Source organism: Streptomyces sp. AM 4-1-1 (genome assembly GCF_029167625.1).
In the GTDB taxonomy this organism is placed as follows: Bacteria; Actinomycetota; Actinomycetes; order Streptomycetales; family Streptomycetaceae; genus Streptomyces.
In genome coordinates this window covers 6,836,603-7,063,785 of record NZ_CP119145.1, presented here as the reverse complement: position 1 = coordinate 7,063,785, position 227,183 = coordinate 6,836,603, and the positions used below count along the sequence as shown (strand labels likewise).

The 227,183-nt window shown below is 71.0% G+C and carries 201 protein-coding genes, 4 pseudogenes and 4 CRISPR repeat arrays (2 of these 209 running past the window's edge); of the genes and pseudogenes, 80 read left to right on the top strand and 125 right to left on the bottom strand.

The window, feature by feature from the left end; genetic code table 11:
* The 3 genes from PZB75_RS30060 to PZB75_RS30050 all read right to left on the bottom strand — a co-directional run.
* On the bottom strand, positions 1 to 472 hold the 5' portion of the coding sequence (locus PZB75_RS30060) for an HAD family phosphatase (protein ID WP_275538452.1). Its footprint begins 218 nt before the window's first position; 472 of the gene's 690 nt are visible here — the first part of the coding sequence; the start codon lies at positions 470 to 472; its stop codon lies off the left edge, out of view.
* A 128-nt stretch (positions 473 to 600) separates the two neighbouring features.
* On the bottom strand, positions 601 to 1,800 hold the full coding sequence (locus PZB75_RS30055; protein ID WP_275538451.1) for a hypothetical protein: 1,200 nt from the start codon (positions 1,798 to 1,800) through the stop codon (positions 601 to 603).
* A complete protein-coding gene (locus PZB75_RS30050; RefSeq protein WP_275538450.1) occupies positions 1,797 to 3,134 on the bottom strand; it encodes an MFS transporter in 1,338 nt (445 codons plus the stop codon). The genes PZB75_RS30055 and PZB75_RS30050 overlap by 4 nt, the downstream gene beginning before the upstream one ends.
* A gap of 126 nt (positions 3,135 to 3,260) precedes the next feature.
* Here PZB75_RS30050 and PZB75_RS30045 point away from each other — a divergent pair, with 126 nt between their 5' ends.
* Positions 3,261 to 3,815, top strand: coding sequence for an ABATE domain-containing protein (locus tag PZB75_RS30045; RefSeq protein WP_275538449.1), 555 nt, complete (start codon positions 3,261 to 3,263; stop codon positions 3,813 to 3,815).
* A gap of 146 nt (positions 3,816 to 3,961) precedes the next feature.
* On the opposite strand, the gene PZB75_RS30040 is transcribed toward PZB75_RS30045, so the two are convergent.
* The 10 genes from PZB75_RS30040 to PZB75_RS29995 form a co-directional block, all read right to left on the bottom strand.
* A complete protein-coding gene (locus PZB75_RS30040; protein WP_275538448.1) occupies positions 3,962 to 4,474 on the bottom strand; it encodes a flavin reductase family protein in 513 nt (170 codons plus the stop codon).
* Positions 4,475 to 4,550: 76 nt separating this feature from the next.
* Complete coding sequence (locus PZB75_RS30035) at positions 4,551 to 6,143, bottom strand: amino acid adenylation domain-containing protein (protein ID WP_275538447.1); 1,593 nt, start codon at positions 6,141 to 6,143, stop codon at positions 4,551 to 4,553.
* A 5-nt stretch (positions 6,144 to 6,148) separates the two neighbouring features.
* On the bottom strand, positions 6,149 to 6,982 hold the full coding sequence (locus PZB75_RS30030) for a 4'-phosphopantetheinyl transferase superfamily protein (protein ID WP_275538446.1): 834 nt from the start codon (positions 6,980 to 6,982) through the stop codon (positions 6,149 to 6,151).
* The gene (locus PZB75_RS30025) at positions 6,979 to 8,139 is read right to left on the bottom strand and encodes an acyl-CoA dehydrogenase family protein (RefSeq protein WP_275538445.1); all 1,161 of its coding nucleotides are present in this window, start codon (positions 8,137 to 8,139) and stop codon (positions 6,979 to 6,981) included. The genes PZB75_RS30030 and PZB75_RS30025 overlap by 4 nt, the downstream gene beginning before the upstream one ends.
* The gene (locus PZB75_RS30020) at positions 8,132 to 9,346 is read right to left on the bottom strand and encodes an acyl-CoA dehydrogenase family protein (RefSeq protein ID WP_275538444.1); all 1,215 of its coding nucleotides are present in this window, start codon (positions 9,344 to 9,346) and stop codon (positions 8,132 to 8,134) included. The genes PZB75_RS30025 and PZB75_RS30020 overlap by 8 nt, the downstream gene beginning before the upstream one ends.
* On the bottom strand, positions 9,346 to 9,666 hold the full coding sequence (locus tag PZB75_RS30015; RefSeq protein ID WP_275538443.1) for an acyl carrier protein: 321 nt from the start codon (positions 9,664 to 9,666) through the stop codon (positions 9,346 to 9,348). The genes PZB75_RS30020 and PZB75_RS30015 overlap by 1 nt, the downstream gene beginning before the upstream one ends.
* Before the next feature lie 5 nt (positions 9,667 to 9,671).
* Positions 9,672 to 10,925 (bottom strand): alanine racemase, encoded by a 1,254-nt coding sequence (locus tag PZB75_RS30010; RefSeq protein ID WP_275538442.1) that lies wholly within the window; start codon positions 10,923 to 10,925, stop codon positions 9,672 to 9,674.
* Positions 10,926 to 11,046: 121 nt separating this feature from the next.
* Positions 11,047 to 12,648: an AMP-binding protein gene (locus tag PZB75_RS30005; protein ID WP_343286271.1), complete on the bottom strand. Its 1,602-nt coding sequence runs from the start codon at positions 12,646 to 12,648 to the stop codon at positions 11,047 to 11,049.
* Positions 12,645 to 13,868 carry an acyl carrier protein gene (locus PZB75_RS30000; protein WP_275538441.1) on the bottom strand — a complete coding sequence of 408 codons (1,224 nt, stop codon included), beginning with the start codon at positions 13,866 to 13,868 and terminating at the stop codon, positions 12,645 to 12,647. Before PZB75_RS30000 ends, PZB75_RS30005 begins: the two co-directional genes overlap by 4 nt.
* A gap of 138 nt (positions 13,869 to 14,006) precedes the next feature.
* Positions 14,007 to 14,711 (bottom strand): alpha/beta fold hydrolase, encoded by a 705-nt coding sequence (locus PZB75_RS29995; RefSeq protein WP_275538440.1) that lies wholly within the window; start codon positions 14,709 to 14,711, stop codon positions 14,007 to 14,009.
* A 790-nt stretch (positions 14,712 to 15,501) separates the two neighbouring features.
* Between PZB75_RS29995 and PZB75_RS29990 the strand changes: the two are divergent.
* A pseudogene (locus PZB75_RS29990) lies at positions 15,502 to 15,735 on the top strand (transposase); the annotation flags it as partial.
* A gap of 80 nt (positions 15,736 to 15,815) precedes the next feature.
* Positions 15,816 to 15,962 carry a hypothetical protein gene (locus tag PZB75_RS29985; protein WP_275538439.1) on the top strand — a complete coding sequence of 49 codons (147 nt, stop codon included), beginning with the start codon at positions 15,816 to 15,818 and terminating at the stop codon, positions 15,960 to 15,962.
* Positions 15,963 to 16,016: 54 nt separating this feature from the next.
* Here the strand turns inward: PZB75_RS29985 and PZB75_RS29980 are convergent, their stop codons facing one another.
* The 5 genes from PZB75_RS29980 to PZB75_RS29960 form a co-directional block, all read right to left on the bottom strand.
* Complete coding sequence (locus PZB75_RS29980; protein ID WP_275538438.1) at positions 16,017 to 16,178, bottom strand: hypothetical protein; 162 nt, start codon at positions 16,176 to 16,178, stop codon at positions 16,017 to 16,019.
* Positions 16,179 to 16,774: 596 nt separating this feature from the next.
* Entirely contained in the window at positions 16,775 to 17,521 is a 747-nt protein-coding gene (locus PZB75_RS29975; protein ID WP_275538437.1) for a hypothetical protein, read from the bottom strand.
* A gap of 116 nt (positions 17,522 to 17,637) precedes the next feature.
* A complete protein-coding gene (locus PZB75_RS29970) occupies positions 17,638 to 18,552 on the bottom strand; it encodes an ABC transporter ATP-binding protein (RefSeq protein WP_275538436.1) in 915 nt (304 codons plus the stop codon).
* A gap of 234 nt (positions 18,553 to 18,786) precedes the next feature.
* A complete protein-coding gene (locus tag PZB75_RS29965) occupies positions 18,787 to 19,062 on the bottom strand; it encodes a hypothetical protein (protein WP_275538435.1) in 276 nt (91 codons plus the stop codon).
* A gap of 123 nt (positions 19,063 to 19,185) precedes the next feature.
* Positions 19,186 to 19,608 carry a hypothetical protein gene (locus PZB75_RS29960; protein WP_275538434.1) on the bottom strand — a complete coding sequence of 141 codons (423 nt, stop codon included), beginning with the start codon at positions 19,606 to 19,608 and terminating at the stop codon, positions 19,186 to 19,188.
* Positions 19,609 to 20,207: 599 nt separating this feature from the next.
* On the opposite strand from PZB75_RS29960, the gene istA reads away from it, so the two are divergent.
* The 3 genes from istA to PZB75_RS29945 all read left to right on the top strand — a co-directional run bounded on the left by istA (position 20,208) and on the right by PZB75_RS29945 (position 22,851).
* Positions 20,208 to 21,626: an IS21 family transposase gene (gene istA, locus PZB75_RS29955; RefSeq protein WP_275533248.1), complete on the top strand. Its 1,419-nt coding sequence runs from the start codon at positions 20,208 to 20,210 to the stop codon at positions 21,624 to 21,626.
* Positions 21,623 to 22,393, top strand: a complete 771-nt coding sequence (istB, locus tag PZB75_RS29950) for an IS21-like element helper ATPase IstB (RefSeq protein ID WP_275538433.1) — start codon at positions 21,623 to 21,625, stop codon at positions 22,391 to 22,393. Before istA ends, istB begins: the two co-directional genes overlap by 4 nt.
* 62 nt (positions 22,394 to 22,455) lie before the next feature.
* Positions 22,456 to 22,851 carry a DUF4240 domain-containing protein gene (locus PZB75_RS29945; RefSeq protein ID WP_275538432.1) on the top strand — a complete coding sequence of 132 codons (396 nt, stop codon included), beginning with the start codon at positions 22,456 to 22,458 and terminating at the stop codon, positions 22,849 to 22,851.
* A 230-nt stretch (positions 22,852 to 23,081) separates the two neighbouring features.
* Here the strand turns inward: PZB75_RS29945 and PZB75_RS29940 are convergent, their stop codons facing one another.
* The 9 genes from PZB75_RS29940 to PZB75_RS29900 all read right to left on the bottom strand — a co-directional run bounded on the left by PZB75_RS29940 (position 23,082) and on the right by PZB75_RS29900 (position 32,898).
* On the bottom strand, positions 23,082 to 23,216 hold the full coding sequence (locus tag PZB75_RS29940; RefSeq protein WP_275538431.1) for a hypothetical protein: 135 nt from the start codon (positions 23,214 to 23,216) through the stop codon (positions 23,082 to 23,084).
* A 97-nt stretch (positions 23,217 to 23,313) separates the two neighbouring features.
* Positions 23,314 to 24,476: direct repeats of the CRISPR family, unit length 30 nt; unit sequence GTTGTGACCCCTCGCAGGGGCGATGAGGAC.
* Positions 24,477 to 24,618: 142 nt separating this feature from the next.
* On the bottom strand, positions 24,619 to 24,882 hold the full coding sequence (cas2, locus tag PZB75_RS29935) for a CRISPR-associated endonuclease Cas2 (protein WP_275538430.1): 264 nt from the start codon (positions 24,880 to 24,882) through the stop codon (positions 24,619 to 24,621).
* 7 nt (positions 24,883 to 24,889) lie between these two features.
* Positions 24,890 to 25,870, bottom strand: coding sequence for a type I-B CRISPR-associated endonuclease Cas1b (gene cas1b, locus PZB75_RS29930; RefSeq protein WP_275538429.1), 981 nt, complete (start codon positions 25,868 to 25,870; stop codon positions 24,890 to 24,892).
* A 1-nt stretch (position 25,871) separates the two neighbouring features.
* Positions 25,872 to 26,369 (bottom strand): CRISPR-associated protein Cas4, encoded by a 498-nt coding sequence (locus tag PZB75_RS29925; protein ID WP_275538428.1) that lies wholly within the window; start codon positions 26,367 to 26,369, stop codon positions 25,872 to 25,874.
* The gene (gene cas3, locus PZB75_RS29920) at positions 26,366 to 28,792 is read right to left on the bottom strand and encodes a CRISPR-associated helicase Cas3' (protein ID WP_275538427.1); all 2,427 of its coding nucleotides are present in this window, start codon (positions 28,790 to 28,792) and stop codon (positions 26,366 to 26,368) included. Before cas3 ends, PZB75_RS29925 begins: the two co-directional genes overlap by 4 nt.
* Positions 28,793 to 28,811: 19 nt before the next feature.
* On the bottom strand, positions 28,812 to 29,465 hold the full coding sequence (gene cas5 / locus PZB75_RS29915; RefSeq protein ID WP_275538426.1) for a CRISPR-associated protein Cas5: 654 nt from the start codon (positions 29,463 to 29,465) through the stop codon (positions 28,812 to 28,814).
* A 132-nt stretch (positions 29,466 to 29,597) separates the two neighbouring features.
* Positions 29,598 to 30,653, bottom strand: a complete 1,056-nt coding sequence (cas7i, locus tag PZB75_RS29910) for a type I-B CRISPR-associated protein Cas7/Cst2/DevR (RefSeq protein ID WP_275538425.1) — start codon at positions 30,651 to 30,653, stop codon at positions 29,598 to 29,600.
* On the bottom strand, positions 30,650 to 32,077 hold the full coding sequence (locus PZB75_RS29905) for a hypothetical protein (protein WP_275538424.1): 1,428 nt from the start codon (positions 32,075 to 32,077) through the stop codon (positions 30,650 to 30,652). Before PZB75_RS29905 ends, cas7i begins: the two co-directional genes overlap by 4 nt.
* A 77-nt stretch (positions 32,078 to 32,154) precedes the next feature.
* On the bottom strand, positions 32,155 to 32,898 hold the full coding sequence (locus PZB75_RS29900; protein WP_275538423.1) for a CRISPR-associated endoribonuclease Cas6: 744 nt from the start codon (positions 32,896 to 32,898) through the stop codon (positions 32,155 to 32,157).
* 615 nt (positions 32,899 to 33,513) lie between these two features.
* Positions 33,514 to 34,278: a CRISPR direct-repeat array (repeat unit 31 nt; unit sequence GGTCCTCATCGCCCCTGCGAGAGGTCACAAC).
* 47 nt (positions 34,279 to 34,325) lie between these two features.
* On the opposite strand from PZB75_RS29900, the gene PZB75_RS29895 reads away from it, so the two are divergent.
* From PZB75_RS29895 to PZB75_RS29850, 10 genes and pseudogenes are all read left to right on the top strand, one after another.
* The gene (locus PZB75_RS29895) at positions 34,326 to 35,414 is read left to right on the top strand and encodes an IS630 family transposase (protein ID WP_275538422.1); all 1,089 of its coding nucleotides are present in this window, start codon (positions 34,326 to 34,328) and stop codon (positions 35,412 to 35,414) included.
* A gap of 35 nt (positions 35,415 to 35,449) precedes the next feature.
* Positions 35,450 to 36,210: direct repeats of the CRISPR family, unit length 30 nt; unit sequence GTCCTCATCGCCCCTGCGAGGGGTCACAAC.
* 289 nt (positions 36,211 to 36,499) lie between these two features.
* Entirely contained in the window at positions 36,500 to 37,714 is a 1,215-nt protein-coding gene (locus PZB75_RS29890) for an IS110 family transposase (protein ID WP_275538917.1), read from the top strand.
* A gap of 66 nt (positions 37,715 to 37,780) precedes the next feature.
* A CRISPR array of direct repeats spans positions 37,781 to 38,062; the repeat unit is 30 nt; unit sequence GTCCTCATCGCCCCTGCGAGGGGTCACAAC.
* Between the two features lie 163 nt (positions 38,063 to 38,225).
* A pseudogene (locus PZB75_RS29885) lies at positions 38,226 to 38,681 on the top strand (DUF4158 domain-containing protein); the annotation flags it as partial.
* 772 nt (positions 38,682 to 39,453) lie between these two features.
* The gene (locus tag PZB75_RS29880) at positions 39,454 to 40,596 is read left to right on the top strand and encodes a Tn3 family transposase (protein ID WP_275538421.1); all 1,143 of its coding nucleotides are present in this window, start codon (positions 39,454 to 39,456) and stop codon (positions 40,594 to 40,596) included.
* Between the two features lie 106 nt (positions 40,597 to 40,702).
* Positions 40,703 to 41,896 carry a site-specific integrase gene (locus PZB75_RS29875; RefSeq protein ID WP_275538420.1) on the top strand — a complete coding sequence of 398 codons (1,194 nt, stop codon included), beginning with the start codon at positions 40,703 to 40,705 and terminating at the stop codon, positions 41,894 to 41,896.
* On the top strand, positions 41,893 to 42,240 hold the full coding sequence (locus PZB75_RS29870; protein ID WP_275538419.1) for a helix-turn-helix transcriptional regulator: 348 nt from the start codon (positions 41,893 to 41,895) through the stop codon (positions 42,238 to 42,240). The genes PZB75_RS29875 and PZB75_RS29870 overlap by 4 nt, the downstream gene beginning before the upstream one ends.
* A gap of 4 nt (positions 42,241 to 42,244) precedes the next feature.
* Positions 42,245 to 44,560, top strand: a complete 2,316-nt coding sequence (locus PZB75_RS29865) for a hypothetical protein (RefSeq protein WP_275538418.1) — start codon at positions 42,245 to 42,247, stop codon at positions 44,558 to 44,560.
* 89 nt (positions 44,561 to 44,649) lie between these two features.
* Positions 44,650 to 45,468: a TIGR02391 family protein gene (locus PZB75_RS29860; RefSeq protein WP_275538417.1), complete on the top strand. Its 819-nt coding sequence runs from the start codon at positions 44,650 to 44,652 to the stop codon at positions 45,466 to 45,468.
* 58 nt (positions 45,469 to 45,526) lie between these two features.
* Positions 45,527 to 46,240: a Tn3 family transposase gene (locus PZB75_RS29855; protein WP_275538416.1), complete on the top strand. Its 714-nt coding sequence runs from the start codon at positions 45,527 to 45,529 to the stop codon at positions 46,238 to 46,240.
* A pseudogene (locus tag PZB75_RS29850) lies at positions 46,201 to 46,515 on the top strand (Tn3 family transposase); the annotation flags it as partial. The gene PZB75_RS29855 and the pseudogene PZB75_RS29850, both read left to right, overlap by 40 nt.
* A 477-nt stretch (positions 46,516 to 46,992) precedes the next feature.
* On the opposite strand, the gene PZB75_RS29845 reads toward PZB75_RS29850, so the two are convergent.
* Both PZB75_RS29845 and PZB75_RS29840 read right to left on the bottom strand, forming a co-directional pair.
* Positions 46,993 to 47,757 (bottom strand): ABC transporter permease, encoded by a 765-nt coding sequence (locus tag PZB75_RS29845; protein ID WP_275538415.1) that lies wholly within the window; start codon positions 47,755 to 47,757, stop codon positions 46,993 to 46,995.
* Complete coding sequence (locus PZB75_RS29840; protein WP_275538414.1) at positions 47,750 to 48,766, bottom strand: ATP-binding cassette domain-containing protein; 1,017 nt, start codon at positions 48,764 to 48,766, stop codon at positions 47,750 to 47,752. The genes PZB75_RS29845 and PZB75_RS29840 overlap by 8 nt, the downstream gene beginning before the upstream one ends.
* Positions 48,767 to 48,858: 92 nt before the next feature.
* Here PZB75_RS29840 and PZB75_RS29835 point away from each other — a divergent pair, with 92 nt between their 5' ends.
* From PZB75_RS29835 to PZB75_RS29820, 4 genes are all read left to right on the top strand, one after another.
* Positions 48,859 to 49,467, top strand: a complete 609-nt coding sequence (locus PZB75_RS29835; protein WP_275538413.1) for a TetR family transcriptional regulator — start codon at positions 48,859 to 48,861, stop codon at positions 49,465 to 49,467.
* Complete coding sequence (locus PZB75_RS29830; protein WP_275538412.1) at positions 49,464 to 50,069, top strand: disulfide bond formation protein DsbA; 606 nt, start codon at positions 49,464 to 49,466, stop codon at positions 50,067 to 50,069. Before PZB75_RS29835 ends, PZB75_RS29830 begins: the two co-directional genes overlap by 4 nt.
* 315 nt (positions 50,070 to 50,384) lie before the next feature.
* On the top strand, positions 50,385 to 51,314 hold the full coding sequence (locus tag PZB75_RS29825; protein WP_275538411.1) for a recombinase family protein: 930 nt from the start codon (positions 50,385 to 50,387) through the stop codon (positions 51,312 to 51,314).
* Between the two features lie 422 nt (positions 51,315 to 51,736).
* Complete coding sequence (locus tag PZB75_RS29820; RefSeq protein ID WP_275538916.1) at positions 51,737 to 53,278, top strand: ISL3 family transposase; 1,542 nt, start codon at positions 51,737 to 51,739, stop codon at positions 53,276 to 53,278.
* Here PZB75_RS29820 and PZB75_RS29815 read toward each other — a convergent pair.
* The 4 genes from PZB75_RS29815 to PZB75_RS29800 all read right to left on the bottom strand — a co-directional run bounded on the left by PZB75_RS29815 (position 53,244) and on the right by PZB75_RS29800 (position 58,506).
* Complete coding sequence (locus PZB75_RS29815) at positions 53,244 to 54,143, bottom strand: alpha/beta hydrolase (RefSeq protein ID WP_275538410.1); 900 nt, start codon at positions 54,141 to 54,143, stop codon at positions 53,244 to 53,246. The two genes, PZB75_RS29820 and PZB75_RS29815, sit on opposite strands and share 35 nt — an antisense overlap.
* Before the next feature lie 90 nt (positions 54,144 to 54,233).
* Positions 54,234 to 56,708 carry a hypothetical protein gene (locus tag PZB75_RS29810; protein WP_275538409.1) on the bottom strand — a complete coding sequence of 825 codons (2,475 nt, stop codon included), beginning with the start codon at positions 56,706 to 56,708 and terminating at the stop codon, positions 54,234 to 54,236.
* Positions 56,705 to 57,796 carry a methyltransferase gene (locus PZB75_RS29805; RefSeq protein WP_275538408.1) on the bottom strand — a complete coding sequence of 364 codons (1,092 nt, stop codon included), beginning with the start codon at positions 57,794 to 57,796 and terminating at the stop codon, positions 56,705 to 56,707. The genes PZB75_RS29810 and PZB75_RS29805 overlap by 4 nt, the downstream gene beginning before the upstream one ends.
* Entirely contained in the window at positions 57,793 to 58,506 is a 714-nt protein-coding gene (locus tag PZB75_RS29800) for an SGNH/GDSL hydrolase family protein (protein ID WP_275538407.1), read from the bottom strand. The genes PZB75_RS29805 and PZB75_RS29800 overlap by 4 nt, the downstream gene beginning before the upstream one ends.
* A 179-nt stretch (positions 58,507 to 58,685) precedes the next feature.
* Here PZB75_RS29800 and PZB75_RS29795 point away from each other — a divergent pair, with 179 nt between their 5' ends.
* Positions 58,686 to 60,197: an MFS transporter gene (locus PZB75_RS29795; protein ID WP_275538406.1), complete on the top strand. Its 1,512-nt coding sequence runs from the start codon at positions 58,686 to 58,688 to the stop codon at positions 60,195 to 60,197.
* A gap of 759 nt (positions 60,198 to 60,956) precedes the next feature.
* On the opposite strand, the gene PZB75_RS29790 is transcribed toward PZB75_RS29795, so the two are convergent.
* Entirely contained in the window at positions 60,957 to 61,430 is a 474-nt protein-coding gene (locus PZB75_RS29790) for a MarR family transcriptional regulator (protein ID WP_275538405.1), read from the bottom strand.
* Between the two features lie 123 nt (positions 61,431 to 61,553).
* Between PZB75_RS29790 and PZB75_RS29785 the strand changes: the two genes are divergently transcribed.
* The 3 genes from PZB75_RS29785 to PZB75_RS29775 all read left to right on the top strand — a co-directional run bounded on the left by PZB75_RS29785 (position 61,554) and on the right by PZB75_RS29775 (position 64,873).
* The gene (locus PZB75_RS29785) at positions 61,554 to 62,450 is read left to right on the top strand and encodes a class III extradiol ring-cleavage dioxygenase (RefSeq protein ID WP_275538404.1); all 897 of its coding nucleotides are present in this window, start codon (positions 61,554 to 61,556) and stop codon (positions 62,448 to 62,450) included.
* A gap of 80 nt (positions 62,451 to 62,530) precedes the next feature.
* Entirely contained in the window at positions 62,531 to 63,466 is a 936-nt protein-coding gene (locus PZB75_RS29780; protein WP_275538403.1) for an NADP-dependent oxidoreductase, read from the top strand.
* A gap of 798 nt (positions 63,467 to 64,264) precedes the next feature.
* On the top strand, positions 64,265 to 64,873 hold the full coding sequence (locus PZB75_RS29775) for a TIGR03086 family metal-binding protein (protein ID WP_275538402.1): 609 nt from the start codon (positions 64,265 to 64,267) through the stop codon (positions 64,871 to 64,873).
* Between the two features lie 376 nt (positions 64,874 to 65,249).
* Here PZB75_RS29775 and PZB75_RS29770 read toward each other — a convergent pair whose 3' ends face one another.
* On the bottom strand, positions 65,250 to 66,023 hold the full coding sequence (locus tag PZB75_RS29770; RefSeq protein WP_275538401.1) for a hypothetical protein: 774 nt from the start codon (positions 66,021 to 66,023) through the stop codon (positions 65,250 to 65,252).
* A 139-nt stretch (positions 66,024 to 66,162) separates the two neighbouring features.
* Here PZB75_RS29770 and PZB75_RS29765 point away from each other — a divergent pair, with 139 nt between their 5' ends.
* Together PZB75_RS29765 and otr(A) are read left to right on the top strand one after the other, a co-directional pair.
* A complete protein-coding gene (locus PZB75_RS29765) occupies positions 66,163 to 66,798 on the top strand; it encodes a TetR/AcrR family transcriptional regulator (protein ID WP_275538400.1) in 636 nt (211 codons plus the stop codon).
* A 251-nt stretch (positions 66,799 to 67,049) separates the two neighbouring features.
* Positions 67,050 to 69,008: a tetracycline resistance ribosomal protection protein Otr(A) gene (gene otr(A) / locus PZB75_RS29760; protein ID WP_275538399.1), complete on the top strand. Its 1,959-nt coding sequence runs from the start codon at positions 67,050 to 67,052 to the stop codon at positions 69,006 to 69,008.
* Positions 69,009 to 69,163: 155 nt separating this feature from the next.
* Here otr(A) and PZB75_RS29755 read toward each other — a convergent pair whose 3' ends face one another.
* From PZB75_RS29755 to PZB75_RS29685, 15 genes are all read right to left on the bottom strand, one after another.
* On the bottom strand, positions 69,164 to 70,456 hold the full coding sequence (locus PZB75_RS29755; RefSeq protein ID WP_275538398.1) for a choice-of-anchor A family protein: 1,293 nt from the start codon (positions 70,454 to 70,456) through the stop codon (positions 69,164 to 69,166).
* A gap of 899 nt (positions 70,457 to 71,355) precedes the next feature.
* Complete coding sequence (locus tag PZB75_RS29750; RefSeq protein WP_275538939.1) at positions 71,356 to 71,586, bottom strand: hypothetical protein; 231 nt, start codon at positions 71,584 to 71,586, stop codon at positions 71,356 to 71,358.
* Positions 71,587 to 71,793: 207 nt separating this feature from the next.
* Complete coding sequence (locus tag PZB75_RS29745) at positions 71,794 to 72,447, bottom strand: GntR family transcriptional regulator (protein ID WP_275538397.1); 654 nt, start codon at positions 72,445 to 72,447, stop codon at positions 71,794 to 71,796.
* Positions 72,448 to 72,506: 59 nt separating this feature from the next.
* Positions 72,507 to 73,418, bottom strand: coding sequence for a DUF4438 domain-containing protein (locus PZB75_RS29740; protein WP_275538396.1), 912 nt, complete (start codon positions 73,416 to 73,418; stop codon positions 72,507 to 72,509).
* Positions 73,415 to 74,320, bottom strand: a complete 906-nt coding sequence (locus PZB75_RS29735) for a DUF4438 domain-containing protein (protein ID WP_275538395.1) — start codon at positions 74,318 to 74,320, stop codon at positions 73,415 to 73,417. Before PZB75_RS29735 ends, PZB75_RS29740 begins: the two co-directional genes overlap by 4 nt.
* Position 74,321: 1 nt before the next feature.
* On the bottom strand, positions 74,322 to 75,725 hold the full coding sequence (locus PZB75_RS29730; protein ID WP_275538394.1) for a metallopeptidase TldD-related protein: 1,404 nt from the start codon (positions 75,723 to 75,725) through the stop codon (positions 74,322 to 74,324).
* The gene (locus PZB75_RS29725; RefSeq protein WP_275538393.1) at positions 75,725 to 77,215 is read right to left on the bottom strand and encodes a TldD/PmbA family protein; all 1,491 of its coding nucleotides are present in this window, start codon (positions 77,213 to 77,215) and stop codon (positions 75,725 to 75,727) included. The genes PZB75_RS29730 and PZB75_RS29725 overlap by 1 nt, the downstream gene beginning before the upstream one ends.
* Before the next feature lie 4 nt (positions 77,216 to 77,219).
* Positions 77,220 to 78,350, bottom strand: coding sequence for a Gfo/Idh/MocA family oxidoreductase (locus PZB75_RS29720; protein WP_275538392.1), 1,131 nt, complete (start codon positions 78,348 to 78,350; stop codon positions 77,220 to 77,222).
* A gap of 97 nt (positions 78,351 to 78,447) precedes the next feature.
* On the bottom strand, positions 78,448 to 79,383 hold the full coding sequence (locus PZB75_RS29715) for an ABC transporter permease (protein WP_275538391.1): 936 nt from the start codon (positions 79,381 to 79,383) through the stop codon (positions 78,448 to 78,450).
* Between the two features lie 7 nt (positions 79,384 to 79,390).
* Positions 79,391 to 80,353, bottom strand: coding sequence for an ABC transporter permease (locus PZB75_RS29710; RefSeq protein WP_275538390.1), 963 nt, complete (start codon positions 80,351 to 80,353; stop codon positions 79,391 to 79,393).
* A complete protein-coding gene (locus PZB75_RS29705) occupies positions 80,350 to 81,384 on the bottom strand; it encodes an ABC transporter ATP-binding protein (protein WP_275538389.1) in 1,035 nt (344 codons plus the stop codon). Before PZB75_RS29705 ends, PZB75_RS29710 begins: the two co-directional genes overlap by 4 nt.
* Complete coding sequence (locus PZB75_RS29700) at positions 81,381 to 82,403, bottom strand: ABC transporter ATP-binding protein (protein WP_275538388.1); 1,023 nt, start codon at positions 82,401 to 82,403, stop codon at positions 81,381 to 81,383. The genes PZB75_RS29705 and PZB75_RS29700 overlap by 4 nt, the downstream gene beginning before the upstream one ends.
* Positions 82,404 to 82,564: 161 nt before the next feature.
* Positions 82,565 to 84,202 carry an ABC transporter substrate-binding protein gene (locus tag PZB75_RS29695; protein WP_275538387.1) on the bottom strand — a complete coding sequence of 546 codons (1,638 nt, stop codon included), beginning with the start codon at positions 84,200 to 84,202 and terminating at the stop codon, positions 82,565 to 82,567.
* 240 nt (positions 84,203 to 84,442) lie between these two features.
* Positions 84,443 to 85,477: a D-2-hydroxyacid dehydrogenase gene (locus PZB75_RS29690; RefSeq protein WP_275538386.1), complete on the bottom strand. Its 1,035-nt coding sequence runs from the start codon at positions 85,475 to 85,477 to the stop codon at positions 84,443 to 84,445.
* Positions 85,478 to 85,752: 275 nt separating this feature from the next.
* A complete protein-coding gene (locus PZB75_RS29685; protein WP_275538385.1) occupies positions 85,753 to 86,418 on the bottom strand; it encodes a GntR family transcriptional regulator in 666 nt (221 codons plus the stop codon).
* Positions 86,419 to 86,591: 173 nt separating this feature from the next.
* Here PZB75_RS29685 and PZB75_RS29680 point away from each other — a divergent pair, with 173 nt between their 5' ends.
* The 7 genes from PZB75_RS29680 to PZB75_RS29650 all read left to right on the top strand — a co-directional run bounded on the left by PZB75_RS29680 (position 86,592) and on the right by PZB75_RS29650 (position 97,262).
* Entirely contained in the window at positions 86,592 to 87,053 is a 462-nt protein-coding gene (locus PZB75_RS29680; protein ID WP_275538384.1) for a VOC family protein, read from the top strand.
* 454 nt (positions 87,054 to 87,507) lie between these two features.
* Positions 87,508 to 90,612, top strand: coding sequence for an FAD-binding and (Fe-S)-binding domain-containing protein (locus tag PZB75_RS29675; RefSeq protein WP_275538383.1), 3,105 nt, complete (start codon positions 87,508 to 87,510; stop codon positions 90,610 to 90,612).
* A gap of 88 nt (positions 90,613 to 90,700) precedes the next feature.
* Positions 90,701 to 92,527, top strand: a complete 1,827-nt coding sequence (locus PZB75_RS29670; RefSeq protein WP_275538915.1) for a thiamine pyrophosphate-requiring protein — start codon at positions 90,701 to 90,703, stop codon at positions 92,525 to 92,527.
* Positions 92,524 to 93,651, top strand: a complete 1,128-nt coding sequence (locus PZB75_RS29665; protein ID WP_275538382.1) for an enolase C-terminal domain-like protein — start codon at positions 92,524 to 92,526, stop codon at positions 93,649 to 93,651. Before PZB75_RS29670 ends, PZB75_RS29665 begins: the two co-directional genes overlap by 4 nt.
* A 177-nt stretch (positions 93,652 to 93,828) precedes the next feature.
* On the top strand, positions 93,829 to 95,607 hold the full coding sequence (locus tag PZB75_RS29660; RefSeq protein WP_275538381.1) for a glycoside hydrolase family 15 protein: 1,779 nt from the start codon (positions 93,829 to 93,831) through the stop codon (positions 95,605 to 95,607).
* 98 nt (positions 95,608 to 95,705) lie between these two features.
* Positions 95,706 to 96,719 carry an SDR family oxidoreductase gene (locus tag PZB75_RS29655; RefSeq protein WP_275538380.1) on the top strand — a complete coding sequence of 338 codons (1,014 nt, stop codon included), beginning with the start codon at positions 95,706 to 95,708 and terminating at the stop codon, positions 96,717 to 96,719.
* A gap of 330 nt (positions 96,720 to 97,049) precedes the next feature.
* Positions 97,050 to 97,262: a hypothetical protein gene (locus PZB75_RS29650; protein ID WP_275538379.1), complete on the top strand. Its 213-nt coding sequence runs from the start codon at positions 97,050 to 97,052 to the stop codon at positions 97,260 to 97,262.
* Between the two features lie 223 nt (positions 97,263 to 97,485).
* On the opposite strand, the gene PZB75_RS29645 is transcribed toward PZB75_RS29650, so the two are convergent.
* The 4 genes from PZB75_RS29645 to PZB75_RS29630 form a co-directional block, all read right to left on the bottom strand.
* The gene (locus PZB75_RS29645) at positions 97,486 to 97,752 is read right to left on the bottom strand and encodes a DUF4235 domain-containing protein (protein ID WP_275538378.1); all 267 of its coding nucleotides are present in this window, start codon (positions 97,750 to 97,752) and stop codon (positions 97,486 to 97,488) included.
* 84 nt (positions 97,753 to 97,836) lie between these two features.
* Positions 97,837 to 98,094, bottom strand: coding sequence for a Rho termination factor N-terminal domain-containing protein (locus PZB75_RS29640; protein ID WP_275538377.1), 258 nt, complete (start codon positions 98,092 to 98,094; stop codon positions 97,837 to 97,839).
* Between the two features lie 80 nt (positions 98,095 to 98,174).
* Entirely contained in the window at positions 98,175 to 99,215 is a 1,041-nt protein-coding gene (locus PZB75_RS29635) for an SDR family oxidoreductase (RefSeq protein WP_275538376.1), read from the bottom strand.
* Complete coding sequence (locus PZB75_RS29630) at positions 99,212 to 101,281, bottom strand: catalase (RefSeq protein ID WP_275538375.1); 2,070 nt, start codon at positions 101,279 to 101,281, stop codon at positions 99,212 to 99,214. The genes PZB75_RS29635 and PZB75_RS29630 overlap by 4 nt, the downstream gene beginning before the upstream one ends.
* A 560-nt stretch (positions 101,282 to 101,841) precedes the next feature.
* On the opposite strand from PZB75_RS29630, the gene PZB75_RS29625 reads away from it, so the two are divergent.
* From PZB75_RS29625 to PZB75_RS29605, 5 genes are all read left to right on the top strand, one after another.
* Entirely contained in the window at positions 101,842 to 102,666 is an 825-nt protein-coding gene (locus tag PZB75_RS29625; protein WP_275538374.1) for a VOC family protein, read from the top strand.
* On the top strand, positions 102,647 to 103,609 hold the full coding sequence (locus PZB75_RS29620) for an iron-containing redox enzyme family protein (RefSeq protein WP_275538373.1): 963 nt from the start codon (positions 102,647 to 102,649) through the stop codon (positions 103,607 to 103,609). Before PZB75_RS29625 ends, PZB75_RS29620 begins: the two co-directional genes overlap by 20 nt.
* Positions 103,610 to 104,271: 662 nt before the next feature.
* Entirely contained in the window at positions 104,272 to 104,955 is a 684-nt protein-coding gene (locus PZB75_RS29615) for a HemK2/MTQ2 family protein methyltransferase (protein ID WP_275538372.1), read from the top strand.
* Positions 104,939 to 105,226, top strand: a complete 288-nt coding sequence (locus PZB75_RS29610; RefSeq protein ID WP_275538371.1) for a CDGSH iron-sulfur domain-containing protein — start codon at positions 104,939 to 104,941, stop codon at positions 105,224 to 105,226. The genes PZB75_RS29615 and PZB75_RS29610 overlap by 17 nt, the downstream gene beginning before the upstream one ends.
* Positions 105,219 to 106,106 carry an SDR family oxidoreductase gene (locus tag PZB75_RS29605; RefSeq protein ID WP_275538370.1) on the top strand — a complete coding sequence of 296 codons (888 nt, stop codon included), beginning with the start codon at positions 105,219 to 105,221 and terminating at the stop codon, positions 106,104 to 106,106. The genes PZB75_RS29610 and PZB75_RS29605 overlap by 8 nt, the downstream gene beginning before the upstream one ends.
* A 78-nt stretch (positions 106,107 to 106,184) precedes the next feature.
* On the opposite strand, the gene PZB75_RS29600 is transcribed toward PZB75_RS29605, so the two are convergent.
* From PZB75_RS29600 to PZB75_RS29585, 4 genes are all read right to left on the bottom strand, one after another.
* Positions 106,185 to 106,409, bottom strand: coding sequence for a hypothetical protein (locus PZB75_RS29600; RefSeq protein WP_275538914.1), 225 nt, complete (start codon positions 106,407 to 106,409; stop codon positions 106,185 to 106,187).
* A 457-nt stretch (positions 106,410 to 106,866) separates the two neighbouring features.
* The gene (locus tag PZB75_RS29595) at positions 106,867 to 108,216 is read right to left on the bottom strand and encodes a hypothetical protein (RefSeq protein ID WP_275538369.1); all 1,350 of its coding nucleotides are present in this window, start codon (positions 108,214 to 108,216) and stop codon (positions 106,867 to 106,869) included.
* Positions 108,213 to 112,514 (bottom strand): DEAD/DEAH box helicase, encoded by a 4,302-nt coding sequence (locus tag PZB75_RS29590; protein ID WP_275538368.1) that lies wholly within the window; start codon positions 112,512 to 112,514, stop codon positions 108,213 to 108,215. Before PZB75_RS29590 ends, PZB75_RS29595 begins: the two co-directional genes overlap by 4 nt.
* A gap of 375 nt (positions 112,515 to 112,889) precedes the next feature.
* Entirely contained in the window at positions 112,890 to 114,383 is a 1,494-nt protein-coding gene (locus tag PZB75_RS29585) for a UDP-N-acetylmuramoyl-L-alanyl-D-glutamate--2,6-diaminopimelate ligase (protein WP_275538367.1), read from the bottom strand.
* A 505-nt stretch (positions 114,384 to 114,888) separates the two neighbouring features.
* Between PZB75_RS29585 and PZB75_RS29580 the strand changes: the two genes are divergently transcribed.
* Positions 114,889 to 115,251 (top strand): YkvA family protein, encoded by a 363-nt coding sequence (locus PZB75_RS29580; RefSeq protein WP_275538366.1) that lies wholly within the window; start codon positions 114,889 to 114,891, stop codon positions 115,249 to 115,251.
* Positions 115,252 to 115,377: 126 nt separating this feature from the next.
* Here the strand turns inward: PZB75_RS29580 and PZB75_RS29575 are convergent, their stop codons facing one another.
* The gene (locus tag PZB75_RS29575; RefSeq protein WP_275538365.1) at positions 115,378 to 115,929 is read right to left on the bottom strand and encodes a glycoside hydrolase family 25 protein; all 552 of its coding nucleotides are present in this window, start codon (positions 115,927 to 115,929) and stop codon (positions 115,378 to 115,380) included.
* A gap of 259 nt (positions 115,930 to 116,188) precedes the next feature.
* Here PZB75_RS29575 and PZB75_RS29570 point away from each other — a divergent pair, with 259 nt between their 5' ends.
* The 4 genes from PZB75_RS29570 (at position 116,189) to PZB75_RS29555 (ending at position 118,803) form a co-directional block, all read left to right on the top strand.
* A complete protein-coding gene (locus PZB75_RS29570; RefSeq protein ID WP_275538364.1) occupies positions 116,189 to 116,848 on the top strand; it encodes an NAD(P)-binding domain-containing protein in 660 nt (219 codons plus the stop codon).
* A 329-nt stretch (positions 116,849 to 117,177) separates the two neighbouring features.
* Positions 117,178 to 117,711 carry an SRPBCC family protein gene (locus PZB75_RS29565; protein ID WP_275538363.1) on the top strand — a complete coding sequence of 178 codons (534 nt, stop codon included), beginning with the start codon at positions 117,178 to 117,180 and terminating at the stop codon, positions 117,709 to 117,711.
* 282 nt (positions 117,712 to 117,993) lie between these two features.
* Positions 117,994 to 118,479, top strand: coding sequence for a hypothetical protein (locus PZB75_RS29560; RefSeq protein ID WP_275538362.1), 486 nt, complete (start codon positions 117,994 to 117,996; stop codon positions 118,477 to 118,479).
* Between the two features lie 96 nt (positions 118,480 to 118,575).
* A complete protein-coding gene (locus PZB75_RS29555) occupies positions 118,576 to 118,803 on the top strand; it encodes a hypothetical protein (RefSeq protein WP_275538361.1) in 228 nt (75 codons plus the stop codon).
* A gap of 48 nt (positions 118,804 to 118,851) precedes the next feature.
* Here the strand turns inward: PZB75_RS29555 and PZB75_RS29550 are convergent, their stop codons facing one another.
* Positions 118,852 to 119,961, bottom strand: a complete 1,110-nt coding sequence (locus tag PZB75_RS29550; RefSeq protein WP_275538360.1) for an enoyl-CoA hydratase/isomerase family protein — start codon at positions 119,959 to 119,961, stop codon at positions 118,852 to 118,854.
* A gap of 263 nt (positions 119,962 to 120,224) precedes the next feature.
* Here PZB75_RS29550 and PZB75_RS29545 point away from each other — a divergent pair, with 263 nt between their 5' ends.
* On the top strand, positions 120,225 to 122,333 hold the full coding sequence (locus PZB75_RS29545; RefSeq protein ID WP_275538359.1) for a SpoIIE family protein phosphatase: 2,109 nt from the start codon (positions 120,225 to 120,227) through the stop codon (positions 122,331 to 122,333).
* Positions 122,334 to 122,482: 149 nt separating this feature from the next.
* Positions 122,483 to 123,154, top strand: coding sequence for a histidine phosphatase family protein (locus PZB75_RS29540; RefSeq protein WP_275538358.1), 672 nt, complete (start codon positions 122,483 to 122,485; stop codon positions 123,152 to 123,154).
* A gap of 153 nt (positions 123,155 to 123,307) precedes the next feature.
* Here the strand turns inward: PZB75_RS29540 and PZB75_RS29535 are convergent, their stop codons facing one another.
* The 4 genes from PZB75_RS29535 to PZB75_RS29520 form a co-directional block, all read right to left on the bottom strand.
* A complete protein-coding gene (locus tag PZB75_RS29535; RefSeq protein ID WP_275538357.1) occupies positions 123,308 to 123,796 on the bottom strand; it encodes a GNAT family N-acetyltransferase in 489 nt (162 codons plus the stop codon).
* Between the two features lie 90 nt (positions 123,797 to 123,886).
* The gene (locus tag PZB75_RS29530; RefSeq protein WP_275538356.1) at positions 123,887 to 124,465 is read right to left on the bottom strand and encodes a sugar O-acetyltransferase; all 579 of its coding nucleotides are present in this window, start codon (positions 124,463 to 124,465) and stop codon (positions 123,887 to 123,889) included.
* A 142-nt stretch (positions 124,466 to 124,607) separates the two neighbouring features.
* The gene (locus PZB75_RS29525; protein ID WP_343286269.1) at positions 124,608 to 125,555 is read right to left on the bottom strand and encodes a DUF6397 family protein; all 948 of its coding nucleotides are present in this window, start codon (positions 125,553 to 125,555) and stop codon (positions 124,608 to 124,610) included.
* 445 nt (positions 125,556 to 126,000) lie between these two features.
* Positions 126,001 to 126,408, bottom strand: a complete 408-nt coding sequence (locus PZB75_RS29520) for a roadblock/LC7 domain-containing protein (RefSeq protein ID WP_275538354.1) — start codon at positions 126,406 to 126,408, stop codon at positions 126,001 to 126,003.
* A gap of 144 nt (positions 126,409 to 126,552) precedes the next feature.
* Here PZB75_RS29520 and PZB75_RS29515 point away from each other — a divergent pair, with 144 nt between their 5' ends.
* Positions 126,553 to 126,981, top strand: coding sequence for a PPOX class F420-dependent oxidoreductase (locus PZB75_RS29515; protein ID WP_275538353.1), 429 nt, complete (start codon positions 126,553 to 126,555; stop codon positions 126,979 to 126,981).
* A gap of 279 nt (positions 126,982 to 127,260) precedes the next feature.
* On the opposite strand, the gene PZB75_RS29510 is transcribed toward PZB75_RS29515, so the two are convergent.
* On the bottom strand, positions 127,261 to 128,448 hold the full coding sequence (locus tag PZB75_RS29510; protein WP_275538352.1) for an ion transporter: 1,188 nt from the start codon (positions 128,446 to 128,448) through the stop codon (positions 127,261 to 127,263).
* Positions 128,449 to 128,606: 158 nt separating this feature from the next.
* On the opposite strand from PZB75_RS29510, the gene PZB75_RS29505 reads away from it, so the two are divergent.
* Together PZB75_RS29505 and mgtA are read left to right on the top strand one after the other, a co-directional pair.
* The gene (locus PZB75_RS29505; RefSeq protein WP_275538351.1) at positions 128,607 to 128,972 is read left to right on the top strand and encodes a metalloregulator ArsR/SmtB family transcription factor; all 366 of its coding nucleotides are present in this window, start codon (positions 128,607 to 128,609) and stop codon (positions 128,970 to 128,972) included.
* The gene (mgtA, locus tag PZB75_RS29500; RefSeq protein WP_275538350.1) at positions 128,956 to 131,628 is read left to right on the top strand and encodes a magnesium-translocating P-type ATPase; all 2,673 of its coding nucleotides are present in this window, start codon (positions 128,956 to 128,958) and stop codon (positions 131,626 to 131,628) included. Before PZB75_RS29505 ends, mgtA begins: the two co-directional genes overlap by 17 nt.
* A 107-nt stretch (positions 131,629 to 131,735) precedes the next feature.
* On the opposite strand, the gene PZB75_RS29495 is transcribed toward mgtA, so the two are convergent.
* A complete protein-coding gene (locus PZB75_RS29495; protein WP_275538349.1) occupies positions 131,736 to 133,247 on the bottom strand; it encodes an LCP family protein in 1,512 nt (503 codons plus the stop codon).
* A gap of 155 nt (positions 133,248 to 133,402) precedes the next feature.
* Here PZB75_RS29495 and tatA point away from each other — a divergent pair, with 155 nt between their 5' ends.
* Positions 133,403 to 133,567: a Sec-independent protein translocase subunit TatA gene (gene tatA / locus PZB75_RS29490; RefSeq protein ID WP_275538348.1), complete on the top strand. Its 165-nt coding sequence runs from the start codon at positions 133,403 to 133,405 to the stop codon at positions 133,565 to 133,567.
* A 180-nt stretch (positions 133,568 to 133,747) separates the two neighbouring features.
* Positions 133,748 to 134,323, top strand: a complete 576-nt coding sequence (locus PZB75_RS29485; RefSeq protein WP_275538347.1) for a TerD family protein — start codon at positions 133,748 to 133,750, stop codon at positions 134,321 to 134,323.
* 173 nt (positions 134,324 to 134,496) lie between these two features.
* Here the strand turns inward: PZB75_RS29485 and PZB75_RS29480 are convergent, their stop codons facing one another.
* From PZB75_RS29480 to PZB75_RS29465, 4 genes are all read right to left on the bottom strand, one after another.
* Positions 134,497 to 135,399 (bottom strand): oxygenase MpaB family protein, encoded by a 903-nt coding sequence (locus PZB75_RS29480; protein WP_275538346.1) that lies wholly within the window; start codon positions 135,397 to 135,399, stop codon positions 134,497 to 134,499.
* A 128-nt stretch (positions 135,400 to 135,527) separates the two neighbouring features.
* Positions 135,528 to 136,073, bottom strand: coding sequence for an MOSC domain-containing protein (locus PZB75_RS29475; RefSeq protein WP_343286268.1), 546 nt, complete (start codon positions 136,071 to 136,073; stop codon positions 135,528 to 135,530).
* A 25-nt stretch (positions 136,074 to 136,098) separates the two neighbouring features.
* The gene (locus PZB75_RS29470; RefSeq protein ID WP_275538345.1) at positions 136,099 to 136,281 is read right to left on the bottom strand and encodes a hypothetical protein; all 183 of its coding nucleotides are present in this window, start codon (positions 136,279 to 136,281) and stop codon (positions 136,099 to 136,101) included.
* Positions 136,282 to 136,369: 88 nt separating this feature from the next.
* Positions 136,370 to 137,422, bottom strand: a complete 1,053-nt coding sequence (locus tag PZB75_RS29465) for an acyl-CoA desaturase (RefSeq protein ID WP_275538344.1) — start codon at positions 137,420 to 137,422, stop codon at positions 136,370 to 136,372.
* A 266-nt stretch (positions 137,423 to 137,688) separates the two neighbouring features.
* On the opposite strand from PZB75_RS29465, the gene PZB75_RS29460 reads away from it, so the two are divergent.
* From PZB75_RS29460 to PZB75_RS29450, 3 genes are all read left to right on the top strand, one after another.
* Complete coding sequence (locus PZB75_RS29460; RefSeq protein ID WP_275538343.1) at positions 137,689 to 140,616, top strand: DEAD/DEAH box helicase; 2,928 nt, start codon at positions 137,689 to 137,691, stop codon at positions 140,614 to 140,616.
* Positions 140,613 to 141,992 (top strand): SWF or SNF family helicase, encoded by a 1,380-nt coding sequence (locus tag PZB75_RS29455; RefSeq protein ID WP_275538342.1) that lies wholly within the window; start codon positions 140,613 to 140,615, stop codon positions 141,990 to 141,992. Before PZB75_RS29460 ends, PZB75_RS29455 begins: the two co-directional genes overlap by 4 nt.
* Before the next feature lie 576 nt (positions 141,993 to 142,568).
* On the top strand, positions 142,569 to 143,153 hold the full coding sequence (locus PZB75_RS29450) for an N-acetylmuramoyl-L-alanine amidase (RefSeq protein ID WP_275538341.1): 585 nt from the start codon (positions 142,569 to 142,571) through the stop codon (positions 143,151 to 143,153).
* A 40-nt stretch (positions 143,154 to 143,193) separates the two neighbouring features.
* Here PZB75_RS29450 and PZB75_RS29445 read toward each other — a convergent pair whose 3' ends face one another.
* From PZB75_RS29445 to PZB75_RS29435, 3 genes are all read right to left on the bottom strand, one after another.
* Positions 143,194 to 143,388, bottom strand: a complete 195-nt coding sequence (locus PZB75_RS29445; RefSeq protein WP_275538340.1) for a hypothetical protein — start codon at positions 143,386 to 143,388, stop codon at positions 143,194 to 143,196.
* Positions 143,389 to 143,527: 139 nt separating this feature from the next.
* A complete protein-coding gene (locus PZB75_RS29440; protein ID WP_275538339.1) occupies positions 143,528 to 144,484 on the bottom strand; it encodes an NADPH:quinone oxidoreductase family protein in 957 nt (318 codons plus the stop codon).
* Between the two features lie 213 nt (positions 144,485 to 144,697).
* The gene (locus tag PZB75_RS29435) at positions 144,698 to 145,993 is read right to left on the bottom strand and encodes an alpha/beta fold hydrolase (RefSeq protein ID WP_275538338.1); all 1,296 of its coding nucleotides are present in this window, start codon (positions 145,991 to 145,993) and stop codon (positions 144,698 to 144,700) included.
* A 104-nt stretch (positions 145,994 to 146,097) separates the two neighbouring features.
* On the opposite strand from PZB75_RS29435, the gene PZB75_RS29430 reads away from it, so the two are divergent.
* On the top strand, positions 146,098 to 147,261 hold the full coding sequence (locus PZB75_RS29430; protein WP_275538337.1) for an ATP-binding cassette domain-containing protein: 1,164 nt from the start codon (positions 146,098 to 146,100) through the stop codon (positions 147,259 to 147,261).
* A gap of 25 nt (positions 147,262 to 147,286) precedes the next feature.
* On the opposite strand, the gene PZB75_RS29425 is transcribed toward PZB75_RS29430, so the two are convergent.
* From PZB75_RS29425 to PZB75_RS29410, 4 genes are all read right to left on the bottom strand, one after another.
* Positions 147,287 to 148,228: an ABC transporter substrate-binding protein gene (locus PZB75_RS29425; RefSeq protein WP_275538336.1), complete on the bottom strand. Its 942-nt coding sequence runs from the start codon at positions 148,226 to 148,228 to the stop codon at positions 147,287 to 147,289.
* On the bottom strand, positions 148,225 to 148,902 hold the full coding sequence (locus PZB75_RS29420; RefSeq protein WP_275538335.1) for an ABC transporter permease subunit: 678 nt from the start codon (positions 148,900 to 148,902) through the stop codon (positions 148,225 to 148,227). The genes PZB75_RS29425 and PZB75_RS29420 overlap by 4 nt, the downstream gene beginning before the upstream one ends.
* Positions 148,899 to 149,576: an ABC transporter permease gene (locus tag PZB75_RS29415; protein WP_275538334.1), complete on the bottom strand. Its 678-nt coding sequence runs from the start codon at positions 149,574 to 149,576 to the stop codon at positions 148,899 to 148,901. Before PZB75_RS29415 ends, PZB75_RS29420 begins: the two co-directional genes overlap by 4 nt.
* A 122-nt stretch (positions 149,577 to 149,698) precedes the next feature.
* Positions 149,699 to 150,337 (bottom strand): hypothetical protein, encoded by a 639-nt coding sequence (locus PZB75_RS29410; protein WP_275538333.1) that lies wholly within the window; start codon positions 150,335 to 150,337, stop codon positions 149,699 to 149,701.
* Positions 150,338 to 150,460: 123 nt separating this feature from the next.
* On the opposite strand from PZB75_RS29410, the gene PZB75_RS29405 reads away from it, so the two are divergent.
* Positions 150,461 to 151,054, top strand: a complete 594-nt coding sequence (locus tag PZB75_RS29405; protein ID WP_275538332.1) for a hypothetical protein — start codon at positions 150,461 to 150,463, stop codon at positions 151,052 to 151,054.
* Between the two features lie 80 nt (positions 151,055 to 151,134).
* Here the strand turns inward: PZB75_RS29405 and PZB75_RS29400 are convergent, their stop codons facing one another.
* The gene (locus PZB75_RS29400; protein ID WP_275538331.1) at positions 151,135 to 151,605 is read right to left on the bottom strand and encodes an ATP-binding protein; all 471 of its coding nucleotides are present in this window, start codon (positions 151,603 to 151,605) and stop codon (positions 151,135 to 151,137) included.
* A gap of 418 nt (positions 151,606 to 152,023) precedes the next feature.
* Between PZB75_RS29400 and PZB75_RS29395 the strand changes: the two genes are divergently transcribed.
* Positions 152,024 to 152,992 (top strand): helix-turn-helix transcriptional regulator, encoded by a 969-nt coding sequence (locus tag PZB75_RS29395; RefSeq protein WP_275538330.1) that lies wholly within the window; start codon positions 152,024 to 152,026, stop codon positions 152,990 to 152,992.
* Between the two features lie 28 nt (positions 152,993 to 153,020).
* Here PZB75_RS29395 and PZB75_RS29390 read toward each other — a convergent pair whose 3' ends face one another.
* From PZB75_RS29390 to PZB75_RS29370, 5 genes are read right to left on the bottom strand one after another with little or no spacing between them, the layout of a single operon-like run.
* The gene (locus PZB75_RS29390) at positions 153,021 to 154,013 is read right to left on the bottom strand and encodes an ABC transporter ATP-binding protein (protein ID WP_275538329.1); all 993 of its coding nucleotides are present in this window, start codon (positions 154,011 to 154,013) and stop codon (positions 153,021 to 153,023) included.
* Positions 154,010 to 155,014: an ABC transporter ATP-binding protein gene (locus PZB75_RS29385; RefSeq protein ID WP_275538328.1), complete on the bottom strand. Its 1,005-nt coding sequence runs from the start codon at positions 155,012 to 155,014 to the stop codon at positions 154,010 to 154,012. The genes PZB75_RS29390 and PZB75_RS29385 overlap by 4 nt, the downstream gene beginning before the upstream one ends.
* A 2-nt stretch (positions 155,015 to 155,016) precedes the next feature.
* On the bottom strand, positions 155,017 to 156,003 hold the full coding sequence (locus PZB75_RS29380; RefSeq protein ID WP_275538327.1) for an ABC transporter permease: 987 nt from the start codon (positions 156,001 to 156,003) through the stop codon (positions 155,017 to 155,019).
* Positions 156,000 to 156,992, bottom strand: a complete 993-nt coding sequence (locus PZB75_RS29375; protein WP_275538326.1) for an ABC transporter permease — start codon at positions 156,990 to 156,992, stop codon at positions 156,000 to 156,002. Before PZB75_RS29375 ends, PZB75_RS29380 begins: the two co-directional genes overlap by 4 nt.
* 16 nt (positions 156,993 to 157,008) lie before the next feature.
* Positions 157,009 to 158,748, bottom strand: coding sequence for an ABC transporter substrate-binding protein (locus PZB75_RS29370; RefSeq protein WP_275538325.1), 1,740 nt, complete (start codon positions 158,746 to 158,748; stop codon positions 157,009 to 157,011).
* 269 nt (positions 158,749 to 159,017) lie between these two features.
* On the opposite strand from PZB75_RS29370, the gene PZB75_RS29365 reads away from it, so the two are divergent.
* Positions 159,018 to 160,505, top strand: coding sequence for an aminopeptidase P family protein (locus PZB75_RS29365; RefSeq protein WP_275538324.1), 1,488 nt, complete (start codon positions 159,018 to 159,020; stop codon positions 160,503 to 160,505).
* 260 nt (positions 160,506 to 160,765) lie between these two features.
* On the opposite strand, the gene PZB75_RS29360 is transcribed toward PZB75_RS29365, so the two are convergent.
* The 4 genes from PZB75_RS29360 to PZB75_RS29345 form a co-directional block, all read right to left on the bottom strand.
* Positions 160,766 to 161,479, bottom strand: a complete 714-nt coding sequence (locus PZB75_RS29360; protein ID WP_275538323.1) for a GntR family transcriptional regulator — start codon at positions 161,477 to 161,479, stop codon at positions 160,766 to 160,768.
* 101 nt (positions 161,480 to 161,580) lie between these two features.
* Positions 161,581 to 162,960 carry an aldehyde dehydrogenase family protein gene (locus tag PZB75_RS29355; protein ID WP_275538322.1) on the bottom strand — a complete coding sequence of 460 codons (1,380 nt, stop codon included), beginning with the start codon at positions 162,958 to 162,960 and terminating at the stop codon, positions 161,581 to 161,583.
* Positions 162,961 to 163,346: 386 nt separating this feature from the next.
* Positions 163,347 to 164,255 carry a dihydrodipicolinate synthase family protein gene (locus PZB75_RS29350; protein WP_275538321.1) on the bottom strand — a complete coding sequence of 303 codons (909 nt, stop codon included), beginning with the start codon at positions 164,253 to 164,255 and terminating at the stop codon, positions 163,347 to 163,349.
* Positions 164,256 to 164,421: 166 nt separating this feature from the next.
* Entirely contained in the window at positions 164,422 to 165,231 is an 810-nt protein-coding gene (locus tag PZB75_RS29345; RefSeq protein WP_275538320.1) for a DUF4344 domain-containing metallopeptidase, read from the bottom strand.
* Positions 165,232 to 165,432: 201 nt separating this feature from the next.
* Here PZB75_RS29345 and PZB75_RS29340 point away from each other — a divergent pair, with 201 nt between their 5' ends.
* Together PZB75_RS29340 and PZB75_RS29335 are read left to right on the top strand one after the other, a co-directional pair.
* The gene (locus PZB75_RS29340) at positions 165,433 to 165,903 is read left to right on the top strand and encodes a hypothetical protein (RefSeq protein WP_275538319.1); all 471 of its coding nucleotides are present in this window, start codon (positions 165,433 to 165,435) and stop codon (positions 165,901 to 165,903) included.
* A gap of 284 nt (positions 165,904 to 166,187) precedes the next feature.
* A complete protein-coding gene (locus tag PZB75_RS29335) occupies positions 166,188 to 166,424 on the top strand; it encodes a hypothetical protein (protein ID WP_275538318.1) in 237 nt (78 codons plus the stop codon).
* A gap of 127 nt (positions 166,425 to 166,551) precedes the next feature.
* On the opposite strand, the gene PZB75_RS29330 is transcribed toward PZB75_RS29335, so the two are convergent.
* From PZB75_RS29330 to PZB75_RS29310, 5 genes are all read right to left on the bottom strand, one after another.
* Positions 166,552 to 166,911, bottom strand: a complete 360-nt coding sequence (locus PZB75_RS29330; RefSeq protein WP_275538317.1) for an STAS domain-containing protein — start codon at positions 166,909 to 166,911, stop codon at positions 166,552 to 166,554.
* The gene (locus PZB75_RS29325) at positions 166,908 to 168,167 is read right to left on the bottom strand and encodes a SpoIIE family protein phosphatase (protein WP_275538912.1); all 1,260 of its coding nucleotides are present in this window, start codon (positions 168,165 to 168,167) and stop codon (positions 166,908 to 166,910) included. Before PZB75_RS29325 ends, PZB75_RS29330 begins: the two co-directional genes overlap by 4 nt.
* A 2-nt stretch (positions 168,168 to 168,169) precedes the next feature.
* Positions 168,170 to 168,970, bottom strand: coding sequence for an alpha/beta hydrolase (locus tag PZB75_RS29320; RefSeq protein WP_275538316.1), 801 nt, complete (start codon positions 168,968 to 168,970; stop codon positions 168,170 to 168,172).
* A 75-nt stretch (positions 168,971 to 169,045) separates the two neighbouring features.
* The gene (locus PZB75_RS29315) at positions 169,046 to 170,260 is read right to left on the bottom strand and encodes a carboxylesterase family protein (RefSeq protein WP_275538315.1); all 1,215 of its coding nucleotides are present in this window, start codon (positions 170,258 to 170,260) and stop codon (positions 169,046 to 169,048) included.
* A gap of 71 nt (positions 170,261 to 170,331) precedes the next feature.
* Positions 170,332 to 171,612: an MFS transporter gene (locus PZB75_RS29310; RefSeq protein WP_275538314.1), complete on the bottom strand. Its 1,281-nt coding sequence runs from the start codon at positions 171,610 to 171,612 to the stop codon at positions 170,332 to 170,334.
* 379 nt (positions 171,613 to 171,991) lie between these two features.
* Here PZB75_RS29310 and PZB75_RS29305 point away from each other — a divergent pair, with 379 nt between their 5' ends.
* From PZB75_RS29305 to PZB75_RS29270, 8 genes are read left to right on the top strand one after another with little or no spacing between them, the layout of a single operon-like run.
* A complete protein-coding gene (locus PZB75_RS29305; protein ID WP_275538313.1) occupies positions 171,992 to 173,467 on the top strand; it encodes a 2-hydroxymuconic semialdehyde dehydrogenase in 1,476 nt (491 codons plus the stop codon).
* Positions 173,464 to 174,297, top strand: coding sequence for a fumarylacetoacetate hydrolase family protein (locus PZB75_RS29300; RefSeq protein ID WP_275538312.1), 834 nt, complete (start codon positions 173,464 to 173,466; stop codon positions 174,295 to 174,297). The genes PZB75_RS29305 and PZB75_RS29300 overlap by 4 nt, the downstream gene beginning before the upstream one ends.
* Positions 174,294 to 175,250, top strand: coding sequence for an acetaldehyde dehydrogenase (acetylating) (locus PZB75_RS29295; RefSeq protein ID WP_275538311.1), 957 nt, complete (start codon positions 174,294 to 174,296; stop codon positions 175,248 to 175,250). Before PZB75_RS29300 ends, PZB75_RS29295 begins: the two co-directional genes overlap by 4 nt.
* Complete coding sequence (gene dmpG, locus PZB75_RS29290) at positions 175,247 to 176,278, top strand: 4-hydroxy-2-oxovalerate aldolase (protein ID WP_275538310.1); 1,032 nt, start codon at positions 175,247 to 175,249, stop codon at positions 176,276 to 176,278. The genes PZB75_RS29295 and dmpG overlap by 4 nt, the downstream gene beginning before the upstream one ends.
* The gene (locus tag PZB75_RS29285; protein WP_275538309.1) at positions 176,275 to 177,042 is read left to right on the top strand and encodes a 4-oxalocrotonate decarboxylase; all 768 of its coding nucleotides are present in this window, start codon (positions 176,275 to 176,277) and stop codon (positions 177,040 to 177,042) included. The genes dmpG and PZB75_RS29285 overlap by 4 nt, the downstream gene beginning before the upstream one ends.
* Entirely contained in the window at positions 177,039 to 177,494 is a 456-nt protein-coding gene (locus PZB75_RS29280; RefSeq protein WP_275538308.1) for a RidA family protein, read from the top strand. The genes PZB75_RS29285 and PZB75_RS29280 overlap by 4 nt, the downstream gene beginning before the upstream one ends.
* The gene (locus PZB75_RS29275) at positions 177,491 to 178,012 is read left to right on the top strand and encodes a 3-hydroxyanthranilate 3,4-dioxygenase (protein WP_275538307.1); all 522 of its coding nucleotides are present in this window, start codon (positions 177,491 to 177,493) and stop codon (positions 178,010 to 178,012) included. Before PZB75_RS29280 ends, PZB75_RS29275 begins: the two co-directional genes overlap by 4 nt.
* A 2-nt stretch (positions 178,013 to 178,014) precedes the next feature.
* Positions 178,015 to 179,037 carry an amidohydrolase family protein gene (locus PZB75_RS29270; RefSeq protein WP_275538306.1) on the top strand — a complete coding sequence of 341 codons (1,023 nt, stop codon included), beginning with the start codon at positions 178,015 to 178,017 and terminating at the stop codon, positions 179,035 to 179,037.
* A 102-nt stretch (positions 179,038 to 179,139) separates the two neighbouring features.
* Here PZB75_RS29270 and PZB75_RS29265 read toward each other — a convergent pair whose 3' ends face one another.
* Positions 179,140 to 180,075, bottom strand: a complete 936-nt coding sequence (locus tag PZB75_RS29265; protein WP_275538305.1) for a LysR substrate-binding domain-containing protein — start codon at positions 180,073 to 180,075, stop codon at positions 179,140 to 179,142.
* A gap of 250 nt (positions 180,076 to 180,325) precedes the next feature.
* Positions 180,326 to 181,537 (bottom strand): S8 family peptidase, encoded by a 1,212-nt coding sequence (locus PZB75_RS29260; protein ID WP_275538304.1) that lies wholly within the window; start codon positions 181,535 to 181,537, stop codon positions 180,326 to 180,328.
* A 550-nt stretch (positions 181,538 to 182,087) separates the two neighbouring features.
* Between PZB75_RS29260 and PZB75_RS29255 the strand changes: the two genes are divergently transcribed.
* Positions 182,088 to 183,533, top strand: a complete 1,446-nt coding sequence (locus PZB75_RS29255) for a hypothetical protein (protein ID WP_275538303.1) — start codon at positions 182,088 to 182,090, stop codon at positions 183,531 to 183,533.
* A gap of 51 nt (positions 183,534 to 183,584) precedes the next feature.
* Here PZB75_RS29255 and PZB75_RS29250 read toward each other — a convergent pair whose 3' ends face one another.
* The 5 genes from PZB75_RS29250 to PZB75_RS29230 all read right to left on the bottom strand — a co-directional run bounded on the left by PZB75_RS29250 (position 183,585) and on the right by PZB75_RS29230 (position 187,611).
* The gene (locus PZB75_RS29250) at positions 183,585 to 184,391 is read right to left on the bottom strand and encodes a GNAT family N-acetyltransferase (protein ID WP_275538302.1); all 807 of its coding nucleotides are present in this window, start codon (positions 184,389 to 184,391) and stop codon (positions 183,585 to 183,587) included.
* Complete coding sequence (locus PZB75_RS29245) at positions 184,388 to 185,410, bottom strand: transporter substrate-binding domain-containing protein (RefSeq protein ID WP_275538911.1); 1,023 nt, start codon at positions 185,408 to 185,410, stop codon at positions 184,388 to 184,390. Before PZB75_RS29245 ends, PZB75_RS29250 begins: the two co-directional genes overlap by 4 nt.
* Before the next feature lie 50 nt (positions 185,411 to 185,460).
* Positions 185,461 to 186,252, bottom strand: a complete 792-nt coding sequence (locus PZB75_RS29240) for an amino acid ABC transporter ATP-binding protein (RefSeq protein WP_275538910.1) — start codon at positions 186,250 to 186,252, stop codon at positions 185,461 to 185,463.
* 65 nt (positions 186,253 to 186,317) lie between these two features.
* Positions 186,318 to 187,337, bottom strand: a complete 1,020-nt coding sequence (locus PZB75_RS29235) for an amino acid ABC transporter permease (RefSeq protein WP_275538301.1) — start codon at positions 187,335 to 187,337, stop codon at positions 186,318 to 186,320.
* A gap of 148 nt (positions 187,338 to 187,485) precedes the next feature.
* Complete coding sequence (locus tag PZB75_RS29230) at positions 187,486 to 187,611, bottom strand: hypothetical protein (protein ID WP_275538300.1); 126 nt, start codon at positions 187,609 to 187,611, stop codon at positions 187,486 to 187,488.
* Positions 187,612 to 188,844: 1,233 nt separating this feature from the next.
* Between PZB75_RS29230 and PZB75_RS29225 the strand changes: the two genes are divergently transcribed.
* The 3 genes from PZB75_RS29225 (at position 188,845) to PZB75_RS29215 (ending at position 191,493) form a co-directional block, all read left to right on the top strand.
* Complete coding sequence (locus PZB75_RS29225; protein WP_275538299.1) at positions 188,845 to 189,951, top strand: helix-turn-helix transcriptional regulator; 1,107 nt, start codon at positions 188,845 to 188,847, stop codon at positions 189,949 to 189,951.
* Positions 189,952 to 189,968: 17 nt separating this feature from the next.
* Positions 189,969 to 190,463, top strand: a complete 495-nt coding sequence (locus PZB75_RS29220) for a hypothetical protein (protein ID WP_275538298.1) — start codon at positions 189,969 to 189,971, stop codon at positions 190,461 to 190,463.
* A gap of 211 nt (positions 190,464 to 190,674) precedes the next feature.
* The gene (locus PZB75_RS29215) at positions 190,675 to 191,493 is read left to right on the top strand and encodes an SAM-dependent methyltransferase (RefSeq protein ID WP_275538297.1); all 819 of its coding nucleotides are present in this window, start codon (positions 190,675 to 190,677) and stop codon (positions 191,491 to 191,493) included.
* A gap of 21 nt (positions 191,494 to 191,514) precedes the next feature.
* Here the strand turns inward: PZB75_RS29215 and PZB75_RS29210 are convergent, their stop codons facing one another.
* Positions 191,515 to 192,447: a helix-turn-helix transcriptional regulator gene (locus tag PZB75_RS29210; protein ID WP_275538296.1), complete on the bottom strand. Its 933-nt coding sequence runs from the start codon at positions 192,445 to 192,447 to the stop codon at positions 191,515 to 191,517.
* Between the two features lie 89 nt (positions 192,448 to 192,536).
* Positions 192,537 to 192,767, bottom strand: a complete 231-nt coding sequence (locus PZB75_RS29205) for a DUF397 domain-containing protein (protein ID WP_275538295.1) — start codon at positions 192,765 to 192,767, stop codon at positions 192,537 to 192,539.
* A gap of 185 nt (positions 192,768 to 192,952) precedes the next feature.
* Here PZB75_RS29205 and PZB75_RS29200 point away from each other — a divergent pair, with 185 nt between their 5' ends.
* From PZB75_RS29200 to PZB75_RS29190, 3 genes are all read left to right on the top strand, one after another.
* Positions 192,953 to 193,480, top strand: coding sequence for an ATP-binding protein (locus PZB75_RS29200; RefSeq protein WP_275538294.1), 528 nt, complete (start codon positions 192,953 to 192,955; stop codon positions 193,478 to 193,480).
* A gap of 238 nt (positions 193,481 to 193,718) precedes the next feature.
* Positions 193,719 to 194,432 carry a trypsin-like serine protease gene (locus tag PZB75_RS29195; RefSeq protein ID WP_275538293.1) on the top strand — a complete coding sequence of 238 codons (714 nt, stop codon included), beginning with the start codon at positions 193,719 to 193,721 and terminating at the stop codon, positions 194,430 to 194,432.
* A 307-nt stretch (positions 194,433 to 194,739) separates the two neighbouring features.
* On the top strand, positions 194,740 to 195,027 hold the full coding sequence (locus PZB75_RS29190; protein ID WP_275538292.1) for a hypothetical protein: 288 nt from the start codon (positions 194,740 to 194,742) through the stop codon (positions 195,025 to 195,027).
* 193 nt (positions 195,028 to 195,220) lie between these two features.
* On the opposite strand, the gene PZB75_RS29185 is transcribed toward PZB75_RS29190, so the two are convergent.
* The 14 genes from PZB75_RS29185 to yhfZ all read right to left on the bottom strand — a co-directional run bounded on the left by PZB75_RS29185 (position 195,221) and on the right by yhfZ (position 210,672).
* Positions 195,221 to 195,466 (bottom strand): hypothetical protein, encoded by a 246-nt coding sequence (locus PZB75_RS29185; RefSeq protein ID WP_275538291.1) that lies wholly within the window; start codon positions 195,464 to 195,466, stop codon positions 195,221 to 195,223.
* A 249-nt stretch (positions 195,467 to 195,715) separates the two neighbouring features.
* On the bottom strand, positions 195,716 to 195,919 hold the full coding sequence (locus tag PZB75_RS29180) for a cold-shock protein (RefSeq protein WP_275538290.1): 204 nt from the start codon (positions 195,917 to 195,919) through the stop codon (positions 195,716 to 195,718).
* Positions 195,920 to 196,209: 290 nt separating this feature from the next.
* Positions 196,210 to 196,617: a DUF2795 domain-containing protein gene (locus PZB75_RS29175; RefSeq protein ID WP_275538289.1), complete on the bottom strand. Its 408-nt coding sequence runs from the start codon at positions 196,615 to 196,617 to the stop codon at positions 196,210 to 196,212.
* Between the two features lie 114 nt (positions 196,618 to 196,731).
* Positions 196,732 to 199,329 carry an ATP-dependent Clp protease ATP-binding subunit gene (locus tag PZB75_RS29170; protein WP_275538288.1) on the bottom strand — a complete coding sequence of 866 codons (2,598 nt, stop codon included), beginning with the start codon at positions 199,327 to 199,329 and terminating at the stop codon, positions 196,732 to 196,734.
* 143 nt (positions 199,330 to 199,472) lie between these two features.
* A complete protein-coding gene (locus PZB75_RS29165) occupies positions 199,473 to 200,687 on the bottom strand; it encodes a Vms1/Ankzf1 family peptidyl-tRNA hydrolase (protein ID WP_275538287.1) in 1,215 nt (404 codons plus the stop codon).
* Positions 200,688 to 200,829: 142 nt separating this feature from the next.
* Entirely contained in the window at positions 200,830 to 202,656 is a 1,827-nt protein-coding gene (locus PZB75_RS29160; RefSeq protein ID WP_275538286.1) for a serine/threonine-protein kinase, read from the bottom strand.
* 179 nt (positions 202,657 to 202,835) lie between these two features.
* Positions 202,836 to 204,068, bottom strand: coding sequence for a phosphopentomutase (locus PZB75_RS29155; protein WP_275538285.1), 1,233 nt, complete (start codon positions 204,066 to 204,068; stop codon positions 202,836 to 202,838).
* 67 nt (positions 204,069 to 204,135) lie between these two features.
* Positions 204,136 to 205,299 carry an alanine racemase gene (locus PZB75_RS29150; RefSeq protein ID WP_275538284.1) on the bottom strand — a complete coding sequence of 388 codons (1,164 nt, stop codon included), beginning with the start codon at positions 205,297 to 205,299 and terminating at the stop codon, positions 204,136 to 204,138.
* Between the two features lie 2 nt (positions 205,300 to 205,301).
* The gene (locus PZB75_RS29145) at positions 205,302 to 206,438 is read right to left on the bottom strand and encodes an aminotransferase class V-fold PLP-dependent enzyme (protein WP_275538283.1); all 1,137 of its coding nucleotides are present in this window, start codon (positions 206,436 to 206,438) and stop codon (positions 205,302 to 205,304) included.
* Positions 206,439 to 206,440: 2 nt separating this feature from the next.
* A complete protein-coding gene (locus PZB75_RS29140; RefSeq protein WP_275538909.1) occupies positions 206,441 to 207,400 on the bottom strand; it encodes a phosphotriesterase in 960 nt (319 codons plus the stop codon).
* A 48-nt stretch (positions 207,401 to 207,448) separates the two neighbouring features.
* A complete protein-coding gene (locus PZB75_RS29135; protein ID WP_275538282.1) occupies positions 207,449 to 208,783 on the bottom strand; it encodes a YhfT family protein in 1,335 nt (444 codons plus the stop codon).
* A gap of 44 nt (positions 208,784 to 208,827) precedes the next feature.
* Positions 208,828 to 209,184 carry a DUF2620 domain-containing protein gene (locus tag PZB75_RS29130; protein ID WP_275538281.1) on the bottom strand — a complete coding sequence of 119 codons (357 nt, stop codon included), beginning with the start codon at positions 209,182 to 209,184 and terminating at the stop codon, positions 208,828 to 208,830.
* A gap of 53 nt (positions 209,185 to 209,237) precedes the next feature.
* Positions 209,238 to 209,624, bottom strand: a complete 387-nt coding sequence (locus tag PZB75_RS29125) for a PRD domain-containing protein (protein ID WP_275538280.1) — start codon at positions 209,622 to 209,624, stop codon at positions 209,238 to 209,240.
* A 109-nt stretch (positions 209,625 to 209,733) separates the two neighbouring features.
* Positions 209,734 to 210,672 (bottom strand): GntR family transcriptional regulator YhfZ, encoded by a 939-nt coding sequence (gene yhfZ / locus PZB75_RS29120; RefSeq protein ID WP_275538279.1) that lies wholly within the window; start codon positions 210,670 to 210,672, stop codon positions 209,734 to 209,736.
* A 515-nt stretch (positions 210,673 to 211,187) separates the two neighbouring features.
* On the opposite strand from yhfZ, the gene PZB75_RS29115 reads away from it, so the two are divergent.
* The gene (locus PZB75_RS29115) at positions 211,188 to 211,643 is read left to right on the top strand and encodes a hypothetical protein (RefSeq protein ID WP_275538278.1); all 456 of its coding nucleotides are present in this window, start codon (positions 211,188 to 211,190) and stop codon (positions 211,641 to 211,643) included.
* Between the two features lie 239 nt (positions 211,644 to 211,882).
* Here PZB75_RS29115 and PZB75_RS29110 read toward each other — a convergent pair whose 3' ends face one another.
* The 3 genes from PZB75_RS29110 to PZB75_RS29100 form a co-directional block, all read right to left on the bottom strand.
* Positions 211,883 to 213,139: a mannosyltransferase family protein gene (locus tag PZB75_RS29110; protein ID WP_275538277.1), complete on the bottom strand. Its 1,257-nt coding sequence runs from the start codon at positions 213,137 to 213,139 to the stop codon at positions 211,883 to 211,885.
* 80 nt (positions 213,140 to 213,219) lie between these two features.
* Complete coding sequence (locus tag PZB75_RS29105; RefSeq protein WP_275538276.1) at positions 213,220 to 213,726, bottom strand: hypothetical protein; 507 nt, start codon at positions 213,724 to 213,726, stop codon at positions 213,220 to 213,222.
* On the bottom strand, positions 213,719 to 214,219 hold the full coding sequence (locus PZB75_RS29100; protein ID WP_275538275.1) for a SigE family RNA polymerase sigma factor: 501 nt from the start codon (positions 214,217 to 214,219) through the stop codon (positions 213,719 to 213,721). Before PZB75_RS29100 ends, PZB75_RS29105 begins: the two co-directional genes overlap by 8 nt.
* 272 nt (positions 214,220 to 214,491) lie before the next feature.
* Here PZB75_RS29100 and PZB75_RS29095 point away from each other — a divergent pair.
* Both PZB75_RS29095 and PZB75_RS29090 read left to right on the top strand, forming a co-directional pair.
* A pseudogene (locus PZB75_RS29095) lies at positions 214,492 to 214,587 on the top strand (aminoglycoside phosphotransferase); the annotation flags it as partial.
* A 202-nt stretch (positions 214,588 to 214,789) separates the two neighbouring features.
* On the top strand, positions 214,790 to 216,391 hold the full coding sequence (locus PZB75_RS29090) for a sigma-70 family RNA polymerase sigma factor (protein WP_275538274.1): 1,602 nt from the start codon (positions 214,790 to 214,792) through the stop codon (positions 216,389 to 216,391).
* A gap of 107 nt (positions 216,392 to 216,498) precedes the next feature.
* Here PZB75_RS29090 and PZB75_RS29085 read toward each other — a convergent pair whose 3' ends face one another.
* The 6 genes from PZB75_RS29085 to PZB75_RS29060 form a co-directional block, all read right to left on the bottom strand.
* Complete coding sequence (locus PZB75_RS29085) at positions 216,499 to 218,214, bottom strand: amidohydrolase (protein WP_275538273.1); 1,716 nt, start codon at positions 218,212 to 218,214, stop codon at positions 216,499 to 216,501.
* 160 nt (positions 218,215 to 218,374) lie between these two features.
* On the bottom strand, positions 218,375 to 218,770 hold the full coding sequence (locus tag PZB75_RS29080) for a nuclear transport factor 2 family protein (RefSeq protein ID WP_275538272.1): 396 nt from the start codon (positions 218,768 to 218,770) through the stop codon (positions 218,375 to 218,377).
* 93 nt (positions 218,771 to 218,863) lie between these two features.
* Positions 218,864 to 220,180, bottom strand: a complete 1,317-nt coding sequence (locus tag PZB75_RS29075; RefSeq protein WP_275538908.1) for a glutamine synthetase family protein — start codon at positions 220,178 to 220,180, stop codon at positions 218,864 to 218,866.
* 308 nt (positions 220,181 to 220,488) lie between these two features.
* Positions 220,489 to 221,955, bottom strand: a complete 1,467-nt coding sequence (gene hpaE, locus PZB75_RS29070) for a 5-carboxymethyl-2-hydroxymuconate semialdehyde dehydrogenase (protein WP_275538271.1) — start codon at positions 221,953 to 221,955, stop codon at positions 220,489 to 220,491.
* Complete coding sequence (dapA, locus tag PZB75_RS29065) at positions 221,955 to 222,866, bottom strand: 4-hydroxy-tetrahydrodipicolinate synthase (protein WP_275538270.1); 912 nt, start codon at positions 222,864 to 222,866, stop codon at positions 221,955 to 221,957. Before dapA ends, hpaE begins: the two co-directional genes overlap by 1 nt.
* A gap of 40 nt (positions 222,867 to 222,906) precedes the next feature.
* Positions 222,907 to 224,322 carry a fumarylacetoacetate hydrolase family protein gene (locus PZB75_RS29060; protein WP_275538269.1) on the bottom strand — a complete coding sequence of 472 codons (1,416 nt, stop codon included), beginning with the start codon at positions 224,320 to 224,322 and terminating at the stop codon, positions 222,907 to 222,909.
* A gap of 178 nt (positions 224,323 to 224,500) precedes the next feature.
* Between PZB75_RS29060 and hpaD the strand changes: the two genes are divergently transcribed.
* The 3 genes from hpaD (at position 224,501) to PZB75_RS29045 (ending at position 226,934) form a co-directional block, all read left to right on the top strand.
* Positions 224,501 to 225,361: a 3,4-dihydroxyphenylacetate 2,3-dioxygenase gene (gene hpaD, locus PZB75_RS29055; protein ID WP_275538268.1), complete on the top strand. Its 861-nt coding sequence runs from the start codon at positions 224,501 to 224,503 to the stop codon at positions 225,359 to 225,361.
* A gap of 69 nt (positions 225,362 to 225,430) precedes the next feature.
* The gene (locus PZB75_RS29050; RefSeq protein ID WP_275538267.1) at positions 225,431 to 226,171 is read left to right on the top strand and encodes an alpha/beta fold hydrolase; all 741 of its coding nucleotides are present in this window, start codon (positions 225,431 to 225,433) and stop codon (positions 226,169 to 226,171) included.
* 91 nt (positions 226,172 to 226,262) lie between these two features.
* Positions 226,263 to 226,934: a GntR family transcriptional regulator gene (locus PZB75_RS29045; protein ID WP_275538266.1), complete on the top strand. Its 672-nt coding sequence runs from the start codon at positions 226,263 to 226,265 to the stop codon at positions 226,932 to 226,934.
* Between the two features lie 126 nt (positions 226,935 to 227,060).
* Here PZB75_RS29045 and PZB75_RS29040 read toward each other — a convergent pair whose 3' ends face one another.
* A protein-coding gene (locus PZB75_RS29040; RefSeq protein WP_275538265.1) for an SDR family NAD(P)-dependent oxidoreductase crosses the window boundary here: on the bottom strand, positions 227,061 to 227,183 show its end. The gene runs 618 nt beyond the window's last position; 123 of the gene's 741 nt are visible here — the last part of the coding sequence; its start codon lies beyond the right edge, outside the window — the gene reads right to left on this strand; it ends in the stop codon at positions 227,061 to 227,063.

Below are 227,183 nucleotides of genomic sequence, written 5' to 3'. Positions count from 1 at the left end.
GGAGGTAGCCCTCGGGGTTGGGTTTGCCGTGGATGATGTCGTCCGCTGTGACCAGGGTGGTGAAGTAGTCGGCGATGCCCAGGCGTGTCAGGTGGTCGGTGGCGTAGGTGCGGCTGCCCGAGGTGACGAGTGCGGTGGGAATGCCTTCGTCCCTGAGCATGTCCAGCAGGGTTCGTGCCCCGCGCATCAGGACCACCTCGGGTAGCCCCGACTGCTCGTCGAGTCCGCGCAGGTAGCGGCGCAGGTCTTCCGCAGTCAACTCTGGTCCGAATCGGTGTAGTTGCTCCGCGATGACATCCCGGCTGCGCCTCCCCCCGAACGACGCGAGGAGCTCGGCGGTGCTGGGGACGCCGTGGGCGGCGAAGAGCCGTTTCCACAGCTCCCGGCTTCGGGGCTCCGAGTTGATGAGGGTGCCGTCGAGGTCGAAGAGTGCTGCGGCGACGGTGAGAGGGTTAGTGGCACGGCCGGACAAAGGGGGATTCACCTCTCATGGGGTGGCTTAGTGTCGCGCCACGGGTCGGTGTGCGGTGACAGCGGGCAGGGGGTGGGGTTGAGAGGGCGGGCCGTCAGTTGCTTACCGGTGTAGGGGCACAAGGGCCGTCAGTGGGCTTCTGGTGTGGGTGAGCGGTGGGCGACGACCGCCTGTTCCAGAGCCTCGACCGCCTCGACCGGACCGCCGTGCCGCCGGAGCAGCTCGCCCAGCCGGGCCGCGTGCTGGCCCGCGTTGCGGCTCAGGAGGGTGTCGGCCGCGTCGGCGAGGTCGTCGGAGTTCGGCTCGTCCAGGAGCGTCAGCGCCGCGCCGTGAGCCTGGAGCGCCCCGAGGTTGAAGATCGGCTCGGAGCTGCGTCCCGGTGTGCCGATGACGGGTACCCCGGCGAGGAGTGCCGCCATCAGGGCGTTCTGGCCACCCCGGGTGATCACGAGGTCGGTGTCCTGGAGTAGCCGGGTGATGCCGGGGGTGCGGGCGACGATGACGTTGTCCTGCCGGAAGGGGACCTCGCGGCCGCCGACGTCCTTGTCGCGTGCCGCGACGATCACGCTGTGCCGGGGGACGGGAAATGCCTTTGCGATGACCGGAAGGAACGTGTCGAGGGTCAGCGCGCCGAAGCTGAGGTAGACAAGGATGCGGATCTCGGCGTCGTCGTACCGGGGGGCAGGGGCCAATTCCAGAGACGGCAGCAGGACCGGCCCGACGTAGCGGGTGCGGGGCAGCGAACCCAGGGCCGGTTCCAGTACCTCCGCGGTCGGGGCGATGTTCACGGCGGCGCGCTGGTGGAGCAGGCCCTCCAGGGAGTTAGGGGCCGGCAGTCCGTGTTCGCGGGCGAGGGCGGCGAAGGTCGCCTCCACCTGCGCGCAGAGTTCCGGCCGGTCGCTAGGACCGGTGAACGCGGCGAGATTGGGGCTCTGCACCGTGCAGGCGAACGGTATCCCGGTGATGTGCGCGGCGATCGGCACGGTGGGCTGCATCTCTGTGACGACGATGTCCGGCCGGAAGGTCCGGTAGGCGCTGACTTCCGCATCGACAGCGGCTCGTACGTAGTCGGGCTGAGCCATCCCACGTATCAGGACCGCCTCGGTGAAACCGTCCGCCTCGCCGCTGCCGACGAGTTCCGCGGTGCGTTCGGGAAAGGGTGCGCGAAAGCGTTCTCCCAGGTCCAGCTCGTCGATTAGGGGATATCCGTCGGGCGCCAGGAAACCGACCTGGTGTCCGCGCATGGTCGCGGCCTGTGCCATCGCCAGGCAGCGGGTGATGGCACCGATGCCCAGCGCTCCGCCGATGGGCTCGAACAGGATCCTCATGTGCCGTTCTCCCAGGGTGTACGGGGTTCGGTGGTGTTACGGGACTCGGTGGTGCGCGGTGCTGCCGTACGGGCGCGACGGCTCCCCGAAGACTCGTCAGCCCGGAAATCCTCGGAAGCCCGCGAAACGCGGGCGTCGCGGCGGGTGGCGAGCAGAGCCGCGCCCAGACCCGTCGCGAGGAGCTGACAGGCGGCTGCCGCGAGGAGCAGCGTGCTGGTGCCGAGGCCGCCGAGGGCTCCCGCGACGGCCGCGCCGCCAGCGGCCGCCGTGCTCTTCAGCCCGGCGCCCAGGGTGAAGATCTGGGTGCGCACGGCCGTTGGCGCGTAGCGTTCCCGGGCCGCGAGCAGTGCGCTGAAAAGCGGTCCGGTGCAGACTCCCGACAGGGCGAACAGCAGAGCCGTCAGGGCGAGCGAGGGCCGTACGGCGGCCAGCGCCAGGGGTGGCCCGGTGGTCAGCAGACAGGCCAGGACGACCCGCTCGGGGTGCGTTTCGGTCCAGGGGCGGACAGCGTAGATCAGCGAGCCCGCGAGCGCCCCGGCGGCGAAGGCGGTCATGAGCCCGCCCGCTGCCCAGCCCGCGTCGTACTGCTTGGCCAGCAGGGCGGTGAGGACGGGCAGGGCGCCGATGCCGATCTGGCCCGCGCTGCTGGCCCAGGTGACGGCGCGCAGGGGCGGGTTCTTCAGGAGTTCTAGGGCGCCGGTGGCGAGGTCGGCGGGCCGGAGGCGGGCGGAACGTTCCCGCGTGCCCGGCCTGGGGGCCAGTCGCAGTGTGGCCATCGCGCCGGCGGCGAAGACCCCGGCCGCGCCCAGGACGACCAGAGCGCTGGCGGGACCGGCCGCGGCGGACAGTGCGGCCGCCACGGCGGGGCCGCAGATGCCAGCGAGGTTGTACGAGGTGGAGTCGATGCTGAACGCCCTGCTCAGCCGGTCCGGCGGGACCAGTTCGCCCAGTAGGCTGGTCAGCCCTCCGGTGACCAGCGGAGCGGCGCATCCCGTCGCGGCGACGAGCGCGAGCGCGTATCCGGCAGGCAGTCGTCCGACGGTCAGGGCGGTGGCGGCCAGCCCCAGACCGTAGGTGAGCAGGCACGACGCGTGGAAGAGCTTGCGGCGGCGGACCCGGTCCGCCAGAGCGCCGAGCACCGGTGCCGCGACCACGTGCGGAATCATTAGTGCGGCGACCAGCGCGCCGCCCAGGCTCGCACTGTGGGTGCGCTGGAGGGCGAGCAGGACCAGACCGATGCGGGCGCCCTCGTCGGCCAGCCGGGCAGGTACGGCCACGCTCAGGTAGTGGGTCAACTGGGACGGGGCAGCGAGCGGAGCGGGGGTCGTGGCCATGTGCCCTCCTCCCGGGCGGTGGGCGCGGACCTGCGGTCCGCCGATCCGCCCTGCCCTGGCGTCATCGGTCAAGGGTATGATTCCACGATCTTGCCGTTCCATGCCGGGGCGCACCACACTGGGCCTGTGGACTTTACTTTCGTCAGCGACCATCTGGCCCTGGATTTCGCAGCCACCCTGACCTGGCGCACGAGCCGTCCAGTGGAACTCCTGGGCGAGCCGGAGGATCTGGCGGCCTGGGCGACGCAGGCGGGCCTCACCGACCGCCCCTGCCGGGTGGGCCGGCCAGCGCTCGCGCGGGCCCGGCTGCTGCGGGAAGCCGTCTACCGCACGGCCGTGGCTGCGGACCAGGGTGCGGATGCGGCCGCGGCCGACGTGCGGCTGCTCCGGGAGACCGCCGCAGGGCCGCAGGTCACCGTCGCTCTGAAGGCGCTCGGCGTGGTGGAGCGCTGCGGCGGGATCGACGAGGTGCTGGCCACGGTTTCGACCCGGGCCGGTGAACTCTTCGGCGGCGACGACCGGCTCCTCGTGCGCCGGTGCGCGGGTGCGACCTGCACGCGGTTGTTCCTGGACCGCTCGCGTGCGGGCAGCCGTCGCTGGTGCGACAAGGCGTCGTGCGGCAGCAGAGCCAACGCGTCGGCCTACCGGCAGCGTCGGGCCGCCCCCCGGGCCGTGGAGTAGCCGGACGGCCCCGGCCCGCAGTCCCGGAGGGGCACTCGCCGACGAATTTGGGCGCGGAGCGCGGACACCGGCGTATCCGCAGAAGTGTCCGGTGCGGCGGCGGTGCGTACGGGCAAACCGTCCGGGGTCGCACCGGGCGGGTGTGGTCACCGGGCGAGAGGATGCTGGTGGTGGCGGTACATGACGGTCGGGGCGACCTCGCTGCGGTGACTCCAGGTGACGGTCCCAGCTACCACCGTGTGGTCGAGCATCAGCTGGGTCTGCTGGATGCGGCAGACCGCAGTCATCGTCGTGTCGCGTAAGACCGGCACGTCCTGCTCGGTCGACCAGGGAACGCCCGCGAACCGTTCCTCCGGAGGCGCCTTGGCGAACCGGTCCGCCAGCTCTCTGTCCTGCCAGCCCAGCACGTTCACGGCGAAGGAATCGGCTTTCAGTATGGCGTCGAGCGTGCGGCTCGCCGTGGCCAGGGAGACGAGCAGGCTGGGCGGTGCCACGGAGAGCGACATCACCGCACTGGCGGTGCAGCCGACCGGGCCGCCGGGGCCCTCTGTGGTGATGACCGTGACGCCGGTGGGCAGCGCGGAGATCACGTCGCGGTAGGTCTGCTCCGCGACCGGAGCGTGCGCGGGGGGCCGGGCGTGGGGGGTGTGGACGTACATGCGTCATCCCGTTCGTCGGTGTGGAGTGTGCGGTGTGTGGAGCACGGGGTCGGTCCCGGCGTGTGCGGGTCCCGGGTCAGTTCCGGACCCGGGGGCGGGGGGCAGAACGGCGCTCCAGGAGCGTGGTGGCCACGGCCCGCCGGTCGATCTTGCCGTTGGAGTTGAGGGGGAGTTCGGGCCGGACCGCGATGGTGCGCGGCAGCATGTACGGGGGCAGCAGTCTCCGCAGCTTCCGGGCGAGGTCTTCCGAACGGGCGCTGCCGGAGCATGCGGCGTGGAGTTCCAGTTCCTCTCCGCGCCCCGGCAGGGCGAGGACCAGGGCATCGCTGACGCCCTCGCAACGGCGCAACGCCGCCTCGATCTCGCCCAGTTCCACCCGGTGGCCGTTGATCTTGACCTGGTGGTCCAGGCGACCCTGGTGTACCAGGACGCTGTCGTTCCAACGGACGCGGTCACCGGTCCGGTACCAGTGCTCCCCGGTGAGCGCCTCACCCTCCCGTGTCGGGTGCCCGTGCCCGTCGGTGAAGGTGACGAAGCGGCCGGTGTTGTCGTGCGGGTCGAGGTAGCCGGGGAAGCGCTGGGGCCCGCGCACCACCAGTTCACCGACTTCGGCAGGGCTGCCTCCCTCGTCGAGCACCAGGTGTTCGAGGCCGGGATTCAGGATCCCGATGGGCACGGTGTCGTTTTCGGTGTGCGGCCAATGGGCGGGGTCGCGAGGCAGCACGTACTCGCTGCAGCTGATGGTCAGTTCGGTGGGGCCGTAGAGGTTGGCGAGTGTGCTGCCCGGGGCCGCGTCCGCCCAGTTCCGCGCCTGCTGGAGGGTGAGCGGCTCGCCGCAGAAGAGGGACCAACGGAGGGAGGGCAGGGCGCCCGGCGGCAGCGCGCGCATTCGGCACGCCAGGGAGACCATCGACGGGACGGAGAACCAGTGGGTCAGCTCCTGCTGCGCCGCCCAGCGGATCGGCGCCTGCAGGTCCTGGCGGCTCGGCACGACGAGCGTGGCACCGCTTCCCCACGCGGCGAACATGTCGAACACGGACAGGTCGAAGGTGAGGTCGAAGGTCTGGGAGAGCCGGCTGCCGGGTCCGGGGCGGTAGCGGTCGATGACGTGCGCGATGTACGTCGAGGCGTTGCGGTGGGTCACCTGCACGCCCTTAGGGGTGCCGGTCGATCCGGACGTGAAAAGGATGTACGCGACGTCGTCCGGGGCGGCGCGGCGGCCACCCACCTCGGGGACCGCGGCGCTCTCGGGTGGGGTGGTGTCCAGGAGGAGCGTGGGGAGTGCCGTGTCCTGCCCGTCACCGAGCCCTTCGTCAGCTGCGTCGGGTGCGCCGCCAGCCTCCGTACCGTCCGTGAGGATCACGGTTAGGCCGGCCCGCTGCGCGATACGGTGATTGCGTTGCGCGGGTGCGGAGGGCGACAACGGTACGGCGGTGGCGCCCAGTTGCTGAATCGCCAGGTAGGCGGCGTACGTGGCCGGGCTGCGATGGGCCATCAGCCCGATGCGCTGCGGGACCTCGGAGTGCGATGCGCCCACCTGGGACGCCAAGTGCGCTGTCAAGGTACTGAGTTGACGATAGGTGAAGGTCGTTGTGCCCGTCCGGAGTGCCGGTCGGTCACCGTGCTGGGCTGCTGTGCGGCTGAACCAGTCATGGAGGGTCTGGGGCACGTGGGTCAGGCCTTTCTTAAGTCGGCGCTCGTGGCGGGGCCGGAGGGCGCGGTCGGGTGGGGAGGTGCGGTGGGGTTGAGGTCGTCGGCCGGGCGGATACGCGCGGAGGCATCCCGGTGCGCGGTGTTGTGGTCGCAAGTGGGCGGGCCGGAGTGCGGCGACGGGAGAAACGCCCAGCTGAGAGGGGTCTCGCTGGCTTCGCGCAGACTGGTCCACCGGTAGCCGCCCCAGCGGCCATGAGTGCTGTACGGCGGTACGTCGATGGTCCACGGCCGGCCGGCGAGACCGGAGCCCGCCGCTTTGACGCATGCCTCCTGGGCGCTCCAGACCCAGGCCAGCTCCCGGGCCCGGTGCGCGGGCGGCGCGGTCAGCACCTCGGCCGCGTAGTCGTGGAGGCAACGGCGCAGCATCGTCTCGCTCGCTGGAGAGTACGGCTGCTGGATGTCGATGCCCACCGGCCCGCTCCAGGAGACCGCGGCGGCGACGGCACCACCGTCGTGCGAGATGCTCACGCTGACATCGGGCCGCCCTTCGAGTGCGGGTCTGCCGGTCGCTTCCCGGATGACGGGCAGCGCGGCCAGCTCGGCGCGGACGTGGAGCAGCAGAGTACGGAGCGCGGCGCGGCCCGCGCGGTGTTCGGCGAGGCGGCGGCGGTCGCCGGTCCCGTGCCTGCCCTCGCGTCGGGGACCGGCCGGGACATCCTGAGGATCCTCCTGGGGCCGGGACCAGGACCGGTACGGCTGCCAGTACTGCTGCGGCCCATGGATGATCCAGACACCACGGTCGACCCGCAACGGTGTGGGTACCGGTATCGGTGCGGGCCTCGGTGTCTGTGTCATGGGGCCGGAGTTTTCAGTGCAGCTTCTGCACCGTCGGCGAGTTGGGCCAGCATCAGTTCAGTGGCCCCGCCGCCTAGTGAGCAGACGGCGGTCTCGGCCCTGATGTGCTGGGCACCTCCGTCCGCCATTCCGTCGGCGCCCTGCAGTTGGGCACAGCGCGCCAGGACGCTGTCGAGCGTCATGCCGACCGCAGCCTTCAGCAGGACCGCGGCGTTCAGGTCACGGTCCTGGGCGATACGCGGTGTCTGCGCCTGGACCAGAGCCTGCAGTTGGGCGAGATCGACCAGGGACGAGGCGAAGGTCTGCCGGACGGCCGGGTTGTGCCACAGCGGCTCGCCGCCGGACTCCCGCGCGAGCAGGTGGCGATGGGTGGCCGTGAGTGTCCGCCGGGCGAGAGCGGTGGCCCACTGCGCGCCCGCGAGTCGCTCGGTGGCCATGTGGCGGGCGAAGGAAGCCAGCGCGCGACCGGGCCGGCCCACCAGGTGGGTGCGGGGCAGCCGCACCTCCCGGAGGGTGAGGTGGCCGATGTCCGCGCTGTTCAGAAGGGTGTTGCCGGCCGGTTCCCGGTGGACGCCGGGGGCGTCGCGGGGAACGCGGACCCAGGTGAAGCTGGTGAAGTGGCGTCCCGGCCGGTGCCGGGCGAGGACCAGGACGTGCTGCGCGGAGAGGAGCCCGGTGACCCAGCGCTTGCCGCCCCGCAGGGTGAGGGTGCCGCCGTCGATGTCCACCTCGGTGCCGAGCGCGGTCAGATCCGACCCGGGAGCGGCGCTGTCGGTGGCGGCCAGCGCCACCTGGGCGTCGCCGTTCAGAGCCTGTGCGTACGCGGCGGCGCAGGACGGCCCCGGGCACGAGCGGAGCAGGGGCAGCGCGCTGGCCGTCTGCACCAGGACCCGCAGGGTGGTGCCGTTGTCCGCACGCGCGTCCACCGAGGTGAGCAGGGTCGACATCCGGTCCGGAGTCGGCTGGGCCGCTTCACCGTACAGGTCGCGCAGGATCCCGTTCCGTCCGAGCGCCGACCAGAGCTCCGTCCCGTCGGCGCCCGACGGGACACCATGTAGGGCCTGTTCGACGACAGTCGCGAAGTCGGGGGTTACTGCCTCATGGGCCCTGGGCATCCCTGCGGCGCCGGGCCCGGGGCGCGGGGGTGCGTCAGGCAAAGCGCACCTCCGGGTCGAGCAGGACCAGGTTGCCGTCGGCGAGGTGCAGACGGTCGTTGCTGTAGTTCAGGGCTGCCGAGCGCAGGTCCCTCAGCGCCCGTTCGAGCCGGGTGGGCGAGTCGCGCAGATAGCCGTGGCGCATCCCGACCGCGTCCACGAGTTCGTCGACGGCCCGGTAGCACTCCTCGGCCGCGCTGATCTTCAGCGCGTTGAGCTGGAGCTGGATCGCGGGACGGCTAAGGTCCGGCTCGCGGGTGACGGTCGCGAGGGTGCGGGTGAGGAGCGCGTGTACCTGGTCCAGGCGCTGTCGTGCGCGCGAGAGCCTGGTCAGGAGCAGCGCCGAGGTGAGATCCGTGCGCGCCCGGCTGGCCGGTGACCGCAGTAGGTGCAGGACTCGGGAGAGCGCCCCGGCGGCGGTGCCGAGCCAGGAGGCCGACCAGCCCAGGTGCGCCATCGGCGCGAAGGTGGCGACGGCGACGGATCGGAATCCGCCGTCCTCGCCGATGGTGTGGTAGGCCGGGACCCGTCCCTTGAGACGCAGGGGGACGCTGTGGCTGGCGCGCATGCCGAGGGACTGCCAGTCACCGGCGGTCTCCAGGTCGAGCTGGACGCGGTCGGCGTAGACGAGGCTGGTCTCGACCGCCGACGCGGCGTCGGCCGCCCGCATGGTGATCAGATATCCGTCGGCGTTCTCGCCGCCGGTGACCACCGGGGCGAACCGGTCGACGATCAGCTCTCCGGCGTTCGCCTCCAGGGCATCTGAGGAGCCGAGAAGCTGGCCGCCGTTGCCCGCGTCCGTGGTCACGGATGCCAGATAGCGCTGTCCGGCAGCGATTTCGGGCAGTAGCCGCTGGTTGAGGAGCTTGCTGCCGTGCCGGACCAGGGTCGCGACCTGCTGGCAGTGCATGGCGAAGATCATGGCGACCGACATGTCGGTCCTGCCGAGGAGGTAGCTTGCCTCCACCATGTCGGCGGTCGTACCGCCCAGGCCCCCGTGCGCCCGGGGCACCAGCAGGCCCAGCAGTTTGGTGCGGCGCATTTCCGCCAGCGCCTCGGCGGGGAACTCCGCTTCGTTGTCGGCCCGTTCGGCGTGCTCACCGGCCACCTCGGCTACTTGGCGCGCCAGTTCGGCCACGGTGGGGTCCTGTACGGCTGCGGTTGGTCGGGGGGCGGCGGCGGACGTGGTGGTTGCGGTGGGGGCGCTCATCACGCACCTGCCGGGTCAGTGGCGGCGCCGGTGTGCTGAGCCGTGAGGGCCTGCCGGACTTCCTGCCAGAGGTTGCCCGCCGTGGCGAACGTCGTGTCGTTCATGGCTTCTTCCGGCAGTGTGACCTCGAAGGTGTCCTCGATGGCGAAGAGCAGCTCGATGGCCTGCATCGAGTCCAGACCGAGCGTCCGCAGGTTCGACCCCGGCGTCAGCGGCTCGTCACCCTGGAACTTGAGGAAGGGCCGTAGTGTGCCGGTGAAGCGGTCGCTGAGGCCGTCGGCGGAGGAGGAGGCGGATGTGTCGGTGGGGCTTTCGTTCATGGGGATCACTCCTTCGAGGCGAGCGTGCGGGTGAGGGCGAGGCGGGTGATGTCACAGCCGGCGTCCGGCCGGTCGCTATCCAGGACGGCTTCGGCGGGGAGCGGATGTCCGAGGAAGGCGACCAGGCTCGCGTAGAGCCCGTACGCACCGACGTTGGGCACGCACAGCACGTCACCCGGCCGGACCGCGGGCAGCGGCGCACTGCGCGACCAGGTGTCCAGCGGGGTGCACAGCGGACCGGTGAGCAGGGCGTCCGGCATTTCCTCGCCCGACCCGGACGGACCGAGCACGGACGGATTGAGCGGTGGCAGGCGGCGCATGCCCGACATGCCACCGAGGTGGTTAATGCCCGATTCCAGGATCACGACGTCCTTTCCCTGCGAGGACTTGACGTCCAGCGTCGTGGTGAGGAGCTTCCCGGCCGTGCCGACGAGGTACCGGCCGGATTCGAAGACCACTTCGGGTGCGCCGTCGCGCCACCCGGTCACCTCCGCGTCCAGCAGGTCTTCGAGTCCCTGCCGCAGACCGGTCAGGTCAGGCAGGGAGCCCTCCTTGGCAAAGGGAGCGCCGAAACCGCCGCCGAGATCGAGTGTCTCCAGCCGCACACCGTGCGGTGTCAGTGCATCGGACAGGCGCTTGGCGGTGGCCACCGCACGGGCGAACTGCCCGAGCAGGGCGCTGGTGCCGGTCAGGTTGGTGCCCATGTAGAGGTGCAGGCCGCTGACACGGGCGTGCGCGCGGGAAGCGAACCGCTGGGGTTCGTCCAGGATCCAGCCGGTGTCCGCGCCGAACTGTGAGGTGACGCCGGTCATGACCAGGCCCTGGCCCGGTACCGGCTGGTCATCGTTGACCCGTAGCAGGCAGCGGGCTTCGAGGTCGCGGTCGGCGGCAAGCCGGTCGAGCTGATCGAGGGCGTACGGGGAGTCCACGGAGAAGTCACACACTCCGTGCTCCAAGGCCTCCCGAATCTCGTCATCCCGTTTGCCGGGGCCGGTGTAGAGGATGTCCGCTCCCCGCCAGCCGGCGTCGAGTGCCGCGTGCAGTTCGCCGGTCGAGCAGACCTCCGCGCGGGCCCCCAGGGTCCGCAACTGGCTGAGGACGGCGGGGTGGGGGTTGGCCTTGAGCGAGTAGTAGAGACCTGCGGCGGCCGGCAGCGCGTCCCGTAACGACCGGTGGTTGGCGCGTACATGGGCCAGGTCGTAGAGGTACACCGGGGTGGGCAGATCGGGAAGGCCCGCACGGGGATCGGGGACGGGCACAGGATCAAGAGCAGGAGCGGGCACAGAGTCGGGAGCAGGACCGGGGCCGGTGGCAGTGTCGGCCGCGGGGTCGCTGTCGGCTCGGGAGATCCGGAGGGCCCGAGAAGTCCGAGGCGAGGCGTCAGTCACGGGTTTCCTCCGCCGTGGTGAGTACGGTCAGTGCCTTCCGGTCGACCTTGCCGTTGCCGTTCAGCGGCAGCGCGTCCAGAACCGTGCAGCGCGCGGGGATCTTGAAGTCTTCGAGGTGCTCGCGCATGCCGTCCAGAACCTGTCGAGGGTCGCTCGTCCCGGTGATGTAGAGCCGCGCCGCCTGCGGGCCGTCCGGCGGCAGGACCGCCGCCGACTCCACCCCCTCGACGTGCCGGGCAGCCGCTTCGACCTCGGTGGCGCTGACCCGGAAACCGTTCACCTTGTACAGGTCGTCCCGGCGCCCGGTGAAGTAGAGGTAACCCTCCTCATCCAGCCATCCATAGTCACCGGTACGCAGTTCGGGGAAGAGGCCGCCCACATGGTGGAAGCGTTCGGCGGTGAGTTCGGGGCGCCGCCAGTACCCCGCCATGACGTGCGGACCGCGTACCGTGATCTGCCCGGTCTCCCCCGGCGGCAGCCGTTTGCCATCGTCGTCGACGACGAACACCTCGGTACCCGGCAGCGCCTTCCCACTGGAGTACGGCCGCGCCAGATCGCCGTCGGCGGGCATGATCGTGGCCCGCTTGCACTCGGTCAGCCCGAACATCAGATGGATCCGCAGTCCCGGCAGCGCCTCCCGGAGTCCGGCCACCGTCTGCGGCGGCATCGCGGCCCCCGTGTTCGTCAGCAGGCGCAAGGACGTGGGGCGCCGGTCGGGCCTGCTGAGCAGGCGGGCCAAGGTTCCGGCGACGGCGGGCACCGCGGGTAGGACGGTGGCCGCGGAGCGGATCAGCTGCGAGAGCAGTGGCGGTCCCGCCTCGGCGGCGCGGCCGATCCAGAGGTGCGCACCGCTCTCGACGGCCAGGAACACCTGGTAGAGGCCGTAGTCGAAGGACAGAGGCAGGGGACAGTACACGATGTCGTCCGCGCGGTAGCGCAGCACCTGCTGGACGGCGCGCACCGCGAAGACAACCTGCTGATGGGTGCTCACGACGGCCTTCGGTAGCGCCGTACTGCCGGAGGTGTAGATCATGCACAGGGGATCGACGCCGAGAACTGTCGCGCCGGTGCGGTCCGGCAGGGGGGCACCGGGGTCCAAGGCCGTCGCGGCGATCTCGTCCGCAGGGACGGTTCGGACTCCGTGCCGTCGCGCGGCTGCCAGGACGTCCGCCGAGTCGCTGATGAGCAACGCCGGTTCGCTGTCGGTGAGGACGTGATGGAGCTGCGTTCCACCGACCTGCTCGTGCAGCAGGCAGAACACCGCACCGATACGGGACGCCGCGTAGCCGATCACGGGGCCCAGTAGTGCGTTGGGAAGGCTGACGACGACACGGTCTCCCCGGCCGGCGCCCGCCAGCCGGAGCAGGTGTGCGGCCCGCAGCGAGGCGTCGGCCAGCTCCCGGTAGCTGAGCGTGCGTTCGCCGCAGGTTAGCGCGGGGCGTCCGGGCCAGGTGAGGGCAGCCACGTCCAGTCCCTCGTGGAGGAGGGTGTAGGAGGCGTCGGACGCGCGGGCGGGGATACGGGTCGGAGCGGAGCCTGCGGTACCGGGCCGGGGCACCGGAGCGTGCGGGGCGTAGGTTTCGTGGGCGTTCACAGGAGTCCCTCCCGGCCGGTTGCCGGCGGCGTCGTTCCGCGCCCGGCCTGCGTGACCGACCGGGCGACGATCCCGCACAGCCCGTCGAGTGAGCCAAGGTTCTCCGGCATCAGGTCCTCGGGGGCGAACTCGATGTTGAAGTCGTCTTCGAGCCGCTCGATGATCTCGGCGATGCGGAACGAGGTGTAGCCCGGTACGTCCCGCAGCAGCGCCATATTCCGCAGGAGCTCGGGGTCTCCGTCCAGCGCCTCCGCGACGACGGCGACGACCTCGGTCCGGACGTCGGCTCCCGACGTCTGCACGGGTGTGTCCTCCCGTACGCCCGGTAACGGAGTCACCGGCTGCAGTTCCGCGTGGGCCCGGGTGAGAACGGTGTGGTCCGCCCGCAGGAGAGCGGCCAGCCGGGCCGTGAGGCCGGGGGGCTCGGGGCGGTTCCTCGCCACCCTCCGGTGGGCGAGGTACGTCTGCTCGGTGAGCGCCCGCCAGGCGGCGATGTGGTCGTCGACGGCAGCGGAAGGAACGCCGCGCCCATGGTCTAGCCAGGCCGCGTGCAGGGCACGGGCGCGGCTCAGCAACCAAGTCTCCAGGGTCAGCGCCCGGAGCGCCTCCGCGCGGTCGGGATGTTCCGCGTAGGTCCTGGCGTAGGCATCCGCGTCGGCGAGGCTGCCGAGGTCCAGCTGCGGGGAGCGGCAGACAGGGGCATCCGGGCGGTCGGCGACGGGAGTGACGGAGAGTATCGGGGCTGGGAGGCCGCGCAGTTCGTCCGGCGAGATGCTCCACGTGCCGGGCCGGGCGCTGCCCCAGGGCGTCTCGTTGTGGTAGCCGTCCTCCACGGTTACGGGAGAACCTGCCGGTGCAGGGTGCGACAGGAAGCTGTGTTCCATGTGCTGCCGCTGGTAGTACGGCACCCACGGCAGGTAGTAGGCGTCTGCGACGACGTACTGAGGCGCTGCGGCGTGACTGTCAGACGAACCGGACGCGGCCGGTGAGGTAGTGACCGGGGTGGCCACTCGCATGCCCAGCGCGTCTGCGGCGTCGATGAGGTGCTGGTGCGCGGTCCTGGCGACCGTGGGCAGACCGGCCAGGGTGTCGACGGGCCGGAACCGCAGGGTACTGCCGAGGCTCAAAGAGGCCGGCGCGCCGAACCAGCGGTCGGCGAGGAGAGCTAAATTCACCTGGAGGCAGTCGAAGAGTTCGGCGGGGGTCTCCCTTTCCGTCATTGTCCGCCTCCCCGGCCCATGATGAGATACCGAGATCTGGCCACACACAGATCGAGCAATTGGATTTGCACACGCACGGGTATACTCCTCGCTGTCGGCAACCATTCAAAGAGGGGTCAGAAATGACTCTGGGAAAACTTAGGAATGGAGCAGAAAATTCTCTAGGTTCCGCAGAAGTCCGCGAAGGTTCTCTCGCTCGAATATTTCGAAATGCCCGCAGTCGAGCGGGCTGGTTCTCAGGAAGGGGGCACGAGCGGACCAGTCGCTGATCTGCCTGGTCCGTTCCGCGCTGTTTCCGGGCATGAGCAGTACAGGACCTTCATACCGGCTTTTTACCTGGTGGCCGACTGAAGCCGCTATGTGCGCCGTCGCCGTCCGCAGGACGCGGTCGCGGCCTTCCTGGTCCGCGGCGGGCGCCGCTTCCTCGACGATCTTCCGCAGCACCGCCTGCCGGCCCGGATCATCGGCGCACGCCGACCAGGGTTCAGCGAAGCTGTCGAGCATGACGACTGCGGGACGATAGTCGTCCGTCGCCAGGGCGACCGCCAGCTCCCAGGCGAGCACACCGCCGAGCGACCATCCGACAAGCAGGTCAGGACGATTCGGGAGGGATCGCAGCACCGGCAGATAGCGGTCTGTCATGTCGGCGACCCGCTCGTCCGGCAGTTCGCCTGTACGCAGTCCCGAGGCACGGATGCCGTGCACCGCACCCCGTCGGGAGAGTGCGGCGATCAGGCCGACGTACTGACCCAGCCCGCCTCCCGAGGGATGCAGAACAACGCTGCTGAAATCCTGAGGTCTGCCATAGGTGCTCAGCAGATGCGTGGCTGTTTCTTCGGACATCGCTTCGGGCCCTGAACTCACAGCTCCCCCAGTCACGCGCGATTCGTCGGAATGAATTCGTCTTCGATCGGCGATTACGGCCGCCATTCCTTTCTTCAGCCTACCCGCACAACCGCATGATCACATGATCAATAGACTGGTAAAAGATTGTCAACCGTTGCGGAATGATCACATCCGAAAGGTCGTGCCCGTCTGCCCGGAATCGGTTCACGTAATCGAAGGGCGCGGGCGGCTTGACCCTAGCTTGACTCATGTAATATTCGCTTTACCTCTGCTTGGCGATCATGCAAGAAAACGCGTCCGCCCTGTCCGGCTTGTCATGAGAGTTGCGAAAATAAGAAAAAGATAGATTTTCTCTGCTTTGCGGAGTCGTGATTTTTCGACGTGATCTGCGTCACCTCCTTGAGCATTTTTTCTTTATTCGAGGGGTGTTGAGTAATTCGACGGAGGTGGCGCGCCCTACGCCGTGCGGAGCGCCATTGCGCGGCCCGGACGGCGGGTATGCCCTGGCCGGTCTCGGCCGCCTGCATCCAGGCGACTTCCCGGGCTGCGCGGGCCGCTCGCAGCGAAGCGAGTACTGTCCCGCCAGTGTTGGCAAGCAACCGCCAGGCGGTGGGCGGGGAGGCGACCGGTCCGAATACCTCGTCCTGCTCTCCTATTTCTGACCCACGGTGGAAGGTGCAGCCACGTCCGCTCCCGGTTTCGGCGACGTGCGGCTGGGCCGCGTTCTGCGACGTGCCGGGCGATCGTGTCGACGCCGGGGCGGGCATACCACCCCAGGGAGCGGACCGACGAGGGTGTGTTCACCCAGCTCAACGGATTACCGCGGCAGCTGCTGCGAGAAAAGGAAGGCCGGGACGCAGAGCCGTCGGTGTGTGTGATCGAAGCCCAGAGTGTCAAGACCTCCACCAGCGTCCCTGCGGCCGACCAGGGCATCGACGCCGGGAAGAAGATCGTCGGACGGAAGCGGAGCATCGTCGCCGACACGCTCGGCCTTCTCCTCGCAGTGTTGGTCACCGCGGCGTCCGCACCCTGATCCCCGCCGCCCCCGCCACCGCCTCACCCGGCGAAGCCGCGACCGCCGCACTCGCCTCACTGCGCACCGTGCCGGTCCAGGCCGGTGTCCTCCAGGCCGCGGCCGTCCTCCTCGACACGCTCACCCAAGACGAGGACCAGGGCCTGCGCGAGGCCGCCGCCTCCACCCGCGATCACCTGCTGACCGCACTCGGCGCCGACCCGCACACGCCCTAAACGGCCGGGCCTTCCAGCCGGACGATCGCTTCCCGCATGAGGGCACGCCCCTCCTCAGGCGCGGCCGGCCAGGCACACCACCGCGTCCAGCCCTCCCCAGGACCCCCTCAGCGCCAGATCCCCGGACGCCGCGCACACCGGACACTCCACCAGCTCGCTCACCGTCGCGGTGTCCGGCTCCCCCGCCGAAAAGACCGTCGAGTCCTCCAGCTGCACGGTTCCGCCGCATTGCCATGGCCGGGGGCCCGATCGTGGTGAGCCCGGTCCGTTCGGCGGCGAGGCGTTGCAGGGCCCGTGCGCGGGATGCGTCGCTGAGCCGGACTCGCTGCTGGGCGGCGGTTTTCGCGCGGAGTTCCTCGAGGGCCTCGCGGTAGTCCTCCGGCAGATCCGGTCGCTGCACCGGCGCGGCGGCTGTGGTCGGCTGCGGGACCGGAGTGGCGGCTGCTGTGATGGGGCTGGCCCTCACGGACGCGGGCGCCAGGACGTGCAGGACGCGGACGTTCGCGCCGGGCACCTTCTCGTTTGTCGCTGCGATCAGCTTCGGCGCGCTCCAGCGCAGCTGCGTGCCAACTGCCGGAGCGTCGGGGACGACGTCCATGCGGCTGGTGTCCGCATCGAACGCCACGCCCCGAACACGGCCGGAGAGCTCGGGCACGGCCGCGGCGAGAATGGTGTCGAAGTCAGTGAGGACACTGCCGCCGGCGACCGGGGCGACCATGCCACGCTCCGCCACCATCCGGCTGATCGCACTGCCGAGCCCGAGCGGCTCACGGCCGACACGGCGGACGACCGGTCTGTCTTCTTCTTATCGGTCAGGTCTTCTTGGGGTCTCTCCGGCAGTACGCCCACATTCCGGCCCCGGCGAAAGCCGCCGTGGACAGGCAGAAGACTGCGGCTGCGGTCGGGGCGGGCAGGTGGGAACCGATGAGTGCCTGCACGAAGGAACGGTCTTCTCCGGCATAGGCCGACACGTCGGTGAGCATTGCCCGCCCGGCCGCGAACGGAAGCCAATTACCTATGCCATCCAGCCCGGGGACGTATCCAAGAAGTGCACCTGCGATGCGTTCTCCCAGCAGGGGCCACAGGACCAGGAAGAGGACGGAGACCGTACGGCTGCGCAGCAGGGCGACGGCGGCCATGCAAAGCAGTGCCCAGCACCCCATCCAGGCCACGAAGCGGGCGGCGGGTGCCACGATCTCGTCCCATGCGGGCTGGGACGCGCCGGCCGCGGCCAGTGCGACGGCGCAGGACAGCGCGCCAAGCAGTGCGCTGGCGGCAGCGGTGCCGGTCCCGAACGCGACGCCGACCGCGCTCTTGGCGGCGTAGGCGGTGCCGCGCCCGTTCACGGTGAGCCATGTTGTCCGTGCGGCACCTGACACAAGGTCGGTCGCTACGGGTCCGGTGCCCAGGACCAACATGAAGAAGCAAAGGGCAGGGACCTGGAGGGACAGCGGAGTCCATGCGATCACGTCGGCCACTGCGGCGGGGGTGGCGGACTGCTGCTTGTCGAGGTCGAGGAGGATCGTGATGCCGGTCAGCACACTGAGGACCGTCACCACGCCTAGCAGGATCCATGTCGAGCGGAGAGCGGTGAGGTGGCGCCACTCGTACCGGCAAGCTCGGCGGAACGCTTCCGCGGGGCCGACCGGTACCGGTACCGCTATCGCGGAAGATGTCACGAGATCCTGAACTCTTCTTGGGCTACGCCGAGATAGAAGGCCTCCAGCGACGGCTTCTCTTCGTGCAGCCAGTACAGGGGCACCTGCGCTTCCAGGGCGAGCGTGCCGATCCGTATGCGGTCCAGGCCGGTCACGGTCGCGGTGTGCCCGCCGTTTGGCGTCAGGCGGCCCCCTCGCGCTGCGACCAGACGGGCAAGCTCGGTCAGGTCCGGTGCCTCCAGTGTGACGGTCCGGCGGCCTGCCGCTCGTTTGAGGATCTCTGCCATGGGCTCTGATGCCACGATGCGGCCGCGTGAGAGAACGACGACGTGATCGGCCAACTGCTCCATCTCACCTAGGAGATGGCTCGATACCAGTACGGCGCGGCCCTGTGCTGCCTGAGCGCGCAGGAAGTCCCGCAACCAGCGGATCGAGTGGGGATCGAGTCCGTTCGCGGGTTCATCGAGAACCAGCACGGGCGGGTCGCCCAGGAGTGCCTGGGCGATGCCGACGCGCTGCGCCATCCCCAGCGACAGTTCGGACAGCTTCCTGCCGGCCGCTTCGGCCAGTCCCACTGTCTCCAACAGGTCGTCCACGCGTCGGTCGGACACTGCGGATCCTGCGGCCACCATGCGCAGATGCGCGCGCAGTCGGTGACCGGAATGTCCCGCCACGCCCCCCAGAACAGCGCCTACGACGGCGCCGGGCGCACCCCACTCGTACAGGGGCCTGCCGAGGTAGCGGGTTCGTCCTTCGCCCTTCAGCAGACCCAGCATGAGCTGTATTGCTGTGGTCTTTCCCGCACCGTTCGCTCCGACGAAGCCTGTCACCTCGCCGCTGCGCAGGGTCAGCGAGACTGCTTCCAGGACGCGCACGGAGTCGAAGACCCGGCCCAGGTCCTGCGCCTCGACGAGGACTTCGCCCTTCTCCACGGTGCTTCCTTCATGGGCCCTGCGGCTGCCGGGCCGCCGCTGCTTTGGCTGAACAGTGTCCATTTTCATATCGCTTCGGGTCATGTAGGGTCTTCTTGCGTTATCGCAAGGGGGAGGAAGGCCCACAAAGGTGACCTGAACAGGCGTGGAAACCGATGGGTCCCCACGCGGACTTCTTCCCCCGATTACCATTCCGTGCCGCCGCTCGAAGCTGTGCGCACTTTCTCGCCGGCGTCAATGGCGAACAACAGTGATCAGTTGCCAGGCCCAGACGGCGTGCACCAGGATGCACATGCCCCATGCGCCAGCTCCTCGCATTCCGTGCCGGAATACGGAAACCCAGCCGACCACGATAAACAGTGCCGCCACGGCGCAAAGGATCCAGGAAATGACGAGCCACGGGGTGGAGAGCTCCGTGAGCAGGGTGATCACGGCAAGCGGTACAAGCGTCAGCAGAGGCAGAGCCCAGGTGCCCTCGGTGGCTGCGCGGGGGGACGTGGCTACGGTCATGCGGGACGCTCCGTCTTTATATTTGCGGTGTGCTGCCGACAGGCCGGGCGCGCCCGGCGGAACCAGGTACGCCCGGCCTGTCGCTACTCAGACAGAGGTCACGATGCTGCCCGTGACCCCTTGTCAGTGGAGAGCGTTGTAGATCTCCAGGAGCGTCAGCCCCGGGGAGATCGCGGCGAGAGGCGCCCGCACCCACCAGGAGAGGCCGTCGTACCACTTCTTGAAGTCGCTGTATTTCCCGGAGATGGCCTTCGCGAAGCCACCGACCTTGCTGAAGGCAGCCCTGATGGCGCTCCACTTGCTCGCCGCGACGACTTCACCGCTGGCGATCTGGTTCATCTCGGTCCGCTCGGCGGCCGAGAGACTGGCCGCGAACGGGCTCGCCAGCAGGGCGCGCGCGGCCTGCTGGGCTTCGGCCTGCTGGGTGGCCGAAACGGCCTGCGGCGCGGCCGCGGGGGCCTGCGCCTGCGCCAGGCCGGCGGTCCCGCCGAGCGCTATGGCGGCGACGGCCGAGACGGCGGCCATCCGCAGAGTATGACGCTTCATTCGTTTTCCCTCACGTCGTCGCAAGGGGAAGGAAGCCCGTAGAGCAACCCGAACAGGCGTGGAAACCGAAAGGTCCCCCCGGACTTCTATCCCCCGATTACATGGAACCTGCCATTCCTCCGGTCAAAGAAGAATGGATGTGCTGGTGCCCATAATCCTCGGCGCCGAGCACACGTGCACGCTACCTTCCGATCGATCACTTGGCCACGGTGAAAACAGTCGGTCGCGGCGCATATTCGACCCCACTCCCCGCCGACCTGCAGATGTAGCACTTGGGAAGCTCCTGCCCTTGGCTTGAACTAGACTTTGCCATGCAGATGACAGTTGCTTTCACCGTCATACCGCCCGGCCGACAACAAGAAACGACGAAACGAAAAACGTGTTCCCCCTCGGCGCGCCGCTTTCCAGCCCACGCGGATCACGTGATACTCCGCTGGGACCGGTCCGGTGTGCGTAGTCACCAACCGTCCCAGCTGTCGGCGTACAAGTGAACGTGCACCACTCCGTACGGATGAGAGTGCACCAAAGTTGATGCGGTGATGGGGTCGTGTCCGTGAGTCTGCTGTCGTCTGTTGGGCGTCGGTGGAGGGCGGCAGTCGATGGTCTTGGATCCGCATCGCTGGCTGGAGTTGAGGCGTTTTCGCGGGCTGTACGAGTCCGGTGCGATGAGCCTGCGGCAGATCACGAAGGAGACGGGGCTGAATCGCCGTACGGTCGCCAAGTACCTCGCCGGGCCGGCTCCCATCGCGCCGCCGCAGCGGGAGGCCAGTGAGAGGCAGCGGCCGCGGGCGGTGGACGAGGTTGCCCCGCTGATCGATGCGATGCTGCGGGCAGAGGTTCTGCTCAAGGGTGCGGTGATCCACGAGCGTCTGGCGGCGGAGTACGGGATCACGATCAACTACCAGCGGGTGAAGATCTACCTGCAGGAAGCCCGGCCGAGAATTGCCGGGGAACTCGGCATCAGCCCGGGTGAGCTCGTCGGTCTGCACCGCCGGTTCGAGGTGGTTCCCGGAGCTCAGGCACAGGTGGACTGGGGGGACGAGGGCAGGGTCCTCGCCCATGTCGGGATCCCGAAGGTCTACTCGTTCCACATGGTTCTGTCCTATTCCCGAGATCCCTTCTGCTGCTTCACCACGTCGTTGGACCTGGCGACGTTCTTCGACTGCCACCGGGCCGCATTCGCGCACTTCGGCGGGGTGCCGATGAGCGTCGTCTATGACCGCACCAAGACAGTCGTGCGCCGGCACGTCGCGCCGGGCGAGGCGGTTCCGTTGCATCCGGAAGCCGTGGCCTTTGCCGGGCACTACGACTTCGACATCGACGTCTTGGCTGCCTACCGGCCGCAGGGCAAGGGCCGGGTCGAACGCCAGGTGCTGATCGTCCGCGATCATGTGCTGGCCGGGCGGGCGTTCTCCTCCATCGAGGAGATGAACGCCGCCTTCACGGCCTGGGTGCCCGTCCGGCGGGCGAAGGTCCATGGCACCCACGGCGAGGTGATCGGGCACAGGGCCGTGCGCGATCACGTGGCCCTGCGGCCGCTGCCGCAGGCTCCGTATGTGGTGGCTCAGCGGCATCTGCGGCACGTCGGCAAGGACTGCCTGGTCGCGTTCGACGCAAACCTCTACTCGGTGCCCGCCCGCAAGGTCCGCCCCCGACAGCTGGTCGAGATCCGGGCCACGAAATCCCAGGTCACATTGCACTCCACCGTGCCCGGCCAGGATGGAATGACGCTTCTGGCCGTCCATCCACGAGCTGTCGGCCGCGGCGCCCGCATCGTGGACGAGAGCCACTGGAACGGCCTGCCCACCGGCACCGGCCGCCGCGTCACGAGCGGCGACGGCCCGCCCGCGCCCCGCCGTGAACAACCGCTGGGACCGGAAACAGGCCCCTTGCAAGCCCTGTTGAACCGGGCCTCCGCCGCCAGCGTCGAGGTCGGCCGCCGACCGCTTTCCGTCTATGACGAGCTGACCGGCACCCGTCCCTTCACTCCCAAGCCCCCGATGAAGGAAGTCCGTTGAGCGAGCTGACCAGCACCCGCGTCCGCGCTACGGCCGTCAAGCTCGGCCTGCCCCACCTGGCGGAGGCCGTCAGCCAGTACATCCAGCGGGCGGACGAGGCGAAGATGGGCTACCTCGACCTGATCGATCTGGTCCTGGCCGAGGAACTCGCGGTCCGTGAGGACCGGCGCTTCCGCAGTGGGCTGCGGACCTCGAAGCTGCCACACCACAAGACGCTGGAGGATTACGACTTCTCCTTCCAGCCCGACCTCGACCCGCGCAAGGTCAAAGACCTCGCGACACTGTCGTTCGTCGCGGACAAGGCCAACGCTGCCCTGCTCGGGCCACCCGGGGTCGGCAAGACACACCTCGCTGTCGCTCTGGCCGTCGCGGCCTGCCGGGCCGGCTACTCGATCTACTTCACCACCCTCGACGACATGGTCCGCCACCTCAAGACCGCCGAGGCGGCGGGCCGGTTGACCAGCAAACTCGGCAGCTACCTGCGGCCAAGCGTGCTCGTGGTCGACGAGGTCGGCTACCAGCCTCTCGAACGCGCCGAGGCGAACCTGGTCTTCCAGGTGATCTCCAAGCGCTACGAGAAGGGATCGATCATCCTGACCTCGAACAAGACCTTCAGTGAATGGGGACAGATCTTCGGCGACGAGGTCCTGGCCACCGCCATTCTCGACCGCCTCCTGCACCACTGCGAAGTCGTCGCGATCAACGGCAACAGCTACCGCCTCAAGAACCGTCTTCAAGCCCTCGAACGGGACACCGACGTCGCCTGAGCGGTGCACATAACTCTGTACTTGATGGAGCACTCACATCAGTACGGGGACACCAGCAGCAGATGCCCAAGCCCCGGCCCCCTTCTCTCGGCCCGGCGCTTGCCTGGTTGCGGGCCGATTTGTCGCGCAGGACGCAGGAGGAGATCGTTGAGTTCCAGCTGTGCCTCGACCAGCTGACTCGCCAGGCGTTCACCTGGGAGTTGGTGGCCGCGGCGGAGCGGATCTTCGGTGGTCGGTGCTCGGATGACGATTTCGACTACTTCGGCCTGTGGATGGTCGGGCTGGTAGGAGAGGTCTTCGGGCGAGCGTGCTTGACCCGGATGCCCTGGCCGATGCTCCTGAGGTTCTGGCGTTGGTGGGGAAGCCTTGGAGGCATGGGGCGAGGGCCGGCCTGGGTGGGAATTGCTGGACTATGTGCGGCCTTCGTCAGCAGCCCTCTGGGCAGATTCTCCGCATGACCAGCTCCCGCAGCGCTCCTGACCTCCCCGTCTTCCTTCCCTCCGGCTTGGCCTGGAACACCGACGCCCAGATGGTCGGCCAGATTCCGAGCGGTTCGCGGCCGTCGCGTCGTACGCCGGTGCGCCATTACGGCTTCTTGCCGGTGGCACCGTTTTTCCTCACCGCCTCACCGCCTCACCGGCCGCGAGCAGGGCCTGGCGCGCGAGATCCACGCCACTCGGCTCGGCATTCACGCGATCACCACCCCGGCCGTGTCGCCGTCCAGCGGGCGCGCGGCGAGCTGGGCAGCCGGGTCCGTCCACGGCGCGGCCGCGGCCGTCCCGGTCCCAGCGGCAGCCTGCTTGCGCAGCTGCTTCAAGCGCACCGCCAGCAGGTACTGCGCGATGCGCTCTCACGCCAAAGTCGCGTGCTCTCCGCAGTGCCTTCAGTCCGATTTTGCGGTGCCCGGCGGACTCGGTGCCGTTGTGACCCCCCGCAGGGGCGATGAGGACGAGCGCAGCGGAGCACCGGACCCCACCCCCGGCGCAGGTTGTGACTGCTCGCAGGGGCGATGAGGACATCGACCCCGACCGCGAACAGCCGGCCCTTGTCCAGGTTGTGACCCCTCGCAGGGGCGATGAGGACTCGGGCGGCTCGTCCGGCTCCTCGAAGGACAAGGCGTTGTGACCCCTCGCAGGGGCGATGAGGACCCGGAAGGACCCGCCATGACCACCGAGAACCACATCACGTTGTGACCCCTCGCAGGGGCGATGAGGACACAGCGGGGCGACGCCGCCGCCTTCGTAGCCGTCTCGTTGTGACCCCCCGCAGGGGCGATGAGGACGACGGGCGGGGAGCCGGACAGTCGTCCGGGCCCGTTGTTGTGACCCCTCGCAGGGGCGATGAGGACGGGCATCCGCGATCTACTGGGCCCCGGATCTCCCTGGTTGTGACCCCTCGCAGGGGCGATGAGGACCAGCCGAGACCGCCGCCGGCCGGGCCCAGACGGAAGGTTGTGACCCCTCGCAGGGGCGATGAGGACCTGGGCGGCTGGTGGGGCTACGTCGGCGCGGCGGTCTTGTTGTGACCCCTCGCAGGGGCGATGAGGACGGGAGCGTGTCGTCAAAACCCCACCCCCCACCACGGGTTGTGACCCCTCGCAGGGGCGATGAGGACCCGGCCTCACACCTCACAGCCCGGCCGGAGCCGCGCGTTGTGACCCCTCGCAGGGGCGATGAGGACCGGCCCGTTCGAATCCGTCCTGGGTGACCGTCATGCGTTGTGACCCCTCGCAGGGGCGATGAGGACCTCAGGCGCCACTGGCGGCACGGAGAACTCCGGGTTGTGTTGTGACCCCTCGCAGGGGCGATGAGGACCTCGGGGAGTCCGGGCGGCGCGTCCCGGTTCTTCGCGTTGTGACCCCTCGCAGGGGCGATGAGGACCGGGGTGGAACACCTTGGACAGTAGTAGCACTGTGAGTGGTTGTGACCCCTCGCAGGGGCGATGAGGACCGACCAGCCCCCGCCCGCCCCCGCGCAGCCCGCACACGTTGTGACCCCTCGCAGGGGCGATGAGGACTCCAACATCACGTCCAGGCCGACCGCCACCGCGACCGGTTGTGACCCCTCGCAGGGGCGATGAGGACCCCATGGTAAAGCCGCAGCTCAGGGCTTCCCTACTGCGTGGTCGACCGGGCGTTTTTGCAGCAGACCGCCGGTTGTGCATGCTAACCCGGTGTGGCGCTGAAAACTTGCTTTGGCTGTCAGGCCCGGGATGGTCCGGGCGGACTACAAGATATCGCTCGGAGCGGGTTCCACGGCACCCCACTCAAGTCGCTGCGGAGTGGCGCCCGGCGGGAAGGTGTAGACGAGGACGTTGTCGTAGCTGAGATCGAGCACGCTTTCGACGTTGCTCTGGAACCGGCGGAGTTGGGCGTCGCTCAGGTGGCCTTCGAAAACGCTGCGCTGGACGTGGTGGAGGTACTTGCGGCAGGTGCGCAGGATTTTGGGGTTGCGTTCGGCGAGGGTGTCGTAGACGACAACGACATACATGGTGGGACTACCACCAGATCCGGAAGGGCTTGTAGGTGGTGCCTTCCAGGCAGTGCCGGGTGAGGGCAAGGGCTTCGAGGTAGAGCAGTTCGTCGTAGGCGACGTTGCGGTTCAGGCTGCGGTGGGCGACGGTGACGGCGAATTCGTCGCGGACGGTCTGAACGACGAGCTTTCGTCCGGCGTCGCTGAGCATGGCCTGATTGGTGTCACGGTCGAAGTGGTGTTCCTTGAGCTGATTGCGTCTGCTCATGCGCAGTAGGAGGCGTTCTGCCATCAAGGGCTTGAACATCTCTGAGAGGTCCAGGACGAGCGAGTGGCGCTGGCGTTCCATGGTTCCGTGAAGGAATGCGATTCCGCTGTGGAGTGGTGTGAGCCGTACGGCGGTGAGGACTCGGGCGTAGGTGATGCCGTTGACGTAGCTGATGAAGGCATTGCCCACGTTCTTGGGTGGTCTGCGGCTGCGGCCCGCGAGTTGTAACCAGTCGGGGAGTTTTGTGTCCATGACTTCCCAGGCGGAGCGTCGGAAGGTGCCTTCCGCGCCCATGAGCTGGGCTTGGTTCGTGCTGGTTTTGACCGACGCTTGGAGTACCGCGTAGGGGCGGGTCAGGAGTTTGCGGTCGACGACTCGCCGGACGTTGAAGGCACAGGCGTCGACGATGCTGCGGGCGATCGCCAGGCCGGCTTGTGGGTCCTGTGCGGCTCTGGCTTGGGCGAGGACTGTTTCGCCTGATGTGCTGGTATCCGAGGTGAGCAAGGAGCCGGCGTAGTCGCCGTAATAGCTGAGGAGGTGGACGTTGATCCGGTGCCGGTTGAGCAAGGAGACGACGGCCGTGTTGAGGTCTGTTTCCGCGCAGGCGACGATGTCGCGCACATCCGTGACGGGGATGTGTACGTTGTCGGCGTTGTCTCGCTCGATGATCAGGGACTCGTCCTTCCGGCGGATCCGGCAGGGGCTGGTCAGCCAGTAGGTGCGCGCGGCGGCGGGCATGTCACTCCGTCCAGCAGTAGTCGGTGAAGCTGCAGCCGCGGCATGCGGTGCGGGTCAGGCGGTCGGGGGACGTGGAAGCTGTAGCGACGGCGAGGACGTCGGCGATATCGGCCAGCGCCTGATCGGCGGCTTCTGGTGTGTAGGGGTGGCGTTGGGTGCGGCGCGTTTTGGGATAGTGCAGGACGGTGCCTTGGGCGTCGATGCCGACCAGGTAGAGGCGGTGGCAGTAATGCCGACCTTGGGCTTGGTCGGCCGGGGTGGTCCGGGTGGAGGATTTGACTTCGTGGACCCAGTGCTGGCCGTCGATGAAGTCGAGTTTGGCGGCTCCGAGATCCACGGGAGTGTTGCGGGTGTACGACGTGTCGTGGACGGCTTCGCCGAGTTGCACGGTGGCGCTGAGGTGTTCGGGGCGGATGCCGCGCAGGTACAGCCATAGCTGGCGGCGGCAGTGATAGAGGTACTTGATGTGGACGCCGCCGACGTCGTCCGGTCCGATCACAGGACTTCTCCCGCCCGATAGGTTTGCCGCTTTTCGCGGTGGAGGGCCAGGAGGCCGAGGCGGGGGTCGTAGTCGGCTTGGATGACGCGTATGTGCAGGGCCTTGTCGTACTGGCTCAGCGCGGTGCCCCAGGCGGGCAGGGGGATGAGGTACTGGTCGGCGTGGAGACGTCCGGTCTTCTTGTCGGGGCCCGCTTCCAGGGCTTTCTTGTAGGCGTCATGGTCCTCGGCCAGGACGGCTTCGGTGCCGTTGAACTGTTCGTCGAAGCTCCGGGCAAGGTGGGAACGGTCGTCGAAGGGCATGCGGAAAGACAGAAACGCTTTGCGGAACTCTTCCTGGTGTTGGTTGACCTGGGTTTTCCAGCGTGCGCCCCATGGGCTTCGGTAGATTTCGTCCAGCCAGCCGGTGATGGTCCGTTCGTTGATTGTCTGGCCGTCGTGCTGGCTCAGGATGGACCAGCCGAGCTGGGTAGGCTCGGCCTCATACACCCCGTCAGCCCTCAGTTCGGCTCCGCTGCCATGCCGGGTGGTGTAGGCGGGCTGGTGAACGATGACGGGTGCGGGTGTGAGGGTGCCGAGGCGGTTGACCCGGCCGAAGCGCTGGATGAGGGCCTCCAGGTCCGCAGCCGAGGTGTGGCAGACGTCCAGGTCGAGATCGAGGGAGACTTCCAGTGCCTGGGTGCCGACCAGCAGGCCCGGACGCCGGGGGCCGGCGGTCGAGAAGCGCCGCAGGATGCCGGTTTCGGTGGCGGTGCGGTCCATGCGGCGGTAACGCGAGTGCAGAAGATAGGCGGAGTCTTCGCCGTACAGGTCGACACAGAACGGCCGCAGATCTTCGTAGAGCGTGATCGCGTCCCGGACATTGTTGGCTACCACCAGCACCGAGCGTCCTTCGGCGAGATGATCACGGATCTCGTCGCGGGAGGACTCATCGGTGAGGTGGGCCTGGCGGGTATGGAGCCGGTGGCGTACGGGCGCGGGTGAGTCGGCGGGTGCTTCGACCAGCTGGACCTGGTTGTCCAGCGTGACTGTCACCAGCTCGGCCAGCGCGGTGGGCAGGGTTGCGGACATCACCGCGATACGACCGCCCAGGTCGTGCCAGAGCCGCAGCATGGCCAGGATCATGCCGAGGCGGCGGGTGTCGTAGGCGTGCAGCTCGTCCAGGACGAAGACGGAGTTGGCGCTGTCGGTCAGGATTCCGGAGTGCACCGGTCCTGCGAGCGCACCCCGCAGGAGCTGGTAGGGGGTGCCGACGCGCACCAGTTCGCGGAAGTTCTTCGTCGCTTCGGCGCGAGAGTGTGCCTTGGCCGCCGCGCCCGCCGCGTTGACCGGGGTGTTGTCGTGCCCGGTGGTGTCGGGGCAGCCGTCGTCGAGTGAGCGGGCGAGATGGTAGGAGGCCGCTTTGGAGTGGGCGACACCGATCTCCTCGGGCGCTTGCAGCTCACGACCGAGCCGTTCGGCCATGGCGTTGATGCTGGCCAGGTAGGGCAGGAGGTAGAAGACGCGGGGGTTGGCGGCGTTGAGCCGCGCCAGGTCTTCGGTCTGGGTGAGGGCCCACAGCAGGACTGCCTCGGTTTTTCCGCTGCCGGTCCAGGAGCGCAGCAGCAGGTGTCCGCGAGTCGTGGCGGCTTTTTCCTGCTGGGGGCGGAGCTTGTGGCCCTGATGGACGAGTCTGGTGGTCAGGCGGGCCGGATAGCTCGAGTTCAGTGGGTGCCGGGTGAGCAAGGGCGAGTGTGCCGAGGACAGGTGGTCGGCCATGGTGACCGCTCCCATCAGCAGGACGGCTGTCAGTCCGTCGGGATCGTCGGGTGAGAGCGGTGACTCCCAGCGGTCCATGAGTTCCTGCAGCAGCTGATGGGCGGCGCCGGTCAGTTCGTGCAGTCCGGCCTGGGGAAGCACTGGGATGACCGGCAGGCCGGATTGGTTGGCGGTGGTGTGCAGCCATTCCACGAGACCGTTCAGGCGGTCTTCATCGGCCGGGGTGAATCTGGCGGCGAACTCCTCGGGCAGATCAGTGCCGTACTGATGGAACACCGGCAGCTTGCGGGGGACTTCGAGACCGCAGGTGAAGGCGCGGTGGTGGGCTGCCACCGCGGTGGCGATCCACCGGCGCTGTCCGTCAGGCAGGTCCGGCAGGAGCAGGCCGACAAATCCCAGAGACAGGACCTCGTGGCGCTCACCCCATGCGGTGGGGCTTTGGCGGGTATTGCCGATCATGCGCTGGAAGCCTTCGGGGAGCTTTCCCGCGTCGTGCAGCAGACAGGCCAGGGCCGCCCAGGTCCAGAAACCGGACGGCATACCCGGGATACTGCCGATCCGCTCACGGATCCGAAGCAGCGCTTGCAGTGTGTGCAGCAAGTGGCTGGTCAGTAGCTCGCCAGGCTGTCCATGGGCACTGGAGCTCTTGGCGCGTAACTCGTTCACAGGCAGCGTTCCGGGTGTCTCAGGCGACGGGTGTCATGACAGCGGGGTGAACGGGCGGGAGCAGAACCACGGCCTGGCCGTGCGCAGTCGCCAGGCCGGAAGCAATACGAGTACGGGAACCGGCCGGTGCGTACCGGTAGCCGCCCCACTGAGAACGCGTGCGGTCCAGAGAAACAGCGGTCGTCAGACGCATCCGGGTGCCGAGCGCGTCGGGCATGTCCTCAGGAACAATGGCGTGGCCCTGAGCCCCTCCGGTTTCAGCCAGTTCGACACGCCGCGCGCGGACAGTGGCCAGGTCCTGGCTGCGGCCGAGCCGAAGCGGCCAGAGGGGGCGGCGCATCGATCGTTCCCACAGATCGAGATCTTCGGTGAGCCACACGGTGAGTGTGGTGAGGGCGAGGAATTCGCGGTCTTTGACAGTGGTCCTGGTGGTCGTGCCGGGACCGCCGAGGGGGTGATAGGTCTCCACGTCGGTCCCGGACCCGGCGGCGTGGAAGGCCATGGCAAACCGGGTCCGGTGCGGTACGCGGTCCCATCCGCCAGCCGACGCGGCGAGCAACCCGCCGACGGTGGAAGGCGGCGGACACGGCAGTGCCACCTGCAGTCCGGCGTAGAGCGGATTACGGAAGCTGACGACCGGCGCGGTGGCGGTCACTTCCAGAGCAGGGGTCATGGTTCGCTTCCTCGCTGGAGAATGGCGGAGGCTGCCCGCCGGGACAGGCCGGGCCCCTCGAAGGGGCGATGACTCGCTGAGGCGCCGCGGGAACCCCGCGGCGCGTCCGCGATGCGGTACGAGGTGCCGGTGCTACGCGGCGGGGTCCTCGAACCAGCCGTCGTGGGTGCCCGCCGCGATCTCCTCGGCGAGAGCATTCAGGACGCTCCGCGGATGCCCCAGAATCAGCTTCTCGTCCTTGACGAGATCGGCGAGATCGCTGCGGGCCCGGTCACGCTGGCCTCCCAGGAAGCCCGGAGCCCATCCGATACGTACCGGCCCGTCGAGCTCGTCGGACCACGCCTCCAACTCCTCGCGCAGCGTGTCCGCGTCGAAATACGTCTTGCGCTCACGTTCGCGCACCACCCGGGTAAACGGATTGGTCCCACCCAGCACCGGCGCAAGAATGACCAGGCCAGGCGTCCGGTCACCATAATGCGCGGACTGCTTGGCACCCCCCTTGACGACCGCCATCGTCCGCAGGAGCACCGCGACCCGCCGACGCCGCTCCGCCAGGGGCAGTCCGACACAGTCCACCCCACGCAAGGTGGTCCGACTACCGCCACTCTCGACCACGGCAGCTGCCACCTCGGCCGGCAGAGCGGGCTTGGCCGTCTTGCCACCCGTCTCGAAGACACCCACCCTCGGCAGATCCAGCAACAGATCACCGGCAAGGTCAGCGGTGTACATCTCATGCTCATGAATGACCGGGTGGGCGCCCGGCTCCATGCCACGGCTCATCGTGCCGAAATCCATAACGGGTTCGCTCGGCACCACAGCGACCAGCGTGCCGGTCGCCAGAACGGTGTCACGCATGAACGTCCTGGACTCACCCTTCTTCGCACCGTCCTGATCCGCCTTGACCGCGATCATGTAACCGAAAAGATCATCATCCAGATACAGATCCGGACGCCCCCCGGTGTACGCCTGCTGCTTCTTCCCCTCCCCGCTCCGCACCACCGGCGACGTCGCCTCACCGGCCGGCAGGCTGTCACGCAGCCACCGCCTGCTCGCTTGCGCGGACACATACGGGTACACGTCACGCCCCGCCCGGAACTGCTTGACCATGCCCCGGTTGTCCTCCCCACGCCCGTTGTTCGGAGCCCCGGCCTTCACTTCCAGCACGCTCTGCCCCACCAGGAACGTCATCGCTCCACCTCTTCCTCGTTGTCGGCGCTCACCGCATCGGTCAGCTCGTCCTTGATCTCCTGAAGCTCACTCTGTGACCCCTTCGGCTGCCAGCCATCGTTCGCCAGTGCCTCCAGCACCGCGAACACCAGCAGCCGCCGCCAGGACCACGCACGCTCCCCCTCGAACAACAGCCGGTAATCCCGCACGGGCAGCAACACCGCCGCTGTCCCCTCCGGCCGCGGAAGCAGCAGCCACTCCACCCCCCGGGAACGGAACCAGCCGGGCAGATTCCCGCCTTTGGAATTCGCCCGGATGAAGTCCCGGAACGGTCCGGGACGGCTGTCCTGCCCCAGCAGCGCGGCGAGACGCCGAGCCAGCTCCTCGATCCGTTCGACGTCCTTGTCGTCCATGGTCAGCACCTCACGGCAGTAGGAATACACAAGCGGAGCCAGCACCGGCGTCTGTGCTGGGACGGGCGCCGTCGCGGAGATCTGCGTAAGCAGGTGACCGACGACAAAGTCCAGGACCTGCGCCGGGCGGGCGAAGACCCGTTTCGCCAGGAAGGACTCCCCCGGCACCTGTTTCGCGGCCTGCGACGCCACCAGCAACGGGTACCCCGTGCGGTGTTCAGGACGGCGCTGGGTGGACCGAAGCCACTCCGCGACAGGCTGGTCCAGCTCCTGAGCCACCAGAAACTGTTCTTTGTTCCCATTCGACAGCACGAGCAGTTCCACACCGGAGGCGATCCGGTAGCCATACGCGCGGACAGCGGACAACACCGCCGCCTCCCGCGCGTACGGAATGGGCTTCGCCTTCTTGGCCGGCACCCCCGCAACGGCGGCCCGGCGGCTCCGATCCACCGCGGCACTCGTCACAGCGGCCAGAAAATCGTCGTCCCACGAATGGATGGCCGCCGCCCGCCCACCCGAAAGTGACGCCCCGTACGGGAACGCCCACAGACTCACCACGCACGGATAACACAAAGGCGTCCCCTGATGGCCCGGCGCGGTGGTGTTGCGATGCTCGACGCTCGCACCGAGCGGGATATCAACCTTCCCGAACCATCCGCACGCCGCACGCCCGCAGTACGCACACGGCGCGTCCGGCCAACGGTCCTCATCAGGCAGGCTCCGCCAGCCACGGACCAGCCTCTCGCGCTCCTCAGGGGCCTGCCTGGCCCGTGCCGTCGGATTGATCTTGGAGTTAGGCCACAGCATGTAACTTGCACCCAGCCAGAACCCACCCGGATCAGAAGCCTTGGCAACGCCCGCCGTGGCCACCAGATCACGGGTCATCTCATCCGTGACCTTCGCGAACGTCACACCCGTCACCGCCTCCGGATGCCCGACCTCCGCAAGCGCGGCGAGCGCGAACGCTCCGACACGCTGCAAAGGACTCGCTGTCAACACCACCGAAGACTGCGCATCCAGCACGTCAGCCATCTCCGTCCCTGTCCTTTCCCCTCACACCCGCACATCGGCCCACCGGTAAACGACCGCAGCCAAAAACCCGGCAACGGTCAGACACCGATCCACCCCATGCCCGCACTGTTGGCCTGGCCCACACCCCAGGAAGCGACCGCGGACAAAGTCTCCGGCGCACCCGACACCACGACCTCCACACAAGCGCCCGGCTTCTTCCCACCCGCGCCACCCGCACCCGCCACCATGAAAGACCGCTTGGGCCCGACCCAGCTCACCTCCTCCAACGTCACATCCGCGTCCAGCCCCAGCGTCTCCGCCTTGCGCCGCAGATTGCCCTGCACGTAGACATCCCACTCCGGCTCACCCGGCAGACACCACGCCTGCCGCCGCACACGCGCCCCAGACTCATCCCGCCCCGACACCTTCATCACCACAGGCGTCACAGTCCGGAACACCGCCCGCCCCGACGCAAACACCGGATCCTCCACAACCTCGATCCCATCAACGATGAACGCGGTCGAACCCCACGCCAGCACCGGCACAGACGCCAACGCGGCAGCCCACCCCTCCACCACCCCCGGCAACGGACTCCCCAGCTCCACCACCCCCGGACCACCCGCCGCATACGCGCCCCGCCGCCGCCGCGCCGCAGGAAAGACCGGCGCGCTGTAACCGAACGGCACCATCCCGTACGGTCCCCAACCCGACACATGGAGCATCTTCCCCAGCTCTGGAGCACCCCGCTCCAGCAACGCATACGACAACGCCCGGCCCGGAGCCAGAACCTCCTCCCAACGCAACTCACGAGCACCTGTATGAAAGGTCAACCGCAGCCGCACGACACCGCCCCTTCAAGTAGTTCATGCCCTTTGACCAGCACCTTGATGACGTCAGCAGGGCGTTGTCAGTGGTCGCTGCGAGAGTGGGCCCCTCGCACGGACATCGACGAGGAGCCACACGCTAGAGCACAGAAGAGCAACCCAATGCTCTCTTTGCGATAACTGGGCCACGACGCTTCAGATAGTGCATACTGCCCAGCCCTCTCGACTACGCTGACGCAGAAACACCCCCCACGCCTGCGAACCAAGGCGCAGAGGGGTTGCAACTGGCCGAGTTACCGCAAAGACCACAACTCTTCCGGAACCAGGTCTCATCGCCCCTACGAGGGGCACTACCCACACGACACCCGACCACCGGCGCCCCTACAGCCAGCCCCTCAAAAACCCCGCGCAGGAACAGGCCCGGGTTCAGCCGCCCCGCCCCCACCAACGCCATATCCACATAACAGCGTCGAAGTAACGCACTCCGGGCGATACGCTGCAAGCAACAGCCCCAGCCCCGCATCCGGCAACTTTTCAGCGCCACGCCGGAGCGGCGCGCACGACCGGAGGCCTGCTGCAAAATGACTCAGCCAACAGCACGGGAAGGCTACTCTGAGCTGCGGCTTTACCCTGGGTCCTCATCGCCCCTGCGAGAGGTCACAACCCGACCTCCCGCCCGGAGGCGGACAAGGGGGCGGGGTCCTCATCGCCCCTGCGAGAGGTCACAACATGACGCTGCGGTGGGCCGAGCGGCGGAGTTTGCGGGGTCCTCATCGCCCCTGCGAGAGGTCACAACTCGGCGCGAGCTCACCGGAGGCCGCGGCTTCGGCGAGGGTCCTCATCGCCCCTGCGAGAGGTCACAACTGCGCGAGGGGCCGCCTGCTCCTGGACGCGCGGGCCGGTCCTCATCGCCCCTGCGAGAGGTCACAACGTGTTGGGTGCGGGCCCGGCCGGGCGCAGCGTGGAGGTCCTCATCGCCCCTGCGAGAGGTCACAACCCCGCATCCGCGAGGGCATCGCCACAGGTCAGTACCGGTCCTCATCGCCCCTGCGAGAGGTCACAACTACGAGAAGCCGGTGGACTGGGACGACGCGACCACGTGGTCCTCATCGCCCCTGCGAGAGGTCACAACGAGGACCGGGCCCGGGCCCGGGAGATGGAGCAGACGTCCTCATCGCCCCTGCGAGAGGTCACAACCCACAGGTCAGTACCGCTATGGCGCCCGGCTGCCCAGGTCCTCATCGCCCCTGCGAGGGGTCACAACGTGAGCCCACCCGCGACGACCAGGCGCACCACCTGCTGGTCCTCATCGCCCCTGCGAGGGGTCACAACTAGCGGGTGCGGGCGGCGATGAACTCGGCGTCGGTGGGGTCCTCATCGCCCCTGCGAGGGGTCACACCTAGTGTCCTGAGTCGTTAGTTCGCGTGCGGTTGTAGAGTGTGGCGATGCCTGGTCCGAAGCCGTTGTCGTTGGAGCTGTCCGATCACGAACGCAGGGTCCTGCGGGGCTGGTTGCGCAAGCAGACTGCGTCGCAGGCACTGGTTCTGTGGTCGAGGATCGTGCTGGCGTGCGCGGAGGACCGGTCGAACGCCCAGGTCGCGGACGACCTGGGTGTCTCGCGGGAGACGGTGCGTAAGTGGCGGTCCCGGTTCGTCGCGGACCGGCTGGAGGGCCTGGCGGGCCGGCCGCGTTCGGGTGCACCGCGGAAGATCACGGACGAGCAGGTCGAAGCCATGGTCGCCAGGACGCTCGGCCAGAGCCCACCAACAGGCGATTCGCACTGGTCGACACGTTCGATGGCCCAGGCGCAGGGCATGTCGCAGTCGGCCGTCTCGCGGATCTGGCGGGCCTTCGGCCTCAAGCCCCACATCGTGGAGACGTGGAAGCTGTCGACCGATCCGCAGTTCGTGACCAAGGTCCGTGACGTGGTGGGCATTTACCTGTCGCCGCCGGAGAACGCGCTGGTCCTGGCGGTGGACGAGAAGTCGCAGATCCAGGCCCTGGACCGAACCCAGCCCGTCCTGCCGATGGCACCGGCCACGCCGGCGAAGATGACCCACGACTACGTCCGGCACGGCACGACCAGCCTGTTCGCCGCCCTCGACATCGCCTCCGGATCAGTCATCGCCCAGCACTACCGCCGCCACCGCCACCAGGAGTTCCTCCGCTTCCTGAAGGTCATCGACGCCGCCGTCCCCAAGGACCTCGAACTTCACCTGGTCCTGGACAACTACGCCACCCACAAGACCGAACCGGTCAAGAAGTGGCTGCTGCGGCATCCCCGCTTCCACCTGCACTTCACCCCCACCTCGGCGTCCTGGCTCAACCTCGTCGAGCGCTGGTTCGCCGAGCTGACCTCCCGCAAACTCCGCCGCTCGGCCCACCGCAGCGTCATCGAACTCGAACGCGACATCCGCCGCTGGATCAACGAGTGGAACAAGAACCCCAAGCCGTTCGTCTGGACGAAGACCGCCGACGACATCCTCGACACACTCGCCGCATACTGCACACGAATTAACGACTCAGGACACTAGCGGGTGCGGGCGGCGATGAACTCGGCGTCGGTGGGGTCCTCATCGCCCCTGCGAGGGGTCACAACGCGTACTTCGAGCGGACCTGTCCGCCGCCGACCGTCGGGTCCTCATCGCCCCTGCGAGGGGTCACAACATGCGCTGGACCCTCTGCCCGAAGGTCTCCGACCACGGGTCCTCATCGCCCCTGCGAGGGGTCACAACGCGGCGGCCTGGGCCATCCTGCGCAGCCATGGCCGCGGTCCTCATCGCCCCTGCGAGGGGTCACAACGTGAACCCTGCGGCCTCATAGTGCTGGGCCCGGGAGTCCTCATCGCCCCTGCGAGGGGTCACAACATGCCCCACCGCAGGCCCCAGGACTCAATCAGCAGGTCCTCATCGCCCCTGCGAGGGGTCACAACCGGACATCAAGGCCGCCGTCCAGGACGCCCCTGCCCGTGTCCTCATCGCCCCTGCGAGGGGTCACAACACGAGAGGCGGCACGGTAGACACACCGATCCGCAGGTCCTCATCGCCCCTGCGAGGGGTCACAACAGGACGCGGGACAGGTGGTCGCGGCCGTCGAGAAGGGTCCTCATCGCCCCTGCGAGGGGTCACAACATGATCGCGGAATGTGTGAGAGGGCACCGGTTGGGTGTCCTCATCGCCCCTGCGAGGGGTCACAACTGATCACGTGGTGACCCCGCCAGGGGTGTCTGATGACGTCCTCATCGCCCCTGCGAGGGGTCACAACGTAGCGGGTGACCTTCCCGCCCTTGGTGGCGTGAGCGTCCTCATCGCCCCTGCGAGGGGTCACAACGAGGGTGGCGTCATGGGTGACGCCACCCCGTTATGTTTTTCGCGGTCCTGCAACGGGGCCGCTGGCCTCCGGGCCCGGTATGACTGTGTCCCCCTGTCGAAGGCATGACCTGGGGGGTGGTGTCGCCGGGCCCGGGGGTGTTCGTCGGAGACGCTGATCAGAGGTCCGGCCACCGTCCGGTCCGGCGCAATGCCGGGCAGTTCGCGGGCGGCAGGTCTGCATAACGTGGATGCGCGAGCACGACACCCGAGCCGAGGCCGGCACCGTCAACACCCCCGGGAAGGGTGCGATGTTCGAGATCGAAGACGTGGGCGTGTTCCTCGGCCTGGACGTCGGCAAGTCCGCTCACCACGGTCACGGACTCACCCCGGCCGGCAAGAAGGTATTCGACAAGCCGCTGCCCAACAGCGAACCGAAACTGCGGGCCGTCTTCGACAAACTTGCCGCGAAGTTCGGCACCGTCCTGGTCATCGTGGACCAGCCCGCCTCCATCGGTGCCCTCCCGCTGACCGTCGCCCGGCACGCGGGCTGCAAGGTCGCCTACCTGCCCGGCCTCGCGATGCGCCGGATCGCCGACCTCTATCCCGGCGAGGCCAAGACCGACGCCAAGGACGCCGCGGTGATCGCGGACGCCGCCCGCACCATGCCGCACACCCTGCGCTCGCTGGAACTGACCGACGAGATCACCGCCGAGCTCACCGTCCTCGTCGGCTTCGACCAGGACCTCGCCGCCGAGGCCACCCGCACCTCCAACCGGATACGCGGCCTGCTCACCCAGTTCCACCCCTCCCTGGAACGCGTCCTCGGCCCGCGTCTGGACCACCAGGCTGTCACCTGGCTGCTGGAGCGTTACGGCTCCCCGTCCGCCCTGCGCAAAGCCGGCCGCCGCAGGCTCGTCGAACTGATCCGGCCCAAGGCCCCACGCATGGCCCAGCGGCTGATCGACGAGGTCTTCGACGCGCTCGACGAGCAAACCGTTGTGGTCCCGGGCGCCGGCACCCTCGACATCGTCATCCCCTCTCTCGCCGCGTCCCTGGCCGCCGTCCACACCCAACGCCGGGCCCTGGAAGCCCAGATCAACACCCTGCTGGAGGCACACCCTCTTTCCCAGGTCCTGACCTCGATGCCCGGCGTCGGCGTCAGGACCGCAGCCGTCCTGCTGACCACCGTCGGCGACGGCACCAGCTTCCCCACCGCCGCCCACCTCGCCTCCTACGCGGGCCTGGCCCCGACCACGAAGTCGTCGGGAACCTCGATCCACGGCGAACACGCACCCCGGGGCGGAAACCGGCAGCTGAAGCGGGCCATGTTCCTGTCCGCCTTCGCCTGCATGAACGCCGACCCCGCCTCCCGGACCTACTACGACAAGCAACGCGCCCGCGGAAAGACCCACACCCAAGCCCTCCTCCGCCTCGCCCGCCAACGCATCAGCGTCCTGTTCGCCATGCTCCGCGACGGAACCTTCTACGAGTCCCGAACCCCCACCGTCACCCTCGCCGCATAAACGAGACCAACACCCCTAAAACCGACAGCGCGGGATTGACGAACGACATAGAGGCACCCCCCCGCTGTCCTCATCGCCCCTGCGAGGGGTCACAACATGCGCTGGGGGCTGATGCCCTGGTGGCGGATGGCAAGTCCTCATCGCCCCTGCGAGGGGTCACAACACCAGTGGGTAATGGTGAATACTTCCCGGGTCACGCGGGTCCTCATCGCCCCTGCGAGGGGTCACAACGTGTACGGGGTGGTGTTCGCCGTACCGAAGGACGCCGTCCTCATCGTCCCTGCGAGGGGTCACAACATCAGCTTCTTCGTGCTGCCGTCCGAGGCGGCCCCTGCGAGGGGTCACAACGGCAGCGGTACGGGTACGGCGAGGAGGCGATGGCCGGGCCCTCATCGCCCCTGCGAGGGGGTAGCGCCGAGGTAAGCCCAAAAGCCGCCAGTTGTTGATCTTGGGGTTCGGTCCGAGGGTGCCCGTCACCCGTTCGGCCAAAGGTCGTTGGTGCTGATACTGACTGATCTCTGGGCCTGGGGCGGGACTTGCGACCTCGATCGAGCGGACCGCGTACCCGCGGTTCAAGCGGCTGATCACCGCGCATGAGCTGCATCTCTTCTTCGCGCCGACGCGGGAGGAGGCTGCGTGGGCCGCTGAGCGGATGGACTCCGACGGCCATCAGCTCGCGCTGTTGCTGGCGCTGAAGTCGTATCAGCGGATGGGCCGGTTCCCGAAGCCGGACGAGTATCCGGAGATGGTGGTCGACTTCGTCCGCCGTACGGTCGAGCTGCCGGAGGGCACGCTCCCGTTGCACGAGACGGGCCGCACTGCTGAGCGGCAGCGTACGGAGGTGCGCCAGCGGTTGGGGACGAAGTACCAGCAGTCCCAGGCACGGCAGATCGCTGAGGCGGCGATCCGTAAGGAGGCCGCGTCGAAGAACCGCCCCGCCGACCTGATCAATATCGCGCTGGAGAAGGTGGTAGCGGCCGGGCTGGAACTGCCGGCGTTCTCCACCTTCGACACGATGACCTCCACGATCCGCACAGAGGTGAACGCCTCGATCTGCTGCGGCATCCACGACCGGATGAGCCTCGCCGAGCAGGCGGGGATGCTGCGGCTGATGGAGGAGCGCGACAGCGACGGCACCACGCAGTTCAACCGGCTGAAGCAGACTGCCCAGGGCCCGAGCTGGTCGCACTTCAAGCGCCTGTTCACGCACCTGGAGTGGCTGGACGAGCTTGGCGACACCACGGTGTGGGTGGACGGCGTCGCGGCGCCGAAGGTCACTGACTTCGCCGGGGAAGCGGATGCGGCGGACGCCTCCGAACTGCGGGACTACGCGGCAATCAAGCGGATCGCGCTGCTGGCCTGCCTCGCCCACAAGGCACGGATGCGGGTGCGGGACGATCTGGCGACGATGTTCTGCAAGCGGGTCGCTATGAAGATCAAGAAGGCCAAGGAGGAGCTGGAGGAGATCCGGCTCGCCGAGCGGGAAATCGTCGAGGCCCTGATCGGGAACTACCGCACCGTGCTCAAGAACCTCGACGACGGTGGCCCCGCCCAGGAGGCGTTGGCGAAGGCCGCGGCGATGACCGCCGAGGCCGTGAAGGCTCTGGACGGGCTGGACGAGGCGGCGCCGGTGGAGGAGGTCGCCCGGCGCCTGGGCGGGGAGGTCTCCCCGGCCGTGCTCGCTCTGGCGAAGGCCCAGTTGGTGCAGGCCGGGGGGCCTGGGGGCGGTCACCAAGGCGGTGGAGGGCTTCGGCGGGTTCGCGGGGCAGTACGAGCAGATCGAGAAGGTCTCCGCGCATCACGGCAACTTCTGGGAGGTGCTGCTGTACGGGCAGCTTGGCCGGGACCGGTCGGTGATGTTCGACCTGGGGGAGAAGCTGGAGTTCACCACCACGTCCGAGGACGGGCGGGTGCTGGCTGCGCTCGCGCACGCGATGCGCAACGAGAGCGCCCGTGGCGAGTACATCAGCGCGCTCGGCGAGAACGGCAAGACCGTCGACATTTCCTTCGCCACGCAGAACTGGCGCAAAGCCGTGCTCGACAAGACGCGGCCGGGCCGGTTCGTCCGCAAGCACTTCGAGGCGATGGTCTTCACCCACCTCGCCGAGGAGCTGCGCACCGGGGACGTCGCGGTGGTCGGCTCGGAGGAGTACGCCGACTGGTCCGAGCAGCTGCTCGCGTGGGAGGACATCCAGGAGAAGCTGGCCGACTGCCTGGTGGAGGTCGGACTGTGCGAGGAGGGCGAGGCCGGTACTTTCGACGCGGCGTCCTTCCGCCGGCAGCCGGAGGACAAGCTGCGCGGCGCCGCGGCGGCGGCGGATGCCGGGTATCCGGACAACGAGGGCCTGGTCATCGACCCGGAGACCGGCATCCCGTCGCTGAAGCCGCACCGTTCCGAGGGGCAGCGGCCCTCGGCGAAGCGCTTGGAGCAGGAGGTCAAGGCCCGGATGTCGGAGCGCACGCTGATGGGGATCGTGGCCCGTACCGCGTACTGGGTGGAGTGGTGGCGCCGTTTCGGCCCGCCCTCGGGAAACGACCCGAAGCTGAAGGACCCGTTCGGCCGGTACGTGCTCACCACGTTCGTCAAGGGCACCAACATGGGCCCGTACGAGGCGGCCAAGCATATCCCCGGGGTGTCCGGGCACGAGCTGTCGTACGTGGCCAACCGGCACTTCTCCATCGCGCTGCTCAACGAGGCCGTCGCCGACCTGGTCAACGCGCATGCCCGCCTGGACATCTCCCAGGCGTGGGGCGGCGGTACCGCCGTGGCGGCGGACGGCACCCACATGGACACCTACCTCAACAACCTGCTCGCCGAGACGAGCGTGCGGTACGGAACTGGAGTAGGAGCGGGTTCCCCGGAGCTCTCCCTCGCCGCGTAGCCGCATCTCAGCAGGCCAACGACCACCTGCAGCCCGACCTCCAGCAATGCAGGATTCTGCCAGTTGTAGCAGGATTCCTGGAGAGATTCGTGTAATCTGCCGTGCTGTGGTGGATTCCAGGACACGCCTACTGTCCGTCGTACGGCCCGGCGCCGGCGGCGACGCGGACGGCCCTGCCGAGGAGCCGGTGCTGGAGCCGGGCCTGGCGGACGTCGTCACGCTGCAGCGGCGCCAGTCGGCCGCCCTCACCGACGGGGATGAGGAGTCGTTCTTCCTGGACACCGTCGCCGAGTACCAGTGGGCCCGGGACGCTGCCGGGCTGGCCGCGACGACGCTGGACCGTCTGGTCAAGCCGGTCATCGAGATCTGCCAGCACTACGACTTGGTGCCGTGGCGGCTCACTCCGCGGCAGGTCGACCGGTACTTCGCCGGGCCGGGCAAGCGCGGCCGGTCCACGGTCCGGCAGAAGATGAACCAGATCGACCACTACTTCGTGTTCCTCGAACAGCGCTATGCCGGAGAGATCGCCCGCCGGTTCGGGGCGGCCGTCGAGTCGCCCATCGACCCGTTCAACCGGCCGAAGCACCGCGGGGATTTCGGGTTGCGGGTGCCGCCGTCGCAACGGGCCACCCGGGAGTTCTTCGCCCGCTGGCGCAACTCGTTGGAGGACGCCCGCAAGCCCGTCATTGCCCGTCGCGACTACGTGATGGGCAAGCTCACCTACATCTCCGGTGTGCGGGCCGCCGAGCTGTGCGGCGTGTGCATGGGGGACGTGCACTGGGAGTCCGGCCAGTGGGGCCGTTTCCTCGTCAACGGCAAGGGCGCCCACGGCTCCGGTCCCCGGCAACGGGAGGCATACCTGTTCCAGGAGGGCCGTGACCTCCTGTGGTGGTACGTCGAGGAGGTCCGAGGTGAGTTCAGCGACGATCCGGACGACCCGAGGGCACCGTTGTTCCCCTCCGAGCGTCTGCCGTCGGCGGTCTTGGCGCTGAACATGCCGACGCCGGGCATCGCGGTGACCCCGTCGACCTTCCGCAAGGCACTGAAGACGGCCGGACAGCGGTTCCTCACCGGCCCGGTCACGCATCTACATCCCCACCTGCTGAGACATGCTGCGGCGACGCACAACTACGAGCGTGGGATGTCGCTGTGGGAGGTTCAGAAAATGCTCGGGCACGACCGGCCAACGACCACGGTGTCGTACCTTGCTACCGCCCACGCCGACCCGGAGACGGCGAGCTTGGCCGCCTCGGGGCGGGCGGTGCAGCGACTCGTGATGGACAAGGGGAATCTGCGGTGAAGTGGAATCTGCGCTGGGCGGCGGCCAAGCGGGACATCTGGCGGCCCAGCGACCTGCTGGCCGCGTTCCAACAGGTGGGCTTCAACCCGTCGTTGAGCAAGGTCGCCGCTTTGTGGGGCGGCAAGCCGATCTCGGTGCGGCTGGACGACCTGGACAAGATGTGCGCCGCGCTGAACTGCACGGTCGCCGAACTGCTGGAGGCCGAGCCGCTGGCCGCCGCCGACGGAGGAGAGCGGGAGACCGGCAAGAAGGCGGTCGGGGCCGAGGACGAAGCGGACCGGCCGGTCCGGCCGATCCCACGCAAGAGCCAGGGCCGCTCGCGCCGGTCGCTGCCGCCGAACTGACGCCGTGGCGCGGCGACGGAAGGCATGGCCCGTCGGGCAGTGCCGGGTCTGCCTGGGCTGGGGCGAGAAACCGCAGTACGCCGACTGCGTCGCCTGCTCGTCCTGGCGGCATCTGCATCCCGGGCAGGCACCCTGCCGCCGCTGCGGGCATGCCGGCCATCTCAACACCGACGGGCTGTGCCGTCTGTGTCTGCAGGTCATCCGGACCTTCGACGCAGAATGGATCGCCGATCCTGTCGCCGGGCAGCCGTGTCAGCTTGCGCTGATCCTGCCCGGCGTCCGTCTGCCGAGGTCGCAACCGATCGACCGCCCGCTGAAGGGCCGGCCGCGTGACGCGAGCCGTCCGCGGTCCTGGCTGGATCGTCAGCGGATCGCGTCGGCCGAGCCGAGCGACGACCCGCGCGTGTGTCCGCCGGCCGTACGCGGTCAGCTCCTCCTGTTCCGCCCTCGTCGACAACTCGCCCAGGATCATGTCCGGCGCATCCGCGGCCGGAACCTCGCCGACTACGACCGCCTGCAGACCATCGCCACCGCCCAGGCCGTCGAGCAGGGGTTCAGCAAGGCGTGGTGGCGGGCGGCCTGCTGGATGCTCCGGCTGGCCCTGGCCGTCCGCGACTCCGATGGCGAGGACCTGGTTGCCGAGGATGCCCTCGACGATCTGCCGCGCAGCCAGAGCGCCGCCGCCGACATCCTGCGCGAGGCCGGCCTTCTTCGTCCCCGCCTCCGTCGTCGGCCCGTCGTCCCGCCCAAGCCGCACCGCAGCTGCCGGCACTGCGACTGCTGGGGCTTCCGTTCCGTCTGCTCGGGCTGCAGCAGCTGGAACGCCTGGCCGGACAGGCACCCGGTCGGTGACTGCAGACGCTGCGGACGCCGAAGCGTCCCGCTGCTGAACGGCATCTGCCGGGCCTGCTGCCTCCACGTCGACCAGCACGGCCCCCAAGCACGAGAAGAGACATGGACCCAGCTGTGGTTCGGCGCTGACCTCGCTCCCAGGCTCGCGATCCGCCCCGGGGCGCTCGGCTATGACGCAACGCACCACAAGGCCCGGAAACGAGCCGTCGCGGCACGACCGCCCGCACTACCCATCTCACCGAACCTGGTCGACCCGGCCCAGACCGCGCTTTTCGACGCCCGGCGCGACTGGACCTGCATCGCCGTCGGGGAACTCAACCGTCTGCCCTCCCTCACTCCCGCTGCCCAGGCCCTGCTCGACGACTTCCGGCACCACGCGAAACAGCAGGGCTGGGACGAACAGGTACGACGTCTCGCCACCCGCAGCCTGCGCATCCTGCTGGCCCGCCTCGGCGCCGACGCCCCCATCCACGAGGCCGACATTCGGTCCCTGCCCGCCGGCCGGCCCGGCACCAGCGCACGCCGGATCCTGCAGTTCCTCACCCGCCGCGGCTTGGTCGTCCCCGACCCCGCCCGCCAAGTCGACATCCACCAGCGGGCCATCGACCAACGCATCCAGACCTTCCCCGAGAACATCGCGGATGAGCTCCGCAGCTGGGTACTGGTCCTGCGTGGCGAAGGCCGCCGCGAACACCCCGCGATGCCGTTGGAGACGATCCGCAAGTACCTCGGCTACCTCCACCCGGTCCTGACCGAATGGGCCACCCGCGTCACCAGCCTGCGTGAGATCACCAAGGACGACGTCCGGGACGCCCTCGCCCAGCGGCCCGGCCCGACGGGCCGGGATCTCCTCAGCGCTCTGCGCAGCCTCTTCCAGGCCCTCAAGCAGGAACAGCTGATCTTCCGCGACCCCACCCGCGGCGTCTCGCTGTCCGCCCCCGAACGCCTGCCGGTGCCCATCCCCACCGACCGGCTCCTTGGCCTGGTCGACCGGGCGGGCACCCCCATGACGAAGTTCGTGGTCGCGGCCGTCGCTATCCACGGCCTCGGCCGACGTGAGACCCGCTACCTCCTGCTGGCCGATCTCGACCTTGCTCGCGGCCGTCTGACAGTCCGGCGAGACCTGCGGCACACTGTCTACCTCGACGAACTCACCCATGCCCTCGCGGCCGACTGGATCCGCGACCGCTACCGCCGCTGGCCTCTGACGGCCAACCCCTACCTCCTGGTCAGTCAGCAGACCGTCGCCGACGACCGGCTCCCGCCCGTGTCCGCCATGGTCATGAACGACATCTTCCGGCCCCTGGGCCTGAGCCCTTCCAAGCTCCGCCAGGACCGCATCCTCGACGAAGCCCGCCACACCGCCGACCCCGTCCACCTCATGCGCGTCTTCGGCATTGCCGCCGAGACCGCGATGAAGTACATCTACGCCGCCCACCCCGAACGCCGATCCACCATCTGGCGGTAAGCCAACCAGGGTCTCGTAAATCCCTTTCGCCTCATCTGCCAGCCCCCGACACTAGAGAGCTGAAGCCCCTACGAAAGGATGTCGCGTCGATGGCGAAGACTCTGCACCCCATGTGGCCGCCCGCAAACGTCGAAGCCGTGTGCAGGGTCCTGGCCAGTACGGACCGGCCGGGGCTGAGCGGCTCGGAGATCAGCAAGTTGCTGGCGATGCGCGGGGTTGCGGACGTCAACCCGACCGCCAACAAGCGCGATCGGCTCTGGGCAGCCCTGATGACCAAGCAGCAGGCCAACCAGGCCAGCAACTGCATCATCCGGTTCATCAACGACGCGATGGCACCCGGGCGCTTTGTCCACGACTCGGCTCGCTTCGCCGCGCTCAAGGACGCGCTCAACGAGCCGCTGGCTCTCATGGCTCTGCGCGTCAATGACCAGGGTGAAGTCGCCCGAGCAACGGGTGCAAGCACCCTCGACGAGGTCGCCAAGCTGGCTGGCCGCTTGCGTACCGAGCTCAACCGCCGAGGCATTCATCCGGAAATTGTGAAGTACTGCGAGGAGGAAATCCTGCGCAAGTCCCTCTTCCACGCAGTGTTCGAGGCGACCAAGGGCGTGGCCGAGCGCCTCCGTCAAATGTCCAAGTCGAATCTCGATGGTTCCAAGCTCGTCGACTTCTGCTTCAGTACCAAGAATCCGCCGCCGGTGGTCCGCATCAACAACTTCATCACTGAAACCGAGATCAGCGAGCACACGGGGTTCGCCAACCTACTCAGGGGTGTTTTCGGCACCTTCCGGAACCCACCAGCACACACCCCCCGGGCCGCCGCCGGCTGGACTATCTCCGAGCCCGATGCCCTCGATCTGTTCGCCATGCTCTCCTTCATGCACCGGCGGCTTGACGGCGCCACTGTGTGACGGCAGCCGTGACCCGTTGCCCTCGAAGCCGCCAATAACCTGAACTCGTCCACCAGTCGTGCCACTGTGGTCAATAGGGAGCGGGTTCGGGTGCAATTTGCGCGCAGAATCCGCGAACCCGCGCGCTTCCAAGGCGGGCGGGATCGCCTACCATCACATCTCGGACACCTATATCGCGCTGTTCACGCACTTCATCCCGTGCGGGGTGTGGGAGGCCGTCTACATCATCGAGGGCCTCCTCAAGAACACCTCCGAGGTCAAGCCGACAACCGTGCACGCCGACACCCAGGGCCAGAGCGTGCCGGTTTTCGCCTTGGCGCATCTGCTGGGCTTCGATCTGATGCCCAGGATCAGGAACTGGAAGGGCCTGACCTTCTATCGCCCGTCCAAGCAGAGCGAGTACGTGCACATCGACTCCCTGTTCGGGGAGGCGGGTAAGAACGTCATCGACTGGGATCTGATCGAGTCCCAGTTCCGGCACCTGATGCGGGTCGCTGTCTCCGTGCGTGAGGGCGCCATCTCCTCGTCGACGCTGCTGAAGCGGCTGCGGTCGGGCTCGCACAAGAACTCCACCTACACCGCGTTCCGTGAGGTCGGCCGTGTGATCCGCACGGTGCAGCTGCTGCGCTACCTCTCGGACGCGCCGCTTCGCCGGCGGGTGACCGCGGCGACGAACAAGGTGAGTCGTTCAACCGGTTCTCCCAGTGGGTCGGCTTCGGTAACCAGGGGGTCCTCGCCGACAACGACCCCATCGAGCAGGAGAAGGCGATGAAGTTCAACGCCCTGCTCACGAACGCGGTGATCTTCCACAACGCCCTGGACATCGCGGAGATCGTCCGCCAGCTCCTGGAAGAGGGCTGGGAGATCGACCCAGAGGACTTGGCGCATATCTCGCCGTACCTGACCGAGCACATCAAACGGTTCGGCGAGTACTCCACCCATGAACTCGGCATCCAGCCCGAGGCGTACGACCCGAAACTCAACGTCGACTTCACCCAGCTCCGCGACCAGGACCTGCGCGCCGAAGGCTTCGGGACCGCAGCCTGACCGGGCGAGACCGGGTGGCAGTGCGGTCAGGCCGAGTTCCCGGGCACGTGTGGGTCGTTGAGCAGCTCATGGGACGGGACAAGGCGAACAAACCGCGCAGACAGCGGGATCTGGTCCCGCTTTCGGAGGGACATGTCGAGGCGGTGCCTGGGGTGACGGTGACCTTGACTGGCCGCACACGGTCACACCGGCCGCGGCGCACGAGCGGATAGCGAAAGCCCCAACGCGCTCGGCGACTACGTATGGACCGGCTCGCAGTGGCAGGTCGGGTGCCCCGGGGCATACGCACGCACGGGTAACGGAGGTCCCGTCGATGGCCGAGGCGCTACGCATGGCACTGGTCGTGGCCGACCGGATGTTCTCGCCCGGCATCGCCTTGCTGCACACGGTGGCAGGACGCGAAGGCGTGGAGGCCCACCTCCCTTGTTGGCTGTACCGATGGTCCCCACGGCCATGATCGACCTCCCTCATCCGACCTCAAAGACCGCGTTTCATGGCGCGGGTGGAGAAGCCCAGCCCGATGGTGGCGATCACCGTTGCGGCGAGGGCGCCGTGAAGCACGGAGGTGTCGAGGAAGTCGCCGGCGAACAGGGCACGGGCGGCGTCGACGATGTACGTGATGGGGTTGATCATGGCGGCCGTGCTCAGCCAGCCGGGTGCGGTTTCGACCGGCAGGAGGATGCCGGAGAGCAGCATGATCGGGAAGATCAGCATCTGGGTGACCATCCAGAACAGGTTGCCGCTGGGCCGTGAGGCGATGGCCAGGATGTAGGACAGGGCGCTGAGTCCGACCGCCATGACGATGAGCAGCACCATGGCGGCCAGGGCGCCGGTCAGGTGGAGTTTCATGCCCAGCGGGATGGCGATGGTGGTGATGAGAATCGCTTGGACGAACAGGGTGGTGGTGTCCTTGGCGGTGCGTCCGAGGATGAGCGAGGTGCGGCTGACGGGGGTGACGAGGAAGCGTTCCATCTGTCCCCCGGTCAGTTCGCTGAGCATGCTGTGACCGGCCGAGAGCGGCCCCATGAGGCACATCATCACGATGATGCCGGGGACGAACCACTGCCAGACGTCGCCGGCACCGGCCCCGAGATCGGCTTCGGTGCCGACGAGCATCGAGCCGAACAGGAGGAGGAACAGCAAAGGCTGCCCCATGGCGAGGACGATGCTGATTGGGGAGCGAAGCTCGGGCGTGATTTCGCGGGAGAAGACCGTGGCGGTGTCGTGGAGGAGCTTAGGCATGGGTGGCTCCGATCGGCTCGGCGCTGGTGGTCTCGTAGGCGTGGCCGGTTTCTTCGAGCCTGCGGCCGGTGAGGTTGATGAAGACGTCGTCGAGGGACGGTCGGCGCATGCAGGCGTGCGTGACCGTGATCGCGTCGTGGTGCAGCAGCCGCAGGTAGGCAGGTAGGGCGGTGTCAACATCGGTGATCCGCACGTGCACTGTCTGCCCTTCGGCCGTGACCTCGGAGACGCCGGCCATCTGACCGGCCACGCGTGCGGCGGCACGTGCCGAGTCGGTATCCGGCGTCGTGATGTGCATCCAGTCGCCGGCCAGGTCGGCCTTGAGAGCGGCCGCGGTGCCGTTGGCGATGACCCGCCCTTGGTCGATGATGACAATCCGCTCGGCCATCTGGTCGGCTTCGTCGAGGTAGTGGGTGGTCAGCAGGATCGTGATGCCGTGCTCGCGGCGCAGGCGTTGGATCTGATCCCAGAGGCCAGCGCGGCTGTGGGGATCGAGGCCCGTGGTGGGTTCGTCGAGGAAGAGCACGCTCGGGTTGTGTATGAGCCCGAGGGCGATGTCCACGCGCCGTCGCTGCCCGCCCGAGAAGCTGCCGGGGACGCGGGCGGCAAGATCGCTGATGCCCAGGATCTCCAGAACCTCGTCGGCCCGGCGCCGCGCATCACGAAGCCGGAGCCCGTAGCAGCGCCCCTGGGTGATGAGCTCCTCGCGGATGCGGTGGTTTTCCCCGCAGGCGTTCTTCTGTCCCACGTAGCCGATCGCCTTACGCACCCGGCCCGGTTCGCGCGCCGCGTCAAAGCCCGCGATGTGCACGCGGCCCGCAGTGGGCGGCAGCAGCGTGGTCAGCATCCGCAAGGTGGTGGACTTGCCCGCACCGTTCGGCCCGAGCAGCGCCAGCAGCTCACCGGCCGCGACGTCAAAGCTGACATCGCGCACCGCCTCGATCGTCCCCTTGCCCACCTTGAAGGTCCGACGCAGACCCTCGGCCCGGATCATCTTCTCTCCACTCATAATGCGGACTGTAAAGCACCCTGAATGGAACTTCAAACTTCCATCGGCGAGGTGCAGAAATCCTTTACGGGTGTAACTGATACCATTGAGCCATGAGTGCGAAGCAGACCTCCAGTGCCCGGAATCGAACTGAACGGGCCATTATGACTGCCTCGGTGCATGTTTGGGCGCGCGACCGGGCAGCCACGTTGCCCCAGGTCGCCGAGGCCGCGGAAGTCGGCCGCACGACCCTGCACCGCTACTTCCCAGAACGCGACGGTCTGCTGCGCGCTGCCACCGAGCACGCCCTGGAAGCCATCGGTGGCGCCATCGCCGAAGCGGACCCCGACAAAGGACACCCGCTGGATGCCATGCGCCGTGTGATCGCGGCCCTGGCCTCGGCCAGCGATGCGATCATGTTCGTCTTCGGCGACCAGTCCCTGGTGCGCGATGTCGCCCCCACCCCCGAGCCCGACCTTCCGACACCGCACGACCCGGTGATCGACCTCATCCGCCGCGGGCAGGCCGAGGGCGTCTTCGACGACCAGCTCCCCGCCGAATGGATCCAGCAAGTCCTTTGGGGAGTGACCTACACCGCCTTCGAACAGGTCGAACGGGGCACCCTCGCCAAGTTCGACGTCACCGCGACCGTGACCCGCACACTGGAACAGGGGATCACCGCCACGGCCGGTGCACGTCCGGGATCGGGCCGGAAGCCATGACCGGCACAACCGCCGAGGCAGGCTGGAGTGTCGACTTCTGGCTCGACCCGGCCTGCCCGCTCACCCGCCACACCGCACGCTGGATCGCCCAGGTCGCCGACCAGGTAGTGCTCCAGGTGCGCTGGCGGGTGATGAGCTTGGCGGTGCTCAACGAGCATCGCGACGACGACCCCGAAGGCGACCCGCACGGCTACCTGTGGATTCCCGCCCGCATCGCGGCGGCCGTCCAGACCGAGCACGGACATACCGCACTCGGCACGTTCTACGCCGCACTGTGGACCGAGCCTGACGGCACCGCGCGCGAATGGATCGGCGACATCGACGAAGCCCTGCACCGCAGCGGCCTGCCCACCGCGCTCACCGAGGCCGGTACCGCCACCGACTACGACCAGGCACTGCGCGCCTCGCACCACGCCGGCGTCGACCAAATCGATGCCCAGATCGGCACCCCCGTCTTGGCCATCACCACACCCGACGGCACCCAACGAGCAATTTTCGGCCCCGTCCTCAACGCCACCCCTGCGCGAGCAGACGCCATCCGCCTCTGGGAAGCCACCCTACTGATGGCCAGCGTCTCGACATTCCGCGAACTCAAGGCGTGACACCCCGGTCATCGCGGTTCACCGCCACCCCGGCTCAGGTGTCGACGACACTCCGCCCCGGCCCCTCCAGCTGTGTGGCAAAGAGGACGCGGAGCGACTCCGGCCTCGATGCCTGGTCATCAACACCCCGCGCCGTCCGGGCCGACGCCGCGCCTGCCGTCATTCGAACGAATGACGGCAGGCGCGGCGAGCATCCAATGAACCCGGACATTCCGGGGTCTCGCGGCGGCACGGATCCAATCAGAATCAATGACCGCTGATGACAGGGTTTGATGACAGCTAGGGTCTAATGGGCCCACAGGAACGGGGAACGGCATGGCCAATCTGGTCTACAAGCGGGTGTCGACCGACCAGCAGTCGACCGCCCGTCAGAACCTCGTCCTCGCCGAGGCCGGGATCGAGGACCCGGTGACGTTCGAGGAGGAGGCTGGCACCTCCAGCCGCCTTCACCCGCTCCAGCGCCCGAAGTTCGGCGAGTTGCTCGCGTACGCGGGACCAGGCGACGCCGTGCACATCTCGGAGATGTTCCGCCTCGTGCGCGGTACCCAGCACGTCCTCGATGTGCTCGACGTTCTGCACCGCAACTGTCTCGCCCTGCGCATCCACGACGGCGCGTTCTCCGCGATGGACCTCACCGCCCGCCACCCGCGCACCGGAGAACTGCTGTCCACCGTGAAGTTCATGGTGCAGACCCTCGCGGCCGTCGGCGAACTACAACGTGACCTCCAGCGCGAGCTGACCTACGACGGGCTGCGGGCCGCCGAGGCCAAGGGCAACAAGGGCGGACGCCGCCCTGCCATCAAGACCGAGAAGACCGACGCCGTCCGCACCAGGTACCTGGAGGGCCGGTCCATCGCCGCCCTGGCCCGCGAGCACGACGTCAGCCGCGGTGCCATCCGCACGGCCGTCGCCGACCTCATGCCCGAACACGTCGTAGCCGACGATGGCACCCCGACCCCGGAGCTGCCGATCGCCCTCGACATGCCGGGCAAGGTCGCCGACTTCCTCCGCGCGACCGAACTGGACGACGCCGAGCGGGCTGCGCTCGACCAGGGCGTGACCGTACGACGAGGCCAGGGTTACACGCTGCGCGTCACTGCCGTGCCCGCGGTCCACCGCCAACTCCTCGCCCGCTGCCAGCCCCTCGACGGCACTCATGGCACCCCGGCGATCCCGGCACAGCGCAAGGCCCGCCGCGAGTACGAGAACCGCGTCAGCGCACTTCCGGCTGCCAGCCTGCGTTGAGCGGACCGAGCACTACACCCGCCAAGATCAAGTACTGGCGGCTTTTGGGTTTACCTCGGCGCTACCCCTGCGAGGGGTCACAACGCCCGCTGGCGGTCCTCATCCTCCTGGCGCTCACGGCGCCCTCATCGCCCCTGCGAGGGGTCACAACACGACGCGTGCCGCCGGGCCCACAACGTACGGACCGCGCCCTCATCGCCCCTGCGAGGGGTCACAACACCATGGCCTGGCCGAGGGTGGCCCGGTCTCCTGCGGGTCCTCATCGCCCCTGCGAGGGGTCCCAGGAGTTCTCGCCGAAAAAACAACGCTAAGGACTGATCCCCAGGTCAGGCTGTGGGATCCAGAGTGGCTGTGGCGGGACTGTAAAACGATCGGCTCTGTCTCACATTCGGTGGTGACTCTGCGTGGTGAGTGTCGTTGACATCGATGTGATGGATGTCAACCAGCTTGCGCAGATGGTATTTGCGGGGATATCTCCGCTGGTCATTGAGGATGTGGTCGACGAGGGCGAGCGGGTCGTGGTGAGGGCGCGGACTCCGCAGAAGACCGCGCCCTGCCCCGTGTGCGGGGCCTCGTCGGGGCGCGTTCACGGGTATCACTGGCAGACCGTGGCCGACGTACCGGTCGACGGCCGACGAGTGGTGGTCCGTGTACGGGTGCGGCGTCTGGTCTGTCCGACACACGGCTGCCGTCACACCTTCCGCGAGCAGGTGCCCGGGGTGCTGGAGCGTTATCAGCGACGCACCACCCGCCTGACCGCGCAGGTCAAGGCGGTAGTCAAGGAGTTAGCGGGCCGGGCAGGGACGCGCGTACTGGCGATACTCGCGGTAGGCCTGTCGCGTCACACGGCTCTGCGGGCCCTGTTGCGGATTCCGTTGCCCACGGGACGGGCGCCCCGCGTGATCGGCGTCGACGATTTCGCTCTGCGCCGGCGGCACCGCTATGCCACCGTGGTGATCGACGCCGAGACCCATGAGCGGATCGACGTGCTGCCCGACCGCACGGCTGACACTCTGGAAGCCTGGCTGCGCGAACATCGGAGCGTCGAGATCGTGTGCCGTGACGGCTCGGCGACCTACGCCGAGGCCATCCGCCGCGCTCTGCCCGATGCAGTGCAGGTCGGTGACCGCCGGCATTTATGGCACAACCTGTGCGAAGCCGCCCTGAGCGAGATCAAGGCGCACAGCACCTGCTGGGCCACCGTGCTGGAGGCGCCCCTGTATGACGGGCCCCGCGCACGGACCACCCTGGAGCGCTGGCACCAGATTCACGACCTCCTCGACCAGGGCGTGGGTCTCCTCGAGTGCGGCCGCCGTCTGCATCTGGCCCTGAATACCGTCAAACGCTATGCCCGAGCCGACCGGCCCGAGCGGATGCTCCGCGTCCCGAAATACCGCGCCAGCCTCGTCGATCCCTACCGCGAGCACCTGCGCAAACGCCGGGCTGACGACCCCGCCGTCCCCGTCCAGCACCTCTTCGGAGAGATCAAGGCCCTTGGCTTCACGGGCTGCCTCAACCTCCTGCACAAGTACATCAACCAAGGGCGCGCGGACGCCGACCGCAGCCATATCTCCGCACGCAGACTCGCCCGGATGCTCCTCACCAGGCCCGACAACCTCAAGGCCGAGCACCACGACCTCCTGGCCCGGCTCACCGCCGCCTGCCCCGAGTTGACCCAACTGGCAACCCACATCCGGACCTTCGCTCTACTTCTGAAGCCTCAGCCAGAAAACGCCGATGCACTCGACCGATGGGTCGCCCAGGTCCGCGCGGCCGATCTGCCGTATCTGCACGCCTTCACCCGCGCTCTCGAGCGAGACCGCGACGCTGTGATCGCCGCATTCACACTCCCGTACAGCAACGGCCCGACCGAGGGCGTCAACACCAAGACCAAGCGGATTGCCCGCCAGATGCACGGACGAGCAGGCTTCACCCTCCTTCGCCACCGCATCCTCCTCGGATAACACCACGCAGAGTCACCACCGAATGTGAGACAGAGCCGAACGTTTTACAGTCCCCGGTGGGATCGGACAGGATTCTGCGGTGGCCGAGGCCCTCGGTGATGACCAGACGGGCCTGTCCGCCGAACACCTCCGCCATCCGCCGGGCCTGGCCGACACCGGCCACCCGGTCCCGCTCGTCGTGGAACACCAGGATCGGCGCGGTGATCCGCTCGGGCTCGTACGTGGTGGAAAAGCGCCGCCAGATGTCCCGCTCCTGGGGGAAGAGCCGCTGCTCCATGCGCCCGCGCAGTTCCTCGCGTACCCGCCGCCGCAGCGCCAGTTGCCCGCAGAACCCGTCGAAGAGATGGCTGAACTCACCGACCTGGCTGATCGCGACGAACCTCCGCGCCCGCACTCCGCAGCGCAGCGCGAGCACGGAGGCCATGACGCCCACGGAATGTCCGACCACCGCCTCGAAGTCACCGTACTCGTCGGCCAGATGCCGGATCACGTCGCGGAAGGCCAGCACGGTGGTGGTGGCGCCGGTCGCGTCACCGTGGGCGGGCGCGTCATAGGCGACGGGGCTGTACCCGGCCTCCAGCAACCCCGGTACGAAGTGCTCGAAGCACGTGCCGCGCGACTGCCACCCGTGCGCGAGCAGCACGGGCCGCTCACCGCTGCCCCACCGGTAGGTGACCGCCGTCTCGCCGTCGATCCGGACCCTGGCGGTGTGCGCCCGCTCCAGCAGGGCCCGTTCCCCGTCCCCGGGCCTGGCCCGCCGCAGCGGGAGACGGAAGACCCGGTACGCGGCCTCCCCGGCCAGCCACGGGCTGACCAGGGAAACGGCGTTGAGCGCCCTGCCGGTGAGGGCTGTGGCCTGGTTCATGTCCGTCCTGCTGGTCTCGGTCACGGCTCCGGCCCGGGGCCTTCTGGCCCCTGCCGGACTGATATGGGCGCGCACGGGACGCCCGCCCGGTCAGTGGCGGCCCCGCCCGGCCCTCCTGCGGGTCGTGCGGGCGACGGTGAAGGCGAGTTCGGCCAGTTCGTCGCGCTGCCAGCCAAGAGCCCCGGCCGCGTTCATGCCGTCGCCCTCGTTGTTGTGCGCCAGTTCCACCGAGTACAGATCGACGGCGCCACGCCGCAGCAGCCGCTCGCGCAGCTCCTCGCGCGGCACATCGGTGAGGTGCCGGTGCGAGACCGTGAGCGGCCCGTAGGCGTGCGACCACTCGGGCTCCAGCAGGTGCAGCACCTGCGTCTGACGGTCGGCCGCGACCGCGGTCTGGGTCTCGCGGTAGGTACGGATGACGGAGTGACCGCCGTCGACCAGCCGGAAGACGCTGACGTTGCCGGCGGGCCGCCTGCCGTACAGCACCGCCTGCTGCACCAGCGTGGGCACGATGTCGGGGACCAGGGCACCGGCCCCGTCCCCGACGAACGCCAGGACGTTGTCGTCGCGCGTCACGGCCACCGCGGGCACCGCCTGCAGCGCGTCGCCCATCAGGGCCCGCCCGTACCAGCCGGAGAAGCCCGGTCCGGTACGCGGCAGGTTCCGCACGGCGGAGATGCCGCCGCGCCCCACCTCGTACAGCCCGGTATAGGTGTAGCCGTGACCGGTGATCAGCTCGTCGAGCAGTTCACCGAGCTGATGGAAGAAGTAGTTCGGGCTCATCGGCCTCAGCGGCAGCCGGTGCAGCACATCGGAGGCGCTGTCCCGGGTCGCTTCGATCGCCCTGCGGCGGCCCTCCAGCACCTGCGGATCGACCGCCAGGCGCTCTCGCAGCGCCCGCAGGAATCCCTTGGCGTCGCCGACCACCGGGTGATCGGTGAACGGCGCGATGTGTCCGGGAGTGTCGGTGACCTGCACGACGCGCAGCCGGCGCTCCAGGGCGTCCGGCGGGAACGGCGTCGACAGCTCCGTGATCCGGCTCTTGAGGAAGAACAGCGCCTGGTCCGCCCGGCCGCGCAGCCGTCCCTCGTGATGCAGGAACGCGTGCACCCGCGCCGAGCAGCCCATCATCCCCAGAGTGCCCAGATAGTTCGGCACGGGCGCGCCCGCGTGATAGCGGCTCACCGTGCCGGGCCGGGTCAGCGAGTCGGCGAGCGCGATCCCGGCCGACCGGGCGAGGGAAAGGGTGAGCGTGCGCTCCTCCTCGTCGAGCCGGCCGCACTGCCACAGCAACCGGGCGGGTTCCTCGTTGACCAGCCGCACCACGGGAGTGAGGGCACTCTCGGTGACCTGGACACGGTTCGTGGGGGGAGCGCCGGGTGCCGCTGGTTCCTCTCCGGTGGCGGACGCGTTCAGCACGGTGTGGGTGGCCAGCAGGACGACCGGGCCCTCATCGGCGTCGTACGCCTCCCGGGCCGCCGCGAGGTCCTCGGGGAGCCGGGCCGGATCGTCCAGATGGAGCGTGACCAGACGGCGGGCCCGCAGCACCTCACGGGAGTCACCGTCCTGGTCGATCGTGCCCTGGAACGGGAACCAGCCGCCCGGGTCCGGCTCACCGCAGACGATGAAGCCACGGGCCCGGGACTCGCGTAAGTTGGCCAGCGTGCCCTTGAACTCGTCGACCATGCCGTTGGTGACGACAATGAGGAACGGCGCCTCGTCGAGCTGCCAGCGCGCCAACGCCCCACAGGCCAGGCCGTGTTCGGATGGGCCCCGCAGCACCGGGTTGCCGGAGCGTTCCGCGGTCCGCTCCAGCTCACCGATGAGGCCGGTCATGATGGAGCCGGTGTAGTAGTGCAGCCCCCAGGTGTCGCCGGCGCGCGCGGTCAGGAACGAGTGCAGCCACTGGGCGAGCACGCGCCGGGGCACGGACCCGGCACGGATGACCTGGGCGACGTGCCGGTACTGCACCTGGTCCGTGAACGCGCAGATGACATCCGCGGCCAGCAGCCAGGACCGGTCGGGCACCTGCTTGAGCGTGTACGGCCGTCCGAGCCGGGCCGGTGACCGCCCGAGCCGGTCGTACACATGCACGCTGTACGCCGAATCGTGGGCGATCACCTCACGGGGCAGCGCCGCGAAGAACCCGGCGAGCGCCGGCTGGACCGTGTCCGCGAACGGGTCCGTGTCCAGCCCGGCGGACGGCGCGTCCACCAGCAGCAGCGCGAGGGCAAGTGCCGGAGAACCGGCCGCAACGCCGCGTACCGCCTCCGCCGCCTCGGCGAGCGTGTCCGCGCTCACCACCGTGACCTCGTCGTCCACCAACGCCCGGGCCAGGAAGCGGTGCGCACGCCGGACCGTCTCCTGATAGACGTCCGGCCGGTCGTCATGGACCGGAGTCTCCGGGGCTCCCGGGCCGTCGGTGGCATCGGCCAACGCGGTACGCACCGCGTCGTGGAACCCGGGACGCGCACCGACACTGACCACCAACAACCGCTCCCCGGCGGCGGACTCCGGCCACGCAGCCGTGGCCGGGACGGTGGTGGAGGTGTCCGACGTGGTCACCGGGTCTCCCCGTCGACCGGTGCAGCCGGGCGGGCAGGCACCGCCTCGATGACGCGCTCGGCCCGGTCGGAGCGCGTCCTGGGGCTGTGCACGGCGCGGACATCGAAACCGGCGTCTTCGAGCAGGCCCCGGTACTCGGTCTCCGACCGGTCCCAGCCCTGGAGCATCACCAGCATCAGCAGATCGATCAGCCGTTCCTGGACCGCCTGCTGGGACAGCTCGGCGCCCTCGGGCACCGGAGCCTCCAGACGTTCCACGACGAGCAGCCGGCCATGGTCCGGCATCGCCTCGCGGACCCGGCGCAGGATCTGCCCGGCCCGCTCGTCGTCCCAGTTGTGCAGCACACGGGAAAGGACGTAGACATCGCCGCCCGCGGGCAGCGGGTCGAAGAAGCTGCCCTCCACCAGATCGATCCGGTCGGCGAGGCCCAACGCGGCCAGCCGTTCGCGGGCCGGGCCGACCGCCTCCGGCAGTTCGGCCAGCACACCGCGCATCTCCGGGTGGCGTGGCAGCAGCTTGGCGAGCAGGTTGCCCTCGCCGCCACCGACGTCCACCAGCGTGGCGGCACCGCTCAGGTCCACCTTGTCCAGCGCGGGCGGCACCGGGGCGGTACCCATCGCGGCGGTGAACTCGGCGGCCACCTCGGGCCGGTCGGCGAGATAGTCGTAGAACGGCAGCCCGTACAGCGCGTCGAAGGCGGGAAGTCCGGTACGCAGGGAATCCATGATCCCACCGAAGGACCGGTGCACCTCTTCACCGAACAACAGCGCGGCAGGACGGCTGGAACGCACGGTGTCGCCGCACAGCAGCCTGCCGGTGGGCGTCAACGCGACGACCCCGGGCCCGGGTTCACTCAGCAGGCCGACCGCGGTCAGCACACGCACCAGGCGGCGGAACGCACGGACGTCGGCGCCGGTCGCCGCGGCGAGCTCATCGGCCGGGCGGGGGCCTTCGGCCAGCAGGTCCGGTACCCCCAGCTTGGTCAGGGCGTAGCACGCCTGGGCCGGCCAGCCGCCGGTCAGGATGGCGAGGAGGGCGATCCGGTCCCGCACGGAGGGCGCGGCCGTCCGGTCGAAGGTTGTTGTCATGCCACACCATTCCTCACGCCGGTCCGGTCCAGGTACGCGCCGATGGCGCGGATCGCCTCTGCGGCCGCGATGGCGTGGCCACGCCGGTTCGCGTGCCTGCCGTCGGCGCTGAGCAGACCGCCCTCACCGGCGACGGGGTGCTCGAAGAGGTCGATGTGGATGGTGTCCAGTTCGCGGGCGAGCCTTCCCGTCTCCTCCGACAACGCACGCAGCCGCTGCCCGAACCGGTCCCGCACGGAGGCGGGCATCCGCGGGTCTCGCGAGCCGTCGATCATGCTGACGGTGACGACGGTGCAGCCGCTCTCCGCGAGCGCGGTGACGATCGCGCGCAGCTCGGCGCCGACGCGCTCCGGGTCGAAGCCGGTGACGAGGGTGTCGTAGCCGCCGCACGCGACCAGGGCGAGGTCCGGGCGGAAGTCCAGCGCCTTGGCCAGCTGGGTCGACCGGACGAGGGCCGCGCGGGTGTTGCGCCGGCCCATGTTCCGGTACGCCATGCCGGAGGCGTGCTGCTGGAGGGTGGCGGCCAGCCGGTCGGCCCACGGCTGGTCGAGGTAGCCCGGTACGGGATCGCCGAGGCCCTCCGCCACGCTGTCCCCGAACGCCACGAACCGCCTCCAGGGGTGCCCGGCCAGCAGCCGGTCCGCCTCCCCTTCTTCCAGGCAGTACGGATCGACGCGCTCCGCACGTGCGCTGTCACTGTCGTCGGGCATCACGTGTGCCGCAGTCCCTTCTTGCGTTCGAGCCGGGAGGTCGCGCACCGAGGGGGGCGACACGGTCGTTCACATCATTTCTCAACACCGCCCAACAATCAATACGATCGGCCGTGCTAATATCTCAGCCGCCCACCTGCACCACCGGAAGGGCCCGGAGCAAGGGAGATCGATCCGACATGCCCACACCCATCGAATCCCCGTCGGCCGCCCCGGGGCCCGAGAAGAGCGGCCGTACCGCCGTGGTGGTGAGCCTCGCCGCCGCCGCGATGGTCGTGTCCATGATGCAGACCCTGCTGGTGCCGATCCTGGGCGTCATCCAGTCGGCACTGCACACCTCTGCCTCCGCCGTGAGCTGGGCGAACACCGCCACACTGCTCTCGGCGGCCGTCTTCACCCCGCTGCTGAGCCGCCTGGGCGATCAGCACGGCAGGAAGCGCGTCCTGGTTGCGGTCACCGCCGTGCTGCTGGCCGGGTCGCTGCTGGCCGCCCTGACCCACTCGCTGCCGTGGCTGATCACCGGCCGTGTCATGCAGGGCAGCGCCACCGCGATCTTCCCACTGGCCCTCGGCGTCCTGCGCCGGGAGATCTCCCACGAGCGCCTGCCCGGCGCCATGGCCCTGGTCAGCGGGATGCTCGGTATCGGCAGCGGACTGGCGCTGGTGCTCACCGGCCTGCTGACCCAAGGCGCCGACGCCGACTACCGGCGGGTGTTCTGGCTCTCGGTCGGCCTCGCCGTCGTCACACTGATCGCGGTGACGGTGTGGGTGCCGGCGGACCGCGACGGGGCGGGCGGGCGCACCGACGTGCTGGGGGCCCTCACCTTCAGCGCCTTCCTGGTGCTCCTGCTGCTGCCGGTCTCCAAGGGGCAGGAGTGGGGCTGGTCCTCGGGTGTGACGATCGGCTGCTTCATCGCCGCGGCGGTCCTGGCGGCGGCCTGGTGGGTGACCGAGAGCCGGGTGCGCGAGCCCATGATCGACCTGCCCACCTTCGTACTGCGTCCGGTGCTGAACACCAATGTGGCCGGGCTGCTCGTCGGCTTCGTGATGTTCGCCCAGTTCCTCGCCCTGTCCTTCCTCGCCCAGATCCCGGAGTCGCTGGCCGGCTACGGATTCGGCGCGTCCACGCTGCGGGCCTCGGTCGTCTACCTGCTGCCCGGCACGGCGTTCTCACTCTTCGGTGCGCCGCTCGGAGGCGCCCTGGTCAAGCGTCACGGCCCGCGGCTGGTGCTGGGCGTGAGTGGAGTGCTCGGCGTGCTCGGCTCCTCGTGGCTGGCCGCGGCCCACGACACCACCGCCTCCGTGATCGCCGCCAGCATCGTCAGCGGCACGGCGATCAGCTTCGCCTACGCCGCGATGCCCGCGTTGATCGTCACCGGGGTGCCGCCGGAGAAGACCGGTATCGCCAACGGCATCAACTCGATCTCCCGCTCGGCGGGCAGCGCGATCGGCAGCGCGGTGATCGCCACGCTGATGGCGGCCAAGACCCTGCACGGGCTGCCCCCCGGCGTGCCGTCCCTGCCCGCCGAGAGTCAGTTCACCCTGGCCTTCCTCCTGGGCGCGGCGGCCTGGCTCCTCGTCGTCCTGATCGCCGTCGCGGGACTGCCGGCCGGCTCCGGCACGGTGGCCACGGTCCCCCGGTCCGCCCCGGAGGGCCGCAGCCCCGACCGCCGGGTCGGAGCCGAGGGCTGACCGCCCCTTCCGGATCGGCTCGGGGGAGTCGACGGACCCCCAGAACGGAAGAGCGGTTCCTCGGTCCACGCCGGATTCGGCCCTGTTCTCGTACAGCTACGGCGAGCGGGCATGTAGCGCTGATCAACTACGTGGGGCCGCGACCGCTCCGCTGCGGGGCGGCGAAGCCGGCATGTGCCGCCGTCGCCGTGAACACCACCCGGCAGCGCGGGACATAGGCCCTGGTCTCCCTCGCGGCGGCGAGCGCGGCCTCGGACCGCGGGCGGACCCGCACCCGGGCGCCGATCTTCCCGGCGAAGACCTCGTCCCGCGGGATACCGTGTCCGGCGAGCGGGTCGAACCGCGACCGGAGTTCCTGGGTGAGGCCGGAGCACCTCGCGTACCCGACACGGATGCCCGCGCTCGGGGCGTCCGGGTCGACGGGCGCGGGCGCCGGGGTGCCACGGCCGGCCGGGACCGCGGTCGGCGGGTGCCGACCGGCGCAGGAGTTTCGCGAGCCGGGGCACCTTGGTGAAACGGCCGGTGCGGCAGGTCCCGGCGACCGCGCCGGAGCGCGAGCGACAGGGCGAACCCCGCGATGCGCTACAGCGCGGGCAGGGGTGGTGCTCGACCTCGTCCGCTTCGGACACGAGTGCGCCTGATGGCCTCTCATGACCCTGGACGCTGTCGCACACCATTCCCGGAACCGAGCCGGTTCACCTTTCGCACCACATCACTGGCGTCGCAGGGTTGACGGAAGACCCCGCCTGAAGACGGCGCTCAGCCTCCTTCGAGTTCCCGGCGCACGGTAGCGGCGATGCGGGTGAGTGCGGCCTCCAGGTGGCGGCGCTGAGCGGCGCTGAGCGGGTCGAACACGAGCCGCTTCACCTGCTCGACGTGTCCCGGTGCGCTCTCGACGAGCTTCTGCCGGCCGGCGTCGGCCAGAGTGGCGAGGGTGTACCGACCGTCGCTGGGGTCGGGTCGGCGGGCGACCCAGTCGCGGGCTTCGAAGCGGTCCATCACCTTCGACAGGCGGGGCTGGGTGCTGTCGCAGACCCGGGCCAGGTCGCTGAGCCTCATCGTGGCCTCGTCGGTCATGGACAGCTGGGCCAGAACCCCGTACTCGAAGTTGGAGATTCCCGCGTCTCGCTGCAGCTGGCGGTCGAGAGCCGCCGGGAGGGCGATGACGACCGTGAGCAGCGCCTGCCACAGGTCCTGCTGGTCGTCGTCGAGCCAGGGTGACTGGGTGTCCATGAGTCCCATCATACTTGCCCGGACAACTCACGTTACTTGCCTGGGCAAGTCTTGATGAGCTAACTTTCGACTTGCCTCGGAAAGTGAAATCACTTGCCGAGGCAAGTGAAGGAGCTGGTTTCGATGACCACCACGAGCAGCCTGGCCTCCCCGAACGGCCTGACTTCCCCCTTCCCGTCGCGCACACCAGCCGCGGCATACGACGAACTCCTCGCCCGGGTCCTGCCACAGGCACGCGAACAGCGGGTGTGGGACCCCTCCGACGGTCCTCTGCCCAGTCTCTTCGTCAGCCACGGGGCCCCGTTCACCCTTGACGATCCGCAATGGCTCGGCGACCTCTTCGACTGGGCCCGGTCGATGCCGAAACCCCGGGCCGTCGTCGTCACCTCGGCCCACTGGGAACGGGCACCGGTCGCGATGTCCGGAGCTGCGGCAGACACTCCGCTCCACTACGATTTCAGCGGCTTCCACCCCCGCTACAAGACCCTTCCGTACGCGACCCCGGACGCCACCGACCTGGCTCGGCGGCTCACGGGCCTGTTGGGCCGGACACCGGTGCACGAGTTCGCCGACCGCGGCCTCGACCACGGCGCCTTCATCCCGCTCATGGCCATGTATCCCGCGGCCGATGTCCCGGTCGTGCAGTTGTCGATGCCCAGCCTCGACCCCAGCGCTCTGCTCGAACTCGGGACACGTCTGCGGCCCCTGCGCGAAGAAGGCATCCTCGTTCTCGGCTCGGGCTTCATGACGCACAGCTTCGCCGTCTTCCGCCGGCCGGAGCTCGCCGCCGAGACCACGGCCTTCGACGAATGGGCCGTTGACGCCCTTTCCCGGGGCGACGCCGACGCCCTCACCGACTACCGCAACAAGGCACCCGGCGCCGCGGTCGCCCATCCGACGGCCGACCACTTCGTCCCGCTGCTGCTCACCGTCGGCGCCGCCGATGATCCCGGCAGCGCCGTGAGTGCCATCGACCGCATGGTGATGGGCAACTCCATCCGGTCGGTACAGCTGACCTGAGCGCGCCTCGACGTGCTTCACCTTCCCGCCTGATCGCCTCATCCGTTGGCGACGACATCAATACACCCTGAGGAAAGTCCATGAAGGCAATACGTTTCCACGAGTTCGGCAGCAGCGAGGTCCTGCGCCACGAGGATGTCGATCGTCCGGTCCCCGGCACCGGGCAGGTGCTGGTGCGGGTGGCGGCCACGTCGTTCAATCCGGTCGACGACCACATCCGCGCCGGTCTCCTGGCCGAGATGATCCCGATCACCCTTCCGTACGTGCCGGGGATCGACCTGGCGGGCACCGTCGCTGAACTCGGCGCGGACGTGACTGGCCTGGAGGTCGGCGACCGGGTCGTGGCGATGCTGCCCCTCGACTCCGCCGGCGGCGCCGCCGAGTACGCGCTCGCTCCGGCCGGGTCCCTGGCCCCGGCGCCCCGGACGACCGAGCTGGTCGACGCCGCGGCGCTGCCGCTGACCGGCCTCGCGGCCTGGCAGACGGCGTTCGAGCTCGCCGAGCTGAAGCCCGGTCAGACCGTCCTGGTCAACGGGGCGGGGGGTGCGGTGGGCAGCCTCGTGGTGCAGCTCGCCGTCGACGCGGGAGCGCACGTGACCGCGGTGGATTCGCCGCAGCACGCCGACCGCCTTCGGGGCTACGGCGCGGACCGGGTCGTCGGCCCCCTCGTCCTCGCCGCGGGTCCGGCCGCCGTGGGCGGTCCGTTCCAGGTCGTGGTGAACCATGTGCGGGTCTCCCCCGAGGAGCTCGCGCAGCTGACGGGCTACGTCGCCGACGGCGGGGTCGCCGCCAGCACAGCCGGCCCGATCCCCGGGGACCCCGCGAGGGAAGTGCGCAGCGCGAGTCTGTGGGTCCGCAGCGACGGAGCCCAGCTGGCCGAGCTGGTCGCCAAGGTGGATGCCGGTAAGCTCCGGGTCCACGTCGCCGCCCACCGCCAGCTGGCCGAACTGGCTGCCGTGCATGAAGACGCCGGCGCCGGGCGGCTGCCCGGCAAGACAGTCGTACTCGCTCCCTGATCACACCCTGACCGAACGGCGACCGGGCCGCCCGCCGTTCGCTCTCCGGCCGGTGGACTGCCCGGCACTGCAAAGGCGGCAGCACCCACGACCCGTCGGCGCCGGCGAGGCCATGCGGCAGGCCCCGCACTCGATCCCCGCCGCTGTCGCTCACGCGTGTTGCCCGGGACGTCACGCCGGAGCGTCCCGGGCGACATCGTCTTCACTCGGGCTCCGGCCAGGCCCGCCGAGTGTCGCGGGGGTTACTGCTGCCCCGTCCCGCGGGGTGCGCGGGCCGGGCGCCGTGGCCCGGGCGGACAGGTCCAGACCGAGGCGGCTGTTAAGGAAGCCGCCGTCACCGGACGCGGGTCCTGCCCCCGGCCTCAACCTGCCGCGCTGCCCAGCCCCCGTCATCGGCCTCGACACACAGCCACAGATCTTCCTCCTCGTACCAGGTGCGGAACCAGGTCGTCATACCGTCATCCTGGACCCACGGCCTTGACCAAAGAGATAGGGGCCCCCGCCCGCGATCACTCGCCCAGCTCAACGAAACGCACCCCCACGGGGAAAGGAGGGCAAGGGGCGATTCCACAGGGCTACGTATCTGTTCGCCGTAGCTGCACGAACACGGGGCCGATTCACCGGGTCCGTCAACGCGACCGACGGGGGCCCGGTGCCGCCCGAGGAACCGGAGGAACCGGAGAGAGGAAACCTCAGCGAAGCTTTCCGACCGTCCGATTGTCCGAAAACGCACACCGATCGGGTGAAGTTTCCCTCCCCCATCTAGCACGACCGTTCGGATAGTTTTATGATCGATCCATGACTGCAACCGAAACAGACATCGTCGCTCTCGACCGCATCGCCGTACAGGAGGCGACACGCCTCGTCGACCTGGCACAGGACAAGGACTGGGAGCGGGACAGCCCGTGCGCGGGCTGGTCCCTGCGCCGGCTCGTGGCCCACATGACCGCGCAGCACCACGGATTCGCGGCGGCCGCGAGGGGCGCCGGGCAGGAGCCTGCGCACTGGCACGAGGCCGAGGACCTGAGCGAGCCCGCCGGGCCGCACCGGGAGGCCGCGGCCTCAGTGCTCGACGCCTTCGCCGAACCGGGCGTCACCGAGCGGGAGTTCGCCCTTCCCGAGCTGGGCGGAAACTATCCCGGCCGGATGGCCGTCGGTTTCCACTTCATCGACTACGTGATCCACGCCTGGGACGTGGCGGCCACGCTGGGCGTGGACGTCCAGCTGCCGGACCCGGTCCTGGAGGCGGCGGTGGCCGTGGCCCGGTTGGTTCCGCAGGACGCCGACTACCGCAAACCGGGTTCCCCCTTCGCACCCGCGCTGGACGTACCCGAGGGCGCGGGCCCCTTGCAGGAGGCGCTCCTGCTGCTGGGCCGCGCGCCGGAGCAGTGGTCCGGCCGCGTCTGACCCGCCCGGCCGACCGGCGCCTCGGGTCGGCGGATTCCCCCCGCCGCGACGGAAGGGAATCTCTTGGAGACGGCCACCGGGAGCGTGTCCGGGCCGGCCGCGCCCGTCCTGGGGCCGTTGCCGTCAATTCCACCATCCCTGCCCTGGGCGGGCGACAGGGACGGTCGGCGGCGGCAGGAGCGTCGCCCCCGGCACGGAGGGACGGTCCGGCTCCCTCGTCCGCACGCGTCGACGCCCGTCCGCGCGAACGGCCCGGCGCGCCGGACCAGTTCGTCACGGGCGGCTTCGTCGCCTTCGCGGCGGGGCCGGGCCCCCCGATCAGGGTCTCCGGACGCCGAACGAGCCACCCGCGGCGCCGCGTGTCGACGGGTCGACGTCAGCCGGCGCGGCGCGGCTGTCGCGCGGCTACGAACGCGGTGACCGAACCGACGGTGATCCGCGGGAGCCGCTGAAGGTCACGGTCCGGATGGAGCACCCGGTGGGCCAGGACCCGGACGAGCACGCCGAGGACGAACCCGTGGACCGACACCAGTCCGTGCCCGTTGGACTGCGCGAACCACATCGCCAGGCCGAGCACCGGTACGCCGAGCGCGAGCAGCGTCTCCTTCGAATCCCGCTCGGCCCGGCTCCCGGTGTCCGGGTTCCGCCCGTCCCGGCCGCCACGCAGCAGAAGGCCGGCGGCCAGTGTCGAAGCAAGGAAGTAGGTCGCGCCCGAACTGCCGGCGAAGTTACGGGGATCGGTGCTGGTGCCGGTCTCGCCGAAGAGCGAGTCGATGTGCTGCGGCAACAGGATCGCCGCGGCGAACAGTCCGACCATCAGCGGTCCGCCCCAGAACCACTGCGCGAGGGCGGCGATGACGGCCAGGGTGGCGATGTTCCACGCCGCGCCCAGCACGCCGCCGTTCTGCATGAAGACGGAGGTGACGACTCGCCACCAGCCCGCCTTCGCCGGGTCGCTGTCGAACGCCGCCATGGCCCCCGACCAGCAGAGCTGGGTGAGCACCCCGCCGACGGCGATCACCGTCAGTCCGGCCGCCGCCCAGGGGATGCGACGGCGCGTGACCGTGTCCCGCCCGACAAGGGCCAGGCCCCCGTTGAGCATCAGCACCATCAGCCCCGCAGTGGTCACGTTGAACAGCAGTGCGCCCATCGCCCCGGTCCCCCTTCCAACCCCGTGTGCTCTCGTCCGGAGCGCCGGCGCCGTTCCCGGCCCGCTTCGCCCGTCACGACATTAGCGCTTCGGAGCCAGAATTCAAACAGCGTTTGAAACTACCGCTAAGCTGAGCGGTATGAAACTGACCGCAGACCGGATCATCGACGCGGGCATGGCTGTGTTCGCGGAGTCCGGCTATCACGGCCTGTCCATGCGGCAGGTGGCGGAGCGACTCGACGCGCAGGCCGGCAGCCTCTACTACCACGTGCCCAACAAGGGCGCCCTGCTCCAGTTGATGGCCGACCGGATGGCCCGCCACGCCTACGACGCCGGCAGCACCGCCCTTGCGGCCCTGCCCGCCGGGGCCGGCTGGCAGGCCCGGGTAGAGGCCCAGGTCCTCGCACTGCGCCGGACCGTCCTCCGGCATCCCGGTGGCGCGATCATGCTCGCCGACAGTCCGAAGGTCCTCAGCACCGGAGCACTTTCCCTCATGGAACGGCTGCTGCGGACCCTGACCGACGCCGACGTGCCCGCCGAACACCTCGCCGTCGCCGTGGACACCCTGCTCAGCCATGTGACGGGTTACGTCCTCCAGGAGCAGAGCGATTCCCCCGCCGTCACCATCACTCCGGAGAACGTCACCACGCTCCAGGAACGCTTCCCCCTCACCGTGGCCGCGGCGTCCGCCCACGACACGGACGAGAAGTTCACCCGTAGCGTCCGCCTGCTCTGCGCGGCGATCCAGAACCTGGTCCCGGCGTCCCCCGGCTGACCGGCCGTGGCCCGCCCCCGAGGGGTGTCCTGTGATCCCCGGGGCGGGCATCACAGGACACCCCTCGGACCGCTTCCGTTCTCCCGCCCGGCTCCACGGGACCCACGCCGGACGATAATCAGTTGCCTCGACGCCCGGAGCTGTCAGCATGGCGGGACCGACTCGATCCTATGAGGAGCATGCGATGCGCCGATCCCTCGAAACACTCCAGCGCCCTTACCGGACAGTGATTTTCGAGGACTCACTCACCCATGCACACCCAGCGCACCCTGAACATCGGCATTCTCGCGCACGTCGACGCCGGTAAGACCAGCCTGACGGAGCGTCTGCTGTTCGACACCGGCACGATCGACCGGCTCGGCAGCGTGGACGCGGGCAGTACCCGGACCGACACCGGGACCATCGAGCGGCAGCGCGGCATCACCATCCGCTCGGCCGTGGTCTCCTTCGTCGTCGGCTCCACACAGGTCAATCTGATCGACACCCCGGGGCACGCCGACTTCATCGCCGAGGTCGAACGGGCCCTCGGCGTGCTCGACGGCGCGGTTCTCCTCCTCTCGGCCGTAGAGGGCGTCCAGGCTCACACCCGGCTCCTGATGCGCACCCTGCGGGACGTGGGGCTGCCGACCCTCTTGTTCGTCAACAAGATCGACCGGCCGGGCGCGCGGCAGGAGGAACTGCTGGCGGCCATCCGGGAGAAGCTCACCCCCCGCGTCCTCCCGATGACGGCGGTGCGGGACCTCGGTACCCGCTCCGCGCGCGCACTGCCACGGTCCTTCGACGACCCGGACTTCCGCGCGCACGCGGAGGAAGCCCTCGCCGGGACCGACGACGGGCTCCTCGCCCGCGTCGTGGAAGGCCCGCCCCTCTCCCCCGGTGAGCTTCACACGTGGGTCGCCGACCGCACCGCGAAACGGCTGCTGCATCCGGTCTACTTCGGATCGGCCCTGAGCGGGGAGGGAACCGGGGCGCTGATCGACGCCATCACGGAGCTGCTGCTCCCGCCCGCGCCCACCGGGCACGCCCTGAGGACGGCGAATCCGCGGCCGGCGGACGGCCCGCGGGGCACGGTGTTCGCCGTCGAACGTGGTCCGTCCGGCGAGAAGACCGCCTATCTGCGTCTGTTCGCGGGCGAACTGGCCCTCCGGCAGCGGGTGACCTTCCACCGCCGGAACCCCGAAGGCCGCAGCGACGGCCTCACCGGCCGGGTCACCTCGCTCCACGTCGTCGGACGGGAGGCCACCCGCTGCCACGTCCTGACGGCGGGGAACATCGGGAAGCTCGGAGGGATCGCCGGTATCCGGGTGGGAGACCGGCTCGGAGAGCCGGGCGACGCGGACAAGGGCACCGCACGGCCGTTCTTCCCCGCCCCCACCCTGCGGTCGGTCGTCCGCCCCCGCGACGCGGCACCCGGCTCAGCGGCCCGTCTGCGTACGGCGCTGCGGAACCTCGCCGAACAGGACCCCCTCATCCACACCCGCCCGGAACCCGGAGGCGCCACCTCCGTACTGCTGTACGGGGAGATCCAGAAGGAGATCATCGCGGGGGTCCTGGCGGACGACTACGGCGTCGACGCCGTCTTCGAGCCCAGTCGGACGGTGTGTCTGGAACGTCCCGTCGGTACGGGTGAGGCGCATGAGGAGATGGCACGGCGCGGTCCGAGCGAGAGCGGCTTCTGGGCGACCGTCGGGCTGCGGGTCGAGCCCGCGGACCGCGGCGCCGGAACGGCCTTCAGGTACGAGACCGAACTCGGCGCCCTGCCCCCCGCCTTCCACTGCGCCGTCGAGGAGACCGTGCACACCGCACTGCGCCGGGGACCGCACGGCTGGGCGGTGACCGACTGCACCGTCACCCTCGTCCGCTCGGGCTTCGCCGGCCCGATCAGCGCGGCCGGTGACTTCCGCGGCCTCACTCCGATCGTGCTCGCCCGCGCCCTGGAGGAGGCGGGCACACAGGTGTACGAGCCCTATCACGCCTTCGAAGTGGATGTTCCCCTCGACGCCCTCACCCCGGTCGTCGGATGCCTCGGCATGCTGGAGGCGGACATCGAGCAGACCACCGGCGGTACGTCCTCGTGGCTGCTCAGGGGCACGATCCCGGCCCGCCGTGTCCAGGCGGTACAGCACCGGCTGCCGGGCCTGTCCGGCGGTGAGGGCGTGTGGTGGTCCCGGCCTCACGACGACCGCCCCCTCAAGGGCGGTCGGCCCTGATCCCGAGCCGTCCGGACCGACGTGAGGAAGGAAGGGGGACGCTCCGAGACGCTCCCTGAGTGGTGTTCCGACCGCCGTGACCGGGGCCTGGCGTCAGGGTCGGGAGGGCGTAACCGCGGGGACCCCGCCCGCCGCACGGGCGGGGTCCCCGGATGTCAGGCGCGCTTGGTCCGGCGGCGGGCCACGACGACCAGGCCGGTGCCCGCGGCGAGCACCACGAAGGTGCCGATGACCAGCGGAACCGTACCGCTGCTGCCCGTCGAGGCCAGGTCACCGCCGCCGGCGCCGGGTGCCGGGCTCTCCGACGCGGTCGGCGTGCCCGGTGCGGCGGACCCGGAGGAGTCGTCGGAGGGCGTGCCGGTGCCCGGCGTGCCGCTCTCCGCGGGCGGTGTCACCGAGGCGGAGGGCGTGGCGTCCACCGGAGGCGTGGTCTCGGGCGTGCCGCTCGGCGACGGCGTGGCGGGCGGGGTCGTGCCGGTCTCCGGGAGGCAGCCGCTGAAGGGGAAGTGGTGCGTCTCCGCTCCGCCCGAACCGTGCAGCGAGGCGACCCACACCGATCCGTTGACCGGCGCGGCGGTGCCCAGTTCCAGATGCGCGCGGGGCGCCAGCACACTGCCGGGCCAGGCGCCCTTGCTGCTCTTGGTGACCGTGAGGGCCTCGGGGAAGTTCCACAGCAGCCGGGCCCGGACCTTGCCGTCGGAGGCGCTCTGGAGCTTGTCGTCCAGCACGTAGTCCTGGCCGCCGGACAGGAAGAAGCCGGTGGTGCCGGCCTTCTCCATGTCGTAGCTCCCGCCGCTGACGTTGACGATCGTGGTGGCGCCGGCCGGGACCTTTATGTAGATGTCCTTGGCCTGCTCCAGCTGGTCCGCCGTCACCTTGAAGACGTTGCGGGTGGTGTTGCCGCCCTCCAGGGTGAGCTTGGTGCCCTGGAGCGTCACATGGACGCCGTCGGTCACCGGCTCCTCGGCGAGGGCGGAGGAGTAGGAACGGAGCTTCGCGAACTCGGCGTCGAAGTCGATCAGCCGTGCGTCCTGGCGGAAGGCGCCGGAGTGCAGCTCGACGGCGCGGGTGCTGACCTTGCCGCCGACGACCGCGTCGCCCTTCATCACCACGGTGGCCGACGCGCCGTTGACCAGGTCGCCACGGACGACGAGCGCCGCCCGGCCGGGCAGGGCGGCGACCTCGGCGGCCGACAGTTCGTTGGCGACGCTGAAGCCGCCGCGGAAGTCGGCATTGCCGCCGACGGCCACCGCGCCCTCCGCGTCGGGCGAGTGGACGTCGTCGCCGAGGACGAACTCACCGTACTTCCCGGCGATCCCGAAGGCGTCGGTGGCGCATCCGGCCTGATCGGCGGGCGCGGCCTGCACGGCCGGGGCGGCGGCGAGACCGAGAACAAGGGCTCCGCCGAGGACGGCGGCTGCGGCGGTTGCGGTTGCAGTTGTGCGCATGGGACCTGGTGCTCCTGCGGGGGTGAATGTGAAGGCTCTGTGGCGCTTTTGCCCATACTTTTCACACGATCAGGTATTGGTCAAGACCAATGCGCGATGTGCTGATGAAACGCCAGGAAAGTGAGGTTTGGCCACCCATCGATATCTGGAGGGAACGCGACATCCGGTGCGTCCTGCCGCGTCGACCGAGGTGGCGGCGGTCGGAGAGGGGTGTCCGGGGTGTGCGGGGCTCCCGCATCCGGGATGCGGGAGTCCCGGTCCCTCGCCGTGCCCGGTCCGGCGTCCCGGCCACTCACCAGTCCCCGGTCCGGGGTCCCGGCTCCTTGCCGCTCCCGTTGCTCGGGCCGCTCGGCGCGAGGAGCCGCTACCGCTACGGAGCGGTGGCGAACTCCCTCGCGTCCGCGGCGCCGGGTACGGCGTACATGATGTGCGGCGGCGTCCCGTGCGCTTCGTCTTGGGTGCGGGGTGCGCATGTGTCCCACGCCGGCTGCGGCGCCCGCGTCGTCACCGGTGCGGCAGGGCGTCCGGCCCGGCGAGGTGTGTCACGGCGGGGGCCCGTCAGGGCGAAGGCGGCGGGGCCGACCTGGCCGGGGTTGCCGGACCGCGCCGCCGTGGCGTTCGCGGGCGCCCTCACGCTGTTCGCCGTCCTGGCCGGCACGGTCGTCGGCCTGTCACGCCGGCCGTCACCACGGCACGAGACCACGGCGTCGGCTCATTCGGCGGCGCCCGGCCGGGAGGACCGGTTCACGGACCGTCGGCTCGCCGTACCTCCTGGCGGCCGCCCGTCGCCCCGCCGCGGGTGGCGCGTCCCCCGGTGCGATGTCCGCCGGTGCGATGTCCGCCGCGACAGGGAACGGTCCGACGCGCGGCGTCCTCGGCCGCGTGATGGAACCGCTCGGTCAAGGGGCCTGCTTCTGCTCCGGCTCCGGTGCGAACAGTGTTCCGCCCTGATGCGAATGACCCGTCGGGGGGGTCCACCGGGCCGGTGCCCGGATGTCGCTGAAGTCGATCGCCCGGCCCGCCTCGCGCAGAGTCTGCTCCGCCACCTGGCGCACCTCGGCGAGGACGTCCCCCTGCTCCTCCACGAGGCCCGCGTAGATCGGTATTTCGGTCCTGTCCGTGAAACTCACGTCGAAACTCCCTGGTCGATCAGTGCGTGCGCTCTCCGCCGACCGGCGGAAACGGGGCCGAGTGTACGTGGTTCATGCTCAACGCCGTGGCATGTACCAGGAAATGAACCGCGACGCCGGGCCATGGGTCCTTGCCCCGGGTGCGGACGGCCGGCTCCCCGGGCCGCCGCGGTCCGGCGGTCCGGGCGGGGTGCGGCGGGGCCGGTTTCAGGAGAGGGGCGACCCGGTGCGCGTCCACCCGGGGGCGTTGGCCATGTAGTGGTGGCGGACCTCCCGGGCGGCCTCCTCGGGGACCCGGGTGGCGAGGACTTCCAGCAGGTCCCGGTGCCACTGCACGACATCGGCGAGGTCCTCCTGCTCCCGGTCCAGGGTCGAACGCATCAGCGCGCCGATCTGGCCGTCGAGGGTCTGCCACAGTTCGAGGAGGCGCCGCCGTCCGCAGGTGGTGACGATCAGGGTGTGGAACCGGATGTCGGTGTCCACGAGTTCCGCGATGTCACCGACCCGGGCGGCCCGTTCCATCCGGCCGACCGTCTCGTCCAGGGCTTCGAAGAGGCTGTCGGGGGCGACGCGTACCGTTTCCTGGGCGGCACTGGCCTCCAGCACCGACCGGGCGTGGCAGATGTCGGTCGCGTCCTCGACCGACAGCCGGGTGACGACGCTGTGGCGGCGGGGGGAGATCTCGACCAGGCCCTCCGCCTGAAGGGCGTGCAGTGCCTGCCGGATCGTGGCCCGGCTCACGTTGTACTCGCCGGCGAGACCGGCCTCGATCAGCCGGGTGCCCGCGGGCAGTTCGGCGTTGAGGATGCGCCGGCGCAGCGTCAACCGGACCGTCTCCGGCAGGGAAAGGTGTTCCAGCACTGACAATTCCTCCGACCTGGAGACCTGGATGGGTGGTGCGACGTGTGCGGGCGACTCGGTCACCCGGGCCTGCATACCAGTTCGAGGACGGCTTCGGTGAGTCCGGTGTGCCCGACCGGGTCGCGGGTGAGGGCGAAGGCGTCGGCGGGGCCGGTCATGATCGGTGTGACGCCGGGTCCGTGGCCGGGCAGTGGACTCGCGCCGTGCACGACGATCCCGACCGTGAGCCGGTCCGCGCGGTATCCCATGGTGGTGCGTACGTCCATGTCGGCCAGCGCGACCAGGTCGCCCAGGCTCAGCCGGGCGAGCCCCAGCCGTCCGGCACGTTCCTCGGTGAGCTGGATGTCGAGGTCCCACAGCGGGGCCGGCCGTCCCAGGCCGTTTCCGGCGAGACGGCTCGGCACCGTGCCCCGGACACTTCCGGTCACGGTGTCGCCCGTGAGGTCCAGCGGCAGCCGGGCGAGCAACGCCGGGTCGATGTTGAGGAGTTTTACGCGTCCGTCGAGGGCGGGTGAGGCCGGGCGCGCTCCCTGGCCGGAGCCGCGGACGGCGATCCGGTCGCCGGGGCGGAGCCGGGCGAGCACGTCCTGCGGCAGGGAGACGATGACGCGTCCCTCCTCGCCGCGTTTGCCGATCACGGTGCCGACAGCGCCGGTGGCGTCTCCGGTACGTACCTCGGCCCGGTTGCCCAGGCAGGCGAACGCGGTCAGCGCGTGCCGGGCTTCCTGGTCGGGATGGGCCAGGCAGGCCCCCGGTGCCACATGGTCGGCGTCGTGGGCGAAGACGGAGTCCCCCAGCCGTACCCCGAGGACGACACCCGTGGTGCCGACGGAGACGTAGGGGGCGCCGTCGGCGTCGACCTGGTACGGATCGAAGTGGGCCATCGCGGGGTGTTCGACGATGCCGAGGAGGTTGACCTCGGTGGGGCGCGGCGCCGCCGAGGTGATCGGGTGGGGCGGCTGTGGGGTCATCGGCTGTACTCCCGGGTGGACGGGACGGATGGTTCCGCCGGTTCGGACGGGAAGAGTGTTCCGAGGTTGGCGCCGGGGTCGTCGACGAGGTGGAACGCCTGCGCGGGGCCGGTGATCAGGGTGGAGGGGCCGGGGCCGTGTCCGTGGAGCACGCAGTGGCCGGTCGAGATGACACCGATGGTGATCCAGTCCTCCCGGTAGCCCCGGCCGTAGCGGTGGTCCTGGTCGCACAGTGCGACGAAGTCGCCGATGCGCAGCGCTTCCAGGCCGAGGGACAGGTCCGGTGACAGTCCGGCGTAGGCGCCCATGAGGTCGGTGTTGGCGAATTCGGACGGCATGCCCGTACCGGCGCCGACGGCCTCCGCCGGGATGTGCGCGGCGACGTGGACCTCCAGTCTTCCGTCGGCGCGGGTGGCACCGGGCATCCGGTCGATGAGTTCGGGTGAGCAGTTCTTGACGGTCACTTCGGGGTGGTCGGTCAGTCGCAGGCCCTGGCCGCGTGCGGTGATGGACACCGTGTCGCCGGTGGTGACGCGTTCGAGGACCGGTTCGGGGAAGTCGGCGAGTACGTAGGCGTGCTGGCCGGTCACGATTCCCTCCTGGCCGGCGGCCGGGCCGTCGCACACCCGGACGGTGTTGCCGACGCAGCTGAGGAACTGGACGGCCATGTTCGCCCCCGCGTCGCGGTGACGGATCGACAGGCCCGGTTCCAGGTGGTCGGCGGCGTACCCGGTGGCGGGGTCGCCGGGGTGGACGCCGAGGGTCACCCCGCCCATGCCGGGCAGCAGGAACGGGCGGCCGTCGGCGTCGGCGCGGTGGCCGTGCCGGTCGGCCAGGGGCGGCCACACCTCGCCGGTCAGGATCTGGGTGACCAGCCGGTGGGCATTGGTGCGTACGTCCATGTCAGGTGTCCCTGCTCGTGGCGGGGCGGCTGCCGAACCTGAATCCGCGTATCCGCAGGGCGGGGGCGCTGGCGCAGCCGTTCCAGGTGTTCATGAGGGGCTTGGAGGCGAGGCGGTCGCCGACGGCGTCGACGCGGGCGAGTGCGCCGAAGACGCTCTCGGTGAAGCGTCTGCCGCGTACGGGGCGGGTGAGTACGCCGTGTTCGATGAGGAAGCAGGCGTCGCGGCTGACGCCGGTGATGGTGGTGGCCTGGGTGTCGACCGCGCGGGTGTACCAGAAGCGCTGGATGTAGACGCCGCGCTCGACGCCGGCGATGAGCGCGTCCTCCGGGGTGTGCCCGGCGGACATCACCAGGTTCATCGGGATGGCGCGCGGGGACTCCTCGCGGGCGATGTGCGCGTGGCCGGTGGAGGTGGTGCCGAGGAGGGCGGCGGACGCCAGGTCGGTCACCGCGTCGGCCACGCGTCCCCGGTCGAGGAAGGTGACCCGTCGCTTGGGCACGCCTTCGAAGTCGAAGGCGATGGGCAGCCCGACCGGGGCGAGCGCGTCGTCGGCCACGGTGATCAGCGGGGACGCGACCTGGTGGCCCCGGCGTTCGGCGACCGCGCCGACCCCGTCGGCGAGTGCGGAGCCGGTGAATCCGAAGGTGCCGAAGAAGTCGAGGAACTCCGCGGCGGCGAGCGGGCCGAGGACGACGTCGTGGACACCGTCGGGCAGCTCCTCCGGGGTGCGGGCGGCGCGCGCCTGGCCGATGGCGCGGGTGATGTTCGCGTGGGTGTCGAGGGCGGTGGACGAGCGGCCCAGGTCGGTCCAGTGGGACGAGCCGTCGTCGATCTTGACGGTGAGTGCCGCGCCGGCCTCGGTGGCGGAGGTGTGGACGCGTACTCCGCCGGAGGTGGCCACCGCCAGTTCGGTCGTCGCCCGGCCGAACATCCCGTACGCGGCGCCGCCCGCCCGGCGGGCGGCGTCCATCGCGTGCCCGGCGAGCCGGGAGCGCTCACCGACGTCCCAGGTCCCGGTGTCGGGGTGCCGGACGGGAGCGTCGGGACGGCCCTCCGGCGCGGCCGCCACCGGGTGGGCGTGGCCGGGCAGGCCGGCGGCGGCCTGGGCGCGGGCGGCCCGGCAGGCCCGGTGGACGGTGCCGGTGATGTCCTCGATCCGGGAGGTCGCGGCGCGTGCGGCGTGTCCGTCGACGACGACGCGCACCATGAGCTGCTGTTCGACGATGTCCTGCGGGTGATGGACGCGGGTGTCCGCGAACCGGGTGTACTCCCCCGACCTGGCGGTGAGGAACGCCTCCGTGGCATCCGCGTCGCTGGCGGCGAGGGCCGCGTCGAGCGCGGTCAGCGCCCGGTCCTCGCCGACCGCGTGCCGGGGGCCGGTGTCCCGCTGGTTCTCCGTCATCACGCCACTCCGATCCGCACACCGCGTACGAGGGTCGGGGCGGCGCCGTGTCCGAGGAAGCCCCATTGTTTGGGTTCGCCCTTGCCGCAGGGCATGCCGAACGCCTTGAACTCCTCCGGTCCGGCGACGGCTTCGACGGAACCCCAGAACTGGGGCGTGGTCCCGCCGTAGCTGAAGTCGCGCAGCAGCCGCCCTTTGCGCCCGTTCCTGACTTCGTACGCGACCTCGGTGCCGAACTGGAAGTTGAGCCGGCGCTCGTCGATCGACCAGCTCCGGTTGTCGTCGATGAGGTAGCCGTCGCCGAGGCGTTCGAGCAGTTCGCCGGTACTGCCGCGGCCGGGTTCGAGGAAGACGTTCGTGGCGAAGCAGACCGGCGGGTAGGCCCAGCCGTCGGAGCGGGCGGCCCCGATCGGCGCCCGGCCGATGCGGGCGGCGCTGTCGCGGTGGGAGAGGAAGTCCCGCACGACGCCCCGGGTGACGAGGGGGCGGCGGGCGGCGGGGGTGCCCTCGTCGTCGAAGGCGAAGGTGCCCCGGGTGCCGGGGAGGGTGGGGTCCGCGGTGATGTCGACCGCCTCCGAGCCGTAGCGCAGGGCCCCGATGGCGTCCTTGGTGATGAAGGAGGTGCCCGCGTAGTTGGCCTCGTCGCCGAGTATCCGGTCGAGTTCCAGGGCGTGTCCGCACGACTCGTGGATCTGGAGCGACATCTGCGCCGGGCCGATGACGAGGTCGGCGATGCCCGGATCGGCGGTGGGCGCGGTGAGCAGGGCGACGGCTTCGTCCCCGACGCGTGCGGCCTCCTCGACGAGGTCGAGGGACCTGACGTACTCCCAGCCGGCCGCCGCGGTGTTGCCATGGAAGGAGTTGGGGTAGCTGCGGCGCTGCACCTGTCCGCGGTCGGCGGCGAACGCCATGAGCATCGCGCCGGACTCGGTGAAGTCCTGGTGCTGGCGTGAGCCCTCGGTGTCCGCGAAGTGGCGGTGCTGGCGTTTGGCGTTGAAGCCCGCCTGGGCGGAGACCACCCGGGCGGGGGCGGTGGCGGCGGCCAGCACGGCGTCGAGCAGGGCGTAGCGCTCCTGGGCGGGGACGGCGAACGGGTCGGTCCGTACGGGGGTGCTGAACCGCCCGGTCACCGCGGTCCGCGCGGGCAGGGTGACGCGTTCGGTGTTGACCCGGGCCGCCTCGGTGGCGTTCGCGACGGCGCGGTGCGCGGCTTCGCGGGCGGTGGTGTGGTCGCCGAGGGGCAGCCCGGCGAAGCCCCAGGCCCCGTCGAGCAGGACCCGTACACCGATACCGAGGTTGTGTTCGACCCGTTCGTCGGGGGCCGCGCCGTGGTGGGCGTACAGGCGGAGTTCCTCGCATTCGACCAGGCGTACGTCCGCGTGGTCGACGCCGGGGCCGGTGGCCGCGTCGAGCGCCGCCTCCAGCAGGGCGTCGGCGGTACGGGGGTCGGCGGTCTCGCCCCAGGAGTGGGGTCCGGGTCGTGGGGTCATGGCGTCACTCCTGGCCGGTGAGGGGGAAGTCGACCCAGGCGCGGGTGCGGAACGACCGCTCGAAGGCGTTGATCGTCTCCTGGACGAGGGCGCCCTGGGCGAAGTCGCCGTGGCCGCTCCCGCCGTCGCCGCCGAGGATCTCGGTGGTGAAGTCCTTGAGGAGGTTGGAGTAGAAGAGGAACGGCCAGTACTCGTCCGAGCTGCCGCCCGCGGGGAAGAACCTCTGGGGCACGTCGAGTTCGGTGAACTCGACGGCGTCCTTGGTGGCGCCCCTGAGCACCTGGCAGATGCCGGCCTCCTCGACCAGGCGGACGATCAGCGCCCCCTCGGAGCCGTAGATCCTGGCCTCGATGCCGGGGAAGTTCCCTACGGTGACGTACGAGGACTGGATGGAGGCGAGGCGTCCGCCGCCGAACTCGGCGATCCACATGTCGCCGTCGTCGATGTTCAGCCGCTGTCTGCGACCGGTCGCCTGGACGACCCTTTCCGGCACGAAGTTGCGCATGGTGCCGACGACGCTGGTCAGCGGGGCGTCCATCCACCAGTGCATGATGTCGATGATCGGCGCCCCGTAGCCCTCGATCGAGGAGACCTGGATGGTGCCGGGGTCGGCGTCGGGGTCGACCTGGCGCATCGGGTTCTCGGGGTCCAGCCACTGGCTGTTCTGCTCGTAGCCGTTGAACATGAACGGTTCGCCGATGAAACCGTCGTCGATGAGTTCTTTGGCGTACTGCACCGCGGGCGCGTAGCGGAAGGTGAAGCCCAGTTTGGTCCTGAGGCCCTTGGCGCGGGCGAGTTCGGCGGCCCGCCGGGTCTCGCGGAAGTCGCGGTGCACGGGCTTCTCGCACAGGACGTGCTTGCCCGCCGAGAGCGCGTCCCAGGACGCCTGGAAGTGCGAGTGGTTCGCGGTGGCCACGTCGATGACGTCGATGGCCGGGTCTTCGAGGAGTTCGCGGTAGTCGGTGGTGACGCGGCCGATACCGAAGGCCGCGCCCGCTTCGGCGACGACCTCCGCGTCGACGTCGGCCAGGGCCACCACCTCGGCCCTCGGGTCGCGCTGCCAGCCGGGGATGTGGGCGCTGCGGGCCCAGCGGCCGGCGCCGATCACGGCCACCCGCAGTATGTCCTTGGTCATGGCTTCTGCTCTCCGTTGTTCGTTCTCGTGTGGGTCGCTGCTGTGCGTGGGGTGTGGGGGTACGGGCGGAGGAAGGGCGGGAGCGGCGCGCGGCGGCTCAGCCGCGGGCGCGTACGCGGGGGTCGATCGCGTGGTAGGCGATGTCGACGAGGAGGTTCATCACGACGATGAAGAAGGCCGCGAAGACGACGGTGCCCGTGATCATCGGGATGTCGAGCTGGTCGATCGCGTCGTAGGTCAGCTTGCCCGCGCCGGGGAGGCCGAAGACGGACTCGATGATGAGGACGCCGCCGAGGAAGTAGCCGAAGTCCATGCCGATCATCGTGATCAGCGGGATGAACGCGTGCCGCAGACCGTGCCGCAGGAGCACCTTGCGCTCCGGCATGCCCTTGGCGCGGGCCATCTGGATGTACGGGGAACGCAGGACGTCGATCATCGTGGTGCGGGTCATGCGGGCGTACCAGGCGGCGCCGCCGAAGCCGAGCGTGAACGTCGGCAGGACCAGGTACCACCACATCGGGCTGCCGAGTCCGCTGAGCGGGAACAGCGACAGTTTGAAGGACAGGTAGTAGATGAGGAGCAGGCCGAGCCAGAACGGCGGCGCGGACAGCCCGAGCAGGGAGCCGAGCGTGACGAGCCGGTCGAGGGGGCTCTTCGGCCGGTAGGCGGAGACGACACCGACGGGGACGCCGATGACGAGCTGCCACACGATGCCGCCGACCGCGACCATCGCGGTCACCGGGAGCGCGGCGGCGATCTTCTCGGCGACCGGGGTGCCCTGCATCGCGTACGAGGTGCCCAGGTCTCCGTGGAGCAGCCGGCCCAGGTAGGAGACGTACTGCGAGGGCATCGAGGCGTCCAGGCCCAGTTGCGTGTGGATGGAGGCGACGGTGGCCGCGTCGGCGTTGGGGCCGGCGATGAGGCGGGCGGGGTCGCCGGGGACCGCGTAGGTGATGAAGAAGGAGAGGGTGATCACGCCCAGGAGGACGAGCACCATCTGCGCGAGGCGGCGCAGGAGCCAGCGGCTGTTCATGTCGTCCTCACCTCGGGTGCGGGGCGGTGGGGTCCAGCAGGTCGCGCAGCCAGTCGCCGGCCAGGTTGAACGCGAGGACGGTGACGATGAGGCAGATCCCGGGGGTGAAGAGCAGCCAGGGCGCGATCTCGTAGTACTTACGGCCGTCGGCGATCATCTGGCCCCAGGACGGGTCGGGGACCGGGACGCCGACCCCGATGAACGACAGGGACGCCTCGATGAGGATCGAGGAGGCGACGCCGAGCGTGGTGTAGACGATGATCGCGGGGACCAGGTGCGGCAGGATGTGGCGCAGGATGATGCGTCCCCGGCCGACGCCGAGGGTGAGGGTCGCGGTGATGAACTCGCGTTCCTTGAGGGAGAGGACCAGGCCGCGGATCACGCGGGCCAGGGCGGTCCAGTAGATGAACGCGATCACCAGGATCACGTTGCGCCGGCTGGGGCCGGTGATGGCGATGAGCACGATGCAGAAGAGCAGGATCGGGAACGACATGACGATGTCGGTGATCCGCATGAGGACGCTCTCGACCCAGCCGCCGAAGTATCCGGCGACCAGTCCGACGGCGACCCCGAGGAGGGTGGCGAGCCCGTTGGCGAGGACGCCGATCGTCAGGGAGACGCGGGCGCCGTAGAGGAGCCGGGAGAGGACGTCGCGGCCGTTGGGGTCGGCGCCGAGCGGGAAGTCGCCGCTGGGTCCGGCCGGTCCGCCGCGGTCGCTGAGTCCCTCGGCGAAGGTCTGGAGCGGGTCGTGGGGCGCCAGCAGTGGTGCGGCGAGCGCGGCGACGGCGAGCAGGACCAGGACGCTCACCGAGAGCAGGGCGGGGATGTCGTGGAGCAGGCTCCGGGCGGCCCGCCGCAGGATGCCGGGGGTGGCGGGGGCGTCCCCGGGAGCGGAGACCGGGGCGGGTACGGGGAGGGGGACGGGGGTCGGTGCGGGCGGGGCCGGGTCGGTGGGCGCGGGGTCGTTCACGCGGTGGACACCTCCTTGGGCGCGGGAGCGGCGTCGGCCACCAGATGACAGGCCGCGAGCTGGCCCGATGTCTTACGGATGAGGGCGGGACGCTCGGTGCGGCACACGTCCTGGGCGAGCGGGCACCGGGGGTGGAACGGGCAGCCGGGGGGCGGGTCGGCGGGGCTGGGCGGTTCGCCGGCCAGCCTGACGCGCCGGCCGGTCGTGCGCCGTCCGGCGACCGGCTCGGGCACGGCGGAGAGCAGGGCCTGGGTGTAGGGGTGCTGCGGGTTCTCGAAGACCTCGTCGCGGCTGCCGACCTCGACGAGCCGTCCGAGGTACATGATCGCCACCCGGTCGGCGATGAACCGCAGGGTCGACAGGTCGTGCGAGATGAACAGGTAGGCGAGTGCCGATTCGTCCTGGAGGTCGCGCAGCAGGTTCAGGATCTGGGCGCGTACCGACACGTCCAGGGCGGCGACGGCCTCGTCGCAGGCGATGACGGAGGGGCCGACGCCGAGCGCGCGGGCGATCGAGACCCGTTGACGCTGTCCGCCGGACAGTTCGTGCGGGTAGCGCGTCGCGAAGTCCGGTCGCAGGCCGACGCGTTCGAGCAGTTCACGGACGGCGGCCGGTCGCCGGCCGGCGGCCACGCCCCCTACCATCAGCGCTTCCTCGACGGTGGCGGCGATCCTGAGGCGTGGGTTGAGTGAGTCGTACGGGTCCTGGTAGACCATCTGCATCCGGCGGCGGAACGCCTTGAGGGCGCTCCCCCGGAGTGCGGCGATGTCCGCGCCGGCGATCCTGATGCTTCCGGAGGTCGGATCGGTGATGCGCAGCATCGAGCGGGCCACGGTGCTCTTGCCCGAGCCCGACTCGCCGGCCAGTCCGAGGGTTTCGCCCGGGGCGATGGTGAAGGACACCCCGTCGACGGCCCGTACGGTGGCGCCGCGGCGGCCGAGGAATCCGCCGCCTCGGGTGAAGTGCACGCCCAGGTCGGTGACTTCGACGACGGGCCGGTTCTCCGGACGCGGTTCGTGGCTGCTGGTCATGGTGTGTTCCTCCTTCCGGAGTCGCTGCTCCTCGCGTGCGCCAGGGACCCGTCGACCAGGTGGCAGGCGGCCTCGCGTCGGTCGTGCGTGGTCAGCGGGAGCAGGGCCGGGTCGTGTTCCCGGCAGTGGTCGACGGCCAGGGCGCAGCGGTCGGCGAAGGCGCAGCCGGGGGTCCGGGTCCCGGCCGCCGGGGGGCTGCCGGGGATGAACGGCAGCCGGTCGGGCAGGACGCCGGACATCCGGGGGATGGAGTCCAGCAGGGCCCGGGTGTAGGGGTGCCGGGGGTCGCCGATGATCTGGTCGGTGGTGCCGGTCTCCACGATCCGGCCGGCGTACATGACGACGATGCGGTCGCAGAAGCTGGACACCACGCCGAGGTCGTGGCTGATGAGGATGATCGCGGTGCCGGCCTCGGCGGCCATCTCGTCGAGCAGGTCGAGGACCTGGGCCTGGACGGTGACGTCCAGGGCGGTCGTCGGCTCGTCGGCGATGACGAGCCGGGGAGAGCAGGACACCGCGATGGCGATGGCGACGCGTTGGCGCATGCCGCCGGAGAACACCATCGGGTAGTCGCGCAGCCGGGCCGCCGCGTCGGGGATGCCGACCTTGGTGAGCAGTTCCACGGCCCGTGCGGTGGCGGTCCGCGCGTCCAGGCCGAGGTGCTGTCGCAGGGTCTCGGTGATCTGGCGGCCGATGCGTACGAGCGGGTTGAGGCTGGAGAGGGGGTCCTGGAAGACCATCGCGGCCTGGGCGCCGCGCCAGCGTTGCAGTGAGCGCCGGTCGTAGCCGAGGACGTCCTCGCCGGCCCATCGGACCTGGCCCTCGGCGATGCGCCCCGGCGGTGCGATGAGCCGCATGACCGCCTGGGCGGTCACCGACTTGCCGGAGCCGGACTCCCCCACGAGACCGACGCGTTCGCCGGCTGCCACCGAGAACGAGACACCGCGTACGGCGTCGCAGTCGCCGATGGGGGTCGGGAAGCGTACGACGAGGTCGGAGACCTCCAGCAGCTCGGGCATGGACACCTTCCCGGTTCAGGGATGACGGACGAGGGATGACGGACGAGGGATGCGGGGAGGTCGGGGAGGTCGGGGATACGAGGAGGGCGCGGAAGCGGTGGAGCGCGGGCCGGCGGCGCGACCGGGGACGGGACCGGGCCGCCGGCCTGGACCGGGCCGGGTCAGGACGTGGCCGCCGCGCCGTCCTTCTTCCAGTACTGGGCCATGTCCCAGGCCCAGATCGGATGCATGAAGTAGCCGCCGACGCCCTTGCCGATCAGTTCGGTCTTGGAGCCGTAGTAGAGGGGTACGACCGCGTTGTCGCCGAGGACCTTCTTCGAGGTGTCGGTGTAGAGCTTGGCCGTGGCGTCCTTGGAGCCGGACGTGAGTGCCTTCTCGACGAGCGCGTCGGCGTCCTTGTCGCAGTAGAAGGACCAGTTCTGACCGCCGGGGACCGCTGCCGCGCAGGAGGTCAGGGCGTTGAAGAAGGCGCTTCCGTCGGGGTAGTCCGCGACCCAGAAGCTGAAGGTCATCGGGGCCTTGCCCGGGGTGGCCGCGAGGTCGAAGAGCGCGCTCTGCTGGATGGGCCGGGGGTCCACCTTCACTCCCGCCTTGGCGAGGTCCTGCTGGACCTGCGGGAGCAGGTTGGTCCACGGCGGGGTGTTCCAGGTGAAGAGCGTGGTGGAGAAGCCGTTCGGGTAGCCGGCCTCGGTGAGCAGCTGTTTCGCCTTGGCGATGTCCTGGTCGTGGGTGAGCTTCTCGTCGGTGTGCCCGAGCACCCCCGGCGGCAGGAACTCGTTCGCCACCTCGCCCTGCCCGTTGACCAGTTTGAGCAGGAACGCGCGGTCGAAGACGTACGAGATCGCCTCGCGCACCTTCGGGTTGTCGAAGGGCTTCATCCGGGTGTTGAGCGTGAGGAAGTAGGTGCTCGGTTTGGCCATGGAGACCAGTTGCGACTTGAGGGCCGGGTCGCGGGTCACCGACAGGTACTGGGCGGGCGGGATCTGGTCGCCCATGAGGTCGATGCCGCCCTTCTGCAGTTCCAGGAGGGCGACCTCGGGCGCGATGCCCAGCTTCTCGACGACCTTGTCGACGTACGGCTTCGGGCGGTCCCAGTAGCCGTCGTTCTTCTCCAGGGTGATCTGCTGACCGGGGGTGAACTTCTTGAGGACGAAGGGGCCGGAGCCGAGCGGTGATCTGGCCAGGCGCTCCCCGCTGCCTTCCGGGACCACCGAGGCGTGCGGCATGGCCAGCACGTAGGTGAAGGAGGAGTTCGGCCGGGACAGTGTGATCCGCAGTTCGGTCTCGGAGTTCACCTTGATGCCGGAGGGCAGCCCGGTGGGATTCTTCGCGTAGGCGGCGGCGCCGTCGACGCCGTCCCAGAATCCCTGTACGGGGGACTTGGTGGCGGGGTCGAGGATGCGGGCGAACGAGTACGCGACGTCCTGGGCGCGCAGTGGCTTGCCGTCGCTGAACTTCAGTCCGGGCCGCAGCTTGATGGTGTAGGTGCGTCCGTCGGCCGACACCGCGGGCGCGGCCCCGGCTATCTGCGGGACGACCTCGGTGGTGTCGCGTTTGTAATCGTACAGGCGGTCGTACAGCATCCGCATGTTGTTCCAGCAGGTCGCGTCGTAACAGACCGCCGGGTCGAACGTCTTGGGGTCGGACTTGTACGCGACCGTCATGGTGCCGCCGGCGCGTGGGGTTCCGCTGTCGGCCTTGGAACCGTCGGACTGTTGGGTGTCCGGCACGCTGCAGCCGGCGAGGGCGAGCGCAGCGGTCAGGGCGACGGCGGTCGCGCTGAGCTGTCTTCTTGCCATCCTGGATGTCTCCTTCAGGAGTGGAACGAGGGTGGAGGCGAGGGACGGAACACGTGCCGCGGAGCGGTTCCGGGCATGCCGGGGCGCGGGCCGACGCCGCCAGGGCTGTCGTCGACTGTCGACAATCGGGTCGCGGGAGGGGGCGCGGCCGTGGTGTTCCGGGGCTGCGCGGCAAATGCCGGGTACCGCTGAGGGGTTACGTGGGGTGCGGGGAGTACGGGGAGGGTGGCGGGGCGGGTGTCAGTAGCCGTTCTCCCGGCTGTACAGGTTGCGCAGCGGACGGCCTTCCAGCCGGCGCCGCAGGTTGTCGGTGAAGATGTCGGTGATGTACGCGTTCTCCGTGGTGACCGTGGACGCGGAATGGGGCGAGACGATGACGTTGTCCATGTCCCACAGCGGGGAACCGGCCGGCAGGGGTTCGGCCGCGAACACGTCGAGGCAGGCGCCGCCGAGGCGGCCCTCGCGCAGGGCTTCGACGAGGGCTTCCTCGTCGACGACCGGGCCACGGGCGATGTTCACCAGGACCGCGTCCGGTCGCAGCATCCGCAGCCGGGTCTCATCGATGAGCCCCCTGGTCCACCCGGTCAGCGGGCAGGCCAGGATCAGCGCGTCCACGTCGGGCAGGGCCGCCTCGAAGTCGAGGAAGGAGTGGACCCTGCTCACGCCCGGCACGGTGTAGGACCGCCCCGGCCTGCCCACCCCCCAGACCTCCACGCCCATGAGGGAGAAGAGGCGGGCCACCTCGCGCCCGATGCCACCGAGTCCGACGACCATGACGCGTGACCCGGCCAGCTGCCGGGTGGTGTGGCTTTCCCAGTGGTGTGCCCGCTGCCAGTCACGGAGCCGGGGCAGGCCCTTCACGAAGTGGAGGACTCCGGCGAGGGCGAACTCCGCCAGCGGCACCCCGTGGGCACCGGCGGCCGTCGTGAAGGTGATGTCACTTTCGGCCAGTCCCGTGCGCTCCACGTACTGGCCGATTCCAGCGCTGGTGGCTTGAATCCAGGTCAACCGGGGGCAGTTGACGGGCATGTCGGCCGGTACCCACCAGTCGAAGTCGAAACTGACGTCGGCGCGGGCCAGCAGCGCCCGCCACCGTGCCTGGTCCTCGGCCCCGAGGTCGGGCCGGGTGCCGACGTGGTCGGCGTCGTAGCGGGGTACGGGAAGCAGTTCGGGGGCGTACAGGACGTTGACCCGGGGGTCCACGTCCGAGATCCGGTCCACGTGCTCCGCCTCCAGAGGAGAGGCGATGAGTACATCGATCCGCTGGGTCGACAAGAGGCCCTCCTCGGACTCGCGGGGCGCGTGTCGTTCCGCGCCCCTCGCCCGGCTCCGGAATACCGCCGGGGGAATTGGCCCAAACTGTAGGACGGCAGTCGACAGTCGACAAGAGGAATGTCAACATTAGTTCCGCGCCGCTCCTGCACCGGCCGCCGCACGCCCGTTCCGCCCTTCACCGGAGGCGGAGACAGGAGGCCGCAAGGGCACGGCCCCCGAAGATCCGGAGGGCGGTCCGCCGGTCCGGCCCCCACCTCCGGTCGCCTCCGCCCGGGTCAGCTCCGCGCGACGAGCCGCTGGTACGCCTCCCGCAGGTGTTCCTCGCACAACGCCACCGCGCGCTCCGTGTCGCCCGAGCGCACCGCCTCCACGATCGCGCGGTGCTCCGCCACCACGACGGGCCGGTAGTCGTCACTCCCGGCGGCCCGGGTGAGCAGGAACAGATGCACCTGGGAGCGGATCGCCCGCCACGCCTCCTCCAGCCGTCCGTGCCCCGCGGCCCGGTACACCAGATCGTGGAACTCCATGTCCAGGGCGAGCACGGTCTCGGTGGCCCCGTCGCGCACGGCGTCGGCCATCCTGTCGACGACGGCGTCCAGGGCGGCCAGATCCGCCTCCCCCGCGTGCTCCACCGCGGTCGCCACCGCGAGCCGGTCCAGCGCGGCTCGCAGGCTGTAGATCTCACGGATGTCCTCGGTGGACAGCGTGCGCACCACCGTGCCGCGGTGCCAGCCCGACACGACAAGGCCCTCACGCTCCAGCCGGATCAGGGCTTCCCGCACCGGCCCCCGGCTGACCTGGAGCATGCCCGCGAGTTCGACCTCGCGCAGGGCCGCACCCGGCGCGAAGGTCCCGTCGAAGACCGCCTCGCGGATTCTGTCCGCGACCTCGTCGGCCAGCCCCCGGCGCGCCGCCGGCCCCACTTGCCCAGAACCTCGCATGACCAGTCCTCCGGAACCATCAGTTGTCAGAATGTTGACATTCTATCCGGGGTGGGCCCACCCTCGGAGCGCACGAGTGACACCTCGGGCATCTCCCGGCGTCCCCCTGTGGGAGCCCGCTCCGGCCCGCGCGAATCCGCGCGGGCGGTACGGCTCCCGGGAAGAAGGTTTTCATGGCGGCTCTCGTGAACTGCCCGCGCTTCCATCTCGCGGTACCGGTCGACGACCTGGACGCGGCCGGCGTGTTCTACGGAGAAGTGCTGGGCTGCGCCCGGGGCCGGTCCTCCGGCACCTGGACGGACTGGGACCTGTACGGTCATCAGCTCGTCACCCATCTCGCACCCGTACTCGCCGCCGGTCCGGACGAGGGCCGGTACGGCTCGGTCGACGGCCATCAGGTGCCGGTACCGCACTTCGGAGTCCTGCTGTCCGCCGAGGACTTCCACGCCCTGGCCGCGCGGATCGGCCGCGCGGGCACCCCGTTCGTGATCGAGCCCTATCTGCGTTTCGCGGGCGAGCCGGCCGAGCAGTGGACCATGTTCCTCTGCGACCCGGCGGGCAACGCCCTGGAGTTCAAGGCGTTCACGGACGACGCGCAGGTCTTCGCGACGGACGGGGCCCGCCGCTCGGCATGACCCTTCAGCTCATCGAACGTCCGAACCCGCGGAGTCCGCGTTCGTCGGGCGCCGCCCGTGTCATGCCCCTCCCGCTGCCGCGTACGGCAGGTCATCCCGCTCCACGCGCACGGGTGTTGACCGGAACGGGTGGCGAGGACCGCGGCCGGAGCCGCACGAGGAGCGGGCCGGCCGAGGGGTGCGGCCCCGCCGAGGGGCGGGCGGCCCGACCGGCGTAATCGGTCTCCGGCGGCGTTAGCCGTCGCCGTATCAGGGAACCCGTGTCACTGGTCGACCGGACGGGGTCACCGGGCCGGACACGGTTCACGCGCTCCCGGCCGGGCGGCACCACCGCCGGCGCCACGCCCCCCTGGGGACCTGTGGCCTCACGGAAGCGGGCTGCCGCGGCCATCGGCCGACGGCGGCGGGTGACGCGGAGTCCGCCGCCGCAGGCGTTCGACGAAGGGCATGTGACATGGCGCGAGAATCATCACCGGACGAAGACGCCGGCGCGGCCCCGACGCGGACCGAGGAACTCGATGTCCCGGCCCTGGAACGCGCGCTCCAGGGCCGCGTGAACGGTGAGGTGCGGTTCGACGCGGGCAGCAGGGGGGCCTATTCGACCGACGGGTCGAACTACCGCCAGGTGCCGATCGGCGTCGTCGTCCCCCGTGACGTCGAGGCGGGCGCCGCCGCCGTCGCGGTGTGCGCGGAGTTCGGGGCGCCGGTCCTCTCCCGGGGTGGCGGCACCAGCCTGGGCGGGCAGTGCACCAACACCGCGGTGGTCATCGACTGGACGAAGTACTGCCACCGGCTGGTCTCGGTGGACGCCGGGCGGCGGACCTGTGTGGTCGAACCCGGCATCGTGCTGGACGAGCTGAACCGTGAGCTCTCCGGCCACGAACTGAAGTTCGGTCCGAAACCGTCCACCCACAGCCACTGCTCGCTCGGCGGCATGATCGGCAACAACTCGTGCGGCGCCTCCGCCCAGGCGTACGGAAAGACCGTGGACAACGTACGGCGGCTGGAGATCCTGACCTACGACGGGCTCCGGTGCTGGGTCGGTCCCACCCCCGACGAGGAGTTCGAGCGGATCGTCGCCGCCGGGGGCCGCCGGGCCGAGCTCTACCGCGAGCTGCGGCGGATCGTCGACCACCACCTCGGCGACGTGCGCCGGGGCTTCCCCCGGATTCCGCGCCGGGTGTCCGGATACAACCTGGACTCGCTGCTCCCGGAGAACGGCTTCGACGTGGCCCGCGCGCTCGTCGGCAGCGAGGGCACCCTCGTCACCGTGCTCCACGCGGAGCTGGAGCTGGTACCCGTGCCGCCGTACGAGTCGATACTGCTCCTCGGTTACGACGACATCTGCTCGGCCGCCGACGACGTCCCCCGGCTCCTGGAGCACAGCTCTCCGACGCAGTTGGAGGCGCTCGACGGGCGGATGGCGCAGCTGATGCGTGAGGAGCACGCGTTCCTGGAGTCGCTGGACGCGTTCCCCGAGGGCGAGAGCTGGCTGCTGCTCCAGTTCAGCGGTGACAGCCAGGAGGAGGTGGACACGCAGGGCCAGGGGCTGCTGAAGGCGCTGGGGCGTACCGAGAAGGACCCCACGGTGACGTTCTCGGACGATCCCGGACGCGAGCAGAAGATGCTCAAGGCGCGCGAGGCGGGGCTCGGGGTGACCGCGCGGCCACCGGACGGGCGGGACACCTGGGAGGGGTGGGAGGACTCCGCGGTGCCTCCGGACCGGCTCGGTGACTATCTGCGCGACCTGAAGAAGCTCTTCGAGGAGTTCGGGTACCGGAGTCCTTCCGTCTACGGGCACTTCGGGCAGGGGTGTGTCCACACCCGGATTCCGTTCGAGCTGACGAGCGCGGAGGGCGTCGCGGCGTTCCGGGCGTTTCTGCTGCGGGCCGCCGATCTGGTCGCGTCCTACGGAGGCTCGCTCTCCGGTGAGCACGGTGACGGGCAGGCCCGGGGCGAGCTGCTCACGCACATGTTCGGTGCGAAGCTCGTCGGCGCGTTCGGCGAGCTCAAGTCGGCCTTCGACCCGCGGGACCGGATGAATCCCGGCAAGGTGGTGGCCCCCCACCGGGTGGACGAGGACCTCAGGCTGGGACCGCTGTGGCGTCCGCGCGGCCAGGAGACGCACTTCGGCTACCCCGACGACGAGGGCTCCTTCGACCGGGCCGTGCTGCGGTGCGTGGGCATCGGGAACTGCCGGTCGCACAGCGGTGGCGTGATGTGTCCGTCGTACCGGGCGACCGGCGAGGAGGAGCACTCGACCCGGGGCAGGGCGCGGCTGCTGTTCGAGATGCTGGGCGGACACGCCGACTCGGCCGTGTCGGACGGATGGCGTTCCACCGAGGTCCGTGACGCGCTCGATCTCTGCCTGGCGTGCAAGGGCTGCAAGTCGGACTGCCCGGTCGGTGTCGACATGGCCACGTACAAGGCGGAATTCCTGAGTCATCACTACGCGCGGAGGCTGAGGCCCGCCGCCCACTACTCGATGGGCTGGCTGCCGTTGTGGGCGCGGCTGTCACGGATCGCGCCCCGCTGGGTGAACGCGGTGTCGCACGCCCCGGGGGTCGCGCGGCTGGGGAAGGCGCTGGCCGGGGTGGCCGGGGCGCGGGAGGCGCCGCCGTTCGCCGAGGAGTCGTTCGTGGAGTGGTGGGCGGCGCGTGGCACCGAGGAGCCCGATCCGGCGGACCCCCGTACGGTCGTGCTCTGGCCCGACACGTTCAGCACCCATTTCCATCCGGCCGTCGCGAAGGCGGCGGTACGGGTGCTGGAGGACGCCGGCTTCCGGGTGGCCGTGCCGACCCGGGCGGTGTGCTGCGGGCTGACCTGGATCTCGACCGGGCAACTCGCCACCGCGAAGCGGGTGCTGGGCCGGACCCTGGAGGTGCTGCGTCCGTGGATCGAGGCCGGGACGCCCATCGTCGGGCTCGAACCGTCGTGCACCGCTGTCTTCCGCGCGGACGCGCCCGAGCTGATGCCGGACGACCAGGACGTCCAGCGGGTCGCCGAGCAGTTCCGTACGTTCTCCGAGCTGCTTCTGAACGATGCCCCGGACGGGTGGCAGCCGCCGTCGCTCGCCCGGTCCGCCACCGTGCAGACGCACTGTCACCAGCACGCGGTGATGGGCCATGACGCGGATCGCGAGCTGATGCGCCGCGCCGGTATCGATGCCGACGTGCTGGACGAGGGGTGCTGTGGGCTCGCCGGGAACTTCGGCTTCGAGCGTGGTCACCACGATCTGTCGATGACCATCGCCGAGCAGGGGGTGCTGCCGGCCGTGCGTGACTCCGCCCCCGGCGCGCTGGTGCTCGCGGACGGTTTCAGCTGCCGTACGCAGATCGAGCAGGGCGGAACGGGGCGGCGGGCCCTGCACCTGGCGGAGGCACTGGCGCTCGCCCTGGACGGTCCCCTGCCCGCGCACCGTCCCGAACGGCTCGCCGGCCGGCCGTCGGCGTCGGCCGGTGACGCCCGGCTGGTCACGGCGGGCGTACTGACAGCCGTCGCCGCGGCGGCCGGCCTCGCCGGCGCGCTGACCCGCCGACGGCGCGACCGCCCGGCATGACCTTCCCGCCGGGATTCCACACCCGGTCCTCCCCCGGGGACCGCGTGTTTCACCACCACCGAAACGAAACGAGAGGAACCCCGTGTCGATGAAGGTGTCCGACTACGTTCTCCAGCGGCTGCGCGAGTGGGAGGTGGACCATGTGTTCGCCTACGCCGGCGACGGCATCAACGGTCTGCTCGCCGCGTGGGGGCGGGCCGACGACAAGCCCAAGTTCGTGCAGTCCCGCCACGAGGAGATGTCCGCGTTCGAAGCCGTCGGATACGCCAAGTTCTCCGGCAAGGTCGGTGTGTGCGCGGCGACGTCCGGGCCGGGCGCGATCCACCTGCTCAACGGTCTCTACGACGCGAAGCTCGACCACGTCCCCGTGGTGGCGATCGTCGGCCAGACCAACCGCAGCGCCATGGGCGGCTCCTACCAGCAGGAGGTGGACCTGCTCAGCCTGTACAAGGACGTCGCCTCGGAGTTCTGCGAGATGGTGACCGTCCCCGAACAGCTGCCCAACGTGATCGACCGCGCGATGCGGACGGCGTACCTCAAGCGGACGGTGACGGCGGTCATCATTCCCGCCGACGTCCAGGAGCTCGACTACTCGGCGCCGACGCACGCGTTCAAGATGGTGCCGTCGAGCCTGGGCGTCTCGGCCGTTTCCGCCGTCCCGGCCGACGAGGACATCGCACGGGCTGCCGAGGTGCTGAACGCCGGCGAGAAGGTCGCCATCCTGATCGGGCAGGGCGCGCGGGGCGCACGCGCCGAGGTCGAGAAGCTGGCCGACGTCCTCGGCGCCGGGGTGGCGAAGGCGCTGCTCGGCAAGGACGCCCTGCCCGACGACCTGCCGTACGTGACCGGCTCGATCGGGCTGCTGGGCACCCGCCCGTCGTACGAGCTGATGCAGGACTGCGACACCCTGCTGGTGGTGGGCTCCAGCTTCCCGTACGCGCAGTTCATGCCGGAGTTCGACCAGGCGCGAGCGGTGCAGATCGACATCGACCCGTCGATGATCGGGCTGCGCTACCCGTTCGAGGTCAACCTGGTCGGGGACGCGAGGACCACCCTCACGGCGCTGCTGCCGAAGCTGAAGCGCAAGAAGCACGGGTCGTGGCGGAAGAAGATCGAGAAGGACACCGCCCGCTGGTGGGACGTCATGGAGCGGCGCGCGGGCGTCGAGGCGGACCCGATCAATCCGGAGTACGTGGTGCACGCCCTCGACGCGCTCCTTCCGGACGATGTGATCCTGGCCGCCGACTCGGGCTCCGCGGCGAACTGGTACGCCCGTCATCTGCGCATCCGGGGCCGGATGCGCGGCTCGCTGTCCGGGACGCTCGCGACGATGGGGCCCGGCGTGCCGTACGTCATCGGCGCGAAGTTCGCCCACCCCGGACGGCCCGCGCTGGCGATCGTCGGCGACGGCGCCATGCAGATGAACGGCATGGCGGAACTGATCACGGCGGCCAAGTACTGGCACGAGTGGGAGGACCCACGGCTGATCGTCGCGGTGCTGAACAACCAGGACCTCAACCAGGTCACCTGGGAGATGCGCGCCATGTCCGGCGCCCCGCAGTTCCTGCCGTCCCAGTCGTTGCCGGACGTGCCGTACGCGGACTTCGCCCGGTCGATCGGCCTGGACGGGGTGCGGGTGGAGAAGCCCGGCGAGGTGGAGGCGGCCTGGCACCGGGCGCTCGGCGCCGACCGCCCGTTCGTGATCGATTTCCGCACCGACCCGAACGTGCCGCCGATCCCGCCGCACGCCACCCGGGAGCAGGCCGAAGCGGTGGTCTCCGCCATCGTCAAGGGAGACAGCGACAGCGCCGGGATCGTCAAGCAGGGGATCAAGGCGAAGGTGCAGGAGTTCCTTCCGGGGCACAAGGGCCGGGGCGACGGCCCGCACGCGCGGGAGGAGCGGAACGGCCGGTGACTCCCGATCCGACCGGCTCGGCGGGACCGGCGGTCACCTCCGTCGAGACCGCCGTGTACACGGTCCCGACCGACTCGCCGGAGGGCGACGGCACGCTGGCCTGGGATTCCACCACGCTGGTGCTCGTCCGGGTGCGGAGCGGCGGAACGGCCGGACTCGGTTACACCTACGGGGCGCCCGCCACCGCCCGGGTGGTCGAGGAGGAGCTGGCCGGGGTGGTGACCGGGCGGTGCGTGTGGGACGTTCCGGCGGCCAACGAGGCGATGAACCGGGCGGTCCGCAACACGGGCCGTCCCGGTCTGGTCGCCGGGGCGCTCTCGGCCGTCGACATCGCGCTGTGGGACCTCAAGGCGCGGCTGCTGGACCTTCCCCTGGTACGGCTGCTCGGCGCGGCCCGGGACTCGGTGCCCGTCTACGGCAGCGGCGGCTTCACCCCGTACGACGCCCGGCGGCAGGACGCACAGCTGCGGGGATGGGTGGAGGGCCAGGGCATCCCCCGGGTCAAGATCAAGATCGGGGAGGCGTGGGGCCGGGCCGGGCCACGGGACCTGGAGCGGGTCGCGCGGGCACGGGGCAGCATCGGTGACACGACGGAGCTGTACGTCGACGCCAATGGCGCGTACACCCGTAAGCAGGCGGTCCGGCTCGCGCCGCGGCTGGACGCCGAGGGCGTCATCTGGTTCGAGGAACCCGTCTCGTCGGACGACCTGGTGTCCCTGGCACGGATTCGGGACTCCGTCATGGCGGACGTGACCGCCGGGGAGTACGGCTACACCCTGCCGTACTTCGCGCGGATGCTCGGCGCGGGAGCCGTGGACTGTCTCCAGGCCGACGTGACCCGTTGCGGCGGGGTCACCGTGTGGCTGCGGGCGGCGGCGCTCGCGGAGGCCGCGGGCCTGGAGGTGTCCGGGCACTGCGCCCCGCACGTGCACGCCCACGTGGCGGCCGCGGTGCCCAACCTGCGGCATCTGGAGTGGTTCCACGACCATGTCCGGATCGAACGTCTGCTGTTCACCGGGACCCTCGATCCGGGTGGCGGCAGCATCCGTCCGGGTGCCGACGGGGCGCCGGGGCACGGGCTGTCGCTGCGCACCGGGTCGGCCGAGCGGTACCGCACCGGCTGAGCGGCGCGGTCACGCCGTACACCGAAGGGCGTACGCACGGCGAGCCCCTTCGGAAGGCCGGCGGAACTTCCCGTACCCGACACGGCCGGACGGCTCCGGCCGAACGGCGACGCGCCGGGCGGCCACGGGGCGGACGGGCCTCGGACACACGTCCGCACTCCAGGAAAGGACGGACGGATGGGCGGAACCCCGGCGGACGACGAGCAGGTCGCCTTCCCACCCCAGGCGCTTCGTGACTACGCCCTGCTCGCGGACGGTGAGCGTGGTGCGCTCGTCGGCCCGCGTGGCGAGATCTGCTGGCTGTGCGCGCCGCGCTGGCACGACGACTCCGTCTTCTCCACGCTCATCGGCGGCCCCGGCCTCTACTCGGTGAGCCCGTCGGGCCGGTTCGTGCCCGGTGGGCACTACGAGAGCGGATCACTGATCTGGCGCAGCCGCTGGGTCACCGGGACGGGCATCGTCGAGTGCCGTGAGGCCCTGGCGTTCCCGGGCGAGCCGGGCCGGCTGGTGCTGCTGCGCCGAGTGCTGGCCCGGCGGTCCGAGGCGCGGGTGCGGGTGCTGCTGCGTCCTGTCGCCGGGTACGGCACCACGCCGCTGCGGAATCCGAGGTGCGAGGACGGGGTGTGGACCGCGCGGCTCGGCGCCTCGTACCTGCGCTGGTCGGGCGGGAGCGGGGCTCGGCTCTCGCCGTCCGGGGCGGGCGACGGGTTCGTGCTGGACCTGGTGCTCGACGCCGGGGAGCGGCACGACCTGGTGCTGGAACTGAGCACGGCGCCGCCGCAGGGTCCGCCCGTCGACGCGTCACGCGCCTGGGCCGCCACCGAGCGGGCGTGGGCGGACGCCGTTCCCGCACTGGACAACACGATCGCGGACCGGGACGCGCGTTCCGCGTACGCGGTGCTGCGCGGGATGACCGGTTCGGACGGCGGCATGGTCGCGGCGGCGACCACGAGCCTCCCGGAACGTGCCGAGGAGGGCCGCAACTACGACTACCGCTATGTGTGGATTCGCGATCAGTGCTACGCGGGACAGGCGGTGGCCGCCGCCGGAGCGCATCCCCTCCTGGACGACGCCGTCCGTTTCGTCACGGCGCGGCTGCACGCGGACGGGCCCCGGCTCGCCCCGGCGTACACCGTCGACGGCGGCGCGGTCCCCGACCAGCGTGAGCTGCGGCTGCCCGGCTATCCGGGTGGCTACGGCCGGGTCGGGAACCACGTCAACCAGCAGTTCCAGCTCGACTCGTTCGGTGAGGCGCTGCTGCTCCTCGGGGCGGCGGCGCGGCGCGGCCGGCTGGACGCGGACGGCCTGCGGGCCGCCGGGATCGCCGCGGACGTCATCGAGCGGCGGTGGCGGGAGCCGGACGCGGGGATATGGGAGCTGGACGACCGGGCCTGGACGCACAGCAGGCTGATCTGCGCGGCGGGTCTGCGCCGCATGGCCGGGGTGACACCGGACGATCCGCGCGGGCGCCGTTGGGCGCGGACCGCCGACACGCTGCTCGCCGACACCGGGGCCAGGGCGCTGCGTCCCGACGGCTGCTGGCAACGCGCTCCGGACGATTCCGCATTGGACGCGTCCCTGCTGATGCCCCCGTTGCGGGGGCTGCTGCCGGCCGACGATCCACGCACCCGGGCGACTCTGCGGGCGTACCGGCGGGAGCTGACCGACGGCTGTCACGCCTACCGGTTCCGGCACGACGACCGCCCGCTGGAGGAGGCGGAGGGCGCCTTCCTGCTGTGCGGCTTCGTCATGGCGCTGGCCGAGCATCAGCAGGGGCACCACGTCGAGGCGCACCGGTGGTTCGCTCACAACCGGGAGGCGTGCGGGGCGGCCGGTCTGTACGCGGAGGAGTACGACATCGCTCAGCGCCAGTTGCGCGGCAATCTCCCCCAGGCGTTCGTGCACGCGCTGATGCTGGAGGCGTCGGCCGTGCTGGCGGACGACGGCCCCCGATGAGGCGGAGGCGGGATTCCCGGCCCGCCCCGCCCCGCCGCCCCGCGCGTGGGGCTTTCCCGTACGAAGAACGCGAAACAGAGAAACAGAGAGGTGCTGGTATGAGGGACAGGAACCGCACGGTCGTCATCACGGGTGCCAGCGGCGGCATCGGCCGGGCCACCGCACGGATCTTCGCCCGTCAGGGGGCGAACGTGGTGCTGCTGGCCCGGGGGACGGCCGGGCTGGACGCGGCGGTCGCCGATGTGGAGGAGTTGGGCGGCAGGGCGCTGGCACTGCCCACGGACGTCGCCGACCACGCCCAGGTCGAGGCCGCGGCCGAGGCGGCCGAGGATGCCTTCGGGCCGATCGATGTCTGGGTCAACGTGGCCTTCACCTCGGTGTTCGCGCCGTTCACGGAGATCGGGCCCGACGAGTTCCGTCGGGTCACCGAGGTGTCCTACCTCGGATATGTGCACGGTACGAGGACGGCGCTGCGGCGGATGGTGCCGCGGGACTCCGGTGTGGTGGTGCAGGTGGGGTCGGCTCTCGGTGACCGTTCCATTCCCCTCCAGTCGGCGTACTGCGGGGCCAAGCACGCCGTCAACGGGTTCACGTCCAGCGTGCGCACCGAGCTGTTGCATCAGCGCAGCCGGGTGAGGATCACGGTGGTGCAGATGCCCGCGGTCAACACTCCGCAGTTCTCCTGGGTCCTCTCCCGGCTGCCGAACCATCCCCAGCCGGTGCCACCGATCTACCAGCCCGAGGTGGCGGCGCGGGCCGTGGTCCACGCGGCCGACCACCCGGGCCGCAAGCAGTACTTCATCGGCGCGTCGACCGTGGCGACGATCCTTGCCAACAGGGTGGTGCCCGGTCTCCTGGACCGATACCTGGCCCGTACCGGCTTCGACTCGCAGCAGACCGGGGAGAAGGTGGCGGGCGACCGGCCGAACAATCTCTGGGAGCCGGTCGACGGGCCCGGCGGTGGCGACTTCGGAGCACACGGGATCTTCGACGAGCGGGCGGCCACGTGGTCCCCTCAGGCGGCGCTGGCCCGGCACCCCGCGTTGACCGGGGGCGCCGTGGTGGGTGCGGCGGTGGGCGTGGGGGCTCTGGTGCGGTCACTGCGACGGTGATCGACGGCCGCTTGAGGGAGGGCGCCGGCGCTGCTTGAGGCGCCGTCGACCGGGTCGACGGCGCCGGTGGTCGGGCGAGGTGCGGCCAGGAGGCCCGGGACTCTCCCGGCAGGCACCGTACGTCGCCTCTCGCGGCGCTCCTTCCCCGTCCCGTCCCCTCCCCCGTCCCTCCTCCACCTCCACCTCCACCGGACGGATTCATTCGGCTCCTGGAGGGAACGCGCCATTCGTGGCCCGCGAACGCCCCTCTCCGGGTGCGGAACGGGCCACCAGGACGGAGAGTCGGACACGGCCCCGTATCCGTACACGGCACATGCGAGCGGAGACACGATGAGCGGCAGGAACGAGAAGCACGGCGAGGACACCGGCCACGGCTCGTCCCCGGCGGAGGAGTCCGCGCTGGACGAGGTGCTCAAGGAGTTCGAGGACGCGGAGACGGATGTGCCGTCGTCGGCCCGGCGTCGGAGCGAGCGTGACGGGGAGTCGGGGGACGCGCTGTCGCCCAACGAGGCGGCGCAGGAGTCCGCGGAACGCGACCGCTGATCCGGCGGGATACCGCTGATCGGCCCCCACGAGGGCGGCCATGAGCGAGGGCCGCCGACCGGGCTGCCGTTGGGCGTCCCGGTCGGCGGCCCTTTCGGATGTCCGCATCGCCTTCCGTCCGTGCCCGCTCCCCCTCACCCCGCCCCGCCGGCCCTCCCGGGCGCGCCACACCCCGCGGCCCCGCGACGAAGAGATCCGTCGCGGGGCCGCGGGGTGTGTCACGTCAGCCGGGCCAGGTTCCCGTGAGACGGCGGACCGCGGTGGCGCCGCCTCGGTCGGCCACGGCCTTGACCGCCGCGAAGATCGCGCCCTGGATCGCGGCGGCGATCACCACTTCCCGCCAGCGCCGGTCCTGGTCGGTGGCGTCCGGGGCGTCCTCCTCGTGTCCGACGCGCTTCCACACCTGCTTGAAGACCGCGCCGGCCAGGACTCCGCTCACCCCGCCCAGCACCAGTCCCACCGGCTTGTAGGTCAGCTTGGCCACGTTCACGTGTGTCTCCACTGGATCGTTTCGGATACCGGCCGCGGCCCCGCTCCCGCGCGGATGCGGGCGTGAGCGGGGCTGCCCGGCATGTCACCGGTCGCGCAGCGCCTTGATGAGCTGGTCCTTCGACATCGTGGAACGGCCCTCGATGCCGATCTTCTTGGCCTGCTCGTACAGATCGTGCTTCGACCGGTCCTCGTACGTACCGGCGTTGCCGCCCTTGCGGCCCACCGCCGACCGGGACGAGCCGGCCGCGCTGTTCGCGACCCGGGCGGCCTTCTCCTTGCCCGCTCCTTCCCTGCGCAGCGCCTGATAGGTCTTCTCGTCCTTGATCTGTGCGCGGGGCACGAGATCACCTCCGGTTCGTCGTCCTCGTGGTGGTGTCCGGTTCGGTCATGGGCGGCCGGTGACGACCGGCCGCCCGCGCTTCAGCCCACCGATCTGCCGACCAGCGGGGGTGTGTTCTCGCCCGCGCCCCTGCGTACTCCGCGCAGGAACGCGTCGAGTGCTTCGTCGGCCGTCCGCGCGGGCCGCCAGCCCAGCACGTCGTGTGCGCGGGAGCAGTCCAGGACCGGCAGTCGCAGCACCGCGTCGAACAGGTGCGGTGACGCGGGCACGGCGTGCGCCTGCCAGGCCGCGGACAGCGCGGTGCGGACCAGCGCCCTCGGCACCCGGACCACCTTCGCGCCGAGCTGCGCGGCGAGGGTGCGGGCGTCGATCACCGGGTCGGCCGCCAGGTTGAACGCCCCTCTCGCCTCGCTCAGCACGGCGAGGCGGTACGCCTGGGCGGCGTCGTCGGTGTGGAGCACCTGGAAGCGCAGTCCTTCGAGGTCGGGCACGAAGGGCAGCAGATCGGGCCGCAGCAGCGGTCCCGGTACGAACCGCCCGGCGAAGATGCGGCGTTGTTCGCTCGCCGCGGTCTCCTTGAAGAGGAACCCGGGCCGCATCCGTACGACCCGGATCTCCGGGTGGTCCCGTTCGTAGGTGTCGAGGACCCGTTCCAGGTACGCCTTCTCGCGGCAGTAGGCGGCGTCGGGCCAGCCATGGGTCGGCCACCGCTCGTCGACACCGGGCTCGGTCTTCGGACCCGGTGAGTAGGCGCCGACGGAGGACGCGTGCACGAGTGCCGGGACCCCGGCCGCCGCGACCGCCCGGAACACCCGCATCGAGCCCGTCACGTTGCTCTGCCAGGTGACGACCGGGTCATGGGTGGGCTGGAACCGCCATGCGAGGTGGACGACCGCGTCCGCTCCGGCGAAGTGGCTCTCCAGCTCGGCGGCGCTGTCCCGTCCGCCCAGGTCCACGGTGTCCCAGGTGGTGCCGGGCACCGAGATGCCGGGCAGTCTCCGGGCCAGGCCGAGGACGGACGCGACCTTCGGATCGGCGGCGAGGGCCCGCACGACACTGGTGCCGACGTTCCCGGTGGCGCCCGTGACGACGACGCGCAGGCCGGGCGCAGGCCCTGTCATCCGTCCAGCCCCGGTCGTCCCCAGTGCCGGTGCGCGCCGACGGCCTCGGCGAAGGCCGTACGGAAGGCGTCACCGCCGGACGCAGCGCTCACCACACCGTCACGGACCGCCGGTGCGTCACCCGTCGCCGGAGCGGCGACCGCTGCGGGGAGCAGCGTGCCGAGGGCCGTGGCGCCTTCCCCGTACCCGCCGATCGGCTTGCCGTGGCGGTAGGCGTTGCGGACGAACCTGCGGACCGGGTCGTCGGTGAAGGCCGCGCCGTCGGGCAGCACGACGGCGTCGTAGAGGACGGCCGCGACGGTGGGCAGGGCACGGTCCACCTTCAGCTTCTCGCCCTGACCGGTCTCGACCGTGCCGTCCTGCGGCGCCAGCAGTTCGGCCACCGCTCCCCGTGCGGTGAGCGCCTCCTTGACGGCCGTGACCTGTGCGCCGTCGACCCCGTCGGTGACCAGGATGGCGATCTGCCGGGTGTCGATCGATCCGTCGCCCCGGTTGTTCTCGATGCTCAGCGCCGCCGACCGGTCGGGGGCCGGAGTGTCGGCGCGGCCCGGCCGATCGACACCGATGCCGTCGGCGACCGCGTCGGCGAGGTCACCGTCGACGAGGGCCAGTTGTCCGACGGTACGGGCCCTGACCTCCATCGCCGACACCTTGCCCAGCTCGAAGCGGAACGCGTCGACGATGTGCTGCCGCTCCCAGTCGGTCATGCTGTGCCAGAACAGCGCCGGCTGGAGGTAGTGGTTGTCGAAGCTCGGGCTCCGGCGCTTGATCTTCCTGCCCTCGACCTTCTCCGTCAGATGGCGGTACGCCACGCTGTCGGGGTCGGCGAGCGCCGGGCAGCCCGCGCCGAGGGAGTTCGGCGTGTAGTTGGTGCCCGTGTGGATCTGTTCCTGGTGGTAGCCGTCGCGCTGGTTGTTGCGTACGTCGACGACGGGCCGGTTGACGGGGATGTGCGCGAAGTTCGGGCCGCCGAGCCGGATGAGCTGGGTGTCGAGGTACGAGAAGTTCCGTGCCTGGAGCAGCGGATCGTTGGTGAAGTCGATGCCGGGGACCACGTTGGCGGTGTGGAACGCGACCTGTTCGGTCTCGGCGAAGAAGTTGTCGGGGTTGCGGTTCAGCACCATGCGGCCGATGGGGCGGACCGGGACCTGTTCCTCGGGGACGATCTTGGTGGCGTCCAGCAGGTCGAAGTCGAAGGAGTGCTCGTCCTCCTCCGGGATGAGCTGGACGCCCAGCTCCCACTCCGGGTACTGACCGGCCTCGATGGTGTCCCACAGGTCGCGGCGGTTGAAGTCCGGGTCGCGGCCCTGCACCTCCTGGGCCTCGTCCCAGACGAGGGAGTGCACGCCCAGCTTCGGCTTCCAGTGGAACTTGACGAAGGTGCCGTTCCCCTCGGCGTCGACGAAGCGGAAGGTGTGTACGCCGAAGCCCTGCATCATGCGGTAGCTGCGCGGGATGGCCCGGTCGGACATCAGCCACATGATCGTGTGCAGTGTCTCGGGCTGGAGCGACACGAAGTCCCACAGGGTGTCGTGGGCGGAGGCTCCGGTGGGGATCTCGTTGTGGGGTTCCGGCTTCACCGCGTGCACGAAGTCGGGGAACTTGATGCCGTCCTGGATGAAGAAGACCGGGAAATTGTTGCCGACGAGGTCGTAGTTGCCCTCCGACGTGTAGAACTTGGTGGCGAACCCACGCACGTCCCGTACGGTGTCGGCCGATCCGCGCGGGCCCTGCACGGTCGAGAACCGGACGAAGACCGGGGTACGCACCGCCGGGTCCTGGAGGAAGGCCGCCCGGGTGAACTCGGCGCACGATTCGTACGGTTCGAAGTAGCCGTAGGCCCCCGCGCCACGGGCGTGCACCACCCGCTCCGGAATCCGCTCGTGGTCGAAGCGGGTGATCTTCTCCCGGAAGTGGAAGTCCTCCAGCAGGGTGGGGCCGCGGTCACCGACCGTGAGGCTGTCGTCGGTGTGATCGACGGTCACCCCCTGATCGGTGGTCAGCGGGCCGCCGGCCGGGTCGGCCGCTCGGACGCTGTCGCGCTGTTCCTGTTTCTTGTCCGCCATCGAGATCTCCTTGTTCGCCTTGCGGAGCGGACCGGCTCCCGCACGTCCGTGTCACGGCGGCGCCGCCTCGCGCGCCGCGTGTCCACCGGGTGCGGTCGCGGCTGTCCGCCGCCACCGGTCCGGTCCGCGACGGGCGGTGGACACTGCCGCGGGGTGCTCGGCCGAGGATTGGACATCCGCCCACCGTCCGGGTTACCAGCTTGTCCCAGGAGAAACCTGTGCGCGCGTTCTGTTGGCCCGTCGCCGGCGCCCGGCCGCGCTCGCCCGGCGCCCGTCGGCCCCCGTCGCGCTCGCCCGGGGTGCCGGGCTCGTGCACCATGGTCACGGGTCGGACCGCGTCCCGCGCCGCCCGGTCCCCGGCCGTGGCGCACCCCCGGCCACCCTTCGACCACTTCGAACCACGACGAGGTCCTGAGAAGACGAGGTCTTGAGAACATGGCGTCCACGCTGTGCCATCCGACGCACGACCGCACCGCGCGTCCGGTTCCCCCGCTCCTCGTCCGGCCGCCCGGCGGTGGTGCGGCCGGTGGGACGGTCCCGTCGGCCGGGAGGCCGTCGAGGTGACCGGTCGGACGTACCCGGCGCCGAGCACCACGGCGGACCCGACCACCTTCGGCGCACCGTGCTGGGCCAGTCTGATGACCGGCGATCTGGCCCGGGCCCAGGACTTCTACGGCGCCGTGCTGGGGTGGGAGTTCCGGCCGACCGAGCTGGGCGAGGAGTTCAGCGTGGCCGTCTCGGACGGCGTACCCACCGCGGCCCTGGGTTCCCTCACGCCCGCGCTGCGAGTCCCCGCCGACTGGACCCCGTACTTCGCCGTGACCGACGCCGACGAGGCCGCCGCGCGCATCAGGGAGCGAAGCGGCACCGTCGCCGTCGGGCCGCTCGAACTGCCCGTCGGGCGGGGCGCGCTCGCCGCCGACCGCGAGGGCGGCCGGTTCGGCATCTGGGAGGGCAGGCTGGTCGAGGACTGGCGGACCTGGCGCGCGCACCGGCCCTGGTGGCTGGATCTGCGGGCCGTCGACGCCTTCGACTCCGCCATCTTCTACGGCGGGGTGCTCGACTGGGCCTGCGGACGACCGGGTTGCTGCGACGTCGGCTACGAGGGCGACGAGGTCGTGCTGTGGGACGACGGCAGGATGGCGGCCCGGATCACGTCGGCGGCCACTCCGGAGGCCGGAGGTGGCGGGGGGAACCCGCGCTGGAATCTGCACTTCCCCGTTCCGGACGTGGGGAGCGCCGTGGCCGCCGCGGTCCGGCGCGGCGGCAGCGTCGTCGGGGAGCCGGGCCCTCCGGACGGTGGAGGCACCGTACTGAGTGACCCCGACGGTGCTCGGTTCGTCGTGGTCCGGGCAGAAGGTGGTCATGGCCGAAGGACGAACTGAACCAGCTCTGCCGCGCGGACGCGGCCCGCTCTCGACAGCCGTGGTCGGACGGCTGGGAGGGGACGGCGCGCTGCCCGGTACCGAAGCCGCGCGGGAGGCGAATCCCTACGGCGAGGATCTCCACCTCGCCCTGTACGTCTGCTACGAACTCCACTACCGGGGTTTCGCCGGGGTCGATCCGGCACTTGAGTGGGACCCCGCCCTGCTCACGGTGCGTGCCGCGCTGGAGGACCGGTTCCTGACGGCCCTGCGGCGTGACGCGGAGGAATCCCGCCCCCTGGACGACGTACTCGCCGAACTCCTGGTGGAACCGGTCCACGGCTCGGGGGTGTCGCACTTCCTCCAGGAGCGGGGGGAGTTGCGGCACCTCCGGGAGTACGCCGTCCAGCGGTCGCTGTACCACCTCAAGGAGGCGGACCCGCACGCATGGGTGCTGCCACGCCTGTGGGGGCGGGCGAAGGCGGGCATGGCGGCGGTGGAGTACGACGAGTTCGGCGGTGGCCGCGCCGACCGTGTGCACGCGCGGCTGTTCGCGGACCTCATGACCGATCTAGGGATCGACCCCACCTACGGGCGCCACCTCGACGACGGCTGCGCCGAGATGCTGGCCCTGGTGAACCTGATGTCCCTCTTCGGGCTCCACCGGCGGCTGCGCGGGGCTCTGGTGGGTCATTTCGCGGCGGTCGAGATCACCTCGTCACCGAGCTCCCGCCGCATGGCCGCGGCCATGCGGCGGGCGGGGGCGGGCGCAGCCGCCGAGTTCTTCTACACCGAACACGTCGAGGCGGACGCCGTCCACGAACAGGTCGTACGCCGTGAGGTCATCGGAGGGCTCCTCGAAGAGGAACCGGAGCTGGCCGCCGACATCGCGTTCGGCGTCACCGCGACCTCGTACGTGGAGGACCGTCTCGCCGACCGGCTGCTGACCGGCTGGCGGTCCTGAGGCCGGGACAACCGCCTATCGGTCCTGAGGACGGGAGGGGCTCGGCCCGCGCCCCGGCCCCCGTCGTCCGGTGCCGACGCGACCGCACGGGACGCGCCCGCCCGTGCCGGCCGGTTCGCTGAGGGCGTCGGCCGTTCGCACGCTGCCCGGAGGAGAGACCATGAGCGTTCCGGACGCGGACGCGGATCGTGCGCGCCGGACGCGCGAACAGCCGGCAGGTGAGCCGGGCGGCGAAGGGCACGACCGGCCCGGAGCACCGGCCGCGGCTCGGGGAACGGGCCGGGCAGCTGACGGAGCGGAGCCGGCCGGAGAGCGACGGTGAGGGGAGGCCGGGTGCCAGCACGGTGAGAGCCGCACGCCGTCCATCCCCGGCCCGGACGGACCTGAGCCGGGGATGGACGGCGTGCGACAGGGCACCCGAGGGTGACGATCAGTCCTCGCCGGACACAGGAGGCAGCCCACCCATGCGTCACCCACCGGCCGAACCCCTCTCCCCGTCCTCCCGGCCACCGAACCGGGACGGTCACCGCTTCCTCACCTCCGCCCCGCGCCCGACTGCCGCACCCGACACGGAGAGTGAGTGTTCAGGTGGTGGGTCGGGCTCAACCGGGGGAGTCTGGGACTCGGTCGCCGCCCCGTCGCTCTCTCCCACGGAGTCCCCCATGTCCGCAGGAACGGCCGCACCGCCCCGCCCGTACCGCCTGGTGACGCTGCCCGGGGTGTACGCACCGCAGCACGACACCAGACTGTTGATGGAGGCGCTGGGCCGAGAAGGCGTCGGTCCCGGGACGGACGTCCTGGATCTCGGCACGGGAAGCGGCGCGCTCGCGGTACGGGCCGCGCACATGGGTGCGCGGGTGACCGCCGTGGACATCGCGTGGCGGGCGGTCCTGACCACTCGTCTGAACGCGCTGCTGTCCCGCCGGCGCATCACCGTCCACCGCGGCGACCTGACGTCACCGGTCGGCGGCCGGTCCTACGACATGGTGATCTGCAATCCGCCGTACGTCCCCGCGCCCTGGGCCCGGCTGCCGGAACGCGGCGCCGCACGGGCCTGGGACGCCGGGCACGACGGGCGCGCGATCGTCGACCGGGTCTGTGACGCCGCGCCGTCCGTCCTGCGCCCCGGTGGCGTGTTGCTGATGGTCCATTCCGGGCTCTGCGACAGCGGCGCCACGCTTCGCCGGCTGTCACGCGCGGGACTGAGCGCCACGGTCGGGGACCGTGTGCGCGTCCCCCTCGGTCCTGTGCTGCTGTCCCGGCTGGAATGGCTCCGGGAGCGCGGGCTGATGAGCCGGGACGAGGCCGCTGAGGAACTGGTGGTGATCCGTGCCGAACGCTCCTGACTCCCCCCGTCGCGTCTTCCTCGGCGCCGAGGGCCCGCTGCTCGTCGAGGGGCCGGTGGAGGTGGTCGGCGCCGACGGAACGGTTGCGGTCTCGGACCGCTTCACCGTCGCCATCTGCACCTGCCGCCGCAGCCGCGTCCCTCCGTGGTGCGACACCAGCCACCGGCGCCGGGCGGGCCCGAGGACCACGGACGCGCCGGCCTCCCCCGGTACCGGGAATCGGTCCGGCGGTGCGCCGGGCGACACGACGGAAGGAACCACGGATGAATGACGCCGGACAGCCCCACGATCCCCGCACCTCGCATCCGCGGCCGGACTTCCCCCAGCAGGGGCAGCAGCACCCCGGCTGGACCGGCCCGATGGACCCGCCGCCCGATCACGGCGAGGACTCCTACCGGGGCAGCGGACTCCTCGCGGACCGGAAGGCCGTCGTGACCGGCGGCGACTCCGGGATCGGCCGGGCCGTCGCCCTGGCCTACGCCCGCGAGGGAGCCGACGTCCTCTTCACCCATCTGCCGACGGAGGAGGACGAGGCGCGGGAGACCGCCCGGCTCGTCGAGGAGGCGGGCCGCCGGGCCGTGCCGGTCGTCTGCGACATCCGCGAGGAGGAGCAGTGCGGGGCTCTCGTGGAGCGGGCGGTGGCGGAGTTCGGGAGGATCGACGTCCTGGTCAACAACGCCGCCTACCAGATGGCCCAGCCGGACGGGATCGGCGCCATCTCGACGGAGCAGTTCGACCGGGTCGTACGGACCAACCTGTACGGGATGTTCTGGCTGTGCAAGAGGGCGGTGCCGCACATCCCGGCGGGCGGATCGATCATCAACACCACGTCCGTACAGGCGTACAAGCCCAGTCCCCATCTGCTGGACTACGCGATGACGAAGGGGGCCATCGCCACCTTCACGAAGGGCCTCGCCCAGATGCTGGCGTCGGACGGCATCCGCGTCAACGCGGTGGCGCCCGGCCCGGTGTGGACCCCGCTCATTCCCGCGACCATGCCGGACACCACCGAGTTCGGCAAGCAGAGTCCGATGGGGCGTCCCGCGCAGCCGGCGGAGATGGCACCGGCGTATGTGTTCCTCGCCTCCTCGCGGGCGAGTTTCATCACCGCGGAGATCATGAACGCGACCGGAGGAACCCCGCTGCCCTGACCGGACGAACGCTGTCCTGACCGGACGAACCGGATGACGGACCCGCCGCTCCACGCGGCCGTTTCACGCGGCGGGCCGTCACCTCCCGGTCCCTCTCCCCTCGGCCCCGCTCCCCCGCGAGCGGCGACGCAGCAGAACCGCCAGATCGAGGGCCGCGAACAGCGCGAGCGCACCACAGATCCCTGCCAGCACACTCACGACGAGCGAACTCGGGGAGTCGTGCGGCCCGGAATCCGCCGCCCACAGCGCGAGCAGCACCGTGCCCACCGCGAAGACGGGCAGTGCGACGGAGGCCAGGATCATCCGCAGTCCCACGGCGCTGCGCGCGGTGATCGGCTCGGTGCCCTCCCGGCCCGGACGGCCACCGTACGACGGCCGGGGCCGGGGCACGTCCGGACCGTCCGAACCCTCGGGGCCGTTCGGAGGTCGTGGCTGGGACATGCGTACTCCCTTCGTCGAGGACGGACATCCGGGGAAAGCCCGGTTCGCCGGGTTACGGACGTCCGAGAGGACTCCGGTTTCGTCGCGTCCGTTGTATATATCGTGCACGCGTTCGTCCCCCTGGGCCGTGCGGCCCTCGGAACGGAAGGACGAACAGACGGGTCCTCCGGGCCGTTCGGGTGACGGTCCGGGCACGCGTACAGGGAGACCGGCCGGGGGCCGGATGCGTGACCGGACCGTCCCCCGTACCTCGATCGTCACCCGGATGCCGGATCGGTGCAACGTCGACAAGGCGCGGCACCGTACGGACAGTGACGTCTCACGCCCCGCGCAGGGCGCGGCGTGCGGCCCGGTAGGCGGTGGCCGGGTCCTCACAGTGGCCCGCGACCGGGCGCCAGGTGCCGTGCCAGTCGACGAACGGGTACCAGCGGCCCGCAGCGAGGCGCAGTTGCACCCGGGCCGCGGCGTCGGTGAGCCGGTTGTCCTCGCCCACCAGGGTGGCCAGGGGGGCCGGGCGGAGCGGCTGGATCGCGTTCTCGGCACGGGCGAGATCGCGCGGGTCCGCCGGGACGCGGTGGGCGGCGGCCTCGACGTTGCCGGGGCCGCCGTACTCGTGGGCGAGGGCGAGGTGCCGCAGTTGGACCGTGGTGAGACCGAGACGGCCGGCGGCGCTCTCCAGCCAGGGCAGGAACTCGGGCCGGGCCAGCATCCGGGCGGCGTCGAGGAGCGGATCGGTCCCGTCCGCCGGGTCGGGTGGGCCGGGCCGGTCACCCCGGCCGGGCACGGCCCCCGGGAGGCCGCCGTCGAGGAGGGCCGAGGCGCGGTGGGCGGCGTCGCGGGTGAGCAGGCGCAGAACGTCCAGGCCGGGGGCGGGGGCGGGTGGGGCGTCCCGGAGCATGTCCAGGAGAGGTGCCCCGGTGAGGGGTTCGCGAGGCGGGCCGGGCACCGCACCGGCACGGTCGTTCCAGCGCGAGAACGCCTCGTGGGCCGGCATGCCGGTTCCTGGACCGGCCGGATCGCTCCCCGGCGTTCCCTGATCCCGGACCTCCGGCGTTCCCGCGTCCGGCACGGCGCTCGGCGTGGTGCTCCCTGACGCGGGGACCACTGTGCCCGGCACGGGGGCGGCGGTCGGCCGGAGGCCCAGCGCGGCCCGGAGGCTCTTCATCGAGCCGCCCCGCAGACTGAGGATGATGCCGGGGTTCTTGCGCAGCCGGTCTGCGACGCTGTAGCCGATGGCCGCCGTGTGCGGGCACACCACTCCGCGGGGGCCGCAGGTGCAGGAGAAGGAGAGGTCCCCGGGCCGCGGGGCGAGCGGGACACCCGCGGTGGTGGCCGGGTCGGTGAGCACGTCGACGAACCGGCCGGAGGCGATGGCCTCGGTGACGTCCGGGCGTTCCGCGATCGCCCGGTAGATCCGGGTCCAGCGGTCGGGGGCGACCTCGGTCACGCCGAGCCGGGGCTGTACGGTGGCCCCGGCCTTCCCCGTGCTGATCCTGCCGTGGGCGAGACCGGCACTGATGTTCACCTGTCCGAGTGTTCCGGCGCCCAGCAGAGACTTGCCGGACCGCAGGTGCCGCGGGGCGGCGGCGGCCGCCTCGAACGCGGCGAGCCAGGCGGCGGCCCAGCCCCCGGTGGTGGTGGGCGCGGGGGCCGGGGCGGTGGCTGTCATGGGGTGCTCCCGAGGGTGACGAGCTGGGCGAGTTCATCGTCGTCGAGGTCGGCCAGGGCGCCTTCGCCACTGGTCAGCACGGCATCGGTCAGGGCCCGCTTGTGGTGCAGGAGTGCGGCGATGCGGTCCTCCAGGGTCGCCTCGCTGATGAGCTGGTGGACCGTGACCGTGCGGTCCTGGCCGATGCGGTGGGCGCGGTCGGTGGCCTGGTCCTCGACGGCGGGGTTCCACTGCTGGTCGTAGTGGACGACGTGGGTGGCCCGGGTGAGGTTGAGACCGACCCCCGCGGCCTTCACGGACAGGATGAGCACCCGGACGCGTCCCGCCTGGAAGGCGTCGACCATGCGCTGACGCTCCGTCAGGGACGTCTGGCCGTGCAGGAAACTCGGCGCCAGGCCACGGGCCGCGCAGTGGGCGTGCAGGAGACGCCCCATCTCGACGTAGCTGGTGAAGATCAGGACGGACTCGTCGCAGGCGGTGATCTGGTCGAGGAGTTCGTCCAGGGCCCCGAGTTTCGCCGAGCGGGCGGCGAATCCGGGGGCCTCGTCGGCGTGCCGGGGGCCGGGTTCCCTGAGGTAGTGGGCCGGGTGGTCGCAGATCTGCCGCAGTGTGGTGAGCAGTCGGACGACCAGGCCGTGCCGGGTGATACCCGCGCTCTCGCCGATGGCGGCCAGCGTCTCGCGCACCGCGGCCTCGTAGAGCGCCGCCTGTTCACGGGTGAGCCGCACGATCCGCCGGGAGTGGACCTTGTCGGGCAGTTCGGGCGCGATGCCCGGATCGCTCTTGAGCCTGCGCAGCAGGAACGGGCTGATGACGCGGCCCAGTCGGCGGGCGGCCTCTCCCGTGGTGTCGCGCTCGGCGTCGCGGCCGTAGCGGGCGCGGAAGGCCGTGCGGGTGCCGAGCAGTCCGGGGTTGACCCAGTCCATGATCGCCCAGAGTTCTTCGAGGCGGTTCTCGACGGGGGTGCCGGTGACGGCGACGCGGGCGGCGGCGGTCAGTTCACGCAGCCGACGGGCCGCGGCCGTCGCCGGATTCTTGACGCTCTGCGCCTCGTCCGCCAGGACCAGGTCCCAGTCGACGGCCGTCAGCGGGCCGGTGTCGCGTTGCAGGATGCCGTACGTGGTGACGACGACCGTGTCCGAAGTGACGTCGACGAGGGTGCGACCGGGCCCGTGGTAGGCGACAACGGGGGTACGGGGAGCGAAGCGCCGGATCTCCCTGACCCAGTTGGTGACGAGGGAGGCGCGGGCGACGACGAGCGTGGGCCGCGCGGCGCCGGCCTCCTGGCGGTGGAGGATCAGCCCGATCGAGGTGAGTGTCTTGCCCAGGCCCATGTCGTCGGCGAGGCAGGCACCGTAACCGAGTTCGGTGATGCGGGCCAGCCAGGTCAGGCCCCGGTGCTGATATCCGCGCAGTCGGGCGCGGAGTGCCCGGGGCGGGGGCAGGGGGGCGGCCTCGGAGGCGTCGGCGCGCAGGGCCGCGATCAACTGGGCGAGGCCGTCCGCGGGTTCACAGGCGTACGTCGCGCCGTCGACACTCACGCTTCCGGACAGCGCGGCGCCCAGGGCGTCGGCGCCGTTGAGCGAGGCGAGGCCCCGATGGGCGGCTCGGTGCACGGTGGTCTCGTCGAGCAGGACCCAGGTGTCGCGCAGCCGGACCAGGGGACGCGCGGCTTCCGCCAGGGCGTCCATCTCGGCCTCGGTGAGCGCCTGCCCGTTCAGTGCCAACTGCCATCGGAAGTCGATCAGTTGCTCCAGCCCGAGCCGGGATTCCGGCGTTGCGGACCGGCTGCCGACGACGGTTCGGGTGGTGAGCGCGTCGATGAGCCCTTCGGGCCAGCGCACCCGGAATCCGGCCGCCGCCAGCGGCTCGGCCTCGGCGACGAGCCGCACGGCCTCCGCGACGGACAGCCTCAGCCGGGCGGGGGCAGCCGAGGTGGCCAGTCGTGCGGCGGCCGGCCAGATGTCCGCGATCCGGCGCAGCGCGCGGCGGACCTGGCGGCGCCTCAGCGGCGAGTCGGCGCCGGGATGCCGACCGGACCACACGTCGTCGGCGGGGACGGGCCCGGCGGCTCCGGCTTCGTCGTCGTCCGGATACAACGACAGTGTGGAGCGCAGGTGTTGGGCGGCCGCATCGGTGTCCGAGGGCGGATGGACGGTCAGGAGCAGCCGAGGGCGCGGGGCGGGGTCGGCCCGGTCCTCGATGTCGTCCGCCCACCGCCGCAGCGCGGGCGCGGGCTCCCCGGTGGCCGAGAGGAACGGCCCGTCGCCGAAGAGCGCGTGGGCACCCGGGGTGCGGACGAGGGTGTCGGCCAGGACGTGGAGGAATGCCTCCACGGCGTGCAGCGGTGTGGTGATGCGCGGGGCACCGTCGGGAGCGGGCAGCGCTCGGCAGTGCGCGTGCGGGGGCATCTGTTCGGCGATGTGTCGAACGGCTCCGAGCACGGGGCCGGTGAGCGGGCCGACGTGCCAGGCGTCCCGGCCGTCGTCGCCGAGCGCCGGATGGACGAGTCGGGCGGCGACCAGCCCCAGTCCCAGACGGGTGGCCGCCTGCCACGCCTGGGCGGAGGGATGGAGGGCCCGGTCGCCGTCGAGAGCGAGGAGTGTGCGGACGGCGGGGCGCAGCGGCAGGGCCCATCCCGCCACCGGGACGCGGCGGACGCCGTGATCGCGGGCCAGGACCAGTTCCCTGACCGCCCCTGGCAGAGCCGCCGCCGGGGTCGCCGCGGGCATCGGACGGCCGTCGGGGCGGTAGAGCAGGAAGTGGGGGCCGTCGGCGGGTCCGTCCATGAGGAGGGTCAGGGCGCAGCCGCCGCGCAGGGCGTCGGCGGCGGCCGAGTGGGCGGACGACGCGACCGTGGGTACGGGCGCCGTGGGCGGCCGTCCGGCCGGGGGCTTCGAAGCTCCGCCCGCTGTCGGCAGCAACCGGAGCAGCGCGGACGCGGCGGCCATGCGTGCGTCCGCCTTCGAACCTCCGTGCCCCCTGGCCTCGACCGTCCGCCCGTCGTACGGACAGCGGCCGGTACAGACGAACGCGGGCTGGTGCGCGGACCCGGTGCGCTCGTACACCCACTCCGGCTTGCCGATGACGTGATCCATCTTCAGCTGGTTGAGGTCCATCAGCGCGTTGGTACGGCGGCGCTTGCGTTCGTCGCGGTCCTCCGCCGCCCGCTCCGCCCGGTCCGGCGCGGGCGAGACCGTCGGCGGGTCGGGGTCGGGGAGGTCGGGCAGACGCACCACCGTCTCGGGCAGGGCGGTCAGGGCCGCGAGCAGACCGACCGACGCGCGGTGCCGGGCGGACCTGCGTCCACGCGCGCTTCGCGGGGCCCCGTTCACCGGCCCGCCGCCCGGATCGAACCGTGCGGTGGTCAGGTACGAGGGCGCCTCCGAGCCGGGGCCGGGTCGGCTGCTCTGCTCGTAGACCGGCCCTGGTACGCCCAGCTCCTTGGCCCGCATGACCAGCAGGGATTCGGCGAATCCGGAGCGCTGCGCGACGACGTCGAGCGCCGCGACCCGGGCCTCGTGCCAGCCGGGGCCATGGGCGGTGAACAGGAGCTGGTACATGTGGCGGTGCTGGAACCTGCCCTGTTCCGCACGTCGCAGCAGCTCGTCCAGCAGGCGCGGGCCGGGTGTGTCGGAGCAGACGCGTTCGTCCAGCAGGACCTCGAACGCCTCCGCTCCCAGTCCGTGAACGCTGTCGCCGGTCGCACGGGGGCGGGGCAGCTCGGTGGGGGCGAGCGGATCGGTGGCGCCGGCCAGCCGGGCGAGCAGACCGGTCGCCGCCCGGTCGCGGGCGTGCTGCCGGGTCGGGCCCCGGTGGGCCGGTCCGGTGACCTCGTGGCCCGGCAGCCCGGCCCGGGCGACGACCTCGAAGGAGGTCCCCGCGCCGTCCGAGACGTCGCGGGTGTCGGTGAACCCCGTCGGGGGCCACATTTCGAGCTGGCAGTGCAGTTGCAGGACGTCCCGCGCGGTCTCCGGGACGCGGGCCGCGTGGGCCAGGGCCGCCTCCCGGACGGGTGCCCAGACATCGCGGGCGTCCGCGACGAGCAGCACCATCCGCAGATCCCGCAGCGACATCAGCCCAGAGGCGGTCCGGCGGACCGCCTCGGCCCCGAGACCGCCCGTCAGGTCGCCGTGGACGCAGGCGGCTGCGAGGTGGTCGCTCCATTCTCCGGCGTCGAGAGCGGACAGGGGCCGCCGCCTCGTGGGCGCCGCCGCCGAGGTGCCACCCGTCGACGGGTGCGGTGCGGCGGCCGGGGTTCCGATGGTCGCCCGGCCGTGGCGCTGCGCCGTCAACATCCCTCCCTGAATGACGTGTGTCCCGGCATTCTCGCCCGCCCGACGTGTCGGCCGGGTACGGGCGCGGAGGTGTCCACGACGGCCGCGGCGTCCCCTATCGGGACGTTCCGTGCCTGGTCACACGTATGGAAGGGAAGGGAGCGACAGTCCGTCGGCCCCAATGGCCGGCAGTCGCATCATCACTCGAAAGAGGACAGGCGGACCGCGTGTCGGCCAGGGCCTTTCGTCTGGGTCAGCCCGGATCGGGGAGCGGACTCCGGTGCCGTGCGCCGCGAGGCGGAGGAGGGAGTCATGGCGGAGCCGTGCCGACCGACGACATCGCCGTGAGGTGCGGTGCCGGAGCCCGCGAGCCCGGCCTGACCCGGACGGAAGTCCCTAGCTCGTCCGCTCCGCGGAGAGTTCGCGGACCGTCGCCATGTCGCTGAACGGGATCAGCCGCTCCCCGACGATCTGGTACGGCTCACTGCCCTTCCCCGCGACCAGCACGATGTCGCCCGGCCGGGCGGCGGACAGCGCGTGGGCGATCGCCTCACGACGATCGGCGAACCGTGCGAACGGTGTGCCGGTCGCCCTGATACCGGGGGCGATCTGATCCATGATCGCCTCGGGGTCCTCGTCCCGGGGGTTGTCGGAGGTGAGCACGCACAGATCGGAGCGGGCACCCGCGATCTGCCCCATGCGGACCCGCTTGGTCACGTCCCGGTCGCCTCCGCAGCCGAACACCGTGAGCACCCGGCCGGGTGCGAAGTCCCGGATGGCGGAGAGCACCTTGTCCAGCGAGTCGGGAGAGTGCGCGTAGTCCACGATCACGGCCGCGCCCTGCGGGGTCTCGAAGCGTTCGAGCCGGCCGGGCACCGGGGGCATCCGGTCCAGCGCGGCGACCAGTCCGGCCAGGTCGTGGCCGAGGAGGTGACAGGCGGCGAGGGTGGCCAGCGCGTTGGAGACCGAGAACCGGCCGGGTACCGGAATCGCCGCCGGGTACTTGCTTCCGGCGTGGTGCAGGGTGAAGCGGGTCCCGAAGGCGTTCATGCTGAGATCGGTCGCCCGGTAGTCGGCCTCGGTGTCGAGGGCGTACGTGACGGAGGCGTCCGGCATCAGTGCCGCGACGGTGGCCCCCACCGGATCGTCCGCGTTGATGACCGCGCGTCGGCACAGTCCCTGGAACAGGCGGAGTTTGGCGTCCCGGTAGTTCTCCATGGTGCCGTGGTCGTCCAGGTGGTCCTGGGTGAGATTGGTGAAGATGCCCACGTCGATGAAGGAGTGGTCCACCCGTCGCTCCAGAAGTCCCATGGAGGTGGCCTCCAGGGCCACGGTGCCCACCTCGTGGTCGCGCATGTGTCCCAGCAGGTACTGGAAGTCCGGAGCCTCCGGGGTGGTCAGCACCGAGCGTGGCATCGGGATCAGTTCGTCGCCGATGCGGCTGCCCGCCGTCCCGATGACTCCCACCTTGGCGCCCTCGGCGATGCGGAGGAGGGATTCGACCATGTACGAGATCGATGTCTTCCCGTTGGTGCCGGTGATCGCGACCATGTCCATGGCCTGTCCCGGTTGTCCGTAATAACGGGAGGCGACGAGCGCCGCCGCCGCACGCGTGTCCGGCACGCGAACGACACAGGCGTCGGCGGCCGAGGTCCACACCGCCGCCGGCAGGTCGGGCGCCTCGGCCTCGACGAACACCGCCACGGCGCCGCGTGCCAGGGCCGAGCCGACGGCCTCCGTGCCGCCCTCCCGGTGGCCGGGCACCGCGACGAAGAGCGACCCGGGCGATACGCGGTGAGCGTCGAGGCACGCCCCGGCGGTGATCCTGGTCTCCGGGTCCCCCAGAAGGACCTCATGGTCGTGTCCGGCCAGCAACTCGCTCAGCTTCATGGGGGTCCCTTCGAGGGTGCGGCCGGGACGGCTCACCGGAAAATCACACAGAGTGACAGGTCCGGTGCGCCGAGGAGCCGCGAGAGTGGTGCGCGGGGTACTGCGGATGTGGTGCGGGTGCTGCGCGAAGGGCAGCGGAGTGATCCGGGTGATGCGGGGCGGTCCCATCGGGACGAGGGATGACGAGAGATACGGAAGGTCGTACGAAGATCCGTCGAAAAGACCCGTCAGGAGATCAGGCAGAACGGGGGTGGCGCGTCAGAAGGCGGTCAGCCGTGGCCGTGCAGGGCCCGGCAGTGCGCCCACGGCGCAGTAGGGCTGAGCGTGCGAGGAGCCTTCGGCAGGCACTCCCTCACCGCGTATGTGTGGCCCATGACTGGAGTGTACGTCTCAGGTGGGAAACCCGGACCCGGCCCGGGGGCGACGGCGGCCGGTGCGCCGTACGGACGAGGGCCGGCCCGTGGCGTGCGCGGTCGTCCGCCGGCCTCGGGGTATGCGTAGAGCCATGGACACCACGGCATGGCTCACGCTCGGCGCGGTCGGCGCGCTACTCACCATGGGGATCGCGGCCGTTCTCCTGGTCCGTGTGGTCCGGGCCAGGAAGATGCTGCTGGACTCCGGAATTCCGCTGCACAACAAGGCACTCGTCTGGGCCGCGATGATCTACACCGTGTCGCCCGTCGATCTGCTGCCCGATCCGGTCTACCTCGACGACATCGGCATCCTGCTGCTCGCCCTGCGCTCGCTGCACTCGGCCGCCGCGAACGCCCGGCGCCGCACCGCACCCGAGAAGTCCCTCACGCACTCGGTCCCGAAGGCGACCTCGTCGGGCTCCGGTCGTACCGAACGACCGGAGCCCCGACCCTGACGGTCGTCCGACGGCGACGACCCGCGCTTTCCCGTACGGGACCGCTCAGGGGGTGCGCGAGAGGTGTCCCCGCGCGTCCCGAACCCCGCGCCGCCTTTCGCCCCCGCGTCCCGTACGGCGTGTCCGCTACCCGGCGGCCCAGTCGCGCAGCGCCTTGCGCGAGGCGAAGTCGGCCACATCCTTGTCGAGCGGCCGGTCGGTGTGCTGGTGGAAGCGCCAGGACGCCTGAATTCTGGGTTTGCCGGGGGTCACGTAGTCGGCGATCCAGAGACCGTCCCCGGCGTACGAGGTGGTGTCCCGGTTCAGCCAGAACGTGCGATTGCAGTAGAGCAGCACACGATGATGTGGTCTCAGCCGCTTCACCTCCCGGATGAACTTGTCCTTGTCCGTGTTGCTCGCCCAGGTCCCCTCGCCGGTCTGTTCCCAGTCGACGGCAAGGAGGTCCCCGGCCTTCTCCGGCGCCTTGGCGAGGAAGTACTCGGCCTGCGCCGCGATATTCCCGGGCCACAGGAAGTGGTAGAAGCCGACCACGCAGCCCGCGTCGCGCGCCCTTTTCGCCTGGTCGGTCAGGCGCGGATTCACGTACGAGCGGCCCTCGGTCGCCTTTATGAAGACGAAGTCCAGGCCGTCCGTATCGAAGGACGACTGGTATGAGCTGACATCGACGCCGTTCAGCATGGGCACCACCTCGAAGCGAGTCGGGGTATTCCGTTTCTCGTCCCGATTGCTGCCCATGGTGACCGGTTCCCATCCGTCCGCCCCAAGTAGGAACGTTTTGCCGATTGTCACCCTCGTTCTGAGGTTCGAAATAAGGACCTTGGAATAGGTACCGCACGCGAGGAGTTGGCGATACCGCGAGGGATGTTTTCTTCAACTCCCCCAACTGTGCGATCTGTTCATCTTTTCTTCACATGGGTAACTTCGAAGGGTCGGAATCATGAGGATCGGCATCATCGGAGCCGGGAATATCGGCGGCAACCTCACCCGGCGTCTCACCGCCCTCGGGCACGAGGTCGCGGTCGCCAATTCCCGTGGTCCGCACACGCTCGGCGCGCTGGCCGAGGAGACGGGAGCCACGCCGGTCGCCGCGGCGGACGCGGCGCGGGGAGCACAGGTCGTCGTGGTCACCGTTCCGCTCAAGGCCGTTCCCGACCTGCCCACCGGCTTCCTCGACGGGGCGGCGGACGGTGTCGCGGTCATCGACACGGGCAACTACTACCCGCAGCAGCGCGACGGCCGTATCGCGGCCATCGAGGGCGGGTTGCCGGAGAGCCTGTGGACGCAGGAGCGGATCGGCCACCCGGTGATCAAGGCGTTCAACGGGACGTACGCGCAGGACATCCTCGACAACGGCCGACCCCAGGGCAGTCCCGGCCGCCAGGCGCTGCCCGTCGCCGGGGACGACCAGGCCGCGAAACGGCTCGTGCGCGACCTCATCGACGAGCTGGGATTCGACACGGTGGACGCCGGTGGCCTGGACGAGTCGTGGCGGCAGCAGCCCGGCACGCCCGTCTACGGCAACCAGGGCGATGCCGACGCCATCGTGAAGGCGTTGGCGTCGGCCTCCCCGGAGCGCACGGCCCAGTGGCGCGCCTGACCGTCCGACGCGCCGTCACCCCGACCGGCCGCCGGAGGTGGATGTCCGGCCCCGCGGTCGGCACGGACCTCGCGGGCCGGCCGGGGCGACCGGTGTCGCGACGTGTCAGGTCGAGGCCGGCCGCGCCCCGCCACCGCGCCGGGGTCCGTCGTCCGTCGTCCGTGTCGTGCACGTCCAGGGGGACGTCCGGGAAACGGCTGTGAAGATCACCGGTCCGGGGTACACCCACTGCCTACCGGTGCGTAGGGTGTGGGGGTCGGGACTACGGTCGTGCGGTCCGTCCGGTTCCCGGAGGTCGTCGGCGCCGACCGCGGAAGAGGAGTCGATCCGTGCCCCGCACCATGTCCGTGTCGGACAGCATCGTGATTCGCGCGAGGCCGTCCGTCGTCTACGCACAGCTCAGCGACCCCACGTCGATGGGGCGTTGGAGCCCGGAGAACCACGGCGCCACCGTGCGCGGGGAGCGTCGGGACGGTGGGGCGTACGTGGGCATGGTCTTCGAGGGGCGCAACAAGCGCGGCGGGTTCCGCTGGACCACGAAGTGCACGGTGATCGCCGCCGACCCCGGTGAGCGGTTCGCGTTCCGGGTCCACGCGATCGGATGGCGGCGGCCTCGGCTGCCCGGGGCCATCGCCACCTGGGAGTACCGGTTCGAGCCGGTGGACGGCGGCACTCTGGTGACCGAGACGTGGATGGACGACCGGCGTAGCTGGCCGGACCGGCTGGCCGACGCGTTCGACCGGGCAGCCACCCGTGGCCACACCTTCGCGGACTTCCAGCGCGGCAACATCCGTACCACACTGGCCCGGCTGAAGCAGGTGCTGGAGACCCCCTGGGCCGGGGACGACGTCTTGAAGGGCTGACGCGCCCGGCGGACTCCGGTCTCGCGGAGGCCGTCGCACCGGGGGGCGGCGGACACGACGTGTCGAGGTCGCGAAGGCATGGAGGTGTGGACACCGTCAAGGCGTCGAGTACCCCGGGACCGACCGGGTCCGCCGGGCGGGTTCACCCGGGTTGCGCCGACGTCCTCGCCCCACGGCGGGCAACTGTCAGTGCGGCAAAGGACACTGGCCGGGAGTCGGGGAACCATCGGGAAGACGGTTGTCCCCGGTGAGCCGCAGGGGTCGGGTATCCAAGGGGAGCTGATGGGCATCGGGGAAGGGGCCGGATTCGAGCCCGCCACCGGGGACGGCCCGCCGACGGGCGAGCCGGACGGACGACGAGACGCGTCGGTGCGGACGGCGTTCGCCGGGCTGCTGGAGATCCGTCGGCTGACGAACACCGGTCCGGGAAGGCCCGAGGACTCCCCCGCCCGGTGGGAACTCAACCAGCCGGTACGAGCGGTGGCCCTGGCTCTTGAGGCGTCGGGAACGGCCGCCTCGGCGGTCGACCCGTCCGGGTCGCGGGTGGCGACCGGGTACCGCGTGGGGCGGGGCGAGACGCCCGGCACCGTACGGGTGGAGTGGCTCGGTCCGCCGGGCGGCGGGGCCGCGCACCAGGAGGAGGACGCGCTGGCCAGGTGCGCCGGAGTGCTGGAGGGGCTGGGCTGGACGGCGCTGCTGTACCGCGGGCCACGGCGCCGACGGTACGTGGAGGTCGAGCCGCCCACACGCCGCGACCGCAGGAGCTGACGCCGACGCACCGGCCGTGTACCCGGCGGCGACGGGAGTTGTCGGACCCATGGGGGATGCTTGACGGGCCAACACCTCTGATCTGGAGATGCTGAGATGAGCGATGACGAACTCGCCGCGGCCCAGGCGTACATCCGGCTGCTGGAAACGGCACGCGCCGCGCTGGTGGACCCGGACGACGCGCCCCTGTATCTGCCGCTGCTGGCCTCCCCGATCGCGGAGGCCGACGGCGCGCTGCGACGGGCCGGGCTCTCGGGCAACGAGGCCAGGTTCTTCGATCTCGTACGGACGCTCAGGCCGAGCCTGTCCGATTCGGCCCACTGACCCGCGGCGGGTCGGTGCCCGTCCCTGGTCCGGATCGGGCGGGCCGGCTCAGACCTGGCCGGTCCGGGCGCCGGTGTCCGGACCGGTGGTCGCTGGGACGCGCCCGGGGGCGAGCCCCAGCTCCTCGTCGCCCAACGGCGTGAAGAAGCGGGCCACGTCGCCGTCGGTGACCTGGTCCAGTCCGGCGGGCCGCCAGTGCGGGGCACGGTCCTTGTCGATGATCCGGGCACGGATGCCCTCGATGAGATCGGGCAGGACACGGGCGGCGTACGAGACGCGGAACTCCTGATCGAGCACCGCTTCCAGGTCACCGAGCCGACGGGCCCGGCGCACGGCGGCGAGGGTCACCTTCAGAGCGGTGGGCGACCTGGAGAGGAGTGTTCCGGCGGCCTCCCCGGCGGCGGGCGCGGGACAGCCCTGGAGCCGGTCGACGATCTCCTCGACGGATTCGGACGCGTAGCAGACGTCGATCCACTCCCGGTGCGCCGCGAGCCCGCTCCGGGGCGCGGCTGTCGCGTACCGCTCCACGGTCCGCGTGACCTCGGCGGCCGTTCCGCTCATGGCCAGGGCCTCGGTCAGTTCCGCGAGGCGCGAAGAGGGTACGAAGTGGTCGGCGAGGCCGCACAGCAGCGCGTCGGCGGGGCCGACCGCGGTTCCGGTGAGCGCCAGGTGGGTGCCCAGCTCGCCGGGTGCGGAGGCCAGGAGGTGGGTGCCGCCGACGTCGGGGACGAAGCCGATGCCGGTCTCGGGCATGGCGATCTGTGAGCGCTCCGTGACGACACGGACGTCTCCGTGGGCGGACACCCCGACTCCTCCGCCCATCACGATGCCGTCCATGAGTGCGACGTACGGCTTCGGAAAGCGGGCGATCCGGGCGTTGAGGAGGTATTCGTCGCGCCAGAAAGCGGTCGACGCGTGACCGCCCGTACGGGCGTTCTCCCAGATGGTGCGGATGTCGCCGCCCGCGCAGAGGCCGCGCTCCCCCGCCCCGCGAAGCACCACCGTGGTGATCGAGTCGTCCCGCTCCGCCTCGGTGAGGGCCTCGTCGATCCGCCGCACCATGTCGTGGGTGAGCGCGTTGAGGGCGCGCGGCCTGTTGAGCGTGATGTGCAGGGCCCGTCCCTCGGTACGCAGCAGGACGGGGTCGTCGTGGTTCATGAGTGCGCTCCGGTCAGCCCCTGGACGGTACGTCCGGCGGAGTGCGGACGTTCTTGTTCCGGACATTCTGCGCCGCGGGCCGGGCGGTCCGGCGGCGGGACCGGTCGGAACGGGACCGGGAACGACGGCCGGGAGCGGACACGGGCGGACCGGGGGAAGGGGGGAGAACGGTTCGCTGTGGCACTCCCGCCGAACGGGTTCGACAATTGGGGATACGTACGGGTCGCGCCCCGGCAGCCCGCCGGACGATCTCCGGAGCAGGAATGAGCGATCACGAGCGACGGCCGGACACCGGCTCCCCGGCGCCCTTCCGCTTCGACCGGCTGGAGAGCGGCGAGACCGGGACGGCGGAGCGTCTCGCCATGAATCGAACCGGCAGCTTCGAATGGGATCTGGCCGCCCGGTCACTGGACATCGACGCGGCGGGGCTGCTCGTCTTCGGCGCGGATCCGGAGACGGTGCGCAGATCTCCCACATCCCTGGTCGAACGGCTCGAACCGGCCGAGCGCACCCGTCTGGACCTGGCTCTCGACAAGGCACTGGCCGACGGCCGCAGCTCGTACAGTGTGCGTTTCCGGGTCCGGCTGCAGGACGGCACGGATCAGTGGACACACATCCAGGCGCGCATCCTGCGGGACGGCGACGGCAAGCCGCACCGGATCGTCGGCGTCGTACGGGACGCGACGGCGGAGGTCGCGCATTCGGCCTTCGTGCTGGAGCTGGAGAAGCGACGGCGGCGCCAGACCGACATCGTCGAACGCACGACGAGCGCGCTGTCACGGGCGGTGACCGTGGATGATGTGACGGCCGCGCTGACCGGGCCCGGCGGGCTGTCCAGGCTCGGCGCGGACGGTCTCGCGCTGGGGCTGGTGGACAACGGCACGCTCGACATCATCGCGCTCAGCGGCGACTCGCTCGAAGTGCTCGGCGGACTCGGGGGCGGAAGGATGGACCGGGGCCTGCCGCTGGCGGACAGTGTCCTCAGCGGCCGGCCCCGGTTCATCGACTCGCTGACGTCCCTGGCGAAGCGCTACCCCCGGCTCGAACCGTACGCCGGACGGCTGAAGTTCCGGTCCGCCGCTTATCTCCCACTGGTCGCACAGGCGCGGCCGCTGGGCGGGCTCGCGCTCTTCTACCGCGAGTACACCGTCTTCAACGCCGACGAGCGCAACCTCTGTCTGGGGCTGGCAGCGGTCGTGGCGCAGTCCCTGCAACGCGCACTGCTCTTCGACGAGGAAAGGGAATTCGCCACCGGCCTCCAGTCGGCGATGCTTCCGAGGCGAATCCAGGAGATCGAGGGCGGCGAGATCGCGGTGCGCTACCACGCGGCGTGGAGCGGCCGACAGGTCGGTGGCGACTGGTACGACGTGATCACCCTGCCCAAGAACCAGGTCGGTGTCGTCGTGGGCGATGTACAGGGGCACGACACCCATGCCGCCGCCATCATGGGCCAGTTGCGCATCGCGCTCCGGGCGTACGCCGCCGAGGGGCACGCTCCCTCGACGGTACTGGCACGCGCCTCACGATTCCTCGCCGAACTGGACACGGAGCGCTTCGCGACCTGCGCGTACGCGCAGGTGGATCTCGCGTCGGGTGCGGTACGGGTGGTGCGCGCAGGGCATTTCGGACCGCTGATCCGGCATGTGGACGGGCGGGTCGCCAGCCCGCGGGTGCGGGGCGGTCTGCCCCTGGGCATCTCCACCGAGTTCGAGCACGAGGAGTTCCCGGAGACCCGCCTCGATCTGGTACCGGGGGAGACACTCGTCCTCTACACCGACGGTCTGGTGGAGGAGCCCGGCGCGGACGTCGACACAGGGGTGGAAGCCCTGAAGTACGCGGTCGGTGTGGGTCCGGCGAGCGCCCAGGGCCTGGCGGACCACCTGTCGGACCGGCTCTGGGAGCGGTGGGGGTCGGGTGACGACGTGGCCCTGCTCGTGCTGCGGCGCAGCCCGGACCCGGGATCGTCCCGTGCGCCACGACTGCACCAGTACATTCACCAGGCGGACCCGGAAGGACTGTCCGAGGCGCGGACCATCGTGCGGCAGGCTCTGGAGGACTGGGAGATGACGGAGCTGGCCGACGACGCCGAACTGCTGACGGGGGAACTGCTGGGCAATGTCCTCCTCCACACGGAGGGCGGTGCGGTGCTCACTCTGGAGGTGTTGCCGGAGCCGCTGCGGCGGATCAGGCTCTCGGTGCAGGACCGCTCCAGCGCCTGGCCGAGACGGCGCGCGCCGGGCGAGACGTCGACGTCGGGGCGTGGTCTGCTGCTGCTCGACGCCGTGGCCACCCGCTGGGGCATCGAGCCGCGCGGCGAGGGCAAGACCGTCTGGTGCGAGATCGGCGGCCCGGGACCGGCCGCCCAGCCATGAGATCGGTCGACCGAATCCGGAGACCCGTCGGGGCACGTGGCGCCCGTGGCACGGGGGCACGTCCGGATCGTTGACGGCTCAATGAGAAAGTGGGAATTACACGTATCCGTCGTCGCGCGTGCGCCTGAAGCTGGAGTCCGATCCGTCCCATGCGTTTGCTCCTGATCCGTCACGGCCAGACACCGTCCAACGTCAGCCACTTCCTGGACACGGCGGCGCCGGGCCCCGGACTGACCGAGCTCGGACTCCGTCAGGCCGCCGCGCTGCCCGACGCGCTGTCCGGTGAGGACATCGGAGCCCTGTACGTGTCGACGCTGACGCGCACACAGCTGACGGCGGGGCCGCTGGCCGCCGTACGCGGTCTTGAGATGGTGGTCCGGGACGGCATCCGGGAACTGTCGGCCGGTGATCTTGAGATGCGTTCCGACGAGGCGTCGGTCGAGCGCTATCTGAAGACGGCGCTCGCCTGGGCCGCCGGGGACGTGGGGCTGCGCATGCCGGGCGGCGAGAACGGCACGGAGGCTCTGGGCCGTTTCGACTCCGTGGTCGCCGAGGCCGCCGAAGGCACCGCCGGTACGGTGGCCATGGTCAGCCACGGGGCGGCGATCCGCATCTGGACGGCGGCGCGGGCGGCGAACGTGTCGGTGGGCTACGCCGCGTCGCACACGCTCGACAACACGGGTGTGGTCGTCCTGGAGGGCTCGCCCGGCGACGGTTGGCACGCGCTGTCATGGGCGGGCACGGTGGTCCCTCCCACGACGGCGAGCGGCCCCGAGGACGGCGGCCCGGCCGGCCGGGCACTGCCCGGCATCGTCCGGTAGAACCGGTGTCGAGCTGCCGCCGTGCCGCCGGTTCGAGCGGCGCCGAGCGGCCGGAGCCCGATCGCCTGTGGGGCCCCGCCCGCCCGGCGGGCGGGGTCGCCCCGCCCGGAACCGCCTGCCGGGCGGGCGGCCAGGCGGCTGGGCGGCCGGGGGTCAGAGGGGCCGGTACATGATGTGCAGCCCCACATAGCCCTTCGTCGGGTGGTTGAAGCCCTCGGGCAGCGTGCCGAGGATGTCGAAGCCCAGCGACCGGTACAGCCGCACCGCGTTGGTGTTCGTCTCCACCACCGCGTTGAACTGCATCGCCCGGAAACCCGCCGCACGGGCCCACTCGACGCTGTAGGCGCACAGGGCCCGCCCCACTCCCCGCCCGGAGTGCCGTGGATCGACCATGTAGCTGGCACCGGCGATATGGGAACCGTTGCCCATGTGGTTGGTGTTCATCTTCGCCGTACCGAGGACCGTCCCGTCGTCGCCGACCGCGACGACGGTTCGGTTCGGCGCCGGGAGCAGCCACCAGTCCCTGGCCGCCTCCTCGTCCAGGTCGAGCGGGTAGGTGAAGGTCTCCCCCGCTGCGACGATCTTGTGAAAGAACGGCCAGATGGCGGACCAGTCCTCGGCCGTGGCTTCTCTGATCAGCATGAGCACAGGATGCCGTCGCGCTCCCCTCGTCCGCGAGTGCTTATGACGTCCCCTGCGACAGGGACCGGGTTCCCTGTCGCAGGGAGGGTGCTATCGGCTGCCTTCCTCTCCCCCGTCCAGGCGGCGGATCACCCGGGCCGGATTGCCGACCGCCAGCACTCCCGGCGGCAGGTCCTTGGTCACGACGGCCCCGGCACCGACCACCGTGTCCGCTCCGATGGTCACACCGGGGCAGACGATGACTCCGCCACCGAGCCAGACGTTGTCCCCGATCGTCACGGGGACACCCTTCTCCCAGCCTTCTCGTCGCCGTTCCGCGTCCATTTCGTGGACGGGGGTGAGCAGTTGTACGTTCGGGCCGATCTGGACATCGGCTCCGATGGTGATGGGCGCGGTATCGAGGAAGACCGCTCCGAAGTTGACGAACGTGCCGGGGCCGATGCTGATCAGCGAGCCGAAGTCGCAGTGGAACGGCGCGCGGATGCGCACGTCCGGGCTCACCGAACCCAGCAGTTCCTTGAGAATGCCGTACCGCTCTTCCGTGCTCGCGGACGACGCGGCGTTGTACGCCTCGCAGAGCGCGATGCGGCGCACGGTGTCCTCGCGCAGCTCCGGGTCGTCCGGGATGTACCAGTCACCGGCCAGCATCCGGCATTTGTTCTCGCCCACGATTCTCCTCGACGTCCTTCCTGCCTGCTTCTGCCCTGGGTCCTGGTCGCGCGTCGCGGTTCCCGCCCGCATGAGCCCGCGTGAGCCCGCAATGCGGGAACGCGGCCACTCCTCGGTGCGTCACTTCGTCAACGGTCTCCACTCACGTCCGGTTCCTCCGCCTTCCGGTATGCCTCCGTGCGGTCACCCGCCCCCGTAGACCGAGCCGGTCGAGCAGCCCCGGAACCGGCTCCGGCCCGGCCTCCGGGTCCCGTACCGGTTCGCGCACCGGCCCGCCTTCACCGGCCTCCGGCCGTGGGTGGTCGTCGTTTCCCGGGCGCGGGGCAGGTCGGGCTTCCCTGGCACGGTCCAGCTCCATGGTCAGGTTCAGCCGGCGCCAGAGGATCTCGTCCGGGTCGTCGGCCGCCATCAGCCGCGCCGCCGTCTCCCGGGTGACCGGGGACCAGGAGGGACCGAAGACCGGTTCGGGACGTACACGCCGGAGGTAGGCGCGCTCGTACGGATCGTCGACGATCTCCGCCACCTGCGCGGTGTCCAGTGTCTCGGCCAGCACCGCTGTCCGTGCCCAGGGGTCGTCCGTGCGGTCCAACAGCCGGTTGATCCGGCTCTCACGCCAGTTGCGCACCCGCCAGTCCACCCCTGTCCCCAGCAACGTACGCACCTCGTCGGAGGTTCTTCCCGTCAGCAGCTCGGGGTGCGCGGCGCGGAACCGGACCAGGTCGTCGACGAGATAGAGCCAGCAGATCGCTCGGTACCGGTTCAGTCCGAAGGTGATCGGCGCGACGCACCCCGCGCGGGCCAGTCCGGTGAACCGGTCCGGACTGATGGCCAGCAACTGGGCGGCTTCCGTCCTCCCGGCCGTGCGCACCCGCGCCCTCAGCCCGTCCGGGAACCCCGGCTCCGCGCGCAGCCGGTCGATCTCCCCTCGCCCGACGCGGAACCCGCCACGGCTCCGCTCCACCGTGGCCCGGACGAGTCCCAGATGCACGGCGAGCTCGAACTCGCCCCGCTTCAGGCCCACTTCCCGAGCGGCGGAGACCACGGCCACCGTGCCCGCCACTCCCCCGCGCGGCGCCTCGCCGCGCGTCACCCGCTCGCGCGTGGCGTTCTCGCCGCCGACGTTTCCACGCGGACCCTTTCCACGCGGGTTCTTTCCGTGCGTAGCCGTTGCGCGCGTGGCCGTTGCGCGCGTGGCCGTTCCGCGCGTGGCCGTTCCGCGCGTGGCCGTTCCGCGCGTGGCCGTTCCGCGCGTGGCCGTTCCGCGCGTGGCCGTTCCGCGCGTGATGTCCGCAACTGCCATGACTGCCTCCCCCGTGAGACTCGAATACTCTCCGTGAGCACCGTAGCTCGACGGGAGGTTCTTCTGCCCGGCCTGTGGAAAACCCTTGATTCCCACCGAAAACCCCAGGTCGGACGGGCAGATGGCCATGGGGCGACAGAGAGAGCAGGTGGCCGGACCGGGGCCGGGGCCAGAGTCGGCGTCAGCACCAAGGCGGGGCGGGCAACAGCGGGAGCGGGACGTCACTGACAACGACTCAGAACACGTCGGGGCCGCCACCCTGTCTCACGGCGACTCCCAGATGCTCCCCGACCCGGTTGACGAGCAGTGTCATCTCGTACGCCACCTGGCCGACGTCCGCCTCCGCCGCACTCATCACGCACAGGCAGCTCCCGTCCCCCGCCGCCGTCACGAAGAGAAGTGCCTCGTCGAACTCCACCATGGTCTGACGGGCCTTCCCGACCCGGAAGTGGTGTCCCGAGCCACGGGCCAGGCTGTGCAGCCCCGAGGAGACGGCGGCCAGGTGCTCCGCGTCCTCGCGTGGCAGTCCGGTGCTGGCTGCGGTCACCAGTCCGTCGTTGGACAGCACCAGCGCGTGTCGTATGTACTCGACCCGGCTCGTCAGATCGTCGAGAAGCCAGTCAAGTTCCTTGTCCAATGCCATCGCTCTCCGCCCTCCCCCGCTCATGCGTTCCCCGTGCCCCACGTCGCCCATCAGCCTTGCCTACCGGTCACCTGCGGGCAAGCGTCCCCCTGCCGCCGGGGCGTCACTTCGCGCCGTGGCCGTTATCCGGCGGAAGATGGGCACATGGGACACAGAATGAGTCAGGACGAATGGCGGGTGTTCGTCTCCGAGGGCACACGCACCGGGAAGCTGTCCACCGTCAGGGCCGACGGCAGTCCGCACATCGCACCCGTCTGGTTTCTCCTCGACGGTGACGATCTCGTCTTCAACACCGGGAAGGAGACCGTCAAGGGCCGCAACCTGGCCCGTGACGGACGGGTCGCCCTGTGCGTCGACGACGACCGTCCGCCGTTCGCCTACGCGGTGCTCCAGGGCCGGGCCGAACTGAGTGAGGACCCGGAGGAGTTGCGGCGCTGGGCGACCCGTATCGCGGGCCGCTACATGGGTGAGCGGGCTGCCGCCGAGTTCGGCGCGCGCAATGCCGTCCCCGGGGAACTGCTCGTCCGGGTACGGATCGACAAGGTGGTCGCGCTCGCGGCCGTGGCCGACTGACGCGGGGCCCGGTCCGATGTCCGCGCGGACGGCCCCGTCACCGTCGGTCCTCCGCGCGGCCGGCACCGGAGCCCGCACCGCACCTGGTGCCGTCGGCCCCGGGTGCCGGGCCTCGGTGCCCCGGCCGGGTCTCCTCCACCGGCCACGAGAGCCCCCACCTACCGGGCGGTGTCACGCCGGCTCGCCGCCGGACCGGGCGCGCGCCACGGGCACCATGATCCGCTCCCCGCCCCGGCCGGCCGCCCCTCGGTCATGCCCGCCCCCGCCCGCCGCCTCCGGTCAGGGCCGACAGACCCCCTCATTGCGCAATGGCCTGATCTCGACGCTCCGCTCCTCGTCCCGTCGCCCCTGTCCGACGGGCGAGCCGGCCGTAGCCCCGTCGAGGGCCCTCTCGGGGGAGCCGTTCCCGACCTCGTCGGCAGCGCCAGGCATGAGCAGGCCGAGCGTCGACTCCAACTCGTCAAGGGCCACTCTGGCCGCCTCGATCCTGGTCCGCAGCAGCGCCGCGTCACCCGGCCCGGCCCGCATCGCCGCCTCGTGCGTCCGGACCGGTCCGCCGGCAGGCGAGTGGGGTGGCACCGGAATCCCCGCCTCTCGCGCGCCGTCCGGTCCGCCGTCCGGGGACTCTCGCGGAGCCGCCCCCGCGGAGGCACGCTCGTCGTCGCCCTCCAGGGCCCGCGCCTCGTCGAGCGAGTTGATCACGACTCCGATCAGCACGTTGACCAGGACGAAGGAGGCGATCAGCACATACGACGCGTAGTAGAGGAAGCTCCAGCGGGAGATCTCCAGACCGCCGTGGACCGCCGCACCGAGACCGTCCAGCGTCATCAGCAGGAAGAGGGTGAGGATCGCCCGCCCGATGGAGCCGAAGCGTTCCGGATCGTCCGCGGAGAAGAACAGCCAGCCGACCATCGCGTACAGATAGAGCAGGAGCGAGCCGACGAGCAGGAAGCTGACCGTGCCGGGCAGGCTTCTGCCCACGGCGACCAGCACGATGCGCAGCTGGGGCAGGAACCGGGCCGCCCGCAGCACCCGGGCCAGTCTCAGCAGGCGCAGCACGGTGCCGTTCTCGCGGACCATGGGGAGGAACGCTGAGAGCACCACGGCGAGGTCGAAGAGGTTCCACGGATCGCGGAAGAAGCCCTTGGGACGGTCGGCGTACGCCCCGGCGCGCAGCAGGATCTCCGTGGCGAACGCCACGAGGAATCCGGTCTCGACGATGCGTAACCATCCGTGCCACCGGTCGACGAGCCCGGCGTAGGTCTCGGCGCCGAGCACTACGGCATTGGCCAGGATGAGGACGAAGACGGCGACGGCGAACCAGCGGGCTTCGGTGACCGAACGGCAGCGGTGGGCGAGCGCCCGGCGCCTCGACGGTGTCCCGTCCGCCGCCCGTTCACGTGGTCGTCGCGGCACGGGCGGCCGGGGCGGCTCGGGGTTCCGCCGCGCCGGCGCGGTGGGTGTCATCGCTGTCTCTGTCCTCGGTGCTGGGCGGGATGTCACGCCGGGCGGCAGACCGCGAACGAACTCTACAGGCGTGTAGAAGTCGCCGAAGAGGGCTCCGCCCTGGCCCTACACTGGTCACTCGGTGCGCGGAGGCGGCCCAGGCAGACGGGAGAGCGGGAGTGTCGACAGGTACCGTGAGCGGTTTCGACGACCCGCCCGCGGAGGTGCTGGCGGAGGCGGCTGCCGCCTTCGGTCTGTTGGCGACTCCGGCGCGGCTGCACATCGTGTGGGCGCTGTCCCAGGGCGAGTGCGATGTGACGGGGCTCGCGGAGCGGGTCGGCTCGACGCTGCCGTCCGTGAGCCAGCATCTGACGAAGCTGAAGCTGGCCGGGCTCGTTCGCTCGCGACGGGAAGGCAGGCGGCAGGTGTATCTCGTGGACGACCCCGATGTGGTGACGGTGGTGCGGCTGATGGTCGGACAGCTCGCCGAGCGTGCCGGTTACGCGACCGCGCGGCCGGCCCGCCTCCGTGAGCTCGGTGCCTGAGAGCAGCGCAGCCGCGGGGACCGGCCGCGCCGGTTCCGACGCCTCGCCGTCCTCCGTACCGGTACGGCTCGCGGCAGCGGCTCAAGGGCCCGCGTCCGGGGACGGCGCCGCTCTCACCTCGCTCCAGGTGCTGCGCGCACTGGGCAGCGGGCCGCGCGGACTGCTGGAGACGGAGGCCGACGAGCGGCTGGTCCGCTTCGGGGAGAACGTGCTTCCCGCCTGGCGCCCGGTGTCCTGGCCCCGGCGGTTCGTCCGCAGTCTGCGTGATCCGTTCACCTCGGTGCTGCTCTGCCTCGGGATCGTCTCGGCCGTCGTGAGCGCCTGGGGCACGGCCTGTGTGATTCTCGTGCTCGTCACCCTCAGCTGTGTGCTGCGCTCCGGCGAGGAGCACCGGGCCGACCGGTCGATGGCGTCGCTGCGGGAGCTGGTGGCGACCACCGCGAGCGTGCTGCGCCGTACGTCCGCGGACCCGGCGCCCCCGCGTGAGATTCCGGTGGGTGAGCTGGTGCCGGGCGATGTGATCCGGCTCGGTCCCGGAGATCTCGTACCGGCCGATGTGCGGCTGCTGCGGGCGAGCGGGCTGACCGTGCACCAGGCGGCGCTGACCGGCGAGTCGGCTCCGGTCGCGAAGTATCCGGTCGACGCACCGGCTCCGGGGGGCGGCGGGGCCGGTCCGTTCGCGCGGCCCCAGCTCTGTTTCCAGGGCAGCAGTGTGACGTCCGGCAGCGGTACGGCGGTGGTCGTCGCGACGGGCGCGGACACCCGGTTCGCCGCCGCGCACGACGGGGCGGCCCGCCGTCGTGGTGCGAGCGCGTTCGACCGGTCGGTGCAGGGGATCTCCTGGACGTTGATCCGGTTCATGCTGCTCACCCCGCCGCTGGTGCTGATGGCCAACGCCGCGCTGCGGGGGCGCGGTCTGGAGACCCTGCCGTTCGCGGTGGCCGTGGCGGTCGGTCTGACACCGGAGATGCTGCCGGTCATCGTGACGACGGCGCTGGCCCGGGGTGCTTCGCTGCTGGCACGCACGAGCGGGGTGATCGTCAAACGGCTGCCCGCGCTGCACGATCTCGGGGCGATCGATGTGCTGTGCCTCGACAAGACGGGCACGCTCACCCAGGACCGGCCCGTCGTCGACCGCGCCCTGGACGGAACGGGCCGGCCCGACGGCGAGGTACTGCACTGGGCGGGGGTCAACGCGCTGTGGACGTTGCAGCTCGCCGATCTCCCCGCGCCGGACGCGCTCGACGAGGCGGTGCTGGATGCGGCGGAGGGGCGGCCCGGGTCGTTGTCGGCCTACGACGGGGTGGCGGCGCTGCCGTTCGACCCGGTACGCCGCGTCGCCACCGCCGTGGTCCGGCGCCCCGGTCGGCTCGGCGTCCACACCCTGGTCACCAAGGGCGCGGTGGAGGCCGTGCTCGCGCGGTGCGCGCTCGACGACGACGAGCGGCTGCGGCTGGAGACACTGGCCTCGGCGGAGGCGGGGAACGGCCTGCGGCTGCTCGCGGTGGCCCGGACGGAGCGACCCGCCCGGCTCGGCTCCTACACAGCGGCCGACGAGCAGGGGCTGACGTTCCTCGGGTTCGTCGCGTTGCGCGATGCCCTCACCCCGAGCGCGGCCGACGCGCTGGCGGTGCTGAAGCGGCGGGGGGTCGCCGTGAAGATCCTCACCGGTGACCATCCGGGGACGGCCGCCCGTGCCTGTCACGATCTGGGTCTGGCCGCCGGGGACGTGATCACCGCCGACGAGATCGACGCGCTGTCGGACCGGGAACTCACCACCGCCGCCGAGCGGGCCACGGTGTTCGCCCGCTGCACGCCCGAGCACAAGGCCCGGATCGTCTCGGCGCTGCGCGGCGGCGGACACACCACCGGATTCCTCGGCGACGGTGTCAACGATCTTCCCGCTCTGCACGCCGCCGATGTCGGCATCTGCCCGCGCAACGCGGTCGACGTGGCGCGGGAGACCGCGGAGGTGGTGCTGGCGGAGAAGGACCTCACCGCGATCGACCGGGCGATCACCGCGGGCCGGCACAGCAGCGGCAACATCGCCACCTACCTCCGCATCACGCTCTCCTCCAACCTCGGCAACGTCATCGCCATGCTCTGCGCCGGGCTGATGCTGCCCTTCCTGCCGATGCTCCCGGCCCAGGTCCTGGTGCAGAACCTCTGTTTCGACGCCGCCCAGCTGGCGTTCGCCTTCGACCGGCCCGCCCCGGCGGTGCTCCGGCGCCCGACCGTGCTGCGCCCGCGTGACTTCCTGCGTTTCATCACCGGTTTCGGTCTGCTGAACGCCACCGCGGACCTGGCGACGTTCGGCGTGCTCGCCCTGGCCCTGCGCGGGCCGGGCGGTACGGGCGACGAGGCGGCGTTCCACGCCGGGTGGTTCACCGAGAACCTGCTGACGCAGGCTCTGGTGATGCTGCTCCTGCGGACCGGGCGTCGTGCCGCCGGTTGCCGGACCGGCAGGCCGCTGTGGGCGGCGGCGTGCGGTCTGGCCGCGATCGGGGTGCTGCTGCCGGTCACACCGCTCGGGCCGCCGCTGGGCATGAGCGCGCTTCCGCCGCTCTACTATCCGCTGCTCGGCGCCGTCCTCGCGCTGTACGCCACCGCGCTGGCGGCGGCGAGAAGGCGTTACGAGAACAAGCGGACGACGTGACCGGTCCGGCCGGGCCGGAGCGTACTCCCCCGGACCGCGTACGCTCCGGCAGGTTCCGTGTCACGTCCCCGCCGACGCGCCGGCCGGTGTCGTGGGGGCGCCCCCGGTCAGCCGTACGAGAGGTCGGCGCACAGGTCGTCGTCGGCGGACCGGGCCCCGTCCCCGACCGTCGAGGGCAGGGCGGAGGGGGCGTTCGGCGGCGCGGCCGGGGTGGTGGCCGGGTCCTTCGCGTACGAGGCGCCGACGATCACCCGGAGCCCGGGAGCCGTGCCCGCCCGGGTCTCGGCTCCGGCGAACAGACGGGCGGTGATGGCGGCCTCTTCCCGCAGGCCGGGGCCGTACTCGACGACGGTGGTGGTGTGGTCCTGGCGTTCCGCGGTGACCGTGCCGGTGACGGTGAAGCCGTGGGACCTGAGGAGTCCGCCCGCACGGCCGGCCAGGCCGGTGACCGTGGTGCCGTTCTCGACGGTGACGCTGATGCCCGTACCGGAGACCGGGCCGGTGGAGCCCGGCGACGGTGCGGGGGACGCCGTGACGCCCGGTCCCCCGGCCCCGGCGTCCTGGCCGTCGACGGTGCGGTCCGCCTTCAGCGCCGCCCACAGCGCGGAGGCGTCGGGCTCGACGATCGCGACGCGGGCGCCCGCGTACCGCCAGGGGACGGTGACGAACTTGGTGTTGTGCAGATCGACGTTCTTCAGCGACATCACGAACGACAGCAGCCGGTCGGCCGAACCGAGGCCGGGGTCCACGGTCATCGAATCGGTGGCGGCGTCGGCGAGCGGCAGCAGCGTGGCCGGGTCGAAGCCCTTCGACTTGACCTTCTTGATGAGTGATCCGACGAACGCCTGCTGGCGCTTGATCCGTCCTATGTCGGAGCCGTCGCCCAAGCCGTGCCGTATGCGCACGTAGTCCAGGGCCTTCTGTCCCGAGACCGTCTGCGGTCCCTCGGCGAAGATCCGTTTTCCGCGTGTGGCCCGGTTCGGGTCGAGATCCCCCTGGTAGATGTCCTTGGGCAGGCACACCGGTACCCCTCCGACGGCCGAGGTGAGTTTCGAGAAGCCGGCGAAGTCGACCACCACGGTGTGGTCGACGCGCAGTCCCGTGAGCTGTTCCACGGTGTTCTGGGTGCAGGCCGGATTGCCCTGGGCGGTCTCCCCCACCGAGAACGCCGCGTTGAACATGACGTCGTGCCGTGGGGCGGTCCAGTCGCCGCTGGGCAGCCGGCACGCCGGGATGTCGACGAGGGTGTCCCGGGGTATCGACACGGCGACCGCGTGTCTGTGGTCCGCGTACACATGGAGCAGGAACGCGGTGTCGGAGCGGCCCACGTCCCCGTCGCCGCCGCCGAGGTCGCTGTTCTCGCCGGCGCGGGAGTCGGAGCCGATGACGAGCACGTTCTGTCCCTTGGACGAGCCGGGGGGCCGATCGCCGGAGATGCCGTCCGCGTCGAACGTGTCGATGTTGCCGGTCAGTCGGAGGTAGCCCCAGCCGACGCCGGCGATGAGCAGGATGAGGAACGAGAGCCCGGTCAGTGCCAACCGGCGCGGCCCTCCGCCCTTCCGGCGACCGGTCCCCCTGTCCCCGCCTCGCCCGCTCGCCGCCTTGTGACTGCCCGCCATGTGCCACCTCGTCTGTCCGGCTTCCATGAAGGAAGACGTCCGGCCCCGCCCAACGGTTGTACAGTTGCGCAATGTAGCAAGTGTGGACGAGCGAGTGGATCATCGGACCCACCCGTGAAGTGCCCCGAACACCGAGAGGAAGGGCGCCGAGAAGGATGTTGCGCAACGGCCTGGAACCCTGGCATCTGCTGATCGTGGCCATCGTGCTGATCGCACTGTTCGCGTCGAAGAAACTGCCGGACACCGCCCGCGCGGTGGGCAAGTCCCTCCGCATCCTCAAGAGCGAGACCCGGGCCATGAGGGACGAGGAGCCGAAGTGACCCGCACCTCGGTCGCGGCACACGCCTCGCGCCGCACCCGCCGGGCACGCTCCCCGTGCGCCACTCCGCTCACTTCACGTATTGCGCAATCAGGGAACCATGGGGGACCTGCGGTCGTTCCGGAGAGTGACGGCCGAAGAAACACTGATCAACGGATCACTGGATCACTGGAGGAAGTTCATGGGTGTGACCCTCGCCAAGGGCGGCAACGTCTCCCTGTCGAAGGAGGCGCCCGGCCTGACCGCGGTGACGGTCGGCCTGGGCTGGGATGTACGGACGACGACCGGCGCCGATCATGATCTGGACGCCAGTGCGCTGCTGTGCTCGGACGCGGGCAGGGTGCTGTCCGACCAGCATTTCGTCTTCTACAACAATCTGACGAGCCCGGACGGATCTGTCCAGCACACCGGGGACAACCTCACCGGCGAGGGCGAGGGCGACGACGAGTCCGTCAACGTCGACCTGGCCGCCGTCCCGGCCGATGTCTCGAAGATCGTCTTCCCCGTCTCGATCCACGAGGCGGAGAGCCGCGGTCAGAGCTTCGGCCAGGTGCGCAACGCCTTCATCCGCGTGGTGAACCGGGCGAACGGCGTGGAGCTCGCGCGGTACGACCTGAGCGAGGACGCCTCCACGGAGACCGCGATGGTGTTCGGCGAGCTGTACCGGCACGGCGCGGAGTGGAAGTTCCGTGCGGTGGGTCAGGGGTACGCCTCCGGTCTGGCCGGTATCGCGTCCGACTACGGGGTCAACGTCTGATCCCGTAGTGGCACGCGGCGTCCGTGACACTTCCCGCGGCGGCCGCGCCTCCCACACGCGATCCAGGTCGTTCGACGCGCGGAGCGGCGCGGCCCGTGGTCCCTTCCTTCCGGTCGAAGGGCGGACCATGGGTCGCGCCGCGCCGCGCGTCGGCGTCGACGGCGGACGCGTGCTCACTCGGCGGGGGCGACCGTCCCGCGCGGGCGCGGCACCGGACAGCCGCCGATGCCGGGGGTGGGGAACGTGCCGAGCTCGGAGAGCTCGTACCCGTTCGGATAGCCCTTGATCTCCGGGTTCTGGCGGGCGTGGTGCGGTCGCGAGCGCGGTGGCAGCAGACGTACCGCGCGGGCCCGTGCGCGCAGGGCGCCACGGGTGAGGCGACGGGCCAGGGGGCCCGGCCGCTCGTAGCGGAAGGCCCGCAGCAACGGATCGTCGAGGAGAGCGAGACTGGCCCCGCGGACGAGCGGCGCCAGAGCGCTCGGGTACCAGGAGGCCATGAGCGCCAGTGTCGCGTCGGCGACCTGCCTGCCTCCGTCGTCCCAGCCGAAGTGCTCGTCCTCGTAGGCGTCGAGGGTGCGCTCGAAGTCCTGGTACGTCTCCGGCAGGTCCTTGATGCCCATGCGGGCGCCGAGTGTCCGGTAGTAGGCGGCGGAGGCCCGCAGTTCGTGGTCGCTGAGCCGACGCCAGCCGTAGTCGTCGAGCCACCGCTTGGGGACGACGACGAAGGTGCACAGGACGTACCGCATGTCGTCGTCGCCGATGTCGTAGGCGCGGTGCATCTGGTTCATCCGGCGGACGGCGGTACGGCCCTGGACACTGTCGAAGCCGTGTTCCGTCACGGCGTCGAGCAGCAGTGCGGTGTCGTCGTACCGCTTCTGCGAACGCTCCGTCAGCTCGGCCGTCTCCGCGAGCAGTCGGCCGATGGCCGGGACCGCGTAGGTCCGGTAGAGGGCGAGTTCGAGTGCGCGCGTGATGTCCCAGGGGAATTCGTACGCCACCGTGAGCCGGTAGATCTCCAGGAAGTCCCGCTCCGGGTCGAGGCGTTGGATCTCCTTCAGCCGGTCGTACCGTTTCACCGCATCGTCCCCTCGTCCATGCCAGGAGGAACGATTCTACGGTGGGGTCGGCGGCCCGGTCCGGCGAACGCGCCCTCGTCCAGGGGCCGTTCCGTACGGTCCGGGCCCGCGGCCGGGTGCCCGCGCGGCTACACGCGTTCCAGCGGACGGTGGGGGCCGCTGGGCACCTCCGTCTTGACCGGGTCGCCCGGCCGTACGGTACCGCCGGCCACGACGACCCCCATGATCCCGGCCTTGCGGACGGTGTTGCCCGCCTCGTCCCTGCCGACGACCCGCTTGAGCAGCCCGTCCTGGAAGTGGTCGATCTGCAGGCACGGATTGCGCAGCCCGGTGACCTCGACGACGGCTTCGTCGCCGAGGGTCAGCAGGGTGCCCGTGGGCAGTGCGAGGAGGTCCACGCCGCGTGTGGTGACGTTCTCCCCGAGATCACCGGGGGCGACCTCGAAGCCCGCCTCTCGCAGCTCGTCGAAGAGTTCTTCGTCGATGAGGTGGACCTGTCGGAGGTTGGGCCGCGTGGGGTCCTGCGCCATCCGGGAGCGGTGTTTGACCGTGACTCCCGCGTGCACGTCCCCCTCGACACCGAGCCCGGTCAGCAGGGTGATGCTGTCCCGGTTGTGCTTGGTGAAGGTGTAGGAGCCGCTGCTGCTCACCGTCGTGATCGTCGCGTTCGGCACGGATCGCCCCTTCCCGGGCCGCGGGTCAGCGGCCTATCTCTCTTCGGTTGATCCTACGGAGTCTGCGTCGCTGAGCCGGGTCCAGGGTCAGGTAGGCGACCACGGGCACCCCGATCACGATCAGCAGGGACAGCCAGAATCCGATGAACGGCATCAGGACGACCGCCGCCACCACGCCTCCGAGGGCGATCTTCGCGTTCTTCGACATCGTCCACACCTCCTTCGCGGCCGCGGCCGCGTCTGTTCCCTGACAACGTGTGCGCGCGCTCATCGGTTCCTCGCGGTACGTCCGCCGCCTACCGGAGGGGTTCGCCGACGTCGTGCATGTGCTGGAGTGCCTGCCGGTAGGACTCGACGAGTCCGGTCTCGGCGTACGGCATGCCCAGCTCCGCGCAGTGCGCCTTGACGAGGGGCTGCGCGAGCCGCAGACAGGGGCGGGGCATGCTCGGGAAGAGGTGGTGCTCGATCTGGTAGTTGAGTCCGCCGAGGAACCAGTCGGTCAGAACGGCGCCGCGCACGTTGCGGGACGTGAGGACCTGGCGCTGGAGATGACCCCAGCGGTCACCGTCGGGGTCGGGCATCTCCATGCCCTTGTGGTTCGGCGCGAAGGCCATGCCCAGGTGGAGGCCGAACAGCGCGTGGTGTGCGAGCGCGAAGACCAGGGCCTTGCCGGGGGACAGCACGGTGAGCAGCAGAGCCGCGTAGAGGGCGAGGTGGGCGGCCATCAGCAGCCCGGACAGGGCCCGTTCGCGGATCGGCTGCCGGCGCAGGAACTGGAAGCCGTAGACCTTGAGGGCGATGCCTTCGAGAAGCAGCATCGGAAAGAACAGTCCGGCCTGGTTACGGGTGAGCCAGCGGGCGAATCCCTCGCGCTGCGCGGCCTGCTTCTGGGTCCAGACGAGTGCCCCGACGCCGACGTCCGGGTCCTTGTCGATGTGGTTCGGGTTGGCGTGGTGCCGTGCGTGCTTGTCGTTCCACCACGCCTCGTTCATGCCGATGAGCAGATTGGCGTGGACCAGGGCGATGACGCGGCTCGTCCTGCGGTCGCCGGTTATCTGCGCGTGCAGGGCGTCGTGCCCGACGAAGGCCGTACGGGTCCACAGGACCGCCAGGGGCAGGGCGAGCAGCAGGGCCCACCAGGTGTCGCCGAGCAGCACCAGTGCGGCGTACACCGCACCGAGGGCGACGAGGTTGGCGGCGATGCCCGCGGCGTACCAGCCGGTGCGCCGCTCCAGGAGGCCCTTCCCCCTGACGGCCCGCAGAAGTGGGGTGAAGTCACTTCCGGCGGGGGCGGCGCTTCCGGCGCCTTCGCGGAGGTCCTCCGCGAGGGGGGATACGGCCTGGGGCATGTCGTCTCCGGTGTTCGGGCCACTGCGTGGAATATCGCGCTGACCTGTTGAAAACTACGGACCGGGGTGCGGGGTGGCCATGCGGCCACCACCCGGTCTGTGCTGGTGCCAGCCCCCTCGTCCGGAGGGGGTGCCAGCTACACCCGGCGGCTGGTCGGCCTGAAGGTGTGTCGTGAATCACTGCATTGTCGCTACCGGCCGAAAGTGTCATGGAGTACCCTCGGCGACTCGGCTCACTAGTCAAGTTTGAGGAATCCGAAATCGCCGTGCACAGGCTTCCGACCGCAACGCTCTCCGAGATCTCCGAACTGACCCGCTGCTGCGTGGTCTTCCTGCCCGCCGATCCCGCCCGTGCGGGCAGGATGGCCTTCTGGCACCCGGACGGCACCGCTCCGCCGGAGGCCCCGGGGGCCGTCGAGGAACTGGACGTCGTCGGAGCCGACGTCCGGCCGTACGGCGTGCCGGCACTGCTGTTGCCCGTGCGCGACGCTCTGCCGGTGCTCACCCGGGCACGGGTGTCGCAGAAGGGTACTCCGTCGGCGGCCTTCTGGGGTTCGGCGGCCCTCCTGGCCCTCCAACTCGCCGCGCGCGGGCTCCTCCTGCCGGGGCTCACCGGCACCGACCAGGACGCCTGGCGGGCCGGTCCGCTCACCTCCGAAGACCTCGAACGCGTCCGCGCTCTCGCCGCGTCGATGCCGCCGACCGCCCACGCCGTGCCGCTCACCGCGGACGCGGACGACGTCCTGCTCCCCGAACCGGAGCCGCTGCTGCGTGAGTTCATCGACGCCGTCGCGGACGGACTGCCGCGTACACCCGCCGCGACACTGGCCACCCGGGGCCCCGCCTTCGCCGCCGACGAGCCGCAGCGGCTGACCGGGCAGCGTGCCTGGGCCGCCGACGTCGCCGCCGGGCACGACGCGGGGGTACGGCTCTCGCTGCGCGTGGAACTGATCGCGTCCGGCGCCCCCGCCATGGACCCGGACGAGGGAGCCGTCGACGATCCCGCGGCCGGACCGTCCTTCCGCGTCGTCCCCCAACTGCACGCGGTCAGCGATCCGAGCCTGGTCGCGGACGCGGCCGAGGTGTGGCGGGGCACGGCGCCCGGCGTCGCGTCGTTCGGCCCCCGGGCCCGGGTGGACGCCCTGCTCACCCTGCGCCGCGCCGCCCGTGCCTGGCCGCCACTGGCCCCGCTGCTGTCCGCCGCCGTCCCGGACGCCCTCGAACCGGCCGACGAGGAGATCACCGAACTCCTGGGCCCCGCCGCCCGGGCGCTCGCCGCGACCGGCGTACAGGTGCACTGGCCGAAGGAGTTGGCCAGGACGTTGACGGCGCGTGCGGTGATCGGCCTGCCCGGCGACGGGACGGGCACCGAGGGCACGGACCCCGACGGCGCGGGGACCGGGAGGGCCGCCGGACGGGGCGGGACCGGTGCGTCGTCGTTCCTGTCCGCCGACGCGCCGCAGGGGTTCAACTGGTGGTTCTCGCTGGGCGACCACCGGCTCGGCCGGGACGAGCTCGACCGGCTCGCGGAGGCCAAGAGGCCGGTGGTACGGCTGCGCGACCAGTGGGTGCTCGTCGATCCGGAGGAGGTGCGGTGGGCCCGTGAGAGCCAGGAACGCGAGCTGGCCCCGGTGGACGCCCTCCGGGCCGTGCTGACCGGCTCCACCGAGGTCGACGGACGCCGGGTCGAGGTGAGCGCGGCGGGCCCGCTGGAGCGGTTGCGCGCCCGGCTGGCCGATCCGGAGTCGGACGCGGCACAGACGGTGGGCCCGCCGGCCGGGCTCGCCGCGACCCTGCGCGACTACCAACTGCGCGGACTGAACTGGCTGCACACCATGACCTCGCTCGGTCTCGGCGGTTGTCTCGCCGACGACATGGGGCTCGGCAAGACCATCACACTGATCGCGCTGCATCTGCACCGGCAGAGCGCCGACCCCGGCTGCGGACCGACCCTGGTGGTCTGCCCCACCTCGCTGATGGGCAACTGGCAGCGGGAGATCGAGAGGTTCGCCCCGGGCACCCCGGTACGGCGCTTCCACGGTGGTTCGCGCAGCCTCGCGGGCCTCGCGGACGACGGGTTCGTCCTCACCACGTACGGCACGATGCGGCTCGACACGGCCCGGCTCGCCGGGACACGGTGGGGCATGGTCGTCGCCGACGAGGCGCAGCACGTCAAGAATCCGTACTCGGCGACCGCCGGACAACTGCGGACGATCGACGCGGGAGCCCGGGTGGCCCTGACCGGCACCCCCGTGGAGAACAACCTCTCCGAGCTCTGGGCGATCCTCGACTGGACGACTCCGGGCCTGCTCGGGCGGCTCGGCACCTTCCGCACCCGTTACGCGCGGGCGGCGGAGGGCGGCGACCCGGCGGCGGCCGAACGGCTGGCCGCACTCGTCAGGCCGTTCCTGCTGCGGCGGCGCAAGTCCGACCCCGGCATCGCCCCGGAGCTGCCGCCGAAGACGGAGACCGACCGGACGGTTCCCCTGACCGCCGAACAGGCGGGCCTGTACGAGGCGGTGGTCCGGGAGACCCTGGCGGAGATCTCCGGCGCCGACGGATTCGCCCGGCGCGGACTCGTGATGAAGCTCCTGACGGCGCTGAAACAGATCTGCAACCACCCGGCGCAGTACCTCAAGGAGGACCGTCCGAGGATCACGGACCGGTCGGGGAAGCTGGAGCTGCTGGACGAACTGCTCGACACGATCCTCGCGGAGGACGCGAGTGTCCTGGTGTTCACCCAGTACGTGCAGATGGGGCGGCTGCTCGAACGGCATCTGGCCAGGCGCGGGGTGGACACCCAGTTCCTGCACGGCGGGACCCCGGTCGCGGGGCGGGAGGAGATGGTGAGGCGCTTCCAGGCGGGCGAGGCACCGGTGTTCCTGCTGTCGCTGAAGGCCGCCGGCACGGGGCTCAATCTGACCCGGGCGGAACATGTGGTCCACTTCGACCGCTGGTGGAACCCGGCGGTCGAGGCCCAGGCCACCGACCGCGCGTACCGGATCGGGCAGACCCAGCCGGTGCAGGTGCACCGGCTGATCGCCGAGGGCACGATCGAGGACCGGATCGCCACCATGCTGGCCCGCAAGCAGGGACTCGCGGACGCCGTGCTCGGTTCGGGCGAGGCGGCACTGACCGAACTCACCGACGCCGAACTGGCGCAACTGGTGGAGCTGCGAGGGGGCACGCGATGAGCGACGGTTACGAGCCGGACGACACGGAGTACGGCGAATACGGCGAATACACCGACCACGGCGCCCGCGCCGGCGACGAGGGCGCCGACGGGCCGGAGGCCGGGCGTACGTTCGCCGCGCTGCCGCCCGCCCCGGACCGCGGTTTCGCCCGGTCCTGGTGGGGTCAGGCATGGTTGCGGGCGCTGGAGGACACCGCGCTGGACAACCAGCAGCTCAAGAAGGGCCGGAAGCTGGCCCGGGAGGGCGGGGTCGGCGCTGTCTCCGTACGGCCCGGCAGGCTCACCGCAGTCGTCCGTGACCGGGACGGGGTCGCGTACCGGGGCGATGTGCTGCTCCAGCAGCTGAGCGACGCGGAGTGGGACCGCTTCCTGGACATGGTGGTGGACCGGGCGGGACACGTCGCCGCGCTGCTCGACCGGGAGATGGAACCGCACCTGGTGGAGGACGCCTCGGCGGCCGGGATCGAACTGCTGCCGGGGATCGGTGATCTGGACGCGGAGTGCGCCTGCGAGGCGTGGGACCACTGCCCGCACACGGCCGCGCTCTGCTACCAGGTGGCGCGGTTGCTCGACCAGGACCCGTTCGTCCTGCTGCTGTTGCGGGGGCGTGGGGAGCGCGGGCTGCTCGACGAACTCCAGACCCGGGGCACGGACCGTGCCGTACGGGAGCGGCCGACCGCGGCCGAGGAGCGGCGCGTGACGGGCGTACCGGCCGCCGAGGCGTTCGCCGCCGCGGACATCCTGCCGCCGTTGCCCGCCCCTCCCCCGCTGCCCGCGGAGCCGGGAATCGCCCAGTCCCTGGACACGGAGACCGATCCGGCCCCCGGTGTCGACCCGGCCGCGCTGGAGGTCCTGGCGGCGGACAGCGCGGTGCGCGCGCACCGGATGCTGGCCGAGGCGCTGTCGGCCGGGCACGGCCGGCAGCAGCCGCCCGCCGCGCTGACGGTGGAGCAGGACGCGGTACGACTGGTCGCCGACGCCCGGCCGGAGTCCTGGATCGCCACCCGGCTGGCGACGGGTTCGGGCCGGCAGCGGGCCGAGCTGGACGCCGCGGTGCGGGCCTGGCGGTACGGCGGGGCCGCGGCGCTCGCGGCGCTGGACGAGGAATGGAGCCCCGACGCGCAGACGCTCTCCCGTATCCGGTCGAGACTCGACGCCGCGTGGCAGGACGATGAACGTCCGCGTCTGCGGGCCGTGCGCAACCGGTGGACGGTGGTGGGCGCGGACGCTCAGCTCCGGTACGGGCGGGACGGGCGCTGGTGGCCGTACCGCAAGGAACGCGGACGCTGGTGCCCGGCCGGACCGGCCGACGACGACCCGGCCGCCGCGTTGGCGGGGGCACTCGCCGAGGGCCGAGGGCTGATGGCTGACGGCTGACGGCTGACGGCTGACGGCTGACGGCTGACGGCCAGGATTCACCGGCCGTCGACCGGCGGCCGTCGTGGGATGCCCGGCCGGGGGGCGGCGCGGGGCGGGCGTGCGGGCAGGGCTCCGCGCGCCCGTCCGCGTGCCCCCTTCGACTCGGCCGACGCCATCGCCACGGGGAGGGCGGACACGCTCAACCCATCTGCCTCTTACGCCACTTCGTCCGGCCGCCGTCTTCCGTGGCCGGGCGTCACAGCCGTACGGTGGGACCCGCGCCACGCTCGGCCGGGATGATGAAGGACCCCGGAGTACCGGGAGAGGGCAGCTCCTCCCGAGCGGGTGGCGCGGACCGGTGGCGTCCGTCCCGGTGAAACGGCAGACAGCTCCGGAAAGCCCCCTGGAAGACAGGAACGCGACAGCGACGAGCGACCCACGGATCGTTGCCGTACGGCCCAACGAGGCGACCACGCCCGGCGGTGCGGAGCCGGTGACCCCGCATCGAAGGCTTCGTCGTCCACGGGGGACAGCCACGTCCTGTCCTGAACCGCACCACCCGTCGCCATCCGCCCTCCCCCCACAGGAGTGTTCATGAACCGCAGAGGAGTTCTCCGGGGCGCCGCCGTCACGGCCGCCGCCGCGTTCCTCCCCGCCGGAGCCGCCACGGCGGCCCCGGCCGGCACGGACTATCCGCCCGCCCACTGGACTCCCGCCGCCACCTCCAACTACACGGTGTCGCAACGCCCTTCGGCGTACCCCGTCGACCATGTGGTCATCCACGTCACCCAGGAGACCTTCGGTGACGCGCTCGACATCTTCCGGAATCCGGCCAAGCGGGTCTCGGCGCACTACGTGGTGCGCTCGGCGGACGGGTACATCGCCCAGTGCGTCCGGGAGAAGGACATCGCCTGGCACGCGGGCGACTGGGACCACAACACCCGGAGCGTCGGGATCGAGCACGAGGGATGGGTGGACCGCCCCGCCTACTTCACCGACGCCCTGTACGAACGGTCCGCGGCCCTGACCGCCTCGGTCTGCGACCGTCACGGCATCCCCAAGGACCGCGCGCACATCCTGGGCCATGACCAGGTCCCCGGCAGCGACCACACCGATCCCGGGCCCCTCTGGGACTGGGTGCGGTACATCCGCCTCGTCAATCTTCTGGGCACCGGCTGACCCACCCGCCACCTCCGGCGGGCGGCACGGGCGCCGCGGGTCAGGGCCGCAGACTGCTCACCACATCGGCGGTCGCGGTGACCCCGTCCTGAATGGTCGGCGCCATGCTCGTGCCCGCGAGCGAGAATCCGAGCAGCGCGCAGACCAGGGCGTGCGAGATCTTCAGTCCGCCGCTGCGCAGGAAGATCACTGCGAAGATCAGCAGAAACAGCACCAACGAAATCGTAATGGCCATGACCAGCCTCCTCCGCCGCGCCCGATTCGCGGCATTCGGCGGCCAGTGTCGCGTAGCCGGCTTCGCGTCCGGCTCACTGCCATGCCCGCCGTACGGGTGGTGACTGACCGTCACCGTACGGCGGTGCGGCGGGCGGTGGTCAGGCCGGCAGGACGACGACGCGGCCGGTGCCGGTGCCGTCGGCGACGCGCTGCACGGCGGCGGCCGCGTCGGCCATCGTGACCCGCTCGCCGATGAGCGGCCTGACGGCGCCCCGGTCGACGAGCCTGGTCAGCTCCTGGTGGCAGGCCCGGACCGCGGCGGGGTCCTCGGTGTTGTACAGCCCCCAATGGACTCCGAGGATCGAGTAGTTCTTGACGAACGCGTGGTTGAGGGCCGGAGCGGGGACGGTGCCACTGGCGAAGCCGACGACGAGTATCCGGCCCTCGAAGGCGACGCACTTGGCGGACTTGGCGTAGGCGTCGCCGCCGACCGGGTCGTACACGACATCCGCGCCGCGTCCGCCGGTCGCCCCCTTGACCACCGCGACGATGTCCTCGGTGCGGCGGTCGATGACCAGGTCGCAGCCCAACTCGCGGGCCGTACGGGCCTTTTCGGGACCGCCGACGACCCCGATGACGGTGGCCCCGGCGGCCTTCCCGAGCTGGACGGCGGCGCTGCCGACCCCGCCGGCCGCCGCGTGCACCAGCAGGGTCTCCCCCGCCCGGAGCCGCGCCCTGCGGTGCAGTGCGAACCAGCCCGTCTGGTGACCGACACGCAGTGCGGCGGCCTCCGCGTCGTCCAGGGCCTCGGGCGCGGGCAGCAGGGCCGCCTCGTCCGCGACGACATGGCCGGCGAATCCGCCGTGCGGAAGGACGGGGGTCGCGAGGACCCGGCGCCCGTCCGCGGTCTCGCCGCAGATCTCCACGCCGGGGGTGAAGGGCAGTGGCGGGCGGATCTGGTAGGAGCCACGGCAGAGCAGCGCGTCGGAGAAGTTGACGTTCGCGGCGCGCACCTTGAGCAGTACCTGCCCGGGGCCGGGGACGGGCCGTCCGGTCTCCTCCAGCCGCATCACCTCGCCCGGCTCGCCGTTTTGGCGCACTCGCCATGCCTGCATGAGGGGCCTCCCCGACGACGCTCCGGGCCTTGTCACCGCTCCGGCGCACACTAAGCGGTTGCTCGCCCGTTGGGAACAGGGCCCCCGCGCGTTCCCCGCGAAGGACGGTGCTCCTCGCGCGTCCGTCCCCGCCGGGGTGCGGGAGGGGGCGGGCACGTGTCTCGCGCGCCCGCCCCCTCCCTCCCGCGTGGGCCGCTCCCCGTGCGCGGCCGCTCAGACCTCGTCGTGGACGAGGGCGAGCAGCCGGTCGAGGACGCGCGGGCCGCCCGCACGCAGCCCGTCGTGCTCGTACTCGTCGGTGACCCAGGTCTTCAGTCCCCGGATGGTGTCCGCCGTGCGCAGGGCGTGCCCGGTGTCGACGTACATGTCGTCGTGGTAGACGGCCGCCGCGACCGGCACCTCGTTGGCGGCGAGCTGTCCGGCGTCGTACAGCACGGGCCAGTCGGTGCGGTTGGCGAGGAGTTCGGCGGTCTCGCGCAGCGGTCGCAGCGCCGGGTCGACGTCGAAGTGCCAGGGGTGGATGCTCTCGCCGGTGAAGAGCACCGGCCCGTCACCCGCCAGGGCGGCGCCCGCGTCGAACTGCGGGAACTCCGCGCGGACCCGTTCGGCGGCCCAGCCGGTGGGCTGTTCGCCCTGACCGTAGATCGCCTCGTGCAGCACGGCGTACAGCGGGTGCCCGGCGTACGAGAGGGCGGTGCGCATCCCCTCCTGGAAGGTGTCGGAGAGTTCGGTGCCGAGCGGTGTCCGGACGAAGGCGTTCTCCAGCAGGTAGTGCAGCTGGTGGCTGCCGTCCCCCGAGCCGAGGAGGATGCCGAGGGACTGGAACCCCTCGGGGGTGAGCCGGTGGCCGGCGCTCTCCGGGCGGTGCTCGGCGAGGTGCGCGGCGATCTCCCGGGCACGCTCGACGTCCTGCGGGTAGCGGGCGTAGTGCGCGGCGACCTTCCGTTCGACGCGCGGGTACGCGGCGCGGTAGACGTCGTCGGCGTGGGCGTCCAGCGAGGGCAGCCCGCCGGTGATCAGGACCGCAGCGAGACCTTCGGGCGCGGCGGAGAGGTAGCGGGTGGCGCAGAACCCGCCGAACGACTGTCCCAGGACGGTCCAGGGCGCACCGCCGGTGAGCCGCGGACGGATCAGCTCGCAGTCCCGGACGATGCTGTCGGCCCGGAAGTGGGCCAGATGGTCGGCCTGCTCGCGCGGGCCGCCGCGCAGCGGCAGGGTCTGCCGGTTGGCGGGCGTGGAGAGGCCGGTGCCGCGCTGGTCGAGCAGCAGCACCCGGTGGTCGCGCACCGCCCGTCCCAGCCACGCCTGCTTGCCGGTGAAACGACGGGCTCCGAAGCCCGGACCGCCCTCCAGATAGACCAGCCAGGGCAGGTTCTCGGCGGCCCGGCCGGACGCCACGACCTCGCGGCCGTAGATCTGGATCTGTTCCCCGCTCGGGTCCGTGTGGTCGAGCGGAACAGTGAAGTGGTGGTCGGTGAGGACGAGGCCGGGCTGCCGGTAGCTGGTCAATGAGGGCTCCTGGATCGGGGTCTGCGGACAGTTCAGCACACGGCTGTGACTCGTACGGTCCCGGCCCGTGTGCGCCGCGCTCCGCGGGCTCCTAGCGTGCAGTCATGATCCGGTTCGAACAGGTCGGCAAGGTCTACCCGGACGGTACGCGCGCGGTGGACGGGCTGTCCTTCGAGGTCGCGGAGGGTGAACTCGTCACTCTGGTCGGGCCGTCCGGCTGCGGCAAGACGACCACGATGATGATGGTGAACCGGCTGATCGAGCCGACGTCCGGCCGGATTCTGCTGGACGGTGAGGACATCGCGGGCCTGGACCCGGTGAAGCTGCGCCGCCGGATCGGCTACGTCATCCAGCAGGTCGGCCTCTTTCCGCACCGAACCGTCCTGGACAACACGGCGACGGTCCCCGCGCTGATGGGTTGGAAACGGGCCAGGGCCCGGGCGCGCGCCGCCGAACTGCTCGATCTGGTGGGGCTCGACCCGGCGACGTACGGCCATCGCTATCCGGCGCAGCTCTCCGGTGGTCAGCGTCAGCGGGTGGGGGTGGCGCGGGCGCTGGCCGCCGATCCGCCGGTGCTGCTGATGGACGAGCCGTTCGGCGCGGTCGACCCGGTGGTGCGCGAGCGGCTGCGGAACGAGTTCCTGAGTCTTCAGGCGACGGTCAGGAAGACGGTCCTGCTGGTCACGCACGACATCGAGGAGGCGGTGCGGATGGGTGACCGGATCGCGGTGTACGGGGAGGGGCGCATCGAGCAGTTCGACAGTCCGGCGGCCGTGCTCGGCACCCCGGCGACGCCGTACGTGGCACGGTTCGTGGGGTCGGACCGGGGACTGAAGCGGCTGTCGGTCACCGCGATCGAGCCGGACGACCTGGAGGAGCCGCCGATCGCGTGGCTGGAGGAGCCGGTGCCGGTGGCGGCGGCGCGGCTGCGTGCCGGGAACGCCCGCTGGGCCGTGGTGCTCAGCGGTGCGGGTGATCTGCACGGCTGGGTGTCGGCGGACGCGCTCCGGATCGCCGGGGAGCAGGGCACGGTGGGCGAACTGGCCCGCAGGATGGACGCCTGGGTTCCGGTCGGGGCGCCGCTGAAGCGGGCGTTCAGCGTGATGCTGCAGCACGACGCCGGGTGGGTGGCGGTGCTGGACGGGGCGCGGTTCCTGGGGGTGCTGACCCCGGCCAAGCTCCATGAGGCGCTGCGCAGGTCGGTGGACGCCGAGGCGCGGGGGGTGGGGCGCGACGAGGTGCGGTTCGACTCGGTGGCGGACGCGTGACGCGACTCGTACGGACCGGGCCGGCTCAGAGGAGGTTCTTGGAGGTGAGGTAGGCGCGTGCGACGTCCTCGGGGAGTCTGCGCCAGCTGTCCACCTGCTCGTTCAGGTGGGCGAGTTCCGCGGTGGTGAGCACGGCGTTGAGCTTGTCCAGCGCGGTGCGTACTCCTTCGCCGCCGGCTCGGGAGCGGTTGACGACGGGCACCAGGTGGTCGGCGTTCTGCAGATGTCTGTCGTCGGCGAGCAGGACGAGGCAGAAGTCGTCGAGGGTCGCGTCCGTGGTGGTGGTCAGCACCATCTGGTCCTGGCCGTTCTGAACGGCCTGTTTGGCCTGGGTGGTGCCGACGCCCTTGGGGTCCACGGCGGTGATGTCGATGCCGTAGACCTTCTTCAGGCCGGGTGCGCAGTAGGGGCGCCGCACGCATTCGTCGCCCGCTGCGAGCCGGACGGGCAGCCGGGCCCGGCCGAGGTCGCCGAGTGTCCTCAGCCGGTGCTTCGCGGCGTACCGCGCGGTGACCGCGAAGGCGTTGCGGTCGACGGCGCGGCCGGGGGCGAGTACGAGGAGGCCGCGTGGCGCGGCGAGGGCGCGCAGGGCCTTCAGGGTGACGGTGAGGTCGGGTGAGCCGACCGGGTCGGCGTCCGGACCGCGGGCCTTGGAGTTCAGCCAGTCGGCGAAGGTCGCCGCGTACTCCGGTACGACGTCGATCCGGCCGCTCTCCAGCGCCGGTTCGTAGATCTCCCGGTTGGTGACGGTGAGGATCTTCGTCGAGTAGCCGGCCCGGTCGAGCAGCAGGGCGTACATCCGGGCGAGGAGATCGCTTTCGGTGAAGCCCGCGGAGCCGATGGTGAGGTGCTTGCTGTCGCCCGGCGGGGCGGTGACGTCCCCCCGGCTCTCCAGGCTCGGTCCGGTGGCGCAGGCGGCGGTGGCGGCCAGCAGCAGGACCGCGCAGGGCGTACGCGGCACCCTCATCCGGACTCCTCGTCACGGGCGGGGTCGGGGGCGAGTCGTTGTACGGCTTCGAAGAGTCCTTCGACGAGGAGGGCGAGGACCGCGACGAGGACGGCTCCGGCGAGTACCTGCGGGGTGGCGGCGAGGTTGAATCCCGCGGTGATGATGCGGCCCAGTCCGCCGCCTCCGGCCAGCGCCGCGAGAGTGGCGGTGGCGACGAGTTGTACGGCGGCGATCCGTACCCCGGTGAGGATCAGCGGGGTGGCGAGCGGGAGTTCGACTCTCAGCAGCAGTTGCCGGCCGGTCATGCCCATGCCCCGGGCCGCGCGTACGACATCGCGGTCGACCTCGCGCATGCCCACATAGGCGTTGGTGAGCAGCGGCGGTACGGCGAAGAGCACCAGCGCGATCACCGTGGACCACTGTCCGTACGAGCCGATCGGGGTGAGGAGCAGCAGGACCAGGACCGCGAAGGTGGGGACGGCCCGGCCGATGTTGGAGATGTTGACGGCGAGCGCGCCGCCCTTGCCGATGTGGCCGAGGAGCAGGGCGACGGGCAGGGCGATCACCGAGCTGATGAGCAGGCACACGATGGTGAGGTACAGGTGCTCGACGAGCCGGTGGCCGATGCCGTCGGCGCCGGACCAGTGGGCCGGGCGGATGAGCCAGGACCAGGCTTCGGAGAGGGTGTTCACGCGCGCGCCCTGGTCCAGGGGGTCAGCAGCCGTTGGGCGCCGAGGAGCAGCAGGTCGGCGACGACGGCGACGACGACGCAGAGGACGGACGCGGTGAGGACCTGGGCCTTGAAGTAGGTGTTCATACCGGAGTAGATGAGGTTGCCGAGGCCGCCGTATCCGACGATGGCGCCGACCGTCACGAGGGAGACCACGGAGACGGTCGCGATGCGCAGTCCGGCCATGGCGGCGGGCAGGGCGAGCGGGAGTTCCACGGTGAGGAGCAGCCGCAGGGGGCCGTATCCCATGCCGCGTGCGGCCTGCCTGGTCTCCTCGGGCACGGCGCGCAGTCCGGCGAGGATGTTCCGTACGAGCAGGGTCAGCGAGTAGAGGACGAGTCCCGTGACGACGAGTGAGGCGGATAGCCCGTACACCGGCAGCAGCAGTGAGAACATCGCGAGCGACGGGATGGTGTAGATGACGGTCGTCAGTGCGAGGACCGGTCCGGCCGCCCAGCGCCGGCGGCGGGCGGCGAGGGCGAGCGGAAGAGCGAGGAGCAGTCCGAAGGCCACGGAGAGCGCGGTCAGTTGGAGGTGCTGGAGGGTGGCGTCCCAGAGGATGCCGCGCCGGCTGGAGAGGTAGGCGCCGCAGATCCATTCATTGCGCGCGAGGCAGTCGTCCGGGGGCGCGGTCACCCGTCCATTGGAGCGTGGGACGGCGGTGGCCGCCCGTCATGTTCGCCTGTTCGGGAAGGGCCGGGACGGGCGCGGGCTGCCGGGGACCGGCGTCGCCGCAGAGGGTGTGGGCCCCTCCTGGTTCAGTGCCCGCCCCGGGGCTCGACGCATCCGCCCTCCAGGTACGGGCCGTGCGTCTCGATGTCGGGCGGCGGGCCGGTCCTGCCGGTGACGCACGGGCCCGTGCCGGGGATGAACAGGGAGAAGGCCGGGCCGCTGCGCTGCCCGCTCCCCTGCTCCTGCATCCGGATGGCGTCCTCCGGATACCCCAGCTCCGCCAGCGCGGTCCGCAGCCCCTGTTCGGTCCAGGTACCGGGTGCTCCGGGCTTCTTCAGGACCTTGGCGATCCGGTCGGCGTGCGCCTGTCCCCGGCACCGCTGCTCGGTGTCGAGCGGCCGTTTCTGCCGGTACATGTGGTTCTCCGCGTACCGTGACGCGGCGGGGTCGACCGGGTCGGCCCGCCGTGTGGGGGTGCGCTCGTCCGTGGGTCGCGGGGTCACCCCCGTGCAGTGGGCCGCCACGTCGGGGAACAGCCGGTCGTGGGTGGCCCGGGCGGCCTTCACCGGATCGTCCTCGTGCCCCGGTGCCGTGGACGACGGCCCGGCGCCGGTGGCCGACGCCGGGGGTGTGGCGCCGGACGCGGTACCAGTGACGACGGTGGCGCATCCGGTCAGCACCAGCAGTCCGGCGGCGACGGCCAGGGGCAAGGACGGGCGTCTCACGAAGGCACTCCGTTCACAGGGAACACGGGGACGATGAGACGATTATGCGATGCACGCGTTGCCCGGACGCCTGAGTATCCGTGCTCGGACCGGCCGTGCTCATCGCCGTCGGAAGAAGCCCTGATGCCGTTTTCGCTGAAGCAGGCCGCGCACGACGTCCTCCGTGGCCGGCCGCCGCTCACGGACGCCGGGAAGGATGAACGCGGACGGCCTTCCACCACGCTTCTCGCCCACGACATGTCGGTGCACGGGAATCTGGGGTTCGTCCTGCTGGTCCACCGCAGGCGTGACGGTGCGGCGGCCGAGGAGCTCTACTGGTCCGTGCGCGAAGCGGACGGTGTCTGGGCGGAGCCCGAACACCTCAGCGGCGGCTTGACCGGGGCCGACCCGGACGACATGGACGAGCTCGCCGACGTGCTCCGGGGCGAACCGCTGATGCTCGTCTCGGACGCCGAAACCCTCCTGTGCACCGGGCGTCGCGCGTACGACGACGGATACGAGTCCGTGCGTTTCGCGCAGATCCTCACCGCTGCGCGGGTCCGGTCCGTGGAGGTGGAGCGGCTCGGGCCGGGAACGCGGCACACCACGCGCAGACCGGCACCGTACCTTCTGACCCTCCTCGTGGCCCTGCCCGGCGAGAGCCTTCGGGTCCGGGCCACCGGTTCGGACGGCCCGGTGATCCGCTTCGACGGGATCGGCCCCGGCACGTCCGTGTGAGGTGAGCCGGCCTCTCCGGCCGGGGCGGGCGGGCCCCGGGGCGGCGTCCGTGCCCGGCGGGTCTCACCGCTCCGCGCGGATCACACCACGTCGCTGTGGGCGTGCAGCGGGACCGCGCCGGCGTACCTCGGTACGTCCAGGACCGCCCAGCAGCGCTTGCCGCGCGAAAGACGCTCGCAGCCCTGCGCGAGGGCGAGGGAACCGATGACCGAGAGGCCCCGGCCGCTCTCGCCGTCCGGACCGGCGCCACCGGCCCGCGGCTCGTCGTCGTTCTGGTCGAAGACCTCGACGATCAGACGGTCGAAGTCGAGATCGAGTCCGACCGTCAGCGATCCCCTCCCGTGCACGACGGCGTTCGTCAGCAGTTCCGAGAGGGTCACCAGGACGTCGTACGCGAACTCCTCGTGCGCGCCGAGGCCCCAGGCGCGGAGCTGGGAGAGGACACGCCCACGGGCCGACCGGACGGCGGAGGGCGTGGGCAGGACGGGGAACCGTACGGCGGTGTCGCTGCCGGTGTGGTCCGGTCTGACGGAAGGGCTGGTCAGGGTCACTTCTGCTCCTCGTGCGCCGGGCGGGAGGACCCGGAGGGGTGCGAGTACGTCATCGGCTTGCCGGAGCTTCGGAGGCCGCGCCCGGAGTGGTCCGAAGACGTCCCGGGCCGACGTCAGAATCCTCCGAGACGGGCCATGGGTGCGGCAAGGCACCCGAAGCCGTTAAGACTTACGGATATGCGCGGGCGGTCCCGCACGGGCCGGTCCGGGGGCGGGCCCGTGGCCGGACCCGTGCCCGTACCCGGGCCGGCGCCCGGGTCCGTGCGCCGTCGGTCGCGGGCGCGGGGCGGGACCCGCCGCTCGACGGCCGCTCGCCGAAGTGTGCCGACGTGCGCCGCCGCGCGCGTCCTTGTGCCGCGAACATGTGAGAATGACGCGTCCCTGGCGATTTCATGCTACCGGGAGGGTCGGCTCGCTCATGGAAGACCTGTCCTCGCCGTCCGTGCCCCGGTCCGCGGGACCGAACCCCCCGCCCGCCGGAGCGCCGGACGACACGCTCGGCCGGCTGCTGCGCACCGGACCGTTCTCCGAGGCGCTGCGGGCCGCCATCGAGGCCCGTGGCCTGAGCCTTTCCCGGATCGAGGACCGGCTGCGCCGGTCCGGCACCCCGGTGTCCTCGGCGACGCTGAGCTTCTGGCAGTCGGGGAAGTACCGTCCCGAACGCGCCCACTCCCTGGCGGCGCTGGACACCCTCGAAACGGTCCTCGGTCTGCCCTCCGGCGCGCTGAGTTCGCTGCTCGGGCCGCCGAGGCCACGGGGTCGCTGGCTGAGCGGGGTCGCTTCCCGCCCGGCGATGTCCGACGTCTGGTCGGGCCAGCTCGACGAAGTCCTCGGCGCGGTGGACACCAGGTGGAGCACCAAACTGACCTGCGTCAGCCGCCATCAACGGCTGGATCTGGACGCCGAGGGCTGTGAGCGGCTGCTGTGGATACGCCAGGTCCTGCGGGCGGAGTGCAACGGACCCGACCGGTCCATCGTGGCGCAACTGGCCGACGAGGCGTGCGCCGTACCGGTCCTGGAACCGGTACGGCCCTGCCGGGTGGGGACCACGGTGGCCGAACCGCACAACGGCCTGTTCATCGCGGAACTGCTCTTCGACCGACCGCTCGCGCGCGGCGAGACGGTCATCGTCGAGTACACCCTCGCCTATCCCCCGCCCCGCCCCAGCGCCGGGTTCACCATCGTCAACATGCAGGTGCCGACACGTGACTGCGTGGTGGAGGTGCGCTTCGATCCCGCCGCCCTGCCCGTCGCCTGCCACACCTTCCGGGCCGTCGGCTTCGACTCGTACGAACGTCTGCTGCACCTCGACTCCACCGGCTCCGTCCACGCGGTCGCCCAGGACCTGGGACCGTGCCAGTTCGGCATCCGGTGGGACTGGGACTGACCGCGGGGCACAGCGGCGGCGGGACATGTCAGGCCTCGGGGAAGTGGCAGGCCACCTGCCGGCCGCCGGACGCGCCGACCGCCAGGATCGGTGCCTCGGTGCGGCAGATGTCCTGCGCCTTGGGGCATCGGGGGTGGAAGGTGCAGCCGCTCGGCGGGTCGGCCGGGCTCGGCGGGTCACCGAGCAGCACGATCCGCTCCCGCGCGCGTTCGGCCGCCGGGTCGGGCAGCGGCACCGCCGAGAGCAGCGCCCTGGTGTACGGGTGGGCGGGGTTGCCGTAGATCTCCTTCTTGTCGCCGATCTCGACGATCCGGCCGAGGTACATCACCGCGACCCGGTCGCACACGCGCTTGACCACCGCCAGGTCGTGGGCGATGAAGACGTAGGTGAGCCCCAGTTCGCGCTGGAGCCGTTCCATCAGATTGACCACCTGGGCCTGGATGGACACGTCCAGGGCGGAGACCGGTTCGTCGGCGACGATCAGCCGGGGGGACGTGGCGAGGGAACGCGCGATGCCGATGCGCTGGGCCTGACCGCCGGAGAACTCGTGCGGGTAGCGGTCGAGGTGTTCCGGGATGAGACCGACCAGTTCCATCAGTTCGGCGGCCCGGCGGCGGGCGTCCGCCACGCCGGTCCCCTGGACGAGGAGCGGTTCGGAGATGATCCGGGCCACCGTCTGCCGCGGGTTGAGGGAGGAGTGCGGGTCCTGGAAGATCATCTGAAGGTGTCTGCGGTGCGGGCGCAGCTGTCTCGCGGTGAGTCCCCCGATGTCGTGGCCCTCGTAGGTGATGCTGCCGCTGGTGGGTTGCAGCAGTCGGACGATCATCCGGCCGGTGGTCGACTTGCCGCAGCCCGATTCGCCGACGAGACCCAGGGTCTCCCCCGCGGCGATGTCGAAGCCGACGCCGTCCACGGCCCGCACCGGGGAGCCCGGGCGGCCGGTGCGGGTCCGCCGGCCGGGAAAGGTCTTCACCAGGTCGCGTACCGAGAGGAGGGTGTCCGCGGGCGCGGGAGTGTTCATGAGTGGGCTTCTTCCGTGACCAGCGGCAGATGGCAGGCGGCGTGGTGGCCGGGGACGACCGGGCCGAACTCGGGGCGCTCGTCGCGGCAGCGCGTCCGGTCGCCGTCGGTGGCGGTGGCCGTACGGGCGCAGCGTGGCGCGAAGGAGCAGCCCGGGGCCGGGGTGATCAGGGACGGCGGGCTGCCCGGAATGGTGCGCAGCGGTGCGTCGTCGGTGTCGTCGAGGCGGGGCAGCGAGTCGAGCAGTCCGCGGGTGTAGGGGTGCGCGGGGGCGCTGAACAGCTGGTCGACGGGGGCCTGTTCGGCGGTCCGGCCGCCGTACATCACCAGGACCTCGTGGGCGACCCGGGCGACCACGCCGAGGTCGTGGGTGATCATGATGACGCCGAGGCCGCGGTCCTGCTGGATGCGGGCGATGAGGTCGAGGATCTGGGCCTGGACGGTGACGTCGAGCGCGGTGGTGGGTTCGTCGGCGATGAGCAGATCGGGTTCGCAGGCCAGCGCCATCGCGATCATGACGCGTTGGCGCATGCCGCCGGAGAACTGGTGGGGGTACTCGTCGATCCGGCGGGCGGGTTCGGGGATGCCGACCTCGCCGAGCATGTCGAGGGCGCGCTTGCGGGCCGCCTTGCGGGAGGCCCCGAAGTGGACCCGGTAGTGCTCGGCTATCTGCTCGCCGACCGTGTAGAAGGGGTGCAGGCTGGAGAGCGGGTCCTGGAAGATCATGGCGACCTTGCGGCCCCGGACGGTGTTGAGCTGCTTCTCGTCGAGGGTGGTGAGTTCCCGGCCGTCGAGGCGTACCGAGCCGCTGACCCTGGCACTCTCGTGCAGGCCCATGAGGGCCAGCGAGGTGACGGACTTCCCCGATCCGGACTCGCCGACCAGGCCGAGGGTGTGGCCGGCCCGGACGGTGAAGCTGATGCCGTCGACGGCGAGCACGCTCCCCCGCGCGGTGTCGAAGGCGACGCGGAGGTCGTCGACCTCCAGCAGTGGTGCGGTCATGGTCAGTACCTCACTCTCGGGTCGATGTAGGCGTAGAGCAGGTCGACGAGGAGGTTGGCCACGACGATGAAGAAGGCGGCGAGCAGGGTGACGCCGAGGATCACCGGCTGGTCGGAGCGGGCCAGCGCGTCGTAGAACAGCCGTCCGACGCCGGGGAGCCCGAAGATGGATTCGGTGATGACGGCGCCGGCCAGGAGGCCGCCGAGGTCCATGCCGAAGATGGTGAGGATCGGTGTCATCCCCGAACGCAGTCCGTGCTTGAAGGTGACGGTCCGGGCGGGCAGTCCCTTGGCGCGTGCGGTGCGGATGTACGGCTCGGCCATCGTCTCGATCATCGAGTTGCGGCTCTGTCTGGCGTACATGGCCGCGTACAGCAGGGCCAGCGCCACCCACGGGAGCAGCAGGTTGGAGGCCCAGCCGAGGAGGTCGTCGGCGGGGCTGACGTAGGCGGGGTAGGGCAGCAGTCCGGTGAGCCGGACGGCGCCCCAGATCAGCATGATGGCGGTGAAGTAGACGGGCAGCGAGGCCGTGGCGACGGAGACGACCATCAGCGACTTGTCGGTCAGGCTGTCCTTGCGCAGCGCGGAGACGATTCCGGCGCCGAGGCCGAGGAGCAGCCAGAGGAGGGCGGCGCCGACGGCGAGCGAGAAGGAGACCGGCATACGGTCGGCGAGGAGGCCCCAGACCGGCATGGAGTACTCGTACGAGTAGCCCAGGCAGGGGAAGCCGCAGTGGACGGCGCTGGCGCCGGACCCGTACTCCCGACCGGTGAAGATCCCGGTCAGGTAGTCGGAGAACTGCCGCCAGATCGGCTGGTCGAGGCCCATCGCGGCCTTGACGTCGGCGAGCCGTTCGGGGCTGCACGTCTTGCCGCAGGCGGCTGCCGCCGGGTCGCTGGGCAGCAGGTAGAAGATGGTGAAGGTGATGGCGCAGATGACGAGCAGGATGCCCGCCACACCGATCAGCCGGCGGCCGAGGTAGAGGATCACGAGCGGCTTCCTCTGGGGTCGAGGATGTCGCGCAGCGCGTCGCCGAGGAGGGTGAAGGCGAGCACCGCGAGGAACAGGAAGAAGGTCGGGATGAGGAAGTACGTCGGGTCGGTCTCGTAGAAGTTGATGCTGTCGGCGATCATCTGGCCCCAGGAGGGGGTGGGGGGCCGCACGCCCACTCCGAGGTAGCTGAGGGCGGCCTCGGTGCTGATCATCCCGGGGACCAGCAGGGTGGTGTACGCGATGATCGGGCCGGAGACGTTGGGCAGGATCTCGCGGGTGATGATGCGCCAGGAGCGTGCGCCGCCGACCCTGGCGGCGTCGACGTACTCGCGGTGTTTGAGCGAGAGGGTCTGGCCGCGGACGACGCGGGCGATGCCGGGCCAGCCGAAGAGGCCGATCACCGCGGTCATCAGGAGGACGCGGTTGACGTCCTTGGCGACCGACATCATCGAGATCATGAAGATCAGTGAGGGGAAGGACATGGTGAGGTCCATCAGCCGGGAGAGCGCGGCGTCCACCCGGCCGCCGAAGTAGCCCGCGGCGATGCCCGCCATGGTGCCCGCCACCACCACGACGGCGGTAGCGGTGAAGGCGATCAGCAGTGAGGTGCGGCCGCCGTACAGGACCCGGGCGAACAGGTCGCGACCGGTGGAGGGTTCGACGCCGAGCCAGTGTTCCGCTCCCACGCCGCCGAAGCCGCCGATGGGCAGTCCGCCGAGGTAGGGGTCGATGGCGTTCTTGTCGAACTCCTCCGGTGACCAGCCGCCGAGGGCGCTGAGCGGGTCGGCCAGGACGGCCAGCAGCACCAGGAGGCCGACCATGACGAGGCCGAATCTGGCGGACGGCCGGGACCAGAGCTGTTCGCGGACCAGCCGCCACGGTCCTTTGACAGCGGGTTTCTCGGATGTGTCGGGCCCCGGGGCCGCGGGGGCCGGGACCGCGGGGGCGGCGGGGAACACCGTCACGGGTTCGGTCGTCGGATTCATCGGTGGAGTCCCCACGCTAGTTCTTGGAGGGGTTCTTGAGGCCGATCGTGGCGAAGTCGAACATCCCGGTCCACACGGGGTGTCCGAAGGCGCCCGCGACGTTGGTGCCGACCATCAGCGGGCGGCGCGGCCAGAGCAGCGGCACGGCCGGAGCCTTGGCGAGGATGTCACGGTCCAGCTCGATCCATGCCTTGTTGGCCTGTGCGACGTCGGGCATCCCGGCGATCTGGTCGATGCGGTCGGACGTCGCCTTGTCCCGGAACTGCGAGTAGTTGCCCTGATTGCCCTTCACCTTGATGGTCCGGCCGTCGAACACGAAGGGCAGGAAGGTCGCGCCTGAGGGGTAGTCCGGGCACCAGCCGCTGATCGCCAGGTCCGGGGCGGACTTGGTGTCACCGATGGTGTCGTAGTAGACGGACGCGTCGGCGGTGGAGATGGTGACGTCGATCCCGGCCTTGGCGAGGTTCTGCTGGAGTGCCTCGCCCCGGCTCTTCTCGCCGGCGGAGACGGTGAGGCTCAGCTTGAGGTGGGGCTTGCCGGCCGCCGCGAGCAGTTCCTTGGCCTTGGCCGGGTCGCCGGTGTCGGCGATCTTCAGCGGGTCCTGCTCGACGCCTCCGGTGAGGGCGGGGGGCAGGTAGGAGGTGGCGTCGTCGGTCATCGCCGGGCCTCCGTACGCGGTGACCTGGGCGCTGCGGTCGACGGCGTACATCATGGCCTCGCGGACCTTGGGGTCGTCGAAGGGCGCCTTGGAGGTGTTGAGGTAGAGCATGTCGGTGCAGCCGGTGCGCTCGGCGACCAGCCGGGACTTCACCTCCGCCTTGGGCAGGACCTTGGCCACCGATTCGGGCCGCAGCTGGGACCACTCGACGGCGGAGGCGTCGGCGCCCTTGCTGGCGATCAGCCGGTCGTCGATCTGGCCGCCCTTGAGCCCCTGCACGACGACGATCTTGTCGGGGTACGCCTTGCGGACGGTGTCCGTCTCCGGTGACCAGTGCTCGTTGCGGACCAGGGTGAGCTGCTTGCCCCGGTCGTAGGTGTCGATCTTGTAGGGGCCCGAGGAGAAGGGGCGCAGGTCGTACTGGGTGCCCTTCTCCCGGGACTGCGGCACCGGCGAGAAGGTGGGCAGGGTCGCCGTGTAGGAGAACTCGGCGACCGGCCGCTTGAGGCGGAAGACGATCGTGGAGTCGTCCGGGGTCTCGATCGAGGCGAGGTGCTTGCCCGTCAGCGGTCCGGTGTAGCCGGCGGCGTCGGCGAGGTACTGCGAGGCGTAGTCGGGGCCGCCGGTGAGGTCGGGGGCGAAGGAGCGCTCGACGTTGTACTTGACGTCGGCGGCCTTGATCGGGCTGCCGTCCTCGTAACTGAGGCCCTTCTTCAGCGTGAAGGTCCAGGTCTTGCCGCCGTCGGACGGGCGGCCCAGGTCGGTGGCGAGGTCCGGCACCAACTCGCTGCCCGCGGCGCCCGGCTCGGCCTTGAAGGTCACCAGGGTGCGGTAGAGCAGCCGGATGCCGAAGTTCATGTTCGGCATGGTCCAGTTGCGCGCCGGGTCGAGATGCGAGAAGTCCTGGTTGGACAGAACGGTGAGGGTGCCGCCCTTGACCGGAGTGCCGCCGACGATCGTGCCCGAGGCGGCGCCCGGGGCCTTGGCGCCCCGGTCACCGCGGTGCGAGCCGGTGTCGTCCTTGGAACAGGCCGCGAGGCCGAGGGTGAGTGCCGCCGCGATCGTCGCCGCGAGTGCCGTGTGGGTGCGCCTGTTCATGTGCAACTCCGCTGTGGGTCGTGGCTGTCGTCGTCCGTCCGCGCGACTGGTCCACGAGTGGAAGGGGTGGCCGAAAAGGTCAGGCCGAACCCTGATGTGATGCGTAACATAGTAATGTGACATTGCACTGACAAGGGATCTCGCTCCCCGTTATCGAGCTGTGTCCCTCGTGAACCTCCCCTTTCCCCGCCGTGGCACGGGGAGACCGGGCCCGCTCGGGAAGCGGCCGGACCGACCCTCACCGCCCACTACGCCGAAGGAGCCCCTTCGTGACCCTCGACACCGACCCCGGCGCGTCCGCACAGGCCGCGGCCTTCCACACCGGAAGCCATGACCGGGACGTCTCCCCCGCCCTCGACGCCTTCATGGGTACGGGCTGGGCCGCCACCCCGCTGCCCGCCGACGCCCGGGTGCCCGGGTACGCGCTCACCGGCGCCCGCCGCGAGCGGCTCACCGCGGCGTTCCCCGGCGAACGGCTGATCGTCCCCGCCGGACAGCTGAAGGTCCGCAGCAACGACTCGGACTTCCGGTTCCGCCCGCACAGCGCCTACGCCTGGCTCACCGGCCTCACCGGAGAGGACCAGGTCGGACACGTCCTCGTGCTGGAGCCGACGGGTGAAGCGTTCCTCCATCTGCGTCCGCGTTCCCCGCGCGGGGGCGACTCCGCGTACGGATCGGAGTTCTACCGCGACCGCCGCTACGGCGAGTTCTGGGTCGGCCGCCGCCCCGACCTCGACGAGGCCGCCCAGCTCACCGGGGTGCGCACCCGGCACCTGGACGATCTCGCGAAGCTGCTGACCGGGCCGCAGCCCACGACCCGGGTGCTGACCGGAGTGGACCCCGAGATCGACGACGCCACCGGCCGGGGCGGCGACCGGGGCACCACCCCGCACGACGCGCGCCTCGCGGCCGTCCTCTCCGAGCTGCGCCTCGTCAAGGACGAGTGGGAGGTCGCCCAGCTCCAGCTCGCCGTGGACCACACGGTTTCCGGGTTCGAGGACGTCGTCCGCGCGCTCCCCGCCGCCCTGCGCCACCCGCGCGGTGAGCGCTGGATCGAGGGCACCTTCGGCCGGCGCGCCCGCGCCGAGGGCAACGGCACCGGGTACGAGACCATCGCGGCCACCGGCGCCCACGCCTGTGTGCTGCACTGGATTCGCAACGACGGGCCCCTCGACCCCGGGCATCTGCTGCTGCTCGACGCGGGGGTGGAGACCGACACCCTCTACACCGCCGACATCACCCGCACGCTGCCCCTGAGCGGCACCTTCTCACCGTTGCAGCGGCAGGTCTACGAGCTGGTGCTCGCCGCGCAGGACGCCGGTATCGCCGCGCTGCGCCCGGGGGCCAGCTTCCGCGACTTCCACCAGGCGGCGATGCGGGTCGTGGCCGAGGGACTGGCCGACTGGGGTGTCCTGCGGATATCCGCCGAGGAGGCGCTGCGCGAGGACAGCGGGCTGTTCCGCCGCTGGACCCTCTGCAGCAGCGGGCACATGCTCGGTCTCGACGTCCATGACTGCGCCAAGGCCCGCGCCGAAACCTATCTCGACGGCGAGCTGGCCGAGGGTCAGGTGCTCACCGTCGAACCGGGCCTGTACCTCCAGCCCGACGACGAGTTCCTGCCCAAGGAGCTGCGCGGCATCGGGGTCCGGATCGAGGACGACCTCGTGATCACCGCCGACGGTGCCCGGCTGATGTCCGGCGCCCTGCCGCGCACGGTGGCGGGGATCGAGGAGTGGATGGGCGACCTGCTGGCCTGATGTACCCGCCGGGGACGGGTCCGCCGCCCGTCCCCGGCAGCAGGTGAGGAGGGGCGGCGCGTGCGGTACGGGTCCGGGCCATGCCGCGTACCGGTGTCAGGCCGGGACCGTGCGGTCCTCGGCCACGGGCCCCGCCGGGCCCTTCCCTGTCCGTGGTGGCCGGAGGTGGCTCCCGGAGCCACGGTCCGGCGGGGGTACGGGGTTCGGTGGGTGCGGGGCGGTCCGGACCCGGCGAGGGGGCCTTCGGTACGGCCGCCGGTTCAGGAAACGCCGAGGCGGGTCCCCGCGGTCGGCGCGGCGGCCACCGGCCTGCCGACCGCCCAGAGGGACCGGACATGACCGAGGTGGCGTGCCATGTGCTCCTGGGCGCCGGCGGAGTCGCCGGACAGCATCAGGTCCAGGAGCTGGGGATGCTCCTCGGCGGACTCGACCAGGCGGCCCGCCCGGTCGAGACCGTTCAGCCCGTAGAGGCGGGAACGCTTGCGCAGTTCGCCGACCTGCTCGACCAGACGGGCGTTGCCCGCCAGCGCGAGCAGATCGAGGTGGAATCTGCGGTCGGCCTCCAGATAGCCGCTCAGATCGTGCCTGCGGGCGGCCACGACGATCGCGTCGGCCAGCGGGCGCAGCCCCTCCAGCTGCGCGGGCGTGGCCGTGAGGGTCGTTCTCCCGACGATCGGCACCTCGATCAGCGCGCGGATCTCGGTGTACTCGTCGAGGTCCCGCTCGGTCAGTTCGGTGACACGGAAACCCTTGTTGCGGACGGGCTCCACCAGCCCCTCACGGGCGAGATCGAGCATGGCCTCGCGGACCGGGGTGGCGGAGACCTCGAAGTCGGCTGCGAGAGCGGGGGCCGAATAGATGACCCCCGGCCGCAGTTCGCCCGAGATCAGCGCGGCGCGCAGCGCGTGGATCACCTGGTCCCGCAGTCGCTCCTGGACGGGGACGAGGGCGGCGCGATGCTTGTGGTCCGCCATGTGTGCCTCCAAAGGTCAGGAGGCCAGCGTACAATGTCACGTTGCACTTCGCGCCGCCGGTCCGCTGCCGCCGGTCGTCGGCCGGCTCCCACCGCCGCCGGTCAGCGAGGCTGCCCGGCGGGCAGCAGGGTCACCGTGCGGCTCGCCGTGAAGAAGTCGAGCGCGGCCTGGCCCTGTTCCCTGGGCCCGTGGCTCGCCGCCCCGGTCCCGCCGAACGGCAGGTGGAAGTCCACGCCGCTGGAGGGGGCGTTGACGCGGATCATGCCCGCGTCGAGCCGGTCGGCGCAGGCGAGCGCGGCGTCGAGGTCCCGGGTGTGGACGGAGGCGGCGAGGGTGTGCCGGGTGTCGTTGGCGAGGGCGGTCGCCTCGTCCTGATCGGCGGCGGACAGCAGTACGGCGACCGGGCCGAAGAACTCCTCGGTGCGCAGGGGGTGGTCGGCCGGGACGTCCGCCAGGAGGGTCGGTTCGACGAACCAGCCGTCACGAGCCGGCGTCGCGCCACCCGCGAGGACGGTGGCGCCGGCCGCGCGGGCCGAGTCGATCGCCGCGGCGAGCCGGTCACGGGCGGCCGCGGAGATGACCGGTCCGCAGACGGTCCCCGCCTCGGTGGGATCGGCCGCCGGTTCGGCGGCCAGTGCCTTGGCGAGGGCGTCGCGCAGGGGCTCGTACACCTGGCCGACGGCGATCACCCTGCTGGTCGCGGTGCACTTCTGACCGGCGTACCCGGCGATGGCGGAGACCAGATGGGCGGTGGTCCGCTCCAGGTCGGCGTCGGGAAGGACGAGCGCGGAGTTGAGGCCGCCCATCTCGGCCTGGACCGGGACACCGCGGGTGGTGGCGGCTTCGACGACGGCCCGGCCGACACCGGTGGAACCGGTGAAGGACACCACGTCGGCGGCCTGGACCAGCGCTTCCCCCTCCTCCGCTCCGCCGGGGGCGACCGTGAGCACTCCCTCGGGCAGACCCGCCAGCTCGGCGAGCCGGAGGGCGCAGGCGGGGGCCTCGGGCGCGGGTTTCAGCACGACCGTGTTCCCCGCGGCCAGGGCGGGGGCGGCCTTCCAGGTGGGAATGGCCAGCGGGAAGTTCCAGGGGGTGATCAGCCCCGCCACGCCGTACGGGCGGCGGCGGGTGAGCAACAGGCCCTGGCCCGCGGCGGGTTCGTGGACGGAGCCGGACGGCGCGTAGGGGGCCTGGGCGTAGTAGCGCCAGATCGCGGCCGTGCGGGCGACCTCGCCACGGGCCTCGGCGAGCGGCTTGCCGACCTCGCGGACGGTCAGCGCGACGAGTTCATCGGCGTGCGCCTCGATCGCCTCGGCGGCCCGGGTGAGAGCGGCCGAGCGGGCGGCGGCGCCCATGGCGAGCCAACCGGGCCACGCGGCACGGGCCTCTCCGACGGCGGCGGCGGTACCGGCCGCGCCGAGAGCCGGGACGGACAGCACGAGGTCGCGGGGGTCGGCGGGGTTGTGGGACATGACAGTCATGGGAGAGGACCTTCGGAAAGGGGGCGGTGGGTCGGATTCGGTGACGCGATACGTGTTGCCGGGGGCCGTGTTCCCCGGGGCCCGGACGGACTCGCACCCGGGCCGGGCCGTGGCGATGAGCCGTGGCGATGGTACGAGGAGCGTCCCCGGACGCGGACGCTCCGCGAACGGGGGCGACCGGATTCAGCCGGCGGTGGCCGAGACCGGTGACGGCGGAGACCGCTGGCGGACGGCCGCCACCGCCGCCCGCCCCCGGCCGGCCGGGCGAGCCGAACCGGGCGGGCGCCGCCGGCCACCGGCCCCGCTCCGACCCCGGCCGCCGGGGAACCGGCCTTATGAAGCCGGGACGGCTCTCCGGCCCGCTCCCCCCGTCACGGGCGAAGCCGTTAGACGAGCCCCTCGGCCAGTACCTTCTTGGTGGCCGCGCGCACGGCCGTCTCGACCTGCGGTTCGAGCGGCCCTCGCGGCGCCCGGGTGGGACCGCCGGGAAGTCCGGCGATGTCCATGGAGAGCTTGATGGCCTGGACGAACTCCGACTTGGAGTCCCAGCGCAACAGCGGGTGCAGGGCGCGGTAGAGCGGCAGCGCCTTCTCCAGGTCGTGCCCCACAGCCGCGTCGTAGAGCTCGACCGAGGCACGCGGAAGCACATTGGGGTAGCCGGCGATCCAACCGACCGCGCCGGCCAGCGCCAGCTCCAGCACCACATCGTCGGCGCCGATCAACAGGTCGAGGCCCGGAGCCAGTTCGGCGATCTCGTACGCCCGGCGGACATCACCGGTGAACTCCTTGACCGCCACGATCGAGCCCTCGTCGTACAGCTCGGCGAGCAGCTCGGGAACCAGGTCGACCTTGGTGTCGATGGGGTTGTTGTACGCGACGACCGGCACGCCCGCCTTCGCCACCTCGGCGTAGTGGGCGCGCACGGAGGCGCGGTCGGCCCGGAAGGTGTTCGGCGGCAGCAGCAGCACCGAGCCCGCCCCGGCCTCGGCCGCCTGCTCGGCCCACCTCAGGGACTCCGCGCTGCCGTAGGCGGCGACGCCGGGCATCACCCTCGCGCCGTCCCCGGCCGCTTCCACGGCGGTGGTGACGACGCGGGCGCGCTCCTCGTCGGTGAGGGTCTGGTACTCACCCAGCGAGCCGTTGGGTACGACGCCGTCGCAGCCCGAACCGATCAGCCAGCTGACGTGCTCGGCGTACGCCTCGTAGTCGACGGAGAGGTCTTCGCGCAGCGGGATCGGGGTGGCGACCATGATGCCGCGCCAGGGACGTGCGCTGTCGTGCGGGTTCGGGGTCATCAGAGGCTCCCATATATGCCGTGTGACATTTCATTGACCTTCGACAGAAGACTGCGAACATCCCTCCGTCATCGCAGTAATATGTCACATGGCATAACCTCCGCCAAGAGCGCGTCGGAGCGACCACCACTCACCCCCGTCAGCGACCCCCCGTCCGCACGGCCGGTCATCGGCGGAGCAGGGGCGCCAGACGTTCCGTCCAGGCGCCGCGTACGCGCGCCCATTCCGTGCCGCAGCCCGCGGCACGGCTCCGGGAAAGAGTCGGCCCCACCACATCACGGCTGCGGCCGGGGGCGGAGCCGTGGAGATGGCAGAGGTGGTTGGCCGCGCGCAGCCGGGCCGGAGAGTGTTCGTCCCGCTCACCGTCATCACCGTCGGCGTCGGCGCCATCGCTCTCGGCGTCCGCCTCCTCCTCGGCCGCCGTCAGTTCGTACTCCTTGGCGGCGAACCTCAGAGACCGCTCACCGTCACCACCCTGACGCAACAGCATCAGGGCGGCGAACTGGTCCGCCGCGTCCTCCTCGGCCCGATCGGTGAACGACAGGTCCAGCACGTCGATGACGGCGTGACCGGCCTCGTGGAAGAAGGTTTCCACGAGTACGGCGGCGACCTCCTCGTCGGCCGGACGGTGCCCGGCATGCCGGAAGAGCGCGCGCTCCCGCGCCACGTCGTCGTAACAGATCTCGATCCGGCGGGACTCGGGGTCGTAACCGGAACCCTCGCCCTCGCACGACCGGGCGACGACCGTGACGCGACGGCCCGGATCGATGAAGGCGTTGAGGGTCGCGGAGGACCGCTCCAGCAGCTTCCGGTCCCTCAGGAACGAGGCGTCGCCCCGATCGGCCCCGGCCGGTGGTTCATGACGGACGACGAAACCGCCTCCGCCGGAAGAGTTCGGCGCGACCGCCCCCGGGGACCCCCCGCCCTCGTCGGCCGAGGCGGTACAACCCGCCAGCAGCGCCACCACGCACGGCACGGCCCACCCTCGGCCCGACCGTCGCCCCGGCCACTCCCACCCCGTACCCGCATACACGGCATTCTCCTTCACACGCGCCCTTGGCGCCGCTGCCCGTGCCCGTGTTCGACTCCACGGCACCCGGCCCGCCCGCCGAATTGGTGTGTACCTGGCGCTATAGTGCGGTGCTTGTTCGATTTCCGTATGGTGAAGGGGAGGGACGTGAGTGCCCAAATAAGGGAAACCGCCGTCGAGTTGGCCGAGGTGCTGTGGCGGGAACACACCGTGTACCGGGAGCGCTCCGGAGGCGCGGTGATCCGGGGGGAGCATGTGCAGCGCTGGATCAGCCTCGCGCCCTCCGGGGGCCGGGACGAGATCCTGGTGCGCGCCGGGCGCATTCTCGACGGAGGCACCACCGCCCCCGCACGCTCGGAGGCCGTCGTGTCGCTCTCCGCGGGAACCGGCGAACTCGCCGCGGTCTGCCGCCGGTTGCTCGCCGAGACCGCCGCCGACGCGACGACCCGTACCCCGCGGCAGACACCTGACGGGCGGCGGACACGTGGTGGCCGGCGGACGCGTGGTGGCCGGTCCGGGCGCAGGACGCGGCACACGAGCCTCCGCTCCTGGCTGATTCTGGTCTGCGTGTTCGGCGTCGTCGGCCTGTACGTCTACAGCACCCGGGCGATCGGCTGACCGCGAGACCCATCACCGGAGCGTGTCGCCCACTCCGGGCCCGCCGCCGTCGGGCGGCCCGTCGCCGTGTCGGCGAACGGGCCCCCGGCGGCCGGACGGACGGTCGCACAAGCGGGCCGGATCGGGCTTCCACAATATTGGCCTAGACCTATTGTCGAACCGGTGAATGGCCGATAACGTTCGGTCACGCGGTCGCGACGCGAAGCAACTCTGCGCAGTCTCGCTCTTTCCTGTCTTCCCGCCTCCACAGGCCATGACGGCCTGTCCGGAAAGGAGTTGTGCCAATGACCTCACGATTCGCGGCACGCGTCGCCACGGTCGCCGCGGCGGCCCTGCTCAGCCTCGGTGCCGGATCCGCCGCGATGGCGTCCCCGCCGGTCGGCAGCGGCTTCATGCTCATGGGGTACTACCCCACCGAGGCCACCTGCGTGAGCGCGGCGCAGGCCAACTACCCGTTCCACGGCCCCGTCTACATCTGTGAGAAGGGGACCAACGGTCTCTATCTGCTCTGGATGCACTGACACGTGGTCCGTCAGGGCCGGTGACACCCGGGCGGTGCCGACGAGCGCGTCTGTCGGCACCGCCCGGTCCCGTCCGACACCGGCCTCCGCCTGGGCCCGGCCGAAAACGTGCTCCGTGACGCCGAGGTCAGTCGCCGACCCGTGGCGCCCAGGCGTCGTCCGCGTCCCGCTCCGTGGGGTAGGACGGGAAGATCGGTTCGAGGCCGATGACACGGAACACGCGGACGATCCGCTCGGGTACGGCGACCAGGGCGACCTCCGAGCGGGCCGCCAGTGCGTGGTTGCGCAGGGCGATCATCACGCTGATGCCGCTGGAGTCGCAGAACGTGAGACCTCCGAGGTCCAGCAGGAGCCGCTGGCCGGGGGCCATCCGCAGGGTGCTCAGGACGTCGCGGGCCTGGGGGGCGCTGTGATAGTCGAGTTCACCGCGCATTTCGACGACGGGACCGGACGGGCCGGTGCGGGTGGTGACGCTCAGCCGGTTCACTGCGGCCCTTCACTGGTGGGGGCGGGCACGCTGATCGCGAGGAGCGCGCTGTCGTCGTCCAGGCCTTCGCCGAGCGAGTCGAGAAGGCCGGTCAGGGCGGTGATGGCGGCCCGCGCGGTCGTGGGCGCCAGGGCTCGGGTGAAGTCCAGCAGGGCTTCGTCACCGTAGCGTTCACCGGCGAGCGCCGTATGGGCTTCGGTCAGGCCGTCGGTGTACAGGAGGAGGGTGTCGCCGAGGTCGAGGTGGACCGTGGTGGTGCTGAAGTGCGCGTCGGCGAGCACCCCGACCAGTTGCCCGCCCGGGGTGGGAAGGTATTCGGCGCCGCCGTCCGCGCGCAGCAGCACGGCCGGTGGGTGGCCTCCGCCGGCGAGGACCACACGGAATCCGCCGTTGACGCTGTCCGGGGTGAGCAGGCCGAAGATCACCGTGCAGAACCGGGGGTCCTCGCCCTGGTACTCGTGGTTCAGCACGGTGTTGAGGTTGGTGAGGACCGCGACGGGATCGGGATCGTAGACGGCGGCCGCGCGCAGGGTGTACCGGGCCAGTGAGGTCAGCGCCGCCGCGGCCGCCCCCTTTCCGCAGACATCGCCCATGAACAGGCCCCAGGTGCCGTCGGCCAGCGGGAAGAGGTCGTAGAAGTCGCCGCCCACCTCGTCCGTCGACGCGATGTGGTAGTACGCGGCGACGTCCAGGCCGGGCACCGGCAGGAGCGCGGGGGGCAGCAGGGTGCGCTGGAGCGTGGTGGCCAGGCGGTGCAGACGCGCGCGTTCCAGTTCGGCCTCCTGCCGGGCGCGGAGCAGTTCCTGTTCGTAGGCGCGTCGGTCGCGGGCGTCGAAGACGGTGGTGCGGATCAGCAGGGGCTCACCGTCGCTGCCCTTCTTGACGGTGGAGGTGACCAGGACCGGCAGCCGGTCCCCGTCCGCGGTGCGCAGTTCGAACGCGACACCGCTGACCTCACCCTGCATCCGCAGCAGCGGTGCGAAGTGCGTCTCGTGGTAGATCCGGCCGCCCACCGTGAGGAGGTCCGAGAACCGCTCGCGTCCGACCAGGTCCTCGCGCTCATGGCCGAGCCACTTCAGCAGCGTCCTGTTGACCTTGGCGATCCGGCCGTCCAGCAGGGTGGAGAGGTATCCGCACGGGGCGTTCTCGTACAGGTCCTCCGCGCTGTCCTCCAGCAGCGCGGAGAACCGGGCGTCCGCGTCGGCCTCGCTCCCGCTGTTCCCGCCGCCCGGGGGGTCGTCCCCGGTCGCGCACATCATCACGGCCTCCGGACGAAGGCGCTGATGGCGGCGGCGGTGGCCTCCGGGGCGCTCAGCTGGGGGCAGTGGCCGGTGGCCTCCAGGGTGACCAGTTCGCTGCCCCGAATCCGTTGGTGGACGAAGGCTCCCACCTCGCGCGGTGCGATCGCGTCGTTCGAGCACTGGGCGACGAGCGTGGGCACGGTCACCTCGGCGAGGTCGGCGCGGTTGTCGGACAGGAACGTCGTACGGGCGAAGAGCCGTGCGATCTCCGGGTCCGTGCGGCAGAAGCTGTTCGTCAGTTCCTCGCCCAGCTCGGGGCGGTCGGGGTTGCCCATGATGACCGGCGCCATCGCGCCGGACCAACCCAGATAGTTGCTCTCCATCGATTCGAGGAGTTCGTCGATGTCGGCGGCGCTGAACCCGCCGCGGTACGCCCCGTCGTCGATGTAGCGCGGCGAGGGGGCGAGCAGGATCAGCTCGCTGAACAGTTCCGGCTCCCGTACGGCGGCGAGGACGCCCATCATGGAGCTGACCGAGTGCCCCACGAAGGCCACCGGCCCGAGGGCCAGGTCGTGGCAGATCTCGATGATGTCCTCGGTGTAGCCCTCCAGCGTGGCGTACCGCTCCGGGGTCCAGGCCGACAGATCGGAGCGGCCCGCCCCCACGTGGTCGAAGAGGACCACCCGGAACCGGTCCGCCAGCAGCGGGACCACCAGCCGCCACATGTTCTGGTCGCAGCCGAAACCGTGCGCCAGCATCAGCACCGGTCCGCCGTCCCGGCCTGTCACCGTCACCCGGTTCCTGATCCTCACGTCCATGGACGTCATCTTGTCACCCTCGTCCCGGGTCTCCCCGGCGGGAGCGCGGACCGCGCCCGGACGCGGCGAGGACGCTCACGCCCCGGGGTGACGTCCGAAGCTGACCGGTCCGGAGCCGGGGCATGGCGCGCCGGTACGGGCGAAGGCGATCCACGCCGCGCGCAGCGCCGCGCCGGTCCTCTCGACGTCCTCCCAGGGGACGTCCCCGAGCATCGGTGACGCGCGCCACGCGTCCCGGGTGCCCAGCAGCAGCGGGAGTTCGACACAGTGGGTGGCGCCGAAGGGCGATCCGGCCGGCCGCCAGTCGAGACGGTACGTGTGCACGCGGGCGCCCGCCCCCGCCAGGCGGGTGCCGAGCTTGCGGAGCGGTTCCTCGTACATCCGGCGGGTCAGCTCGGCCGCGTCGTCGCCCTCGCCGGGGAACGCGGTCATGTCGTCGGCGTTCCAGCCGTACAGGACGTCGAGGCCGCGTACGTTTCCGTCGAAGGAGGCCCCGTCGAGGGCGGGGACCGGGTCCGTGCCCTCGACGGGGTTGAACGGGGGTTCCAGGGTGCTCCCGGACCGTCGCTGGTTGGCCACCGCGGTCCGTCGCTGCGCGGCGAGGAGCTCCGTGACGGTGGCGGTGCGCGGGTCGGTGGTGAGGAAGTCCGCGAAGATCCGCCCGAGGGCGAGGGCGTCCGCGCGGGGACGCGCGGTGATCGCCAGCGGGGCGCTCTGGAGGATCGCCCGCCGGAACAGCCCCCGGGCCTGCGCCATCTCCATCAGCAATCGGATGGAGAGGCCGCCCGCGGACTGGCCGAAGACGGTGACGTCGGTGGGGTCGCCCCCGTAATCGGCGATGTTCGCGCGCACCCAGCGGAGTGCTTCGAGCTGGTCGAGGAGACCGAGGTTGCCCTCGCTGACGCCTTCGAGACAGAGGTAGCCCAGCGCGCCCAGACGGTGGTTGACGCCCACGACCACCACATCGCCCTGGGCGGCGAGCGCCCCGCCGTCGTACCAGTCCATGATCCCGCCGCCGCTGCTGAACCCGCCGCCGTGGAACCACACCAGCACCGGCCGGGCCGCCGAGTCCCGTGCGGGAGTGGTGACCGACAGGTTCAGGCAGTCCTCGCCCTGGGGGTGGCCGTCGAGGGGCGGGCCCATCACCGCGTCCAGTCTGGAGGCGAGTTGGGGGCAGATCTGGCCGCTCGAACCGGGGGCGTCCTCCGCCGCCACCGGGCGTGGCCGCGCGAAGCGTTCCGCGGTGGCGTAGCGGATCGGTCCGGTCCGGATCATCGCGGACCCGTTCATGCGGTACCTCCGGGATCGGCCGGTTCCACGAGGCCGGGGGAGGGGGCTCGCGGAACCGGCGGCTGTACGGCTCAGACCCGGGAGGCGGCCTTCGAGGGGCGTGCTGCCGGGGCCGGCGCCCCTTCGGGCACCAGTTTGAACAATGCCACCGCCCCGACCAGGCTGACGGTGCACATCCCCACCAGGTACCAGGTCACCCCGGTCGACGAGCCACCGGAGTTCAGCAGCGCGGTGGAGATCATCGGCGCGAAGCCCCCGCCGAGGATGGCCCCGGTCTGCAGGATGAGCGAGGAGCCCGAGTAGCGGACGTGGGCGGGGAAGGTGTCGGCGATGATGCTGCCCTGCACACAGTGCGTGACCGGGATGATGAGCCCCATCCCGACGAGCGCGAGCACCGCGAGAACCGAATTTCCCGTGTTGATCAGCGGGAAGAAGGCCGCGCACCACACGAGGATCGCGGCTGAACCGCCGATGAACATCGTCCGCCGGCCGTGCCGGTCGGCGACACGGGTCCACACCGGGATCGACGCGAACCACAGCACCGCGGCGGCCGTCACACTCAGGATGAGGAATTGCTTGTCGTAGTCCAGATGCTTGCTGCCGTAGGACAGCGTGAAGACCATGAACACATAGGCGACCGCGGAGTTGGCGACCACGGCGAGCAGTGTCAGCCCGAGACGGGGGAATCCGACCTTGAGCGACTCCGCCAGCGGGAACTTGACCACGTCGTCCTGGGCCAGCACCCGGTTGAAGGACGGTGATTCGGTGATACGGAGCCGGATCACCAGGCCCACCGCGACGAGCACGAAGCTCAGCAGGAACGGAATCCGCCAGCCCCACGCGGTGAAGGCGTTGTCCCCCATGAGCGAGTTGGTGACGAGGAAGATGATGTTGGCGAGGACCAGTCCCGCAGGGGTACCCATCTGCGGGAATCCCGCGTACAGGTTCTGCTGCCCCTTCGGGGCGTGCTCCATCGACATCAGCGTCGCACCGGCGCCCTCACCGCCGAGGCCGATGCCCTGGATGACGCGCAGGAGGACCAGGAGGACCGGGGCCCAGAATCCTATGGAGTCGTAGTTCGGAATGGCGCCGATGAGGGTGGAGCCGACGCCCATGAGAACGAGAGAGACGACCAGGGTCGCTTTTCGTCCGATGCGGTCGCCGAAATGACCGAAGACCAGTCCGCCCAGCGGGCGGGCGATGAATCCGACGGCAAGCGTGCTGAATGCCGCGAGTGTGCCCGCCGCGGGACTCAGTGAGGGAAAGAACTGCTTGTCGAAGATGAGTGCGGCTGCCGTGCCGTAAAGAAAGAAGTCGTACCACTCAAGTGTGGTGCCGGCCAGTGTCGCCACGGCCGTTCTTCTCGGAGCGGTTCTGGTGCCGTCCGCGTTTTTTTGTCGGGGGGAGTTGCTCAATGGGTTGACCTATCACTTGGGTGACTACGGGCTCTCGCTCCGGGCGAAGCCGCTGTGGCGGTCGGCGTACACAACGCGTTACCGGTGGATACTGTCCCCGTGAGACATGACGCACAAATGCCAAATCGGAGAGTTGCCATACCGGTTCAGGTATAACGCGGCACGGTCGGCGCCTCGGTGGCCCGCCCGTCGGCCGACCCGCCCGCACCCCCTCTCCCCCATCGATCGACCGCCCCGTCTCGATATATCAATCCAGGCATGTCAGCGTACAAGAAGTTCATTTGCCTGGCATGGCTGCGGCTCTCAAAGTGGGGGCATGACGGCAGACACTGGGCGGTGGATCCGCAACTTCGTTGACGGACGATTCGTAGAGCCCGACGAGAACCGCAGCTTCGACAAGGTCGACCCGGCCACCGGCCTGGTCCACTCCCGCGTCCATGAAGCGGACAAGTCCCTGGTGGACCGCGCGGTCGCGGGAGCCCGGCGGGCTCTCGGCGACGGCTGGGCGACGACGGCGGTACGCGAACGGACCGCGCTGCTGCGCCGCGCCGCCGACCGTATCGAGGAACGCTTCGAGGAGTTCGTCGCCGCGGAGATCGCCGACACCGGCAAGCCGGTCACCCAGGCACGGGAGCTCGACGTGGCACGGGCCGTCGCGAACTTCCGTACCTTCGCCGACGTGGTCGCGGCCGCCGGCCAGGAGTCCTTCCTCACCGATCTCGCGGGCGGCAAGCAGGCGCTGAACTACGCGGTGCGCAAGCCGCTGGGCGTCGTCGCGGTCATCGTGCCGTGGAACCTGCCGCTCCTGCTGCTGACCTGGAAGGTCGCCCCGGCCCTCGCCTGCGGCAACGCCGTGGTCGTCAAGCCGAGCGAGGAGACGCCCGCCACGGCCACTCTGCTGGCCGAGGTCCTGGCCGAGGTCGGTCTCCCCGCCGGGGTGTACAACGTCGTCCACGGCTTCGGCGGCGGCTCGGCCGGCGAGTACCTGACCTCGCACCCCGGCATCGACGGGGTGACCTTCACCGGGTCGTCGGCGACCGGCTCGCACGTCATGAAGACGGTCGCGCCCCGGGTCCGCCCGGTCTCGTTCGAACTCGGCGGGAAGAACGCCGCCATCGTCTTCGACGACGTCGACATCGACGAGGCGCTGACCGGACTGACCAAGTCGGTGTTCACCAACACCGGGCAGGTGTGCCTGTGCACCGAGCGGGTGTACGTGCAGCGGTCGGTGTTCGACGACATCGCGGGCGGCCTGGTCGAACGCGCCGCGGCCCTGCGGCTGGGACGCCCGACGGACGAGGCGACCACCACCGGCCCGTTGATCTCGCGGACCCACCGCGAGAAGGTGCTCGGCTACTTCGAACTGGCCGAGAAGGCCGGCGCCCGGGTGCTCACCGGAGGCGGCGTGCCCCGGCTCGGCGCGGACCTGGACGGCGGCTCCTGGATCGAGCCGACGCTGTGGACCGGGCTGACCAACGCGGACCGGGCCGTGCGCGAGGAGATCTTCGGCCCGGTGGCCGCGCTCATCCCCTTCGACACCGAGGCCGAGGCGATCGCCCTGGCCAACGACACCGAGTACGGCCTCGCGGCGTCCGTGTGGACCAACGACCTGCGCCGTGGACACCGCGTCGCGCAGGCGATGAACGTGGGCATGGCCTGGGTCAACACCTGGTTCCTCCGCGACCTGCGCTCCCCGTTCGGCGGGGTCGGGCTCTCCGGCATCGGCCGCGAGGGCGGCGAGTCCTCCCTGCACTTCTACACCGAGCCGACGAATGTGTGCGTGCAACTGTGACCGACCACCCCCAGGCCGGCCCCGCCACCGATGCCCCGGCCGACGACCCGGTCGACGCAGCCGTCGCCCTGCTGACGGCCGCCGCCGCCACCCGTACGCCCTGCGCGCCCGTCCGCCGGCACCTCGGCCCGACCGACATCACCGCCGCCTACGAGGTGCAGCGCCGCGTCGCCACCGTGCGCGCCGCCGCCGGGGCGCGGCGGGTGGGCGCCAAGATCGGGCTCACCGCCCCCTCCGTACAGCAGCAGTTCGGTGTGTTCCAGCCGGACTTCGGCGTCCTCTTCGACGACATGATGTACGCGCACACCGAGCCGGTGCCGTACGGCCGTTTCCTCCAGCCGCGCGCCGAGGGCGAGATCGCCTTCGTGCTCGGACGCGATCTCGATCTGCCCGGCGCCTCCGTCGCGGACGTGCTGCGGGCCACCGAGTTCGTGCTCCCCGCCATCGAGATCGTCGACTCCCGGATCACCGGCTGGGACCTGACCATCACCGACACCGTCGCGGACAACGCCTCCAGCGGCGCGGTCGTCCTGGGCACCACGCCGTACCCCCTGGCCGGGCGCGACCTCTCCAAGGTCGGGATGACTCTCCACCGGGACGGCGAGCCGGTCTCCTTCGGGGCGGGCCACGCCTGCCTCGGCTCGCCGGTCGTCGCCGTGGCCTGGCTGGCGCGCGAAATGGTCCGGCGCGAACAGCCGCTGCGGGCCGGGGACGTGGTGATGTCCGGGGCGCTCGGGCCGATGGTGCCGGTCGGCGGGCAAGGACGGTACCGGCTGGAACTGGACGGGCTGGGCGAGGTCGAGGCAGTCATCGAGGAGGAAACCAAGTGAGCACCACAGCCACCGACGGCGTTCCCGTCGCCGTCATCGGGTCCGGCAACATCGGGACCGACCTCATGATCAAGGTGCTGCGGCTGTCGAAGACGCTGCGCATGGGCGCGATGGTCGGGATCGACCCGGACTCCGACGGGCTCGCCCGCGCCGGGCGGCTCAAGGTCGCCACCACCCACCGGGGCATCGACGGCCTGGTGGAGATGCCCGGGTTCGCCGACATCAAGGTGATCTTCGACGCGACCTCGGCCAAGGCCCATGTGCGCAACGCGGAGATCGCGCGGCGGCACGGGAAGCTGATGGTCGATCTGACCCCGGCGGCCCTCGGTCCGTTCGTCGTGCCGTCGGTGAATCTGGACGAGCACCTGGAAGCGCCGAACGTCAACATGGTGACCTGCGGCGGTCAGGCCACCATCCCCGTGGTGGCCGCCGTGTCCCGGGTCGCCCCGGTCGCGTACGGCGAGATCGTCGCCTCCATCTCCTCCAGGTCGGCGGGGCCCGGCACCCGGGCCAACATCGACGAGTTCACCGAGACCACCAGCGAGGCCATCCGGGTCGTCGGCGGCGCCTCGGTGGGCAAGGCGATCATCGTGCTCAATCCGGCCGAGCCGCCCATCGTCATGCGCGACACCGTGTACTGCCTCGTCGAGGGACCGGTGGACGCGTCCGTCCAGGCCCGGATCGTCGAGTCGGTGCGGGAGATGGCCGGGTCCGTCCGGGAGTACGTCCCCGGCTACAAGCTCAAGCAGGACGTGCAGTTCGACCCCGTCGACGACGTCCTGGTCCCCGCGCTCGGCCGACGGGTCACCGGGGTCAGGGTCTCGGTGTTCCTGGAGGTGCTGGGGGCCGGTCACTACCTGCCGGACTACGCCGGGAACCTCGACATCATGACCTCCGCCGCGGTCCGGACCGCCGAGAAGATCGCCGTACTCCGAGGATGGGTGAACGCATGAAGCTCTACGTACAGGACGTGACCCTGCGGGACGGCATGCACTCCATGGGGCACATGTACACCGTCGACCAGGTGCGCGAGATCGTCTCCGCGCTGGACCGGGCCGGGGTCGCCGCCATCGAGGTCGCCCACGGCGACGGGCTCGGCGGGTCGAGCGCCAACTACGGATTCGGCGCCCACACCGACGAGGAGTGGATCGAGGCCGCCGCCGACGTGCTGGAGCACGCGAAGCTGACCACCCTGCTGCTGCCCGGCATCGGCACCATCGAGCATCTGCGCCGGGCGTACGACCTCGGGGTGCGCAGCGTCCGTGTCGCCACCCACTGCACCGAGGCCGACGTCAGCGCCCAGCACATCGCGTGGGCCCGGGAGCACGGCATGGACGTGTCCGGGTTCCTGATGATGAGCCACATGAACTCCCCCGAAGGCCTCGCCGGGCAGGCCGCGCTGATGGAGTCCTACGGCGCGCACTGCGTGTACGTCACCGACTCCGGCGGCCGGCTGACCATGCGGGACGTCGCCGAGCGGGTCGACGCCTACCGCCAGGTGCTGGACGACGGAACCGAGATCGGCATCCACGCCCACGAGAACCTGTCGCTGTCGGTCGCCAACAGTGTGACCGCCGTCGAACACGGCGCGTACCGCGTCGACGTGGCGCTGGCGGGGCAGGGCGCCGGGGCGGGCAACTGTCCGGCGGAGCCGTTCGTCGCCGTCGCGGACCTGCTGGGCTGGGAGCACGGCTGCGACCTGTTCGCGCTCCAGGACGCCGCCGACGACATCGTCCGCCCGCTGCGCGAGCGCCCGGTGCAGGTGGACCGCGAGACCCTGACGCTCGGGTACGCCGGTGTGTACTCCAGCTTCCTGCTGCACGCCGAACGGGCGGCCCTGCGCTACGGCCTGGACACCCGGGAGATTCTGCTCGAAGCGGGCCGGCGCCAGATGGTCGGCGGCCAGGAGGACATGATCGTGGACATCGCACTGGACCTGGCCGCGCGACGCGAGGCCCTGACGGACGGGGGCGCCAAGTGATCACGGCGGACACCATCGACGAGCTGGCCCGGCGGCTCGACACCGCGCAGACGACGCGGACCGACACCCCGAGCCTCGCCGACACCCATGAGTTCGACGTCGACGACGCGTACGCGATCCAGGCGGCGCTGGTGGCCCTGCGCGAGGCGCGCGGGGAGCGGACGGCCGGGGTCAAGCTGGGCTTCACCAGCAAGGCGAAGATGGCCCAGATGGGGGTCTCCGACGTGATCGTCGGGCGGCTCACCGACGCCATGCGGGTCGCGGACGGCGACGACGTCGACCTGGCGCGCTTCATCCATCCGAAGGTCGAGCCCGAGGTCGCCTACCGGCTCTGCCGTGACGTGGACCTGGACGATCCGGCGACGGACATCGAGTCCTGCGTCGACGCGGTCGCCCCGGCGCTGGAGATCATCGACTCGCGGTACCGGGACTTCCGGTTCACCTACGGCGATGTCGTCGCGGACAACACCTCCGCGTCGGCGTACGCGGTCGGGCCCTGGCGTCCGGTGGCGAGCGTGTCCAACCGGGCGGTCCGGCTGATCGCCGGGGGCACGGAGGTGACCGGCTCGACCGCCGCCATCCTCGGCGACCCGGTGCGGGCGCTGCACGCGCTGCTGGACATGTGCCGGCGCCGGCGCATCCCGCTGCGGGCCGGGCAGGTGGTGCTCGCGGGCGCGGCTACGGCGGCGGTGCCGCTGCCGGAGGGTGTCACCCGGTGCGAGGTCGCGGGTCTGGGTTCCGTCAGCGTGCGGGGGGTCCGATGAGCGGGGCGCGTGTCATGGCGGGGCGGGCCACCCCGCGCGGGCGGTTCCCGCACGTGAAGGTCGTCGGTGACCTGGTCTTCGTGTCCGGTACGAGTTCACGGCGGCCCGACAACACCTTCGTGGGTGTCGAGGCCGACGCGATGGGCACGACGAACCTGGACATCCGCGCGCAGACACGCGCGGTGATCGAGAACATCCGGGACATGCTCGCCGAACTGGGCGCGGAGCTCTCGGACGTCGCCCAGGTCACCACCTACCTGGTGTCCATGAACGACTTCGGCGGATACAACGAGGTCTACGGCGAGTTCTTCGACGAGCGCGGCCCGACCCGGACCACCGTCGCGGTGCACCAGTTGCCGCACCCGCATCTGCTGATCGAGATCCAGGCCATCGCCCATCTGCCGCAGCCCAACCAGTCGGACGTTTCGCACAGCACGGAGGCACTGTCATGACGGACATCCCGCAGGTCATCGATTTCCAGGGGTGGATCACCGAGCACGAGCACCTGCTCAAGCCGCCGGTGAACAACCGGACGATGTCGCTGGGCCAGGACTTCATCGTCCAGATCGTCGGCGGACCCAACCAGCGCACGGACTTCCACCTCGACCCGTACGAGGAGTGGTTCTACCAGGTCAAGGGCGACATGCACGTCAACCTCATGACCGAGGACGGACCGCGGACCGTGCACATCCGTGAGGGCCAGGCTTGGCTGCTGCCGGGCAATCTCCCGCACTCCCCGCAGCGGCCCGACCCCGAGTCGATCGGACTGGTCATCGAGCGGGTCCGTGAGGAGGGCACGCTGGAGAAGTTCCAGTGGTACTGCCTCGACTGCTCCGAGCTGATCCATGAGATCGAGCTCCAGGTGCGCGACATCGTCGAGGACCTGCCGCCGGTCTTCGCCGAGTTCTACGCCGACGAGAAGGCCCGGGTCTGCCCGAGGTGCGGCGCGCAGCATCCCGGAAAGGGCTGACCGTGGACGGAATGATCGACATCCACACCCACTACGTGCCCCGGGGCTGGCCCGATCTGCGGCCGGAGATCGGTCCGGACGCGCCGTGGCTGCGGATCGAGTCCGAGTCGGACGCGATGATCATGATGGGGACGAAGGAGTTCCGCCGCGTCCAGGCGGACTGCTGGGACGCCGGAACGCGGCTGCGGGACATGGACGCGGACGGGGTGCGGACCCAGGTGGTCTCGCCGACACCGGCGTTCTTCACCTACGGGCGTGACGGCCGGGAGGCGGCGAAGGTCGCCCGTATCTTCAACGACCTGGCCCTGGAGATCGTCGCCCCCGCGTCCGATCGGCTCCTCCCGTTCTGCCAGGTGCCGTTGCAGGACCCGGACGCCGCCTGTCGTGAGCTGGAGCGGTGTGTCGCGAACGGGCACCGCGGGGTCGAGATCGGCAACCACGTCGGTGATCTCGACCTCGACAGCGAGGGTGTCGTCATGTTCCTCCAGCACTGCGCGTCGCTGGACGTGCCGGTGTTCGTGCACCCCTGGGACATGGCCAGCTCACCGCGGCTCGACCGGTGGATGGCCCAGTGGCTGACCGCGATGCCCGCGGAGACGCATCTGTCGATCCTCGCGCTGATCCTGGGCGGGGTCTTCGACCGGATCGACGACCGGCTGAAGATCTGCTTCGCGCACGGCGGCGGGTCCTTCGCGTTCTGGCTCGGCCGGATGGAGAACGCGTGGCACGGCCGCAACGACATCATCGGTACGTCGCAGTTCCCGCCCTCGCACTACCTCGGCCGTTTCTACGTGGACTCGGTGGTCTTCGACGACCGCGCCCTGCGGCTGCTGGTCGACACGGTGGGCGTGGACCGGGTGATGGTGGGCAGCGACTACCCGTATCCGCTGGGCGAGCGCCCGGTCGGTGAGGTGGTGCGCAAGAGCGGGTTCCTCGACGAGGCGGGCCGTCGGCTGATAACCCGTGGCAACGCCGAGCGCTTCCTGGGCCTCACCGCACCGGAGGCCGCTCGGGGGACCGTCTGACGGCGGGTCCGCCCGGCGCCCCGGCCACGGGGACGGACAGCGGGCGGACGACCGGACGAGCGGGGGCGGCCGGCGCGTGACACACGCGCCGGCCGCCCCCGCTCACGCGTTCCGCTGCTCCGCCATGCCGGCGGCGACGTCCTCCAGGCTCCGGATCAGCGCCTCCACGGAAGGGCTCAGCGTACGGGCGGCCGACAGGGTCAGTCCCACGCTGTGCCCGATCGGGTCCAGCGGGACCGGCAGCCGTACGATCCGGGGGTCGTCCTGGACGATCAGCCTGGGCAGGACCGCGACGATGTCCGTCTCCAGCAGAAGTTGACGCACCGTCAGGAACGAGGTCGTCTCCACCCGGTTCAGCGGCAGCGCGAAACCGTGCCGGGTGAAGAACTCCCCGACCTCCCGCCGCAGCGCGGTCTCCGCTCCCGGCAGAATCCAGGGGTAGTCGACCAGTTCGGCCAGGTCGACCTCCGGCCGGCCGGCGAGGGCGTGCGTGGCCCGGACGACGAGTTCGACCGACTCGTCGTAGAGCTTGCGGCGCACCATCCGCTCACCGGACGGGATGGTGAGCCGGCCGACGATGAAGTCGATGCGCCCGGCCTCCAGCTCCAGCAGCAGCGCCTCGGGCGATGCCTCGCGTACGACCACCGTCAGATACGGGCGTTCCTTCTTTATCCGGGCGATGGCCCGTGGCAGCAGGACGTTGGACCCGGCCAGATGGGTGCCGACGACCACGGTGCCACGGTCGGCGTCGGCGAGCTCCACCACGTGCCGGCCCGCCTGCGTCAACTGGGCGAGTACGGCCCGCGCGTGCTGGGTGAACGCTTCGCCGAAGACCGTGGCGGTGACACCCCGGGGGCCACGCTCGAACAGCGGGACACCGAGGATGTCCTCCAGCTCGTGCAGGCTCCGGGTGGCCGCGGGCTGCGTCACATGCAGCTCCGCGGCGGCGCCGACGACACTTCCCTGGCGGGACAGCGCGTCGACGAGGACCAGATGTCGGAACTTCAGCCGGCCGTCGAGCAGGCGGGGGATCTCCACCCCCCGACTCTATCCGGCCACCCCGCGGGGATGTCGATACGCGGGCACACGATGTCCGCTGCCCGGAGGTGCCGGACACGGTCACCGCTTTGGACCGCGTGATGTGCCGACCCGCTGTGCGCGCGGGACAGCTGTGCGCGCGGGCCAGGGGGCCGCCGTCCCGGGCGCACCCGCCCCGTCCTCGCGAAGCCCGAGGTCCCGCCGCCCCGGCCCGGGCGACGGGACTCCCCCCGTGGTGTGGTGGGACCGGTTACGGGACGACCTTGAGCAGCTTGTTGGGCGAGCCGGTGCCGATGCCCGTCAGCACGTTGGAGGTCGCGCCGTTCACCAGCGCCGAGGCGACAGCGGCCGGGGAGGCCCCGGGGTGGTTCGTCAGGTAGATCGCGGCCGCACCCGAGACGTGCGGGGCCGCGAAGGAGGTGCCGTCGCCCGTGTACGTGGCGGTGTCGGAGGTGTTCCAGCCCGCCGTGATGCCGGAGCCGGGGGCGAAGAGGTCCACGAGGGGTCCGTAGTTGGAGTAGGAGGCCTTCGCGTCGGTCTTGGTGGTGGCGCCGACGGTGATCGCGGTGGGTACCCGGGCGGGCGAGTAGTTCGACGCGGGTGCGCCCGAATTGCCGGCCGCGATGGAGTAGGTGACGCCGGAGGCGATGGACTTGGTCACCGCGTTGTCGAGCGTGGTGCTGACGCCGCCGCCCAGCGACACGTTGGCGACGGACGAGGCGACATGGTTGGCGGTGATCCAGTCGACACCGGCGACGACGCCGGACGTCGAACCGGAACCGTCGTTGCCGAGCACCCGGACGGCGACGATCTTCGCCTTCTTGGCGACCCCGTAGGTGGTTCCGGCGACCGTCGTGGCGACGTGCGTGCCATGGCCGTAGCCGTCCTGCGCGGTGGTGTCGTTGTCGACGAAGTCGTAGCCGTACGAGGCCCGGCCGCTGATCTCCTGGTGGGTGATGCGCACCCCGGTGTCCAGGACGTAGACGGTCGTACCGCCGCCCGCGGAGTCCGGATAGGTGTACGTGCCGTTGAGGGGCAGGTTCGCCTGGTCGATGCGGTCGAGGCCCCATGGCGCGTTGTTCTGGGTGCCGGTGGCGTGCACCTTCTGGTCCTGCTCGACCGTGGCGACCGCCGGGTCGGCCGCGAGGCGCTCGGCCTGCGAACTGCTCAGGGTGGCCGCGTAACCGTTCAGCGCGGAGTTGTACGTCCGGCGCACCTTGCCGCCGTACTCGCCTATGAGCTGCTTGCCCCGGGCCGTGGACGCCTGGAATCCGGCGTCCTTCCTTAAGGTGACGAGGTAGCTGCCGGGGATCGCCTCGGCGGACCCGGCATGCAGGACTCTGCCCGCCGCGGGCGCCGCCTGGGCCGGGAGGGCCGTGCCGGCTCCGACCACCGCCACCACGGCCGCCGCGCCGGCGAGCGCTGTGGCGATCCTTCGCTTGGTGTTGCGCACTGCTGCCATCGAGAGGGTCCTCCTCGGACATGGCGCGTGGGGGGCCACGCGTCCGGTCGGTGCGGTGGACGGGATCGTCCGCCGCTCCTCGACGATGGACCGGCGCGCTCCGGCGGAACAAGCGCTTCCCCACTAATGTCATGAGCGCGCCATTCGGGTTGGCGGCGCGTCAGGCGCGCGTCACGCGACCGCAACAGAGCGGTGGTCGGCCACAGGCGTGCGGACGGTTGGTGACGCACAGGGTCGGTCCTCGCCGGGCTCCTGCCCGGTCCTCGTCCGGTCCTCGCCGGGGAGAGACCTGTTTCGGCCTCTTCGCGAGGGGGCGGTCACCCGGCCGGCAGAGCGGCCGCTCCAGGATGCGGCAGGTCCTCCCCTCCCTCCACTGATCATCCGACTCCCTTTGGTTGTACGGCGGTTGGTGGGTTGTCGGCCAACTCTTCGGAGCGACGTTGACCGCGTGGATGTGCGGCGGTTGGCTCTCCCCAGCCGACCGCCGGGGGGCGGGCCGCGCACGGGTGACGAAGCGCCGCGCGGCGGGCGTGACCAAGAGGAGGCAGTCATGACGTGGAGACCTGCGACCGGCGGAGGACGGGGGCGGGGCGGCGCTCGGCGGCGGGCGGTCCTGGGCGGCTGCGCCCTGACGGCGGTGGTCCTGGCGGGGGCGACGCTGCCCGCGGCGGCCTCCCCGGCGGCTCCCCGCACCGTCCGGGTGAGCGTGGCCCCCGGCGGCGCGCAGCCCAACGGCGCCTCGTACTCGGAAGGGCTGAGTACGGACGGCCGTTACGCGCTGTTCTCGTCGGACGCGGACAACCTCGTGTCCGGGGACACGAACGGCACGTGGGACCTGTTCGTCCGGGATCTGTGGACCGGGACCACCAAGCGCGTCAGCGTGGGCGCTGACGGTGGTCAGTCCGCCTCCGGCGCGTCCGAGGGCGCGATCAGCGGTGACGGCCGGTACGTGACGTTCGCCTCGGACGACGACAGTCTGACTCCCGGGGACACCAACGAGACACAGGACATCTACGTGCACGACCGCGTGACGGGGCGCACGGAAAGGATCACCCCGGGCACGGTGCCACCGGACTCCAAGGGCGGCCTGGCCGCGAACCCCACGATCAGCTGGAACGGACGGTACGTCGCCTACGAGACCACCCGGTCGGACCTCGTGCCCGGAGAGGGCCGGCCCAAGGAAAGCATCGTCGTCACCGACCGCGGGACCGGTGTCACCCACGTGGCCAGTATCGGAGCCGACGGCTCGCGCGCCGATCAGGCGTCGAGGCAGCCGGGAATCAGCGCGGACGGACAGAGCGTCACGTTCATCTCCAAGGCCACCAACCTGCTCACGGCCGACGAACCGGACCCGGACGACCCGGAGGAGGACGCCGGCGCCTCGCCGGACACCGGACCCGGCACGGGCCCCGCCGGTGCGCGGGCCGACGCGGAGATCATGAAGCCCCGTCTGTACCCCCTCTACGTGTACGACCTGCGCACCGGGCACGTCCGTGGTGCGAGCGTGGCACCGGACGGCAGGCTGCTCGGCGTCGTGAGCGGCACGATCGCCCCCGACGGCCGCCACGTCGTCTTCAACGGCTGGGAGATAGACGAGAGGTCCATCATCACCCATCGATACATCGTCTGTGCCCACGACCTGCGGACGGGCACGACGGCGGTGGTCGGCAAGGGCATCGGCGGCGCCGAGGGCAACGGTGACGACAGCGGCGGCGTCATGAGCGCGGACCGCCGGTGGGTCTACTTCACCTCCACTTCGGACAATCTGGTGCCCGGGGACACCAACGGACGGGCCGACCTCTTCCGCCACAACCTCCTGACCGGCCGTACGGAACTGGCCTACGTCCCGGAAAGTCCGCAGACCACCGAGCCGTACGAACCCTCGGTCGACGCACTCGGCACCACCCTGCTGTTCACAGCGGAGGACGGCGCCCTGCCGTCGGGGGACACCAACGGATATCCCGATGTCTTCGTCCGCCGGACGCCGCTCCTCTGAGACGAGGTCAGGCCGGTCCCTTCGGCGTCCCGGTGCGTCGTCCGGCCGGATTCAGGACCGGGGCGCCCCCGGGGACCGGAGCGTGCGGAAGCGGGGCCTGAGGCGGAGGCTGAAGCCCAGTGACTCGTAGAGCCGGACGGCACGGGTGTTGGCGGCCGATGTGTGGAGGAACGGCCTGTCCCCCCGCTCACGGATTCCGTCCGCGACATGACGGACCAGACGGGTGGCCAGGCCCTCCCCGCGGTGGGCCTCGTCGGTGCACACGGCGCTGATCTCCGTCCAGCCCGGCGGGCGCAGCCGCTCCCCCGCCATGGCGACGAGACGGCCGTCGCGTCGGATGCCGTGGTACGCGCCGAGTTCCACGGTCCGCGGCAGGAACGGCCCCGGCCGCGTCCTGGCCACCAGGTCCAGCATCTCCGGCACGTCGGCGGCGCCGAGACGCACCGCCTCGGGGTCGGGTCCGCCGCGCAGCGACGTGGCGATCAGCTGGACGCCTTCCACCTCGTGCAGGATCTCCCAGCCTGCGGGTACGGCGTGGACTCCGGCGAGGGTGAAGGAGGTGCCCGGCCCGACCAGTGCGGCCAGGTCCTGCCAGCCGCGCGGGTCCAAGGGGTCGGCGAGCGCGACGAAGGGTGCCACGTCGGGGTGGTAGCGGGCGGCGGCGCCGACGCGCTGCGACAGACGGCGGTGCGAGCCGGTCAGCGCGGCCCAGGCCGGGTTGTCGAGTGTGCGCGGCGGGGCCTCCCGCCGCCCGCCCGGTGTGCCGGACCGGTCCGGCGGCCGGAGGCCGGCGGACACGGCTGCCCCGGTGGTCCCTTCGGACGCGCCGTCGGCCGTGTCGCGGACATCCGTGGTCATGAGTTGGACCTCGGCAGTCCGGGAGGGTTGACGCGGGAGACGGGGACGCTTTCGCCCTCCAGGTGCCAGGCCTTCAGCCACTTCCCGTACTGACCCGTGCTGATCAGGTGGTTGATGGCGTCCGCGAGGGGCTTGGCCAGGCCGTTGTCCTTCTTCGTGGTCGCGCAGATCAGTCCCTGGAGCGTGGTGCCCGCGCCCGAGACCTTGCCCGCGTTCCGGGTGGCGGCTCGGGTCTTCGCCGTCCGCACGGTGTGGTAGACGACGCTCGGGTTGGGGCCGAAGTAGGCGTCGATCTTGCCGGACGACAGGGCCAGGTACGTGCTGTTGATGTCCTGGAAGTACTTGACCGTGAGAGGGGCCCCGCCCTCCGCCTTCAGCTGACTCTGCCAACGCAGCAGCATCTTCTCCTGGTTGGTGCCGGCGCTCACCGCGACGGTCCTGCCGGCGAGGCTCCGGTGGGTGCCGTCGAAGTTCCAGGTGCTGTCCTCGGGCACCTCGAAGCTGACGTCGTCCTTGCGGTAGCAGGCGAAGTCGTACTTCTCCTTGCGCTGTTCGGTGACGGTGATGTTGGCGAAACCGACGTCGTTCCGGCCGCTGTCGATGCCGACGAACATGTTCTCCCACGTGGTGTTCGCCATGACGGGCTTCAGTCCGAGCACCGAGGCCACCAGCCGGCCGAGGTCGGGTTCGGAGCCGGTGAGGGTCTTCTGGTCGCTGCCGACGTAGCCCAGCGGCGCGCTTCCCGTGGGCAGCAGGCCGAGTCCGATGACCAGCTCGCCCTTGTCGGCGATGTCCTTCGGCAGTTCCGCCCGGATGGCGGCGACTTCCGGGACGGTCAGCTCGGTCTCCTGCGCGGCGCCGTTCGACAGCGCGCCCACGACGACCGTGCCCTTCCCGTCGACGGTCGCCGACGTGGACTCGGTGTCATCGCTTCCGCATCCGCCGAGGCCGACGGCGAGGGAGGTGACGAGGGCGGTCACGATGACGCCACGGTCGATTCTGGAACGGAGGTGCGGCATGTTGATCCTCAAGGGCATGGGTGAAGGGGAATGCGTGGGGGATGTGCGGGTCAGGTGGCCGGTACGGCGGACGCGGGCGGGAAGACCTTGCTCAGGAACTCCCGTGTCCGCGGGTGGTCGGGATGGTCCAGCACCTTCTCCGGCGGGCCTTCCTCGACGATCCGGCCGCCGTCGAGGAAGACGATCCGATCGGCGATCTCCCGGGCGAAGCCGATCTCGTGGGTCACGACGATCAGCGTCGTACCACTGGTGGCGAGACTCTTGATGACGGCCAGCACCTCGCCGACCAGTTCGGGGTCGAGTGCGGAGGTCGGTTCGTCGAAGAGGATGACGCCCGGCTCCAGCGCCAGCGCACGCGCGATCGCCACCCGCTGCTGCTGGCCGCCCGAGAGCTGCCGCGGATAGGCGTCCGCCTTGTCGCCGAGGCCCACCCGGTCGAGCAGGGCGCGCGCCTGCTCGCGTGACTCCTGTCTGGTTCCGCGTCCGGTGGCGGTCGGCGCCGCGGCCACGTTGTCCAGCACGGTCAGGTGCGGGAAGAGGTTGAAGTTCTGGAACACGAACCCGATCCGGCGGCGCTGGGCGCGGATCGCGCGCTCGCTGATCTCCTTGAGCCGGTCCCCCTGGTGCCGGACACCGATGGGCTCGCCGCCCACACTGACGTATCCGATGTCGAGCTTCTCCAGATGGTTGATCGCCCGGAGCAGCGTGGACTTGCCCGAGCCGGAGGGGCCGAGGATCACGGTCACCTGACCGGCCTCCACGGTGAGGTCGACATCCGTGAGGACGCGGTGCGCCCCGTACCACTTGTGCGCGCCATGGACCCGCACCGCCACCGGGGCGATGCCGGTGTCCGCTGCGACGCGCGCGTTCCTGGCCGCCACGTCGTCCGTCCCGCCCTTCCCGGCGCTCACAGGGCCGCTCCGATCCGGCGGCGGGCCCGGAGGGTGCGGAATCCGGCGCGCAGTCTCTGCAACGGGGTGGGCGGTACGGTGCGCAGCGCGCCCCGGGAGTAGTACCGCTCCACGTAGAACTGGATCAACGAGACGACGCTGGTCAGGATCACGTACCAGACCGTCGCCACGAGCAGCAGCGGCACGACGTCGCCCGGGTAGGTGCTGCCCATGCTCTGCACCTGGCCGAAGAGGTCGAGGAGGGAGACGTAGAAGACCAGCGATGTGCTCTTGATCAGCCCGATCAGCTGGTTGACGTACGAGGGCACGATCGCCCGCAGTGCCTGCGGGAAGACGATCCGGGTGAACTGGTAGCTCTTGGGGAGTCCCAGCGCGGACGCCGCCTCGTGCTGTCCCTGGTCGACGGAGAGCAGTCCGGCGCGCACCACTTCAGCGGCGTAGGCGGCCTCGTTGAGGCTGAGTCCGACGACCGCCACGACGACGTCCGTCGCGACGGTCGACTCGCTGAAGCTGACGAAGCCGGGGCCGAAGGGCACTCCGAGGCTGAACGTCCGGTAGAGCGCGCTGAAGTTGTAGAGGAAGAGCAGTACGACGATGAGCGGCACGGACCGGAACAGCCAGACGTACACCCAGCTCACCGCGCGCAGTACGGGGCTCCGCGACAGCCTGGCGAGCGCGAGGAGGACACCGCCGAGGAGTCCGAAGACAGCGCTCCAGGCGGCGACCTTGAGCGTGATCAGCAGACCGTCGAGGATCACGGGACGCAGGAACCAGTAGTGGAAGCGGTCCCACTGGTAGAACGGGTTGGTCACCAGACCGTGGACGATCTGGGCGACGACGACCGCCACGACCACGGTGGCGATCCAGCGCCAGGGATGCCGCAGCGGCACCACCCGCTGAGCTGACGGTAAATCAGTTTCCTTTTCTTCCGACGGAGTTGACGGTCTCTCGCCGTCGGGTCCGGGGGAGACCGTTCTCTCGACGGTCTCCACTCCGGATATGGGTGGTTCGCTCATGGGGGCTCCAGCGGAATCGAAAGGACGCCGGCCGCCCCTCGGGGCTGCGGACGGAATCGGGGACGGCCTGTGGTGCGGGAGTGTGCCGGGGCCCGGAACGGCCGTCCTCGCGAGTGGGAGGCGTTCGGACGATCGTCCGGGTCCGGTTTCAGCCCTGTCCGGGACAGAGCGCGCTGCTGACGTGGTGCAGATCGATGTGCCGACGCAGGAACGCGGCGACCCGGCCGTGGCGTCGCCACGCGGCCATTCCCGGACCTGCGTACATCCCGGTCACCCATCGCTCTTCCGCCGCCGCGGACTTCATGTCTGCTGCGGCCCGCGAGGCGTCGGGGCCGCGGACCGTGGAGGCAGGCTTGCGGCTGACGCTCGGATCCGGTCTGGCGGTAAGTTAGGCACGGCGCCAGAACGCTGTCAACGCGACTGCGACGAGCCGTCGGCACCGTCCTCGGGCGCCGGGACCCGGTGCGGAACTCCCCGAATCGTCCATGAGATTCCTGGGCAATTCGGCACAGGAGCAGGCCGGCGCCGTCATCGGCGCACCCCGCCGGGGGCGCGGGAGAGGCCGATCGGCGGGGGCGGCACCACGCAGGTCGCGCGGTTCTTTTCACGTTGCCGACACATTGCCGCAGCGCGCGGGCAACACACGTGCGACGAGGGGCCACTTGGGAGGCGCGTACGGTCCGCGCGGGCCGGCCGCCGGCGTGCTGTCACGCCGCACGGCGGGGGTAGGGCATCGGACCGCCGGGGGTGTCCACCGGAGTACCGGTGAGACACGAGGACCAGCGCAATTCCCGCGCCTGTCCCATGAGTCGATCCGCGACAGATCATTCACTTCCGAAAAAGACCGGTCAATCTCTTTCAGGCGTCCCCGCTGAGCCCATCATTGATTCGCTCAGACGTTCACCCATTCGCCCGTTTTTTCTTTTTCTCCCCGTATCCGGGCAGGTTTATAGGATTACGACAGGGCGCGTGGCGGGTGACGGTGGACCGCGTTACTGTCGCGATCGGCAGGGGGCCTGAGCCGGGCGGCGAACCAAGGACCAAGCCCCCTCCCACACTTCGTCCGGTGACGAGATTCCAAGGGGAAAACTCATGACCTTCCGACGTGCGATCCGGAGCACCGTGGTGTCTCCGGGTCGTGATGACGGTAACGAAAGCGGCGGGGATTACGCACGGTCGCGTGTCGGCGGTGTCACGGCGCGTCCGGGCGGGTCACCCGCCCCGCCGGTCCCGCGCATGGTGCCCGGCGGAGAGCTGTGAGCGGCCGAACGGCGGCCCGGTGTCCCCGAAAGCCCGGTCCGGGCGCGGAAGCGATCCTTCCGGCCGCCTGCCGGGGGCCCGTGCGGACCGCCCGTGCTCCGGAGCGGCGGCCACGCCCGCGCCCGGCCGGTCGTCCCCCCGTGACGGCGCACGAAAAGCGGCCCCGTACGACGTGAAGAAATCAACCGAGGGAGGGCCGTCCACCGCTCCGGGCGACCGGCGGGACGGCTCGGGGAAGGGGCACGGCATGCGAGGCGAGACCGCCAGGCGTGAGTGCGGATTCTGCGGGACGGAACTGCCCGACGTCACGGGGCCCGGCCGGCGCCGTTCGTACTGCGGCGACAGCTGCCGCCGACAGGCCCAGCGCCGCCGGGAGCGGGAGAAGGCCGGCGCCGTCGGGGAGGACCGCCGTTCGCTGGGGCAGGAGCTGGCGGCCGAGGTGCACCGGCTGGCCGGGTTCCTCCTCGAAGCGGCTTACGCGGGGGACGAGTTGGGCGAGTTGGTGCAGCGGGCCCGCGCCGTGGAGAGCGAGGTGGGGTGCTTCCTGGCCGCCGTCGTCACCGAGGGCCGCGCCAGGGGAGCCAAATGGGAGGAGGTGGCCAAGGCCACCAACCTCACATCGGAGACGGCCAGGACGAAGTGGAGCTCGGACCGCGTGCGGCGGCTCCTCGACCATCGCGCACTGGTGCACAGGGCCACCCCGCTCCCCACTCCCAGGGCGGTCGCGTCGCTCCACGGTGACGGATACGGCGCGGTGCGGGCGGCCGCATCCGCCGAGCGCGCCGAGCAGACCGAGCAGGCCGTGCGCGAACCCGTCACCGCCGGACGGCGGCTCGCCGCGGCACTCTCCCAGATCCACCGCGAGAGCAGCGTCAGCATTCGCCAGTTGGCCGACCACACCATGCTCTCCCCGTCCTTCATCTCCCGGGTCCTGTCCGGCGAACGCCTCCCCTCGTGGGACCTGGTCTGCCATCTGTCCGACGTTCTCGGCCAGGACCCACGCGAGCTGCGGTTACTGTGCGAGGTGGCCCACGGCATCACCCAGCCGCCCCGGCAGACGGTCACCGAGCACATCGCCTCGCTGAAGGCGGCACTGCGGGGGCTGCACCTGGCGGCGGCCCGGCCGACGCCCCAGCAGGTCCAGCGGCGCAGCAAGGGGAAGGTGCCCGCGGAGGTGGTCACCCAGGTGCTCCAGGGCGACCTCGTACCGGAGTGGGAGATCCTGGGCGCGCTCGTCACCGCGCTCGGCGGCTGGGCGGCCGACTTCAAGCCCCTGTGGGAAGCGGTCCACTACAGCGTTCTCATGACGGACGACCCGTCCGTCGGTGACCTGGCCACCGAGCCCTATCTGTAGGGGCGGGGACGGCCGAGATGACGACGCACCACCCTGTCCCCGCCCTGCGGGCCCCGACGCGGCACCGCGTGCCCGCCCAGCCACGGGTCTCCCCGACCGCCGTGGTGGCCTTCCAGGCGTTCCGCACGCTCTACCGCGACGGCTACCTCGCCTATGCCACCGCCCGGCTCGGGTCCCGTCATCCGGCCGAGCGAGCAGTCGAGGACGCCATGACCGCTCTCGCCATGAACTGGGCCGCCGCTCTGCGATGCCCCCATCCCGCCGCCGTCGCCTGGCATCTGCTGTGCGAGTGCGTCGACGAGATGGCCGGCTGCGGAGGGGTCCCCCGGTCGTGCTGCCCCAGGACCCGTTGCGTGAGCGACGCCGTCGTGCTGAGGCGCCGGCTCAGGATGGAGACCACGGCGGCGGCGGACCTGATGGGCCTGTCCCACAGCGAGTTCCTCTTCGCCCTGCGCGGGGCCGACGACGCCCGCCCGATTCTCTGCTCCCACCATCTGCGGACGGCGCACTGAATCAATCAACTCCCTGAGCCTTCACAACTCCTGACGTAGTGCCAGGTGAGCGGGGCACACAACGCCCCACGGCCCGCGTGCCGCTCCGCGCCCGTGTCCCAGGCGGGGGGTGTCAGCCGTTCGTGGTCTCGTTCGCGCGCTGAAATCCCACTAGACTTTCCCGCTCCGGACGAGTTCCGACCGGGGTCTCGTCATGACGTTCGGGGAACATATGCACGCTGAGAGGGACCTGCCGTACGGAGTGGACGTCCAACTGCCGAGCGTCGCTCGGATGTACGACCATCTCCTGGACGGGAAGGACAACTTCGCGGCCGATCGCACGGCGTGCGACAGCCTGTTGAAGCAGGTGCCGAGCATGAAGACGCTCGCGCTGAACAACCGGGCCTTCCTGCGGCGGGTCGTCGGGGTGCTGGCGCGGGAGCACGGGATCAGGCAGTTCATCGACCACGGTTCCGGCCTTCCCACACAGGACAACGTGCACCAGATCGCCCAGCGCGTCGACCCGGACGCCCGCGTGGTGTACGTGGACACCGACCCGATCGTACGGAGCGTGGGCGGGGCGCTGCTGGAGACCAACGCCAACACCGCGGTGCTCCAGGCGGACATGCGGGACACCGATTTCATCTTCGGCAGCGCGCAGGTCGAGCGCCTGATCGATCCGGACGAACCTGTCGCCGCGCTGTTCGTGTCCGTGCTGCACTGCATCCCCGACGAGGACCGGCCGACGGAGCTGATCAGGAGGGTCCGGGCCAGGCTGCCGAAGGGCAGCGTGATGGTCATCTGCCAGCTCGTCAGCGAGAACGCGGAGGTGCGTGACTTCGTGTCCTCCTTCATGGACCAGGAGACACAGGGGAACTGGGGCCGCGTCCGCACCCGGGACGACGTCCGCGGCTACTACGCGGACAACGGCCTCACGCCACTGGACCCGGGTCTGGTCGAGGTGTCCGAGTGGCGGCCCACGACGGGCGCCACCGCTCCGCGTCAACTCAGCTTCGAGTGGGAGGAGTTCGGCGGGGCCGGCCTCGTCTGACAGCAGGGCCGCCGTCGCGGGTCAGTAGCGGTTGCGGGCCAGTTCGGCCAGCTTGTCCTCCAGCAGCGTCAGCGTCCGGTCCGCCGGGACGGCCATGCCGCAGAGCCGGAAGAGCCGGGACTGGTACCGCTCCGCTTCCCCCGCGCCCTCGATGCACCAGGCGCTCTCGCTCTGTTCCAGGTAGACGAAGTCGGACAGAAGATCGTCGGCGAAGCGCAGATGGACGATCGGATGCCCCACCGCACCGGTCATTCCCATCGCCAGCGGCGCGATCTGCAGCTTGACGCGGTGTCGCAGCTCGCCCTTGAGCACCTGGATCAGATGCTCGATCTGCCGGTACATCACTCCGGGACTGCCCGCGGGCCGCCGCAGCACGTCCTCGTCCATGATGACGACGAGCGCGGGCGGGTCCTGAGCGCGGCCGACCATGTGGAGCCTGCCGACCCGTGCCTTGGCCCGCGCCTCGATTTCGTGGCGCGGGGCGTCCGGGAATCCGGCGCGAATGACGAGTTGGGCGTACTCCTCGGTCTGGAGCCAGCCCGGTACCAGCTGTGGTTCGTACGACAGGATGCGCCGGGCGGCCGGCTCCAGGGCGAGCAGCGGCTGCACCCACTTCGCGACATAGTCCGCGTACGGCGCCCACACCTCGGGGCGCTCCCCCTCCTCCGCGATCGACAGGGCGTGGGAGAGTTCCCGGTCGTCGGTGATCCGACAGGCGGAAAGGAGTTTCGCGACGTTGCGGACCGGGTTGTCGGTGCGCTCGCCGCTCTCCATGCGGCTGACCGTCGACGGGGACGTGCCGATACGCCGGGCGACGTCCTTGCCGGTCAGGTTCCGGCTACCGCGGCACCGCCTCATGTACTCGCCCAGCGCCCGGCGGTGTGCGGCGGCTCCCAGATGCGGACGCCGCTGGAACCCCCGTATGGAGGGCACACCAGTGTGTTGGGCAGCCATGCCGAAACCTCCCCTACGCAGTGGTCGAGGCGTCAGTATGGCAGTGAGCTGCGCAGCGGGCACGCAATAGCCAGAACCTGACTGTGCGTCTACAGGGCGAAGTCGAAATCACCGTCCTTCGCGCCGAGGATGAAAGCCGTCGCCTCCGCCCGGGTGTAGATCAGCGCGGGCCCCGAGGGGAAGCGTGAGTTTCGTACCGCAATTCCTCCGTCCGCCAAAAGGGCGACCTCCACACAGTTCCCCGCGGCGTTGCTCCGCGCACTCTTGCGCCACACAACACCCTCGATCGAGTCGGCGCTCGCACCGTTCACCTGCGACATCACGGGTTTCTCCGTTCCACGTCCACCACGGCCCCAAAACCGCCCACTCCGCCGCGCGGAACCGGTGTGCGATTCAGGGGCGGCTGAAATTTCAGCCGCACTTGCAGGAACGAGTCCCCACGCCTCAGGTTGCGGACAAAATGTGGTGGGCGCCGCCCGCACGGGCTCATGACGGGGAGACGAAGATGTCTGCGACACACCGACAGCACCGCCAGAGGCAGAACACGCCGGGAGAAACCCCCGCGCTCCCCCGGCCCCGGGACGGCAATCCGGCCGACCTCACGCCCCATCTCAGTCTCGGCGCACCGCCGTTCGCGGCCCACCGCATCCCCGCCAGCGTCGCCTGCCTCGGGGAGACCAGGCGGTTCACCTCGGACGTACTCAGCCGTTGGCACCTCGATCCGGTGCGCGAGGACACGGTCCAGATCGTCTCCGAACTCGTCGCCAACGCCGTGTGCCACGGCCGGCGGCGCACCCCGCTGCCCGACAGCCTCGACCCCTCGATCTGGCTGGCCCTCACGCGTCGCCCCCGTACGCTGCTCTGCGTCGTCTACGACCCGAGCCGGCGCCGGCCGCGACTCACCATGCCCGCCCCGCTCGCCGAGCGGCACCGCGGTCTGCCCATCGTCCAGGCGCTCAGCGAGGACTGGGGCTGGAAGCCCGCGGGGCGGAGCGGAAAGGCCGTATGGGCGCGGATCTCGCTGAACCGGTGACGACGCCCGGTCCGTCCGCCCGTGCCATGTCCCTCGCAGACCCCGGAAGGACTCCCGGCAGGCGTGATCGCGGGCGGACCACCTGGCCGAAAAGTGTCGTCCGAAGGTGGCTCGACGCCACCGCATAGCCGTGTGTTATGGCCAATCGCTAGTTCCCCGGCGTCCGGTATCCGGCCATGTTGGTGTCCGAGACCCCCATCGCGCGCCGCCCAGCGTGTGTCTTCGGAAATGAGGAACCTTGCGACCCACCAGACTGCTTCCCGCGCTCATAGCCGTGTTGCTCTCCGCGCTCGCACTCGCCCCCACGGCCTCGGCCCACACCAGCGCCCCCAGCGGTGTGGTCAACCCCATCATCGGCGGCGGAACGGCGAGCAACGCCCCCTGGGCCGCCCGGCTCTTCTCCAACGGCCAGCAGACCTGTACGTCGACGATCATCGCCCCGACCTGGATACTCACCGCCAAGCACTGCGTCAGCGGCGGTGGGCTGTCGTTCCGTATCGGCAGCCTCGACCAGAGCAGCGGCGGCACCGTGGCCAACGGCACCCAGGTCTACACGAGCTCGGCCGCCGACCTGGCGCTGGTCCGTCTCGACCGCTCCGTCACGGCGACCTACTCACAGCTCGGCCAGCCCGGCACCGTGTTCGTGGGTCAGTCCGTACAGGTCTGGGGCTGGGGCGCGACCTCCCAGTGCGGTTCGGAGATCAACTGCCAGTCCCGCTACCTGAAGGTGGCGAACGTGACCGTGACCAGTGGATGCAGCGACGCGTACAACGGCTCGGCGATCTGCGCCCGCCGCGGTGACGGCATCACCGCCGGCGGCGACTCCGGCGGCCCGATGACCGCGAACGGCGTGCAGGTCGGCGTCGCCTCCACCAGCGACCGGCAGACCACCACCGCGTACACGAACGTGACCGCGTACCGCTCCTGGATACGGTCCATCGCGGGAGTCTGACCGGTCCGCTCCCACCCGCACGGCCGAGGTGCGGTGAAGAGGTGTCAGGGCGAGGGCGTCCCGCTGATGAGCGGGGCGCCCTCGCGCGCGTGCGGGTCCGGGCGGGGTGGCGCACCGGGAACACCGGAGGGGCATTAGGCGATTCGGGTGCACACGGGCCTTGATTTCGGTCCTGCCGAGAGTGGCACACGCGCCAGGCGCCGCGATCACGGCAACGTGATGCGTGGTCGTTGGTGCGAAACCGCTGGTCCTGTTCGGAAAGCGCCGTTCTCACTCCGACCGTCCACTCAGTGAAGAAAGGCATTCCATGCGTAAGTTCGCCAAGGCTCTGGCACTCGTCGCGATCGTCGCCCCGATCGCCCTGGGCGGCGCCGGCGTCGCCGCCGCCGACCCCGGCCACGACAACCGGCAGTCGGAGCACCACGCCTCCGGCCCGGGGTACTACAGCGCGCTGAAGGGCGCCGGGGCGCTCGGCGGGTTCTCCGTCGTCCGGGCCTCCGGCACCGACCACGACGGCAACGTCTTCTACCTCGACTCGGCGCGTGGCGCCGGGCAGGCCGGTGCCTTCGACGGCACCACCTTCACGCGTTCCTGATCAGCGTGTGACGTGACGTCTCCCCCGGCGCGGCGCTGAGCCGTTCCGGAGGAGGCGCAGGACGGGCATCTCACAGTGTGGCCCCCGGGTCTTCCCGGGGGCCACATCCGTATGCCCTCGCGGAGACCTTCGGGGGCCGTACATGCCAGCGGCCCCCGCCCGCTCCGGGCAGGAGCCACCCGTTCCGAGGGCGTCAGTGTTCGACGGCGTGCAGGTGGTGGTGTTCGCGCTCGTAGCCCGCGAGCGCGAGGCCGAGACCGAAGAAGGTCGGCGCCCACTCGCCCACGAATATCCCCCAGCGGTCGGCGCGGTCCATACCCCGCCCCTCGGCCTTCAGGGAGCCCGCCCACGAGCACACGGACAGGCCGATGGACACGAACGCGGCGCAGTAGGCGTGCTCGGACTTCAGGCCCTTTTCGTGCAGTTTCTTGACGATCATGATTCTCCAGGGGGAAGAGGTCGTTTTCTCCTCTCCACCGTCACCCGTACAGCCCTCCCCCGCATCCGGAGCGGGACACCACCGCGACCCGCGCGGGCGTCCCGGGCCGCGGGGCGCCGTCCGCGTCGGCCCGGGTGGGCGCGCGCCCGCCCCCCCCCGGGCCGACGGCGCTCGTCCGGAGGGAACCGGCCCCGGAACGCGAGGACGCCCCGCGCCGGGTCCGGCGTGGGGCGTCCTGCGGCGACGAAGTCAGGCGGGGGTGATGTTCTCCGCCTGGGGGCCCTTCTGGCCCTGGGTGACGTCGAAGTTGACCTTCTGGCCCTCCTGGAGCTCACGGAAGCCCTGGGCGTTGATGTTGCTGTAGTGGGCGAAGACGTCGGGGCCGCCGCCGTCCTGCTCGATGAACCCGAAACCCTTCTCCGAGTTGAACCACTTCACGGTGCCACTGGCCATTTGTTCTCTCCTACTCGGGTGCGCCCGGGCTCACCCGAGGGTGCGCGTCGTGCGAAATCTGTAGGCCGCACGGCCGTCCGGCCGGAGCCGGCTTCCGTACAGCGGATGTACTGAGTGCCGTGGACAGGTCCCGCCGGACCGGTCCTGAACAGCGCTCATCACGGAAGGTACGTGACCTCGAACCCACGGCGAAACACGGATTTCGGCCACCACGCACAGCTGATGGCCAAAATCACCCCTATGCCTCCGTCGTAGGAAGATCTGAGCGCCGGTTCGGGCGGGGTCCGGGCTCAGGGGGCGGGGCGGTGTCCGAGCGCCCTGACGATCTCCCCGGCGTTGGCGTACCGGTCGTCCGCGGGCAGTTCCCGGACGGCCGCGATCAGCTCGTCCGGGGCGTGCTCCTCCTCCAGGGCGGCCAGCAGGGACGCCTTGTCGGCGGGGAACGTCCGGCGGGTGAGGTGACGGGCCAGCTCGGTCCGCAGCGTTCCGGCCCCGGCCTCCGCCCGCACCCGGTCACCCTCCTCGCCGGGGGGCGGTACGGGCCCGCCGGGGTCGACCCGCACGTCGTCGTCGGCGGGCGGTTCGGGGTCGTGGTCCTCCTCCGTGTGGGTCGACTGCCCGGACCGCAGGTATCCCCGCAGTTCGTGCTTCATCTCGTCGTCCTTGCGCGCGCTCACCGGGTTGCTTCCTCGCTCCATCGGGAGCACCTCCTGGTCCGCTGTCGTCGGGCGGGCCACCGCGGCCGGTTCGTGGGAGAGGGGGCGCGGAGGCCATGGGTACCTGGTTGTGGGACGGGGTTCAGGGCGGGTCGGTCATGGCGCGTTCCCTCCTTCGTCCGGGTGCGATGCGGCGGACGCGTCGTCCCGGCCTTCGGCCGGGGCGGTGGCCGGGGTCTCGGTACGGAACGACAGTTCGCCGTTCTCCGTCGCCACGCTCACCCGGTCCCCCGGCGACAGCGCCCCGTCGAGCAGGAGCCGCGAGAGGGTGTTGTCGACATCGCGCTGGATGGTGCGGCGCAGCGGGCGCGCGCCGTACTCCGGCTGGTGGCCCCGGCGGGTGATCCAGTCGACCGCGTCCGGCGTGAACTCGACGGAGATGTCCTGCGCGTGCAGCCTGCGCCTGGTCGCGTCCAACAACAGACCGGTGATCCTGCGCAGTTGGTCCTCGGTGAGCCGGTGGAAGACGATGATCTCGTCCAGCCGGTTCAGGAATTCCGGCCGGAAGTGTTCGCGCAGCGCACGGAGCGCGTGCTCCCGCGCGGCCTGCTCCCCGGCGTTCTCCGCGTCCGGAGCGTTGAAGCCGAGGGTGCCGCGGGTTCCGGAGACCGCCTCCGAGCCGAGGTTGCTCGTCATCACCACGACGGTGTTCCTGAAGTCGACGGTGCGGCCCTGCGCGTCGGTGAGGCGTCCGTCGTCGAGCACTTGCAGGAGCATGTTGAAGACGTCCGGGTGCGCCTTCTCCACCTCGTCCAGGAGCACGAGGGAGTACGGGTGGCGCCGGACGGCCTCGGTCAGCTGTCCGGCGTCCTCGTGACCCACGTATCCGGGCGGGGCGCCGACCAGCCTGCTGACGGTGTGCCGTTCCTGGTACTCGCTCATGTCGAGGCGCACCATGCGCTCCTCGCTGCCGAACAGTGCCTCGGCGAGTGCTCGGGCGAGTTCGGTCTTGCCGACGCCGGTCGGTCCGAGGAACAGGAAGCTGCCGACCGGCCGGTGCGGGTCGGCGAGGCCGGTGCGCGACCGCAGGACCGCGTCGGCGACGGCGGTCACCGCGTCCTCCTGGCCCACGACCCGGGCGTGCAGATGGCCGGCGAGTCCGAGCAGCCGGTCCTTCTCCTCCTGGGTCAGGCTGCTGACCGGTATGCCGGTCTGCCGCGACACGATCTCGGCGATGTCCTCCGCCGTCACCTCGACCACCTGACCGTCGCTCGGGCGGTGCCCGTCGTCCGTCGTCGTCCGGGCGGTCAGCTCGGCGATGCGGTCGCGCAGTTCGGTGGCCTGTTCGTACTGCTCCGAGGCGACGGCCTGGTCCTTGTCCCTGGTCAACTGCTCGACCTGGCGTTCGAGTTCGCGGGCGTCGGTGCCCTTGGCGCGGGAGCGCAGCCGGACCCGTGCGCCGGCCTGGTCGATGAGGTCGATGGCCTTGTCGGGGAGGAAGCGGTCCGTGAGGTAGCGGTCGGAGAGTTCGACCGCCGCGAGAAGCGCCTCGTCGGTGTACCGCACCTGGTGATGGGCCTCGTACCGGTCCTGGAGACCCCGCAGGATCTCGACCGCGTCCGTGACCGAGGGTTCCGGGACCAGGATCGGCTGGAAGCGGCGGGCGAGTGCGGCGTCCTTCTCGATGTGGCGGCGGTACTCCTCCAGTGTGGTGGCGCCCACGACGTGCAGCTCTCCGCGGGCCAGGGCGGGCTTCAGCATGTTGCTCGCCTCCAGGGACCCTCCCTCGCCGCCGCCTCCCGCTCCGACGACGGTGTGCAGCTCGTCGATGAAGACGATGAGGGAGTCGGAGTGCGCCCGGATCTCCTCGATGACGCTGTTGAGGCGTTCCTCGAAGTCACCGCGGTAGCGGGTGCCCGCGACGACCCCGGACAGGTCGAGCGCGACGACCCGCCGGTCCCGCAGGGTGGCGGGCACGTCGCCCTCGGCGATGCGCTGCGCCAGCCCCTCGACGATCGCGGTCTTGCCGACGCCCGCGTCACCGATGAGGACGGGGTTGTTCTTTCCCCGGCGCGAAAGCACCTCGATCATCTGCTCGACCTCGTCGTCGCGGCCGATGACGGGATCGACGCGACCGCTGCGGGCGAGGTCGGTGAGGTCCCTGCCGTACTTGTCGAGGGTCGGTGTGTCGTGCCGCTGTTCGGTGGTGGGGCCCTGCGGGCCCTGGGCCCCCTGCGGGGCGGCGGCCGAGGCGAGGTGGAGCATGTCGAGGAGCCGCCCGGCGGCCGAGTCCGCATTGGCGGCGAGCGCCCCGAGCACGTGTTCCGGGCCTATGTAGGACGAGCCGGTGGCCAGCGCCAGCTCGTGGGCCCCCAGCAGCGCCCTCTTGACGGCCGGGGTGACGGCGACCGCGGTCCGGCGGGGCCCGGTGCCGATGGTGCGGTCGATGTCCGCGGCCAGCGCGTCGGGGTCCGCTCCCGCGTCCGCCAGCATGGCGCGGGTCGGTTCCGCCGTCAGCGCCGCCCGCAGAAGATGGGCGGTGCCCAGCTCCGAGCTGCCGTGTTCCGCGGCATAGGACGCCGCGGACATGACGAGTTTGCGGGCGGGTTCGCTCATCAGCCGGGCGGTGTCCGCCTGCCGGGGCCCGCGCCGCGCGCTGCCGGGAGGCCCCGTACCGCCGCCGAAGAAGCGGGAGAGGAAATCGCCGATGGGGTCGGGGCCGTAGCCCTCCGGACCCATGTGTCCACTGCTCATCTGTGTCCGTTCCGCTGCCGCGACCGCGTCGCGGCTCGCTTCGCTTCCGGAGACCGCGGTGTCAGCGCCACCGGTGCCCGTGCGGGCTCACACCCCGGGCCGGTCCGGGCCCCGGGCTCGGTGGTCGCCGGTGCCGCCGGATCTCATCCGGTGCCCTCCTCGTACCGCGGGTGCTCCCCCGCCTCGGGTCCGCGCAGCAGGGCTCCCAGACCGCCCTCGGGCACGTGCGTGCCCTCCTCGGCCGTGCCGGGCCGGGCGTCGAGGTCGTGGGACGCGTCGGTCGCCGGGTCGAGATCGGGACGTACGAGGATCACGTCCGCCCCGGCCATCGCCGCCGAACGGACCAGGGCGTCGTCGGCGCGTACGGCGAAGGGTTCCGGCTCGCCGAGGTACCGGACGTCGGTGCGACGAAGGGCGAGCTGGTCGGGGCCGGGCCCCGCCCACACCTCCCGGTGGGCGTCCGGCCCGTCCGGCTTGAGGTAGAGCGTGTCGATACGGTGCTCGCGGGCCGCTTCGATCAGTGCGGGGACCCCCTCGGCGGCGTCGGTCGTGCCGCCCGCGCGGCTCCTGGCGGCCCGGAAGCGTTCCAGCCCGTCGGCGGTCCGGCGGCGGGTGAGCGCGTGCCGGTGCGCTTCGATCGCCTCGTCGAGGAGGTGGGTCTCCGAGCCCGCGGCCCGGCCTCCGTGATCGGTCTCGACCACGTCGGCGGGCAGGTGCCGCAGATGCTCGTGGACGGAGCGGCGCTCCCTCGTGTCACCGGCCAGGACGACCAGGCCGGCGCCGGTCTCCGTCCGGCACTCCTCGATGGCCGTCGCGATGGTCCTGGCGTTCTGCTCCCAGGTGTTCTCGACGCTCAGCTGGAAGTGCCGTTCGGACCAGTCGGCGGTCGCGGTCCGGTGCATCGGCCAGGTCCTGCCGGTCACCTGCCCGGCGGAGCGGCTGGAGACCGGGGTGCGCAGTTCGAGATCGGCGCCCGTCCGGTCGATGCGGGCGACGAGACAGTCCGGCTCGTCGGGGGCCAGCGTCAGCAGCGGTGCGACGTGCGGCAGCGCGGCCCAGGTGCTGGACAGCTCGGCGGGCGGGCGCAGGCTCAGGACGGGGTCGAGCACCACCTCGCCGTGCGTGGCGAAGACCGCGTGCCCGGCGGCGCCCTCCCCGTACGAGTACGAGCCGACGGTGTCCTCGACCGCGCGGCAGGTGGCGTCGTCGGCGCCCTGCCCGGCGAGTTCCCGGCCGATCTGACGGGCCTGGAGCGCGCGGCGGTCGAGGGTGGCCTCGTCCGCGACGGAAGTGTCGACGTAGACGGTCGCCCACGGTCCCGGGCGTTCGTACAGGGGGGCGAGAGGTGCGAGTTCCATGGCTCCTCCAGCGTGGAGAATCGATCTGCCGAGGGTGTCGGGTACCCGGCACATCACTCGCCATTCGGACAGATGCGATAAATGTGCCGTCACCGTATCCGGCGGTCGGTTCTCCCGGCCGGGGAGCCGGGCCGTGCCCCGGTCAGGCGTGGAAACCGTTGCACACGACGGAGGTGTAGTCCTCGGGACCGCCCTCGACGTGGTAGAGCACCACGGTCCAGTCGCCCCGGTCGTCGCCCACCGGGATCGCGTCGACGGTCCGCTCGCCGAAGTGGGCGCGGAAGTCGTCGGGATACTTGAGTGTGATGGTTCCGCCCGAGGACCACTTGGCGAAGAGGTCGACGGGCCTGCTGGTGAAGCCGATGCCCTTCGCGGCGGCCGCCGTGGGCCGGCCGGTGGCGCGGTCCGTCTCGTGCGGGGGCCGTACGCCCACCGCCAGGTAGTACGGCTCGGGCCGCTTTCCCTGTCCCGCGTCCTTCGGGCGCAGTGCCACCGTGGCGGTGTCCGAGCCGGTGGTGTGCGAGACGGAGGACCGCAGCCCCGACGGGGGTGACGACTCGGCGAGACCCGCCAGATCGCAGGAACCCATGCCCTGGGCGGCCTCCGCCGGATCGTCCGACAGCGACCAGCGGTCCTGCGAGATCCGGCCGTTCAGGATGTGGTCCGGCGGTCCGGCGGCCGGGCGGGCCGTCGCCGCACTCGACGCGGCCGGTGGCCCGGAGGCGGTGACCCCGGCCGTGGGCGCGGCGGCCGCACCATGGTGGTCCTGGCCGGTCAGCAGCCGGACCGTCCCCGCCGCCGCGACGGCCACCGCGCCCGCCGCGAGCCAGGCCCTGCGACGGGTGCGGGCGGGCCGTGGCGACCGCTCCGGCCGGTCGTACGGGGTGGTGCCGGGCGCGTCCCGGGGCACGGGCCCCGACGGGATCTCGTCCACCGGCCCGGCCTCGGCCCGCTCCCGGTCCAGCGGCCGGGTCCGGGCCCCGGTCCCAGGCGCGGACACGGGCGCGGCGCCGGCCCCGTGTTCCGGCTCGGCGGGGTCGTGCACGCCGCCGGCTGGGCGGTGCGCGCCGGAGGACGAGGGCGGCGCGCTCACCTCTCCCGGTACGGGTACGGGCGCGAATCCCGCTTCCCGGACCAGCGAGCGGTAGTGGGTGTCCGCCGCCAGCACCGAGTCCACCGCGCACCCGGCGATCACGGTGGCGGGGTCCGGCCGGTCCGCGGGGTCCTTGGCGACACACCGTCGGATGAGCGCGGCCAGATCGGCCCGCACCCCGGCCACGTCGATGTCCTCGTGCACGGCCCGGTAGCTCACCACCATCGCGTCACCCGCTCCGTACGGGGGCCGTCCGGTCGCCGTGTACGCCAGCGTCGCCCCCAGCGCGAAGACGTCCGCCGCCGGGCCGACCTCGTTGCGCAGGACGACCTCGGGCGCCGCGTATCCGGGTGTTCCCGGGGCGGCCCCGTCCCGGGTGAGGACCGTCTGTCCGAGCCCCCGGGCGATCCCGAAGTCGATGAGCTGCGGGCCCTGGGACGAGAGGATGACGTTCTGCGGTTTCAGGTCCCGGTGGGTCACCCCGTGGACGTGCACCGCGGCGAGCCCCTCTGCGAGCGCGGCGAGCAGCCGCAGCGCGCTGTCCGGCGGGAACGGTCCGCCCGTGGCCACGGCGCCGCGCAGCGTGGGTCCCGCCACGTACTCGGTGGCCAGCCAGTACGGAGCCGTGTCGAGCGATGCCTCGATCAGCTGGGCGGTGTAGGCGCTGCGCACGGTCTCCACGGTCGCCGCCTCCCGGCGGAACCGGGCCAGGGCATCGGGGTGATCGCTGATCTCGTCCCGGATCACCTTCACGGCCACCAGCCGTCCGCCGGGCGACCGGCCGAGATAGACCTGTCCCATGCCGCCCGCGCCGAGGCGGGCGAGAAGCTGATAGGCGCCTATGCGCGGGGGGTCCTGGGGTCGCAGCACGTCCACCGGCACGACTGTGCCACATCCGGCGGCCGCGCGGTCCGGCGGACCGGCGACCGCGACCGTGCCGCGCACGGCCAACGCGCCCGGGGCGCGGCCCGGTTGGGCTCCCTGGCGGGAGCCGGACCGGCGCCGCGGACCACCGGGAGGCGGGCGGCGGCGGGGTGTTCGGTCCTGTCCGGGGTTCAGGCGGCGTGGCGGTCCGGGCGCAGTGCGGCGCCGTTGGCGAGCCCCGCCGGGTCGAGCGACAGCGAGGCGGCGGCGGTGGCGCCGACGTCGGCCAGGCTGCCCGCGTCCGGCAGCCGGGTCACGCCCTCCGCGCCGGGCCGGTGGATGAGCACGGGCACGTACTCGCGGGTGTGGTGGGCGTGCCCGATCGTCGGGTCGTTGCCGTGGTCGCCCGTGACGATGAGGCGGTCGCCGGGGCTGTCCAGCAACGCCACGAGCGCGGCGAGCCCGGCATCGGTCTGTTCCAGGATGTGTCCGTACCGTTCGGTGTCCTGCTGATGCCCCGCCAGGTCGCTCTCCTGGACGTTGGTGACGACGAGCGCGTCGCCGGGGGCGCGTACCGCGTCGAGGGTGTGGGACAGGACGTCGGCGGTCCGCACGGCGGGCCGGCGGCGGGCCGCGTCACAGGCGAGGATGTCGGCGGCCTTGCCGACCAGGGTGACGGGGATTCCGGCGGCCGCGGCCAGGTCGGGGAGCTGGCGGGTGTGGTCGAGTTCGGCGCCGAGGTGCCGCACTTCGAGGCCGCCGTTGCGGTAGAAGCCGGTGGCGGGGGTGTCCAGGCCGACCGTTCCTCCGTCGCCGGGCCGTACGAACCGCTGGAGCGGGGCGTCCGCGTGACCGCCGACCGCGATGACGCGCGCGACCGGCGCGACCGTGCGTACCGTCCCGGCGATGGCGAGGATGCCGTCGAAGGGCAGGTCCTCCAGCCGGCCGGACGCGTTCCAGTTGATGCCCGGATCGGCCTCCAGGTTGTCGTGGACGAGCACCGCCCCGTCGACGACCAGCAGCGGGCCGCCGTCCAGGCGTTCGACGTGGTGCCCGGCCGCTTCGAGGGCCGTGGTCACGGATGCGAGGTGGTCGGCGAGCCGGGCCACCGTCACCCGGCTGAAGTCGGCGCCCATCATGGTCTGGTGGCCCGCGAAGGTGTCGGCGCCGGGGTAGCCGAGGGCGGCCCGGCCCGCGGCGACCGGGAGGTGGGTGCGCCGGGCGAGGTCCGGGTGCGGATGGACGAGGCCCAGGCCGAGGGCGCCGAGGACCGGCAGCCGCAGTGGCCGGCCGAACGCTTCGCGGCAGTGGTCGAGGACGTGTCCGCAGGTGTCGGCGGTGAGGTCGCCGGGGCGCAGGGCTCCCGCGTCGGGCATGGCCCCGATCCCGAACCCGTCGATGACGACGATGACGGTCTTGGCCATCAGTGATTCCTTTCCTTCGGTGCTCGGCACGGTTCCCCCGGCGCTTCGCACGGTTGTGCCCGGTGCTTCACAGGGCCCGGCCCTGGGCGTCGTACAGCCCGTTGAGCCGGGGGGCGCCCCGGGAGAGACCGGAGACGACGGCGACGGTCGAGCGGGTGACGAAGATCTGTGTGCGGAAGGCGAGCAGCGCGGTGTCACCGAGCCGTATGTCCTGCCCCTCGCCGGGGGCGTCGAGCAGCCGGTAGTAGTCGATGTTCTCGGCGGGCGCGTCCTGCACCCCGAGGCGTGCGCCGGTGCGCGGCAGCAGCGCGCTGCGGATGTGGGAGCGGGCGTAGAAGCCGCCGCCGTAGAGGGCGGGGCGGCCATCGTCGAGGGTGTGGGCGATCTCGCTGACGTACACGTACGCGGGCTTCTCCGGCTGGTGCGGGTCGAGCGCGTGCAGCGGGGTGGTGCCGGTCAGCGCGTGGCCGGGTTCGCCGTGGGTGGCGCCGGCTTCGGCCAGCAGCGGCAGGGAGGCCATGGAGGTGGCGCTGGGGGCGCTCAGCTTGAGGTCCGTGTGGCCCCGGGCTGCCAGGATCTCCCGGGCCTTGACGGCGAGCAGCAGATTGGCCGTCGGGGCGGGGGTTCCGGTCGCCGGGTCGCACAGGACGCAGGGGAAGGCGGTGACGCCCGCGATCCGGATGCCGGGCAGTTGTTCGGCGGCTTCGGCGAAGGTGTCCAGCCGGGCGAGCGGGACTCCCCCCTCCTGGCCGGGGTAGACGGTGCCGTCGGCGCCTTCGAGACGTACGAGGACGTCCTGCGTGAAGCCCAGCCGTCCGGCGGCCCCGGAGACCGCGCGGGCGTTGTCGAGGTCGTACACGGTGACGGCCTCGGGGCGCCGGGCCAGCACCTCGGGCAGGGCGCGGCGCGGGATCTGGACCAGGTGGCCGACGTTTCCGGCCCGTGCGCCCGCGGCGTGCAGGGTGCGGGCCTCGCCGGCGTCGATGGCCGCGTAGCGGGGGATGTGCCGGGCGACGGCCCTGATCAGTTCGGGGTTGCGGCCGAACTGTTTGACGACGAACCAGAGGCCGAGGCCCAGCCGCTGTGCCTCGGCGGCGAGGAGGGCGGCGTTGGCCTCGATCGAGTCGAGGTCCATGACGTAGGTGTCGGGCGGGATCTCACCGCGTCGGTGCAGGCCGGCCGCGGCTTCGACGAGCTCGGGGTTGCGGGTGAGCACGGTGTCGAGGAACACGGTCAGTCGTCCTTCTGGTCGTTCAGCGCGGCGAGCGAGGCGCGCAGGATGTCGATGACGAGATCCGCGCCGGCCCGCATCGGGTTGATGCGCACGGTCCAGTCGGCGAGTTCGGGGGCGTCGTCCAGTGCCGAGCTGGACATCCGGTAGAAGAGCGGCGCGATCTCGTAGCGCGAGTTGGAGCCGACGGGGTAGGGGGCGGCGCCGAAACGCGCGGCGACGGCGGGCAGTTCGCGGGCCACCGGCCGGTCGAGCCGGACGAGCAGGCAGCGGTCCTGGGCGTTGGCGATCCGCACCTCGGCGACGCCGTCCACCTCGCCCGCGGTCAGCCGTTCGGCGATCTCGGCGCCGACCCGTGACTGCACCGACCACATGACCGGTACGTGGGTGAGGGCGCGCAGGGCGTCGAGGGCCTGGTGGCCCTGGACCTGTCCGCCGCCGGAGTAGTTGTCCGCGCGGACGCGCCCGACGAGGTCGCGGGCGCCGACGACGATGCCGACGCCTTCCGGGCCGTGCAGTTTGAAGAGGGAGAAGCAGGAGGCGTCCGCGCCGAGTTCCACCCCGGCGCGCGGGGCCCGCAGGACGGCGTAGTTGTCGTCGACGAGGGTGCGTACCCCGGCCGCCCGGCAGTCGGCGAGCACCCGGCCCGGGTCGTACGAGTCGGCGAGCCGCTGCCGGGTGTGCTGGACGTAGGCCCAGCGGAACCGTCCGGAGGCGAGGGTTTCGCGCAGCGCCCGGGGGTCGTTGAAGTCGGCCTCGACGGTCCGTACTCCGATGCCGCGCAGGGTCACCTCGGTGGTGCGGTAGACGGGCGCCCGGTGGATGAGCAGGGGGTCGCCCGCCGTGACGGCGGCGTTGAGCGCGGCGCGGATCGCGCCCGTTCCCGCGCCCTGGACGAAGGCCGCGTCCTCGGCGCCGAAGAAGTCGGCGAGGACGGCCTCGACGCGGGCGGTGGTGCGGGGGCGGCCGAGACCGGGGACGACTCCGGAGTCGGCGTCGAAGAGCTGGGCCCCCTCGAAGTGGGCCGCCGTGCACTCCAGCAGCCGGAACTGCTGGGCGATGGCCTCGTCGAGTCCGACGGTCGCGAGCGGGTGGGTCTGCGGGAGGGCCGGTCCTGTGCGGGGGGAAGGGGTGCTCATGGTCAGTTCTCCTCCGTGCTCGCGCCGGTCAGGAAGCGCAGCGGGTTGCGGCGTGTCATCAGGTCGACGAGTCCGTCGTCCACCCCGGCCGCGCGGAGTTCGGGCAGGAAGCTCCGGAAGAGGTGTCCGTATCCCTGGCCGCCCTCGCCGACGAGGTAGCCGTGGCGGGAGATGTCGCAGCTGAGCAGGGCCCGGTCGGCGTGTCCGGCCTCCAGGAGGGCGAGCAGCAGTCTCAGCCGGGTCCCGTCGCTCTGGTAGCTGTCCTTGCCGATGGTGTCGAAGGCGACGTACGCCCCGCTCGCGGCGATCTCGCGGTGCGTGGCCGGGTCGTCCAGGAGGTCCTGGTGGCCGATGCAGATCCGGTGGGGTGCCAGGCCCTCGGCGGTGAGCAGTTCGAGCTGGGCGAGTCCACCGTGACCGAGCTGTGCGTGGGTGGCGACGGAGAGCCCGGTGGCGGTGGCGGCCCGCGCGCCGGCGCGCAGCACCTTGGTCTCGGCCGCGGTGGGGACGTCGCCGTGGCTGCCGATCTCGCCGAGGACGCCGGGGCGGACGCCGGTGGCGCCGATGCCGTCGGTGATCTCCTCGACGAGGGTGTCGGTGAGCTGTTCGATGCCGCTTCCGTCGATCTCGGGGGTGTGGAACGGCTCGTAGTACCAGCCGGTCGCGGCGACGACGGCGACCTGGGCGTCCCGGGCGATCCGGGCCAGGGCGAGCGGGTCGCGGCCCATGCCCCGGCAGGTGAGTTCGACGACCAGGGAGAGGCCGAACTCCTGGCGCAGTGCGGCCAGTTCCGCGGTGACGGCGGCGAGGTGGCGGTCGGGGCGCAGCACGGCGGCGCCGTCGCCCGCCCGGTCCAGGTCGAGGACCAGGTGTTCATGGGCGAGGACGGGGCCGCGTACGGCGTCGGCCGGGAGGTCGCCGGTCACCGTCCGGAGCACGGGCCGGCCGGCGGGGGTGTTCATCGTGGGGGTGTTCATCTCGGGGTTCCTTCCTGGCGTACGGGTCCGGCCTCAGCCCTTGATCGGGGTGAACAGGTCGAGCCAGTACAGGACGTTGAGAAGGATTCCGCCGACGATCACCGCGGCGGGCGCGGCGGCCATCCTCACGACCGGCCGGCCCATCGCCTCGTTCAGCAGGTAGAGCCCGCCGACGACGAGGATGCCGAGCCCGCCGCCCATGGCGTTGGCGGCCATCAGGGAGCCGAAGAGGATCGCGAGCTGGAGGGTTTCGCTGATCGCGCTGCGCAGGTGTTCCGAGGAGTCACGGACACTGGGCAGCTTCCCGAGGAGCTTGCCGATGTACGACAGGGCCAGCACTTCGAGGGCGAACACGACCGCGCCGACGATCGCGGCGAGGAACGGGTTCGGCATCAGGTAGCCGATCGGGTACACCAGGGTGAAGCCCGCGATGCCGTACGCCCCGGAGGCGAGCGCGGTGGTCGCGATCAGCGGGATGAAGCCGAAGACCCGGTAGAAGTCGACCTGGGCGGCTTCCCCGTACTGTCCCTTGGCGATCAGGAAGCTGGTCGCCTCACCGCCACCGAATATGTGCATCTGGGCGAGGACGCAGACGCCCGCGCCGAGCACCATGAACAGCGGCAGGTACTTGCGCAGCCGGGCCGCGCTGGCGCTGAAGAGGGAGGCCATCGGGTCGTCGTCGAGGACGACCTCGGTGACGCCCTCGGCGCGGTCGGCCTTGCGCTGCTTGAGGTCCTTGGCGACGGCCAGGGCGATGAGCATCAGCACGCCGACGGCCATGGCGAGCGCCCCGGCGAACATGTTCGGCCAGGCCTTCATGGTGAGGACGACGAGGGCGAGTTCGAGGACCCCGGCGAGTCCGCCCCACTTGCGGCCGAACTGCTTGGTGATGGCGAGCACCGGGAACAGCGTGAAGAGGAAGAGGATCGGCGTCGACATCTGCTGCATCGCGGTGATGAAGTCGACGGGCAGATCGTGCGCGACGTTGTTGGCGCCGTTCAGTCCGAAGACGACGACCGCGCCCCAGGCCCCGCCGAGGATCGGCGCGAGCCACTTCTTCGGCGACAGCATGCCGAGGATGTCGGTGGGCAGGAAGAGCAGCCAGGGGTTCAGCACCCCGGTGGACAGGGCCATCGGCGCGCCGAGGCCGAAGATGAAGCCGGCGGACAGGCCGAAGGAGACGGCGGTGGTGGCACTGCGGGTGGTGCGACCCTGGATGAAGTCCAGCATGAACGGCCGGACGCCGTCGTTGAAGACGGCGAGGGCCATGTGCGCGATGTACGCGGTCAGCGCGCAGAGCGCTATCACGGTCAGCTGCTGGGCCAACGTGAAGTCGAGGCCGGCTCCGGCCGCGAGTGTGGTACTCACTGGGTCACTCCTTCGTGCCCGAAACGACTGGGGGGAGGGCTGGTTCAGCCGCGGGCGGCGATGGCGCGCGCCATGAGGGGGGCGATGGTGTCGATCTGGTCCATCGAGAAGCCGAAGACCTTCTTGCCGTCGGCGAGGAGAGCGGTGATCTGGTCCTCGGTGGGGACGCTGCGGCCGAAGGTGTGGCAGGCGGCGTTGCCCATCAGTCCGACGAGCACCCCGAGTGAGGCGCCGGCGCCGGTGTGACAGGTGCCGAGGTAGTAGTCGGCCTGTCCGACCCGGAGCTTCATCGCGGCGTCCATGTCGCTGGACTTGACGACCTCGATGCCGTCGAGTCCGAGCTTCTTGATCGTCTCGGTGACCTCGACCTTGCCGACACCGCCGGTGAGGATCTTCGTCATGTCTGGTCCTTCTCTCTGTGTGTACGCCGGGTGCGGGACCGCGCCCGGACGGGTCAGGAGGTGGGGGTGGCCGGTGACTGCTGGGCGAGTACGGCGAGATGCATACCGAGGAAGTTGATCTCGGACTCGGGCAGCTCGGCGCCGAGCCGTTCACGGGCGCGCGCCGAGACCGCGCGGGCGCGGGCGACGGCGTCGGGGTGTCCGGCCAGTTCCGCCGCGACCTGCTCGTCGGTGAGGAACTGCTCGATCGGTTCGCCGTCCAGCAGACGGGTGAGCGCCATCATGAGATGGCTGGTCAGCATGCCCGCGGTCGCCTCGGTGACGGTGCGGCCGTCCGCTTCGAGGGTGGTCAGTTCATCGGTGACGAAGCCGGCGACCTCGGGCCTGACCTGACCGCCCTCACGGAAGAGCTGGATGCGGAGTGCGAGTTGTTCGTCCATCTGTTCCTCCTAAAATCAACAGTAACCAGGATTTTGTATTTTCAGGTCGTGGAACGGGCCGAAGAGGAGAGACGTCGGTCACCGGTCCGTACGGGCCGCGGCCCCGGGGTCAGTACGAGGGGACGCGCTCCCCGCGCAGCACCTCGCTCTGCGCCGAGGTGATGAGGGAGAGGTCGAGCGAGTCCCGCACCGCCGCGAGGGCCTTCGCGCCGTCGGTCCTGCCGATGATCGCCGCACTGGAGTTGCGCAGGGCGAGCTCCCGGGTGACCTCGTCACCGAGCGGAAGTACGTCGACGGCGAAACCTATCCGGTCCTGGACCTCGTCCAGGTTCCAGACGGTCGCGTCGACCTCGTCACGGGCGAAGAGATCACGCAGTTGCATGTAGGACGCCTCCAGCCACTCGATGTCCTCGCGCCCCGCGAAGGCCCGCTCGACCAGCATCCGCTGGTCCTCGGACGCGTGGTCGATCGCCACCCGCAGACCGGGGGAATCGACGTCGGCGCCGCGTCGCAGCAGCAGGCCGTGGGCCCCGACGTAGGTGGCGGGGCCGAGCTCGGCGACGAGCTCCACGGGGTGTTCGGCGATCAGCCGGTCGGCGGCGAAGCGGGACAGGACGACGAGATCGACCTTGCCTTCGAGCAGAGCGTCGGTACGGGTCCCGGCGCCACGCATGAAGGTGATGGCGAACGGGGCGCCCGCCTCCTCGAAGGCGTTGCGCAGTCCGGTCGCCAGTCCCTCGTACCTCCGCGAGTAGGGAAGGGGCATCGCCGCGAGCAGCGTGCCGAGTCCGGCGACCCGCCAGAGCACGGCGCGGTCCGAGTGGACGAGGAAGGTGCCGAGATGACCGCGCGCGGTGGTCCCGATCGCACCGGCCTCCTCCAGGAGTTGCAGCGCCGCCTGGACCGTGCCGTTTCCGCAGCCCAGCTCCTCGGCGAAGTCGCGGACGCGGGGCAGGCGGGTGTCCGGCTCGTGGTTGAGCAGCAGGACGGCGAGCTGCCGGGCGGCGAGGCCGTTTCGAGTGAGTAAACGATCATCGAAAGCGTTCACGAATCAAACAATAAGCAGGATTCTGGATATTGACAAGGGTGCTCTTCGCGCCTTCTCCGGTCGAGGCCGCCGGAGGGCGGGAACGCCCCCGACGACCACGAAGCCGAGGGCGGAGCTGGGGCCTTTCGCCGGGATCAGGCCGGAGGAGGAGGGAGCGGGCTCGCCGTGCGTCGCGAGGCGGCGGAGGGAGTCATGGCGGTGCGAAGCCATGCCGGCCGACGACACCGCCGCGAGATGCGGTGCCGGAGCCCGCGAGAGCCCGGCCTGATCCGAACGAAAGGCCCCAGGCCTGTACGTGCCCGCCGGAACGGGGGTCGCCGGGTGGCGGACCGGGAGGCAGGCCGAGCACCATCAGGTCTCCCCCGCCGGCCGGCTCCGGTACGGCCCGCTTTCCGGGGGCAGGACGGTCGCCGGCACCGGCCCGCCCTACGCTGTCCGTACATCGGCGGGCGTCGGTCGCGGTCACCTCGTTGTGCCGGCGCCACCTCGCCCCCACCCCTCACCGGAGGCCACCCATGGCCCGGATCAGCGTCCGCCCAGGCGTCAACCCCGACGAGCCCGACGTACCGGTCGTGGTGCTTCTCGTCGATCCCGACGGACCGCCGGGCGAGCGGGCCGTCGCCCGGCTCGGCGGTCACTGCTACGAGGGCGACGGCGTCCTGTTCCTGGCGCGGACCGACGGCTGGGCCGAGCACACGCTCGACGCCGACCGCCTGGTGGTCGACGTCGTCGTGCACCCGTACGCGCTGGAGCGGATCGGCGTGGACGTCTCGGCGTTCCCCGGGCACTCGGCGGTCGACCGGGAGGCCGCGTCGGTGCTGCGCGTGAAGGGCCCGGTCGACCCGGGGACGTACGCGCGGGCGGCGCCGGGGACCGTGGTCTTCACCGCGCGTCCCGACCGTACGCTCGACGACGTGCTCACCGACGATGCCGACTGGCCGATGCTGCTCGCGCCCCCGCCCGAGCGGTGAATCGTCCGCCGGACGCGGTTCCCCTAGCACGCGTCGGGGGTGCCGGCGGGGAGCGCGGCGATGGCGTCCGCGGTGTTCGCGGTGTTCACACCTGCTGCGGAGTCCCGGGCGCGCTCCGCAGCGTCCGCGCCCCGTCCTCCGGCGCCGGAGGAACCGGTCCCGCCGAGCCCTGAGCGACCAGTCGGCGGGGATGCCGCCCTGCGGCGGAGGCTGCCCCGGACAGCGATTCCCGGGTGCGGTCAGCCGGCCCACCGTCCGGAGAGGAAGGTGACGGCGAAGACGGTCATCAGAGGGGCCACGATGGCGAGGTAGGCGGTCCTGACGAGGGGGCGCCGCAGGCTCCACGCGGCCAGGCCGGTCCACAGCGGCCACCACAGGAGCGTCGCGCGGGGCAGGGAGGTGTACCAGTAAGAGGTGCCCAGCGCCCACAGGTTGAGGCCGATGTACACGGCTTCGGCCCAGCGTCGCCGCCGGATCAGCAGGGCGCAGAGGGCGACGCCGACCAGCATGGTGAGGAGTTCGGCCTGGTCCATGACGGCGTACCCGGTGGCCTGGGAGTGGCCGAAGGCGGCGTGCCAGGTGTTCCGCCACGCTTCCCAGGGGGCGTGGAAGTCGCGGTACCAGCCGCGTTCCTCCGCGTGTTTCCAGGCCATCCAGTCGCCGGTGTGCGCGTGCAGGTACCAGCTGTGGAGAAGCGGCGGAAGAGCGGGCAGGGCCAGCCAGGGAAGGGCGCGCCAACGGCCGGAGGAGCGGGCGGTGGTGAGGAAGTGGACCGCGAGGGCCGCGGAGAGGAAGAGGCCGCTGACGCGGACGGTGGTGGCCAGGCATGCCAGGACGGCCGCGAGCGGCCAGTTGAGGCGCTGGGCGGCCAGCCAGGCGGGCAGGGCCAGCGAGAGGAAGAGCGCTTCCGTGTAGCCGGCGGCCAGGAAGACCGCGCACGGGGAGAACAGGAAGAACAGAACCGCGCGCTGCCCCGCCTCGTCCGGCAGATACAGCCGGGCGATCCGGGCCAGGGCCAGCACGGCGACGCCTCCGGCGACGAAGGAGATCAGCGCTCCCGCGGCGGACCAGTCGGGGACAAAGGTGTGGACGGCTCGCAGCGCGAGGGGAAAGCCGGGAAAGAACGCCTCTCTGTTGTCCCCGTCGGCCGCCGCTCCCCCGCCGGTCGGCTCCGGGAAGTACCCGTCCTGGGCTATGTGCAGGTAATGCCACCAGTCCCACTGCTGCCACGGCGAGAGGAACGAGGCGGCGTAACGGGATCTGCGGTCGCCGGGAAACAGCCGGCAGGTGCAGTAGGCCGTGATCCAGATACCGACCCGGGTCAGCAGATACAGCCACAGCACCTGGCGGTCGGCCGGGCCGGGACGCGCAGGAAACCTGTCCGGTACGGCCGGACGCGAACGCGTCGGACGGGTGCGGTCGCGGGACGGCCCGGGTGCCGTCCCCGTTCGGACCGATGGGCGCTCAGGACGCCGAGGAGGAGAGGAAAGGCTCATTTCGGTCTTTCTGGAGCGCTTCCGCGCATGCCGAACAGGCCCGTGGGGCGCATGCCTTCACGGGACGGGAGGGGGACGGATCAGCGAGGCGGTTCGGTGCTCCGGTCCCGGGTGGGGGTTTCCGGCCCTTCCGACGTGGTCCGGCCCGGGAAGGGATGGCCCGTCGACGGAAGGCCGGTCGGCGGTGAACTCGTCGACGGTGAACTCGTCCGAGAGGAAGGGGAGCTGGGGGAATCGGCGACGGTCGGCGGTGAGCCGACGCCGGGGGACGACAGTTCGGAGGGGGAAACGCTGTCGGTCGGTGACGAGCCGGTCCGGGGCGGGGACGGTACGGGTGAAGGCCGGGGAGGCGTCGGGGTGGTGGCCGGGACGGTGACGCCCGGACCGGCGGGCAGGAACACGGCCACGGCCGTTCCCGCACCGGAGAGGACCACGCAGGCTCCGACGGCCAGGGCGACGGCCCTGCGCCTGCGCAGCCTTTCGCCGCGCCCGGTGATGAGCGGGAGCGGCGCGGAACGGGCGCGGGACTGGCCGGTGGCGGCGGCTTCCTGGAACAGCGCCCGCAGCGGGTCGTGGGCTTCAGGCACCGGGGACCTCCTCCTCAATACGCGGATCGTGCAGACGACGTGCGAGCGTGGCCCGGCCCCGGCCCAGATGCGTCTTGACGGTGCTGGCCGCGATGCCGGTCTCCGAGGCGATCTGTTCGACGGTCAGATCGCACACGTAGTGCAGGGTCAGCGTGCGGCGCTGTTTGGGCGGCAGCTCCCGCAGCACTTCCACGAGGGCCACAGTTTCGGGACCCGGCGGCTCCACATGGGGCGCGGCGCCGCTGCGCTGCCAGGCATCCGCCGCGCGACGGCGCCCACGCCACCGGCTCACGGCCAGCCGCCAGGCGACCGTACGAATCCACGCCTCCGGCTGTCCGTCACGGTCGAGCTGACGCCGTCGGCTCCAGCCCTTGACGAACGCCTCCTGCACCACGTCCTGCGCCTCGTGCTGATCGCCGAGCATCACGAACAACTGCCCTGTGAGCCGGGCGACCGTCCGCGCGTAGAACTCTTCGAACTCCTCGACGGTCAACAATCAGCTCCTGGATCTCTTCGGTCTCATCAGACATACGCCCGGCACCCCGCGTTCGGACGACACCGCCCCCGAGGAAGTCGGAGTGACGGTCGCCACACCGGTCGCCGGGACCGACACCGGCCCGCCGCCAGGGCCCGGCCGGGCGGTCCGGCGGTCCGACGCCGTGGGGTGTGCGGCTCTGCCCCTCGGCACAGCACTCCGGGCAGCGCCGGTTCGTGAACCCATGCCCATGACCATGACCGAGCTCAGGGTGAACGACAGCCTGTGCGCCCTGGCGGGAGCTGGGACGCGACGACCTGACTCCGGCTCTTCTCACCAGCAGGCTGGAGGACTACCTCCAGGAACTCTTCCGTCGCTTCGGCTGACTGCCCCGGCCCGGAGCGGCGCAGTGAGCCGCGTCGCCGGAGCGGGGCGGGGGCGGGAGATGCAGGGGCGGGGCACGGCCCGCCGGTCCGGTCTCCGCGTTCTTTTGCGGCTCGTCGGCCATTTTTTGTTATCGTCCGGGCCGCAGCCCGTCTCCCAGGTGTGCGAAGTGACAGAACAGGACTCCGGAAGAGTGAGTGCGGCATGGGCGAGGACCACGAGACGGCGTTGATATCCGCGGCGCAGGCCGGAGACCGGAGCGCCAAGGACCGACTCGTCGCGTCCTATCTGCCGCTGCTGTACAACATCGTCGGGCGCGCGCTGAACGGTCACCCCGATGTGGACGACGTCGTGCAGGAGAGCGTCTTCCGTATGCTGCGCGCCCTGCCCGAACTGCGCGAGCCGGAACGTTTCCGCTCATGGCTCGTGGCGATCACGATGAACGAGATACGCGGACACTGGCGCGAGCGGCGGACCGACGCGGTACCCGTCGAGGGCCTGGACGACTCCCACGACGCCGTCGACCCCGGAGCGGACTTCGTCGATCTCACGATTCTGCGGCTCGGCCTGACCGGGCAGCGGCGCCAGGTCGCCGAAGCGACCCGTTGGCTGGACGAGGACGATCAGGAGCTGCTCTCGCTGTGGTGGCTGGAGACCGCGGGGCAGCTGTCCCGGGCGGAGGTGGCGGCGGCGCTGGAACTCTCCCCGGAGCACACCGCCGTACGCGTGCAGCGGATGAAGGACCGGTTGGACACCGCCAGGGTGGTGGTGAGCGCGCTGGCCGCGCAGCCGCGCTGTGTCCTGCTGGAGGACATGACCGCCAAGTGGGACGGGGCGCCCTCGGCCCTGTGGCGCAAGCGGATCGCGCGGCACGCCCGTGGCTGCACCGTCTGTTCGGGGCACGGTTCCGGGCTCGTCCCGGCAGAGGGGCTGCTGGTGGGGCTGGCCCTGGTTCCCCTGGCGATGGCCTTCCCGGGCCGTGCGCCCCAGTTCCTCAGCACCGCGGCGGAGGCCGCCCCCACTCCCCCGGGGGGAGCGGGACGGGCCGAGCGGAGGCGGGGAGAGACGCGTCGCCGCCGCCGCAACACGGCTGTGGCCGCGGCGACCGCCGTGGCCGTTCTGGGTGCGGGAGGGGCGGCGGTACGCCTGTACGCGGACGACGAGAGCCGCGGGGAGACGGTCGTGACGGCGGACGCGCCCGTTGCCGGGACGGCGCCCTCCGTCACCTCTGTCACCCCCGCCCCGAAGCCCTCCCCCTCCACGGCCTCCGCCTCGCCCTCCCCCACGAGGAACGCGCCCCCCACCCCCACCCCGAAGGCCACGGAGAGCGTCGTCCCCACCGCACGGCCCGAACGGTCGCCCACCTCCGCCGCGCCGGAACACAGGCCCGCGCCGCCGGCGGCGCCCGCGTCCCCCGCGTCGGGATCACGCATCCAGCAGGTCACCGGTCTGGTCAACGCCGAACGCGCCAAGTCGGGATGCGGACCGGTGCGCGGCAACGCCCTGCTGGACACCGCGGCCCAGCGTCACTCCGCCGACATGGTGGCGCGGAACTACTTCTCGCACACCTCGCCGGACGGCACGGACCCGGGTGACCGCATCACGGCGGCCGGATACCGGTGGAGCACGTACGGCGAGAACATCGCGAAGGGACAGCGCACGCCCGCCGACGTGATGAGCGCGTGGATGAACAGTCCGGGACACCGGGCGAACATCCTGAACTGCTCGTTCAAGGAGATCGGTGTGGGTGTCCAGGACGGTGGGGACGGACCGGTGTGGACGCAGAACTTCGGCGCCGCGCAATGAGCCGTCCAGTCCGGTGATCCCCCGGTCACCGATCCGGAGTGCCTGGCGTCCACGACCGGTTGGGCGGCGGCCGGCCGCCGGCGGCGGTCCGGCCGCCGGCGTCCGGGTCACCCGGCAGGCGCCTCCTGGCCGCGTTCGAAGACGATCTCGCCGTTGAACACGGTCAGGTCGATCGGGATGTCCGGGATGTCGTGCGGATCGGCCGCGCGCAGGTCACCGCCGAGGACGCACAGGTCGGCGACCTTGCCCGGTTCGACGGTCCCCTTCCAGGACTCGGCGAAGTCCTGCCGGGCGGCGTTGACCGTGTAGGCGCGCAGGGCGACCTCCAGTGTGACGCGCTGTTCGGGGCCGCTCGCCCGCCCCGTGGCCTTGGACTCGCGCAGCAGCATCGCGGTGACGCCCTGACGCCAGTTGGGCTCGGTGATGGGGGCGTCGGAGCTGGCGCAGAGGGCGACCCCGGCGTCCGCCGCGGAGCGCGCCGGCCACTGGTAGTCGGACCGTTCCTTGCCGACGACCTCGTCCATCAGATCGGCGATGGTCCACTTGATCGCCGGGTTCATGTTGACGGAGTAGCCGTGCGCGGCCAGCTTCGCCAGGCTCCGTTCGGATATGAAGTCTCCGTGGATGACGTAGTGCCGGGCGTCGGGACGCGGATGCGCCTCGTCGGCGGCGACGAAGGCGTCCACCACGGCGTCGATGGCCCGGTCGCCGGTGACGTGGACGCCCAGTTGGTGCCCGGCCGCGTGCGCGACCCGGACCATCTCGGTGAGTTCGGCCTGTTGCAGGGCCGCGTCCGCGCCGTGCACACAGAGCGCGCCGTGACCGCCGTCCACATAGGGGTCGTGCATCCAGGCGGTGCCGTTCGGCGGGACACCGTCGGCGAACAGCTTGACGCCGATGACCGCCAGTCGGTCGGCGTCCACGTCGTCGGGCACGGCGAGCCCGGTCAGCCCGGCCGTCACCTCGGCGGCCGAGCCGTCCATCGGCGCGGGCAGCAGCAGCACCCTCACCCGCGACGCCAGCTCGCCCGCGCGGGCGAGTTCGACGTACGCGTCCAGGGTCGCGGTGCTCAGACCGCCACCGAGGATCTGCACACCGCCAGGTCCGAGCCCCGGCTCGGTGTAGCTGGTGATGCCCTCGGCGTGCAGCGCCGCCACCGCCGCGCGGATCGCGCTCTTGCGCTGGGCCACGGTCGCGAGCGGGATCAGCCGCTGCACGGCCGCCTGCGCCGTCTCCTTCAGGATGCCGGTGGGCTCCCCCTCGGCGTCCGTCTCGATCACACCACCGGACGGCGGTACGGAGCCACGGGCGATCCCGGCGAGTTCGAGGGCCTTGGAGTTCACCCAGACCATGTGTCCGGAGAAGTCGGTGAGACAGACCGGGTGGTGGGGGGAGACTGCGTCCAGGTCGTGGCGGTGTGGGCGGCGGTCCCGGTCGGCCAGGCATTCGGCGAGGTATCCGATGTCCCAGCCGAGGCCGGTGATCCAGTCCCCTGACGGGGTGTCGGCCGCTCTCCGGCGCACCGACTCGACGACATCGGCGATCGAGCGCACGGCCGGGTGCCCGACGTTCAGCGCGAACGGCGGCCGGGACAACTGCCAGGCGGCGGCGTGCAGATGGGAGTCGTTGATCCCCGGGAGCACGGTGCGGCCGGCCAGATCGACCACCTTGGTGTGCGGCCCCGCGAGGGCCCGGATCTCGCTGTCGCTCCCGACGGCGACGATCCGGTCGCGTTTCACGGCCACCGCGCGCGCGACGGAGAAGGTGTCGTCGACGGTCAGGACGTCGCCACCGGTCAGGATCAGATCCGCTCTTTCGGACATGGTTGTCTCCAGGGGGAGTTGACAGGAAGGGCGGGCCCGCGCCCGCGTGGCTGCCCGGTGGTGGCGGAGGAGGCCGGTCCGGCCGCGTCGGACCGCCTCAGGGCCGCTTTCGGACCACCGTCGGACCCGCCGCCTCCGGGCCGCCGACGGGAAGGGCCCCTCATCGGGCCCGCGGGGCCTCTTGGAGGAGAGCGGTGTCGGCGAACTGCTCGAACCGGGTCGCGACGCCGTCCTCGCACCACCACACATGGACGAAGCGGGCGGCCAGGCGACGGCCCGTCGCGCGATGGGTCCCGGTGTAGGTACCCACGACCGCGATCGTGTCGTGCCCGTCGACGTACTGCTCGGGCACCGCCTGGAAGTCCTCCCACTCGTCGCCCAGCCGCTGGAAGACCCCGGTCAGGATCTCCTCGGCACCGGTGTAGGTGCCGGCATAGGGGGAACCGGCCATCTCGGTCCACCGCGCGTCCGGCGCGAGCAGGGAGAGCAGTCCGTTGACGTCCCCGGCGGCCGACGCCTCGTAGGACCCGCGGACCGCGTCGAGATTCTTGCTCATGTCATCACCTCGGCTGTTTTCTGGCGGACGGGACCGTCCGGAAGGGCGGGTCCCGGTGCTGCTCGCTCTCCCGGCCGCACCGGGAGGGCGCGGTCACAGGTGGTACGCGTACTCCGTGAACTCCCAGTCGCTGACGAACCGTTCGCAGCGCCGCACCTCGTCGCGCTTGTAGGCGAGGAAGGAGTTCACGAAGTCCTTGCCGAGGATTTCGATGAGCGCGTCGTCGGCCTCCAGGGCGTCGAGCGCCGCCGTGAGGCTCATGGGCAGGGTGGCCGCCTTCGAGGAGTCGTAGCCGTAGCCCTCCAGCGGGGCGGGCGGCTCCTCCCCGGCCCGGACGCCGAGCAGAGCGGCCGCGAGGGTGGCGGCGACGCCCAGGTACGGGTTGGCGCTCGCGTCACCCAGCCGCAGTTCGAGACGGGACCCCGCGCCCCGTTCCGGGGGGATGCGGACCATCGCGCTGCGGTTGTCCAGGCCCCAGTCGATGAGCCAGGGGGCGAGGGTGTCGGGGCCGAACCGTTTGTACGAGTTGACGGTCGGGTTGAGGAGCGCGGCGAGCGCGGGGGCATGGGCGACGATTCCGGCGACGGCGTGCCGGGCGGTGTCCGACAGCCCGTACGCGCCGGCGGGGTCGTCGAAGGCGTTGCCCCCGTCGCCGTCGCAGGACAGGTGCAGATGGAAGCCCGAACCGCCCTCGTCGTTGAAGGGTTTGGCCATGAAGGTGGCCATTCTGCCCTCGTCGCGGGCCAGTTCCTTGACCCCGGCCTTGAAGAGGAAGGCGCGGTCGGCCGCGTCCAGGGCCTCGGAGTGCGTGAGGTTGATCTCGAACTGGCCGCTGCTGAACTCGTGGTTGCCCGCGCTGACGCCCAGTCCCAGGTCGCGCAGGTGGCGCAGGGTGCGGAGCAGGTGCCGGTCCGGGTCGCCGCGGCGGCCCGCCGTGTAGATGTTGCCCGGAGCCTCCGCGTAGCGCTTCCAGCCGGACGGAACCTCAGGCGCCGGGTCGCACAGGTAGTACTCCAGCTCGGGCCCGATGACCGGCCGCAGTCCCTGCTTCGCCCACCGGGCCAGCACGGAGCGGAGCAGATCACGCGGGGACTCGGCGCAGGGCTCACCGGTGGCGGTGTCGGTCGCGTCGCCCAGGCACCAGGCGACCCCCGGTTCCCACGGCAACGGCACGAGGGTGGACAGGTCGGGGCGGACGGATATGTCGGGAAGGCCCGCGTCGAGACCGCCGGCGATGTCCACCGTGTCGCCGAGGGGGCTGGTGTGGTAGACGGCGCGGCAGAAGGCGAGCCCGTGTTCGCAGGCCGAGGGGAAGTGGTCGAGCAGGACGTCCCGGGCGCGGTCGGTGCCCATGAGGTCGGGGAAGGTGACCCGGACGACGTCGATGCCCTGGCCGGCGAGTTGGTCCATGTCCATGCCGCTACCGGTCCCGTGCGGGCTTCTGGGTGCTCATCGGTTGTCTCCTGACGTGGAAGGGAACGGGTGAGGGGGCCGGGCGGGGACATGGGGTCCGGCGGGGGCCGCGGCGCGTGCCCGTCGGGTGGCGATGCCGTCGGCGGGACCCGGCGTGCCCCACCGTGCGGGCCGGGGTGCGGGGTTGGGGTCCGGGGCGGCCGCGGATCGCGGGGCCGCTCCGCGTTTGTCGCGGAGGGCGCCGCCACGTCCGTGCCGCACCGGGCTCCGCCGCTCGGGGCGGTGGGGCCCGGTGCGGACCGGGTTCAGACCGTGCCGAATCGGGAGACCGGCAGGTCCTCGGTGGCCACGTGGACGATGCGCGACTCGGTGTAGACGTCGATGCTGTGCTCCCCGCCCTCCCGGCCGAGCCCGCTGGCCTTGACGCCACCGAAGGGGGTGCGCAGATCGCGTACGTTCTGGGAGTTCACCCAGACCATGCCGGCCTCGACCGCCTCGCTCATCCGGTGCGTCCTGCGCAGGTCGTTGGTCCAGAGGTAGGCCGCCAGACCGTAGCGGGTGGCGTTGGCCAGGTGCAGTGCCTCGGCCTCGTCCGCGAACGGGGTGACGCACACGACCGGGCCGAAGATCTCCTCCTGGAAGATCCGCATGTCCTCGGTGACGTCGGCGAAGACGGTGGCCGAGAGGAAGTTGCCCTCGGGCAGGTCCGCCGGGCGCGAGCCGCCGGCGACGAGGCGGGCGCCCTCCTCCGTACCGATCCGGACGTACTCCATCACCCGGTCGTAGTGCTCCGGGTGGACGAGCGCGCCGAGCTCGGTCGCCGGGTCGTCCGGGGCGCCGACCCGCACCCGGGACGCCCGCCCGGCGAGCCGGCGCACGAACTCCTCGTACACCGGCTGGTGCACCAGGATGCGTGAACTTGCCGTGCAGCGCTCGCCGTTGAGGGAGAAGACGCCGAAGACGGCCGCGTCGAGCGCCCGGTCCAGATCCGCGTCCTCGAAGACCACCAGGGGCGACTTCCCGCCCAGCTCCATGGAGAGCGACTTCAGGTGGTCGGAGGCCGACCGCATGATGGTCTTGCCCGTGGTGGTCTCCCCCGTGAAGGAGATGACCGGCACGTCCGGGTGCGCCACCAGGGCGGCTCCGGCCTCCTCGCCGATGCCGTGGACCACGTTGAAGACGCCCGGCGGCAGCCCGGCCTCCTCCATGATCTCGGGGAGGACGCTCGCGGAGAGCGGGGACCACTCGGCGGGCTTGAGGACGACCGGGCAGCCGGAGGCCAGCGCGGGCGCCAGCTTCCAGGTCTCCAGCATGAACGGGGTGTTCCAGGGAGTGATCAGCCCGGCGACTCCGACCGGCTTGCGGATCACGTAGTTGAGCTGGGCGGAGGCCACCCGGTAGACGTCCTCGCCGAGAGTGGTGATCACGTCGGCGAAGAAGCGGAAGTTCTGCGCGGCGCGCAGTGCCTGACCACGCGCCTGGGTGATCGGCAGACCGGTGTCCCGGCACTCCATGGCGGCGATGCGGTCGTCGCGGGACTCGATGGCGTCGGCGATCCGGCGCAGCACCGCGGCGCGCCCTGCCGCGGGCATCGAGGGCCAGGGGCCCTCGGTGAAGGCCGCCGATGCGGCGGCGACGGCGGCGTCGACATCCTCCTGCTGACCGGCCGCGACGGTCAGGTAGGGCTTGTTGGTGGACGGCTCCAGTGCGGTGAAGGTGGCACCCGAAACGCTGGGGACGTGCTTCCCGCCGATGTAGTGCTCCAGGTTCATTACGCGACTCCCTCGCTCTGTGCCAGTAGTTCGTTGATGCGCGCGACGCCCGCGTCGGTGGGGGCGATCAGCGGCGGCCGGACGTGTCCGGAGTCGATCAGCCCGCGCTGCTCCAGCACCCACTTGGCCGGGGCCGGGTTGGTCTCGACGAAGAGAAGTTCGACGATCGGGTGGAGCGCGTAGTGCAGTTCGAGGGCGGTCTTGTGGTCGCCCTCGGTGTACGCGGTGTACATCCTCGACACGGTCGCCGGTGCCAGGTTGGCGGCGGCGCTGATGAAGCCGATGCCGCCGATGGCCAGCAGCGGCAGACAGAGCAGCTCGATGCCGGACCACATCAGGAAGTCGCGGCCGCAGAGGTTGAGGACGTGCGAGAAGTGCTCGAAGTCCTTGGTGGTCTCCTTGATGCCCACGATGTTGTCGTGGGCCCTGCGCAGCCGCGCCACCGTCTCCGGGGCGATGTCGACCGCCGTCCGGGACGGCACGTTGTAGATGACCAGCGGCATGTCCGGGAACTCGGAGGCGACCGTGGCGTACCAGCGGAAGAGCGCTTCCTGGGTCGGCCGGGCGTAGTACGGGGTGATGACCAGGGCGATGTCGGCGCCCAGTCGCTCCGCCTCCGCGGTCAGCCTCAGCGTCTCGTCCAGCTTGGCGGAGCCGGTGCCCGGCAGGAACGGCACACGGTCGGCCGTCTCCTCGGCGACCGCCGCCATCACGGCGATCCGCTCCTCCACGCTCATGCTCCCGGGTTCACCCGTGGAGCCGCCGGCGGAGATGCCGTGCGAGCCCTGTGCCAGCTGGTGGCGGACCAGCCTGCGCAGTGAGTCCAGGTCCAGGTCTCCACCGGCGGTGAACGGCGTGACCACGGGGGCTATGGACCCGCGGACTGACGCGGGGTCCGAACGGAACTTCATGTCTTCACTCCTTGACGATGACTCGGGGGGCCGGGTGGGATCACGGGGCGCCGTGTTCCTTCTCGTAGCGCTCACGCCAGGCGCGGTTCATGGGGTAGAGGCCGTCCACCGAGGCGCCCTGGTCGACCTGGTCGAGGATGAACTTCTCCTCGGCCTCCTGGGCGGCGGCGTCCCGCGCGACCTCGGCGGCCAGCTTCGGCGGGATGACGACGACGCCCTCGGCGTCACCGACCAGCACATCGCCCGGCATGACCAGCACACCGCCGCAGGAGACGGGGAGTTGGGAATCCATCGGGACGTGCCGGCGGCCGAGTACGGCGGCGTGCGCGACGCCGTAGTAGGCGGGCAGGTCCAGACCGGCGAAGGAGGGGCTGTCCCGCAGCCCTCCGTCGGTGATGACCCCGGCGGCGCCCCGGCGCAGGGCGCGCATCGCCAGGATGTCCCCGAGGGTGCCCGCGCCGTGGTCGCCGCGGGCCTCGATGACCAGCACCTCGCCGGGGCGGATCTCCTCGACGGTGCGCTTCTGGGCGTTCATCCCGCTGCCGATCTCGGCGAAGACGTCCTCGCGCAGCGGGACGTAGCGCAGGGTGCGGGCCGTGCCGACCATCCGCAGATCGGGGCGGGCGGGGCGGACCCCCTCGATGAAGTGGTGGTCGATGCCGCGCTTGCGGAGCTGGGAGGAGAGGGTCGCGGTGGACACCGACCGGAGCGCCGCCTCGGTCTCCGGAGCCAGTACGGGGGCCTGTTCGGGATTCGTGTACCCCGCGCCGTAAGCGGCCGCCCTGGTCGCCTCGGTCACCTGTGGCCGTGCGCCGAGGTCGGCGGGCGCCTCCCCCGCGACGATGTCGCTGCGCAGCCGCCCCGAGTCGTTGAGTTCGACCTCGACCACGTCGCCCGGACGCACGACGGTGGACCCGGCGGGCGTACCGGCGAGGACGATGTCGCCGGGTTCCAGGGTCATCAGCCTGGAGAGGTCGGCGATGAGCAGGTCGAAGGGGAACAGCAGCTCGTCGGTGCCCGCGTCCTGGACGAGCCGCCCGTTGACATAGGTGCGAAGCCGCAGGTCCGCCGGGTCGGTGTCCGTCAGCAGCACCGGGCCCACGGGGGTGAAGCCGTCCTGGCCCTTGGCCCGGAGGTTGGAGCCGAGGTCGGCGTGCTTGTAGTCGTAGACCCCGAAGTCGTTCGCCGCCGCGTAGCCGGCCACGTGGTCCAGAGCGCGTTCACGCGGGACCTGGTGTGCCCGGGTCCCCATGACGATGGCGATCTCCCCCTCGAAGGCGAGCAGTTCGCACCCCGCGGGCCGCACGACCGGGCGGCCCGAACTGGACAGCGACGACGGCGGTTTGAGGAAGTACGAAGGTGCGGCCGGGGTGCGACCACGCTCCTGGGCGCGGCTGCGGTAGTTGAGATGCACCGCGATGATCTTCTGCGGCGCCAGTCCGAGCGGATGCTCCATGCCACCCTCCTTAAAATCGTATACGACATCATGCACGATCAATGGCGAGATGGCGAGTGCCATGGACAACATATTCGACTTCATACATGATTTGCATCAGGCCTCACGTTTGTGATGCAGCTGCCGGACCTCTGGACGACGAGCCAGGGCGACCGGCCACACCTGAGAGGTGGCGTAAGTGGGAGAAATCGTCATGGCGGCCAAGATCACTCATGTGCCGTCGATCTGGCTGTCCATCCAGCCCGGGAAGCACTACGGAATCCGCCGGCCGGCGGAGGAGGCGCTGACCGAGATCGGCCGGCGCGCCCGGGAGCGGGGCGTCGACACCTTCCTCGTGGCCGACAGCCACTGGATGAACAGCATCGGCTTCCATCTGAACGGCAAGGAGCGGCACCAGGCGTCCTACGCCAGCCACGAACTGCCGCACTTCATCCACGACCTGGAGTACGACTACACCGGCGACCCGGAGCTGGCCGAGCTGTTCCGGGAGGAGATCGCGGCCGGCGGACAGAAGGCCAGGGTCCACACCTACAAGGACCTGGGGCTGGAGTACGCCACGCTCGTGCCGATGTACTTCATGAACGCCGGATCGGACATCCGCGTGCTCCCGATCGGCTGCAACATCTACTCCACGATCGACGAGAACCGCAGGATCGGTGAGGCGCTGCTGCGCGCGGTGCGCCGCAGCGACCGCAAGGTGGCCTTCCTGGCCAGCGGCTCGCTGTCGCACGCCTTCCCGCCCAACGAGGTGGCCGAGTCGCTCCTCAACGAGGTCAGCAGCGACTTCAACCGCCAGATCGACCACACCGTGCTGGAGATGTGGACCCAGGGCAGGGCGGCGGAGTTCGTGCAGATGCTGCCCGACTACAACAAGCGCTGCACGGGCGAGGGGGCGATGGCCGACACGGCGATGCTCTTCGGCCTGCTCGGCTGGGAGGACTACACCGGCAAGGGCGAGGTGCTGTGCCCGTACTTCGGCAGCAGCGGCACCGGCCAGGTGGTGGTCGACTTCCCGCTCCCCCAGGTCCCGGCTGCCTGACGGCGCCCCGGAAACCCGGTGCGTTACTATCGAAAATCATATCCAATATTAGGAAGAGGGATGACTCTGATGCCTGACCGTGAAGGACTGGCGGTCCGTACGTTCACTCCGGACCGCCCCGCGGACGTCCCGCCGGTCCTCCTGGTGCACGGTTTCGGCTCGGACGGAAAGACGGACTGGGTGGACACCGGCATGGCCGCCGCGCTCACCGCTGCCGGGCGGACCGTGATCGTCCCGGACCTCAGGGGCCACGGCGCGACCCCGGCTCCGGCGACGGCCGGTGACGTGACCGCCGACAGATGCGCCGACGACCTCCTCGCGGTGCTCGACGCCGCCGGGGCCGGGACCGTCGACATCGTGGCGTACTCGCTGGGCGCCAGGCTCACCTGGGCACTCGCCGACGCGGCACCCGGCCGGGTGCGCCGCGCGGTGCTGGGCGGTCTCGGTCCGGCCGAGCCGTTCGAGGCGGTGGACGTGACGGCCCTTCACCGCGCCGTCGCGGGCGAGGAGGAGCCCGCCGACCCGTTCACCTCGTTCATCGCGGGCATGGTCCGTGCCCACGGGGAGGCGGCCGCCGGTCTGGCGCTCTGCGTCGAGGGGCTGCGCCGGACCCCGTTCCGGCCCTCGCCGTGGGCGGGGCCCGTCGCGCCCGTACTCGTCGTGGGCACGGACGACATGATGGTCAGGGGCACGGACGAGATCATCGGTGTTCTCGGTGCCGCCGAGCTGGTCACCGTGTCGGGTGACCACCAACAGGTGCTCATCGGCGACGAGTTCCGTCACACTGTGGTGAAGGTCCTCGCCCAGTGAGCGCGGTTTCGGCGTCCGGCGCGCATACCGGCCGGACGCCGGCCGCCCGCCGAGGCGAGGCCATTGTCCGTACCGGAGCGAGGGGACCTCAGTGAGTCCGCAGAAGAGCACGGCCACATCGGCGTCGAAGGCGGAGCTCAGTTACGAGCTGTTGCGGTCCCGCATCCTGGACGGGACCTACAGCCCCGGCTACCGGCTCGTCGTGAACCAGCTGGCCAGAGAGACCGGGGTCAGCACCATCCCGCTGCGCGAAGCGGTGCGCAGACTGCAGTCCGACGGGCTGGTGGAGGTGGTGCGCAACATCGGCGCCCGGGTGGCCGAGTTCGACGCGACACAGGTGGAGCACTCCCTTCAGATCCTGGCCCGGCTGGAGGGCTACGCGACCAGGATCTCCGCGCCGCACATGGAACCCGGGCACATCGCCGAGTCGCGACGGATCAACGTCGGGATGACCGAGGCACTGGAGAACTTCGACCCGGCCTCCTTCACCGCGCTCAACCGGGATTTCCACTTCTCCATCTACCTCCACTGCCCCGACCGGCGCCTGAAGGCGCTGCTGGAGTCGGAGTGGGCGCGGCTGGACCACATGCGCCGCTCCACCTTCACGTACGTCCCCGGACGGGCCCGCCGCTCGGTCGAGGAGCACGAGCGGATGCTCGACCTGATCGCCATGGACGCCGACCCCCACGAGATCGAGCGGGTCGCCTGCAATCACAAGATCGCCACGGCCGAGGCCCTGCACGACGTGCAGAAGCCGCAGTAGCCGGTCCGGGGCCGTATCCCCGCCCGCCGCCGAAGGCCGGGAAGGACCGCCATCACGCCGGAGGGGCCCGGCACACCGTGTTCACTCGGTGTGCCGGGCCCCTCCGGTCGTCCGGTGAGGGCCGGATCAGGTCAGCAGCTGGCCGCCGTCGACCTGCACGACGGTGCCCGTGATGTGCGCGGCCCGGTCCGAGGCGAGGAAGGCGACCATCGGGGTGATGTCGTCCGTGGTGGCGATCCTGCCCAGGGG

What these genes read in the sequence shown, in the direction of transcription:
- PZB75_RS30055 (WP_275538451.1), bottom strand. Translation starts at nt 1,800, where the DNA reads ATGAGGATCCTGTTCGAGCCCATCGGCGGAGCGCTGGGCATCGGTGCC.
- PZB75_RS30050 (WP_275538450.1), bottom strand. Translation starts at nt 3,134, where the DNA reads ATGGCCACGACCCCCGCTCCGCTCGCTGCCCCGTCCCAGTTGACCCAC.
- PZB75_RS30040 (WP_275538448.1), bottom strand. Translation starts at nt 4,474, where the DNA reads ATGTACGTCCACACCCCCCACGCCCGGCCCCCCGCGCACGCTCCGGTC.
- PZB75_RS30030 (WP_275538446.1), bottom strand. Translation starts at nt 6,982, where the DNA reads ATGACACAGACACCGAGGCCCGCACCGATACCGGTACCCACACCGTTG.
- PZB75_RS30020 (WP_275538444.1), bottom strand. Translation starts at nt 9,346, where the DNA reads ATGAGCGCCCCCACCGCAACCACCACGTCCGCCGCCGCCCCCCGACCA.
- PZB75_RS30015 (WP_275538443.1), bottom strand. Translation starts at nt 9,666, where the DNA reads ATGAACGAAAGCCCCACCGACACATCCGCCTCCTCCTCCGCCGACGGC.
- PZB75_RS30000 (WP_275538441.1), bottom strand. Translation starts at nt 13,868, where the DNA reads ATGACGGAAAGGGAGACCCCCGCCGAACTCTTCGACTGCCTCCAGGTG.
- PZB75_RS29995 (WP_275538440.1), bottom strand. Translation starts at nt 14,711, where the DNA reads ATGTCCGAAGAAACAGCCACGCATCTGCTGAGCACCTATGGCAGACCT.
- PZB75_RS29965 (WP_275538435.1), bottom strand. Translation starts at nt 19,062, where the DNA reads ATGACCGTAGCCACGTCCCCCCGCGCAGCCACCGAGGGCACCTGGGCT.
- PZB75_RS29960 (WP_275538434.1), bottom strand. Translation starts at nt 19,608, where the DNA reads ATGAAGCGTCATACTCTGCGGATGGCCGCCGTCTCGGCCGTCGCCGCC.
- istA (WP_275533248.1), top strand. Translation starts at nt 20,208, where the DNA reads ATGGTCTTGGATCCGCATCGCTGGCTGGAGTTGAGGCGTTTTCGCGGG.
- PZB75_RS29945 (WP_275538432.1), top strand. Translation starts at nt 22,456, where the DNA reads ATGCCCAAGCCCCGGCCCCCTTCTCTCGGCCCGGCGCTTGCCTGGTTG.
- cas2 (WP_275538430.1), bottom strand. Translation starts at nt 24,882, where the DNA reads ATGTATGTCGTTGTCGTCTACGACACCCTCGCCGAACGCAACCCCAAA.
- cas1b (WP_275538429.1), bottom strand. Translation starts at nt 25,870, where the DNA reads ATGCCCGCCGCCGCGCGCACCTACTGGCTGACCAGCCCCTGCCGGATC.
- cas5 (WP_275538426.1), bottom strand. Translation starts at nt 29,465, where the DNA reads ATGACCCCTGCTCTGGAAGTGACCGCCACCGCGCCGGTCGTCAGCTTC.
- cas7i (WP_275538425.1), bottom strand. Translation starts at nt 30,653, where the DNA reads ATGACGTTCCTGGTGGGGCAGAGCGTGCTGGAAGTGAAGGCCGGGGCT.
- PZB75_RS29905 (WP_275538424.1), bottom strand. Translation starts at nt 32,077, where the DNA reads ATGGCTGACGTGCTGGATGCGCAGTCTTCGGTGGTGTTGACAGCGAGT.
- PZB75_RS29895 (WP_275538422.1), top strand. Translation starts at nt 34,326, where the DNA reads ATGCCTGGTCCGAAGCCGTTGTCGTTGGAGCTGTCCGATCACGAACGC.
- PZB75_RS29890 (WP_275538917.1), top strand. Translation starts at nt 36,500, where the DNA reads ATGTTCGAGATCGAAGACGTGGGCGTGTTCCTCGGCCTGGACGTCGGC.
- PZB75_RS29860 (WP_275538417.1), top strand. Translation starts at nt 44,650, where the DNA reads ATGGCGAAGACTCTGCACCCCATGTGGCCGCCCGCAAACGTCGAAGCC.
- PZB75_RS29845 (WP_275538415.1), bottom strand. Translation starts at nt 47,757, where the DNA reads ATGCCTAAGCTCCTCCACGACACCGCCACGGTCTTCTCCCGCGAAATC.
- PZB75_RS29840 (WP_275538414.1), bottom strand. Translation starts at nt 48,766, where the DNA reads ATGAGTGGAGAGAAGATGATCCGGGCCGAGGGTCTGCGTCGGACCTTC.
- PZB75_RS29835 (WP_275538413.1), top strand. Translation starts at nt 48,859, where the DNA reads ATGAGTGCGAAGCAGACCTCCAGTGCCCGGAATCGAACTGAACGGGCC.
- PZB75_RS29830 (WP_275538412.1), top strand. Translation starts at nt 49,464, where the DNA reads ATGACCGGCACAACCGCCGAGGCAGGCTGGAGTGTCGACTTCTGGCTC.
- PZB75_RS29825 (WP_275538411.1), top strand. Translation starts at nt 50,385, where the DNA reads ATGGCCAATCTGGTCTACAAGCGGGTGTCGACCGACCAGCAGTCGACC.
- PZB75_RS29815 (WP_275538410.1), bottom strand. Translation starts at nt 54,143, where the DNA reads ATGAACCAGGCCACAGCCCTCACCGGCAGGGCGCTCAACGCCGTTTCC.
- PZB75_RS29805 (WP_275538408.1), bottom strand. Translation starts at nt 57,796, where the DNA reads ATGACAACAACCTTCGACCGGACGGCCGCGCCCTCCGTGCGGGACCGG.
- PZB75_RS29800 (WP_275538407.1), bottom strand. Translation starts at nt 58,506, where the DNA reads ATGCCCGACGACAGTGACAGCGCACGTGCGGAGCGCGTCGATCCGTAC.
- PZB75_RS29795 (WP_275538406.1), top strand. Translation starts at nt 58,686, where the DNA reads ATGCCCACACCCATCGAATCCCCGTCGGCCGCCCCGGGGCCCGAGAAG.
- PZB75_RS29790 (WP_275538405.1), bottom strand. Translation starts at nt 61,430, where the DNA reads ATGGACACCCAGTCACCCTGGCTCGACGACGACCAGCAGGACCTGTGG.
- PZB75_RS29785 (WP_275538404.1), top strand. Translation starts at nt 61,554, where the DNA reads ATGACCACCACGAGCAGCCTGGCCTCCCCGAACGGCCTGACTTCCCCC.
- PZB75_RS29780 (WP_275538403.1), top strand. Translation starts at nt 62,531, where the DNA reads ATGAAGGCAATACGTTTCCACGAGTTCGGCAGCAGCGAGGTCCTGCGC.
- PZB75_RS29775 (WP_275538402.1), top strand. Translation starts at nt 64,265, where the DNA reads ATGACTGCAACCGAAACAGACATCGTCGCTCTCGACCGCATCGCCGTA.
- PZB75_RS29770 (WP_275538401.1), bottom strand. Translation starts at nt 66,023, where the DNA reads ATGGGCGCACTGCTGTTCAACGTGACCACTGCGGGGCTGATGGTGCTG.
- PZB75_RS29765 (WP_275538400.1), top strand. Translation starts at nt 66,163, where the DNA reads ATGAAACTGACCGCAGACCGGATCATCGACGCGGGCATGGCTGTGTTC.
- PZB75_RS29755 (WP_275538398.1), bottom strand. Translation starts at nt 70,456, where the DNA reads ATGCGCACAACTGCAACCGCAACCGCCGCAGCCGCCGTCCTCGGCGGA.
- PZB75_RS29740 (WP_275538396.1), bottom strand. Translation starts at nt 73,418, where the DNA reads ATGACCCCACAGCCGCCCCACCCGATCACCTCGGCGGCGCCGCGCCCC.
- PZB75_RS29735 (WP_275538395.1), bottom strand. Translation starts at nt 74,320, where the DNA reads ATGGACGTACGCACCAATGCCCACCGGCTGGTCACCCAGATCCTGACC.
- PZB75_RS29730 (WP_275538394.1), bottom strand. Translation starts at nt 75,725, where the DNA reads ATGACGGAGAACCAGCGGGACACCGGCCCCCGGCACGCGGTCGGCGAG.
- PZB75_RS29725 (WP_275538393.1), bottom strand. Translation starts at nt 77,215, where the DNA reads ATGACCCCACGACCCGGACCCCACTCCTGGGGCGAGACCGCCGACCCC.
- PZB75_RS29720 (WP_275538392.1), bottom strand. Translation starts at nt 78,350, where the DNA reads ATGACCAAGGACATACTGCGGGTGGCCGTGATCGGCGCCGGCCGCTGG.
- PZB75_RS29715 (WP_275538391.1), bottom strand. Translation starts at nt 79,383, where the DNA reads ATGAACAGCCGCTGGCTCCTGCGCCGCCTCGCGCAGATGGTGCTCGTC.
- PZB75_RS29705 (WP_275538389.1), bottom strand. Translation starts at nt 81,384, where the DNA reads ATGACCAGCAGCCACGAACCGCGTCCGGAGAACCGGCCCGTCGTCGAA.
- PZB75_RS29700 (WP_275538388.1), bottom strand. Translation starts at nt 82,403, where the DNA reads ATGCCCGAGCTGCTGGAGGTCTCCGACCTCGTCGTACGCTTCCCGACC.
- PZB75_RS29695 (WP_275538387.1), bottom strand. Translation starts at nt 84,202, where the DNA reads ATGGCAAGAAGACAGCTCAGCGCGACCGCCGTCGCCCTGACCGCTGCG.
- PZB75_RS29685 (WP_275538385.1), bottom strand. Translation starts at nt 86,418, where the DNA reads ATGCGAGGTTCTGGGCAAGTGGGGCCGGCGGCGCGCCGGGGGCTGGCC.
- PZB75_RS29680 (WP_275538384.1), top strand. Translation starts at nt 86,592, where the DNA reads ATGGCGGCTCTCGTGAACTGCCCGCGCTTCCATCTCGCGGTACCGGTC.
- PZB75_RS29675 (WP_275538383.1), top strand. Translation starts at nt 87,508, where the DNA reads ATGGCGCGAGAATCATCACCGGACGAAGACGCCGGCGCGGCCCCGACG.
- PZB75_RS29670 (WP_275538915.1), top strand. Translation starts at nt 90,701, where the DNA reads ATGAAGGTGTCCGACTACGTTCTCCAGCGGCTGCGCGAGTGGGAGGTG.
- PZB75_RS29660 (WP_275538381.1), top strand. Translation starts at nt 93,829, where the DNA reads ATGGGCGGAACCCCGGCGGACGACGAGCAGGTCGCCTTCCCACCCCAG.
- PZB75_RS29655 (WP_275538380.1), top strand. Translation starts at nt 95,706, where the DNA reads ATGAGGGACAGGAACCGCACGGTCGTCATCACGGGTGCCAGCGGCGGC.
- PZB75_RS29650 (WP_275538379.1), top strand. Translation starts at nt 97,050, where the DNA reads ATGAGCGGCAGGAACGAGAAGCACGGCGAGGACACCGGCCACGGCTCG.
- PZB75_RS29635 (WP_275538376.1), bottom strand. Translation starts at nt 99,215, where the DNA reads ATGACAGGGCCTGCGCCCGGCCTGCGCGTCGTCGTCACGGGCGCCACC.
- PZB75_RS29630 (WP_275538375.1), bottom strand. Translation starts at nt 101,281, where the DNA reads ATGGCGGACAAGAAACAGGAACAGCGCGACAGCGTCCGAGCGGCCGAC.
- PZB75_RS29620 (WP_275538373.1), top strand. Translation starts at nt 102,647, where the DNA reads ATGGCCGAAGGACGAACTGAACCAGCTCTGCCGCGCGGACGCGGCCCG.
- PZB75_RS29615 (WP_275538372.1), top strand. Translation starts at nt 104,272, where the DNA reads ATGTCCGCAGGAACGGCCGCACCGCCCCGCCCGTACCGCCTGGTGACG.
- PZB75_RS29605 (WP_275538370.1), top strand. Translation starts at nt 105,219, where the DNA reads ATGAATGACGCCGGACAGCCCCACGATCCCCGCACCTCGCATCCGCGG.
- PZB75_RS29600 (WP_275538914.1), bottom strand. Translation starts at nt 106,409, where the DNA reads ATGATCCTGGCCTCCGTCGCACTGCCCGTCTTCGCGGTGGGCACGGTG.
- PZB75_RS29595 (WP_275538369.1), bottom strand. Translation starts at nt 108,216, where the DNA reads ATGACAGCCACCGCCCCGGCCCCCGCGCCCACCACCACCGGGGGCTGG.
- PZB75_RS29590 (WP_275538368.1), bottom strand. Translation starts at nt 112,514, where the DNA reads ATGTTGACGGCGCAGCGCCACGGCCGGGCGACCATCGGAACCCCGGCC.
- PZB75_RS29585 (WP_275538367.1), bottom strand. Translation starts at nt 114,383, where the DNA reads ATGAAGCTGAGCGAGTTGCTGGCCGGACACGACCATGAGGTCCTTCTG.
- PZB75_RS29580 (WP_275538366.1), top strand. Translation starts at nt 114,889, where the DNA reads ATGGACACCACGGCATGGCTCACGCTCGGCGCGGTCGGCGCGCTACTC.
- PZB75_RS29575 (WP_275538365.1), bottom strand. Translation starts at nt 115,929, where the DNA reads ATGCTGAACGGCGTCGATGTCAGCTCATACCAGTCGTCCTTCGATACG.
- PZB75_RS29570 (WP_275538364.1), top strand. Translation starts at nt 116,189, where the DNA reads ATGAGGATCGGCATCATCGGAGCCGGGAATATCGGCGGCAACCTCACC.
- PZB75_RS29560 (WP_275538362.1), top strand. Translation starts at nt 117,994, where the DNA reads ATGGGCATCGGGGAAGGGGCCGGATTCGAGCCCGCCACCGGGGACGGC.
- PZB75_RS29555 (WP_275538361.1), top strand. Translation starts at nt 118,576, where the DNA reads ATGAGCGATGACGAACTCGCCGCGGCCCAGGCGTACATCCGGCTGCTG.
- PZB75_RS29550 (WP_275538360.1), bottom strand. Translation starts at nt 119,961, where the DNA reads ATGAACCACGACGACCCCGTCCTGCTGCGTACCGAGGGACGGGCCCTG.
- PZB75_RS29545 (WP_275538359.1), top strand. Translation starts at nt 120,225, where the DNA reads ATGAGCGATCACGAGCGACGGCCGGACACCGGCTCCCCGGCGCCCTTC.
- PZB75_RS29540 (WP_275538358.1), top strand. Translation starts at nt 122,483, where the DNA reads ATGCGTTTGCTCCTGATCCGTCACGGCCAGACACCGTCCAACGTCAGC.
- PZB75_RS29535 (WP_275538357.1), bottom strand. Translation starts at nt 123,796, where the DNA reads ATGCTGATCAGAGAAGCCACGGCCGAGGACTGGTCCGCCATCTGGCCG.
- PZB75_RS29520 (WP_275538354.1), bottom strand. Translation starts at nt 126,408, where the DNA reads ATGGCATTGGACAAGGAACTTGACTGGCTTCTCGACGATCTGACGAGC.
- PZB75_RS29515 (WP_275538353.1), top strand. Translation starts at nt 126,553, where the DNA reads ATGGGACACAGAATGAGTCAGGACGAATGGCGGGTGTTCGTCTCCGAG.
- PZB75_RS29510 (WP_275538352.1), bottom strand. Translation starts at nt 128,448, where the DNA reads ATGACACCCACCGCGCCGGCGCGGCGGAACCCCGAGCCGCCCCGGCCG.
- PZB75_RS29495 (WP_275538349.1), bottom strand. Translation starts at nt 133,247, where the DNA reads ATGGCGGGCAGTCACAAGGCGGCGAGCGGGCGAGGCGGGGACAGGGGG.
- tatA (WP_275538348.1), top strand. Translation starts at nt 133,403, where the DNA reads ATGTTGCGCAACGGCCTGGAACCCTGGCATCTGCTGATCGTGGCCATC.
- PZB75_RS29485 (WP_275538347.1), top strand. Translation starts at nt 133,748, where the DNA reads ATGGGTGTGACCCTCGCCAAGGGCGGCAACGTCTCCCTGTCGAAGGAG.
- PZB75_RS29470 (WP_275538345.1), bottom strand. Translation starts at nt 136,281, where the DNA reads ATGTCGAAGAACGCGAAGATCGCCCTCGGAGGCGTGGTGGCGGCGGTC.
- PZB75_RS29465 (WP_275538344.1), bottom strand. Translation starts at nt 137,422, where the DNA reads ATGCCCCAGGCCGTATCCCCCCTCGCGGAGGACCTCCGCGAAGGCGCC.
- PZB75_RS29455 (WP_275538342.1), top strand. Translation starts at nt 140,613, where the DNA reads ATGAGCGACGGTTACGAGCCGGACGACACGGAGTACGGCGAATACGGC.
- PZB75_RS29450 (WP_275538341.1), top strand. Translation starts at nt 142,569, where the DNA reads ATGAACCGCAGAGGAGTTCTCCGGGGCGCCGCCGTCACGGCCGCCGCC.
- PZB75_RS29445 (WP_275538340.1), bottom strand. Translation starts at nt 143,388, where the DNA reads ATGGCCATTACGATTTCGTTGGTGCTGTTTCTGCTGATCTTCGCAGTG.
- PZB75_RS29440 (WP_275538339.1), bottom strand. Translation starts at nt 144,484, where the DNA reads ATGCAGGCATGGCGAGTGCGCCAAAACGGCGAGCCGGGCGAGGTGATG.
- PZB75_RS29430 (WP_275538337.1), top strand. Translation starts at nt 146,098, where the DNA reads ATGATCCGGTTCGAACAGGTCGGCAAGGTCTACCCGGACGGTACGCGC.
- PZB75_RS29425 (WP_275538336.1), bottom strand. Translation starts at nt 148,228, where the DNA reads ATGAGGGTGCCGCGTACGCCCTGCGCGGTCCTGCTGCTGGCCGCCACC.
- PZB75_RS29405 (WP_275538332.1), top strand. Translation starts at nt 150,461, where the DNA reads ATGCCGTTTTCGCTGAAGCAGGCCGCGCACGACGTCCTCCGTGGCCGG.
- PZB75_RS29395 (WP_275538330.1), top strand. Translation starts at nt 152,024, where the DNA reads ATGGAAGACCTGTCCTCGCCGTCCGTGCCCCGGTCCGCGGGACCGAAC.
- PZB75_RS29390 (WP_275538329.1), bottom strand. Translation starts at nt 154,013, where the DNA reads ATGAACACTCCCGCGCCCGCGGACACCCTCCTCTCGGTACGCGACCTG.
- PZB75_RS29385 (WP_275538328.1), bottom strand. Translation starts at nt 155,014, where the DNA reads ATGACCGCACCACTGCTGGAGGTCGACGACCTCCGCGTCGCCTTCGAC.
- PZB75_RS29375 (WP_275538326.1), bottom strand. Translation starts at nt 156,992, where the DNA reads ATGAATCCGACGACCGAACCCGTGACGGTGTTCCCCGCCGCCCCCGCG.
- PZB75_RS29370 (WP_275538325.1), bottom strand. Translation starts at nt 158,748, where the DNA reads ATGAACAGGCGCACCCACACGGCACTCGCGGCGACGATCGCGGCGGCA.
- PZB75_RS29360 (WP_275538323.1), bottom strand. Translation starts at nt 161,479, where the DNA reads ATGGCGGACCACAAGCATCGCGCCGCCCTCGTCCCCGTCCAGGAGCGA.
- PZB75_RS29355 (WP_275538322.1), bottom strand. Translation starts at nt 162,960, where the DNA reads ATGACTGTCATGTCCCACAACCCCGCCGACCCCCGCGACCTCGTGCTG.
- PZB75_RS29350 (WP_275538321.1), bottom strand. Translation starts at nt 164,255, where the DNA reads ATGACCCCGAACCCGCACGACAGCGCACGTCCCTGGCGCGGCATCATG.
- PZB75_RS29335 (WP_275538318.1), top strand. Translation starts at nt 166,188, where the DNA reads ATGACCTCACGATTCGCGGCACGCGTCGCCACGGTCGCCGCGGCGGCC.
- PZB75_RS29325 (WP_275538912.1), bottom strand. Translation starts at nt 168,167, where the DNA reads ATGTGCGCGACCGGGGACGACCCCCCGGGCGGCGGGAACAGCGGGAGC.
- PZB75_RS29320 (WP_275538316.1), bottom strand. Translation starts at nt 168,970, where the DNA reads ATGGACGTGAGGATCAGGAACCGGGTGACGGTGACAGGCCGGGACGGC.
- PZB75_RS29315 (WP_275538315.1), bottom strand. Translation starts at nt 170,260, where the DNA reads ATGAACGGGTCCGCGATGATCCGGACCGGACCGATCCGCTACGCCACC.
- PZB75_RS29305 (WP_275538313.1), top strand. Translation starts at nt 171,992, where the DNA reads ATGACGGCAGACACTGGGCGGTGGATCCGCAACTTCGTTGACGGACGA.
- dmpG (WP_275538310.1), top strand. Translation starts at nt 175,247, where the DNA reads ATGAAGCTCTACGTACAGGACGTGACCCTGCGGGACGGCATGCACTCC.
- PZB75_RS29280 (WP_275538308.1), top strand. Translation starts at nt 177,039, where the DNA reads ATGAGCGGGGCGCGTGTCATGGCGGGGCGGGCCACCCCGCGCGGGCGG.
- PZB75_RS29275 (WP_275538307.1), top strand. Translation starts at nt 177,491, where the DNA reads ATGACGGACATCCCGCAGGTCATCGATTTCCAGGGGTGGATCACCGAG.
- PZB75_RS29260 (WP_275538304.1), bottom strand. Translation starts at nt 181,537, where the DNA reads ATGGCAGCAGTGCGCAACACCAAGCGAAGGATCGCCACAGCGCTCGCC.
- PZB75_RS29255 (WP_275538303.1), top strand. Translation starts at nt 182,088, where the DNA reads ATGACGTGGAGACCTGCGACCGGCGGAGGACGGGGGCGGGGCGGCGCT.
- PZB75_RS29250 (WP_275538302.1), bottom strand. Translation starts at nt 184,391, where the DNA reads ATGACCACGGATGTCCGCGACACGGCCGACGGCGCGTCCGAAGGGACC.
- PZB75_RS29245 (WP_275538911.1), bottom strand. Translation starts at nt 185,410, where the DNA reads ATGCCGCACCTCCGTTCCAGAATCGACCGTGGCGTCATCGTGACCGCC.
- PZB75_RS29235 (WP_275538301.1), bottom strand. Translation starts at nt 187,337, where the DNA reads ATGAGCGAACCACCCATATCCGGAGTGGAGACCGTCGAGAGAACGGTC.
- PZB75_RS29225 (WP_275538299.1), top strand. Translation starts at nt 188,845, where the DNA reads ATGCGAGGCGAGACCGCCAGGCGTGAGTGCGGATTCTGCGGGACGGAA.
- PZB75_RS29220 (WP_275538298.1), top strand. Translation starts at nt 189,969, where the DNA reads ATGACGACGCACCACCCTGTCCCCGCCCTGCGGGCCCCGACGCGGCAC.
- PZB75_RS29215 (WP_275538297.1), top strand. Translation starts at nt 190,675, where the DNA reads ATGCACGCTGAGAGGGACCTGCCGTACGGAGTGGACGTCCAACTGCCG.
- PZB75_RS29210 (WP_275538296.1), bottom strand. Translation starts at nt 192,447, where the DNA reads ATGGCTGCCCAACACACTGGTGTGCCCTCCATACGGGGGTTCCAGCGG.
- PZB75_RS29205 (WP_275538295.1), bottom strand. Translation starts at nt 192,767, where the DNA reads ATGTCGCAGGTGAACGGTGCGAGCGCCGACTCGATCGAGGGTGTTGTG.
- PZB75_RS29200 (WP_275538294.1), top strand. Translation starts at nt 192,953, where the DNA reads ATGTCTGCGACACACCGACAGCACCGCCAGAGGCAGAACACGCCGGGA.
- PZB75_RS29190 (WP_275538292.1), top strand. Translation starts at nt 194,740, where the DNA reads ATGCGTAAGTTCGCCAAGGCTCTGGCACTCGTCGCGATCGTCGCCCCG.
- PZB75_RS29185 (WP_275538291.1), bottom strand. Translation starts at nt 195,466, where the DNA reads ATGATCGTCAAGAAACTGCACGAAAAGGGCCTGAAGTCCGAGCACGCC.
- PZB75_RS29180 (WP_275538290.1), bottom strand. Translation starts at nt 195,919, where the DNA reads ATGGCCAGTGGCACCGTGAAGTGGTTCAACTCGGAGAAGGGTTTCGGG.
- PZB75_RS29175 (WP_275538289.1), bottom strand. Translation starts at nt 196,617, where the DNA reads ATGGAGCGAGGAAGCAACCCGGTGAGCGCGCGCAAGGACGACGAGATG.
- PZB75_RS29170 (WP_275538288.1), bottom strand. Translation starts at nt 199,329, where the DNA reads ATGAGCAGTGGACACATGGGTCCGGAGGGCTACGGCCCCGACCCCATC.
- PZB75_RS29165 (WP_275538287.1), bottom strand. Translation starts at nt 200,687, where the DNA reads ATGGAACTCGCACCTCTCGCCCCCCTGTACGAACGCCCGGGACCGTGG.
- PZB75_RS29155 (WP_275538285.1), bottom strand. Translation starts at nt 204,068, where the DNA reads ATGGCCAAGACCGTCATCGTCGTCATCGACGGGTTCGGGATCGGGGCC.
- PZB75_RS29145 (WP_275538283.1), bottom strand. Translation starts at nt 206,438, where the DNA reads ATGAGCACCCCTTCCCCCCGCACAGGACCGGCCCTCCCGCAGACCCAC.
- PZB75_RS29140 (WP_275538909.1), bottom strand. Translation starts at nt 207,400, where the DNA reads ATGAACACCCCCGCCGGCCGGCCCGTGCTCCGGACGGTGACCGGCGAC.
- PZB75_RS29130 (WP_275538281.1), bottom strand. Translation starts at nt 209,184, where the DNA reads ATGACGAAGATCCTCACCGGCGGTGTCGGCAAGGTCGAGGTCACCGAG.
- PZB75_RS29125 (WP_275538280.1), bottom strand. Translation starts at nt 209,624, where the DNA reads ATGGACGAACAACTCGCACTCCGCATCCAGCTCTTCCGTGAGGGCGGT.
- PZB75_RS29115 (WP_275538278.1), top strand. Translation starts at nt 211,188, where the DNA reads ATGGCCCGGATCAGCGTCCGCCCAGGCGTCAACCCCGACGAGCCCGAC.
- PZB75_RS29110 (WP_275538277.1), bottom strand. Translation starts at nt 213,139, where the DNA reads ATGAGCCTTTCCTCTCCTCCTCGGCGTCCTGAGCGCCCATCGGTCCGA.
- PZB75_RS29090 (WP_275538274.1), top strand. Translation starts at nt 214,790, where the DNA reads ATGGGCGAGGACCACGAGACGGCGTTGATATCCGCGGCGCAGGCCGGA.
- PZB75_RS29085 (WP_275538273.1), bottom strand. Translation starts at nt 218,214, where the DNA reads ATGTCCGAAAGAGCGGATCTGATCCTGACCGGTGGCGACGTCCTGACC.
- PZB75_RS29080 (WP_275538272.1), bottom strand. Translation starts at nt 218,770, where the DNA reads ATGAGCAAGAATCTCGACGCGGTCCGCGGGTCCTACGAGGCGTCGGCC.
- PZB75_RS29075 (WP_275538908.1), bottom strand. Translation starts at nt 220,180, where the DNA reads ATGGACCAACTCGCCGGCCAGGGCATCGACGTCGTCCGGGTCACCTTC.
- hpaE (WP_275538271.1), bottom strand. Translation starts at nt 221,955, where the DNA reads ATGAACCTGGAGCACTACATCGGCGGGAAGCACGTCCCCAGCGTTTCG.
- dapA (WP_275538270.1), bottom strand. Translation starts at nt 222,866, where the DNA reads ATGAAGTTCCGTTCGGACCCCGCGTCAGTCCGCGGGTCCATAGCCCCC.
- PZB75_RS29060 (WP_275538269.1), bottom strand. Translation starts at nt 224,322, where the DNA reads ATGGAGCATCCGCTCGGACTGGCGCCGCAGAAGATCATCGCGGTGCAT.
- PZB75_RS29050 (WP_275538267.1), top strand. Translation starts at nt 225,431, where the DNA reads ATGCCTGACCGTGAAGGACTGGCGGTCCGTACGTTCACTCCGGACCGC.